This is a genomic window from Polaribacter sp. 2405UD43-2 (genome assembly GCF_058147125.1).
The window spans coordinates 1-230,686 of the sequence record NZ_JBYVJX010000001.1 but is presented as its reverse complement, the minus strand read 5'-3'; the positions used below and the strand labels follow the sequence as shown (position 1 = coordinate 230,686).

Sequence of the window (230,686 nt, the reverse complement as noted above, 5' to 3'; positions counted from 1 at the left end):
AAAGCCAAAATTATAGACAACCAAAATAAATAATGAGTATTCAAAATAGAATTACTGCATTCGCAAAATTAGGAGACTTTTTAAGTCAATTTTCTGTTAATAATATAAAAAAGAAAGATAATATTGAGCATAATGAAATCTTTTTTGATGGTTTTAACCATCAAATAAAATTAGCGCAAGAAAATAATTCTTGGTTTACAAAAGAAAATATTTTATTCAGCTTAAATAGCTGGAGTAACTCATTAAATAGAAATGATTTAACTATATTTACTAAAAGTGTTAATTTAAGTAAATTATCACCTAAAAAAGTAGCTGTTATTATGGCAGGCAATATACCTTTGGTTGGTTTTCACGATTTTTTATCGGTATTAATTTCTGGTCATTCTGTGTTGGTAAAGCAATCTTCTAACGATAAACACTTATTACCATTTTTAGCCAAGTATTTAGAGTATGTAGATGAAAAATTTAAAGGAAAAATCACTTTTACCGAAGACAAACTGACTGATTTTGATGCAGTAATCGCCACAGGAAGTGATAATACAGCACGTTATTTTGAATATTATTTTAAAAATAAACCAAATATTATCAGAAAAAGTAGAAATTCTGTTGCTGTTATCACAGGAAAAGAAACAGAAGAAGATTTTATAAAATTATCTAATGATGTTTTTCAATATTTTGGTTTAGGTTGCAGAAGTGTTTCTAAATTATATGTGCCAAAAGACTATAATTTTGATGCTTTTTTTACAGGAATGTATGCTAAAAAAGAAATTATTAATAATGCAAAGTATGCCAATAATTACGACTATAATAAGGCAGTTTATTTAATGAGTGAGTTTGATTTATTAGAAAATGGTTTTCTAATGATTAAAGAAGACCAAAGCTACTCCTCTCCTATTGCCACTGTATTTTACGAGTATTATGACAATGAAATCGATTTAAAAATAAAATTACATCAAGATAAAGAAAAAATTCAGTGTATTGTTGCCAAAGACTTTATAGAAAATGAAGTTGCATTTGGGCAAACTCAACATCCGCAGTTAACAGATTACGCAGATGGCGTAAATACGTTGGAGTTTTTATCGAAAATATAAATTTTGGTTTCTAGTTAATGGTTGATAGTTTTTAGTACAAGCTTCTAAAAACTTTGAAACGTTGAAACTTTGAAACGTTGAAACTTAAGAATAATGAAAAAACATAATTTTAGTGCAGGTCCTTGTATTCTGCCACAAGAAGTTCTACAAAAAGCATCAGAAGCGATCATCAACTTTAATAATGATGATTTATCGTTGATAGAAATATCACACAGAAGTAAATCTTTTGTAGAAGTAATGGAAAAAGCACGTTCCTTAGCTTTAGAATTGTTAGGTTTAGAAGGCAAAGGCTACAAAGCCCTGTTTTTACAAGGCGGAGCAAGTATGGAGTTTTTAATGGTTGCTTATAATTTATTAAACAAAAAAGCAGCCTATTTAAACACAGGAACTTGGTCTGATAAAGCCTTAAAAGAAGCAAAAGCTTTTGGAGAAATGGTAGAAGTTGCTTCGTCTAAAGATAAAGGTTACAACTATATTCCTAAAGGGTTTTCTATTCCAGAAGATGCAGATTATTTGCACTTAACAAGTAACAATACAGTTGCTGGTACACAAATTAAAGAATTCCCAGAAACCAATATTTCTTTGGTTTGCGATATGAGTTCAGATATTTTCTCTCGTCAATTAGATTTTGAAAAATTCGACTTAATTTACGCAGGTGCACAAAAAAATATGGGACCCGCAGGAACCACTTTAGTTATTATAAAAGAAGAAATTTTAGGAAAAGTAGAAAGACACATTCCTTCTATGCTAAATTATCAAATTCATATTGACAAAGACAGTATGTTTAATACACCTTCTGTTTTTGCTGTGTATGTTTCTATGTTAACCTTACAATGGTTAAAAGATTTAGGAGGAATAAAATTTATTGAAGAAATCAACAACAAAAAAGCGGCGCTTTTATACAATGAAATTGATAGAAATCCCCTATTTAAGGGAATTGTAGCCAAAGAAGACAGAAGTACAATGAATGCTACTTTTAATTTAGTTGATGAAGCTCACAAAGAAACATTTGATAAAATGTGGCAAGATGCAGGAATCAGTGGTTTAAACGGACACAGAAGTGTTGGCGGTTACAGAGCTAGTATGTACAATGCTTTGCCTTTATACAGTGTGCAAGCTTTGGTTGATGTAATGCAAGAATTAGAAAGAAAAAATTAATATAACAATTTGAAAATTTGAAAATGTAGCAATTTTTAAATATTTCAATTTTTGAATGTTTGAATAAATGATGAAAATATTAGCAAATGATGGCATTTCCAAAAGCGGAATTGACGCTTTAGAAAAAGGAGGATTTGAGGTTTTAACAATAAAAGTTGCTCAAAATCAGTTAGAAAATTACATTAATGAACACAATATTAATGCAATTTTAGTTAGAAGTGCAACACAAGTTAGACAAGAATTAATAGAAGCTTGTCCGAGTTTAAAATTGATTGGACGTGGTGGCGTTGGCTTAGACAATATTGATGTGGATTTTGCACAAGACAATGGTTTGCACGTTATAAATACACCAGCAGCTTCATCAAGTTCGGTAGCAGAATTGGTTTTTGCACATCTTTTTGGAATGGTACGTTTTTTACATTCTTCTAACAGGGAAATGCCTTTAGAAGGAGATACTCGTTTTAAAGAATTAAAAAGATCCTATTCTGAAGGAACAGAATTAAGAGGAAAAACTATTGGAATTATTGGCTTTGGAAGAATTGGGCAAGAAGTGGCAAAAATTGCTATTGGTTTAGGAATGAATGTCTTAGCAACTGACCAGCAAATTGCAAGTGCAACTATTACTTTAGCGTTTTTTAACGGACAAAAATCGACATTTACAATACATACTATTGATAAAGAAGAACTTTTAAAAGAAGCAGATTTTATTACACTACATACTCCTAATCAAGAAGATTATATTATTTCTGCAACAGAAATAGAAAAAATGAAAGATGGTGTTGGCATTGTAAATACAGCAAGAGGTGGTGTTTTAAATGAAGTTGATTTAATTAATGCCATAGAAAGTGGTAAAGTTCAGTTTGCTGGTTTAGATGTTTTTGAAAATGAACCAACTCCTGAAATTCAATTATTAATGAATCCAGAATTGTCTTTAACGCCACATATTGGGGCTGCAACCAAAGAAGCTCAAGATAGAATTGGTTTAGAATTAGCAAAACAAATCATAGAAGTATTAAGCTAATGAGTTCAATAGCAGATAACTTATCAAAAATAAAAGAATCAATTCCTGAAAATGTAACTTTAGTTGCAGTTTCTAAAACAAAACCTGTATCAGACATTCAAGAAGCATATAATGCTGGTCAGCGTGTATTTGGTGAAAATAAAATTCAGGAAATGGTTAATAAATATGATGTTTTACCCAAAGACATTCAATGGCATATGATTGGTCATTTACAAAGTAATAAGGTAAAATATATGGCTCATTTTGTAGATTTAATTCACGGAGTTGATAAGTTTTCTACTTTAAAAGAAATTAATAAACAAGCAAAAAAACACGATAGAATTATTAATTGTTTATTGCAAGCTAAAATTGCCAAAGAAGACACAAAATTTGGGTTATCATTTAATGAAATTGAAACTATTTTAGCATCAAAAGAAACATCAGAATTAAAAAACATTAACATTATTGGTCTTATGGGAATGGCAACATTTACAGACAATAAAGAACAATTACAAGAAGAGTTTTTATCACTTAAAAACTTATTTGACAAACTCAAAACTCAAAATTTAGAACTTAGAACTTTATCAATGGGAATGAGTGGAGATTATCCTTTAGCCATTAAAAATGGTAGCACAATGGTTAGAGTTGGCAGTTCTATATTTGGCAATAGAAATTATAATTTGTAATTTACACTGAAAAGAAAAAGAATTTGTACGCAATTTTAGATATAGAAACTACTGGAGGGAAATTTAATGAAGAAGGCATCACTGAAATTGCAATCTATAAATTTGATGGTCATTCAGTTGTAGATCAGTTCATTAGCCTTGTTAATCCTGAAAAACCAATTCAAGAATTTGTTGTGAAACTCACAGGAATTAACAACAAAATGTTAAAAAATGCTCCTAAGTTTTACGAAGTTGCAAAACGAATTATAGAAATTACTTCAGACTGTATTTTGGTGGCGCACAATACAGATTTCGACTACAGAATTCTGAGTACAGAATTTAAAAGATTGGGGTATGAATTTAACAGAAATACGTTGTGTACCGTAGAATTGAGTCAGAAATTAATCTTAAACCAACCTTCATATAGTTTAGGGAAACTCACAAAATCTTTAGGAATTCCAATGGCTGACAGGCATAGAGCTTCTGGCGATGCTTTGGCAACTGTGCAATTATTTAAATTACTGTTAGAAAAAGACATCAATAAAACAATTATACAAAGTTCTATAAAATATTTTGATAGAAGATCTCAAAAGCAAAAATTAAAAAAATTAATTGAAGAAGTTCCTACTGTTGATGGCCTTTTTTACATTCACGATTCTAACGGAAAAGTAATCTATCTAGGAAGAGGAAAAAATATAAAATCGGAAGTAAATAAACTGTTTTTAAAAATTACCAAAAGAGCTATAAAAATACAAGATAGAGCACAGTCTATTTCTTTTGATAAAAGCGGTAACGAATTATTTAGGCGTTTAAAATATTATATAGAATTAGACACTTTAACACCAAGATTTAATTTTAACAAAAAAAGAAAAATTACAACTCAAAACTTTAATAACGAAGACTTTATAATTATAGATAACGGAAGAGAAATTGAAGAACACGCAATAATTTTAGTAGAAAACAATGAAGTTTTTGGTTATGGATATACTAATTTAGGATATCAAGAAAACAAATTAGACATTTTAAAAACAATCCTCACTCCTATTGAAAACAAAGAACTTTCTAAATCAATTGTTAAAAACTATCTCAATAAAAATAAAGTAAAAAAAATTATACGATTGTAATTCAGTCATTAATATTTATAAAAAATACGTCAAATGACGTATTTTTTTATGCCTCATTTTTATTCACCTTTGCTAAGTAACACTAAAACTCACAAAATGAAAAAACTAACTTTTCTTTTAATTTGCTTATTTTTTATTAGCATTCTAACCTCACAAGAACAATTTGGTACAGGACTAAAGTTTGATGAATCCTTGTATAATGAAATTCCACAATCTGTTCCTTTAGTTACCAGAAGTTTTACTTCTTTACCAAAATCTTACAGTTTAAAAGGCTATACTCCTACTCCAAAAAGTCAAGGTCAGCAAGGCTCTTGCGTTGGTTGGGCAAGTGCTTACGGAGCCAGAACTATTGCAAATGCTATTAAAAATGGATGGAAATACAACACTGCAAAAATCACTCAAAATGCATTTTCTCCAGCATTTGTTTACAACCAAATACGATATAATGCAAAATGCGAAGGTGCTTATATAGAAAACGCTATGAAAGTGATGAATAATTATGGAGCCGCAAAACTATCTGATTTTCCTTATGATTCTAGATCTTGTTTAAAAACACCTTCTAGCTATGTTTTTTCTAAGGCAAAGAATCATAAAATTTCAACTTTCGAAAGGTTAGCAAAATGGAATAATCCCTATAATTTAGTAGGTAAAGTAAAAAAAGCAATCTCTCAAAAAAATCCTGTTGTAATTGGTCTATTTCGTTTTTCTAGCTTAAAAACAGATTATAATAATGTTTGGATTCCTAGTTCTGGTAAATCTGGCCACGCAATGGTTGTTGTTGGTTATGATGATAACAAATCTGGAGGTGCTTTCGAAATTATGAATTCTTGGGGGACAAGATTTGGTAAAAACGGATTTTTCTGGGTTAAGTATTCAGACTTTCAAAGACAAGTAAAAACGGCTTATGTTTTAGTAGATAAAAGCGAAAGTAATAACAATACAAATAATAATAACAATTATTCTAGTAATAAATTAGGCGGAGAAATAACACTAAAACTAAGTAATGGTAATGATATGCCCGTTAAATTGGCAGATGGTGCAACAAGAAATTTTAATATTGTAAAAGCTACAAAAACTACTTATAAAGTCAACAATACTTATACTTCTGGCACACAATTTAGAATTTATTTAAAAAGCAAACAAAGAGGTTATGTATATTTAATTGGTTATGGCTCTGCAGACAAGTCTGTAAATAAACTATATCCTTTTGGTGGTTTTAGCGATTATTTTAATTACACAAATAGCGAAATTGCAATACCAAATGAAGATTATTTCATAGAATTTGATAGCAAACCTGGTAGAGATATTCTTTGTGTTTTATACAGTAAAGAAAAACTAAATATAAATAATATTGTAAGCAAAGCTAAATATGGTTCTGGAGATTTTGTTTCTAGAATTAAAAAAGCATTAAGCTATAAAATGTTTAAAGGTTCTAACGTTTCTTTTAGTAGCAATAAAATTTCTTTTAACACTACTTCTAAGAGTTCTTCTGCTAAAGTTGTTCCTATTTTTATAGAAATGAACCATCAATAAAAATATTATGAAAACATTTAAAAAAATACTATACCTTTCTTTTTTAATTACTTACACTGCTTTTAGCCAATCTAGTAATGGAAGTTATGTATACCAAGAAAACTTTAATAACAAAGGCACTTGGCCAACAGGTAGTAATAACCATAGAGAGTTAAATATTTACAATGGTAGATATTATTTTGAACACAAAAGAGATAAAAAAAGTTGGAGAATTTCTACAGGAACAATCAACTTAAACACAAATAAAGATTTTGATATAGAAACTTCTATTCAAAAAATAGCGGGTGTAGAAAACTCTGGTATTTCTTTTCTTTACGATTTTAAAGATGATAATAATTACAAAGAATTTGGTTATTCCGCAAGCGGATATTTTAGAGTTGCAGAAGCTGTAAATGGTAGTTATAGTAACATTAAAAAATGGACGCAATCTAGCAAAATTAAGAAAGGTAATTATGGCGTTAATAAACTAAAGATTTCTAAAAAAGGAAATAATCTTCGTTTTTACATCAACAATTCTGAAGTCTATACAATGTCTTTTAAAAGCTTTGTTGGCAACCAAGTAGCAATAATCTTATATAAAAACCAAAAAATTTCTATAGACTATATAAAAGTTTTCCAAAAATCTTCATCAACCAATAACAACAATAACAACAATAATAACTATAAAACTAAAACAATTGTTTACGACAGTTTTTATTCTAATAAAAATAATTGGGCTATTACAGATAACCAAAATGCTAAATTAGAAATAAAAAATAGTAAGTATTATTTTGAATATACAGGCGATAAAGGTTGGACAACTACCAAAATTTTCGATTTTGATAAATCTAGAAATTACAAAGTAGAAATTTCTGTACAAAAAATATCGGGCGTAAAAAATAACGGATTTGGTTTGGTTTTCGGAAGAGAAGATGGTAACAATCAACATCAATTTTTAATAAATGCACTTGGTGGTTTTTCTATTGATAAGTACGAAAATGGTACACTAAAAACACTTGTAAATTGGACACAATCTTCATCCATCAAAAAAGAAAACTACTCAACAAATATTTTAAAAATTGAAAAAAGAGGCAATAAATTTTACTACTACATAAACAACTCTTTAGTTTACACTGGCAGTTATATGAAAGTGTATGGTAAACGTTATGGATTTTCAATTTTTGATCCCCAAAAAATTGCCATAGATTATATTAGCATTTCTTATTTGGGTGATGAACCTAACAATAACAACATTTTTAAAGATGATTCTAAATCTAAAGGAGATTTGTTATTTAGTGATAATTTTGAGAACAGCAACCCAAATAATTGGACAGAAAGAAATGACGAAAACACACGTTTTAGACTTTCTAACGGAAAATATTACATTCAACACAAAAGAAAAGACAAAGGTTGGTCTACAAATATTTCTAAATACTTTGACAGCACAAAAGACTTTGAAATGGTTACAAAAATTGATAAAATTAGTGGTGTAACCAACAATGCTTTTGGGCTTATGTGGGGTATAAATGGTGGTAGTAGTTTTCGTTTTTATATGGCTGCATCTGGTTATTATAAAATTGTAAGAACTGTAAACAGCAAAGAAGAAGTCATTATAAAATGGACAAAATCATCAACCATAAATCAAAATAATGGAGTATCTAACATTTTAAAAGTTAAAAAAGAAGGAGAAAACTATAAGTTCTACATCAATAACAGATATGTTAACAAAATAGATTTTGAGCCTTTTTATGGAGATAGAATAGGATATGTTGTTTATGACAATCAAGAAATTGCTGTAGATTATTTAAAAATATACAGTTCTAAAACAAAAAAGAATACAAATTATGTTTCTAACAAAACACTTACTTTGCCTATTAACGATAATTTTAACGGCAATACAAACAACTGGAATTTAGAAGATTCTGAAGATTATTCTGCGGCAATTGCAAACGGAAAATTCTTATTGCATAAAAAGAAAAAAGGAGGTATTTTTATTAGCAGAAGCGTAAATATAAATTCGTCTAAAGATTTTATTATAGAAACTTCTATGGCAAGAGTTACCAATTCTTCTAACGGTTTGTACGGAATTACTTTTGGCAGAAAAAATTCTTCTAACGAGTACTCTTTTTTACTTTCTGGTAATGGTAGTTATTTGTACAGAAAATTTGATAATGATGTTTACAAGAAAATAATTCCGTTTACAGAAACCAATGCTATTAAAACAGGATTAAATCAATTTAACAAAATTAAAATTGTAAAATCTGGTGGTTTGCTGCGTTTTTACATCAACAATCAATATGTAAATGAAACTCCTTTTGAACCATTTTTTGGCAATAAATTTGGATATACAGTATATTATGATAAGAAAATATCTGTAGATTATTTAAACATAAAATATCAATCTTCAAGCTTTAACAATCCGCCTGTTGTGGTTATTACTTCGCCAAATGTAGAAGTAAAAAGAGGTTTTAAAATTGTAGAAGCCAAAAGAATTGAAGTGCGTGGTAAAGCTACAGACTCAGATGGTATTTTTGAAATTACTGTAAATGGTATGGAGGCAAGCGTTGCAGAAGACGGAACTTTTGTAGCAAACGTTCCGCTTAAATATGGTAAAAACGATTTAGTTGTAAAAGCTACCGATTTAAAACAAGCATCCTCTACCAAAACATTTACAATAAAGCGCAAAACAAATGTGGTTACGCCTATTGTTCATAACGAAACTTTAGACATTGGTTTTGGTAAATACTACGCCTTAATTATTGGTGTTAGCGATTATAAAGACGAAAGTATTGTTGATTTAAACGGAGAGCCCACTAAAGATGCAGATGCGCTAGCAAATGTTTTAATTAGCAAATACAACTTTAGCAGACAAAATGTAACTGTTCTTAAAAACCCAACAGAAAATCAAATTATAAAAGAGTTTTATAAGCTCAGAAAAAATGTGGGTAAAAATGATAATTTAGTCATTTTCTATGCAGGTCATGGTAATTACGATGAAGCAAGCGAAAAAGGATATTGGATGCCTGCAGATGCAGAAATGGAATTTGAAGGAAATGTAATTTTAAACACAAGCATTGTTTCTTATATTAAATCAATAAATTCTAAACACACTTTGTTAATTGCTGATGCTTGTTTTAGTGGCAGTATTTTAACAAAAACAAGAGCTTACAATAAAGCTTCTAATGCAGTAAAAGCAAAATATGCACTCCCAAGTAGAAGAGCAATTACAAGCGGTACATTAACAACTGTACCAAACAAAAGTATTTTTATGAAATATTTATTAAAACGTTTAACAAACAATAAAAATCCTTATTTATCTGCTGGTCAGTTATTTAATATGATAGAAGACCCCGTAATTAATAATACATCCGGAAAAAACAAACCTCAATATGCGCCTATAAGTAGAACTGGTGATGAAGGTGGAGATTTTATTTTTATAAAAAGACAGTAAACTAGTTTCATATCAATTTATTTTGATGGTTTAGCTCTAGGTTCTTAAAAAAATCTAGAGCTTTTTTTATATGATAAGAATACTTCTCATCAATAAAAAACAACAGAATACATAAAATAAATAGTAGAAAAGCCTCATAGGTTCAAAGAAAAATCAGATAAAAAAGAATTAAAAAGTCGTTAAATATTTGTAGTATTGTAATAGTAAAAGTCTTTAAAATTGGGTAACCTAGATAAAAAACTTTCTTGGAAAAGACGTCTTCATGAAATTATTTATGAAGCTGACACAAAACACGGAAAAATCTTTGATGTTATTTTGCTAATTGCCATTATTGCAAGTGTTGTAATGGTAATGTTAGAAAGCGTAAACAGTATAAATATTAAATACGGTTCTTTTTTAAATATTGGTGAATGGGTAATTACGATTCTTTTTTCTATTGAATATATACTAAGAATTATATCTATTAAAAAACCTTTTAAATACATTTTTAGTTTTTATGGAGTCATAGATTTATTATCTACAATTCCAAAATATTTATCATTATTTTTTATTGGCTCTCATCATTTGGCAGCTTTAAGAGCTTTACGTTTGTTAAGAGTTTTTAGAATTTTAAAACTAGCAAGATACATTGGTGAGTCTAACAATTTAATGAAAGCCTTAAAAGCAAGTAAAGCTAAAATTGCTGTTTTTCTATTTTTTGTTCTTATACTATGTATTATTTTGGGTACAGTAATGTATATGATAGAAGGTGCAGAAAACGGCTTTACAAGTATTCCAAGAAGTGTTTATTGGGCCATTGTTACACTCACAACTGTTGGTTATGGAGATATTGCACCACACACGCCTTTTGGGCAATTTATTGCAAGTATTATTATGATTTTAGGTTACGGAATTATTGCCATTCCCACAGGAATTGTTACATCAGAAATGACAAAGAGTAATAATCAAGTACATATAAACACACTATCTTGTACAAGTTGCTCTGCCGAAAGTCATAATGATAATGCAGATTTTTGTTATAACTGCGGAAGCAAATTACATTAAATGAATTCTAAAAATATTCTGATAACCATTGTAGGACCAACAGCAATTGGTAAAACTGCACTAAGCATACAACTTGCTAACCATTTTAAAAGCGATATTATTTCTTGCGATTCTCGTCAGTTTTATAAAGAAATGAAAATAGGAACAGCCGTTCCAGAACCAAATGAGCTAGCTGCTGCCAAACATCATTTTATACAGAACAGAAGTATTTTTGATGATTATAATGTTGGCCAATTTGAAAAAGATACATTAAAAAAATTAGACCAACTTTTTAAAGAAAACTCCATTCAAATTATGGTTGGCGGAAGTGGTTTGTATGTAGATGCCGTTTTAAAAGGATTAGATTTTTTTCCTAAAGTTGATAAAAAAATTAGAGAAGATTTAACAAATCAATTAAAAAAAGATGGAATATCATCCCTTCAAAATAAATTAAAAGAGCTTGATTTAGAAACTTACAACACAATTGCAGTAGAAAATCCACATCGTTTAATAAGAGCACTAGAAATTTGTATTGGTACAAACACACCTTATTCTACTTTTAAAAACAAACCCAAAGCAAAAAGAAATTTTAATACTCTTAAAATCGGATTAAATGCAGAAAGAGAAATTATTTATAACAGAATAAACCAAAGAGTAGATGTAATGATTGAAAAAGGTTTGTTAGAGGAAGCTAAAAAACTACATCCTTATAAAAAATTAAATGCCTTGCAAACGGTTGGTTACAGAGAACTATTTTCTTTTTTTGATGGAGATTTTACCCAAGAATTTGCCATTTCCGAAATTAAGAAAAACACCCGAAGATTTGCCAAAAGACAATTAACTTGGTTTAAAAAAGACAAAGAAACACTTTGGTTTGATTATAAAACAGATATCAATAGTATTATTAAAGAAATTTCTGATAAAATTAACTTAATTAAAAGTTAACAAGCTTTTGTAATTCATTCACTTTTATATCTTTGCGACATTAAAATTATAATATGAAATCAAAAATTATTTTTATCTGTTTTGCTTTATTAAGCATTACAGCATTTTCTCAAACTAAAAGTGGCACAATAGATAGCGACTATATTATATCTATTATGCCAGAAACAAAAATAGTAGTAAAAAGAACACAAGCTTATGGCGCAAAATTAGACTCTTCTTACTCAAAAAAATTATCTGAATATAAAGAAAGTGTAGAAAGTTTTAGAAAAAATGAAAAGACTTTAGGAGAGTTGGCTAAGAAAACATCAATTAAAGAATTACAAACTTTAGAAGCCGATTTAAATAAATACAGAGAAAACGGCACAAAATTAATGCAATTAAAGAGAAGTGAGTTAATGCGTCCTTTATATCAAAAATTAAATAAAGCTATAGAAATTGTAGCAAAAGCAAATTCTTATACACAAATTTTAACTGTAACAGGCAATCAATTTGCGTATGCAGATCCAAAATTTGATATTACAGATTTAGTTATAAAAAACTTAGGAATTAAAGTTCCTGAACCTACAAAAAAATAAAATAAAAAAATCCGTTTTTTATTAGCCTTACCTTAATTGGTAAGGTTTTTTTATGATGAAAATTTACGAAACCGATTTCTTAACTTTTTGTAAAATATGATAAATGTTATAAACTATAATTTTGTTTTTCTAATACATTTGTGCGCAATTAAAATTCACAAAAAAAAAATGAAAAATTTCTATTTATTAGCATCCATTATTATACTTGTAGCAATTAATTCTTGCCAACAAAAAGCTGACAAAAAAGACCCTCATAAAAGCGAGAATCATCATCATTGGACTTATCAAGGAGAAACTTCTCCAGAACATTGGGCAGAAATTGAAAAAAATTCTGATTGCGATGGCAAAAACCAATCTCCTATTAATATTATAGATATATATACAAAACCAACAAAAAAAGAACAAAATCCTTTAAATATTTTGTATTCCCCTAAAACAAAAATAAATAAAGTGGTAAATAATGGACATTCAATTCAGTTTAATTTTGAAACTGGAGATTCTATTCAATATCAAAATAATACCTATCATTTATCGCAAATACATTTTCATGAACCATCAGAACATACCATAAACGGAGTTCGTTATCCACTAGAAATTCACTTGGTTCATACAGGAAAAAATAAAAAATATACAGTGATGAGTGTATTGGCAGAAGAAGGAAAAGAAAGTCAGTTATTTGAGTTTTTAGAAAGTTTTTTGCCAATAAAAGAAAACGATTCTAAAGAAATCCATCAATCTTTAGATTTGTCTACATTATTTCCAAAAAATAAAGATTTCTATTCTTACGGAGGTTCATTAACAACACCTCCTTGTACAGAAAGTGTAAATTGGGTAATTTTTAAAGAACCAATTATTGTTTCTTTAGAAGAAGTTTTAAAACTAAAAAACAATATGCCAAAAAACAATTATAGAAACGAACAACCCATTAATAATAGAGTTGTACAAATGAATGTCTTTAACTAAAATAAGGTATTTGCTGTTAATTGATTTAAAAAATTAACGTGATTTCTATGATAATTCCAACTGATTTTGATAAAAAGTTTGTTTTTTGATTAATGCGCAAATAATGTGTATTATTTTGTTTCTGACTGCATTTAATATTCCAGAACGATTTTTAAAAGGAGCTATTCCTGAAAAACAAGCCGTTTACTACACCAAATAAATCTCCGAAAGTGCCTCTATCTGCCCAATTATCTTAGCCAAATAATTACACAACAATTATGAATGTGGTTAACAATCCTATTTTTGATTTTAGTTTTTCCATAAGTTTGCATTTTTATAATTACAAGATAAAAGTAAAAAAGAAACCTCATAGTATATACTGAATTTATTTTCAGTAATAACTATGAGGTTTTTATAACTTTTTGATTACTTTTTTTTACTGAATACTTGGTACTTCTACAAGTTCATTTACATCAGCATCATAATCTATTCCGTCTACTTTAAAGCCGAATAATTTATAAAACTCACTACTATATCCTTCTAAATCTCCAATTTCTGATAAATTTTCAGTCGTTGCTTTTTTCCAAAGTTTAGAAATTTCTGCTTGTACATCTTCACGCATTTCCCAATCGTCAATTCGAATTCTTCCTTTGGCATCCAAATCTAAATCGCCACCAAACAAGCGCTCACTATACAAACGTTGAATTTGCTCAATACATCCTTCGTGAATTCCTTTTGCTTTCATCACTTTAAACAATAAAGAAATGTATAACGGAATTACAGGAATTGCAGAACTAGCTTGAGTTACCAATGCTTTATTTACAGAAACATATGCGCTACCACCTAAAGATTTTAAATCATCAGAAATGGTAAATGCAGTGGCTTCTAAATGATCTTTAGCTGCACCAATAGTTCCGTTTCTATATACTGGTTTTGTTACTTCTGGTCCAATATAAGAATAAGCAACCGTTTTAATTCCATCAGCTAAAACATTGGCTTCTTGTAAAGCATCCATCCACATTTTCCAATCTTCTCCACCCATAACAGTTACGGTATTTGCAACATCATCGCCTTCGGCTGGATTGATAGAAATCTCGGTTACATTTCCTGTATGAAAATCTACCGTTTTATTAGAAAACACTTCGCCAATTGGTTTTAAAACCGATTTAAATCGTTTGCCAGATGCTGGATGCGTTCTTACGGGTGATGCTAAACTATAAATAACTAAATCAACTTTACCTAAATCTTCTTTAATTAAGTTGATTACTTGCTCTTTTATTTCGTTTGAAAAGGCATCTCCATTAATACTTTTTGCGTATAAACTAGCTTTATGAGCTTCTTGTTCAAAAGCTGCTGTGTTGTAAAAACCTGGTGATGCTGGTCTTCCTGCGGTTGCTGGTTTATCAAAGAAAACACCAATAGTTGCTGCATCTGAACCAAAGGCAGACGATATTCTTGACGCCAATCCAAATCCTGTTGATGAACCGATTACTAATACTTTTTTAGCGCCATTAATTTTACCTTTAGATTGCACATATGCAATTTGATCTTTAACATTTTGTGCACAACCTGTTGGATGCGATGTTAAACATATAAAGCCTCTTGTTCTTGGTTCTATTATCATTTATTCTTGATTTTTTTTACAAAACCTCACAGGTTTTTAAAAACCTGTGAGGTTTGATTGGTTTATTATTAATCTAAGTTCAAAAAAGAATTTACATTTTTCTCAATTCTATTTAAAACATTTTCTGTAGAAGCTTTTACAAAAGGTTCTCCTGTAATTTGCTCATACAATTCTATATATCTATTAGAAATTTCGGTGATTTTTTCATCTGACATTTCTGGAATTTGCTGCCCTTCTTTTCCTTGAAAACCATTTTCTATTAACCATTGGCGCACAAATTCTTTTGATAATTGTTTTTGAACTTCTCCTTTTTCTTGACGTTCTGCATATCCATCTGCATAAAAATAACGAGAAGAATCTGGCGTATGAATTTCATCAATCAATACAATTTTACCATCTTTAGTTTTACCGAATTCATATTTAGTATCCACTAAAATTAATCCGCGAGAAGCCGCTATTTCTGTTCCTCTTTTAAATAATGCTTTTGTATATTTTTCTAAAACAATATAATCTTCTTCAGAAACTATTTTTTTTGATAAAATTTCTTCACGAGAAATATCTTCATCATGTTCACCATTAGCTGCTTTGGTTGATGGTGTAATTATGGGTTCAGGAAATTTATCGTTTTCTTTTAAACCTTCTGCCATTTTAACGCCACAGAGAACTCTTTTACCAGCTTTATATTCACGGGCTGCATGACCAGACAAATAACCACGAATAACCATTTCTACTTTAAAAGTTTCACACAAATGACCTATGGCAACGTTTTCATCTGGATTAGAAATTAACCAATTAGGAACAATATCTGCTGTATCTTTCATCATTTTGGTAGCAATCTGATTTAAAATTTGCCCTTTAAACGGAATTTGACGTGGTAAAATAACATCGAAAGCAGATAATCTATCTGTGGCAACCATTACCAAAAGTTCATCATTTATGTTATAAACTTCTCTTACTTTACCTTTGTAAACAGATTTTTGATTTGGAAACTGAAAATTCGTTTCGTTAATTGTATTCATTTTTTGTTGTGTTGTTGTGAGCGCAAAAATAAGCTTTCAATTTCTTTTTTATTGAGATTTAAAATAGTTTTTTAACTGCTGCCTTTCTAGAGAATATACAGAAGATTTATTTTCTATTTCTAATAATAGTATTAGAGAAACTCTTTTTAACTTATCAAATTCTAAGTTTGGTTTTTCTTTTTTTGCAATTTCATAAATTACTTTTAATAAGCCTTCTAAAATAACAACATCTACTCCGCTAATTTTCTTTTTTAAATCGACATCATTTAATTCTAAAATTTCATAAAAACCAAAATCTAGTTTTCTTTTTAACGCTTCATTAAATGATACCAAAATGAGATCTATATCTCCTTTTTTTGATATTTTAACTAGAATGTTTTTAAGAAAAAGAATTATTTTTTGGACTTCTCTTTCAATAAAATCACTTTTATACTCCATTAAAAACTATATCATTTTCATTTTTTTACTACTCAGTTTCTATACTTTTATAAGCTGTAATAATTTTCTTTACTAGCCTGTGTCTTACCACATCTTTATCATCTAAATGTACCTGAGCAATTCCTACAATATCTTTTAGTGCCAATAAAGATTCTTTTAAACCAGAAACCTGTTTTCTTGGCAAGTCTATTTGACCTGGATCTCCTGTAATAATAAACTTGGCATTTTTACCCATTCTTGTTAAAAACATTTTCATTTGATTGTGGGTTGTGTTTTGTGCTTCGTCTAGAATTACAAAGGCATTGTCTAAAGTTCGTCCGCGCATAAATGCTAAAGGTGCAATCTGTATAACTCCTTTTTCTAAATGAGATTCTAATTTTTCATGCGGAATCATATCTCGCAAAGCATCATACAAAGGCTGCATATAAGGGTCTAATTTTTCTTTTAAATCGCCAGGAAGAAACCCTAAATTTTCGCCAGATTCTACTGCGGGTCTTGTTAAAATTATTCTTCTAACTTCTTTTTCTTTCAACGCTTTTACAGCCAAAGCAACAGCTGTATATGTTTTTCCTGTTCCTGCTGGTCCAACTGCAAATAACATATCATTCTTACTCATTAAAGAAACCATTTTACGTTGGTTTTCTGTTTGTGCTTTTACCAACTTTCCGTTAACACCATGCACTAAAACATCCTTGGCATTTTTAGCTGCAATTGTTTTTTCTTCATTTCCTTTTGATGTTAAAATACGTTCAATGCTATTTTCATCCAACTTGTTATAACGATTAAAATACTTAATTAAACGTTCTAAACGAATTTCGAACTCATCTAAAATATCCGATTCTCCATAAATTTTAAGGTTAGACCCACGAGCTACAATTTTAATTTTTGGAAAGTATCTTTTTAATTGCTCTATTGTACTATTATGCGCGCCAAAAAAATCTTTAGGACTGATTTCTGTAAGCTCTATAATGCGTTCGTTCAAATGTTTATTTTTTATTAGTGAATTACAATTATATTTCAACTAAAAATAGCAATTAAAATTACTAAAATGATTAGATTTGCGTAAAATAGTTAACAACTTTTACACAATTCATTAACAGCTAATATTTAATGTCTTTTATTACATTAACCACCGATTTTGGAACCAAAGACCACTTTGTTGGCGCTGTTAAAGGAGCTATTTACTCAGAACTTTCTGATGCCAAAATTGTAGATATTACACATAAAATATCGCCTTTTAACATTACTGAAACTGCTTATATTTTAAAAAACTCTTACAAAAGTTTTCCTAATGGAACCATACATATTGTTGGTGTAGATTCTGAATTAAGTGCCGACAATAAACACATTGCTTTAGAATTAGATCATCATTTTTTTGTATGCCCAGATAACGGATTAATTTCTATGATTGCCTCAGAAATTAAACCTACAAAAATTGTAGAAATTAATATTCATAATAGAATTGAAAGTAGTTTTCCTGTATTAGATGTTTTTGTAAAAGTGGCTTGTTTTATTGCTAGAGGTGGAAATCTAACGGTAATTGGAAAAGAAATTTTTGAGTTTAAAAAGTTAATTGAAATTCAACCTAAAGTTAATCAGGACAAAAATCAAATTAAAGGAGGTGTTGTTTATATTGATAATTATGGAAATGTAATTACCAATATCAGTAAAAAAATGTTTCAAGAAATTGGAAAAGGCAGACGATTTATAGCCACTGCTAGACGTTATTCTTTTGAGAAAATTTTTACAAAATATAATGAAATTGCAGGTACTAGTGCTCATGATAGCATACAATATGATGGTAGTAAACTAGCCATTTTTAACGCTGCTGGTTTTTTAGAAATTGCCATTTACAGAAGTAATTTAGGTACAGTTGGTGGTGCTTCTACTCTTTTAGGATTGAATTATAGAGATCCAATTATTATTGATTTTATCAATGATTCACAACCCAATTTTACACCGTTAACTTAAAAAACTATGTTTGTACGAATTGTAAAAATGAGTTTTCATAAAAAATACATTGATGATTTTTTAGTAATGTTTAAAGAAAATAAAACGCTTATTAGAACCTTTGAAGGATGTCTATTGTTAGAATTATATCAAGATAAAATAAATCCTGAAATCTTTTTCACCTATTCTTACTGGGAAAAAGAACAAGATTTAGAAAACTATAGAAATTCTGAGTTATTTAAAGAAGTTTGGGCAAAAACAAAAGTATTCTTTAACGACAAACCTTTAGCTTGGAGTGTAGATAAAAAGGTAAGTTTACAATAAAGTTAGAAGTTAGAAGTTAGAAGTTAGAAGAAAATAAAATGTTCCCAATCCTAAAAAAAGAATTCAACCCGTTTTTTGCAAGTCCGATTGCCTATTTGGTTATTGGTGTTTTCTTGCTGATTAACGGTTTGTTTCTTTGGGTTTTTAAAGACGATTTTAATATTTTAAATGCTGGTTTTGCAGATTTAAATTCGTTTTTCTTTTTAGCACCTTGGGTTTTTCTGTTTTTAATTCCAGCAATTACAATGAAATCTTTTGCCGATGAATTTAGCAGCGGAACCATAGAACTTTTAAAAACAAAACCTATTTCTGATTGGCAAATTGTTTTGGGTAAATTTTGGGCTTCACTCCTATTAGTTATTGTGGCTTTAATTCCAACTCTAACATACGTTTACACGGTTTTTAGTTTGGGAAATCCAACAGGAAATATAGATTTTGGGAGTACAATTGGCTCTTATATTGGCTTGTTATTTTTAGCATCAACCTATACATCCATTGGATTATTTACATCAACTTTGTCAAAAAATCAGATTGTTGCATTTATATTAGGCATTTTTATCACTTTTATTTTATTCTACGGATTTGATGCCATTTCTAACTCTTTAGGAAATGATTTAACCGTTAAAAAAATAGGAATTAACGAACATTTTAAAAGTATCTCTAGAGGTGTTATTGATACTAGAGATATCATCTATTTTTTGAGTGTAACTTTTTTCTTTTTATTCATCACTAAAACGCGTTTAGACTATGAATAAAAAAGTAAAAAATATTGTTTTTCTATGGATTGTTTTAGTGGTTCTAAATTTCATCAATCAATCATTTTACAAACGTTATGATTTAACTGCCGATAAACGTTACACACTTTCTAAAACTACTAAAAATATTATTTCTAAAGTTGATAAAAACTTATTTATAAGCGTTTATTTAGAAGGCGATTTTCCTTCAGAATTTAAAAGATTACAAGCAGAAACGCGTCAATATTTAGAAGAGTTAGCTGCTAAAAATTCGAACATCGTTATCAATTTTGAAAATCCTGATCATCAACGTGAAGAATTAATTAAAAGAGGAATGATGCCAAGCCAATTAACTGTTGAAGAAGATGGCAAATTGTCTGAAGCAATTATTTTTCCTTGGGCAGAAGTTTTGTATCAAAAAAAATCTACCATTGTTTCTTTGTTGCCAAATGCAATTGTTGCTAATCAAGAAGAACAATTACAAAAAGCTATTGAAAATTTAGAATATAGTTTTTCGAATGCAATAAATTCCATCACTCAAAAAAAGGAAAAAAAAGTTGCTGTACTTACAGGAAATGGGGAGTTACAAGACATTTATCAATATAGTTTTTTAAGTGAAGTGGCTAAAAAATACAGATTAGCAAAGTTTACTTTAGATTCTGTAGCTACAAATGCACAGCAAACATTACAAGATTTAAGTGCTTTAGATTTAGCAATTATAGCCAAACCCACTCAAAAGTTTTCTGAAAAAGAAAAATTTACGCTAGATCAGTTTATTGCCAATGGCGGAAAAACTTTGTGGATGTTAGACAATGTGCAAGCAGACCAAGATAGTTTATTTAATGGCGGAAAAATGTTGGCTTATCCTAGAGATTTAAATCTAACAGACTTGCTCTTTTCTTACGGAATTCGCATCAACACTACTTTAATTAAAGATTTATACGCAGCTCAAATTCCGTTAGCAACTGGTAAAATTGGCAATCAAACTCAGTTTAAAAACTTAGAATGGTTTTTTCATCCTTTGGTGGGTGGAAACCCAAATCATGCTATTACAAAAAACATTTCGCCAGTAAGATTACAGTTTGCAAATCAAATAGATACACTTAAAAATAACATAAAAAAAACACCTTTATTAGTCAGCTCTTTGTTAACGCAAAAAGTAGGAACTCCTAATTTCATAGAACTTAAATCTATAGCAGCTGAAGTTGTTGAAAACGATTACAAAAACGGAAATCAATTGTTTGCGGTTTTGTTAGAAGGTGATTTTAATTCTGCTTACAAGAATCGTGTAAAACCTTTTGAAACTTCACTTTTTAAAGAAAATTCTGTCAATAATAAAATGGTAATTATTGCTGATGGTGATATTGGAAAGAATCAAATTTTAAAAGGAAAACCTTACGATTTAGCCAGAGACAAATGGACAAACCAGACTTTTGGCAACAAAGATTTTTTACTAAATACGATAGATTATCTTTTAGATGATTCTGGCTTAATCAACCTAAGAAATAAAACACTACAAATTAGAATGTTAGACAAGCAAAAAGCCTTTAAAGAAAGAAGGTTTTGGCAATTTTTAAATGTTATTTTGCCTTTAATTTTATTGGCAATTTTTGGGTTTGTTTTTAATTATTTAAGAAAAAGGAAGTATTGTTAGTTTTTAGTTTTTAGCAAAAATGAAAACTTTTTTACTCTACAACTTTATTACTTTAAAACTTTACAGCTTTATCAACTTTGTTACTTTGTTACTTTGTTACTTTAAAACTCAAATCTCTAATAAATTATCATAAATAAAAGTGTAATTTAAAACTTTCTGTACTTTTTCTGAGGCTATAATTTTCCATTGTAATTCTTCATTTTCAGCAAATTCTGGAACCTCAAAACCTTTGCTTAATTTTGCTTTTGTGTAAAATTCTTTTCTTGTTGGATGATGATTAGAACAAGCATTAAAAGTTTCATTAAAACAATTTTGATTAATAATTTTTACTATAATATTGATACAATCTTCTTGATGAATCATATTTACAAAACCTTTTGGCTGTGGAATTTTACGTCCGTTTTTAAACCAATTTGCAGGATGTCTTTCTCCGCCAAACAAACCAGCAAAACGAACAATTGTGGTTTCAAAAAAAGTATTTTGTTTAAATAAGTTTTCGATTTTTGATAACGGAGTTTCTAAAACTTCATCCTTTTCTGTCATTATTCTATTTAATCTTTCATACACAGAAGTTGAAGAAATAAAAATAACTTTTTGTATGGATGATTTTTCTATTTGAGAAATCAAATTTTTAAAACCAACTACATCTTTAGAAGTAATGGCTATGATTAAAATATCTGCATTTAAAAAATCATCAAAATTTTTATCCGAAGAAATATCAACTAAAAAAGGAGTAATATTTACCGATTTTAATGCATCAACTTTACTTACAGATGTAGTTGAACCTTTTACAAAATATCCTTTATCTAATAAAGAAATTGCCAATGGTTTTCCTAACCAACCACAACCTAAAATACTAACAGTTTTCATCTGCGCAACAATTATCGTCTTTTACTAATTTACAAGAAACAACAGCCAACAAAGCTCCTAAAATTGGCGCAATCATATACAACCATAAATTAGCAATATTACCAGAAACTATATTTGGTGCCAAAGATCTTGCAGGATTCATAGAAGCATTTGTAATTGGGCCCGCAAACATAGCTTCTAACAAAACAACTGCACCAATGGCGATTCCTGCAACAACACCAATTTCTTTACTTCCTGTAGATACGTTAATGATAACAACCATTAAAAAAAAAGTTAATAATAACTCTAAAACAAATGCTCGCCAAACATCTACAGTGGGTATTGTAGCTCCTAAAAACTCACTCGTAGGAAACAAAAACCAAAGAATTAAACTTGCTGCAAATGCACCCAAAACTTGAGAAATAATATATTTAGGAACTTCTTTCCAAGAAAACTTTTTTGCATACGCAAAAGCAATAGAAACTGCAGGGTTAAAATGTGCCCCAGAAGTTTCTCCAAAAGCGTAAATCATTGCCATAACAATTAATCCCCAAGTAATTGCAATACCTACGTGCGTAACACCTCCATTTGTAACTTCATTAACAGTCATTGCTCCTGTTCCGCAAAAAATCATAGAAAATGTTCCAATAAATTCTGATATGTATTTTTTCATCAATAATAAAATATCAGCAAATATACAATCCCTTATTTTAAGGTTTTGTTAACAATTCTCTTTTTTTGAAATCGTAATTTTGAAAAGATAACTAAAAAAACAACCCGTATTATGAAAAAAATATTAGTAAGCTTATTTGTAGTAGCAATTTCTTTTTCTACAAACGCTCAAATTAAAACCCCTGCACCTAGTCCTTTTCAAAAAATTGAACAAAAAGTAGGTTTAACAGATGTAACTTTAGAGTATTCTAGACCAAGTATGAAAAAAAGAAAAATATTTGGTGGTTTAGTAGATTACGGAAAAGTATGGAGAACTGGTGCAAATGCAAATACCAAGTTGACTTTTTCTACTGATTTTACTGTTGATGGAAAAAAAATGAAAAAAGGAACGTATGCTTTGTATACAATTCCTGGAGAAAAATCTTGGGACATTATTTTATATTCTGATGCAAAAAATTGGGGGACTCCAAGAAAATGGGACGAAACTAAAGTTGCTGCAAAAGTAAAAGTAACACCTTTTAAAATGCCAATGCCAATAGAAACCTTTACGATTTCTTTTGATGATTTAACAAACAATTCTGCAGTTGTAGGTATTATGTGGGAAAATGTTTATGTGGGTTTAAAGTTTGAAACTCCAACAGATGCTATGGTTTCTAAAAGTATTAATAAAATAATGAATGGACCAACTGCCAACGATATGTATGCTGCTGCTGTTTATTATTTACAAGCAGGCAAAGACATTAAAAAAGCACAAAAATGGATTGACAAAGCGGTTGCTATGACTTCAGATAAACCTCGGTTTTGGTTTTTACGTCAACAATCTTTAATTCACGCAAAAGCAGGAAATAAAAAAGAAGCAATAAAAGCTGCAAAAGCTTCATTAAAATATGCAGAAATTGCTAAAAATGCAGGATATATAAAAATGAATAAAGCTTCATTAAAAGAATGGGGAGCAATGTAAATTGAATTTCTTTCTAAAACATTAAGAATCTCAAGTGAAAGCTTGAGATTTTTTTATATCAAAATAAAAATTGCTATAAAAATAAATACTACTATTTGAGCCCATTTTAAATATAAGCCAATATTTTTATGTTGCTTTAACTGTTCAGAAATAGCTCCTGCAAGTATTGCTATCAAAGAAAAAACAATTAAAGATACTAACATAAATAAGCATCCTAAAACGTAGAATTGCAAAACATTGCTTAAGGTTTTGCTAAATAAAAATCCTGGAAAAAATGCCAAAAAGAAAATAGAAACTTTTGGGTTTAAAACATTCATTACAAATCCTTGTTTAAACAATTGTGTGGTAGTTTTCTTTTCTATATTTTCTGATGTCAACGCAATTTTTGCGTCGCTTTTAAAAACTTTAAAAGCCAAATACAATAAGTAAATAGCACCAAAAAGTTTGATCATAAAAAATAAATTTTCAGATTCTTTTATAATTGCCGAAACTCCAAAAGCTAAAAGTGTTGTATGAACTAAGCATCCAGAAACTAAACCAAAAACTGTTGCTAAACCATATTTACGTCCGTTTACAATACTTTGTGTTAACACAAAAATATTATCAGGTCCAGGAGATAATGCTAAAATTAATGTTGCAATTGCAAAAGAAAAAAGAGTTTCAAACATAGTGGCAAAATACTATTTTTAATATCAACTTAAAAATTAAGAATTAGCCAAAATTGCTTTGTTTATTCTTTTAATTAAACTTGGTCCTTCATAAATAAAACCCGTGTAAACCTGTACTAAATCTGCGCCAGCATTTAACTTTTCTAAAGCATCTTTGGCAGAATGTACACCTCCTACTCCTATTATTGGAAATGATTTGTTAGAATTATCTGCTAAATATTTGATTACTTTTGTACTCTGATTTTTTATTGGCAAACCACTTACACCTCCATTACCAATTTCTTGCAAACGCTCTTTAGATACTTTTAAATGATCTCTAGAAGTAGATGTATTTGAAGCAATAACTCCATCTATTTTTGTTTCTGCAACCAATGCTATAATTTCATCTAGTTGAACATTATTTAAATCTGGAGCAATTTTTAGTAAAATAGGTTTTTGTTTTTCTTGCTGATTATTTAATTTTTGACATTCAGTGATCAATTCTACCAAATAATCTTTATCATTTAATTTTGCGTGACTCCCCACATTTGGGCAACTTACATTCAATACAAAATAGTCTACATAAGGATGTAATTCAGAAAAAACTTCTAAATAATCTTTGGTATAATCTTCTGGTTTTGTAGCTGTATTTTTACCAATATTCCCTCCAATGATAACGTTACCTTTATTCTTTTTTAGGTTGATAATTGCTGCTTCTACACCATCATTATTAAAGCCCATTCTATTGATTATTCCTTTATCGTCTTTTAAACGGAATAATCTTTTCTTAGGGTTCCCAATTTGTCCTTTAGGCGTTACTGTGCCTATTTCTATAAAACCAAAACCAAAGTTAGCAAGTTCATTATACAACACTGCATTTTTATCAAAACCAGCAGCTAAACCCACAGGATTCTTAAAAGTTAAACCAAATAAATTACGCTCTAACTTTTTATTTTTTGCTTGATAAATTTCTCTAAAAATTGATGCTACAAAAGGTATTTTGCATAAAATTCTAATCAAAGAAAACGTAAAATAATGTACCTTTTCTGGGTCGAATAAAAATAATATTGGGCGAATTAGTAGCTTATACACTTTATCTGTTTAATTGTTAAATTGTGTAATTGGTTAAATTATTACATTAAATATTATTATCTTAAAACAGCATCTAAATTCTTTTCAAATGACTGTTGTAATTTTTGCATTATTTTATCTATTTGTTTGTCTGCTAAAGTTTTAGATTCGTCTTGTAATAAAAAACTTACGGCATAAGACTTTTTACCTTCTGGCAATTTATCTCCTTCATAAACATCAAATAAATCTACTTCTTTTAATAATTTTCTTTCTGACTGAAAAGCTAAATTATATACTTCCTTAAATTCAGTTTTAACATCTAACAACAAAGCTAAATCTCTTTTAACAGCAGGAAACTTAGGTAAATCAGAAACTTTTATTTTCTTATTACCAACCAACTTTAAAATGGTATCCCAATTAAAATCAGCAAATAAAACTTCTTGTTTAATACCAAACTCTTTTAAAACAGAATGTTTTATAACACCAAATTCAACCAGTTTTATTTTACCTAAACCCAGTGATATTCCTTCAGAAAACACATCTTGTTTTGTTGGTGATGATTTAAATTTATCAATTCCTAATCTATTTAATACAGAAGTTATAATCCCTTTTAAATAAAAGAAATCAGAAGATTTATTAGTAAGATTCCAGCTTTCTTTATTTCTATTGCCTGTAACAAAAAGTGTTAAATGTTTATTTTCTTCATACTTTTCATTGTATTTATGATACGTTTTCCCAAACTCATAAAACTGCAAAGCATTGTTTTTTCTGTTAATGTTATAGGCAACAGATTCTAAACCACTAAATAATAGTGATTGACGCATTACTTTTAAATCGTTACTTAACGGATTTAACATTTCTACATTAGCAGTTTCATTAATGTTTTCTGATAAATTTGCATATTCAGGTTTTGTTAATGAATTAGCCATAGTTTCGTTAAAACCTAAAGCACTCAATTGATTGGCTGTAATATTTTCGACCTTGGTTTCTTTGTTAGAATCAAAAGAAATTGATGTATTTAATTTGTGAGAAAACTCGATATTATTATAACCGTAAACTCTTAAAATTTCTTCTATAATATCTGCTTCACGCTGAACATCAGTTCTATAAGAAGGAATTGTTAAGCCTAAACCACCAGCAGTTTCACTATTAATTTTAATCTCTAAAGAAGCTAAAATGTTTTTAATGGTTTCTTTCGGAATTTCCTGACCAATTAATCTATAAGCATTTTCGTAAGATAAAAATACTTGAAAGTCTTCTAATTTTTCTGGATAAAAATCAGAAACATCAGAACCCATTTTTCCACCAGCATATTCTTCTATTAATAAAGCAGCTCTTTTTAAAGCATATTCTGTCATATTAATATCAATACCACGTTCAAAACGAAAGGAAGCATCTGTATTTAAAGCGTGTCTTTTTGCTGTTTTTCTAATAGAAACAGGATTAAAATAAGCGCTTTCTAAAAAGATTGATGTTGTATTTTCTGTAACTCCAGATTTTTGCCCGCCAAAAACACCACCAATACAAAGAGGATTAGAATCTGCATCGCAAATCATAATATCTTCTGATGATAATTCTCTTTCAACTTCATCTAAAGTGGTAAATTTAGTTCCTTCTTCTAAAGTTTTTACTAAAATTTTATTTCCTTTAATTTTCTGAGCATCAAATGAGTGTAATGGTTGTCCCAATTCATGCAATACATAATTTGTAATGTCTACAATATTATTTTTTGGTGTTAAACCAATCGCTTTTAATCGGTTTTGAATCCATTCTGGAGATTCTTTAACTTCAATATCTGTAATGGTAATTCCGCAATAACGAGGAATTAAATCTTTATTTTCTACTTCTACATCAAAACGTAAAGTTCTTTCATCTACATGAAAATCTGAAACAGAAGGAGAAATTAATTCTAATTTAATGTCTTTTTGAATTAAACCTGCTCTTAAATCTCTAGCAACACCAAAATGACTCATTGCATCAGATCTGTTGGGAGTTAATCCAATTTCAAAAACATAATCGGTTTCAATATTAAAAACTTCTGCAGCTGGTGTACCCGCTTTTATTTTATCATCTAAAACTAGAATTCCATTATGACTTTTTCCAAGACCTAATTCGTCTTCAGCGCAAATCATTCCAAAACTTTCTTCTCCTCTAATCTTGCCTTTCTTTATTTTAAGGCCATTACCTTTATCATCATATAAAGTAGTACCTATAGTTGCTACAGATACTGTTTGACCAGCAGCAACATTAGGTGCACCACAAACAATTTGTACTGGTTCTTTAGCACCCAAATTAACTGTTGTGATTTTTAATCTATCTGCATTAGGATGCTGTTTACAGGTTAAAACTTTGCCAATTACTACACCTTCTAAACTTCCTTTTATAGATTCTTTGGTTTCAATACCTTCTACCTCTAATCCTAAATCGGTTAACAATTCTCCTGTTTTAACAGGTTTCCAATCTACCTGTAAAAACTGTTGTAACCAATTGTATGATATTTTCATATTCTTTTTCGGGTTTGTTAGCCGCAAATTTAACCAATTTTTTCTATTATTTTCCTTAAAATTTGATTGTTAATATTTAGTTAATAACTAAGTATTTGTATGGGTTTAAGCTTTTCTAATTTCTATTAATTTTATGGTATAAACAATTTAATCCCTCAATTTATTTATTATGAAAAAATTATTACCTCTAATGTTGCTGTTAATTTCATTATCAGCATTTTCACAAATTCCATCTTATTACAATGATGTAAACTTAAATCAAACTGGTACAGCTTTAAAAGACGCTTTGGCTGTAAAAATTATTAGTACACACACAACAAATTTGTCTTATACACCTGGTGTATGGAATGCTTTAAAACAAACAGATTTAGACCCAACAGACAATACAAAAGTTTTATTAATTTATGGTTGGAATGATGCTGATGCTGATATTACCAACGATAGAACTCGCGGAAAAGACAATAATGGTGGTGGTTCTGGTGTTTGGAACCGAGAGCATGTGTATGCAAAATCTTTGGCAAATCCTAATTTAGGAACTTCTGGAGCTGGTGCAGATGCACACAATTTACGTCCTTGCGATGCGCAAAGAAACTCATCTAGAAGCAACAGAAAATTTGCTGCTGGTTCTGGTAATTCTGGAATTACTTCTGCTGGACATTGGTATCCTGGTGATGAATGGAAAGGCGATGTTGCTCGTATGATGATGTATATGTATTTACGTTACGGCAACCAAACATTGCCAAAAAATGTAGCAGTAGGTACAGCAAATTCATCAGATTCTAATATGATTAATTTACTTTTAGAATGGAATGCTCAGGATCCAGTTTCTGACCTAGAAAAACAACGTAACCCTATTCTTGTAACTTTACAAGGAAATAGAAATCCATTTATAGACAATCCTGCATTTGCAACTCAAATTTGGGGTGGTCCGCAAGCTGAAGATAAATTTGGCAATAGTTCTGCTGACACTCAAGCACCAACTGCTCCTTCTGGTTTGGTTGCAAGTAATACAACGCAAACTTCTGTTAATTTAGCTTGGTCTGCATCCACAGATAATGTTGCTGTTTCTGGATATCAAGTTTTTAACGGAAACACTTTAGTAGCTACAACTACAAACACTAATTATCAAGTTACAGGTTTAACTGCTGCAACTGCTTATACATTTACAATAAAAGCAAAAGATGCTGCCAATAATATTTCTGCAGCTAGCAATGCTGTAAATGTTACAACTACAGCAGGTTCTAGCGGAGGAAATACAACTGAGTTATTAATTTCTGAATATGTAGAAGGATCTTCTTATAACAAGGCAATTGAAATTGCTAACTTTACAGGAAGTACTGTTAATTTATCTAGTTATACATTAAAAAAGCAAACTAACGGTGCTGGTTCTTGGACGGGAACTTTAGCTTTAACTGGACAAGTTTTAAACGGAAAAGTTCACGTTATTGCACACACAAGTGCATCTGCTACAGTTAAAAATAAAGCCCAACAAACTTCTGGAAGTGGAGTAATGTCTTTTAACGGAAATGATGCAGTTGGTTTATTTAAAAATAATGTTTTAATTGATGTTATTGGTGTATTTGGTAGTAGTGCAAATTTTGGTAAAGACGTAACTTTACAAAGAAAATCATCTGTAAAAAGTCCAAAAACCACATATACTGTTGCTCAATGGAATTCACTAGCAAAAGATACATTTAGTGGTTTAGGAAACCATACAATAGATGGTGGTTCTACTCCCGATACACAAGCTCCTTCTACTCCAAGTAGTTTGGTTGCAAGTAATATAACGCAAACTTCTGTTAATTTAGCTTGGTCTGCTTCAACAGATAATGTTGCTGTAACTGGTTATGATGTTTATAGAGGTTCAACTAAAATTTCAACTGTAGCAACAACAAATTATCAAGCTACTGGTTTAACAGCTGCTACTGCTTATACATTTACTGTAAAAGCAAAAGATGGTGCTGGTAATGAATCTGCTGCAAGTAATGCTGTTGCTGTTACAACATTAACACCTCTAGATACACAAGCTCCTACAGCACCAAATAGTTTAGTTGCTAGTAATACAACTCAAACTTCTGTTAATTTAGCTTGGTCTGCATCAACAGATAATGTTGCAGTAACTGGTTATGATGTTTATAGAGGTTCAACTAAAATTTCAACTGTAGCAACAACAAATTATCAAGCTACTGGTTTAACTGCTGCTACAGCTTATTCATTTACTGTAAAAGCAAAAGATGGTGCTGGTAATGAATCTGCTGCAAGTAATGCTGTTGCTGTTACAACATTACCAAACGCTATTTCTTATTGTTCTTCTAAAGGAAGTAATGTAAATTATGAATATATAGATAATGTTGTAATTGGAGGAATTTCTAATGCAACTACTGCAAACAGTGGTTATGGAGATTTTACTTCTCAAACTGGAAATCTTTCAATTGGAAATAACACAATTATTGTAAGTGCTGGTTTTGCTGGTTCTTCTTATACAGAACACTGGAGAGTTTGGATCGATTTTAATAAAAACGGAACTTTTGAAAGCGCAGAACAAGTTGTTAGCGGTTCTTCTTCTAGCGCAGGTAATTTATCTTACACATTTGCTGTGCCTTCTTCTGCTTTAATAGGTACAACAAGAATGCGTGTTTCTATGAAATGGGATTCTGCTCCAACAGCTTGTGAAACATTTAATTATGGTGAGGTTGAAGATTATACAGTTAATATTGGTGCATCAGCAAAAAATACTGGAAAAGTAATTATTGCTGATGGTGAATTGGGTGAAGAAAAAGCAATTTTTGATGCTACAGTTTATCCAAATCCGGCTACTAATTTTATCAATGTTCAATTAAGAGATAATAGAAAAGCTAGCTTTAAAATTGCAAACTTATTAGGGCAAACTGTTAAAAGTGGACAAGTAAATAGAAATGCAATTAGAATTAATGGTTTAAAAACGGGCATATATATTTTAATGGTTAATGACGGTCAACGTTCTTTTACTAAAAAGTTCTCAAAAAGATAAAAAATTTATCATAGCTAAATCTAAAGCCTTATCATTTTTGATAAGGCTTTTTTTATATGCATTTTTTTAACAAACGTAAAAAAGAATTCAAAATTTTTATACCTCAATTAATAATGAAAAATAAATATCTTTGCATCTATAAATATTTATAATGCTAAAGAGAATTCCTAATTATATTAAATACATTTTTATAAATGTTTTTTTACTTTTTATATATTGTTTTACTTTTAGAATTCTTTTTTACCTTCTCTTTGCTCAATTAGAAAATGCTTCAGCAACAGAAATTCAAAGAGCTTTTTGGTTGGGTATTCGTTTTGATATTAAACTTGCAGTAATTACTTTTTTTCCATTAGCAATTTTAATTTTAATTGTTAACTATCGGTTTTTTCAAAAGAAATTTTACAAGAAAATTGCAAATACTTATTTAGTAGTCGCCTATTTAATTCTTGTATTATTTTATCTTTTCGATTTTGGTTACTATGATTATTTGAGTATTCGTTTAGATGCTTCTTCTCTTCGATTTTTGAGTAATTTAAAAATATCTGGTCAAGTTTTAGTTGAAAGTTATCCTATTTACAAGGGAATATTTGGAATTATAGTTCTTTGTTATTTTATTTTTAGACTTTCTAAATTTGTATATAATAAGTTTTCTAATGAGCATAAAACCATATCAAAAAAACTAAAAGTTGTCTATTTTATTGGTGCAATTTTACTTTTATCTTACGGAATTTATAATAGTATAACACATTATCCTTTGCGCTGGAGCGAAGCTTTTTTTTCTAAAAAGAACGCAGTAAATCAGTTTGCTTTGAATCCTGTTTTATATTTTTTCGACAGTTTTGCATATCGAAGTGAAGGTGTTAATATGAGTGAATTCAAAAAATATTATCCAATAATTGCAAAACATTTAAACTTGTCAAAAGACAAAGTTTCTTTTGAGAGAAAAGTTGTTTTTGATGCTACTTTTACAAAAAAACCAAATGTGGTAATTGTAATGATGGAATCTGTTGGAGTAAAACCAATGAGTTTATACGGAAATCCTATAAACACTACTCCTAAAATGGATGCTATTATTAAAAACAGCTTGAGTTTTTCTAATTTTTATGTTCATAAATCGGGTACAGCAGCAAGTGTTTTTGCAAGCGTTACTGGTTTGCCAGATGTCGAAAACGTGAGAACAGCATCTAGAAATCCTTTGATACAAGATCAGCGAATTATTTTTGATCAGTTTAATGGTTACGAAAAGTTGTATTTTTTAGGAGGAAGTGCAAATTGGGCAAATATTAGAAGTGTTTTTCAATCGAATATTAACGGACTAAAAATATTTGAAGAAGGTAGTTATCAAACAGAAAAAAGAGCCGATGTTTGGGGGATTGATGATTATGAACTGTTTAAAGAATCTAACAAAGTATTAGAAAAATTATCTAAAGAAGATAAACCGTTTATAGCTTACATTCAAACGGCTTCAAATCATATTCCGTTTACAGTTCCAGACAAAAAGGAAAGTTTTACTCCTTTAAAAGAGGATGAAATTGATGATTCTTTGTTAGAAAAATCGGGCTTTAAATCTATTGCGCAGTTAAATGCATTAAGATATTTAGATTTTAATATTGATAAATTCTTACATAGAGCAAAAAAGTCTGGATATTATGACAATACTATTTTTGTGTTTTTTGGCGATCATAATACTGCTATGAAAAGAACTGAAAACTACACCAAAGAATACGATTTAAATATTGAATTACAACACGTTCCATTTTTTATTCACGGACCTAAATTTGTGAAGCCAGCAACAATTACCAAAAATGGAAAATTAATAGACTTGTTTCCTACAGTAGCTAGTTTAGCCAAAATTAATCATACAAATTATACACTTGGTAATAATTTATTAGATACGATTCCTAATAAAACTACATCATTTATTTATCATATGTTTAATGGAGAGCTGGCTGTTGGTTTAATAAAAGACAGCTTATTTTACTCAAAAACAAACATTAGTAATACTGCTGGATTGTATAATTTAAAAACAAAAAGCATAACAGATATTAAAGAAAATTATCCTTTAACAACAAAGAAAATGGATAGTTTATTGAGTGCTTTTTATCATTCAACAAAATATTTATATTTTAACAATAAAAAAACTAAGTAAAGAGTTTTTTATCAATCTTTTTAAAGAGGATAAAGTAAAGATTTGCTAAAATGGTTCCTATTAAAATTCCTACTAAAATATCTATAGGAAAATGTACGCCTAAATACAATCTGCTGTAAGCAAAAATTAATGGAAACAATAAAATAAAGGTGATATACTTGTATTTATCTTTTAACAATAACATTACATAAACTGCAAAAAATGTTGATGTTGTTGCGTGACCAGACATAAAACTATAACTCTGAGGATTGATAAAAGTTCTTAATAAATGTTTAATTTCTGGATCGTTATTAGGTCTTAAACGTTGAAAAGAGTTTTTTATAAAGTTTGTAAACTGATCAGAAAAAGCAACTAATATAATCATTGATAGAATCATAAACCCTCCACGTTTCCATCCAAAAGATTTAATGATAAGGTAAAAAACAAAAATAAACAATGGACTCCAATATAATTGGTTAGTAATTACCAACCAAATTGGATCCCATTGTTCATTTCCTAAATTATTTAAGAAAACAAGAAGGTTTTTATCAATTTGTATCAAATCTTCTAACAAATTATTTATCTACTTTTAGTACTTCAATTTCAAAAACTAAATCTGCTTTTTTAGGAAAAGGTCCATACGCATCTTCTCCATAAGCTATATAATATGGAATAAATAATCTTGCTTTTTCTCCTTTTCTAAGAGATAACAAGCCTTCTTTAAACCCAGCAATCATTGGTCTTTGAGGGTCATTTATTTTAAAAGTAAAGGGTTTGCCATTAATATCTTTTGTAGATTGAATTTTTTTACCATCAGAAACATACAATGTATAATTTATTGTAGTGGGTTTGTTTTCATCCACTTTTTTTCCTGAAGGATTATTTTTAAGCTTTAAAATTCTTAAACCAGATGCCGTTTTTTTAGCTTTTGCAACATTCATTTTGCCTAAAAACTTCTCCTTATCTACCAAATACTGAGTGTATCTAGCTTTGTCTGCTTCTAATTCTGCTGCTTTTCTATCTTTTTCTGATACTGCAAATTTTTCTAACTCTTTATCAAAAACTTCACTTGCATTAAAAGCATTTGCTTTATCGCCCACTTTTAAAATATTGATAGATATAATTGTATCGTTCTGAACAATTTTGTTAACAACAGCCATTCTTACAGAATCTTTAGCTTTTTGTAGTTGCAAAGAATCTTTAATTTTTAATTTTAAAGCTTCTAATTCTGTAGGATTTACAATTGTTTTTCCAAAAACAGAATGCTTACCATCTAAATGAGGAATGGGTCTGTGAGTAACAAAAAACTGACTATTATTTGTTGTAGGCCCACCATTTGCCATAGAAAGAATTCCTTTATCATTGTGTCTATACAACAAATCTCCATTTTCTTTTTTTGGAAATTCATCACCAAAAACATAACCAGGATTTTTTCTACCATCAGCAGTAAAACCTCCTCCTTGAATTACAAAATTAGGTACAACTCTATGAAAAATAAGTCCTTCATAAAAGTTTTTTCCTTTTAAAGAATCTGCCAATTTAGAATTTGTACCTTCAGACAAAGAAACAAAGTTTGCAACCGTCATTGGTACTTTATCAGCATACAGTTCTAATAAAATATCACCTTTGTTCGTTTGAATTTCTGCATACAATCCATCTTTTAAACCTTCATATTTTTCTGGTTTACAAGATGTTAATATGCTAACAGAAAGTACAAAATACAAAAATTTCTTCATTCAATTATTTTTTGATTTCTAATATTTCAACTTCAAAAACTAAAGTAGAAAAAGGTAAAATAAGTTGTCCTCTTTGTTGTGCTCCATATCCTATTTCTTGCGGAATAAAGAATTTATATTTAGAACCTTTTTTCATTAAAGTTAAACCTTCATTAAACCCTGCAATAAATTGATTAGCAGTAGCTTCGTAAGGTTTGTTTTTATCTACAGTACTGTCAAAAACTTTACCATCTATTGTAGTTCCATGGTAATGAATTTTAATTTTATCAGTCGGTTTTACTAAAGGTCCTTTACCTTCTTTTAGAACAATATATTGCAAACCACTTGCAGTAGTTTTTACACCTTTAGCTGTTTTATTTTTTGCCAAAAATTCTTCTCCTGCTTTTTTAATATGACCAAACTTAACTTCAGCTTCTTTAGCGGCTTTTTCTTGTTGCTCTTTCATTTTAGCCATTTGTTTCTTTTGGAAATAAGGATTTAAAATTTGCTGAATATCTTTAATATTTAATAACAAATTTGTAGAATCTACACCGTTTTTGATTGCCTGAATTAAAACATCTTTATTTACTTCAGAAAAACCAGCTCTTAATTGACCCGCCATAGATAAGCCTACAGCATAACTTACTGAATCTATTTCGGTTTCTAAAGATTTTACTTCTTTTACTTGGTTTCCGCAAGAAAACATAGATGCTACAATTGTTACTGCTAAAATGTTTTTTATAATTTTCATTTTTTTGATTGTTTATTTAATTTTTATTAATGTTACTGTACTTTTTATTGATTGATTGATTCCTATTTTATGACCATCACCTGTAATACCAAAGGCTTTGTATGATGGAATGACAAATGTAATGGTTTCTCCTTCTTTCATCAACTTTATTCCTGATTGTAATGCAGAAATAAAATCTTCTTGGTCAATTTTATATGTTTTTTCTCCTAATTCTTGTTTGCTATAAATAACAACATCGTTTAAATTTGATATATTGTATGTTAGTGTAACAACATCACCAGATTTTGGAGTTGGTTTCTCTTCATTAATTTTGTTGATGTAAGTGTACCAAAATCCGTTTGGAGAAACTAGATAATTTCTTGTAGTATCTTTTTTTATTAGATTGATAATTTTATCATCTTCAACCTTATTAATTTTTTTAGATTCTTTAATTGTTTCTTTAAAGATAGTGGTTGATGGTTTAGGAGCAATAGGTCTTCTTGGTTCTACTTTAGTGCAACCAATTATTAAAAAACCACAAAAAATTAAAATGCTAATTTTCATAAGATGCTTGTAATTCTTCTTGATATTCAGGTAAAAGTGATGTAAACTTGGTTACTGTTTTTTCTATTGATAATTCTGATTTTCCGCCAGCAGCATTATCATGTCCTCCTCCATTAAAATGATTTCTTGCAAATTGATTTACAGAAAACTTACCTTTAGAGCGAAAAGATATTTTTACAATTCCTTGTTCTTTATCTTCAATAAAAATGGCTGCAAACACAATTCCTTTTAAAGAAAGTGCATAATTTACAACACCTTCTGTATCTCCTTTCTGAAAATCGAAACGTTTTTTTTCTGCTGTTGTTAAAGTAATGTAAGCGGTTTTGTAAGAAGGTAAAATTTGTAAATTACTTAATGCCTGACCTAGCAAAAGCAGTCTATTGTATGAATTACAATCGTATACGCTGTTATGAATTTTATCATTCTCTGCGCCTTTATCAATTAAATCTGCAATAATTCTGTGCGTTTTACTAGTTGTTGAGCGAAATCTGAAAGAACCTGTATCTGTCATAATTCCTGTGTACAAACAAGTAGCAATATCTGCATCTATCAAATTTAAATCATTATTCATTTCAATAAATTGATACACCATTTGGCAAGTAGAGCAAATCTCAACATCAGAATACATATATTTTACATCATCTGGTTGCTGATGATGGTCTATCATTGCAAAATCGTTCGGATATTGTTCTAACGTATTTTGCATATCAGAACCAACTCTGTGTAAAGCATTAAAATCTAGCAAAAAGATAATCTCAGCGTTTTTTATAACTCTTTGAGATTGAGTGTTTTGCCAATCAAAACGATAGGTAGTTTTAGAACCTGGCAACCAATGCAAAAACTCAGGATATTCATTTGGTACAACTACTGTAGCCTTATGTCCTTTTTTATCTAAATACAATTTTAAAGCCAAAGTAGACCCCATTGCATCTCCATCAGGATTTCTATGACCTACAATTACAATATTTCTTGGTTTTGCAAGAAAGCTTTTTAACTCGTTAAATCCTTTTAAAATCATAAGTGGCGAATATACAATTTAATTAAAAAAATTATGTAATTTCGCGCCAAATTTGTGAACAGTTTCACATTCATTAATAAGAAATTTAAAAGTCAATAAAATGGCAACAAATAGAACATTTACTATGCTTAAACCAGATGCTGTAGAAAACGGACATACTGGTGCAATTTTAGAAAAAATTAACGCTGCAGGTTTTAGAATTGTAGCAATGAAAAAAACTCAAATGACAAAAAATGATGCTGAAACTTTTTATGCTGTGCACAATGAGCGTCCGTTTTTTGAAGAACTAGTTGCCTTTATGACAAGAGGACCAATTGTTGCTGCTATCTTAGAAAAAGATAACGCTGTAGAAGATTTTAGAACTTTAATTGGTGCTACAAATCCTGCGGATGCTGCAGAAGGAACTATTAGAAAATTATACGCAACTTCTATGGGAGAAAATGCTGTACACGGTTCTGATTCTGATGAAAACGCAGCAATTGAAGGAAACTTTCACTTTTCTGGAAGAGAGCAATTTTAACACAAAATTAAGCTCAGTATAAAAAAGAATTTTAGAAATTCTTAGTCTAAAATATATTTGATAAAACTCGCAACGAAAGTTGTGAGTTTTTTTGTTTAATTCTCAAAAACTAAACCAACATCAATTTAGAAATAACCTCACTACCCAATTCTTCGTTTAGCAATTTAATTATTTTCTCTTTTCCATAACTTAATTCTTCGCGTAAAACTGAAGATGACAGTTGAATAATTAAAGTTTTGTTTTGCAACCTTACTGAAGTTGTATGTGTAGCAACTCCTGGTCCCATCATTTTTGTCCAAGTTTCTTCAACTTTAATTTTTTGCATCCCTTTACTCAAATTATTTTCTTTGATAAAGGATTTCATTAAATCTTGAATCGAAAAAGAATCGTTTTCTCTTTTTGCCATTTTAATTTAGATTATTAGATGTTTAGATTATTGGATACTTTTAACTTTAAACTTTTAAACTAAATAAAATACTATAATTTAAAAATTTGATAAGAAGATTTACTTTCTTTAATTATATTTTCTGTTCTTTCAGAATGTGTATCTGTGATAAAAATTTGGCCAAATTCATCATTATTAACTAGATTGATAATTTGAGAAACCCTGTTTTCATCTAATTTATCAAAAATATCATCCAATAATAATATAGGAGTTATTTTTGATTGCTCTTTAATAAACTCAAACTGAGCCAATTTTAAAGCAATTAAATACGATTTTTGCTGCCCTTGAGAACCAAACTTTTTTATAGGATATGCGCCTATTTCAAAACTCAAATCATCTTTATGAATTCCGGATGTAGTATACTGAATAATTTTATCCTTCTCTAAATATTTCTGCAATAAATCCGTAATTAAAAAATCGTGTAACTGACTCTTATACTTTAAATTAACACGCTCTTTATCGCCAGAAATTATTTGATATTTTTTATTAAAAATAGGAATAAACTTCTCTAAAAACTCTTTTCTAACCTCATAAATTCTTGATCCATATACAGATAGTTGTTCATCATAAATCTCCAAGTTTGAAGTGTCAAAGACGCGATTTGCTGCAAAATATTTTAACAAGGCATTTCTTTGAGAAAGCACCTTATTATAAGCAATTAAATCTTGTAAATACGCTTTATTTTGTTGCGATATTACGCCATCTATAAACTTTCTTCTTGTATCACTACCTTCTGTAACCAAATCTCTATCCGCAGGCGAAATAATTACCAACGGAATTTGCCCTATGTGTTCAGAAAACTTTTCATAGCTTTTTCCATTTCGTTTTAAAACTTTCTTCTGTCCTTTTTTTAAACTGCAGAGTATTTTTTCATTTCTATCATTTAAAATGTAATCGCCTTCAATCATAAAAAACCCTTCTCCGTGTCTAATATTCTGAACAGCAACCGAATTAAAATAACTTTTTGCAAAAGACAAGTAATAAATGGCATCTAAAACATTGGTTTTACCAACACCATTATTACCCACAAAACAATTTATTTTCTCCTGAAAATCAAAAGATTGCGATTCAATATTTTTAAAATTAACTAAAGAAATTTTCTGTAAATGCATCAATAATAAAAGGTCTTAGAAATGAATTGCAAATTATTGAAAATTTTGCGAATTATCCGCTTTTAAAATCCAATTAAAAAAACTATTTTTGTCGGCACTAATTTTTAAGGAAAGATGGCAACATACAAGAAGAGAGGATACAAACCAAAAAATAATAAAGAACAACAACAAGCAGAGCAAATAGATAGCACAACTGCAGAAGTTTTTAACACTTTAGATGAAACTGCTTCTAAATCAGAGCAATGGATTGAGAAAAACAGCAAACCATTATTTTATGCACTTATAGCAATTGTTGTAATCTTTTTAGCTTATTTAGGTTACAATAAATACATAGTAGAACCAAATGAGTTAGAAGCTTCTAACGAATTAGCTTTTCCAAGAAAATATTTTGACGAAGCTGCAACAGCTGGTTCTGGTATAGATTCTTTGTTAACTTTAGGTTTAGAAGGTGCAGATGGTAAATATGGTTTTATAGATATTGCAGATTCTTATAGCGGAACAGATGCAGGAAATTTAGCAAACTATTATGCAGGTGTTTCTTATTTACAAATGAAGAAATATGACAAAGCAATAGAATATTTAAGCAAGTTTAATTCTGATGATGAAATGTTAGGACCTGTTTCTTTAGGTGCTATTGGTGATGCTTTTGCAGACATTAACCAACTAGAAGACGCTTTAGATTACTATGAAAAAGCAGCTAACAAAAAAGATAATACTTTTACAACTCCATTATATTTATTTAAAGCAGGGCAAATTGCCTTAGAGTTAAAGAAGTTTAGCAAAGCAGAAGCATTATTTACTAAGATTAAAGAAAATTATTCTAAATCTGACCAAGGTAGAAATATAGAAAAATTTATTGCTGCTGCTAAATATGCAAAAAAATAGTTTTAAGTTATAAATGTTGAGTTTATTTTTCAACTTTGAAACTTTGAAACTTTGAAACTAAAAGAATGGCAACAACCAATTTATCTTATTACGATAAAACAACCATCCCAAATGCGAAATCTTTTCGATTTGGGATTGTTGTTTCAGAATGGAATCCTGAAATCACAAAAAACTTACACAAAGGTGCAATAGATACTTTAATTGATTGTGGAGCAAACAAAGAAAACATAATTTCTTGGGATGTTCCTGGTAGTTTTGAGTTGGTCTATGGTTGTAAAAAAATGATTCAATCGCAACAAGTTGATGCAATTATTGCTGTTGGAAACGTAATACAAGGAGAAACAAAACATTTCGATTTTGTTTGCCAAGGCGTTACTCAAGGTATTGTAGATTTAAACACTAAATACAATGTTCCAGTAATTTTCTGTGTTTTAACAGACAATACAAAACAACAATCTTTAGATAGATCTGGAGGGAAATTAGGAAACAAAGGAATTGAATGCGCTGTTGCAGCAGTTAAAATGGCTGCGCTTAAAAATATAGGTAAGCCTTCTGAAAGTATTGGTTTTTAAAAACCATTTCTTTAAAAATTAAGAATACTTTTAACATCAATATTTGAGAAATCCTTTTTATTTCTTTAAATTTGAAATGGGTATACAATTGGTATAATCATTGATTTCTTCTTAATCAATACAAACCAATTAAATTTTAATTATGGGATTTTTAAAAAGAACACACAAACAATTTGACTATAAACCTCGCTACTATAAAGGAGAGGGAAATCCTTTTAAAATAGAACACAAATTAGATAAATTTAGAACTACTGCAGGTAAAAACAAAGGATTTAAAGCTAAAATTAATAATGCAATAGAAGATTTAAAAAACTCAGACAAAAGTGTAAACAAAACACTTTTAATTATCATCGCAATTTTAGTACTTATCTTTTTGTACATTATAGATTTCGATTTATCTATTTTCAAAAGAAATTAATGTCAGATATTATTCAACTGTTACCAGATCATGTAGCAAACCAAATTGCAGCAGGAGAAGTTGTACAAAGACCTGCTTCTGTAGTTAAAGAATTGCTAGAAAATGCTATTGATGCTGGTGCAACAAACATAAAATTATTATTAAAAGATGCTGGTAAAACGTTAATTCAGGTAATTGATGACGGAATAGGAATGAGTGCTACAGATGCAAGAATGTCTTTTGAACGCCATGCCACATCTAAAATACAAAAAGCAGAAGACCTTTTTAATTTATGTACCAAAGGTTTTCGAGGAGAAGCCTTAGCCTCTATTGCTGCCATTGCACACGTAGAATTAAAAACAAAGCAAGAAAACGAAGATTTAGGAACGCGTATAAAAATTGAAGGAAGTAAAATTATTTCGCAAGATTTTATTTCTACAGGAAAAGGAACAAGTTTAGCAGTAAAGAATTTATTTTATAACATTCCTGCCAGAAGAAACTTTTTAAAATCAGATACTGTAGAAACACGCCATATTATAGATGAATTTCAGAGAGTTGCTTTAGCGCATCCAAATATTTGTTTCTTATTACATCATAATAATAATGAGGTTTATCATTTAAAAAACAGCAATTTAAGAAAAAGAATCGTTAGTATTTTTGGTGCTAAAATGAACGAAAAATTGGTTCCTATTAACGAACAAACAGATATTTTAACCATAGAAGGTTTTGTGGCAAAACCAGCATTTGCAAAAAGAAAGCGCGGAGAACAATTCTTTTTTGTAAATAATCGTTTTATTAAAAGTTCGTATTTAAATCATGCCGTTGTAAATGCATTTGATGGTTTGTTAGAACAAGGAGCGCATCCCTCCTATTTTTTATATTTAAAAGTACCCACAAACACCATAGACATTAATATTCATCCAACAAAAACAGAGATAAAATTTGACAACGAAAAAGCTTTGTATGCAATGTTAAGAGCTACTGTAAAACACAGTTTAGGGCAGTATAATGTGGCACCTGTATTAGATTTTAATAGAGATGCAAACTTAGATACTCCTTATTATTTTAATAAAAAAACAGTTACTGCTAAAGTTCCAAAAATTTCTGTTGACCCCAATTTTAATCCTTTTAAAGAGGATGATAAAATTGTTTCACAATCAACTTACAAACCTCAAAAACAAACTGAAAGTTGGGAGTCTTTATATACTTCTGTTACAGTAGAAACTGAGCCAAAACAAGAAGAATTATTTGACAATCAACAAGAAATAAAAACACAAAAAACGTTTCAAATTCAGCGTAAATATTTGTTGAGTTCTATAAAATCTGGAGCTGTTTTAATCAATCAATCTTTGGCACATCAACGTATTTTATACGAAGATTTTTTAGAAAGTATTACCGTAAAAGAAGCCAACAGTCAGCAATTATTATTTCCTGTAAAAATATCGTTTTCATCCGCAGAAATAGAAATGATATATACTATAAAATCTGAATTAGAAAATGCTGGTTTTTCTTTTGATGAATTTACCAAAGATAGTGTTACAATAAAAGGAATTCCGGTTTCTGTTACAGAAAGTAAAATAACTATTATTTTAGAAGAACTGTTAAATGATATGAATTTAGAAGTGCCAGATGCAAGTTTTAGTCATTTTGATGTGATGGCAAAATCGTTTGCAAAAACATTATCTATAAAAACGGGCACACAACTTTCTGAAAAAGAGCAAGAAGCTTTAGTAAACAATTTGTTTTCTTGTAAAGCCCCAACTGTTTCTCCTTTTGGAAAACCAACTTTTAAAACATTAACTTTAAACGAAATTGATAATCTATTTAACAGTTAAAAATGCAAAGAATAACAGAATCAGTCAAGCACTTAATAATAATAAATGTTATATTTTATATAGCTACTTATTACTTATTTGATAGTAGGTTATTAATAAAATTATTTTCTCTTTTTTCAACTGAAAGCCCTCACTTTAGGTATTGGCAATTGGTCACATCTATGTTTATGCATGGAAGTTTTATACATATTGCTTTTAATATGTTTTCACTATGGATGTTTGGAAGTGCACTTGAGAGTGTTTGGGGAAGAAAAAAGTTTTTGTCTTTTTATTTTTTAACTGGAATTGGTTCAGCTGGACTTTATATTTTTATTAAATACTTACAAATTCAATATACTATAGATAATTATTCAGCAGGTGAAATAGATTTAATTTTAAAGGAAGGATCTGAAATAATACTAAACAATAAAAACTATGCTAACGAAAACCTAGGAAGTTTAAATTCATTAATAAATACTCCTACTCTTGGAGCATCAGGAGCAATAGCAGGATTATTAATGGCTTTTGGTATATTATTTCCAAATGTTGAGTTAATGATGATTTTTTTACCTATCCCAATAAAAGCAAAGTATTTTATCCCGTTATTAATTATTTATGAGTTATCAATGGAAATTGCAGGTTTTTCATGGGACAATATTGCTCACTTAGGACATTTAAGTGGTATGATTATAGGGTATATTTTAATAAAATCTTGGAAAAAAAATCAATTTAAAAGGTACAATTAATGAGTTTTTTTGATGATATAAAATCTCGCTATAAAAGCGGTAATATTGTAGAAAAACTCATCTACATTAACATTGCTATTTTTGTTTTATCGCTCTTAATTTCTGTATTTTCTGGATTGTACAAAAATGAAACTAATTTTATTTTTGAATGGTTTTCTTTAGATGATAATTTTACATCATTATTTTCTAAACCTTGGACCATTATTACTTACGGTTTTTTACATGCTGGCTTTTTACACATCCTTTTAAATTTAATTGCATTGTATTTTATTGGCAACTTATTTATAGAATACTTTACTCAAAAACAGTTATTGAGTTTTTATCTTATCGGAACTTTTTTTGGCGGACTTTTATTTCTTTTAAGTCATAATTATTTTCCGCTATTTGCTGGTCAAACATCAATATTAGTTGGGGCATCTGCTGGTATTTCTGCCATTTTTATTGGTGTTGCAACTTACATACCTAACTATCAATTAAAATTACGTTTTATTGGTTTTGTAAAATTGTGGCATTTAGCTGCCATTTGGGTATTATTTGATGTTTTAGGTTTAATTGGTAATAATGCAGGCGGACATTTTGCACATTTAGGTGGCGCATTATTTGGTTTTTTATATGTAAACAAAGCTTCTAACAAAGAAATAAAAATTTGGGATAAATTAGCTTCCTTTTTTTCATCAAAAAAGAAACCGTTAAAAACGGTTTATAAATCGTCAAAAAAAACGAGTAAAACCAATAATAATTCGTCTTTAAACCAACAAGAAATAGATAAAATTTTAGATAAAATAAGTAAATCTGGTTACGATACTTTAACTAAAACAGAAAAAGAATTTTTGTTTAAACAAGGCAAAAAATAGTATGAAAAAATTATCTTTTTTTGATAAAATTTTATATCTAATAAATTCTTTGTTAGCTACATTGCTATTATTATCTTATTTGTTGCCTTATGTTTCTCCAAAAACAATTCCGCTTTTTGCTATTTTAAGTTTATTTGTTCCTATTTTATTAATCTTAAATTTAGCTTTCTTAATTTATTGGCTCATTAAACTAAAAAAACAGTTCTTTTTATCATTTATTGTACTTTTAATTGGTTGGTTTTTTACAACATCATTCTATAAATTTTATAAAAAAAATACGGCTTTAAATGATGATTTAAAAGTGTTAAGTTACAATGTTAGAATGTTTAATCATTGGAAATGGAGAGCAGAAAAAGACATTGATAAGAAAATTTTATCTTTTTTTGATGAGCAAACTGCCGATGTTATTTGCCTTCAAGAAAATATGTTATTACCAAAATATACTTTAAAATATCCTTATAAATACATAAAAAAAAGATATGCAAAAGGAAGATTTGGAATGGCAATTTATTCTAAATTTCCTATTATTAATAGAGGTTTTATAAAATTACCAGAATCATCTAACGAAATAATTTTTGCAGATATTGTTAGAAAAAATGATACCATAAGAGTTTACAATTTGCATTTACAATCTTTAAGCATATCACCTGAAAAAGAAAATTTTGGACAAGAAAATTCAGAAAAATTAATCAATACTTTAAAAATAAACTTTAAAAAACAAGTAACACAAACAGAATTGTTTTTAGCACATGAAAAACAATGGAAAGGAAAAAAAATAATTTGCGGAGACTTTAATAACACTGCTTATTCTTGGGTGTATAATCAAATATCAGAAAACAAAAAAGATGCTTTTTTAGAAGCTGGTAAAGGTTTTGGTAAAACATTTCATTATTGGTTTCCTATGAGAATAGATTTTATTTTTACAGATAATAATGCAACTATTAATCTATTTACATCATTTTCTGAAGATTATTCTGACCATTATCCTATTTCTGCAAGAATAAATTGGGTAGATTAATTATGCGTGATGCTTTTGATCATTTAATTGTAAAAAAAGCAAAAGATTTCGGAGTAACATTATTAGAAAATAATACTCTAAAAAATATGAGTTTTATTGATAATAAAGCTATTTTAACTACTTCTCAAGAAAATATTGCTGCAGATTTTGTTATTGCTGTAGATGGCGTTTTAAGTCCGACTGCAAAAATGGCGGGTTGGAAAAAAGATACCAGAAACTTAATTCCGGCTCTAGAATATGAAGTAGAAGTTTCTGAAGAAGATTTTGAACGCTTATCGAAACAAGTTCGTTTTGATATTGATGCAGTTCCTTATGGATATGGCTGGTCTTTTCCCAAGAAAAACCATTTATCTTTAGGAGTTTTAACCACAAAAAAGAGAAAAATAAATTTAAAAGAGTATTATAAAAAGTATTTAAAAACGCTTGGTATTAAAGAAATTATAAATGAACAAGCTCACGGATTTCAAATACCTGTTGCACCAAGAACAGATGGTTTTGTAAAACAAAACGTTTTTTTAATTGGTGATGCTTCCGGATTTGCAGACCCCATAACAGCAGAAGGAATTTCTAATGCAATTTTAAGTGGTAAATATGTGGCAGAAGCAATTATAGAAAGTAATTTAGATAGAGATATTGCCAAGAAAAAATATATAGAAAAACTCAATATAAAATTATTATATGAATTAAAATCTGGAGTAACTTTGTCTAAGTATTTTTACAACAATAATTCTCTTAGAAATTTTATTCTAAAAAAACACGGTCAAAAATTTAGCGATTTAATGGTAGATATTCTGCACGGAGACAAGCCTTTTCCAACAAACATATCAGAAAAATTAAAAGCAAAAATTAAAGAGAAATTATTTTAATTATTTCTGAAAACCATATTCGCGTTCTACTTTACAAATACGCAACTGGTATTTTTTATACCATTTTTCTCTTCCTAAATTTCTGGCTGCTGTATGCTCAACATTGTTTTTCCAAAGCACAATATCGCCTAAAGTTTGCCAATAAGAAACAGTTATTCCTAAATCATTTCTAGCAGATTCTATACCTAAAAAACCCTTTTGTTGTTTAGCTAATTGTTCCATTTTTTCTGCCATTTGTAAATAACCTTCTAAGTTTTCTGATACAATTGTTGTAAAAATAACAGCATAATAAGGTGGTTTTAAATTATCTACAATCATAAATATAATTGGTATTTAATTTCTTGTTGATTTTCATCATTCATAAATTTATCAATAATTTTAAAATTATTTTTCTCTAAAACCCTAGCAGAAGCAAGATTTTTATCAACCACATAACTAACTAATTTTTTAAGTCCAATTTGTTTACAATAAGAAATAGTGCCTTTACATAGTTCAGATGCATAACCATTATTCCAAAATTCTTCTAAAAAACGATAGCCAATTTCATCATCATTTTTATCTTTTACCAAAGCAACAGTTCCAATAAATTGAGCATCTTCTTTTTTGTCTATTGCGTAAATCCAAAAATCATTTTTTGGTTGATGGTATTTAGAAATTAAATCTTTTAATTCTAACAAATGATTTTCTTTTGTATTAACCTCTCCATCAACATATTGCATCACTTTAAAATTACTTTGCATTTTATGGTAAGCCTCTAAATCATTAATAGTTAACCTTCTAATTATTAACCTTTCTGTTTCAAAAATCATCAAAATAATATTGTAAATTTGCAATCTTTAAAATTACATAAATGATTGCAGAAAAAAAAGTGGCTTTTTACACATTAGGCTGTAAATTAAACTTCTCAGAAACCTCTACTATAGCTCGTAATTTCACAAACGAAGGCTTTAGCAGAGTTAATTTTGAAGACAAAGCAGATGTCTATATAATTAACACTTGTTCGGTTACAGATAATGCTGACAAACGTTTTAAAACCATTGTTAAAAATGCTTTGAAAAAAAATGAAGATGCTTTTTTAATTGCTGTTGGATGTTATGCGCAACTAAAACCAGAAGAATTAGCTGCTGTAGATGGTGTAGATTTAGTGCTTGGGGCTACTGAAAAATTTAATGTTACAAGCTACATAAACGATTTAACCAAAAATGATATTGGCGAGATTCATTCTTGTGAAATTGCGGATGCAGATTCTTATGTAGGTGCCTATTCTATTGGAGATAGAACTCGTGCTTTTTTAAAAGTACAAGATGGTTGCGATTATAAATGTACTTATTGCACCATACCTTTAGCTCGTGGAATTTCTAGATCTGACACCTTAGAAAATGTGATAAATAATGCCAAAGAAATTTCAGAAAAAGAAATTAAAGAAATTGTTTTAACAGGTGTAAATATTGGCGATTATGGTAAAGGTGAATTTGGTAATAAAAAACACGAACACACTTTCTTAGAGTTGGTAAAAGAATTAGATAAAGTTGATGGAATTCACAGACTTAGAATATCGTCTATAGAGCCTAATTTATTAAAGGATGAAACGATTAATTTTGTATCTAAATCAAATTCTTTTGTACCGCATTTTCATATACCATTGCAATCTGGTAGCGATGAATTATTAAAGAAAATGAAACGCAGATATCTGTGTAAAACCTATACAGACAGAGTTTCTAAAATTAAAAAAGTAATGCCAGATGCGTGTATTGGTGTTGATGTAATTGTTGGTTTTCCTGGAGAAACTGACGAACTTTTTTTAGAAACCTACAACTACTTAAATGAGTTAGATATTTCTTATCTACACGTTTTTACCTATTCTGAAAGACCCAATACAGAAGCTGTAGAAATGGATGGAATTGTACCTAAAAAAATAAGAGCAAAACGCAGTAAAATGTTACGAGGTTTGTCTGCAAAAAAAAGACGTTCATTTTATGAAAGTCAGTTAGGAAATACGCTTACAGTTTTGTTTGAAAACGAAAATAAAGAAGGATATATACAAGGTTTTACAGAAAATTATGTAAAAGTAAAAACTACTTGGGATCCCGAATTAATAAATACATTACACACAATAAAATTAATTAAAATTGATGAAGATGGTATCGTTAGATTCGATTTTATCTGATAAAAAACAATGGTTATGAAATATTTCCTTTTAGCTTTCTTTTTAATTGCATTAAGTTGTAATCAGCCAAAAAAAGAAACAAAAAAAACAGTAATTAAAGAAACTAAAAAAGTGGTTACAAAAGAAAAAATTACTATTGATAAAGTAATAGAAAAACCAATTGTAAAAAAAACGCACCAAGACTTTTTGCTAGTTTTAAAGAACCCAAAAAATATTTCTGATGTTAAAAGTTTGATAAAAAACAGCGGTTTAATTTGGAACAACTTAGCTATAGATAAAAACACACTAAAAGTGGCAGCCATAAAAATACCATTAGAAAAAAAAGATTTTTGGGTGGGTAAACTAAAAGAGTCAGATGTTTTTTCATCCATAGAAAAAAACACCAAAACTGTACTAGATTCTATAACTAAAATTGAAGAAAATACTTATGCAAAAATAAGAAAATCAGCTTGTTCTGGAGATTGCTCAGTTTATGAAGTTACTTTATTTAAAAATGGAAAAGTACTTTTTAATGGAATTGAAAATGTTTTGCAAAAAGGAAAACAAGAGTTTTTACTACCTGAAGTTCAATTAAAAAAGATAAAAAATAAATTCGAAAAAGCTGCTTTTGGCACTTATCTCGATAGTTATGTAGATAAATCTTTAATGGATTATCCTAGTACATTTATAACTCATAATGATAAACAGATTGAAATAAAACTCTGGAAAAATGTACCTGATGAATTAGCGTTTGCTTATGAAGCTTTAGAGAATATTTTATTTGAAAAAAAATTAGTAGAATAACTAATGGCAAAAATTCCTATTTACTTTGTGCCTGGCTTGGCGGCTGGTCCTGAAATTTTTGAAAACTTAGAACTTTCTGATGATAAATACGAGTTGCATTATCTAAAATGGAAAAAACCTTTAGCTTTAGAAGAATCTATTTCTAATTACGCTAAGAGATTAAGTGAAGAAATAAAAGTAAAAAAACCTGTACTAATTGGGGTTTCTTTTGGCGGAATAATGGTACAAGAAATGGCAAAATTTGTTAAACCAAGTAACGTTATAATTGTTTCTAGTGTAAAAAATCAAGAAGAATTACCTAAAAAATTTAAAATGGCAAAATTCACAAAAATTTATAAACTTTTTCCAACAAAAGTTGTTGTAAATTTTGAAGAATATACTCAATACTTTTTAGGTAAATCCTTAAAAAAAAGAGCAAAACTTTATAAGAAATACCTTTCTGTTAGAAATGAAAACTATATAAAATGGTCTATTTATAATGTTTTAAAATGGAAACAAGAAATCGCACTAAATAATCTTACTCACATTCACGGAACCAAAGATCATATTTTTCCAATAAAAAACATTAAAAATTGTATAAAAATTGAAGGAGGAAATCATACTATGATTTTAACAAAGGCAAAAAAAATTTCAAATACTATTGATAAAATTTTAACTTGTTAAAACCATAATGTTTTTATACATTTATAGATAAAATTGTTAACATTATGAACAAATCTTTACGAATACTTTCTTTATTAAGTGTTTTAATAGTTACGCTTTTCTTTTTAAATGCTATTAATAAATCTGATGCAGATCCAAAATTAGGTACTTATAAAACTTATAAAATAAAAGCTTTAAAGCTTCCTAATAATTTAAATTTAGCTGGCGAGAGAGTACCATTAGAAAAACCAGATATTAAAGAAAGAATGGACAGAGAGCTTTTGGTAAATACTTATTGGCAATCTAATGGTTTATTATTGATAAAAAGAGCCAACAAATACTTTCCTGTTTTAGAGCCTTTGCTAAAAAAATACGGTTTGCCAGACGATTTTAAGTTTTTAGCCTTAGCAGAAAGTGCTTTTATTGATGAAACTTCTTCTGCTGGTGCAGCAGGAATGTGGCATTTTATGAAAACTACAGGCAAAGAATTTGGTCTTGAAATTAATAAAAATGTAGACGAACGTTATAATATTGAAAAATCTACAGAAGTTGCTGCTGCATATTTAAAAAAAGCTAAAAAACGTTTTGGTAGTTGGACACTAGCTGCAGCTGCATATAACGCAGGAAATTACGGAATTGCAAAAAGATTAAAAATACAGCAAGTAAATAATTATTATGATGCTTTATTACCCGATGAAACAGAAAGATATGTTTTTAGAATAATTGCTTTAAAAGAAGTCATTTCTAATCCTAAAAAATATGGTTTTATGTTTGATAAAGAAGACTTGTATACTTTACCAAAAACAAGAACCATAAAAGTAGATTCAGCAATCACTAATATTGCTTCTTTTGCAAAACAATTTGGTATTACTTATAAAGAATTAAAATTGCACAATTCTTGGTTAAGAGAAAATAAATTGAATAATAAAAGTAGTAAATTGTACGAAATTAAAATACCAATAAAATAGTATTATTCAATAATATTTTTAACTCTTCCTACCAATCCAGATTCTAACCGAACCTTTATTCCGTAAGGGTGATTTGGTGATTTAGTTAAAACTTTAGCAACAATGCCAGAAGTTAATTCGCCAGATCTTTGGTGTGGTTTCTGTACTATTTCTACAAATAAACCAATTCTAATATTACTTCTTTTTCTTCCGTCAATCATAAATAATTATTGTTAAAAAGCTAAAATAAAAAAAGCCTATCGAATTTCGATAGGCTTTTAGATAAAAAATTAACTTGTAATATATATTGTTAGATAACTCTTACGTTTACAGCGTTTAATCCTTTTCTTCCATCTTGTAAGTCAAACTCAACTTCATCGTTTTCACGAATTTCGTCAACTAATCCTGACACATGTACAAAATGTTCTTTGTTTGTTCCTTCTTCAGTTATAAATCCAAATCCTTTAGACTCATTGAAAAATTTTACGGTACCTTTATTCATTATAAAAAATTATTGTGTTGTTAAATTCATTCCTAACAACGTCTTATTAAGTTGCAAAGATAGTGCCAATAAAAATAGAAAAGCATAAAATATTGATTTACTTTTATTTAAAGTCTCTTAAAGCCTATTAACAAGGGTTTTAACTGCATAAAATTCCTCAATTATTTCATTTAAAACCTCTTTTGCTGGTTTTATTTGATGAATTAATCCTGCAATTTGACCAATTTCTAGCTCTCCATTCTCTAAATCGCCTTCAAACATTCCTTTTTTAGCTCTTGCTCTTCCTAATAATTTTTTTAATTGTTCTTTGGTTGGATTCTGTTGATACAACTCCTGAACTTCATTGTAAAATTGATTTCTTATCAAACGAACAGGAGCTAATTCTTTTAAAGTTAAATGTGTATCACCATCTTTTACGTCAATAATTATATTTTTAAAGTTAATGTGTGCAGAAGATTCTTCTGTAGCAGCAAACCTACTTCCTATTTGTACACCATCTGCACCTAAAACCATTGCAGCCAACATTCCTCTTCCTGTACCAATTCCACCAGCAGCAATCACAGGAATATTCACTTGTTCTTTTGCCATCGGAATTAATGTAAAAGTTGTAGTTTCTTCACGTCCGTTATGACCTCCAGCTTCAAAACCTTCGCAAACCACTGCATCTACACCAGCAGCTTCCGCTTTTAAAGCAAACTTTACAGAACTCACCACATGCACAACTGTAATGCCATTTTCCTTTAAAAAAGAAGTCCACGTTTTTGGGTTTCCTGCAGAAGTAAAAACAATTTTCACCTCTTCATCAACAATAATATTTATAATTTCCTCTATCTGAGGATACAACATTGGCACATTTACCCCAAAAGGTTTATCAGTTGCTTTTTTACATTTTTTTATGTGTTCTCTTAAAACTTCAGGATACATAGAACCAGCACCAATTAAACCTAAACCACCAGCATTAGAAACTGCTGAAGCTAGTTTCCAGCCAGAAACCCAAATCATTCCTCCTTGAACAATTGGATGTTTTATATTGAAGAGTTTTGTGATTTTATTTGTCATTATTGTTTTATCAACTTTAAGGTTTTATGTTGATTGTTTTTAGAAATTTTGAGTAAATAAATTCCGGTTTCTAAATATGAAATATCTAAACTATTGGTAAACAATTGTTTTTGTTTAAAGACTTCTTTCCCAGAAATATCAAAAATTTGTATTTGATATTCATTCAAATTTCCAAATACATTATCAATTTTAAAACTTGTACTAACAGGATTTGGGCTAATTATAATATTACTCAGCAAATTATCTTCTGTAGAAGTTGATGCCATATAAGTGTTTAATGCCACCTCAAAATTTGGAATTCCATAACCATATTGTTCTGAAGGGTTATTAAATTTATCTGCAGATTCGAATACCGATTTTTTTAAATAGTAGTTTAAATTTTTTACTGTTTTTTTTGATGAAGCTTTTAATAAAAAACTCTCATTTTGATTTAAACACGCAATTAAGCCTGCCATAATTGGCGATGAAAAAGAGGTTCCGCTAGAAGTAGTTTTTACATTACCAGTTAAGTAATCTACTAAAGAAGGATTTTGTCCTTGTGCCAAAATTTCAGGTTTTATTCTTCCATCAGCAGTTGGACCAAAAGAACTAAAACTTGCAATATTTCTAGAAGCATTTACAGCACCTACAGCAATTACAGAAGGAGCATCAGCAGGAGCACCAATATATTTCCAAGGATCACTACCACTATTTCCAGCTGCATTTACTAAAAGTATACCTCTTGAAGCAGCAATTTCTGCACCTCTAGAAATAATTGTAGTTTTACCATCTAAATCTGCATAAGCGTGGCTATGCTTAGGATTATCGTAAGTTGTATATCCTAAAGAAGTATTGATAACATCTACACCTAAACTATCTGCTTTTTCTGCAGCTTCAATCCACAGGGTTTCTTCTAAAACGGTTTCTGTTTCTGCTATTTCCGATATAAATAAATAAAACTTTGCATCGGGTGCTGTGCCTACAAATTTATTTTCTATATAACCTGCAATTAATGATAAAACGTGCGTTCCGTGACTACTTCTTGTGTAAAAATTATCATTTCTATCTGCAAAGTTATAACCTCCTAAAATTTGATGATTATCTCTTATTCTTTTAAAAGCAGAAAGTGTATTTACATTTGGAAAACCAGCATCAATAATTGCAATTATTTGGTTTTTACCGGTTAAACCTTGCTTGTGTAAAACATCTCCTTTTAGCATTTTAATTTGATTTGCTGCATCTCCATAATTAAAATCTGATAAAATATTTTTAAATTTATTTTGATGATTTGCTTTAACAATATTTGATTTTCTTCTTGTTTTATTAGCACTATTTAAAGATTTATTTGCAAATTCTATACGTTTTATAAAACTATATTTAGACGACAAATTGTTTATATCGCTAACTTTTCCTTGAATATGAACCGTATTTAACCATTTAGACTTTGCTAAAACAGTTATTGTTGGTTCGTTTTTTAATTGATTATAATAATTGTTATCAATAGGAACATCTAAAGAATCTAAAGAAATATTTAATTTAGTTCTTCTATTTATTGCTCTTTTAGAAAGCATTGTTAAAGGATTTGCTAAAAAAGTAGCCTTGTTAGGTTTGTCTTTAATAAATACCCAAGCATCTTCTTGAGCATTTATTTTTAAAGAAGCTAAAACCAATAAAAAAAGTAGTAATTTCTTCATTTTTCGAAATTACTACTTTTTTACGATTTTTAATATTTTAATTAAGAAATTACACCTGAGCCTAACAGTTCTTCGTCTTTGTACCAAGCTACAAACTGACCTTCTTGTATGGCAGATTGTTTGTTTTCGAATGCTACATATAACCCTGTTGCCACTTTGTGTAAAGTTGCTTTTTCTAAAGCTTGTCTGTAACGTATTCTAGCTTCTACTTTAAGAGTTTCTCCTGAATCTAAAGCTAAATCTTCACGAATCCAGTGGATTTCTTCATTTGAAACAAACAAAACGTTTCTGTATAATCCTTGATGATTTTTACCTTCGCCCGTATAAATTATATTTTCATCAACATCAGTTTCAATTACATATAAGGCTTCTTTTGTTCCGCCAACATTCAATCCTTTACGCTGACCTTTGGTAAAATAATGTGCTCCTTGATGTTTGCCAACCACTGTACCATCTTCTTTTTTGTAAGAAAATTTTGTTGCAAAATAGTTTAATTCTGCTTCTTTATTTTTAAATCTTGGTATCGATTTTGTGTACTGCTCAAAATCTGAAGGAATTGATATTATTTCTCCTTCTTTAGGCTGTAATTTTTGTTGCAAAAATTCTGGCAAACGAACTTTACCAATAAAACATAAACCTTGAGAATCTTTCTTTTCAGCAGTAATTAAATCTGCTTTTTTTGCTATTTCTCTAACTTTGGGTTTGGTTAATTCGCCAATAGGAAACAAGGCTTTTGCTAACTGTTCTTGCGATAATTGACACAAAAAATAAGACTGATCTTTGTTATTATCTTTTCCTGCTAATAGTTTATAGACTGGTTTTCCATCAATAATTGCTGAATCTTTTCTACAATAATGACCTGTTGCTACATAATCTGCTCCTAATTTTAAAGCGATATCCATAAAAACATCAAACTTAATTTCTCGGTTACAAAGTACATCTGGATTGGGCGTTCTACCTTTTGAGTATTCATCAAACATATAATCTACAATACGTTCTTTGTATTGCTCGCTTAAATCTACCACTTGAAAAGGAATTCCTAATTTTTCGGCAACAATTATGGCATCATTGCTATCTTCTAACCAAGGACATTCATTAGAAATTGTTACAGAATCATCGTGCCAATTTTTCATAAAAAGGCCAATAACTTCATAACCTTGTTCTTTTAATAAATAGGCTGCAACACTAGAATCTACACCGCCAGAAAGACCAACAACTACTTGTTTCATTTTTATTTTTTGAGATTGCAAAGTTACAACTTTGTTAGTTTTTAGTTTTTAGTTTTTAGTTTTTAGTTTTTAGCAAAAATGAAAACTTTTCGACTTTAAAACTTTAAAACACTAATTCTTTTTTTTCTTGTTAAACCTATTTTTCTTCTTTTTATCTTTTTCTGTGGCTATTTCTCCGTCTAAATAATACTCCCACTTACCAATTCTTTTGCCATTTTTATAATGACCAGTTTCTTTTAATTTTCCATTCAATTCAAAATATTTTGCCAAACCATTTTGAATTCCTTTTTTATAAGTTACTTCTTCAATTAAAATCCCATTACTTGCATATTTACTAACAACTCCATCTAATAAGCCATTTTTATACGTTGCAAATTCTGTAATTCTTCCATCAGGATAATAAACCAATTGCTCTCCTTCTAACTTACCATTCTTATAATTTTCTTCAGACATTAGTTTGCCATTTAGATAAAAGTATTTCCAATTTCCAACTCTTTTTCTTTTATTTAATACACCTTCTGTTTCAATTTTTCCGCTCAAAGTGTAAAACTGAACAAACAAAGAATCAGAATTTTCAAAAAAAGTTTTTATAATTGTTGGATGCTTAGATGTAGTGATGTCATAAAACTTAAAAACGTCAACTTCTTTTCCGTTTTTAAACTGACCTGTATAACGAATTCTTTTATTTGGATAATACTTTTTCCAAACTCCTGTTCTTTTTCCATTCTTATCAAATCTATTGATTTTCTGAGCATTAACTTGTTGGCTCATAAAAAAACAAGTAAAAAAGGCAAAAACAAAAAACAGTCTTTTTATATTTATCATTTAAATAGAATTTTAAAACAAATATACATTAATAGTGCCAAAATCAAATTTACAATTCTTAACAGAACAACTCAATAACTTAGGTACCGCCAAAAGAGAAAACAGGCAAAGAGTTGCAAATATTGTATTAGAAAATCAAAATTTAATTAAAGATTTGGTTTCAATTACTTTTGATGTTGAAAATAAATCCTCCATTAAAGCTGCTTGGATTTTAGAATGGATTTGTACCCACCATCAATTAAGTTGGATTTTACCTTATTTAGATGAATTTTCAGCAGGAATTAAAAATTTAAAATTTGATAGTTCTATAAGACCTTGTGCAAAAATTTGTGAACATTTAGCAACTGCATATTACTCAAAAACTGATAATGAAATTAAACAGAAACTAACTAAAAATCATATTAATGCCATTGTAGAAACTGGCTTTGATTGGTTAATTACGCCTCAAAAAATTGCAGTTAGAGCCTACATAATGCATACACTATATTTATTTGGATTAGAAAAAGATTGGATTCATCCAGAATTAAAACACTTAATACAAACAAAAATTATTCACGAAAGTAAAGGCTGCAAAGCACGTGGCAGACACATTTTAGAATTGATAGAAAAACATCAGAAATCGGCTTTATAAATCTGTTTAAATGTCTATTTTTGCAATTCACAACAGCACTAAAAAAATGAACTTAACACAATTAAATGCCATCTCTCCTATTGATGGTCGTTACAGAGGTAAAATAACAAAATTAGCCAACTACTTTTCTGAAGAAGCTTTAATAAAATACAGAGTTCGTGTAGAAATAGAATATTTTATTGCTTTGTGCGAAATTCCTTTACCTCAATTAGCCGATTTTAACACTAATTTATTTGAAGATTTGCGTAAAATTTATATAGATTTTACTGCGGATGATGCTCAAAAAATTAAAGATATTGAGACAATTACAAATCATGATGTAAAAGCTGTTGAGTATTTTATCAAAGAAAAATTTGACAAACTAAGTTTGGCTAAGTACAAGGAATTTATCCATTTTGGATTGACTTCTCAAGACATTAATAACACTGCTGTTCCTTTATCTATTAAAGAAGCAATGAACGCTATTTATGTACCAAATTATTTTGAGGTTTTAGAAAAATTACAAGAATTAGTAATTGAATGGAAAGACGTTTCTATGTTGGCAAGAACCCATGGACAACCTGCTTCTCCTACAAGATTGGGTAAAGAAATTGATGTTTTTGTAGTTCGTTTAAAAGAGCAATTTAATTTATTAAATGATATTCCTTCTGCAGCTAAATTTGGTGGCGCAACTGGTAATTTTAACGCTCATAAAGTTGCATATCCAACTATTGATTGGAAAGAATTTGGAAGTACTTTTGTGCAAGAAAAATTAGGTTTACAACATTCTTTTCCAACAACTCAGATAGAACATTATGATCATATGGCAGCTTTGTTCGATACCTTAAAACGTATCAACACCATCATTATAGATTTAGACAGAGATTTCTGGACCTATGTTTCTATGGATTATTTTAAACAGAAAATTAAAAAAGGAGAAGTGGGTTCTTCAGCAATGCCACACAAAGTAAATCCTATTGATTTTGAAAATTCTGAAGGAAATTTAGGAATTGCAAATGCTATTTTTGAACATCTTTCTGCAAAATTACCAATATCAAGATTACAGCGCGATTTAACAGATAGTACTGTTTTAAGAAATGTTGGTGTACCTTTTGGACATACAATTATCGCTTTTACATCAACCTTAAAAGGATTAAATAAATTATTGTTAAACAAAGAAAAGTTTGAGCAAGATTTAGAAAATAATTGGGCGGTTGTTGCAGAGGCAATTCAAACAATTTTAAGACGAGAAGCCTACCCAAATCCTTATGAAGCTTTAAAAGGATTGACGAGAACTAACGAAAAAATCAATCAAAATTCGATTGCTAATTTTATAGATACTCTAGAAGTTTCATCAACAATAAAAGAAGAATTAAAGGCAATTACACCTGCAAATTATACTGGAATATAGAGTTAAGTTAGAAGTGGGAAGGTAGAAGTAGGAAGTGGGAAGTTGGGAGTAAATAAAAAAACAAGAATGACAATTAATAAAAAAGGTTTTATAAATAGGAAGTTAGAAGTGGGAAATTGGAGAAACTTTCTCAATCTTCATACTTCAATCTTCATACTTCTTGCTTCAATCTTCATTCTTTCTTCATGTAAATCAGAAACTAAAGACAATTCTGATCGTTTTAAAAAAGGAGTTTTTGAAATTCCTGCAGGAAACAGTTATGGCAAAACAACCATTACAAGAATAGATAGTCTTCAAATTGAAGCATATGAGAAAACAATAAGTTTTTCTAATGATAGTATTTCTAGTGTAAAAAAAGTAAAACATATTGATACTTTATACATTAAATGGAAAAATAATTTCTTTTATACTTTAAAAATGAAGTCGCCAAAAAAGGAATTAGATAAAGATCCTATTTTTGTTCAAATTACTAAAGTTACAGATAGTTCTTACAGCTTTACAGCCAAAATAGGATTTAGTAAATTTTCTACTGATGGTACTTTATATAAAGTAAAATAATATGGAAATATTTGCACACGCAGATACTTGGGTTGCCTTATTAACACTAACTTTTCTTGAAATTATTTTAGGAATAGATAATATTATTTTTATCTCTATTTCTGCAAATAAACTCCCAGAAAACCAGATTAGAAAAGCCACGCTTTTAGGTTTGGCTTTGGCAATGATAACCAGAATTTTATTGCTATTTAGTGTTTCTTATTTAATCGCTTTAAAAGAGCCATTTTATAACATTGATTTGGGTTGGTTTAAATCAGGTTTAACAGGGCAAAGCATTATTTTATTTCTAGGAGGATTATTTTTACTCTATAAAAGCACCAAAGAAATTCGTCAGAAAGTAGAAAACACAAATGAGGATGAAGTTTTAAAATCTCCTAAAGTTATTTCTTTTACAAGCGTAATTATTCAAATAATTTTAATCGATATTGTTTTTTCTTTTGATAGTATTCTTACTGCAGTTGGTATGACAAATGGAATTAATGGCGCATTAATTATTATGATAGTCGCAGTAATTGTTTCTATTTTAATTATGATGCTTTTTGCAAACCCTATTAGTGGTTTTGTAAACAGAAACCCAACCATACAAATGTTGGCGTTGTCTTTTTTAATATTAATTGGTTTTATGTTAATTACAGAAGGCGCACATTTATCACATACTGAAATTTTTAACAAAACTGTTGGAGTGATTCCTAAAGGATATTTGTATTTTGCGATCGCATTTTCTTTAGGTGTAGAAATGCTTAATTTAAGAGTTAGAAAAAAATAACAAATTGTATAAAAAACTACTTAGCGTTTTTTTTCTTTTTCTGTTGATGATACCAACATCAATAGAAATTTTGCACGTTTTAGAAAATCATAAGCATACAATTTGTACTGCTGTTGGTGAACATCACATACACAAACAACAAATAAATTGCGATAAATTTCACAAACAATTACCCCTGTTTTCTATGGATTTTACATCTAATTACGATGTAATTCCAACCCATTTTTACGCAACTACTTTTATTGATAAACCTCAAGTTTTTATTGAGATTTATCAATCTATAAAAACCACAAGAGGTCCACCAAATTTTACTGCTTAACAACCAACTGTCATTTTTTAATGACAAGTAACATTTTGTATATCAGTAAAATAAAAATTAATGAAAACATTTATAAAACTGCTATTTATAATAGCAGGTTTCTCTGTAAATGCACAAAATAGCATTTCAGGAAAAATCACAGATTTAGAAAAAAAACCATTATCTGAAGTAGAAATTTATGCTCCAGAAATTCATAAAGGAACAACATCAAAAGAAGATGGAACATTCATCTTAAAAAATATACCTAAAAGAAAAATAAAAATCACTTTTTCTTATTTAGGATATAAAACTGTATCAAAAGTTATTGAAGTGAATACAGATTTAACTTTAAATATTCAGTTAGAAGAATCTCCATTTGAAATGGATGAAATTATTATTTCTACACCATTTAATAAATTACAATCAGAAAATGTAATGAAAGTAGAAAGGTTGAGTATAAAATCCATTCAAAAAATGGGTGCTACCACACTTTCTGAAGGAATTACAAATATTGCTGGAGTTTCGCAAATATCTACAGGAGCTTCTATTGGAAAACCTGTTATTAGAGGTTTAAGCGGCAATAGAGTTTTGGTATATACGCAAGGAATTCGTTTAGAAAATCAACAATTTGGCGGCGAACACGGTTTAGGAATTAACGATGTAGGAATTAGCAGTGTAGAAGTCATAAAAGGCCCTGCTTCTCTACTTTATGGTTCAGATGCTTTGGGTGGCGTTTTATATATAAATCCAGAAAAATTTATATCCGCAAATAAAAGTAACATCAATATTAATCAACGTTTTTTTAGCAATACTTTAGGTACAAACTCGTCTTTAGGCTATAAATCTTCTAATGATAATTGGAAATTTTTAGTAAGAGGAACATTTGCATCACATTCAGATTATAAAATTCCTACCGATAAAAGAGTTACGAATACTCGTTTTAATGAAAAAGATTTTAAAACCGGAATTGGCTACTCTAAAAACAATTTTTCATCAGAAATTAGATATAATTATAACAAATCGAATTTAGGTTTAACAGAAGGCGTAAAAAAACAATCTAAAAGCAAAACCCTGTTAGAGCCTTATCAAGAAGTTGATAATCATATTTTAAGTTCACATAATCATTTCTTTTTTGGTAATTCTAAATTAGATATAGATTTAGGTTATACTTTTAATGACAGACAAGAGTTTGAAGAACATGAAGATGAAGCTGACCATAAAGATGATGAAGAAGCTGCATTAAGAATGAAATTAAAAACATTTACTTACAATGCAAAATATCATTTTCCAAAAATTGGCAATTTTGAAATTTTATCTGGTGTGCAAGGTTTGCATCAAACCAATGCAAATTTTGGAGAAGAATTATTAATTCCGAATGCAAAAATGAATGATATAGGCGTTTTTACAACCGCAAATTATTCTTGGAATAGAAACACTTTGCAAGCAGGAATTCGTTTTGACAATAGAAATATTACAACAGAAAGACACGAAATAAAACACGATGGTGATGTTCATATTTTTAATGCTATTGATAAATCTTATAATAGTTTTACAACATCTTTAGGATTTAAAACAGCAATTACCAATAATTTTACAACAAGAATTAATCTTTCTACAGGTTTTAGAGCTCCAAATTTAGCTGAATTAACTTCTAACGGAGTTCATCATGGAACCAACAGATTTGAAAAAGGAAACAATAATTTAGTGAATGAAAAAAACACGCAAATTGATGTTTCTTTAGAGTACAAAACAGATCATTTCGAGTTTTTTGCTAACGGGTTTTATAACCATTTAAATGATTATATCTATATTTCTCCTACAGGAAAAATTGAAGATAAATTACCTGTCTTTTCTTACAAACAAGAAAACGCAAAATTGTATGGTAGCGAATTTGGTTTTCACTTGCATCCTCATCCTTTAGACTGGCTGCATTTAGAAAGTACTTTTGAAACTGTTGTTGGCAAACAAAATAATGGAAACTATTTACCATTGATACCTGCAAACACTTGGAAAAATACGTTTAGAACCGAATTTAAAATTGCAAATTGGTTGCAAAAAGGATATAGTTCTTTAAGTTTACATAGTACATTTTCTCAAAATAATGTGAGTCAGTTTGAAACAAAAACACCAGCTTATAGTCTTTTAAATTTAGGTTTTGGTGGCGATATTAGCTTCGGAAACACAAAACTTTCTACTTCTTTGTCTATCAATAATTTATTGGATAAAAAATACATAAACCATTTATCAAGATTAAAAGCAGATGGCATTTTAAACCAAGGAAGAAATATTGTTTTAGGAGTTAATTTTAACATTTAAACACAATAAAAAGGGCTGTTAACTTTTTTAAAGTTACAGCTCTTTTTTGTTTTAATGTACATACTTTGTTTTCTTTATAAAACTTATGGTTATAAAAGCAGCTAAAAAGAAAATGGCTAAAGCCAACACACTAGATTGAATTGATATTATAGAATTTAAAATACCAAAGGTAATCATACCAACTACCAAGGCAATTTTTTCGGTAACATCAAAAAAGCTAAAATAAGAGGCTGTATCTTCTGTTTCTGGTAATAATTTTGAATAAGTAGATCTTGCTAAAGATTGTATTGCCCCCATTACCAAACCAATTAAACCTCCTAAAACATAAAAATACATTTCTATATTTGGTGTCTCTTTTGTTAAATTAAAACCTATAAAACATACCAAACACCAAATTGCGATGGTAATTTTTAAGGTTTTAATATTTCCAATTTTATTTGAAAGTCTAGAAAAAAGAAAGGCTCCTAAAATACCTACAATCTGAACTAATAATATTGTAGCAATTAAGTTTAAAGTTTTTAGACCTAAAATGGTACCAAAAATACCTGCCATTAAAATGATAGTTTGTACACCAATACTGAGTAAAAAGAAAGAAATTAAAAAAATCTTTAACTCCCTGTAAGCAAATAATTCTTTCGCTACTTTTTGAATTTCTTTTAATCCTTTTACAAAATAATTATCTTTTGGTAAATCTGTTTTTTCTTCATTTGGCAATTTAGCATAAGTAACTTGGGCAAAACCAAGCCACCACAAACCAACTAAAACAAACGATATTTGAGAACCAAACTGCTTATCATAGAAACCAAAAACTTTTGTTTCTATTAGCACTAAACAAAATAATAATAAAATAATTGATCCTAAATAACCTAACATAAAGCCTTTTGCACTTACATTATCTTGTTGTTCTGGGTGCGCAACTTCTGGTAAATAGGCATTGTAAAAAACAATGCTCCCCCAAAAACCTATGCTTGCTAAAATGGTAAAAACGATACCAACCCAAAGTGTTTCTTTTCCTGTAAAAAAGAATAAACTCATTACAGAAACCGATCCTAACAAACAAAATCCTTTTAAAAATTTCTTTTTGTTACCTGCATAATCTGCAATACCAGATAACATCGGAGAAATAAATGCCACTACTAAAAAAGAAAAAGCTAAAGCATAATTGTACAGCGTTGTTGGCGTCCATAATGTGCCTAAAAAGGCAATTTTACCATCGGCATTTGCAAAACCTTCAGAAGCCGTTAATCCTGCATAATATATAGGAAAAACTGCAGTACTAATAACTAAAGAATATACTGAGTTTGCCCAATCGTAAAATGCCCAAGCATTAATTAATTTTTTATCTCCAATTTTTAACATACATCTCTTTTATAAAAAAAACCGTTCAAAAAAATATTTTTTTTTGAACGGTCACAATATATGAATTCTATTTCTTTTCCTATTTTTTTATTTGAACTTTTGCTTGTTCATTAAATTTAGCTGCATATTTTCTAGCTGTTGGCAAATACGTTCTTAAATCTTGAATTCTTGATTCATTAGAAGGATGCGTGCTTAAAATTACTGGTGGCTTTTTACCTCCTGCTCTTTTACTCATTCTTACCCAAACCTCTGCAGCTTCTCTACCATCATAACCAGCCATTATCATAAAAACCAAACCTAATCTGTCTGCTTCTTGTTCATGAGTTCTACTAAATTTTAACATTCCTAATGTAGAACCAACACCAAAAGCGGTATTCCAAATTTGTCTTGTTTTTGGGTCTTTATTTGCTGTTCCTAAGGCAACAGCTAAACCTCCTATTTGTTGTAATTGTCCTTGAGACATTCTTTCTTGTCCGTGTTTTGCAAATGCGTGGGCAACTTCATGTCCCATAACAGCAGCTACTCCATTTTCATTTTCGCAAATTGGCATTATGCCTGTGTAAAATACAACTTTACCTCCTGGCATACACCAAGCATTTACTGTTTTATCATCAATTAAATTAAATTCCCATTTATAAGAATTGGCTTCTGCTGCCATATTATTTGCCCTCATAAAACGATCTACAGCCGCAGAAATATTTTTACCTACATTTTTAATTTGATGGGTCATTTTTCTGTTTGTAGATATTTTGTTTTCTTTTAAGAAACTACTGTATTGTGCAAAACTTGCAGGTAAAACTTGAGCATCACTCACAAAATTAACACGCTTTCTACCTGTAATTGGCACTGTACTACATTCTACAAAAAGAAAAACGGTTAAAACTAAAACAACTATTTTTTTCATTTAATTCTATTTTTAAGTCAACTATTAATATTAGACACAATTTTAAACAAATTGTCACTTTCTAAATTTACGCTTTTACGTTTTTTAAAATTACATATTCTATTATTATCTAAAAAGTTTATTTTAAAAAATATTTTGCTGTAATGATTTTATCAAAAAAACGTCAAAAAAAGTATAAAAATTTTATTTTGATGAAAAAACTATTCCCAATTATTGTTGTCTTTTTTTTGATGAATTGTACCACCAAAGCACAAAACACATCCAAAGAAAAGAAGAAATATAAAATTGAAAAAACGAATGCTGAATGGAAAAAGATTTTATCTCCAATTGAATACAAAATATTAAGAGAAGCTGGTACAGAAAGAGCTTTTACAAGTCCGTTAAATAAAATTTACAAACCTGGTATTTACGTTTGTGCAGCTTGCAATACACCACTTTACAAATCTGAACACAAATATGATTCTGGTAGTGGTTGGCCATCTTTTGATAGGGCTATAAAAGGAAAAGTAGAATTAGATATAGATTATAAAATTGGTTATGCAAGAACTGAGTTAAAATGCAATACTTGTGGTAGTCATTTAGGGCATTCTTTTGATGATGGTCCACCAAAAACTACAGGCAAACGTCATTGTATAAATGGAGTTGCTTTAAAATTTATTGCTAAAAAAGAATAATTTCATTTCTCAAACTTTAGCAATATAGTATCTTTAAGGTTTTAATTTTTTAAGTTTAAAGATGAAGAAAGTAAAATTTCCAACAGCACAATCAATTTTATTAATCATAGCAGCTTTTGTAGCGTTATTAACTTGGTTAATTCCTTCTGGTCAATATGATAGATTAGCTTACAATAAAGGTGACAATACTTTTATAAGAACAAGCCAAGAGAAATCTGTTGTGCTTGTGGCAAATCAAAAAACTTTAGACGATTTAAAAATAAAAATTCCTTTAGAAAAATTTACTTCGGGTGCAATTTATAAAGCAATTAGCATTCCTGAAACTTATAAAGAATTAGAGGCTAAACCACAAGGTTTTAAAGAGTTTGTATTGGCTCCTTTAAAGGGAATAATAGCTGTTGCAGATATTATAATTCTTGTTCTTTTTATTGGTGGTTTGGTTGCCATAGTTAATTATACTGGTGCTTTTGAGGCGGGTATTTCTAGATTGTCTGTGCTACTAAAAGGTAAAGAATATTCGCTAATAATAATTGTAACTGCGTTAATTGCTTTAGGTGGAACCACTTTTGGTTTGGCTGAAGAAACCATTGCTTTTTATCCTATTTTAATTCCTGTTTTTTTAGCTGCAAAATACGATGCAATTGTTGCCTTAGCATCAATTTATATTGGTAGTTCTATTGGTACAATGGCATCAACCATAAATCCTTTTAGCGCAATTATAGCTTCTAATTCTGCCGGAATTAATTGGACAACAGGAATTGAAGGTAGAATAACAATGCTTTTAATTGGTTTAATTATTTGTATTTTATACATTATTAGATATGCACAAAGAGTAAAAAAAGATCCATCAAAATCTATCATTTTTAGTCAAAAAGAAATGATAGAACAAATGTTTTTATATAATAATTCATCAAAAAAAATAAATTTTACATTTCGTTTAAAATCAGTTTTATTCATATTTATTGTTTGCTTTATAATTATGGTTTATGGCGTTAGTAATTTAGATTGGTGGTTTTTAGAAATGACAGCTGTTTTCTTTGTTGGTGCAGTTTTAATAGGATTTATTTGCAAAATAAATGAAGCCGTTTTTGTAGATACTTTTATAAAAGGAGCTAACGATTTATTAAGTGTTGCGTTTATAATTGGTATTGCAAGAGGAGTAACTATTCTTATGGAAGATGGTTTAATTAGCGATACTTTGCTTTTCTATTCTAGTTCTGTTACAGAAGGAATGCATAAAGGATTATTTATAAATTCTATGATGTTTGTGTATAGTGGATTGTCCTTTTTTATTCCTTCTTCATCAGGAATGGCCGTTTTAACAATGCCTATTTTATCTCCCTTGGCAGATGGCGTAAACATTGGTAGAGAAAATATTGTAAATACTTATTTATACGGAATGGGATTATTTAGTTTTATAAATCCAACTGGGTTAATTTTGGCATCTTTAGCTATTGTTAAAGTTGGTTTTAACAAATGGTTAAAATTTATAATGCCATTGATAATTATTTTAACAGTAGTATCTATGCTATTTTTAACAATTTCTGTTTATTTATAAATGATGTTTCATCAACCCAAAATTTATTGTTAAATTTATATCTATAAAAATTGTATCTTTCTGATATAAACTTTTTTAAAATGGAAAAAGAAGCAATTGCAAATTTACTAGAAGAAAAACATCAAATTTTGTTTAATTGGTTAAAAAAACAACCTGTTGATAATTGGGAACAAGCACCCAAAAACAAATGGACTGTTGCCCAACAAATACTTCATTTAGTAAATAGTTTACAGCAACTAAATAATGCGTTAAGCTACCCAAGATTCTTTTTAAAATATAAGTTCGGAACTTGTAATAGAGCACCTAGAGATTATGAAACTATTGCACAGAAGTATCAACAAAAATTATCAGAAAATAAAGATAGAGCAAGCGTTTATAATCAAAAATTAAAAAAACCGCTACAAAAAGATAGAGATAAATTACTAACAAGATTACAAATTCAAAATAAAAAATTGCAGTATAAATTAAGAAAAATTAGCGATGTGAATTTAGATACTTTGGTAATTCCTCATCCATTAATGGGAAAAATGACCATCAGAGAAATTATTATGTGGACAGCACATCATACAGAACATCATACCCAAATTTTAATAGATAATTATAATCGAGAAAATATTAGCTAAACCTCCTCTTCTTTTCAATCTAAATAAGATTTTTTACAAGTCTCTTTTTAAAGATAAATAATAAAAAACTAAAAACTAATCGCTAACAACTAATCACTAATTCTTATATTTGTGCTTCCTAAAAAAGAAGACAAATTATGTTTAATAATTTAAGCGATAAATTAGATAAAGCCTTACACACCCTAAAAGGGCATGGAAAAATAACAGAAGTTAACGTTGCAGAAACTTTAAAAGAAGTTAGAAGAGCGTTATTAGATGCCGATGTTAACTTTAAAATTGCCAAAGAATTTACTAAAAAAGTTCAAGCAAAAGCTTTAGGTCAAGATGTATTAACTACGTTAAACCCTGGGCAGTTAATGGTTAAGTTGGTAAAAGACGAACTTACTGAATTAATGGGAGGAGAAACTGTTGGCGTTAATTTAGGAGGCTCACCAACCGTTATTTTAATGTCTGGTTTACAAGGTTCTGGTAAAACAACTTTTTCTGGTAAGTTGGCTAACTACCTAAAAACTAAAAAATCGAAACAAGTTTTATTAGTAGGTTGTGATGTATATAGACCTGCAGCCATCAATCAATTACAAGTTGTAGGAGAACAAATTGGTGTAGAAGTTTATGCTGAAGTAGGCAACCAAAATCCTGTTGAGATTTCTAAAAATGCAATTAAACACGCCAAAGCAAATGGCAAAAATGTTGTAATTATTGATACAGCAGGACGTTTAGCTGTAGATGAAGAAATGATGACAGAGATTTCTAACATTCACAAAACGGTGAATCCACAAGAAACCTTATTTGTGGTAGATTCTATGACGGGTCAAGATGCTGTAAATACAGCAAAAGCCTTTAACGATATTTTAAATTTTGAAGGAGTTGTTCTTACAAAATTAGATGGTGATACACGTGGTGGAGCTGCATTATCTATTAAATCTGTAGTAGATAAACCCATTAAATTTATTGGTACAGGAGAGAAAATGGATGCCATAGATGTATTTCATCCAGATAGAATGGCAGATCGTATTTTAGGAATGGGAGATGTGGTTTCTTTAGTAGAAAGAGCACAAGACCAATATGATGAGGAAGAAGCTAGAAAACTACAGAAAAAGATTGCTAAAAATCAATTTGGTTTCGATGATTTTTTAAGTCAGATACAACAAATCAAAAAGATGGGATCTATGAAAGATTTAGTAGGTATGATTCCTGGAGCTGGTAAAGCAATGAAAGATGTAGATATAGATGATGATGCTTTTAAAGGAATTGAAGCCATTATTCACTCAATGACACCAGGTGAAAGAAGTACTCCATCAAGTATAAATGCAAGTAGAAAAAAGCGTATAGCAAAAGGTTCTGGAACTTCGATTCAAGAAGTAAATCAATTAATGAAGCAATTTAATCAAATGAGTAAAATGATGAAAATGATGCAAGGTGGTGGTGGCAGAAAAATGATGCAGATGATGAAAGGAATGAGATAATTCAGTTAACAGTTAGCAGTTAGCAGTTAGCAGTTAGCAGTTAGCAAAAATGAAAATTTCTAACAAATGTCATTTCAAGAGCAGTAGATAAATCTCAACTCTGAAACTTTTAAACTTTTAAACTTAAAAAACACACTATGATTTTATTAGATGGTAAAAAAACATCCGCAGAAATTAAAGAAGAAATTGCTTTAGAAGTAAGAGCGTTAAAAGACAGAGGTTATAAAACACCACATTTAGCAGCAATTATTGTGGGTAATGACGGTGCCAGTATTACTTATGTAAATGCTAAAGTAAAAGCTTGTGAGCGTGTTGGTTTCGAGTCAACTTTAATTCGTTTGCCAAACAATACTACTGAAGAAGAATTACTCAACGAAATAGCAATTTTAAATGTTGATAAAGATATAGATGGCTTTATAATTCAATTACCATTACCCAAACATATTAATGAGCAAAAAGTTTTAATGGCTGTAGATCCTGATAAAGATGTTGATGGATTTCATCCAACAAATGTTGGAAAAATGGCGTTAAACTTGCCTACTTTTATTTCTGCAACTCCTTTCGGAATTTTAGAATTATTAGATAGATACAATGTAGAAACAACTGGTAAACACGTTGTTGTTTTAGGAAGAAGTCATATTGTAGGCAGCCCAATGAGTATTTTATTATCGCAAAAAAGAAAAGTGGGTAATGCTACTGTTACAATGTGCCACAGTAGAACAAAAAACTTAAAAGAAATTACTTTACAAGCTGATATTATTATTGCTGCAATTGGTATTCCTGAATTTTTAAAAGCAGATATGGTAAAAGATAATGTAACTGTTGTAGATGTTGGTATCACACGTTTAGCAGATTCTTCTAAAAAAAGCGGCTATAGATTAGCGGGTGATGTAGCTTTTAATGAAGTATCTAAAAAAGCAGATTTTATTACGCCAGTTCCTGGTGGTGTTGGGCCTATGACCATTGCAATGTTATTAAAAAACACATTATTAGCCTGTAAAAGAAGTCATTAAAAATCTTAAATGAACACCAAAAAAACAATCAACTATTTTTATGAATATTTTCAAATATTTATAGGAATTGTGTTAACCAGTTTAGGTTTAAAATCTTTTTTATTGCCCAATGGTTTTTTAGATGGTGGTGTTACAGGAATTGCACTTTTAATTAGAACTCAGGTAGATATTAATATGTCTTACTTGCTAATTTTATTTAGTATTCCTTTTTTAGTTCTTGGTTATTTTACGGTTTCAAAAAGAATTGTTGTTAAATCTATGATTAGTATTTTAGGATTGGCATTATTTATTCATTTTGAAAACTTTCAAACCATAACCAATGACAAATTGCTAATTTCTATTTTTGGTGGTTTGCTAGTGGGTTCTGGAATTGGAATTGCTATTAGAAATGGTTCCGTTTTAGATGGTTCAGAAATTTTAGGTGTTTATTTAAATGATAAATTTGGACTTAGTATTGGTAAAATAATCCTTATTTTTAATATCATTTTATTTGGTATTACAGCTTTTGTAGTTTCTGTAGAAGTTGCCCTCTACTCTATTCTTACTTATATTATTGCTGCCAAAGTTACAGATACAGTTATTGAAGGGTTTGAAGATTTTATTGGAATAACCATTGTATCTCAAAAAAATGAACTCATAAAAAAAGCAATTTTAGAAAAACTAGGTGTTGGGCTAACAATTTACAAAGGTGCTTCTGGTTATGGTAATAGTGGTAAAGTTGAAAATTTTGATATTATTCACTCTATTATTAACAGAATAGATATAAAAAAAATGTACAGAATTGTACAAGAAATTGATAGTGATGCTTTTATTGTAGAGTTTGACGTAAACAGTATAAAAGGCGGAGTTTTAAGGCATTATATTGATAAAAAAAAGAACTCAAATTAACGTACATATACGTTAACTATTCTTCTCTATTCACTAAATTCATAGAAAAAGCGGGCAAGCAAATGGCTAGATACACACATTCCTCATCAAAAGGATTTGAATACTGAACTCTTGTATTTTTTTCAATTTTAATAGATTCACCAGATTCTAAAACTACTTTTTCTCCTTCTATTATACATTGTTTTTTACCTTTAATGATATAAGTATATTCATCAAATTCTGGAGTTTGATAAGGTTCTGACCAACCAGAAGGCGCAACCATATATGCAATACTGAGTTGAGAATTTCTGTCAGTAGCATTTCCAAAATGTTCTTCTATAAGTTTTCCATCTGAAGTTGGAACAATAAATGGCGATTTTTGAATGATATATTTTTTACTCATAACAATTGGTTTTTGCGTAAGCGATTGAAGCGGCATCCTTTTTTGTGCTTAAAAATTGAATGCAATAACTTATTAAAACTAGAATTTTTTGGTGCTACTTTTTGCAACCCTAAAAACAAGTTCTGCACAAAAAAGATATAGCGTAAAGCGCGGTTTTGTGTTTAAAATAAAACGCACAAAATACGCCCTAATGAAACCAAACTATAAACGATTTCATTTTTGCCAAATCAGGAATTTGCTCTAAAGTTACTTTTTGAGGGCTGAATTCTTTTAAACCCAATTCTTCTTTATCTATAACTATTGTGGTGTTTAAATCGTCTATAAATAAAGTTGCCGAAGAAAAAGTTGACTCAATTCTATTGATATTGTTGTTTGCGTTTATTTCTGAAAAACTCGAATTTAAAGTGATACCAGAATCTGTTTTAAAACGCGAATCGTGAATTTGAATACTTTTTATTGTTGATGTAGAATCTAATTGTTCTTTTGGCATAATGGTTAACAAAAGCTTCCCTCCTTTTTCGTACACAAAATACTCATCATCTTCTTGAAAATAGTTGTCACCTTGTGCGCCTTCGCTCAAATTTTTAACTAGAGAATCTTTTTTAAAAATTTTATTTAATTCTTGTACTGTAGTTTTGGTGGTTAGTTGCCCAACTTTTCCTTTTTCTATCTTAAATTTATTATTGTTACTGCAGCTAATTATAAATGCTGATAATACGATTACTAAAATTGGTAAGAAGCTTTTTTTAATCATTTTGGTGAGTTTGTTCGTTATGTAAACGTTCTTTTTTGCGTTTTGTTATTTCAATACTTTTTTTAATATGCCAAATGCCGCTCTAATAAAAGTAGCACTTGTTAATACTTTTACTATTGGATTTTGTCTTGTACTTCTTCTTCTGGTAGTGCTTCTGTAAGCTCTTTCTTCTCTTTGTTTTTGCTTTGCTTTTTCTTTGGCTAATTTTTCTCTTTCTTTTTTATCTGCTTCTGCTTTAATTGCTTTTTCTTCTGCCTTATTAATCTTTTCTATTTTAGAGTTTAACAATTCGTAGGCACTTTTTCTATCTAAAGTTTCATTGTATTTATAAAAAAGTCTTGAATTATTAATTACATTTTTTAACTCTTTATCCGTTAAAATATCCATTCTACTCATTGGTGCACGCAACATTGTTCTTGCCAACGGAGTTGGAATTCCTTTTTCGTTTAAAACAGAAATAAAAGCTTCTCCAATTCCTAATTGCGTTAATACTTCTTTGGTGTCATAATATTCTGAATCTGGATAATTCTCTGCTGCCAACTTAATTGCTTTTCTATCTTTTGCCGTAAAAGCTCTTAATGCGTGTTGCACTTTTAAACCTAATTGTGCCAAAATATCTTCTGGCACATCTTTTGGGTTTTGCGTTACAAAATACAAACCAATTCCTTTAGAACGAATTAACTTTACAATACTTTCTATTTGACTTAACAAAGCTTTTGATGCTTGATCGAACACTAAATGTGCTTCATCTATAAAGATGATTAACTCTGGTCTGCCAGAATCTCCTTGTTCCGGAAAAGTTTCATAAACTTCAGCTAATAATTGCAACATAAATGTTGAAAACAACTTGGGTTTGTCTTGAATATCTGTTAAACGTAAAACCGAAATAATTCCTTTTCCGTTTTCATCAACTCTAGTTAAATCTTCTACATCAAAAGATTTTTCTCCAAAAAACAAATCGCCTCCTTGTTGTTCTATTTCTACAATTTTACGCAAAATTGCGCCAGTTGAAGAAGTTGAAATTCGTCCGTATTCATTTTGAATTTCTTCTTTCCCTTCATTGGTTACAAATTGTAACACTTTTTTAAAGTCTTTAATATCTAATAATGGCAGCTTATTGTCATCACAATATTTAAAAATGATGGCAACAATTCCGCTTTGAGTTTCTGTTAAGTCTAAAATTCTTGATAATAAAACAGGTCCAAATTCTGAGATAGTGGCACGTAATCTTGTACCATCTTGTTCAGAAATGGTTAACACTTCTATCGGAAATTTCTTTGCTGTAAAAGGAAAACCAATTTTTGCGTGACGTTCATCAATTTTTGGATGCCCAGGACTTGGTTGTGCCAAACCAGACAAGTCTCCTTTAATGTCCATTAATAAAACCGGAATTCCTTTTTCTGATAAATTTTCTGCTAAAACTTGTAATGTTTTTGTTTTACCAGTACCTGTTGCACCCGCAATTAAACCGTGTCTGTTTAAGGTTTTTAAAGGAACTTTTACAATGGCATTTGTAATGGTTTCTTCACCCAACATTGCTGCTCCTAGCTCTAAAAAATCTCCTTTGGTTTTGTATCCGTTATTGATATATTCGAAAAACTCCTCTTGTTGATTCATCAAAAAATAAATTTTGATAAAAATAATTAAAGTTTTAGAGTTAAGAAATTATTTGAAGATTTTGTTTGGAAATGTTTTTGAAAAATTCGCTAACGTGTGGGTATATGAAAAGTAGCAAAATAAAAGTGCTGTTACTTTTAGTTTAGCAATAAAACAATAGAAAATCACAAGCTTTGTAGTTTGCACTTTACTGCTATTTTTAATATACGTGGTAGCGGTTTGTATTTATAAATTATTTAATAAAAGAGGAGTTCTAGGTTTGTTTTTATTTTTAATAATATTATAAGAAAAAGAAATAATTCCTTTTGAACCAAAAATAAAAGTTGTTATAACGTTATTGTTATTGTCAATGAGATGATAAATTCTTGAGTAATTATTGTAAGTAAAATTCAATTTTAACTTATTCTTTAATACTTGTTTATGAGTTAAAATTTTATACGATTCACATTCACTTATTTGTTTTTTTAGAATTTTAATGTTTTCGTTTATTAAAAGTGAAATAATTTTTTCTTTTTCGGAATCCAGATAATTATATTTAATAAATTTTTTAGATTCGAAAAAATCAAATTCTTTGTTTAGTTTTATCTCATTTAGAAATTTTTTTATAATATTTATTTCTTTATTCTTACTTGAGCAACCAGTAATAATAATAATTGATATTTTTTTCATAGCAATATAGTTTTAAAGATTTACACCCTTTGTTAGTAGAAAGTGCTTTTTCTCAAGTAGTATTATTTATTTTTTTTCATTCCATAATGTTTAAATTTAAAGGTTAATTTTCAATTCAACAAGTTGCAATTTTTAACGAAATGTTTCTCGAATATAAACCTCAACGTTGTGATTTGTAATAATCAATAAATAGGCAATAACAGTTCGAGCTACTTCATATTCAATAAACTTATTCTTGTTTAGTTTATGGAGAAAATATAAATTTCTGAAAAGTATATTTGGATTATTTTCTAAGAAACAAATATTTCAACTACCAATAAACGACACATTTCCTTTTATATTTTTATAATAATGTTCTTCTATTTTATTTACATTTTTAATCGTCTTTTTTACCCAATTAAAATACAAATTATTTTTTTCTTCATCAGATAATTGCCAATTTACATCAGAATTCCTGAGTTTTGAAGTTACATCTTGCAAAATAATTGCTGCTGCCACAGAAATATTTAAACTCTCTGTAAAACCCACCATTGGTATTTTTAAAAAACCATCTGCTTGTTCTTTAACATAATCTGAAACTCCTTCTGCTTCTACTCCAAATACAAAAGCCGATTTTTTGGTGATATCGAAATCTTGTAACAAACAAGAATCATTATGAGGTGTTGTTGCAATAATTTGATACCCCTTTTCACGTAAATTATCTAAACAAATTTTGGTATTATCGCCATCAGATTTATAACGTTTAGAAGTAATCCATTTTTGAGAACCTTTTGCAACGTGTCTAGAAACTTTGTTGGTATATTTATTTTCGATTGCGTGTACATCTTGAACACCAAAAATATCGCAAGTTCTTATAACCGCACTTGCATTATGAGGCTGAAAAATATCCTCTAAAACCAAAGCAAAATGTCTAGTTCTGTTTTCTAAAACTTGTTGAAATGTTTTCTTTCTTTTGTCTGTTAAATATCCTTCAAAATAAGCTAAAAGCTTTTTATCAATCATTAAAAATAGTTTTGAATAAATTTATAAATTTCAATCGTGAATTCGATACAAAAATTAGTATATTTAGTTTGATGAAAAAATTAGTGGTTTTAACAGGTGCAGGTATTTCTGCTGAAAGCGGGATAAAAACGTTTAGAGATGCAAATGGTTTATGGGAAGGACATAATGTTATGGAAGTGGCTTCACCCGAAGGATTTGCTGCAAATCCAGCAATGGTTTTAGATTTTTACAATCAACGTAGAAGACAATTATTAGAAGTTTTTACTAACAAAGCGCATTTAAATTTAGCAGCGTTAGAAAAAGATTTTGATGTTGAAATTATTACACAAAATGTGGATGATTTACACGAACGTGCAGGAAGTACAAAAATTACTCATTTACACGGAGAACTCTTAAAAGCAAGAAGTACTGTTGATAAGGATTTAGTTTTAGATTGGAAAAAGGATTTAATTTTAGGTGATGTTTGCCCAAAAGGAAATCAATTAAGACCTCATATTGTTTGGTTTGGAGAAATGGTGCCTATGTTAGAAAAAGCGATTGAAATTACCGCTAAAGCTCATATTTTGGTAATTATTGGAACTTCTATGCAAGTATATCCTGCTGCAAGTTTGGTGAATTATATACAACCAAAAACGCCTATTTATTTTATAGATCCAAAACCATCTGTTTCTAAAAATGATTTTAATAATTTAACGATTATTAAAGATATTGCCAGTTCTGGTACGGATAAACTGATTGAGTTATTAACTTAGTTTGTCAATTCCTGTGAAAACAGGAATCTATACTTTCTTTATATGGATTCCTTGCCTACGCAGGAATGACAGAAAGCAAGCAAACAAGTTTAGCCCTGATTGAAACGGCATCCTTTTTTCTAGTTCATAAACTAAGCGTCATTACGAGGAAGAATGACGAAGTAATCTGCTAAAAAATGAGATTGCCACATAAAGCAGAAAAAGCTTTATTCGGAATGACAGAAAGAAAAAAGATATAGTGGAAAGCAGGAAATAGCTACAAAAAAAGATAATTTAATTAACAGATTGCTTAGTTTCTCGCAATGACATTAACCAATTAACTGATTAAAATACTCAAAGATTTCTCCTTTAGAAATTGAGCTTCCTTTTTCTATCAAATCAAAAATCTCAGTATTTCTTTCTGAATTATAAGGTTTTGTGCCTTTAAAAATATCAACAGAATTATCCATAGGGTTTTTCATTAACCACTCAAAACCTTCTTGTTCTAAAATATTTATTTCTTTATTTATTTTAATAGCAATTCTATGAATTTCATTTTTATCGCACTTAAACAGGTTTGCAGAAGTTTTAGAAAAATGCTCTACATAATTTGTTTTTGTTAAAACATCGTCCCAAACTACATCAGAAAAAACATTCATTTCTTCTTCTGCAACAGTTGGTTTTTCTTTTTTAATTTGATTCCATTCTTTTACATCTATACTTTGCGTTGCTAAAAAACGAGCAAATTCTTGGTGTAAACTCTCAAATTGTTCTTTGGTTAATTGTCTGTATTTCATTTTAAGTTGGAAGTTGGAAGTATGAAGTTGGAAGTAAAAAAGCTCGTTATTTCTAACGAGCTTTTTATATTCTAAAAAGTAAATGACTATTCAGCTACTACATCAAAAGTAATATCTGCAACTACTTCTCTGTGCAATCTTACAGAAGCTTCGTATTTACCTAATCTTTTTACATTACCTCCAGTTACTTTGATAAATTTCTTATCTAATTCAGTTCCTGCTTTTGCTAATGCTGCTGCTAAATCTATATTGTTTACAGAACCAAATAATTTGTCTCCTGAACCAACTTTAGATGCAATTTTAATTTCATATCCTTTAATTGCTTCTGCTAATTTATTTGCATCTTCAATTAATTTAGCTTCTTTGTAAGCACGTTGTTTTAAATTCTCTGCTAAAACCTTTTTTGCAGATGAAGTAGCTAAAACTGCTTGTCCTGTAGGGATTAAAAAGTTTCTACCATATCCGTTTTTTACAGATACAATATCGTCTTTAAATCCTAAATTTTCTACGTCTTGTTTTAATATCAATTCCATTGTCTACCTCTTTATTATTTTAACATATCTCCCACGTAAGGCATTAACGCTAAATGACGCGCTCTTTTAATTGCTTGCGCAACTTTACGTTGGTATTTTAATGATGTTCCTGTTAGACGTCTTGGTAAAATTTTACCTTGCTCGTTTACTAAATACATTAAGAAGTCTGCATCTTTATAATCGATATATTTAAAACCTTTCTTTTTAAATCTACAGTATTTTGCTTCTTTTTTAGTGTCTATATCTAATGGCGTTAAATATCTAACGTCAGCAGATTTACCTCCTTTTGCTTGTTGTTCTATTGATGCCATCTCTTATTTTTTTGTAGATTTAACACGTTCTCTTCTTTTTTCAGCCCAAGCTGCAGCATGTTTGTCTAATCTAACAGAAAGGTAACGCATAACGCTATCATCTCTTCTAAATTCTAACTCAAATGCAGCAATTTCTTCTCCTGCAACTTTGTACTCTAATAAGTGATAAAACCCACTTTTTTTCTTTTGAATTGGGTATGCTAATTTTTTTAAGCCCCAATCTTCTTTAGAAATCATTTCGGCACCTTTAGAAACCAAATAGTCCTCAAACTTTTGTACTGTTTCCTTTATCTGAGTATCAGATAAAACGGGATTCAAAATGAAAACAGTTTCGTAATGATTCATAATTAAATATTTATAATTTATTTTTAAGGCTGCAAATATACATACTTTTTATAATTTAACGCATCTTTTTTGTATTTAAATGCTCATATTTGTATTGTATTAATTCTTTATATAAATATCTGATATGCAAGTACCTGAATTTCCTAATTTAATTCATTATGCAATTCCTTTTTTTGTAATAACCATTATCATAGAAGTTATTTTAACTGTAAAAGTTAAATTAGAAAATTATGAGTTTAAAGATGCAATTACATCCATTACAATGGGTTTAGGAAATGTTGCTATTGGTTTATTTACAAAAGGGATAATGCTGGCTGCTTTCTATTTTATCTATAAATTTAGGTTTTTTACTCTTTCTTTTGATTGGTGGGTTTGGGTTGTACTCTTGTTTGCTGAAGATGTAACTTATTATTGGAATCATAGAATTGCTCACGAAAGTAGATTGTTTTGGGCTAGTCATGTGGTACATCATTCATCGCAAAAATATAATTTAAGTACCGCTTTACGGCAAACTTGGTCTGGTAGTTTTTATACATTTATCTTTTGGATTCCGTTAGTTTTAATAGGTTTTCATCCGGTTATGATTTTGGTACAAATGTCTATCAGTTTAATTTATCAATATTGGATTCATACAGAATTAATTGATAAAATGCCCAAATGGTTTGAAACTATTTTTAACACACCAAGTCATCATAGAGTGCATCATGCAACAAACCCTCAATATTTAGACAGAAATCATGCTGGTATTTTTATTATCTGGGATAAAATATTTGGCACTTTTGAGCCAGAAGTTGAAAAACCTGTTTATGGTTTGGTTAAAAATATTGAAACCTACAATCCTATTAAAATTGCATTTATTGAGTGGTACAATATGTTTATAGATTTTTTTACATCAAAAACATCCATCATAAATAAATTAAAATATTTGATAAAACCACCAGGCTGGAAACACGATGGAACCAGTATTTTATCTTCGGATTTAAGAAAAGAATGGGAAGAAAAGAATAAAAAATAATTGCCACAAATTTACAAATCGAACTAAGTAATTCGTGAATTTGTGGCAATAATACTAATCTAAATCTAGGCGAATTCCCATAGAAATATTTCTAGTTTCTGTGTTCTTGAATAGCGGATTTAAATCGTACTTTACATAAAAACTTGCGTCTTTATATCCTAGATAGCTACTAATTCCATAATTGAAAGTGTTCATATTAAAATTATCGAATTGAATTTCTTCTACTGCTACATTATTGCTATCACTGTATTCTAAATATTGTCTTGTTCCTAGTTTAAAACCTACAAAACCTCCTACTCCAAAACGTACAGATCTATTTGTTCTGTCTCTAACAAAACCATCGTTATAAACTCTATTTCTAGAAAAATCCCATTCTATGTGTACAGGAAAATTCATTTGTACATGACGTAATCTACTTTCTGATAAATCGTCTTTAAAAACTTTAGTTTCTGTTACATCTCCATTTTTAATGTGGATTTTATTACCCTCTAAGCGTAAATTGTTCCATAAAAAAGAGGCTCCATATTTTAAATATAATTTAGACGGTTTTTTGCTAAAACGGGTTTTCCAGGTCCAACCCAATTCATAAAAATGAGATTGCCATAATTTGTATTCAGAATTATTTAAAGAGCTAAAATCATCATCTTTTAAAACATTATTTACACCTATTGCAAAAACAAACTGCGTTGTTGTACTTCTTTGTCTTTTATTTTTCTTTTTCCATCTATTTTTTCTTCTAGAATCTCTTTCTCTTTTATGATCATTATCAAAACTTAAGCGAAAAGTTTTGCTACCAATGGTAAAAGTATTTTCATCTACATCATCAGTGTTTTCTTTTACATCACTAGCACTTGCAATTTTTCCATTGGTTTTATCTTGTACTAATTTTTGCAATAAGATTTCTTGCTCACCAACTAATTTCTCAATTCTTCTTGCGTGATAAGAAGCTACTTCTTTTTTAAGAGCATCTGCTGTTGTTTTGGTAATTTCTCCTTTTTCTAAACGTTTATCAATAGCAATAACTTTCATTTTTAGAGAATCTTTTTGAATCTTTGTAATATGCTCTATTTTTTTCGATATTTTACTTACTTCTTTTTCGAATGTTTTTTGTTGAGATAAAGCAATAGTTGTACTAAACAACACTAGTATTAATAGTATTCTTTTCATTTTTTTATATTTTAAAATTGTGTTTTTATTAATCGTTTCTACTTGCAATGGCGGTTGCAATGTTAGCTATTTTGGTTTTTAATGATTTCATAAAGTTATTCTGAAAATCATCATCATCTATGGTGCGTTCTACTTCTGCTAAAATAGTATCAGGATTTATTTTAATATTCGATTTTTTGAGCTCACTTTTAATCGTTTTTAAAACAGCATCTCTATTTACATTGTATTTTGCATAATATTCTTTTACTTCTTTTGATGAGTGTGTTACCGCGAATAACAAATCATCACTATTAATTTTAATTCTACTATTTGGGTTTTGTTTAAAAATCTTTGTTTTTATCAGCTTCACTTTTGATGAATTGATCGTTTTATTTTTTGATTGAACATCATTTTTATCAACTTTGGCAATAATTATTTTGTTCTTAATTCTCTCTTTTTTTATAGGAGATTGCTTCACTTTGTTCGCAATGACATTCTTATTAACTTCTTGTTTCTTTCCTTTATTTTCTATATTCTTTTTTTCTACAATGGCTTCTTCAACAGGAACTTCATTAAACATTTTATCAATCTTATTTTTGATTAAAACGGAATCTATTGGTGTATCAACAATAATTTCTTTGGGTTTTAAAGTAGCTTCTTTATCAGAAAAAATCTGAACCCCTACAGTAACCAATAACAAAATACTTGCTGCAATTCCTATATAAAAAAACCAGCCTTTTTTCTTTTCTTGTGGTTGGTTGTCTAATTGATTAGACAAGCGTTCCCAGGCAGAATTTGATGGCTTAAAAGTTCTATTTTCAAACTTTTCTTTAATGTTTTTATCTATACTATTTGTTTCCATTTACGATTTTATTCATTTTGTAATAATTTTGTTGTAATAATTTGCGGGCTTTAAACAATTGCGATTTTGATGTACTTTCAGTAATGCCTAATTTTTGAGCAATTTCTGAGTGTTTATACCCTTCTATGGCGAATAAATTAAACACCATTTTATAACCTTCTGGCAAACTATCTATCAGTTTTTGAATGTCTTCTACAGATGTGTTTTCTAAACTTTCTGTGGCAGCATCATTAAAAACATACTCTTCATCAGTTAGATTTATCACATTTTTTTTACGGAGGTAAGAAATACACGTATTTACCATAATTCTACGAATCCAACCTTCAAAACTACCTTCGTGTTTAAACTTTTGTAAGTTGGTAAAAACCTTTAAAAATCCTTGTAGCATTAAATCTTCTGCGTGATGCAAATCTTTTACATATTGCCTGCAAACTCCCAACATTTTAGGCGAATGCAACTCAAACAATTGTTGCTGCGCTTCTCTATTGTTAGTTATCGCTTTTTTAATGAGCGATTTTTCTGGGTGTTGCAAGTTGATAATTTTCAAGCCTCTTAAATCTGTTTTTTCTGCCTTACAAATATATAGACTACCAAAGTTTTAAAAAGGTTGCTTGGATTTAATTTTTTTTCAAAAATTTTGAGTTATTAGTTTTTAGTTGGTGGTATTTATTGAAAAGAAAACGAATATGTTTTGCAGAAAACTATATTATAATCGAGAACCAAAAACCAACAACTCAAAACCAAAAACTAACAACTATTTTAATAAGCATCCACATCAATAATAAATCTTATGGGTCTAAAATCTTTTACAGCTTCAAACGTATTTCTAATTTTAGTAACCTGATTTTTTGTGTTTGCTAAACTTTGTTTTGGCGGAATTTTAATCACCAAATTCTTAATATACTGATTTCGAATTCTAGCAACTGCTGGCGCAGTTGGTCCTAAAACATTCTCACCAAAAGAAGTGTATAATGCTTTAAACAGCCAGTTAATTCCACTATCCACTTTATTAAAATCTCTGTGTTTTAAGGTGATTTTTATCAATCTATAATAAGGTGGATATTTATATTGCCAACGTTCTTGCAACTGTTCTTTGTACATTGCTGTATAATTTGTGGTAGAAACTTGTTGTAATATTTGATGATACGGATTGTAGGTTTGTATGGCAACATTCCCTTGTTTTTTGCTTCTTCCTGCTCTACCAGAAACTTGCACCATCATATTGTAAGCACGTTCGTGCGCTCTAAAATCTGGGAAATTTAACATTGTATCTGCATTTAAAATTCCTACTAAAGACACATTATCAAAATCTAAACCTTTAGAGAGCATTTGCGTTCCTACCAAAATATCTATTTCTCTGGCTTCAAAAGCGCCAATAATTTTTTGATAACCAAATTTACCACGAGTGGTATCTAAATCCATTCTTCCGATTTTAAAATCAGGAAATAACTCTTTTAATTCTAACTCAATTTGCTCTGTACCAAAACCTTTGGTGTCTAAAGTATTGCTACCACAAGCCGCACAACTATTTGGCATTGCACGCCCATAATTACAATAATGACAACGCAATTCGTTTCTATACTTATGATACGTTAATGTAATATCACAATTTGGACATTCAGGCGAAATTCCACACGTTTTACACTCTACCACAGGCGAATATCCACGTCTGTTTTGAAACAAAATAACTTGTTCTTTTTCGTCTAAAGCTACCTGAATTAGTTTGAGCATTCTATCAGAAAAATGACCTTTCATTTCTTTTTTTCTGTGTTTTTCTTTTATGTCAATCAATTCAATTTTAGGCAATTGTACATTTCCAAAACGCCTGTTGATTTCCACAAAACCGTATTTATTCTGTTGGGCATTAAAATAACTTTCTAGTGATGGAGTTGCAGAGCCCAATAAAATTTTTGCCTGATGCATTTTTGCCAAAACAATAGCTGCATCTCTGGCATTGTAACGTGGGTTTGGTTCAAATTGTTTGTATGAAGTTTCGTGTTCTTCATCAACCACAATTAAACCTAAATCAGAAAAAGGAAGAAAAATGGATGAACGTGCGCCTAAAATAATTTGTGCTTTGGTTTTATTTTCTAACACATTATTCCACACTTCTACTCTTTCGTTCATAGAATATTTGGAGTGAAAAACAGAAATCTGATTGCCAAAATAAAACTGTAAACGGGTTATTATTTGTGTTGTTAAAGCAATTTCTGGTAATAAAAACAATACTTGTTTGCCAGTATCTAAAACCTCTTGAATTAACTTTGTATAGACTTCTGTTTTACCAGAACTTGTAATTCCGTGTAAAAGTGCAACCTCTTTTTTTGTAAAAGTTTCTTTAATTTCTTTTAAGGCAACTTGCTGAAATTCATTTAGTTGTTTTAAATCATTGGTATTGCCTTTAAAATTAATTCTATCTGTTTGAATATGATAAAACTCAAAGATATTCTTATCAACTAAACTTTTTAAAACTGCTGATGAAACATTAGCTTGTTTTTCTAGGTCTTTTGCTTTTATCGGTTTTTTGGTAGTTGATAATTGAAAAAATCCTAAAACTGCTTCTCGCTGTTTTTTTGCTCTAGATAATTCGTTTAACAAACTTTCTAAAGAATCATCTGAAGAATAGTGCGAATTTAAGCGAACATATTTTACCAACTTTGGTTTGTACTGTTCATAAATATGTTCTTTTATATAAATAGCCGTTTTTTTTATCAACGCATTTACAGTGGGCATTACTTTTTTCTTTCCTAAAATATCTGCAACCTGATGAATGGTTAATTGTGATTGATGTTGTAAGGCTTCAAAAATGAGAAACTCATCATCTGCTAAAAGAGATTCATCAGAAAAAGCTTCATTTTTATAAACTATGGTTTCACTTTCTAATAAAAATGCGGATGGCAAAGAAGCTCTATACACATCACCTAAAGAACACATATAATAGTTTGTAATCCATTGCCAATGCTGCAATTGCAATTCATTTACAATGGGTTTATCATCTAAAATCTGATTGATTTCTTTGGCTTCATACAATGTTGGCGCAGTTGTATGAATATTAAAAACCAACCCTGTGTACATCTTGGTTTTACCAAAAGAAACTGCAACACGCATTCCTTTTTGCAAAAAATTTGCTTCTTCTTCTGTTACAGCGTAGGTAAACGTTTTTTGAAGTGGAATTGGTAATATGATGTCTATAAAGTGGATAAAATCAATTTTTGAATAAAATCAAAACTACATAAAAATCACTACATTGTCATCAGAAATTTATAAACAAATATGACATCAGAAAATTGGAAAAAAAAAGGCAGGTTTATAACTGTTTTTAATAGAAAACTTTTTGTTATTGATGAAGGTAATTCTAATGAAACACTTGTTATTCTTCACGGCTATCCAACTTCTTCTTATGATTATTACAAAGCTTTACCCAAACTTTCTAAAAAATTTAGAGTCGTAATTCACGATCATTTAGGTTTTGGTTTTTCTGATAAACCTTTAGATTATTCTTATTCTTTAATAGAGCAAGCAGATTTCGCTCTCCAACTTTGGAAACAATTTAAATTAACAAAAGTTACTTTATTAGCACACGATTATGGCACAAGTGTTTGTACAGAAATTTTAGCAAAATACAACAAACAACAAACTGATTTACAAATAAATAAACTTATTTTATGCAATGGCTCTATGCATATTGAATTGGCAAAATTGCGAACTATTCAGAAATTATTAAAGAACAAGATGACAGGAAAATATGTTGCAAAACTGACTAATTTTTTCATTTTTAAAAAAAATATGAGAAATACTTATTTTGATAAAACCAAAGTTTCTGATGATGAATTAAAAGAAATGTGGACAATGCTAGAACATAATGGAGGACGTAAAATAATTCACTTATTATCTAATTATATAAACGAGCGTTATTACTTTTGGTATAGATGGATTGGTGCTTTAAAAGAAACACAAATTCCTACAAAAATTATTTGGGCAAAAAACGACCCAATTGCTATATCAAAAATTGCAACATTACTTTCTGAAGAAATACCCAATAACCAACTAATTTGGATGGAAAACTGTGGGCATTTTTTAATGTTAGAAAAACCTGAAGAATGGGTTAAATTGGTTTTAGAAAACTAATCTTTAGAATTAGAATCTTCTTTACGAGGTTTTATTTTTCTAGAACCTTCATACAATTCATACTTTACAAACTTACAATCTAAATCAGCATTTTTAAGTGCAATTCTTTTAGAAGTTCTTAAACCAACAGATTTTAAAGCATCTGTATCTGAAGTAATTAACCACGCAGTAGAGCCTGGATAGTTATGTTTTAAAGTGTCTCCAATTTTTTTATAAAATTCGTTAGTATCAATATTTAATCGCTCGCCATAAGGTGGATTAAATAGAATGGTGGTGTTACCAAAGACTTCTTTTTTAGAGTTAAAAAAGTTTACGTGATGCACACCTACAAATTCATCTAAATTGGCATTTTCTATATTGGCTTTGGCTTTTTGTACAGCAGATGGCGCTTTGTCAAAACCCATAATTTTAAAATGAGAAGAACGGATTTTCTTTAACAACGCATCTTGAATGGTAAAATACAAATCTTCATCATAATCTTTCCAGTTTTCAAATGCAAATAATTTTCTGTTAATGTTGGCAGGAATATTATTGGCAATCATTGCAGCTTCAATTAAAATAGTACCAGAACCACACATTGGGTCTATAAAATTTTCATCGCCAGTATAACCAGATAATAAAACCATACCTGCAGCTAAAACTTCGTTTATGGGCGCAATGTTGGTGGCTGTTCTATAGCCTCTTTTATGCAAAGAATCTCCAGAAGAATCTAAAGAAATTGTTAACCAATCTTTCTGAATATGTATATGAATTTTTACATCTGGATATTTTAAATCTACATTAGGTCTTTTATGGTATTTATGACGAAAATAATCGGCAATAGCATCTTTAGATTTTAACGAAATATAATGTGAATTAGAAGTAAAATTCTTTGAATTTACTACTGCACTTATTGCAAAAGTACCTTCAGCATCTAAATATTTTTCCCATTTAATTTTCTGGATTGCTTCGTATAAATCTTCCTCATCATAAACTTTACACATTTTAATGGGTTTTAAAATTCTTACCGCCGTTCTTAACGCAATATTGGCTTTGTACATAAAACCCTTATCACCTCTAAAAGAAACACTTCTAACCCCTTCTTTTACATCTTGCGCTCCTAATTTCTTTAATTCTTCTGCTAAAACACTTTCTAAACCAAAAAGTGTGGTTGCCGTCATTTTAAAATCTCTGTTCATATTGCAAAGGTAGTTTTTAGTTGTTAGTTTTTAGTTGTTCGTTAAGAGTTTTTAATCAATAGTCTACAGTAGCAGCATTACGTGAGTAGTAATTCATTAGCTGCATGAAACTGAGACTGAATACTAAGACATTAAGCACAAAGATTAGTATTTGCAACATTTGGTTTTATCACACGTAAGTTTTAATTACTTTTACAGACTGAAATATTAATTTTTTATAAAATTAAATTTTAGATTCCCGTTTTTATGGGAATGACATTTTAACGGTTTCCTTTAGGCAAAACCTAAAGGAATTCTTTTTTAATAATGAATGAAAACAAAAGATTGGTTTACAGATTGGTTTAACACATCTTACTATCATATTTTATATAAAGATAGAAATGATACTGATGCACAGTTATTTATGAAAAATATAACTGATTTTTTAACATTACCAAAAACAACTCACATATTAGATTTACCTTGTGGTAAAGGACGTCATTCTGTATTTTTAAATTCTTTAGGCTATAAAGTTACTGGTGGAGATTTAGCTAAAAACAGTATTCTGGCTGCAAAAAAATTTGAAAATGATACTTTAAAATTTAAAGTGCATGATATGCGCAAACCCTTTAATAATAAGTATGATGCAGTTTTTAATTTATTTACCAGTTTTGGCTATTTTGAAGATGACAAAGAGGATATACAGGTTTTACAGAATATAAAAAATGGTTTAAATACAGATGGTGTTTTTGTTTTTGATTTTTTAAATGCTGAAAAAGTAAAACTGAATTTGGTAAAAAAAGAAATAAAAACTGTAGAAAATATTACCTTTAACATTAAAAGAGAAATTAAAAATGGTTTTATTTTAAAACATATTTCCTTTTTTGCTGATACAAAGCATCATTCTTATACAGAACAAGTAAAATATTTAGATTTAGAAAAAATGACCTCTTTTTTCAATAAAGTTGATTTTAAAATTATAAATGTTTTTGGAGATTACCATTTAAATAAATACAATTCAGAAACTTCTGACAGATTAATTTTAGTTGCAAAATGAGTTATTTACTATTAATAGCATCCGTTTTTATTGGTTCTTTATTGGTTTTTATCATCAAACCAAAGAAAAAAATTGTACGCTTGTTATTGGCTTTTTCAGGAGCTTACCTTCTATCTGTAACCATTTTACATTTATTGCCAGAAGTGTATCAAGAAACTACAGATTATAAAAAAATAGGAATCTTTATTTTAATCGGAATAATTGTTCAATCTGTTTTAGAATCTTTTTCTAAAGGTGCAGAACACGGACATATACATATTCATTCTGATGGAAAAGAATTCCCTACATTATTGTTTATCAGTTTGTGTTTGCATGCTTTTTCTGAAGGATTGCCCATTCATAATGCTGATGACAACTTATTATGGGCAATAGTAGTGCATAAAATACCTATTGCTATTGTGCTGACAACATTTTTAATTCACACTAAATATTCTAAAAAAATTGTATTCACTTTTTTAGTTGCTTTTGCCTTAATGAGTCCTTTAGGAGTTTTATTGGGTGATAAAATTTCGTTTTTTACTAAATATACAACAGAAATTACCGCATTTATAATTGGAGTTTTCTTACATATTTCTACCATAATTCTTTTTGAAAGTACTGAAAATCACAAATTTAACTTAAAAAAGTTTATAGCTATTCTCTTAGGAATACTACTTACAATTTTTACTCTTTAACTTTTTACTTATATTTAGTGATGTTAAAATACCTATTTATAGGTATATGAGTGTTTTAAATATTTTGAATATTTGGAGTATTATAAATTTATAACTAATAGTATTATGAAAAATGTAACCGAATTTAATCAAAAAAACTATTTTTTACTAAAAAGTGATTCAAGAACAACTGATAATAGAATTGAAAATGCTGATGAGATTTTTTTTGAAGGAAACCCAGATAATAATTTACTAAATAGTCACGGTATTCTATTTGCTCCAAGTATAAAATTATTTAAATTCATTCTCATTAAAAATAAATTTTACCTAGTAATTAACTTTAACTCATTCAAAGGGGTTAAAGTAAAAAAAATATCAAGTGGTGTAGGAGAAGGTATTTTTGGGGTTTCAGTAGAATTAGATTATACTAATATTGATTTTAGTACATTTTGCTTAACTGAATTAGTTATTGATATAAATCAATTAAAAGAATTACAAATATCTTTAGAAAATAAAATAAGATGTAATTATGTTGTTATAATTGAAAATCCTCTTTCAAAAGAAGGTCTTGAACAAAAAAATATTACTAAATTCGGAGGTTCAGAAGTTGTTTCTGGTTCTACAGATCCTATAAATGAATTTCCTCCTTTTGTACCAATTAAAAAATAAGATTTATGTTCATAAAACTACGCTTAGTTTTATTCTCCTTATTTTTTTATCAATTTTTATATTCTCAAGAGGAATTAAAATTCTCAACACTTAATGATTCAATAAAACAACTTATTAGAAAAAGAGATACAAATGGTGTTTTAAAAATTTTAAGTAAGATTTCTAAAAATGAATATACAATTAATGAAAAATATTTATTAATTGATAAAAATTATTTTTACTGCAATTATATAATGAAAAATTATGATAGTTGCAGTTTCTATTTAGGTAAAGTCAATTTATATTTTAACAAACTTAATTTAAAAAACAAAAATGATTATTATTTAAATAAGGCATATCTATATAGAGATACTAACTCTTTAGATTCCTCTGCATTTTATTACACTAAAGCTCTTGAGTTTTATGAATTAGATACTACAAAAAATTTCATAAAAAGGTTTTCAATTTATTCAGGCTTATCTTCTGTTTATAGGTTAACATCTAATAAAAAAAAACAATTATTTTATTTAGACAAAAATTTAATTGAAGCACTAAGAATAAACGATTCTTTTAGAATTGGTGCAGCACTAAATAATTTAGGCGTTTATTACGATACTCAAAAAAAACCTAAAAAAGCATTAAAGTTTTTTAAAAAAGCTTTAAAATATAAATTACGAAATAAAACAAAAAATATAATTTTACAGAATATTGGTTCTATTTATCTTAATCATTATAACAATATTGATTCTGCTTATTATTATAATAAAAAAGCAATAAACCAGTACACCAGTAAAAGAACCTTAGCATATATTCATAAAGATTTATCTATAATAGAAAGAAGGAAAAAGAATTATTTAAAGGAAAATAAAGAATTAGAAATAGCTTTAAAAAATATTAAACTTGATAAATTTCCAGAACTAGAATTAAAAATTTATAAAGATTTATCTGTAAACAATAAAAACCTTAACAATTTTAAAAAATCTCTTTTTTACCTAGAGAAATATGATTCTTTGAATAAAGTCATAAAAAACCAATCCCTTATTGAAAAAGTAGAAGATATTGAAACGAAATATCAAACTGAAAAAAAAGAAAAAGAAAACCTTCAATTAAAACAAGACAATCTAGAAATAGAACAAAAAAGAATACAAAATAGAAGTTTTTTAATTGGTACTCTTATATTTATTCTATTTGGTGGAACAATTGGAGTGTTATCACTCAAAAACTCAAAAAGAAAAAGAAAACTAGCAGAACAACAAAAAGAACTCGAAAAACAAAAAAACCTAACACTCATAAAAGAACAAGAAATTACTACTATTAATGCAATGGTAGAAGGACAAGAAAAAGAACGCAAACGCATTGCAGAAGATTTACACGACAATTTAGGTTCGGTTTTGGCAACTTTAAAATTGCATTTTGAAAATTTAAAAATCAACAGAGAAAAGAAAAAAATTGACCAAGAAACACTCTTCAACAAAACAGAAACCTTAATTGATGAGGCTTATTTAAAAGTTCGTAAAATAGCACACGCAAAAAATGCTGGTGTAATTGCAAATCAAGGCTTGTTAGTTGCTGTACAAATGATGGCTGAAAAAATATCATCCGCAGATAAAATAAAAATAGAAGTCATCGATTTTGGTTTAGACAAACGTTTAGAAAACAGCTTAGAAATTACGGTTTTTAGAATTATTCAAGAACTTACAACTAATATTATAAAACACGCAAATGCAAATAATGCGACAATCAATATTTCTTTGTACGATAAAAACCTGAATATTATTATAGAAGATAATGGTAAAGGTTTTAGTATTGATAAAATCAATTTAAAAAACGGAATGGGTATAAGTTCTATAAAAACTAGAGTTGAACATTTAAATGGTGTTTTTACTATAGATTCTACCATAAATAAAGGAAGTTCTGTTATTATAGATATCCCAATTTCTTAATCCTTATGTATAGGTATTTTTATACTTCATAAAAATTGTATTTTTATAAAAAAACAAACAATGATTACAATTGTAATGGCAGAAGATCATCAAATGTTAATAGATGGCGTTAAGTCTTTTTTTGAATATGATGAAAATATAAACATTATTGGTACTGCAAATAATGGCGAAGAATTGGTAAAATTAGCTTCTTTAAAGCAACCAAAATTAATTATTACCGATATTAGAATGCCAAAAATGGATGGTATTCAAGCCACAAAAATCATCAAGAAAAAACTGCCTCATATTTATGTTTTGGCTATGACAATGTTTGATCAACCAGATGCAATTAAACAAATGTTAGATGCTGGTGCCACTGGTTATATTTTAAAAAATTCGGGAATTAAAATGCTTTCTAAAGCTATTGTTACTGTTGCAAGTGGTAATACTTTTTTTGATCCAAATGTGGCTTTTAATTTTATGAATAATTATATTGATGACAATGTAACCATAGGTAAATCTGACAAAATAGTTTTATCTAATAGAGAAAAGGAAATTTTAAATTTAATATCTGAAGGAAAGACTTCAAAAGAAATTGCTGAAACTTTATTTATTGCTAAAACAACTGTAGATACGCATAGAAAAAATATGATTCGTAAATTAGATTTATCTACAGGAAATGAACTGGTAAAATATGCTATTGATAAAAAATATCAGTTTTAATTTGCCACTTCATTAATAAACTTAATACGCATTAAACGTAATTCATCTTCGTCATAATCACCATCAAATTCATCTAAAGCATCTTGAATGTTATCAGATTCTGCTTCCATAAAATAATCGTGAATTTCTTCTTGTTGATCTTCATCTAACAAATCTTCAATTGCATAATCTATATTCAATTTTGTTCCAGAAAAAATAATGGCTTCCATCTCTTTAATCAACTCACTCATTTGCAGACCTTTAGACTTAGCAATATCTTCTATTGGCAGCTTTTTATCGGTGTTCTGAATAACAAACAATTTTAATCCAGAGTTTGTTCCTGTGCTTTTAACTATTAAATCATCGGGTCTTAAAATATCATTTTCATCAACATATTCAGCAATCATTTTAATAAAATCTTTACCAAACTTTCTTGCTTTTCCTTCTCCAACGCCATGAACTGTTGCAAGTTCTTGTAGCGTTATTGGATATTTTAAAGCCATATCATCTAAAGAAGGATCTTGAAAAACTGCAAATGGTGGAACTCCTTGTCTAGTTGCTACTTTTTTACGCAAATCTTTTAATAATTTAACTAGTTTTTCATCAGCGGCAGCGCCAGAAGATTTAGTATTTGTGATGATAGAATTGTCATTTTCTTCATTATATTCATGATCTTCTGTCATCATAAATGAAGTAGGATTCTTTATATACTCCTCTCCTTCTTTGGTTAATTTTATAACTCCATATTGCTCTATTTCTTTTTTAATTAAATTAACAACTAAAATTTGCCTTATAAGCGCCATCCAATAAGAAGCCGATTTCTCTTTTCCTACTCCAAAAAAGGATTGTAAATGTGTTTTATGTGATGTTAAAAGTGCATTTTCTTTACCTACAATTGTATTAACAATTTCTTTAGCTTTGTACTTCTGTAATGTATCTTTTATCACTTTTAAAATAATAATAACATCCTCTTTTGCTTCGTGTTTTTTCTTGGGGTTTCTAGAATTATCATCCATATCTGCACCTTCTCCATTCACTTCATCAAACGCTTCTCCAAAATAATGCAGTAAGTATTTACGTCTGTTCATTGAAGTTTCTGCATAACCAACAACTTCTTGTAGTAAAGCGTGCCCAATTTCTTGTTCAGCCACAGGCTTACTAGCCATAAATTTTTCTAATTTCTCAATATCTTTGTACGCATAAAAAGCCAAGCAATAACCTTCTCCATCATCTCTACCAGCTCTACCGGTTTCTTGGTAATAACTTTCTAAACTTTTAGGAATATCATGATGAATTACATAACGTACATCTGGCTTGTCAATTCCCATACCAAAAGCAATGGTAGCCACAACAACATCGCAATCTTCCATTAAAAACATATCTTGATGTTTTACACGCGTTTTAGCGTCTAAACCTGCGTGATAGGGAACCGCTTTAATTCCGTTTACTTGTAAAATTTGAGCAATTTCTTCAACTTTTTTTCTACTTAAACAGTAGATAATTCCAGATTTGCCTGTTCTTTGCTTTACAAAACGGATAATATCTTTTTCTACTTCTTTTGTTTTTGGTCTTACTTCATAAAATAAATTGGGTCTATTAAAAGACGCTTTAAATCTATTTGCATCAGTAATACCAAGAGTTTTAAGAATATCTTCTTGTACTTTTTCTGTTGCTGTTGCTGTTAAACAAATTACTGGCACATTATCAATTGCTTTAATAATGTGTTTTAAATTTCTATACTCTGGTCTAAAATCATGACCCCACTCAGAAATACAATGTGCTTCATCTATGGCAACAAATGAAATTTTTTGAGTTCTTAAAAAAGTAACATATTCTTCTTTTATTAAAGATTCTGGTGCCACATAAAGCAATTTTGTGATACCATTTGCAATATCTTCTTTAACTTGGTTTACCTCAGTTTTATTTAAAGATGAATTTAATACATGCGCAACTCCATTATTTTCTGAAATACCTCTTATGGCATCCACTTGATTTTTCATTAAAGCAATAAGTGGAGAAACTACAATGGCAGTTCCTTCTTTCATTAAAGCTGGTAATTGGTAACAGAGAGATTTTCCTCCCCCAGTTGGCATTATTACAAAAGTGTTCTTATTTTCAGCAATACTTTTAATTACTTGCTCTTGTAATCCTTTAAACTTTGTAAATCCAAAGAATTTTTTAAGAGGACTGTATAAATCCATTTATATATAAATATTTGTTTAACTTTAAAAACAACTCACAAACCTTCTATTATATTTGCTCTAACTATTTTTTGTAGTAAATTTGCTTGTTTTCTTAATCTAAAGATATAACTTTTTTTTATTCTGATAAAATACCAAACTATTGAAAAATTCAAGCACAATTTTAAATACTGCCAAAGAAACTATTTTAACAGAAAGTAATGCTATTGCTAATTTAGCAAATTTAATTGATGTTAACTTTGAAGAAGCTGTAAAATATATTTTAAATTCTAAAGGAAGAGTAATTGTTACTGGTATAGGTAAAAGCGCAAACATTGGCACAAAAATAGTTGCTACTTTTAATTCTACAGGTACTCCTGCAATTTTTATGCATGCTGCAGATGCCATTCATGGAGATTTAGGAAATGTACAAACAGATGATGTTGTTATTTGTATTTCTAAAAGCGGGAATACTCCAGAAATTAAAGTTTTAGTTCCGTTAATTAAAAATTACGGAAACAAAATTGTAGCAATCACAGGAAATATAAACTCCTATTTAGGCGAAAATGCAGATTTTACGTTAAATACTTTTGTAGCACAAGAAGCTTGCCCTAATAATTTAGCACCAACTACAAGTACAACAGCGCAATTAGTTATGGGTGATGCTTTAGCGGTTTGTTTATTAGAATTAAAAGGTTTTACAAGTAAAGATTTTGCAAAATATCATCCAGGTGGAGCTTTAGGTAAAAGATTATATTTAAGAGTTTCAGACTTAATTAAAAACAATCAGTTACCAAAAGTAAATGAAAATGATAGTATTGCTAAAGTAATTGTAGAAATTTCTGAAAAAAGATTGGGAGTAACTGCGGTTATGAATACTAATAAATTAATTGGTATTATTACTGATGGAGATATAAGAAGAATGTTAGCAAAAACCACAGAAATATCTAAATTTACAGCAAAAGATATTATGGGCTCTAACCCAAAAACTATTTCTAATGATGCTATGGCTATTGATGCTTTAAATACAATAGAAAACAATAATATAACACAAATTTTAGTGGTAGATAATAATAACAATTATGTGGGTGTTGTTCATTTACACGACTTAATTAAAGAAGGAATTTTCTAATGGCAGAAAAACAAAAAGAAATGTCTTTTTTAGGACATTTAGAAGAATTAAGATGGCATTTAGTAAGAAGTGCAGCAGCAATTTTTATTTTGGCAATAGGCTTTTTTGTGTTTGCAGAACAAGTGTATGATAACTTTTTATTAGCTCATATTAAACCAGATTTTATAACCTATCAATTATTTTGCGATTTTTTTAATCTTTTTGGTTTAGATAGCGATTTTTGCAACGTAACTTTTGCCGATAAAAAACTACAAAGTATTAAAGTTACATCGCAATTAATGAACTCAATTTGGTCTTCATTAATATTAGGAATTATTTGTTCTTTTCCTTATTTGCTTTGGGAAATTTGGCGATTTGTTGCTCCAGGATTAACAGACAAAGAAGTAAAAAAATCTAGAGGATTTATCTTTACTGCTTCGCTTTTGTTTTTTATAGGTTTATTTTTTAGTTTTTATGTAATTGCACCAATCTCTGTTCATTTCTTATACAATTATCAAATTTCTAAAAGTATTGTAAATAGCTTTACGCTACAATCTCATATAGGCTTAATTACCAATATGTTATTAGGTGTTTCTATATTATTTGAATTACCTGTATTAATTTATTTTTTAACTAAAATTGGTTTAATTACGCCAGAATTTTTAAAAAAATACAGAAAACACGCTTTAGTGGTGGTTTTAATTTTAGCTGCTATTATAACGCCTCCAGACATTGCTAGTCAAGTAATTGTAGCAATTCCTATTCTTATTTTATATGAAATAGGAATTAAAGTTTCGAAAAGAGTGATTAAAAAACAACAAAAAAATGCACAAAAAAGTCCAAGAGTTTAATGACTATCGTCAGAAAATGAACGATAAAATTCTAGCTTCTGATAATAAAGTAATCAAAAGAATTTTTAATTTAGATACAAACGCTTTTAAAGAAGGTCATTTGCCTGTTAAAACCAAAGAACTATTAGGTTTAGTAGCATCAGCAGTTTTACGCTGTGATGATTGTGTACAATATCATTTAGAATCTGCTAAAAAAAGTGGTGTAACTACAGAAGAAATGATGGAAACAATGTCTATTGCTACTTTAATTGGCGGCACTATTGTAATTCCGCATTTAAGAAAAGCTGTAGAATATTGGGAAGCTTTAGAAGAAAACGTTTAATTGTTTAAGAAGGCTTTAAGAATCGTAAAAAAGTTATTTATTACATTTACTCATTTAAACAATCCCACAGTTACACATCAACAAAAAATATGATTTTAAGAGCAGAAAATATTGAAAAAATCTACGGAAGTAGAAAAGTAGTTACTGGAATTTCTTTAGAGGTTCAACAAGGAGAAATTATTGGACTTTTAGGGCCAAATGGAGCTGGAAAAACTACTTCTTTCTATATGATTGTTGGAATGATAAAACCAAATGGAGGTAAAATTTTCTTAAATGATGAAGAAATTACTGAAGATGCAATGTACAAACGTGCTCAAAAAGGAATTGGTTATTTAGCACAAGAAGCATCTGTTTTTAGAAAATTATCTGTAGAAGATAATATAATGTCGGTTTTACAATTTACAAATCTATCAAAAAAAGAACAAAAACATAAGTTAGAGTCTTTAATTGAAGAATTTAATATTGGGCACGTTCGTAAAAATAGAGGCGATTTATTGTCTGGTGGTGAAAGGCGTAGAACAGAAATTGCACGTTGTTTGGCTTCTGATCCAAAATTTATTTTGTTAGATGAACCTTTTGCAGGTGTAGACCCTATTGCTGTTGAAGATATACAAAGTATTGTGGCGCATTTAAAACACAGAAATATTGGTATTTTAATTACAGACCATGATGTACAAGCAACTTTAGCAATTACCGATAAAACGTATTTAATGTATCAAGGAAGTATTCTAAAAAGTGGAACTCCAGAAGAATTAGCAGCTGATGAAATGGTGCGTAAAGTATATCTTGGTAAAGATTTTGAATTGAAGAAAAAGAAAATTTTTCAATAAAAATAGACTTCTATAATTCTAAACCTTGCTCTTTTTCTTTAAATTGCTAATCATTGATAAAACTACATAAAAGATTATCATTAATGGAATAGAAATGTATTGCAAAAAAATAATCATCAACAATGAAATGATTAAAAACAAATACTTTATTACATTATTTTTCACAGAATAATCTTTAAATTTCAGAGAAAATAAAGGAATTTCGGCATTCATTAAAAAAGTTAAAAGCAATGTAACTGCAATTAAAAAATAATTATTTGTAATGAATTGATGTGCAAATTCTATTGTAGAATACTCTTGAATTAATGGTAAGGATATTACAAACAAACTCATTGCTGGTGTTGGCAAACCTATAAAAGAATTTGATTGTCTTGTATCAATATTAAATTTTGCTAACCTATAACAAGCACCTAAAGTTAGTATTAAACCTAAAAACTGAATAGGATTTGATTTAAAACCATCCCAATTTATAATTTCAGATTCAATCCTAAAAGACCCCAAGTTATTATTTGTAGACAACAAATTAAACATAATAATTCCAGGTACAACTCCGCTTGTAACCATATCTGCTAAAGAGTCTAACTGCTTTCCTAGTTCTCCTGTAACATTTAGTAAACGTGCAGCAAATCCATCAAAAAAATCAAATAAAATTCCAATAACAACAAACAAACCTGCTAAAACAAAATTATTTTGCACAGCAAAAATAGTGGCAATTGTTCCACAAAATAAATTACCAAGTGTTAAAAAATTAGGAATGTATTTTTTAATATTCATTTTTAGTTAGATTTAGAAGCTAAAATAAGAAATCAAAATTTGTTGGTTTTCAATATTCTTAAATTTTTATCATATTTGTAAGAAAAGAAATTATATGCCTGTATTTACTTCAGACTACTCTCCTACTTTACCTTTTAAAAATGGTCATTTTAACACTATGTACAGACCGCTTTTTATGAAAGATATTTGCAGTTATTTACGCAAAAGAATTACTACTTGGGATCATGATTTTATAGATTTAGATTTTTCTATAGTTGGCTCTAAAACCTTGGTATTGCTCATTCATGGCTTAGAAGGAAGTTCTGATTCTCGTTATATGGCATCTACCACAAAACACCTAAACAAAAAAGGTTTAGATACAGTTTGTTTTAATTTAAGAGGTTGTTCTGGCGAAGACAATTTGTTGTTAAAAACATATCATAGCGGAAAAACCGATGATGTAGATTTTGTGATAAACTATTTACTAAAAAACTATAATTATAAAAATATTGTTATTGTTGGTTTTAGTTTAGGGGGTAATTTAACTTTAAAATATATGGGCGAAAAAGGGAAAAAAATATCACATAAAATAAAAGGCGGAATTGCAGTTTCTGTACCAATTGATATCGCTAGTGCAGAAGTAGAAATGGATAAATTAAAAAACAAATTATATATAGAGGTGTTTTTTAAAACAATGAAAACCAAGATTTTAGAAAAAGCTCATAAATTTCCTGAATATAATTTAGATAAAGACAAATTATTTAAAGCAACCAAATTTAAACATTTAGAATACTTATATACGGTTCCTATTTTTGGTTTCAAAAGTCCAGAAGATTATTGGCAAAAAGCAAGTTCTAAACCTTATTTATCTAATATTAAAAAACCAACTTTATTAATAAATGCTAAAGACGATACGTTTTTATCTAAAGAATGTTATCCTTTTGATGAAGCTCATAATTCTGATTATTTCTTTTTTGAAGGACCAAATTATGGTGGCCATGTAGGATTTATGTCATCATTTAAACCTTCAGAAAACACTTGGTTAGAGCAAAGAATTGAGCGTTTTATAAGAGAAAACATACAGATTCATATGTTATAAACAATATCTTTAAAAAACTACTGTTATTTTAGTATGTTTTTAGATATTTGTTATTGATAATTTTTCAACCTTTTGAAACAAAAAATAATATTTTTCCTGATACTTTTTCCGTTTTTTTTATCTGCTCAGGCATTTAGAAATTACTCAAACGAATTTCTAACAATAGGTGTAGATGCAGCTGCTTTAGGAATGAGTAAAAGTGTAGTTGCAACCTCTAATAATGTAAATTCTATATATTGGAATCCTGCTGGTTTAGTGGGTATAGAAGATTATCAAGGTTCTTTAATGCACGCTTCTTATTTTGCAGGAATTGCCAACTATAATTATGTAGGTTTTGCAATGCCAATAGACAAACAAAGTGCTGTTGGTGTATCTATAATTCGTTTTGGGGTTGATGATATTTTAAACACCACTGAATTAATAGATAGTGAAGGAAATATAGATTTTAATAGAATTAGCCTTTTTTCGGCATCAGATTATGCTTTTAATGTGGCTTATGCTAGAAACCTTCTTTTTAAAGATGTAAAATTAGGTGTAAACGCAAAAATTGTAAGAAGAATTATTGGTGATTTTGCTTCTTCTTGGGGATTTGGATTTGATGTAGGAATTCAATTTGAAAGAAATAACTGGCATTTTGGTTTAATGGCTAGAGATATAACTACAACTTTTAATAGTTGGGCAATTAATGAAAATGGTTTTCAAAAATTAAAAGATGCCAATTGGTTTGTTGATGATAAAGGGCAACAATTATTTGTTAGAGAAGTTAATGGACAAGAAATTTTAACTTACCAAGACAATCGTCCTTTTTTAGATGAAAATGGAAACACAATAAGTCCTAATCAAAAATTGCCACAAAGTACAGAATTAACAAAACCAAAATTGCAGTTAGGAGTTGCAAAAAAATGGAGAGTTGGCAGATTCTTAAACTTACTTACAGAAATAAATGCCAATGTTAGATTTGCTAAAACAAACGATATTTTTTCTTCAGATTTTGCAAGTATAGATCCAGCTCTGGGTTTTCAACTAGATTATGATAATCTTGTTTATTTAAGAGCTGGTGTTGGTAATTTTCAATATATAACAGAATTTAACAATACAAAATCGCTTTCTTTGCAACCTAATTTTGGAGTGGGTTTTTATTATAACGGAATTCAAATTGATTATGCATTAACCAATATTGCTAGTGTTGGCAATGCATTATATTCAAATATTTTTTCTGTAACAATCGATTATAGTTTTTTTAGACGCTAATTTTTATGATAAAAAAGTACTATTTTTTTCTCTTTATTTTTTTGATGCATTCCTCTTTAAAAGCTCAAGCTCAGCTTTCAGTTTATTCAGAAGTTAGTATTGTTACTGCGGGTCCTGGAGAAGAATTATATGAAGCTTTTGGGCATTCTGCAATTAGAATAAAAGACCCAGTTTTAAATTTAGATTTGATTTACAATTATGGAATGTTTGATTTTAATCAACCTAATTTTTATTCAAATTTTGCAAAAGGAAATATGATTTATAGCTTAGCACGTTATGATTTTAAATATTTTTTAGCGAGTTATAAAAGGGATAAACGTTGGGTAAAACAGCAAGTATTAAATTTAAATGAACAAGAAAAACAAGCTTATTTTTTATTTTTAGAAAAAAATGCTACTCCAAAAAATAGAAATTATCTTTATGATCCTTATTTTGATAATTGTGCCACTAAATTAAGAGATATTACAAATTCTATTTTAGGTGATAAAGTGGTTTTTAATGATGATAATTTAGAAAAAAAACTAACTTTTAGAGAACTAACCAACAATGAAATTCATTGGAATACTTGGGGGAGTTTAGGACTGAACTTAATTGCAGGTATTAAATTAGATGAACAGGCAACCTCAGAACAATATATGTACTTACCTGATTATGTGTATAGTTCATTTAAAAATGCAACTGTTTTTAAAAAAAATCAACCTAAAAAATTAGTGAAAAGAGAAAATATTCTTTTAAGTTTTAAAGAAAAAAAACAAAGTGTCGCTATTTTTAATCCTCTATTAATATTTAGCCTTCTTGCACTTTTAGGATTATTTATAACGTTTAAAGATTTTAAAAATGGTAAAAGAACAAAGTTATTAGATTTTATACTTTTTTCTTTTACTGGAATTATAGGTTGTATTTTGTTTTATTTATGGTTTTTCTCAAGTCATTCTACTGCACCCAATAATTTTAATATACTTTGGGCTTTCCCTATTAATTTATTAATCACTTTTGTTTTATTAAAAAATAAAACACCCAAATTGGTAGTTGTATACATAAAAATATTTTTAGGATTTTTAATTTTGATACCTATAATTTGGATTGCTAAAATTCAAGTTTTTCCAATTGCAATAATTCCTTTACTGATACTGCTTTTTATAAGAAGTTTCTATTTATCTAGAAACTTATTGACCTCTAAAATATAATATTGTAGTTATGGTTTTTATTAATATTTTAAAATCTAAAAAAGCATTTCTTTCTTTAATATAATACAAATCGTAACGTAGTTTTGTCTCTTGCTCTTCTAGCGTATTTGCATAAGGATAGTTTACTTGAGCCCAACCTGTTAATCCAGGTCTTACAATATGGCGAATGGCATAAAAAGGTATTTTTTCTTCTAAATCATTTACAAATTCTGGTCTTTCGGGTCTTGGACCAATAATACTCATATCTCCTTTTAAAATATTTATGAACTGAGGAAATTCATCTAACCTTGTTCTTCTTAAAAACTTACCAAATGAAGTTATTCTGGCATCATTAACTTTTGCCCAAACTGCGCCATTAGATTCAGCATTTTTTACCATAGAACGTAATTTATATATTTTAAAAAACTTTCCGTTTTCTCCTACTCTAATTTGAGTGTAAAAAAAAGGACCTCTATTAGCAAAAAGATTTGCAACTAAAAGAAACGGAGATAAAAATAAAAAAGTAAATAAACCAATTATAGATACAAAAATGTCAACTATTCTTAATCCAAAAAGGTAAAATCTATTGGTATTATTTTTCCCGAAATTAATATGTTTATAAAAATTATGATTTAAATATTCTTTAGGCACCCTTGCTGTTACTTCTTCATAAAAACTCTCGTAACTTACTATATTTACTCCTTTTTCGAACAATAAGATTAATTCTGAATTTAAAGATTTTATAACATCGTTAGACAAACCTTTGTTAGAAACAACTACTTCTGTAATAAAATTTTCATCAATTAATTTTGATATTTTATTATGATTTATGTCTTTAAAACCTTTAATTCCTTCTATTTCTTTATCAGATATATAGGTAGAAATATTGTGAAAAGAATCATTTTTAATCTTAAAAAGAAGGTTTTGTATTCTATCTGATTTACCAATAAAAACTATAGATTTAAAGTATTTTGGAGAAAATATTAATGACATATAAATAAATCTCCATATAATTATTGGTACAGACAAAATCAAGAAAAAATATACAATCTGTATTCTATTTTTTGGCAATTCTGGTGATAAAAAAGGTGTAAAAATATAAAATATTGTTGTTGCAAATGCAGTGAGTACAACTGCTCTTACCACCAAATATCTATTGTTTGATACATTTAAATTATAGAGTTGAAAAATTTGCCCTAAAATTATAAAGTAAAAACTTAATAGAAATAACCAGATAAAAATAGAACTACTATAAAAACTAATATAATTAAAATTAATATAAGTTGATACAAGCCATAAACTAAAAAAAAGAATTAATAGATCTATAATTCTTAAAAAAAGTTTTCTCTCAGATATGTTAATATAAGTTTTATTTTTGGTCAACAGTTTAAAATTTTATCAATTAATTAGGGGAATAAAAATGTTGATTCTATTGAGGGACAAGCAAATTTATAAAAAAAGATAATGAAAAACTTATAATAAGAAATTATTATCATAAATTTTATTAATTTGATTTTCTAATTTATAATCTTTAGAATGTAATTTTAAAGAATTTAAGCTTAATTCTTTATACTCTTCATCAGTCATTTTGGTATATTTAAATATACATTTTTTTAATTCATCAAAATTATTTGTATTAGAACTTAAACCTATTTTATGAGCATCAATAATTCTCTTACCTTCTCCTTCACCTAAAAAAAGAATGGGAACTCCTAATTGCAATAACTCAAAAATTTTAGAAGGTACAGCACCATAAATCCTGTTTTTTAAAGGAACAAAACCAACGTCATATTTTAAAATTTCCGATTTTATTTCTTCTGCTGATTTTATTCCGTGAAAAAAAATATTTTTTTGATTTTTTTTAGAAATTTCTTTTATTTTTTCTTCATCCATACCAGCACCATAAATATGAAACTCTGCATTAAGCGCTTTAAAATCGATTTCTTTACATATTTGTAATATTCCTTGTGCGTAACCCAATAAACCAGCATAAACAATCTTTAAATTTCCATCACTTCTTTTCTTAACAGAATATTCTTTAAATTTAGGAACGTTTCTATAAACAAGAAAATCTTTAGGAACAATTTTACGAATATGATTGATAATTTCTTCTGATTGCCCAATAACTTTGTCTGCCAACTTATAATTCAATTTTTCAATTTTTTCTAAAAAATTATAAAAAGTTCCTTTTTTAATTACACCTAATTCTAGAGCAGATAAAGGCCAAATATCAGAAACATTTAAAATATTTTTACAAAACATAGCTTTGCTTAAAATTAGCCCAGAAAGAGCTACAAGCAAAGGTGGAGATTGAATTATAAATACATCTGGCCTTTTTCTTATTAAAGAAAAAACAGAAAACCACATTGAAAAAGCAAAAGATAACATACTTAACAATCGTATAAATGGGTTTTTAGATTTTGATGGGAAAATCCAACATCTTTTTATTTTAATACCATCTATAATTTCATTACTATAAATCTTATTTTTATACTCTTTAAAAATGCTTCCTTTTGGGTAATTGGGTAAAGGAGATATAATTGTTATCTCATTTCCTTTTTCTTTTAAACCTTCTGCTAAATTCTTAATTCTATTAGCTGCAGCACCCATTTCTGGAGGAAAATAATTTGAAATAATAACAATTCTTTTGCTCAAAATTTAAATATCTAAAGTATTTTATTCTTTTAAAAGAGAAGTAAATTGTTTTAACTTACCACTTTTTGATCGCTTTAAACTATGTAATTTGATAAAAATAATATTTAAATTTGGTTCTAAATATTTAATTAAAGCTTCTTTTATTTTATTTTCTTCGTCTAAATTTAGTTTGTTTTCAGAAACATATTCTATTTGAAAAGTATCTAAAGTGTTCTGAATTACTTTAATCTCTTTTATTTTTCCAGAATCTTCCATAACAGACTTTGTAATATAATAAAATGTAAGTCCTGGTGCTATTTTTCCGCTAGGTAGTTTTACAATATCTTCACTTCTACCTTCTAATTTTTCTAAAATCCACTTTTTAGGATTTATCTTTTTTATAGCTCCTCTATCTCCTATTCTATATCTAATAAAAGGATGTGCTTTATTATATAAAGATGTTATAACAATATCTCCTACTTCACCCTCTTTAACAAGTTGATTATTGTTATCTATAACTTCTATATACAATGTTTCTGTATTTAAAACCCAGTTTCCTTCTGTATCTTCAAAAGCTATTAAATCTAATTCTGATGCGCCATACTCATTAACAATAGGAACTCCAAAACCTTTTTCGAGAGTTTTTCTATCTGCATCAAACAACATTTCTGAGGTTACAACGCAAGCTTTTAAAGATGGACAAACATTTTTTAACACTATTTTTTGAGATACCAAATATTTAGAAAAAACAACCAAAACACTTGTATAACCATTTAAATACACAAAATTGGTTTTTTCAAATTTTTGCAACCACTTTTTTAGAGCATTTTCTGAAACATCAAAAACATTAAAACGATACCTGTTAGAAAAAAAATCTTTTAAACGTTCTTTTTTTCTATGAAAACCTTTTTTGGGAATTCCGTAAAAACGGGCTTGTTTTTTTCCATATAAACAATGGTTGTTAAATCTATTTTCTATAACTGCCCAAGTTAACGCATGAGAGAATTTGTCTTTTGCAAAATAAAAAGGATTGCCTGTAGAACCAGAAGTTTTATTTTTAAATATTTTGTTTAATGGAAAGTCTTTACTTAGTCTATTTTTAAGTGGAATTTGTAAATCTTTTTTTTCTAAAATGGGTAAAGTTTCCCAATTAAATTTATCAATATTTATTAAAGTTTTATAAAAACTATTGTTTTTTATATGAAACGTTACAATTTCTCTTTTTTTTGCATCAATAAAATCTTTATAGTTTTCTTTGTCAATATTTTGTATTTTTTTTAATTTTTCTTTTGCTTTGCGGATAGGAAAACCATTCAATTTTAAAGATAAATCTATTAGGTTTAGGTTCATACCGTTATTTTAAAATTTCTAACCATTTATTTCTTACTACACTCCAATCAAACTGTTCTACTTTTTTTCTGGCATTATCAGATAAATCTGGATATTGATTATTTAAAATAGAAATAATTGCATTTTTCATCTGCTTTGCGTTCTCTCTTTCTACTAACAATCCATCCTTTTTATCATCAATTAAAAAAGGGATTCCACCAACATTTGTACTCACAACATGTAAACCTAAAGCCATAGCTTCTGTAACACTTACTGGTGTATTATCAATATTTGTTGTATTTATAAATATATCAAAATTTTGTGACTTTTGATGCCACGCTTCTTTAGACAAAACATTTGTGAATTCTACTGATTCTTCTAAGTTATTTTTTTTTACAAACTCTAAAGACTTTTTATAGGTTTCGTCTAAAAAAGGCCCTACCATACACAAGTTTGCATCAGAAAATTCTTTTTTAAGTAAAAGTAAAACTTCTAGTGCTAATAGAGGATTATAGATGCTCTTAAAAGATCTTACCCAAAATAATTTAGGTTTTAACAATTGTCTTTTTTTATATGGATAGCTTTTAATATCAATAGAATTTGGAATGTTTAACGTTTTAAATCCATAATCTTTAAAAACTGATTTTAAATAACCAGAAGGCGCTATATTGATGTATGAATTTTTAAAAATTAGTTTCGACAAATACTTATTGTTTTTTAATCTTACTGGTAAATTACCTCCGTGTAAAATTGGTATATACCGTAAATTAAACAATCTAGATAATTGTGAAATTATTAATGCGTAATAAAAATTAGTGGTACTGTATGTATCTATGAAAACATAATCTATTTTTATTCTTCGTTTTATTACTGATTGAACCATATCTAATAATCTTAAGAGTTTGTTAGATTTATTAGAGCTTACAAAAACTTCAAAATTTTCTTCTTCTAATTTTGAAACAAGGATTACTAATGCTGTTGGATATTTCGTTTTTTTATTAAGATTATTACCTATATAAAGAATTCTCTTATTCATCTATATCTTCTATTCGTATTAAACTTAATCCATATATAAACCCTGGTAAAGCAATTCTCATAGCAGAATGGTTTATTGTTAAAAACCAAATTGTATAAAAAGAAATAATAAATGCTTTTTGCAAATAATTTCCTCTAAAAAAATTAAATAAAGGAATAGTAACTAGCATTAATAAAATTAATAAACCTATAAATCCATGTTCTTCTAAAAGCCTACCTACTTCATTATGAGATGCTCCTGTTACATGTTCTAAACTTTTTAACCTTTCATATTTACCATTCCCAACTCCTATTCCTAATGGGGTTCTTAAAAAATTATCAATTTGAGTTTCTAGAATGTCTAATCTACCAGTAGTAATGTCTTTTTTAACTCCAATTGCATTTTTACCTGTATACCTATTATTTAGCATACCTCCTGTAATATTTGATGTATAAAGCCAAATAGCAATAATAAAAAACCCTGCTATAAATAAATATTTAAAAAGGATATTAAAAGAAATTCTTTTGTGAAAAATATAAAAAACCGAAAATAAAATAAGTGTAATAAATGATGCTAAAATACCTCCTCTAGAAAATGTTAGCAAACCTCGATAAGAAAAATATATTAAAAAAATTGAGTCTAAAAATAAATACCCCGTTAATTTATATTTAGAGAGTAACATTACTGTTAAAATAAACATTCCTAAACCAATAGCAGTTGCAACCTGATTAGGGCCAAAACCACCAGATGTAGCAAAGTTAGCTTCACCTCCAAAAACAATTTCTTTTAAATCGGGAGTTCTAAAATAAAGATATACAATCATAGAAAGCAATGGCAAGAGCATAAAAAATAAGGCATCCATTAATAATTTAAGCTTTACAGGTCTCTGAAAAAAATAAAAAGCAGAAATTCCTAAAACAATTGGTCCACTTAAATTAAACAACACATTCTTTCTTAAAGACTCTCCTTCTGGAACTTGCGTAAAAATAATCCCTATTAAAAGTAAAAATAAATAGGTTAAATATTGAATTGAAAAAGTTTGTTTAAACCTTGAATATAACATTCCCAATATTAAAAAAATAATAACAGCATACTTGCCTGTTTCATATAAAATAAAACCACCTGTCATTCTAATAAAAACTTCTGCACCTACTAAGTAAGCTGCAGACAGAAATGCCACTTCGTTCTCATTTCCTTCTGAATAAATAAGGAATATAGGAAGCGTTATACATATTAAGCCAAGCATACTAGGAAACAAAGGCAATGTGCCTAAAAAACCAAACACTAAGTGTATAATAATAATAGTACGTTTGTTATTTAATATTTTCTCTTGCAAAACTATTTACTGTATATATCTATTATTTTTTTTATAAAAGTTTCTTTAGAATAATTATTTAAAACATTAATATAATGTTTCTCCGAAAATTCTAATTTCACTTTCTCTGAGTTAGCTAATAAACTCATTTTCTCAGACAACGCTAAGGCACTCATTGCAGGAATCACAAAACCAGAAACATTATTCATAACTACTCTAGAGCATTCCCCTACATTAGTTACCACAACTGGTAATTTTGCCAAACCATACTCTAACAAAGATATAGGTAAACCTTCAGACTTTGATGATAAAACACCTATTGAACTTTGGTTTAAAATATTTAAAATATCTAAACAAGCTCCATATACAAAAATATGGTTTTGTAACCCTTTTTGTTTAATTAACTTAAGTATTTTTTTTGAGTAAATATCATCATTAATTCCTCCAACTAAATGTAATGTCCATTCTTTATTTTTTTCAACAAAAAGTTCAAAAGCATTAATTAATGTAAAATGATCTTTCTGCTCTCTAAATGCAGCTAAATGAACAATTCTTTTGCCTTCCTCTCCTTTAAGTATTGTAACGGGTTCTGTTTTATTAAAACTCGGAAAGTTATTTAAAAAATAGACATTGCTACATAATAATTTAGACGTAGCCCATTTTTTAAGATTAGAATTAACACTAATAATTGCTTTAAAGAAAAAAGAAGCATACTTTAAAGGAAATAATTTTCTTTTATTTAACTCTTGTGAAACTCCAAAATGATCATGCCATATTATTTTTACTTTTGGATAAAAACATTTTACACTAAAAGCAATAAAATATGAAGAACTATGTGCATGAATAATAGTAATATTATTTTTAATTAAATAAGTTCTTAATTTAAATATCGATTTTAAATCTATAGTATTCTTTCTGTTTAAGAATAAGTAACCAACATCTTTACTTAGATTGCTAATTAATTTCCCCTCAATTCTTGTGGAGCATAAATGTGAATTTAAATTATTATGGCCTAAAGAATTCGCAATATTAACAGCTAAAACCTCTGCACCACCCGTGTTAAGATTATCTATAATTTGAATGACTCCAATTTTATTCATCAGATTAAAAGTTTTTTTATTTCTGATTCAAATTTTTCTAAAGTAAATTTATGAGACCATTTCTGAGCATTAATTACTTGTTGTTGATATAAATCTTCGTTTTTTATGCTATTTATTATCAGATTAGACAATTCGTCTTCTTCAATTTTATCTTTAACTAAAATACCTCTATTACCATTATCTAACATATATGCTACACAAGAAACTTTAGATGATATTGGCAAACATCTCCAAAACATTGCTTCTGCAACAACTTTTGGCCAGCCTTCAGATTTTGAAATAAAAATCAAAAAATGTGCTTCTTGATATGCTTTTTTTACAACTTCTTTTGGTTGATTACCGTGTAAATTGATGTTTTTTTCTAAAGAATTTTCTTCGATATAATTTTTTATCAACTCAAATTCTTTACCATTACCATACATATCTAACTGTACGTCATAATTTTTAGACAATAATTTTTGAATAGTTTTTACGCTAAGTATTGGTTGTTTTCCTTTAGAAAAAGCGCCAACATAAATAAATTTTATTTTTTTTGATAACTCTTTTTTCGTTATTTCTTTAATTTCATTTTTATGATAAGAAGCCGTAAAAAAAGGAATTATATTTTTAGATTGATTTTTCCATTTTCCATACACCAAAACTTTACAGTTTTTGGTTAAAAAAGTATTAGAAAGAATCCACTTTTGAATTCTGTAACTTAAAGGTTGTTTACTATTAGGATCCCAATTACCAGCATATTTTACTGTTTTGTTCTTAAAGGGAAATAAAATTTGAACAAAACAACCTAATAAACCAATGTTTCCTGGACATCTTAGATGAATATGGTCTGCCCATATCATAGATTTAAAAAGTTTAAAAATTATTATTGGAATTAAAAAAAAAGAAAATAGTTTATTCCTTAAAGTAAGAATATTAAAGGCAGGAATTTTAGAAACGGATATTGTTGAATGCAAATAATTTGTTTCTATTCTATTTATTTTTTCTTTAGAAATTGGAGCAACAATACTAATTTCATCTACATATTTTGACCATAAATTCATTTCTCTTACAAATGGTTCATAAGCGTATATTAAATTAGATTCTTTTTTATGAACTGCGTGAGAAACTATTAAAAACTTCAATTTTATTATATTATAGATTTATAAAAATCAATATTTTTTTCAACTATTTTATTAGTATCAAATTTATACAAAATATAATCTCTACTTTTTTTTATTAAAGATTCTTTTAAAGAATCATTACTTAATAATTTGCTAATTGTTTTTTTAATACTCAAAATATCAAAAGGATTAAAAAATAAAGCAGATTCACTATCATTAACGATTTCTTTAAAAGGAGGAATATTGCTAACTGCCACTGCTTTGCCCATTGCCATTGCCTCTATTATAGTTAATCCAAAAGATTCTGATAAAGATGGATATACACAAACCTCTGCACTTTCAATTATTTCTGGTATTTTTTCATAAGGTACAGCTCCTTTAAAAGTTACTCCATTATTAATTATAGTAGCATACTTTTGTTTTAGATAATTTGTATAAGATATTTTTCCTTCTTCTTTCCAATCTCTCCCTATAACTTCTAAATGTATATATGGATATTCCTTTTTTAATTTTTTAAAAGATAAAATTAATTTCTCAATTCCTTTTTTTTCACAAACTGTTCCAATAAAAACAATTTTTCCTTTTTTTTCTTTTAAAGGATTGCTTTTATAAAACTTTTTTAATTGAATTCCATTATATATTACTTTATAGTTAAAGTTATGCTTATGTAATTTTTTTGATTTATTACCAACATATTTACTTACCGCTACAAAAAAATCAGCCTTTTTAAAAGATATTCTTTCTTGGTATCCTTTCCATAAAGCAACACTTTTTCCCATTTCTGAAGAAAAAAAATAATGACCTCCATGCAATCTTATTACTTTTTTATAATACGTGTTTTTAGGAAAAAAAGCAAAATTAAGTTCACTTCCTTCAATTATATTTATTACATTTTTTTTATTTATATGATCTATTACCTTAAGAATTCTTTTACTATGATCATAAAACTTTGCAATTTTCCATTTAGATTTTCTTAGTCTATAAATATTTATTTTTCCTTCTGATGAAAATTCATCAATAAAACTATTATTAATTCCAATTACACTTACATCAATATTTCTTTTTGATAAATTTTCAGCTAGAAATTTAACAAAACTTCCTATACCTCCTTGCGAGGTTTCTTTTTTAGGATATTCACTAGTTAAGAAACAGATGTGCATTCTTCTATTATTTTTTTAGCGAGTTTTTTTGAATTATTTTCTATTGGATGATTAATAATCTTTTGCAACCATAGTGATCTTTCTTTTCCAATTGTATTTGGTTCTTTTAAAGCTCTTTTAACAAGTGGAAAAAAATCTGACTTGCTATTAACCCAACCAACAGCATCTATTCCATTCATACTTTGAAAATGTTCAAACTTATAAATTTTTTCTACAGACCAAGTTTTATCTTTTTTTGGATTGTAATTCAAATACAAGCAAGGTTTATTATAAACAGCAAAATCATGAGCCATTGTGCTACCCAAATTAATTACCAAATCTGAATGTAAACAGGTATTAACCAGTAATTTAAGATCATTAATTGACGGGTAGATTAATGAAAATGAATTCTTTTCTGATTCTTTTTCAACTCGCCAATCTGGATTTATTACCGTAATTATATCTTTATGATTTTTTAGAACAACATCAAATCTTGAGCTGAAATCTACGGGACATCTTCTAAAAATAATTTGTGGCCTATCATTCTTTTCAAAGTTTAAAAGTGAGCAGCATAAATCATCTAAAAAATCTTGATCATAAGGAGATGACATAATATCATCTCCAGAAAAACAAATAGTTTTTCTTTTTATATCTAAATTATAATGTTTAAAAAATTTTTCTTTTGTTAATTTAAATTCATCTTTTTTATAGAATTCAAATTGAGGAGAACCAACTACAAAAACATTTTTAGGATGAATTTCTTTATATAACAAACACAATTGTTTTTTCATTAATTTAGACCAAACAAAATATGATTGAGGTCTGCAAATTAATCTCCCTTTTGGTACATTATCCCATGAAAAAATTACTGTACTATTCTTAATATTTAAATCTTTAGCGGCTAATAAAACAGGTGTTGTTATTGGTGCTCTTTGGTGTAAGTTAATAATATAATCTGGCTTTAATTCATCTAAATCTTTAATTGCATTTTTATATGCCTGAGTTGATTTGGTTAAATCTTCATATTTTTTTTCAGAAGCTCTAATTAAATTATAATTTAAAGACAATACTCTACCTACAATCTTACAAAGAGCGTAAAATACTTTTAACTTAAATGATTTAGGGTTTTTACCCCAAAAATATTTTATTGATTTGTTTTCTAAAGATTTAGAAAAAAATATCAACCTTGCAAAAGCAGAAGATTCTCTTAATAATCTTAATTGAAAATTTTCTTTTAAATTAGGTAATTCTTTCTTTTTTATTATAATATTTGGGCAGGCAAATTCTATCTCTTTAATTGCTGAATGAGAAATTTTATGATATAATTGTATTTCAAAACCATTTAAAACTAGTTCTTTTGTTAAACTAGAATATAAATAATTCCTTATACCAACTCCGTCAGGAACTAAAAATAAAATCCTCAAAATTAATATTTCTTTATGTGTACAATTTTCCAAGGAAGCATTAAATGTCCTTTAAATTGTGTACCGTTAATAATTCTTGTTGCAATATTTTTTCCAGCAATTTTACTTTGCTCTTGATAATGTTTTTCTATTTTTTCTTCATCAAAAGAGTCTTCATAAATTATAACACTTCCTGAATCTCCAACCACTTTTTTTATGAAATCTTCTGTATAAATATTAACATACATAAATGAAGTAAGTTCACAATTATCATCTAAAGTTTTTGTTAATGCTTTTTTTGTTATTAAAATTTCATTACCAATTAGCATTCTTATAAAAACATCATTTTTAGAAACTCTAACTAATTCTCTAATTGCTTTACATACATTTGGTATATGCGGAATTGTATTTGAGCAAATTGCAATATCAAACATATTGTCTTCTACTGGTAACTCTCTTACATCTCCATAAATAAAATTATAATTAGGGTTATTTTTAAAAATTTTATTTCCATCAGAAACGTGTTCTTGAGTAATATCTACACCTAAATATTTAAAATCATTTTTTATTTTTTTTTGTAAACTTAATATAAAATGTCCTGGGCCAGAGCCAGCATCTAAGATACTGTTTTGTTCTTTAGATTTGTTTCTAATTATATCAGAAATATGTTTAGCAGCTTCCATTTCATCTTTTAAACCTTTAGCTCTTTCGCTTAATTCTTTCTGATAATAATTTCTTTCAGACCAATAATTCCATTCAGCCATTTTATATATTTTTAAAAATTTGTAGTATTTTTTTTGCTATAAAAATTTCAGTTTTTTCAATAGACTCTCTTGTATAACCAGCAATATGTGGTGTAATTATAACATTTTCATTTTCTTTAGCGTAAGTAATTAATTTATTATTCTTTACTTCTGGTTCTTTATATAAAACATCGGTTGCATATCCTTTTACTTTACCTGATTTTAGATGTTTAAGAATATCATCTTCATTTACAACTCCTCCTCTAGAGGTATTTACAATATACAAACTAGTTTTAATTTTTTCTAAAACTGAATTATTTATTAAAAATTGAGTGGAATAATCATATGTTAAATGAATAGATAAAATATCTACTTTTGACACTAGTTCTTCTATAGTTTCACATCTTACAAAATGGGTGTCTTTATTATCAATTTTATCATAATAAAACACGTTCATACCAAAGGCTTTAGCATAATCAGCAGTAATTTTACCTAACCTACCTAAACCTAAAATTCCAATCTTTTTTTTATATAATTCTTCTCCTTGAAATAAATTTCTGTTCCATTGATAAGATTCTGAATGCAAAAAGGCAGATTTAGACTTTCTTATTAATGCTAACATTAACCCAAAAGAGTGTTCTGCAGTAGCTCTAACCTCTTTTAAAAACTCAGTTTCTCCTTTTAAACTAATAACTGATATGTTTTTTTTCTTACAAAATTCTAAATCTATATGATCTAAACCTGTTACTGCACAAAGTATATATTTACACTTAGCAGTTTCTAAAATATTTTTTGTTAATTTATGATTAAGCCTAAACCAAAAAACATCACAATTTTGTAAACATTCTTTAAGTTTTTTTTCTGAAGTAATATTAACATAATTAATAGAAGCTACTTTAGATAATATATTATGAGCCTCTTGTGTTAATTTTGTTATACCAGAAATATTTGTAATCATTTACTAAATTTAAAGATTTAAAGATTTTAATAATGCATCTGCTACTATTAAATCTCTTTCAGTATCAATATTAATCCATTTTTCTTCTGGCATAATAAATGGTTTTTTGCTATCTAAAATTAACTTTTTATTTTTTAAGAAGTCTTTTGTTTTAACAGCATATATACAGCCATTTCTTAGGTATACAGGAGGCAAATCTTGCCTTCTTTTTTTTTCATTTTCTTTTTGCAATGAAGAAAGGTAATTATCTTTTATTATATACATTCTTGCTGGATGTACATCTGAAAGCTCTACAACAGAAACCACACAATTTGTTTCATCATCTTCATAAAACATTTTTATGACATCATCTATGTCTTTTGCACAAGTTGCAGGAGCTGTTGGTTGCAATAATACTATAATATCATAATCTTCTTTTAAATATTCTAACACTTCTAATATTACTGGTTCAATTTTCGCCTTGTCTGTAGCATTTATTTTGGATCTTTTATGAAATTTACATTCTAATTTTTTAACAACATCAATAATCTGATTACTATCTGAAGACACAATAAAATCAGTTAAATATGTACTTTTTTTTGCTGCAGAAATTACATAGCTTATTAAAGGTTTTCCGTTTAATATTCTAATATTTTTATTTTTGACACCTTTAGAACCTCCTCTTGCTGGTATTATTCCTAAAACTTTCATTAATACATAATTGTTTTATGAAATGTAAAATCTGTGTTTGCAATAATTTCTGCTATTTTTTCACCAGAATTGCCATCTCCATAAATATTTTCTGAAACGATATCTGTTGTTTCTAATCTATTTTTTATTGCATTAATAATATCTGTTTTGTCATATAAAGCATCAATAATATTTGAACCTCTTTGTCTTCTATTTTGACGACTACCAATATTAACTACTGGCACACCTAAATAAGAACATTCTCTAACACCTACACTAGAGTTACCTATTAAGCATTTACTATTTACCAATAATTTTAAAAAATCGTTAGGTTGCATATTTTTAAAAAAATGAATGTTTTTAGGTTTTATATTTTCTCTAAAAGATCGAATTCCATTAGAAGTTCCGTCTGACCCTGCATCAACATTTGGCCAAAACCAAAAAGTTGGTATATCTAGGTCATAAATTGCTTCTAAGGTTTTTAAAACATCTTTTCTGGCAGAACTATATTCTGTTGTAACAGGATGCTGCATTACAACTAAATAACCAGGCTTCCAATTAATCTGTTCTCCAACTCCTCCATATTTTTGAAGTGGATCAAAATCTAATTTTGGGGTTTCTTTTATTTCTTTTGCTAAATCTATGGATGGACAACCTGTGTTAAAAACCATAGCAGGGTTTTCTCCCATTTTGACAACTCTATTTTTAGCATCTTCTGAAGCTACTAGATGTAAATCTGCTAATTTTGTATTAGCGTGACGCACTTTTTCATCTATATTACCAGTAACTTCTCCGCCTTGAATATGGATTAATGGTATATTTTGATAAGATGCAGCAATTGAAGTCGCAATTGTTTCAAACCTATCTGCTATAGTAATTACAGCATCTGGTTGTAATTTATAGAAAACATTTGCTAATTCCATAACTCCTAAACCCGTAGTTTTTGCCATAGATGTTGGATTTTCACCTTCTAAAACCATAAAGACTTTTTCAGATATTATAAAACCATCATTTTCAATAAAATCTACAGCATTACCATATCTACCTAATAAAGCAGAACCAGCTATGACTAATTGTAATTCTAATTTTGGATGATTTTTAATGGCAGTTAAAGCCGTTTTTATACGACTATATGAAGGTCTTGCAGTTACAACTACACATATTTTTTTAATAGGCATATTATTAATCTGTTAAATCTTGGAAGTTAAGAAAATCCCACTGACATAAATCTCTATTTATTTTTTTTCCTAGGATTCTCTCATACTCATTAGCTAAAATACCATATCCTTTTGGTTTTTTTGCTTCTAAATCTGAAAAAGTTAAAATATGTCCTTTTTTAAGGTTTTTGTTTATAGACAGAGATTTTTCAAATATGTTTTTTAATTCAGAGAATTGTAAGTTATCATTTTTATTTATTGGTTTTTTAAGCGAAATACTTATTTTTTTTACTGCTTTTGTTAACTGTGTTAATTCTTCTAAGGTTAAGGACGATTTTGCATCTGGACCAAACATATCTTTATTAAACACAACGTGAACTTCAAGAATTTCTGCGCCTAAAGCGGTTGCAGCTATACAAGCTTCTATAGATGAAGAATGATCTGAAAAACCTACTGGAACCATATATCTTTCTTTTAGCTCTTTTATAACATTTAAACCATATTGTTTTGGTTTTGTAGGATAAGCAGTTGTGCATTGCAAAATTGAATATTCTACATTCTTACTTTTTAAAAATGCTACTGTTTTATCTAATTCATCAAAAGAACTCATACCTGAGGAAATAATAACTGGCTTTTTTGTTTGTGCAATTCTATTTAACAATAAAAAGTTATTTACTTCACCAGAACCTACTTTATATCTTTTTACTCCTACTTTTTCTAACAAGTCAACTGCAGCATTACTAAAAGGAGAGCTCATAAATTCTAGATTAACTTCATCACAATGTTTTTTTATTTCTTTCCATTGCTCTAAGGTAAACTCCATTCTTTTCCAATAATCATAACGAGTTTTATCTTGCTTAGAAAATTTAACTCTAAAAGGTTCATAAATACTGCTTTCTGCTTCTGCAATATGAGTTTGAAATTTTATAGCATCTACTCCTGTTTTTGAAACTGCATCTATATAAGAATGCAAAATACCTAAACTGCCATCATGTGCTTGTGCTATTTCTGCTATAATTTTCATTTTATTATAAATTTATTAGATTTTAAAAAGTTGATAAAACTATTATTAAAAATTCTTACTCCTAATTTATTTAAATGATTTGAATCATAAAAATGTATGGTATCTATTAATGAAGATTCTTTGTTAAAATCTTTATACAATCCGTTTGAATTCATAATACTATCAAAATTAGATTTATAAATAAAAGATGAGTATAAATTTTTTGTTATAGGTGTTTGTACTAAAACATAATTTATACTGTTCTTTTTTAAAAAAGAGATGTTTCTATTAAAAGCTTTTTCTTGTTCATTATTTATCTTTAAAACAATACTATTTTCTTTTTCTGGTTTATAAAATTTTAATTCTTTCTCTACATAACCTCCCTTAATATATGTATCTTGATATAATTTTGTTGATGTTGTTGTTTTTAGTTTACCTGTTTTTTTTAAGTAGTAATTGTAAATAAATGTATTATATAATTTTAAACTCTTTGACTGGTAAACCATTTTAAAAGAATCTTCATTTACAATACCATTAGATAATAAATCTAACCCAGATTCTACTCCATCTACTAAAAAAATACCCATATAAACTTCATAAACTACAAGTTTAGGTTTTAATTTTTTAGCATATTTTTTTAGTAGAATTTCTGTTTGAATATGACTCTGTGCTTTAGATCCTAAATTAAAAGTTTTAATATTTTGATTTTTAAAAATTCGAGGATCAAAACTCCTATATGAATGAGAGGAACCAATAAATAAGATATCTATCTGGTCTAATTCTTTTACCTCATTTATTTTTAATCCTAAAAAACCTTTATCAACATTATTACCTCTAACATTCTTTAGCATAAAATTTGGCATAACTTCACCCCAAATTATAATTATCATAACATATAAAATTAAGGTTATAAATACAAAACTAAAAAAAGAGTATATAAATTTTTTCATTAAAATTGAAAATATATAAAAGGTGTTTCATTTGTTACTTTATACATTCCTATTAGGAACACTATAAATGAGTAAAATAACCACCTTATTGGTTTGTTCATTTTTTCATCAATTTTTTCGATAGCAAAAAAATCTTTTCTACCATACCATTCTATAACAATTAAAAATAAAATTAAAAAATAAATAGCTTTTTGCCTAATTTGTGGTAATTCAAAGAAAGACACTGAAAATATTTTATTAAAAATACTAAATGCTTGTTCAATATTTTCAGATCTAAAGAAAACCCATAATAAAGTAATAATTATAAATGTATTAATTATTCTAAGAAAATCTATAAAAAATGATTTTACTAGTAGTTTCTTTGGCATAAAAACGGTAGGTAAAAATAAAACAGCGTTAAAGAAACCCCATAAAACAAATGTCCAATTTGCTCCATGCCAAAAACCGCTTACAATAAAAATAACAAAAATATTTCTTATTCTCTTTAGTTTATTTCCTTTGCTTCCTCCTAAAGGAATATACAAATAATCTCTAAACCAAGTAGAAAGAGAAATATGCCATCTACGCCAAAAATCTACTATCCCTTTAGAAAAATATGGGTATCTAAAATTCTGTTTTAAATTAAAACCCAATAACTTTGAAAGACCAATAGCAATGTCTGAATATCCTGAAAAATCACAATAAATTTGAAATGAAAAGAAGAATGCACCTATAAATAATGTACTTCCGTTATAATCTGAATAATGGTTAAATATTATATTTACATATTCTGCACAATTATCAGCAATTACTACTTTTTTAAAAAGTCCCCATAAGATTTGTCTTAAACCAACTACTCCATTAAAGTATGTGAATTGTTTTTTTATTTTAAACTGTGGTAACAAATTAGATGCTCTTTCTATTGGACCAGCAACTAATTGAGGAAAAAAGCTTACAAATGATGCAAATGATATAAAGTTTTCTTCTGGCTTAATTTTTTTGTTATAAATATCAATGGTATAACTTAATGTTTGAAAAGTGTAAAAACTAATACCAACAGGGAGTATTATATCTATTCTATCTATATTTATCTTTTCGCCAAAAAAAGAAAAAGCATCTACAAAGCTTTCTAAAAAGAAATTTGAGTATTTAAAAATAGTAAGTAATCCTAAATTTGAAATTAAACTTAGTAGTAAAAGTCTTTTTCTTTTTAACTTACTTTTTTCATTATATAATTTTTTACCTATTAAAAAATCTACTATTGTACTAAAAAGAATTAAAAAAAGAAACCTCCAATCCCACCAAGAATAAAAAAAATAGCTAGATAATAAAATTAAAACATTTTGTTTCTTAAAATCTTTATTAAGAAAAAACCAATATATACAAAATACAATTGGAAAAAAAATTAAAAATTCTACTGAATTAAATAACATAATCTATTATAAAAATTAATCATTTAATTTCTTCTTAGCTTCCAAAATAATTGTACTCATTTTATTACACCAATTCTCAATTGAATAAAATTTTTGTTTTTTGTTATTTTTTCTATACTGGTCTTTATTTTTTAAAAAATCTAATATAGCTTCTTGCCAATTAGTAATTATATATGGTTCTTTTATTAGCTTACCTAATTCTCCGTTTTTTAAAACATTTGAAACTCCTCCTATCTCAGAAGCTATACAATAATTACCACAATTTAAAGCTTCTATTAACGATAAGCCAAAACCTTCTAAACAAAGAGTTGGAAATAAATAACAATCTGATAATTGTAGGTAATCAGGTAACTCTTTATTTGGCAATATTCCTAAATTTTTAACTCCTTTTTGATTAATTTCTCTTTTGCTTCCAATAACCCATAATTCCATTTTCATTTCTTTTTTATAAATACTTTTCCAAGCATTTAGAATAAGGTCTAATCCTTTTTTAGGATTATCTTTTGAGCACCAAACAAAAATTGTTTTATCATTTATTTCTCTATTAAATCGTTTTATTTTTCTTTCGTTTTCACTCAAACGAAAAAAAACATTTGTATCAATCCCATTATTTAGAACAGAAAACTTTTTTACAATTTTTGCATATTGTTTATTGTTTTTATGTTCATTTAAACTATCGTCAGTTAATAAAATAAATTCATCTATTAAATTAACACTTTTTTTTAGATGAACTGGTGCATATCCATGATAAAAAAACTGAAGGTAATAATTTTTTCTTTTTTTGTTTTTATTTAAATAATCATCAATTTCAATTAATAAATTAAAATCATCAATAATCTGTATAACAGCCTTATCATTGCTTTTAAGCACTTTCTTTAAAGAATATAAATATTCGTACTTATGGGTGTTTTTAATAAAATTAATTATTTTAAAAGCATTATTTTTTGGTACTAAACTGTAATAAATATTTTTATATTTTTTATATGGCTTTTTACAAATAATAGTATTTATTTGATGAGTTTGATTTAGAAAAAAATCATACATATTAGTCCAACTACCTATTTTATGATAAGGCAATGGAAATTGAGATACAATAATAGTGTTAACTTTTTTCAACTAAATATAATCTTTTAATTCTTTTTTTGTTAATCCTTTTTTTATTAAAAAAAAATCTTTTAGGAATTTTCTTAATAAGATTTTTTTAAATAATTTATTTTTAAGAAAATTCATAAATTTTGACTGGTTTATTTCTTTGTGCAAATTTAATTTAATGTCTAATTGATTATTATTTTTTAGCTTTTTAAAAGTTTTTTCCATCCATATTTCAAACACATTCCCCATATGATATGTATAATTATCATAAGTTGAGAGTTTCCAATAACCTTTTCTAACTACAGGGATATCTAAAAATTCTTGAACAGTGTTACCTCCTAACAAAAAATCTAATGAATTAATGCTGTTCTTTTGTAAAATATCAGCTCTAAATGTAGATACATAATGACCTCCTCCAATTACGGCTATAATATTATTTCTTTTAATAGTTAAAATTTTATTTAATTGAGTTTTTGTGTAAAATTTTGGGTTGCCAACACTTTTAGCAAAACATTGCAATGCTTTTTTATTAACAACCGATCTAAATTTTAGCTTTTTTGAAAAAAGTGCATCAAAATAAATATTAAAAGTATCTGAAAAAAGTGAACGAGAAGAAGGTGTTGTACATACAGCTCCAACTTTTTTATACGCAGAAAAAATATTGTAAGATTCAGTTTGCCAGTTATTTAAAAACAACACATCTGCATCTGTAACAGTTATTAACGAAAAACGATGACCTTTTATACCTTTTATTATTGCATTAACTTTTCCTATGTTTTTGGTATGAATAACTTCGTCTATTAATTTATTTTCGAATAAATGATTAATATAATCTACTACTTCCTTGCAACTACCATTATTAACAATTGTTATAAATGTATTTTTATGAATTGTTTTTAAAATTGATTGAATAGAAAATTTGAAAATTAGAAAACTATCTTTATAATAATCACTATTATTGGGTATATAAACAGGCATTATTATTTGATGAAACTTATCTTCTTGATAAGTTTTTTTATTTCTTTGTGGGTTATTACCTACTCTCATTATTAAAACAATTATCGTAAATTTTTATAATTTTTTTATTATTTACCAAATAACTCAGCTTTTTAAAGCTTATAGAAATATTTAACATAGATACTTTATTAAACATTTTCTGATCGAAATTTTTTAATGTTTTTTCTAGTAAAGTTTTAATATATGTAATATTTTCTGGATGTAATATAACAACTCCATTTTCTTCATTATTTATTAATTCTGATGTTGCTCCACCAGCATCACTTTGAACTGGAAAGGTATTTAAAATAATAGCCTCCAAAAGCGTGTTAGGTATACCATCTGAAATACTATTGCCAATATAAATAGCTGTTTTTCCCATTAGTTCTAAAACTTGCTTATGAGACAACTCGTTTCTGCTATATGTTTGAAAAGGTAAATTATTATCTTTAATATAATCTAATGTTTTTTTATGGGAGGCAAAAACACAAATACTTAAACCTTTTAAATCTTTAATTTTTTGTAAAGCTTTTAAAACATTAATAGCTTTTCCAAATTTATGCTCATATCCTTTTACCAATATTATATTTCTTTCTTTAAAAGGCTTAGAGTATTTCTGTATTTCTTTAATTTTATAACCTCCACCACCAGGAATTACTTCTGTTGTTTCACCAATAAACCCAAGTTTTCTTGCAATTATAAAATCTCTATTACAATCTGCATGCATTATATTTATTCTATTGAGTGCAGTTTGAATGTTTTTTTTCTTTTTCTTTATATTTTTATAGTAAAACAAATCACTTCCCCAACAAGAATATATCCATTTAATATTTAAATTTTTGTTCATAACATCCAATATTGGTATTGTACAATTATGCATCTCAAAACTATGTACAATATCTGGTTTTACTTCTTTAATAGTTTTTAAAAAAGCCTCTTGAATTGTTACTTCTAGAAATGGTTGAACTTTTTGGTATAGATTAGGAATCTTTTTCATTAAAGAATATTCACCTTTTATATATGGCAATTTTCTTTTTTTCCAATTAATTATTTTGTGAACATTTAATGATGTATTTAACTCTTTTCTATCTAAAATGTCAAACCAAAAGAACTCGTAATTAGTTTCTTTTAAGTTTTCAATCCATCTTATAAAATGAATAGAAGGCATTGCTACAAATAAGATTTTCATTGTAAATACTTTATTTTTTTGGAATAAAATGATAATCCTCTTCTAAAAAAAACATGTAAAAGAGCAATAAAAAAAAGTTTTATTTTTAAAACAAAAGAAATCTTTTTACTTTTAAAAAGCACTTTAAAAAAAGAATTAAAATAACTGTTTTCTAAATATTTTTTTATGGTATTAAGATAATAAAATACAAGTCTTTTTTGAACTTTTACTTCATTCTGAAATGGGTTATTAATTAAAATGTTATATCTAACAGAAACTTCGCTATTTATGTCCTCTAAATTTCCTTTACCAAAATTTCCTGTAATTGAGTTACTATGTAGCCTTATATGAATTAATTCTTTACTAATAATTTCGAAACAAAAATTATTAGAAGACATAATTCTAAAAATTGAATCTAAATCTTGTGCTCTTGTTAGGTTTTCATTAAAATGTAGGTTTTTAAAAATAGCTTTTCGCCATAAAAAAACTACACCATTTAATACTTTTTCTTTTAATAAAAACCTTTTAAAAAGGTTTTCTTTATCTTCAAAATTCCACTTTTTATTTGTAATCCATTTTTCTCCTTCAAAAAATTTGAATCCACATAAAATTGCATCAGAATTAGGGTAATCAAAAAATTTATTTATTTTTAATTTAAGAAAATTTAGGTCTAATAAATCATCACTATCAAATAATTGAATAAAATCTCCTTTAGATTTGGTAAAAGCATAATTTCTACAAGAATTTGCTCCTTTTAATAAACTATTTGGTCTTTTATAAAGCTGAAATCTACAATCTTTTTTTATAAATCTAGATATAACTTTAATTGTAGTATCTGTAGAATGATCATCTATAATAATACATTCCCAATTTTTATAAGTTTGGTTTTGAATACTTTTTAAAGTATCTAAAACTATCTCAGAACGATTATAAACAGGCATTAAGATTGAAACCAAATTACTCATTCTTTAATATTTGATATTTTTTTAAAATTTAAATTTCCGTCAAAAAAAGTTTTATTTTTTTTCATTTTTTCATTACTCCAATCCCACCATTTAATTTTTTTTAATTCAGATATAAGTTCTTTATTAAAACGATACTTAATTATTTTAGCTGGGTTACCGCCTACAATTGCATAATCTGGCACATCTTTTGTAATTACAGAATTAGCAGCAAGTACTGCTCCATTACCTACTGTAACTCCAGAAAGTACTGTTACTCCTGCACCAATCCAAACATCATTTTTAATAATAATACTCCCATTTGACGAAATATCATTTTTTACGTCTTTATTAAAAAAATTTCTGTTAATATAATAAGTTGATGGGTTTTGGTAACTATGATTATATTCTTGTATTAGTACGTTTCTTGCTATTGAACAATATTTACCAATTTCTATATTATTAATTTTTGACACAATGGCTGTATTTGGTCCATTTATTGAAGAAAATCTATTTATACTAACATTACCATAAATTTCTACAATCCCTCCAATTATTTTACAATTTTCACATATTGTTACTTTACCACTTGCTTTTAGATTATTTATATAAGTATTGTTACCAACTGTAACATTTCCAAACAGAACACTATTTTCAATTTTAGCATCTGATGTAATTTCACAATCTTTACTTATTATAGAATTTTTATTGTTTTTACCAATTCTATAAATTAGATTAGCTATTTTTATTAACTTACTTTTTATCATTTATTATTAAAATATTCTAAATAATTTACTTCTAAAGCACTTTTTTTATTTTTATTTTTTTTAGATAAAGATATAATATGTTCTATGGATTCTTTAGATAATTCTTTAGGTGGTATATATATAGCTTTTCCTTGGTTTATAAAATTGGTAAAACATGATACACCTAAAGTATCTAATAAAATTGACTTTTTATTTACTAAAACTGCTTCGTTAACAGTACCAGAATAATGAGTTATATTTAAAATACAATTTTGCATTAATAAAGGTAAAGGTAAATTTGTTGCTTGCTCTATGTTTACTTTTTTAAGAACACCATTATCTTTTAGAAATGAAAGAATTTTTTGTTTATTATTTAATTGCCTTGGATGAAGTCTAATCATCCATAAATAATCACATTCTTTTATCAAATTTATAATACTCTTTGGAAAAAGTAAGTCTATAGATAATGATTGAAGTGTATACAAAATATAGTTACTGAACTTAAGTATGTTTCTTTTTTTACTCCAATATTCTACCCAAATATTACCTCCTACAAATGCGTTAAATGATGTTGTTTTTTTAGACCAATTATTTATATTACTTTTACTTTCAACATCCCAGTTCCAATAATTTCTTGGAAGTAACTTAAAATTGTTGTCATTAACTTTTTTCCAATTTGAATATGCAGACTGTATTTTAGTTTGAGGGCCATGCTGCATTTCTGTAAGTTTTAAATTTAATCTATTAGAAGCTAAAACAATAGCATAAGTTAATAACGAATTATAATAGCATAAAATAAAAATTTCTTTAGGTGATATTTTTTTAAAAATTTTTGTTAAAAATAATGATAACTCATCAATTTTTGACACAGAATAACATACATTCTCTTTTGAAATATTATTATAAAATTGTGGCGAAAAATTATACTTTTTAAATTCTAAAAGAAAATCATTATACCCTTTAAAATCGATTTGAAAATCTCTTTTTTTTCGACTAAACAATTTTGAAAATCTTTTATAGTTTTCAATTATACATAAAAGGTTAAATCTTATTTTTTTATTATATAAATCTAAATCTTTTTTTTCTAAATAGTAATCAAAGACATAAGAGTTATTAATAATACTACATTGATCAATAATTGTATCAAAAAATTTATTATACGATTTATTCTTATAGTTTACTCTATGAGTATTTGCTTCAAAAAATAAATATTTTTTTTTCTTTAAATTTGAAAAAAAAATTAATAACTTAAAATAACCCTTAATAGAATTATAAAGTTTTACTATTTTGTTATTGTTAACTATTTTATGACTCTTTATTACTAATTTTTCTCTTTTATGAGTTTCTATTTCATTTGAAATTAAAAAATAAAGCTTGTTTCTAAGATAAGGCCAAACACATATCTCTTTTACTTTCCACGATTCTACTTTGTAAGTTTTCTCTAAATAAAGCAAAAAACTCATTAATTCTTCCCTATCTTTCATTACAAAATATTAAGTTGTAAAACTTCCATTTAACAAAGCAACATTTGTTGCTCTTGTAATTTTACCAGAACACCAAAAATCGTTAGGAAAAACTTTAAAAGTGATGGCATTATGAATTAAATCTAATTTTTGAGGAACTCCATCGTTTTGTTGAACCACCAAAGTTATTGAGTACTCACCACCTCTTAAAAGTAAACTATCTATATTCAACTCTACTTTTTCATTTTTAGAGTCTAAAATAAAATTCATTTCATCAGAATAAAAATCTGCTACTTTAACTTCCTTCAAATTGCAGATTACTAAACCAAAAACAACTTTCTTTATATCTATACTATTTGTAAAATATTTTAAATAAAGTTTTATTTTTATTTTTTCGCCAGATATGAATTCTGTAGTTTTCTTTAAGTTACTATTATAAATTTCAATATTTGTAAACTTAATTAATCCATTTCCTCCCCTATCTTTTCTTAATAAAACTGGCATTTTTGAATTTGTTTTTGCCTCATTAAGATAAAAAGCAACGGCATCTTTTGAGCTTCCTTGAAAAGAAATTTCACCTTTATCTAACACCACTCCTCTAGTACATAGGTTCTTAATTGCAGACATATTATGACTCACAAATAAAACTGTTCTACCATCATTTCCAGAAATATCTTGCATTTTACCTATAGCTTTTTTTTGAAACTCTGCATCTCCAACAGCTAAAACTTCATCAACAATTAAAATATCGGGTTCTAAATGTGCTGCAACCGCAAAAGCCAAACGTACTGTCATTCCACTAGAATAACGTTTTACAGGTGTATCTATATAGCGTTCACATCCCGAAAAAGAAACAATTTCATCAAGTTTATCAGAAATTTCTTTCTTGGTCATTCCTAAAATAGCGCCATTTAAAAAAACATTTTCTCTCCCTGTCATTTCAGGATGAAAACCTGTACCAACTTCTAATAATGAAGCAATTCTACCATTAGATTTTATTGAACCAGTTGTAGGACCTGTAACTTTAGACAAAATTTTTAGAAGCGTAGATTTACCTGCACCATTTTTACCAATAATCCCTAAAACTTCTCCTCTTTTTACTTCAAAATTAATATCTTTTAAAGCCCAAACATATTCAGATTTTCCTTTTGAAGATCTATCATTAGATTCCCCAATTTTTAAATACGGATCTTCTTTACCTCTAATTTTTGCTAAAAACCGATTTAAATCGTGACTAATTGTACCTGTGCCAACAGTTCCTAAACGATATTGTTTAGATAAATTTTCGACTTTTAAAATGATTTCTTTACTCATATTAAATTGTATCAATAAAGGTTTTTTCTGTTTTATTAAAAATTGCTAAACCAAGAATAAAGACTAATAATGAAATTGACACCATATAAACAACATCATAAAACTGCACATCTGAACCAATAGAAGGAAAAACAATATTTCTAAAATTTTCTATAACAGTTGTCATTGGGTTGTACTCTATAAATTTTATTGCTAAAGGATACTCTTTTAAACCTCTTTTTGCTGCTTCAATAGGATAAACTACAGCAGATAAATACATTAATAATTGAACACCAAAAGCAACTAAATACGTTAAATCTCTATATTTTGTTACCATAGATGATATCATCATTCCAAGCCCTAAACCTAACATCCCCATAGATAAAAACAAAAATGGTAGATACAAAAGGTTTAAACTAAAACTAAATTCGATATTATCATTAATAAAATAAAAAATATAAAAAGCCACAAAAATTAATAATTGAATACCAAATTTTAATAAATTAGAAAATATAGTAGAAAGTGGCATAATCACTCTTGGAAAATAAACTTTACCAAAAATTGCTTCATTTTTTTTAAAAGTATCAGAAGTTTCTGTCAGACAATCTTTAAAGTAATTCCAAGCTGTAATACCACCCAAATTAAATAAAAAAGAAGGTATGGTATTCGTAGAAATATTTGCTATATTATTAAATATTAGTGTAAATATAACAGAGGTAAAAAGTGGTTGAATTAAATACCAAAGAGGCCCTAATATAGTTTGCTTATATTTAGTAACTACATCTCTTTTTACAAACAAAAACAACAAGTCTTTATACTGCCATATTTCTTTTAAATTTAAACTAAATAAGCTTTTCTTAGGAGTTATTTCGAAAAGCCATTTTTCATTTTGCATAAATAATTATTATAGGGATAAAACAAATATAATTAAATCAAATATTTTAACATCTAAAATTAAATTTAATTAATTCTTTTTATAAATTTGATAAAATTACAAATCAAATTATGAAAAAACAACTAATTGAATGTGTTCCTAATATAAGTGAGGGAAGAGATATTAACAAAATTAATACCATTGCAAATGTAGTAAAAACAGTTGAAGGTGTAAAACTTTTAGATGTAGATCCTGGTAAGGCAACTAACAGAACCGTTATCACTTTTGTGGGTGAACCAAAAAACGTTATTGAAGCCGCTTTTCGCTTAATTAAAAAAGCAGCAGAATTAATTGATATGAGCAAACAAACAGGCGAACACCCAAGATTTGGAGCAACAGATGTATGCCCGCTAGTACCAATTGCAAATATTTCTATGGATGAAACTGCAAAATACGCACATCAATTAGGAAAAAGAGTGGGTGAAGAATTAGGAATTTCTGGTTACTTCTATGAAAATGCTGCTACTTCTGATGAAAGAAAAAACCTTGCAACTGTGCGTTCAGGAGAATATGAAGGTTTAAAAGAAAAGCTATCGAAACCAGAATGGAAACCAGATTTTGGTCCATCTGCATTTAACCAAAAAACAATTTCTGCTGGAGTAACCGCAATTTCTGCACGCGATTTTTTAATCGCATACAATGTAAACTTAAACTCAACATCTACAAGAAGAGCAAACGCCATTGCTTTTGATATTCGTGAAAACGGACGTGTAAAATTAGTTGATGGTAAAAAAGTATTAGATAAAAATGGAGTTCCAGAAAGAATTCTAGGAAAATTAAAAGCTGTAAAAGGAATTGGCTGGTTTATTGATGAATACGGAATTGCACAAATTTCTTACAACTTAACCAACATTACTATTACTTCTATGCACGAAGCATTTTATGAAACCGATTTAGCTGCAACAAAACGTGGTTTACGAGTTACAGGTTCTGAGTTGGTGGGTTTGGTTTCGCTACAAGCAATGTTAGATGCGGCAGATTTTTACTTAATAAAACAACAACGTTCCTTAGGAATTAGCGAAAGCGAGAAAATAAAAATTGCCATAAAATCTTTAGGTTTAGACGATTTAAAACCATTCAATCCACAAGAAAGAATCATTGAATATGTAATGAATTCTGACGCGGATAAAAAATTAATAGACTTTACCGTTAGCGATTTTGCCGAAGAAACAGCATCAGAATCTATGGCGCCTGGTGGCGGAAGCATCTCTGCTTACGTGGGTGCTTTAGGCGTTTCTCTCGGAACAATGGTGGCGAATCTTTCTGCTCATAAAGCAGGATGGGACCATAAATGGGAATACTTTTCTGAGTGGGCTCAAAAAGGACAAAAATACAAAAACGAACTCTTGTTTCTAGTGGATGAAGACACCAACGCTTTTAACAAAATTATAGACGGATTTAGAATGCCAAAAACAAATCCTGAAGAAATTGAAATCAGAAAACAAGCCATAGAAAATGCCACAAAATATGCAACAGAAATTCCTTTTAAAGTAATGGAAACCGCCTACAATTCTATTGAAGTGATGCTAGAAATGATGAAAAACGGATTGCAAAATTCGCTTTCTGATAGTGGTGTTGGTGTGTTGTGTGCCAAAACTGCTGTTACTGGCGCCTATTTTAATGTTCGCATTAATGCAAAAGATATTAAAGACAGAGATTTTGCAAAAAATATTTTAGCAAAAGCAGAAGACATTTATCAAAAAACAATTGTTTTAGAAAATGAAATGATGCAAATTATCAACACTAAAATTTAATTTTATTGGGGCATTTCTTTACTCCACTAAAAAAAGTGGAGTAAAGTCGGGCTTTATGTTTCAATCTTTTTGTTCATTCTTCACAAAAAGGATTTCCTAGTCAAATGCGTAGCATTCACGATTTCAAAAGAAATATTAAAGTATAAGTAATCCCTAATGCAACCTATTTACTATGGGTATAGAAAACTTTGAAATTATCGCTTATCAACCAGAGCTTGCATCGCATTTTTACGATTTAAATGTAGCCTGGTTAGAAAAGTATTTCTATGTAGAACCTTATGATAAAAAAGTTTTAAGCAATCCAAAAAAATATGTAATAGATTCTGGTGGATTTATCTTTTTCGCAAAATATAACAATGAAATAGTTGGTGTGGTATCGCTCATCAACCAAAAAACTTTTTTTGAATTGAGTAAAATGGCAGTTTCACCTAAATATCAAGGTCTAAAAATTGGTTTAAAATTAATGAATTTCTGTATAGAGTTTGCTAAAAAACAACACTGGAAAAGCATCACTTTATATTCGCACAGAAAACTAGTTCCTGCAATAAATCTATATAAAAAAATAGGCTTTAAAGAAATTCCTTTAGAAGAAAATTCGCATTACAAGCGTTCAGATATTAAAATGCTTTTAAAACTGTAAAAAAGTAAATGGTTTTTAATAAAAGATTCAGAAAACAAGTTCAGAACTAAAGAAAACTTTGAATAGCCAATTCATATCCTTTTAATCCAAAACCAAACAAAACACCTTTTGCATTGGGTGCAATAAAACTTTGATGTCTAAATTCTTCGCGAGCGTGTACGTTAGAAATGTGCAATTCTACAACAGGAGTTTCAATTCCTTTTACTGCATCTGCAATTCCCACAGAAGTATGTGTGTAAGCAGCTGCATTTAAAATAATACCATCATAATTAAACCCAACTTCATGCAATTTATCTATAATTTCTCCTTCAATATTCGATTGAAAATAAGATAATGCTACATTTTTAAACTTTTTTTGAAGTTCTTTAAAAAAATCTTCGAAAGTTTTAGAACCGTAAATTTCTGGTTCTCTTTTACCTAACAAATTTAGGTTGGGTCCGTTAATAATTATTAGTTTCATTATTATAATTTAAAAGGTAAATATTATCTTTTTTTTTCATATTTTTATACTATAATTTAAAAATTTAAACAATTATGAAAAAAATTTTAGTATTAGGAATGTTATTTTTTGCATTCAATGTTACAAACGCACAGTCAAATGTTATTAAAGCAAACCCGCTAGGTCTGGCGTTTGGAATAGCTAATGCTGGCTATGAATTTACAACAAGTGATTCTCAAACTGCAACTGTTTCAGGTATTTATTTTAATGTTGCTGATATCACCGGAATAGGTGTTGGAGCTGAATATAGATTTTACTTTGATGGTGAAGCCATTAGAGGATGGCATGCAGGACCAAGTTTAGGTTATTTTTCTTTAGAAGACAATGCTAAAATTTCTGCTTCTGTTTTTAGCATTGGAGGAGAAGTTGGTCATCAATGGATTTTTGGAGAGCATTTTGCTCTAGATGTATTTGCTGGCTTAGGATTTAATACTGGTGGTGATAAATTAGCAGGCTTAAACTCTACAACAGCTTCTTTAGGCGTATCTATTGGTTATGCTTGGTAAAAATAAATAAAACTATATTGAAAGCCATCCTTTTTAGGATGGCTTTTTTATTTATTAACTTTACACAATGAAATGGCAAAATGCAATTAAAGATTTTCAACTTTATCTAAAAATAGAAAGAGGTTTATCTAAAAACACAATTGATAATTACTCTAGAGATTTAAAAAAACTAACTTTATTTCTTGAAAAAAATAAAATTAATCTTACGCCTATTTTAATTGATGATAGCACTATTCAACAATTTATTTATGATCTTGCTAAAAAAGTAAATACTAGAAGTCAGGCTAGAATTATATCGGGTTTACGCAGTTTTTTTGATTATTTAGTTTTTGAAGATTACAGGCAAACCAATCCTACAGATTTAATTGAAACCCCAAAAATTGGAAGAAAATTGCCAGATACTTTATCTGAAGATGAAATAAATGAATTAATTTCTGCTATTGATTTAAGTCATCCGCAAGGAGAAAGAAATAGAACTATTATTGAAACTTTGTATAGTTGCGGTTTGCGTGTCAGCGAACTCATCAATTTAAAAATTTCTGATTTATTTTTTGACGAAGGTTTTATAAGAGTATTTGGCAAGGGAAATAAGCAACGTTTTGTGCCCATTCATTACACTGCACAAAAATATATTTTGTTTTACATAAAAGATATTAGAAGCCATTTAGAACCTAAAAAAGGCTTTGAAGATATCATTTTTTTAAACAGACGAGGTAAAAGTTTATCAAGGCAAATGATTTTTATGATTTTAAAAGATTTAGCCATCAAAATTAATTTGAAAAAGAAAATAAGTCCACATACTTTACGACATTCCTTTGCAACTCATTTACTTGAAAACAAAGCAGACTTAAGAGCAATTCAGCAAATTCTTGGTCACGAAAGCATTACTACCACAGAAGTTTATGTTCATCTTGATAAAAGTTATTTAAAAGAAGTTGTAGAAACTTACCATCCCAGACGCCCCCTTTAATTCCCCCAAAGGGGGAAAACTCATACACTGTAAACAATAAAAATCTTACTTTGTGAAGAATAAGATTAGCCTTTATTTAGCCACATTTACTGCTCTAGTTTCTCTAATTACAGTTACTTTAACTTGCCCAGGATAGGTCATATCATTTTGTATTTTTTGAGAAATACCAAATGATAATTCTGCAGCTTTAGCATCATTAACTTTTGTACTTTCTACCATAACACGCAATTCACGTCCTGCTTGTATAGCATACGCTTTTTGAACTCCTGTAAAACCAAACGCAATATTTTCTAAATCTTTTAAACGCTGAATATATGAATCTAAAACTTGACGTCTTGCTCCTGGTCTTGCGCCAGAAATAGCATCGCAAACTTGAACAATTGGAGAAATTAAACTCTTCATTTCTATTTCATCATGATGTGCTCCAATAGCATTACAGACCTCTGGTTTTTCGCCATACTTTTCTGCCCATTGCATTCCCAACAATGCGTGCGGAAGTTCGCTTTCTGTATCTGGTACTTTACCTATATCATGTAGTAACCCAGCTCTTTTGGCCATCTTTGCGTTAATTCCCATTTCGGCAGCCATAATACCACAAAGATTAGAAACTTCGCGAGAGTGTTGTAATAAATTCTGACCATAAGAAGAACGGTATTTCATTCTACCTACAGTTTTAATTAACTCTGGATGTAATCCATGAATACCTAAATCTATAACAGTTCTTTTACCAACTTCTATAATTTCTTGAGTAATTTGTTTTTCTGTCTTTTTAACAACTTCCTCAATTCTGGCTGGGTGAATTCTACCATCAGTTACCAATTTATGCATAGATAAACGTGCAATTTCTCTACGAACAGGATCAAAACAAGAAAGAATAATTGCTTCTGGAGTATCATCAACAATAATTTCTACACCAGTAGCTGCTTCTAAAGCTCTAATATTACGTCCTTCTCTACCAATAATTCGCCCTTTAACATCATCAGATTCTAAGTTAAAAACAGATACACAATTTTCTACAGCTTGTTCTACTCCTACTCTTTGAATGGTTCCTAAAATAACTTTTCTAGCTTCTTGCTCAGCTGTTAATTTAGCTTCTTCTATTGAAGTTTGCACAAAAGCCATTGCTTCGGTTTTAGCTTCATCTTTTAAAGATGCAACTAGCTCTTTTTTAGCTTCATCTGCAGATAAACCAGAAATTTGCTCTAACATATCTACATGACGTTTATGCATTTTTTCTAGCTCAGTTTCTTTTTTATCTAAAAAATCTAACTTGTTATTAAAATCGTTTTCTTTTTGTTCTAAAGATTTGTTTAAACGCTTGTTTTTATCAACCTCAGAAGCAACTTGAGATTCTCTGTCTCTAATACGTTTTTCTACATCAGACATCTTTTTTTCTCTACCAAGAATTACTTTTTCATGCTCTGCTTTTAGCTCAATAAACTTTTCTTTAGCTTGTAGTATTTTATCTTTTTTTATAGACTCTGCATCAATTTTTGCTTCTTTTAAAATTGTAGCAGCTTCTTTTCTTGTACCATTTAATATTTTTTTTCCTTTTGATTTTTCCATCGCTTTTACGATAAGAAATCCAATGGCTATCCCTATTAAAACTCCCACAACAATGGGAAGTATCATTTCATCCATAATTTAATTTTATTGTATAAAAAAAGCCTACATTAGTGTGGTTTTTAAACTCCATTATGGTATTTATAGGACTAACTAACTGTTCAAGGATTCACTTGTAACTGAATAAATTCAGCAACTATGGCTTGCTTTAGAAGTTAAGACTCATCCTTCATAATTGAATCGTGTTGAGTTTAATAAACAAATTACTAACGTAGGCAGTGTGTTGTTAATGTATATTTTAAAGAACTTATTCTAAATGAGAATTAACCAAATGAGTTAATTCTTTTATTTTTTGTACTACTTCTCTACTTGTAGAATCTTTTTCGATTGACGCTATTTCTACTTTAGAAGCAAATTGTAATGCACACATTGCTAAAACATCTTGTTTATCGCTAACTGCGTAATTTTGCTCGTACATAGAAATTAATTTGTTAATAGCATTTGCAGCTTTTCTCATACCTTCTTCTTCTTTAGTGTTATTTACACTTAAAGGATATGTTCTGCCTGCTATTACAACGTTAATCTTTAGTTTATCCACAATTTAAAGAACTTTATTCTTGTAACTGAACGATACATTTATCGATTTCTCGAATTAAAGCATTTATTTTGAGTTTCGTATCTTTTGTATTTGTACTACTGCCATCTATAGTTTTTGCAATTTTTAACAAATCGTATTGTTTTTTTTGTGCTGCAAATAATTGCTCTCTTTCTAGTAATTGATTTCGTAATTCGGTTGTACTCTGAAGCAATATTTCATTTTCATTCTTTAAAAACTCATAATTTGCAAGTAAGCTTTGTAGCTTATCTTCCAGTAAATGAATTGCTTCTATTGTATTACTCATCTAACTTTTAAGAATAAAACTATATCTACAAAGTTAACATTCTGTTTTAATTATTACAACATTTTATCACTTTTTTACTAATTTATTGAAATATAAGAGTTTACACAAAAAATGATTTTTACTATTTTTACATAAAATAATTGCATTTTGAAACAAGCTTTTTTAATTATTATAATTTTATCAACTTTTGGTGGCATTTCTCAAGAAAACTACCCAAAAAACTATTTTAGAAATCCTTTAGACATTCCTGTTATTTTAGCGGGTACTTTTGGTGAACTAAGATCTAATCATTTTCATTCTGGAATAGATATAAAAACGCAAGGTAAAGAAGGACTTAAAATTTATGCAGCTGCAGATGGCTATGTTTCTAGAATAAAAGTAGCTCAGTTTGGTTTTGGAAAAGCAATTTATATAACTCACCCTAATGGATATACCACTGTGTATGCGCACTTGCAAAGATATACAGATAAAATTGAAAAATATGTAAAATCGATTCAGTATAAAAAAGAGAATTATCAAACAGGAAATTTGTTTTTTAAAGAAGATAAATTCCCTGTAAAAAAAGGAGATGTTATTGCTTTTTCTGGTGATACAGGCAGTTCTGGTGGACCTCATTTACATTATGAAATTAGAAATACCAAAACCGAAAATATTTTTAATCCTTTACTATTTGGACTAAAACCTGCAGATAGTAAACCACCTGTTTTTCAGTCTTTAAAAATTTATCCGTTAGAAAATTCATCAAGAATAAATAATCAGAATAAAAGTTTTATTTTACCTCTTAAAAGTATTGAAAAAGGAAAATATAAAGTTGATAGAATAGCTGCTTCTGGTACAATTGGTTTTGGTGTAAGTGTTTTTGATCGTTTAAATCTTGCACCTAACAAAAACGGAATTTACAGTTTAGAAATGTTGGTAAATGGCAAACGATTTTATTATCATACAGTAGAAAGTTTTTCTTTTGCAGAGAGTAAATTTATTAATTTACATATTGATTACCAGCAATATAAAAAATACAAAAGACGATATCAAAAAACATATAAAGAAACTGCAAATAAGCTTTCTATTTATAAAAATTTAATTAATAATGGTAAAGTAAACATAAAAAAAGGCTTAAGTTACGCTGTAAAAATTATTGCAAAAGATTACAAAGGAAATGTGAGTTCTATTAAAATTCCTATTGTTGGTAAAGAAAGTAACGCTATTTTTTCTAATCCAAAAGACACAACCGATTTTAAAATTATTGCCAAAAAGTTTAATAAATTTCAACAGAAAAATGTAACCATCGCTTTTCCGAAAAATACTTTTTACAATGATGTTTTTTTAGATTTTAAAGTTGATAAAGAGGTTGCTAAAATACATACCCCTACAATTCCGTTAGACAAAAGGTTTACGCTAACTTTTAACGTTTCTAAATATTCTGAAACCGAAAAACAACAATTATATATTGCTAATTTAGAATATCCTAAATATCCAAGATATCAATTTACAAGAAAAAAAAATAGCACTTTTTACACAACCACTAAAACTTTAGGCAACTACAAATTACTATCTGACAAACAAAAACCTAAAATAAAACTATTATATTTTAAAGACAAACAATGGGTTTCTAAATTAAAAACTCTAAAAGTTAAAATTTCTGATGTGGGCTCTGGCATTAAAAACTGGCGAGCAACTATTGATGGAAAATGGATTTTAATGGAGTATAATCATAAAAAAAAGATATTAACTTATAATTTTAGTGATAAAAAATTGGTTGATAGCAAACATATCTTTAAAATTGTAGTCTCGGACAATGTAGGAAATACGAATACACTTTCTGCAACGTTCTTTAAAAAACAAGTAAACTAATTTTACGTGAAAAAAATCTTCCTATTTTTATTTTTCTTACCTCTTTTTGCTTTTGCTCAAAAAATGACAATCTTAAAAGGGACTGTTAAAAATAAGGATAAACAGCCTATAGAAAAGGTTTCTATAAAATATAATAATACTGGAACTACAACCGATAAAAACGGAAATTATATTTTAAGAGCACCTTTTAAACAAGAAATTGTTTTAATTTTTAGCCATATTTCTTATAGAACTTTTACAAAAAAATTAACTGCAAAAAGCAGAAATACGGTTCGCTTTTCTCCTATTCTTACTTTAAAAACAGAAGAATTAGATGAAATTGTTATAAAAGATAGTAGAAAAGAAGCGCAAGGTTTAAAAAACATCAACATAAAAACGGTAAAAAATATTATTGGTCCTAATGCGGGTGTAGAAAATACCTTAATGACTTTGCCTGGCGTTAATAACAATAATGAACTTAGCACACAATACAATGTGAGAGGTGGTAATTTTGATGAAAATTTAGTATATGTAAACGGCATTGAAATTTACAGACCCTTTTTAATTAGATCTGGACAACAAGAAGGTTTGAGTTTTATCAACTCAAATATGGTTAGAAATATTAATTTTTCTGCAGGTGGTTTTCAGGCAAAATATGGAGATAAACTTTCTTCAGTTTTAGATATTACTTATAGAAAACCAAAAGAAGTTGCTACAACTATAGAAGCAAGTCTTTTAGGTGGTGGCATTACTTTTGAAGCACCTATTGATAAAAAACTAACCTCCATCAGTAGCTTTAGATATAGAGACAACAGCTTATTTGTGAATAGCAAGCAAATAGAAACCAATTTTAGACCTCGCTTTATAGATTTTCAAACTTTTTTAGAATATGATGTTTCAGATTATTTGCGTTTTAAGTTTTTAGGAAATTTCTCTCTAAATAATTACAACTACAAACCTCTTTCTAGAAGAACACGTTTTGGTACTGTTGCAAATCCTTTAGAGTTAATTGTTTTTTATAACGGACAAGAACAAGACAATTATTTAACTTCATTTGGAGCTTTGTCTGCAGAATATGAAGTTAATGATTTTTTTACCCTTACAGGTACCGTTTCTAGATATAACACACAAGAAGAAGAATATTTTGATATTGCTGCTTCTTACAATTTAGGTGAAGTAGATTCTAATATCGGTTCTGAAAATTTTGGTGAAGTAAAATTTTCACAAGGAATTGGCTCACAACTAAATCACGCCAGAAATGATTTAGATGCGCTCATTACAAATGCTCAAATTAAAGGAACTCATATAGTTGATAGACAACAATGGGATTTTGGTGTAAAATTACAAAAAGAAGATATTAGAGATCGAATTAGAGAATGGGAACTCATAGATTCTTTAGGTTTTTCTATTAGACCACCAAGTCATGAAATTAAAAATAACCAACCTTACGAGCCTTTTACAGGTCCTATAAAACCTTTTCAAAATATTAGAGAAGACAATAATGTACAAATTAATAGAATCTCTGGATATGCTCAGTTTGGAGAAAAATTATACTGGAATAGCAATGAAGCTTGGTATAATTTTGGGATAAGAGCACAATATTGGAGTGTTACTGGAAATGGTATATCAAGTAAAAGTCAGACTATTATCAGTCCTAGAATGCAGTTTGCCATCAAACCAAATTGGCGCAATGATATGTTATTTAGAGCCTCTGCAGGTTGGTATTCTCAACCTCCTTCTTATAGAGAGTTAAGAGATTTTAAGGGTAAATTAAATATTGATGTAAAAGCGCAGAAATCTATCCATTTAGTGGTTGGTATGGATTATAGTTTTGATATGTGGAACAGACCATTTAAACTAACTGCAGAAGCTTATTATAAAGATTTAATCAATGTAAATGCTTATACAGTAGATAATGTAAGAATAAGATATAGAGCAGATAATAATGCAACTGCTTATGCACAAGGTATAGATGTGCGTTTAAATGGAGAATTTGTTCCTGGAAGTGATAGTTGGGTAAGTTTAGGTTATTTAAAAACAGAAGAAAATATTGATTATAGAGGCGATATTTCTAGACCTTCTGACCAACGTATAAAATTTGGAATTCTTTTTCAAGATTATGTACCTAATTTACCAGATTTAAAAGCTTATTTGAATTTAGTATATAATTCTGGTGTACCAGGAGGTTCTCCTGCATATGCAGATGTGTATCAATTTCAAGGACGATTAAGAGATTATAAACGTGCAGATATTGGTGTTTCTTATGTTTTTACGGATGCTAATAAACAATATAAAACGGGTTGGTTATCTAAATTTAAAGAATTAAGTGCGGGCTTAGAACTCTTTAATATGTTTGATATTCGAAACTCAATTACAAACACCTGGGTAAGAGATGTTTATTCTAAAACACAATTTGGTATCCCAAATTTTATGACGGGTAGAGTTTTAAACTTTAAATTAGCGATGAAATTTTAAAAAAACGAGCTGATTTTCATCAACTCGCTTTTTAAAATTCAAAAATTACTTTTTCTTTTTAGTTTTTAATCAGTTTTGTATTTATAGCACCTTTATTTGTTGTAACTTTTATAAAGTAGATTCCTGTAGATAAATCATCAATATTTATAAAATTATTTTTTGATATTAATAATTGCTTGCCTACCAAATTATAGATTTTTACATTTTTAAATTCCAATTTATTGGATAATGAAACTTGAATATTAGAAGTTGCTGGGTTTGGGTAAATTGAAATATTTTCTTTTAAAAATTCTTTATCAACAGATAAAAAACTTGCACAAGATGTGTTATAACTAGCTATAGCATCTTTTGACCATCCTGCGCTGCTATTTGCAGCAGTTACATCATCAACCTGAATACAAGTTAAATTAGCATTGCCAGTTGCATTAAATAATGTAATGGCAGAATTGTTTCCGTTATTAATATTTAAAGAAGTAAGTTTATTGTTGCTTACATTTAATTCTGTGAGTGTTGTAACATTTGTAATATCTATTTTTTCTATTAGATTGTTAGAAACATCTAATTTTTTTAAAGAAGTTGAAGCTCTTGCCAAAGTTCTTTTTTTACCAGAAATTCTAGAAGATACTATAACTGTATTTGCTTTTAATAAGCTACTTATATCTGTAATTATATTACCAGAAACATTAATACTGCTTGCATTTACAAAAGCTTCTAAACCAGTTACGGATGTTATATTTTTACCACTCAAATCTAAATTTCCTGTAAAACTTTGTGCTTCTTCGTAAGTAACAACTCCATCTCCGTCTTTATCTATTGTTGAATTAGCTACAATTGCAGATTCTAAATTGCTGTCTTGAGTATATACTTCCCATTCTGAAGAACAGTCTGTATTATAGCTTGCTGTTGCATCTTTTTTTGTCCAATTTGTATTTGCATAAGCAACATCATCAACAGCAATACATTTTAAAGAACTGTTATTAGAAATATCAAATTCTGTTATAGATGTATTACTCCCGTTTTTTAGATAAGCTCTAATTAAACCATTATCTGCTAAAGTTAATTTTGTAAGATTAGGATTGTTGCTAATATCAATATTTTCCATATTATTATGGCTTGCCAAAAATTCTTCTAACAGCACATTTTTAGATAAATCTATTCCTGTTAATACATTTTCTTGCACCCATAACCTCTTTAATTTAGTGTTGTTACTGATATCAATTTGTTTTATATCACAATCAAAAATATCTAACCTTTCTAATAATGGATTTTTAGAGACATCTAAAGTAGTAATTGCGTTCTCTCCTACTCTTAAATCTGTTAGCTTTGTATTTTTTGTAATATCTAAAGACGTTAATTTACTGTTTGACAAATACAACCTTTCAAGATTTGGCAATAAGCTAACATCTATTGATGTTAAATTTGTTTTCCAAAAATGTACTCTCCAGAGTTTGGTATTGTTTGATAAATCTACAGTTGTTAAATTAAAATTCCAATCAAAATTAATTTGTTCTAATAATGTGTTTTTTGATAAATCTATTGAAGTTAATTGGTTTTGATTAGCCCAAAGACGTGTTAATTTGGTATTAGAACTAACATCTAAACTCGTTATTTTATTACCAAATAAATAGAATTGTTCTAAGTTTATTAACGGACTTACATCGATATTTGTAATTTGGTTATTACCAACGCTTAACAAAGTTAATTCGGTATTTTTAGATACATCTAAACTTGTTAAACTATTTCCTTCAATATTTAACCATTTTAGTTTGGTATTTTTAGATAAATCTACACTTGTTAAATTGTTGTTTTTAATATTTAGACCTGTAATGTTTATAAAAGCTTCAATTCCTGTTAAATCTGTTATTCCTAAACTTTCTCCTTTATCAATATCTTGATTTACAGCTTCTGCTTCTGATACTTGAATTTCACTATCTCCATTAGAGTTTATTATTGAATCTGCTAATAATGCTGCTTTCATTTTTGCATCTGGAATATTAACAATTGGAGTAGAATTACAAGTAGTATTAAATGTTGATGTAGCGTCTTTATTAGTCCAATTTGTTAATGAATAAGCTGCGTCGTCAACTTGAATACAAGAAACTTTAGGATTATTTTGTAGTTCAATTACAGTAATGAATGTATTTTTTCCGTTCTTTAAATTTACAGTTGCTAAATTGGCATTATCGCGTGCATATAATTTTGTTATTGCCGGATTTAAAGAAATATCTAAAGACGAAATTGCTGTATTAAAAATACTTAAGTTAGAAATTGCTGGATTTTGAGTAATATTTAAACTCGTTAAATTGGTATTATCTGCCAACCATAATTGTTCTAAAGCAATATTCTTTGTTACATCTATACTTGTAATTAAGTTATCAGGAATTTGCAGCTTAACCAATTTTGTATTTTTACTAATGTCTAAATTTGTTAATTTATTTGTACGCATATACAATTGCTCTAAATCTAAATTATTAGTAATATTTATAGAAGTTATTTGATTATTAATTGCCCATAATTTTTTTAGTTTTGTGTTTAATGATACATCTAAAGCTGTAAAATTACTATCGCTAACACCTAATTCTTCTAAATTAGGCAGGCTACTTACATCTATACTACCAAGATTATTTTCCCATAAATACAAACCTTTTAAAGCATTTGCACCTGTAATATTTAATGATGATAGCTTACCTTCTTGTTTGTTTAAATCTAGTTTTTCGAGTAAACTATTTTTACTAGCATCAAAAGAAGTCAATTTATTTTCTGAAGCAAAAATCAATTTTAATTTTATATTTTTAGTTACATCTAAAGTTGATAATTTATTTTTACCAATATATAAAGTTTGTAAAAGCATATTTTGACTTAGATTTACTGAAGACAACTCATTATCATAAATATCTAAATAGGTTAAATTAATCATAGCTTCAATTCCTTTTAAATTCTGAATCTTAGCATTTACATTTGGTAAAGCAGAATTGTTTATTGGATTTTCTAATTTTAATTGCGTAATTGCTTCAGCTTCCGATTGTAGAATATTACCATTCAAACCATTTTTATCAAAGCCTAAATCTATTAAAGCTTGCTCAAAATTTGAGTCTGAAATTGTAATTGTAGTTGCGCTACAATCTGTGTTGTAATTAGCAATAGTATCTTTTTTCCATTTTCCATTTGTAACATTATTATTTGCAGCTGTAGAATCATCAACTTTAATACAAAACAAGTTAGGGTTATTTGTAGCCTGAAACTCTGTTAGTAAAGAATTTGCTCCGTTTTTTATATTTACATTGGTTAGATTACATCCGTTTATGTGAACCGTTTTTAAATTAACGTTGCTAGAAAAGTCAATACTTTTCATACTTCCTGTTAAATTAGAACCATAATAAGTTTTTAAGTTAACATTGTTAGATACATCTAAACTATTTAGTGGATTTCCTTCTGTAGTTAAAGTTTCTAAACCAGATAAGTGGCTAACATCTAAACTAGAAATATTATTATTTCTTAAAAACAATAATTGCAATGCAGGGTTGTTAGAAATATCTAAAGTACTCACATTTGCATCACTTAAATACAAATGTGTTAAAGCAATATTTTTTGTAATATCTATAGATGAAATACTTGTACCATCTACACCTAATTGAACTAAAGCTGTATTTGCAGACACATCAACCGAATTAATTTTTTTACTTTTTCCTACATATAAATGTGTTAATAGTGGGTTCTTAGAAACATCTATTGATGATAAATCGTTACCTTCTATTGATAAATAAGTAAGTTTAGGAAGTGCAGAAACATTAATGCTAGTAATTTTAAAACCATCTTCTTGATTCCAAAAGCCAACTTTTTCTAAATTTACATTGTTAGACAGGTTGATAGAAGTTATTTTATTCTCTCCTGCATAAACTCTTGTTAATGCTGTGTTTGTAGATAAATCTAAAGACGTTAATTTATTTTTATGCGCATATAATCTATCTAAAACTAGTTTATTGTTTACATTTAATGATGTTAATTGATTATCATAAGCATACAACCAATTTAAATTAGAGTTTTGCGACACATCTAAACTTGTTAATTTATTAACATGCACAAATAAATCTTTTAAATTAGTTAACATACTTACATCAATAGTTGTAATTTGATTACGCATTACTCCTAACCTTTCTAATAATGTATTTTTTGAAACATCTATACTTACTAGTTGATTATCATTTACAAAAAGTTCTTTTAAAGCAGTATTTTTAGAAACATCAATAGTAGTTAAAGCATTTTTACCAGCTTCTAATTTGGTTAAATTAACCATAGCTTCTAAACCTGTTAAGTTTGATATAGCTGTTGTTACATTAGGAAATTTTGTAGCATCATTGGCAACATTTGCAATAGACAATTCTGTCATGGCTTCAGCTTCCGATTGTAAAATGTTACCGTTTAATCCATTAGTATCAAAGCCTAAATCTATTAAAGCTTGTTCAAAGTTTGAGTCGGAAATTGTTACAGTTTGTGAGTGCAAACAAAATCCAATAAAGAATAATAATAAAAGTAGTTTTGTTTTCATTTTATGTTTTTCTTTTAAATTAATATAAGGTTAAAAGTAAAAGTTATAATGCTTCTATTTGTACCTATAAATAGGTAATTTTAATGCGGTTTTATAAATTTATACCATTTGTTGTTTGAATTTATTGAAAAAAAAATGATGATTTTTTTCTTTATACAAAGAAGAAAATTAAAGCATAGCCTAAGTTACGGTTTCATTTTATTCTGAAATAGAAAGGAAAAAAGGGTGTTTTATTTCGGTAAATTCAAATTGTAAATGGTATTACTACCTTTAAAAATAGTTGTATCCACCAAAAAATTATTGAGAAAAATTTTAGAAAACCTAATTGATTTTTGCAAAAAGCTCATAAAACCTTAACAATTATAGAAAAAAGAAGCAATAGAAAAAGAGCTTTCTAAAACATTAAATATTTCTGAAAGCTCATTAAAAACTCATAAAAGAGAGTTATTTGAAATTACAAACACTCAAAATACACCAGATTTAATAAAGTTTGGCATCAAAAAAGGATTAATTATTCCGTAGTTATAATTTGCTCTGTATGTGCTTTTGTTTTTACTTTGGTAATTACATCTTCAATAACGCCATTTTCATCAATTACAAAAGTAGTTCTATGAATTCCGTCATAAACACGTCCCATAAATTTCTTTGGTCCCCAAACGCCAAAAGCATTAATTACAGCTTTATCTTCATCTGCTAAAAGCGGAAAAGGCAATTCGTGTTTGTTAATCCAGTTTTGTTGACGTTTTGCAGAATCTGCACTTGCACCCAAAATTGCATAACCCTTTGCTAAAAAAGTTTGATAATTATCTCTTAAATTACAAGCTTCTGCTGTGCAACCTGGCGTACTTGCCTTTGGGTAAAAAAACAAAACTAGCTTTTTACCTGAATAATCTGAAAGTTTAACTGTGTTTCCTTTTTCGTCTTTCGCTTCAAACTGTGGCGCCTTATCTCCTATTTTTAATGATGTCATAATATTATTTTAGTTTCAAAGTTACAAAGTAGGCAAGTTACAAAGTCTAAAAATAAATCCCTAAAAGTTATCGCAAAAAATTACATTTCAACTTTGTACCTTTGAAACTCTGAATCTTTGCAACTCAAAAGAATGACCAAACAAGAAAAAGTACAATTTGTAATTGACACACTTCAAGAAAAATATCCAGAAATACCTGTTCCTTTAGACCATAAAGATCCTTATACATTATTAATTGCTGTTTTATTATCTGCACAATGTACAGATGTTCGTGTAAATAAAATAACACCTTTATTGTTCGCTAAAGCAGATAATCCTTTTGATATGATAAAAATGTCTGTTGATGAAATTAAGGAAATTATAAGACCTTGCGGATTATCGCCAATGAAAAGTAAGGGAATTTACGGCTTGTCAAAAATTTTGATTGATACATACAATGGAAAAGTTCCTCAATCTTTTGAAGCTCTAGAAGATTTACCAGCTGTGGGTCATAAAACAGCAAGTGTTGTTATGAGTCAGGCTTTTGGAGTTCCTGCTTTTCCTGTAGATACACATATTCACAGATTAATGTACAGATGGAATTTATCAAACGGAAAAAACGTTGCGCAAACAGAAAAAGATGCAAAACGTTTGTTTCCAAAAGAATTATGGAACGATTTACACTTGCAAATTATTTGGTACGGACGAGAATATTCTCCTGCTCGTGGTTGGGATTTAGAAAAAGATATTATTACCAAAACAATCGGTAGAAAGTCTGTTTTGGATGAATACTATAAGAGTAAAAAGTAGATACAAATTTCACAGAGTTCTATGTGCTTGTGTGTTTTAATTTGATATGATTGATCAATATTTTCTCAAAGATTTTTCCCCTTTGGGGAAATTAAAAGGGGTCATAAAAAAAGCCTCAACAATGTTGAAGCTTTTTCCACTCTTAATTCAAATTCAATTCAATGAAGTCTTCTGATTTAGTTTTTACAATAGTTAGCGACTTGGAAAAATTAATCAAAAATTGAACTGTTTCTTTTTTAGGTTGCATCTGAATTTCAGATGGCTTTCTTGAGTAAATTTGCATCATATATACTATTTAATTTCTTGGTTATAAAGTAGTAACGATGCTTTTTTTACTTTATTGCTAATTCACTAAAATAATTTTATGTTTCTCTATTAATTTGCGCATATTTATTAAAGCATAACGCATTCTACCCAATGCCGTATTAATACTAACACCTGTATTCTCACTTATTTCTTTAAAACTCATATCTTTATACATACGCATTACCAAAACTTCTTTTTGTTCTTCTGGTAATTCTTTTACCAATTCTCTTACATCATTATAAATTTGCGCTTGTATAATTTGTTTTTCAGCATTTAGATTTCCATCTCCTAAAACAGAAAAAATATCAAACTCTTCTGTATTCTTAAAAGTTGGCATTCTGTTAGACTTTCTAAAATAATCTATAACCAAGTTGTGTGAAATACGCATAACCCAAGGCAAAAACTTACCTTCTTCATTATAATTTCCTCTTTTTAAAGTTCTAATTACCTTAATAAAAGTATCCTGAAAAATATCTTCTGTAATATCTCTATCTTGAACTTTACTGTAAATAAAGCTAAACAATCTTTGTTGATGTCTTTTTATTAAAACCTCTAAAGATGCTTCGTTTCCTTGAATATAATTACTTACTAAATTGCTGTCTGGAATTAAATCTCTACGCATCATAAACTACTTTTTAGAAAAGCTAGTTGCTTTTCAGTTTTTATTATCTATATAACAATTAAAAGTAATTCTTCCCTATATGCGTCTAATTTTGTGATGTTTAAGAACCCCAAATATCAATATTATTTTTTAAAACAGCAAACTATTTAACAAAATCATTTTATATTCTTTTTAAAATGGATGAAAAAACAGTATTTTTAACCCTTATTTTTTACTTGAATGAAAAACGATATTTCTACGATAAATCCTAAAGAAAACATCATAATTAAAGGAGCTAAACTCCATAATTTAAAAAATATTGATGTTGTAATTCCTAGAAATAAATTAGTAGTTATTACTGGTTTATCGGGTTCTGGTAAATCTTCTTTAGCTTTTGACACGTTATATGCAGAAGGTCAAAGACGTTATGTAGAAAGTTTGTCTTCTTATGCACGTCAATTTTTAGGGAAACTACACAAACCCAAAGTAGATTATATAAAAGGGATTGCACCAGCCATTGCTATTGAGCAAAAGGTAAACTCCACAAATCCGCGTTCTACCGTTGGTACATCCACAGAAATTTACGATTATATTAAACTTTTATATGCCAGAATTGGTAAGACCTTCTCTCCTATTTCTGGTAAAGAAGTAAAAAAAGATACGGTTTCTGATGTTGTTAATTTTGTAAAAGAGTTTAATGAAAGAACAAAACTACTATTACTTGCCCCAATTACTATTGATGAAAATCGTGATTTAAAAACAGTTTTACAAGTTCTAGAACAACAAGGTTATGCCCGTTTAAAATGGAACGAAAAAGTTTTTAGAATCGCTGATTTTCCACAAGATAAATTTAAAAACGAACCTTTGTTTTTAGTGGTTGATAGAATTATCACCAAAAATGACGAAGACTTTTACAACAGATTAGCAGACGCCATACAAACCGCTTTTTTTGAAGGAAAAGGTATTTGTTTTATCCAAAATTTAGAAAATAACAAAGTAGCTGAATTTAGTAATAAGTTTGATTTAGACGGAATGTCTTTTTTAGAGCCTAATACACATTTATTCAGTTTTAACAACCCTTATGGAGCTTGCCCAACTTGCGAAGGTTATGGAAATGTAATTGGTATTGATGAAGATTTGGTAATCCCAAATACTGGTTTATCTATTTTTGAAGATTGTATTTTCCCTTTTAAAACTCCTTCTTACATTCATTATAAAGAAGAATTAATTGAAGTTGCTTATCAATTTGACATACCCATTCATAAACCTTGGTTTGAGTTGACAGAAAAACAACAAGAATTGGTTTGGAATGGCAACAAATCTTTTAACGGAATTCATCATTTCTTCCAAGTTTTAGAAGAAAAAAGTTATAAAATTCAGAATAGAGTAATGCTTTCTCGCTATCGCGGAAAAACAAAATGCACCACTTGTAATGGCAAACGTTTACGAGAAGAAACCAACTATGTAAAAATAAATAATAAGACAATTTCTGATTTAGTTACACTTCCAATGGATGAACTATCAACTTTTTTCAAAAACATAAAATTAGACAAATACGAAAAAAAAATAGGAAAACGTTTGTTGACAGAAATCAACAATAGATTACAATTTTTAACAGATGTTGGTTTGTCTTATTTAACCATCAACAGAACTTCTAACACACTTTCTGGTGGAGAGAGTCAACGTATAAATTTGGCAACTTCTTTAGGAAGTTCACTTGTAGGTTCTATGTATATTTTAGACGAACCCAGTATTGGTTTACATCCAAAAGATACAGAACGTTTAATTGGTGTTTTAAAAGATTTGCGTGATTTAGGCAACACAGTTGTAGTTGTAGAACACGATGAAGATATTATGAAACAAGCTGATTACATTATAGATATTGGCCCAGAAGCTGGTACTTTTGGAGGTAATGTTGTGGCTGAAGGAACTTATAAAGAAATTCTAAAATCCGATTCTTTAACGGCACAATATTTAAATGATAATTTAAGAATTGAAGTACCCACAAAACGTAGAACATCAAAAAATAATATTCAGATTGTTGGGGCAAGAGAACACAATTTAAAAAATATTGATGTTACTTTTCCTCTAAATTGTTTGTCGGTAATTACAGGAGTTTCTGGTTCAGGAAAAAGTACTTTAGTGAAGAAAATTCTCTATCCATCAATGCAAAAAAAGTTGATGGGTTATGGAGATAAAATTGGTCAGCATACAAAAATTAAAGGAAGTTTTGAGCATTTAAAACACGTAGAATTCATCGATCAAAATCCTATTGGACGTTCATCGCGCTCAAATCCTGTAACCTATATTAAAGCTTATGATGATATTCGCACGTTATTTTCAAATCAAAAATTATCAAAAATAAGGAATTATAAACCCAAGCATTTTTCCTTTAATGTAGAAGGTGGACGTTGTGAGGTTTGTAAAGGTGAAGGTGAAGTTACCATAGAAATGCAATTTATGGCAGATGTGCATTTAGAATGTGATGTTTGTAATGGAAAGCGTTTTAAAAAAGAAGTTTTAGAAGTTAAATTTGATGAAAAATCGATAGATGATATTCTAAATCTTACGATTGATGATGCTGTTACTTTTTTCTCTGAAAATTTAGTTACCAAAATTGCGCAAAAGCTAAAACCGCTGCAAGATGTTGGTTTGGGTTATGTTACTTTAGGACAATCTTCTTCTACACTTTCTGGCGGAGAAGCACAAAGAATAAAATTAGCATCCTTTTTAGTAAAAGGAAACACCAAAGACAAAGCATTATTTATTTTTGATGAACCCACAACTGGTTTACATTTTCACGACATTAAAAAATTATTAGCGTCTTTTAATGCACTGATTGAAAAAGGACATTCAATTATTGTAATTGAACACAATATAGAACTCATTAAATGCGCAGACTATATAATTGATTTAGGTTTAGAAGGAGGTAAAAACGGTGGAAATTTGATTTTTGAAGGAACTCCTGAAGCATTAGCAAGAAATAAAAAATCGTATACAGCTAAATATTTGGCGGAGAAATTGGTATTTTAATGGAAATAATCAGACCTCACAGGTTTTTAAAACCTGTGAGGTCTAAAAAAATAATGGAAAAAGTGAATTTAAATTTTTTGAGTTAGTCATTTAATTTCTTTAGCTTAATCTCTTTAATCTAAAGAAATTAATTCAATCTATTTTTATGTTACTGATGGAAAAATTATTAATGAAACTTACAAAGGAAAGTTTTCAACAAGAAAAATTTTCACATCAGAACGACCAAAATTTGAAATGTCATTTACAAACCACTATATTTTAACAACCAATCCAACAGTTTACAGAGAAATTTGGGATTTTATTCTTGTTTTTAATTCTCCTAAATTTAATAATATGTATTTTCGAAAAGGAAAATGGAAAGAAATTAAATAATATGCTCACAAATCTAACAGACAAACAAAAAGTAAATTATGTAAGAATTTTAGCAATTCTTGCTGTTTTAGTATTAATGGTTTACGCACCAAAATTATGGTTTACAACTAAAGTGTTTCCTGTAATTCCGTTGTTTGATTGGTTGCCAATTCCAACATCACCTTTCGATTATATTTTAGCTGGTTTCTTTTTTTTGATTCAGATTGCATATATTTTTCAAAATAAAAGATGGCAAGGTTGGGTAATTATTTTGTTGTATTTGTATTTGGCATTGGTAGATCAAAATAGATTGCAACCTTACTTTTATCAAAGTTTTTTAACCATTTTAGCCATTGAAATTTTTCCGAGAAAAACGAATCCAAGAAAAATTTTATATGCAATAATTCTCATCTTTTTTGCCACCTATTTTTGGAGTGGAATTCAGAAAGTAAATGAGGCTTTTTACATACAATGGCTTAGTGCTTTAAATAAACATTTTAGTTTTTTACCTCAATGGTTTTTAGTTAGTTTTACTTATGCTGTTCCTTGGTTAGAAGCTTTAATGGGTGTTTTATTATTGTTTAATAAAACCAGAAAGTTTGGGGTTTTATTTATTTTATCAATGCATTCTATCATTGTTTTTCTTTTAATTTATTTAGGTTATGGATACAATGTTATTCCTTGGAATATTCAGAATATGATTAGTGTTTTTATTCTTTTTTGGACTTTAAAAACTTACAATTCTTTAGAATTCTTTCTTAAATTTTTCAACAAACAAAAATTAGCCGTTTTAGTTTTTACTATTGTTTTACCTCTTGCAAATAATCTTACTGGTTTTTATGATAACTTATTGTCTTTTCATTTTTTTACGGCAGATTTAAGCTATTACAATGTTTTTATTAATGAAAAATTAGAAGACGCTTTGCCAGAACATATTCAAGCTTTTTATCGTTTTGAAAACGGAAAAGCGTATTTGAATATGAATGAGTGGGCACAATATGATAACAAAGTTTTGTTTTATCCAGAAGAAAGAATCATTAAATTTATGGATACTTATTTACGTTCTTTTGCCAAAAACCCTAATGAAGTTGGTTTAACAGAATTGGTAGATTATAATCTGAAAAAATAAAACTTTAGATTCTTTTTTTCTTAATTTTTATTATTGCTAAGATACTCCCTAAAACAAGTAAAATTAAGATTCCCTCATTAATATCAAGTCCTGGAGGTGGAGGAATTGGTGGGGGGGTACTAATTGTACATAATAGAATATCATAAGTATTTGTTTTATTAAAAACTCAAAAGAAATGGATTTAATTTATTTGGGGATAAATTACAATTACTATTAGAAGAAAAATGTTTTTAAAAAACCTCTAAATTAACCAAGTCTTATGAGTTTAATGATAATAGTTTGTTATTCCCCTTAGAAACTTTAACTATTATCAATATTTTAATTAATAAATACTTTCTTACTTATATACCCTTTGTCTGTTCTAATTTTAAAAATACAAAATGTTAATGGAATTTGTCTTACTTTTAAACGATTCTCTAATATTGGTTTTAGTTGACTCCATTCATTTATTTTTTGTCCAAGAATGCTAAATAATTCTATTTTTTCTATATATAAATTATCTTTATTTTGAAGTACTATTTCTTTTGTTAAATCGTCAAAAAACACTTTAATTGAACTTTTTAGCAAGCTATTTTCAACAACACTTAAAGTAGATTTTCTAAATGCTAAATAAAATCTATTGGAATAACTCCCTTTTTCTAATTCTAAAGTTACAGCAGTTGACAAGTCATAATAACTACCCGTAACCTTATCTAAAATAAAAATATTTTTATTTATATTTTCAATTTCATCAATCTTAACATTAATAGTTTGATTTTTACCTAAAACAAAAGAAATTGGTATTACTAATTCATTAGAAATTGCTCCTACTCCTGCTATTATTAGCTTTTTGTTTGGCATCTCATTAAACTGCCAAAACATATCTGTACTACCAACATCATACATTTCACTATCATATCCGTTTTCATAATCAAAAGTATTACCTTGTTTAAATGAAATGCCTATTTGCCTATGATAATCAATATTATTAAGCTTAAAATTCATTCCAAGTTTTAATATTGGTATTGAATCTCTTTCTTCTTTTTTCTCTTTTTTTCCATTTTTAAAAAAGAAAGTTCCTCCATTAGCAAAGTCATTATTTTTAAATTCTCTTTGAGAATTTTTAAATATAACTTGCCCACTACTTCCTCCGGTTTTAGTTGAAACAAAAAAACCTTGCCCAACAGCCATATATCTATTTGGGGCGTGATAGGTTCCATTTCCAAGTGATACTTCTCCTCCTTTTGCAAAGACGACATTATCTAAAACAAGTTTATTTGGTTTTTGACTTGTAATTGTAAACGAAGTTACATCTGTCCAATTTAAGTTAAAAATTTGCCCTGTATTTCCTGTTAAAGTTTGATTTACTGTTGTATTTCTATTAGTATCATTTGCAGTAATTGTAATAATATTCTGAGTAGTTGTTGATGCAATATCATTGTACAAATAAATAGTACTTATATCTACAAGATTATCAAATATTACTTTAAAAGATTTTGCACTTAAACCTCCAGATTTAACAATTGTGTTTCCAGAAGTTCCCCCAAATCCTAATTTATCAACAATATCAACTCAAGCTGGTTCATCTATAGAAACAGTGGCAGTAAAACTATAATTCGTATTCCCTATAGTTATTGTTTTTGATTGGATAACATTAGCTCCATTATCTGATGCATTTTCCCAATCAAAAGTTTCGTTGTTAGAATTTGGCACACTTCGAGCAGAAATACCCATTGTTAGATTTCTTTGAGAATATCCACCTTCATAATTATTTTGGTAATGACCTTCGTTACCAGAGGTTGAAGAATAATCTTCACCTGTATGTTCCCAAAAGTATAAAGTGCCATCTATAACTGCAATATTATCATTAATAAAATCTGTGATGTCTAAAGCGCTTGGATACGGATTTCCTAACAAATGAGTTGCTGGTGCAGCATTAATAGTAAAAGTAATATCACCATCATTTGGTGTCTCAGTAAAAGTAAAATTCTGTGGAACATCTCCAGTACTTTTCATAGAAAACCCTTATCCGATATTTATATCTCCGGTTTCTCTTTGCTGAACCCAAGCAGAACCATCTCCTAGATCATTTAAGTTTATATAAATCCAATGATTAGATAATGTTATTGGCGTATATGAAGATGGGTATACACCACTTCCTGGAGCACCATCTAAACCTGGAAGGAAACTAATAACTGGAGGTAATGCAGCAGAAGTTGTACTAGTTGGGTCAATACCATCTCGTAAAATTTCTTCTACTCTAAAAGTTGTTAAATTGTTTTCTACCACAGGAGAAGACCAATAATGATACCTATAAACTGTAGGTACTTTTGCTTGTTGGTCTTTAAACAGTTTACTTGCCCCAGAAACTTGACTTACTCCTGAATGTGTTTGCACCAATTGTGCATCTCCTATTAACCTTAAACTACCGATTGTTAATGCTAGATTATTCATTACTCTAAGTTCTATTCCATCTGCAACAGAAACTACTGCAAGAGGTGAAGTTACATTCACAAATTTGAGCATTTCCATATTTTTAAAAATAACAGCATTATTACTACTTCCCTTTATCTCTTGAGCCCTAGTACCTGACACAAAACGTGTTGTACCATTTATAGGGTCATTTGCAGTCATTGTTCCATTATTGGTAATGTCTTTATAAAGATATAAATCTCCAATATTTTTGTGAGTTCCATTATTGGTATAGTTTTCATAAACATATGTTTTCCCTTTATTTTCGAAAACGGCATTTAAATTATTGGTAAAATTATTTAAAAAAGATACTATAATATTAGCTCCTTCTACCCTAAAAACACCATTATTTACGATATCTTGAGAGTTAAGAGTACCTAGCGAGGAAATAAGAATATATAAAATAAAAATTTTCTTCATTATTTTTTATTTTTCTCTAGTTCTTCAATTCTTTTTGTTAAGCTTTCTACTTTTTTTAATAAATCTTCAATTACTAAAGATTGTTCTTGCGTTGCTTTTACTAATGGCACTACAAATTCTGCATATGAAAGACTGTATAAATCTTTTTTATTTTTTGGTTTTACAACGCCACTAAAATTATAATTAACTTCTTTTGCAGCTTTTTCTACTTCTTGTGCTATAAATCCTGTTCTTAAAATTTTTTCTGAATCATATTTTTTAACATCATTGTTAGAAATATCTGTTATGTCTAAAAAAGTATTTTGCTTATCTACATCAAGATTGTATGTTACAGGTCTTAGTTTTTTAATAAAATCTAAACCTCTAACATTTTCTTTAATGTTAGTTTTTATTCTTTTATCAGAATAAGTACTAAAAGCAACTTGCCCACGTATAGCAGTAATCGAAGTATTGCCAAGATGTATTTGATTATTCCCTGTAACACTTGCTTGATAACCTATTGCTGTAGAATTCGTACCATTTGCTGAAGCTGAAGCACCAATAACGGTAGAATTAATTGCACTTGTACACGTAAGACAAGCAAAATCTCCAATAGCAACATTGAAATTTCCTGTTGTATTATCTCGAAAAGCATTAAACCCAATAGCAGTATTATTTGAACCTATTGTATTTTTAAATAAAGCCCTATAACCAATAGCAACATTGGATGCACTTGAAAAACCAAAAGAACCAGATCCCATTAGTGCTTGTGATCCAATAGCTGTATTGTTATTTCCAGAACCAAAATTAAGCATACTGTTTGTACCAATAGCAACGTTATTTGCAGAAGATATCGCGTTCAACATTGCATTAGAACCAAGTGCAACATCTCCATTTCCTGTTGTTTTATTTCTAAGAGACTTTGATCCTACTGCTAAATTATTATCACCATCTATGTTAGAAAATAAGGTTGTTGTTCCTAAGGCAACATTAAAATCTCAATCAGTATTATTTAATAAAGAATTAGACCCAAGAGCTGTATTTTCTCCACCACTTACATTATTTTTCATAGATTCAAACCCAATGGAAATATTGTATGGTCTAGCGTTAGTATTCATTTGAGAACCAGTACCAATTGCAATATTTTGATTTCCTGAAACATTATTTCTTAGAGCATTAGTTCCAATACCAATGTTAGAATCTCCAGTTGTTACAGATTTTAGAGTATCGTTACCTAAAGCTATATTAAATACACCTCCTGAAAAACCTCCAACAACTATTGATTCTAAAGCATTGTTACCAATTCCTATAACATTAGTTGCTGCACCAGTAAATGATTTACCTGCGTTAACCCCTAAAAAAATTGACTTTGCATCATTAGATTTACCATCTCTTAAATCATCTATTTGTTTTACAAAAGGAAGCCAAGTAGTTGTTGCATTATCCCAATAATAAAAATTATTCTGCCCTGTATGAAACACTAACATACCATTTTGGTCCGCTGTTGGAACTGGAGTAGGAAAATTACTTACTCTTGGAATTAAAATTCCATCTAGACTAGTAGGCGTTGATGAACTTGATGCAACGATATCTAATTGTGCTTTAGGAGTTGTAGTACCTATACCAACTTGACCAAAAGTTATAAATGTTAACGATATTAAAAGAAATGTTATTGTTTTTTTCATAATATAATTTTTGTTTCGATTTTTTTCATAGCAATTTTTTAAATCAAAAAACTACTCACTAATTTTTATTATTCTGTTGCTACCAAATCCTTTTTCTGTATAGATGATACTTATAAGATATATTCCGTCTTTTAATTCTTTTAAAGAGAACGTTTTCTTTTTTGGTTTTAAAAATTGTTTTACTTTCTGACCCAAAAGATTATAAATTTCAATTTTGTCTATAACTAAATCAGATTTAACTTCAAAGATGGAAGAAGTTGGGTTTGGGTAAATTTCGAAACCTAGTTTTTCAAAATCATTTACACCTGCAGTACTAGTAACTATCATTGGTTGGCTTGCACTTGCAGGATTAAAGTTATTATTCCCAGATTGACTTGCTGTAAACGTTGTGGTGCCCGCTGAATGTATGCTAACTACATTACCATTTACAGAAGCCACACTTGGATTAGAACTTGAATAAGAAATAGCTAAATTAGAATCTGAAGATGCATTTAAACTAAAATCCGCAGCATTTACATCTACATTTGGTAACGAATTAAAAACAATGGTTTGATTTGCTTTACCTATAGTTAATGATTGTGTTACATCAGTAGCTGCATTATAATTATTATTCCCAGATTGACTAGCTTTAATTGTTACATATCCGGCACCAGAAATAGTAACAGTATTACCATTTATAGTAGCGACACCAGTATTTGAACTTAAATAAGTAACTGCTAAGTTAGAGCTAGCAGTAGCATTTAATTGAAAAAAACCTTGGCCATAAATTACATTGTTTGGCAGAGAATTAAATGTAATCGTTTGATTTGCTTTATCTATAGTTAATGTTTGTGTAACATTTGTGGCAGCATTATAATTTGCAGAACCAGCTTGAACAGCTGTAATTGTTGTACTGCCTGCACCAACTATAGTAACAGTATTACCACCAATAGTAGCTACATTTGTGTTTGAACTTACGTAGCTAACAGCTAAATTAGAACTTGCGGTTGCTATTAAATTAAAGGCTGTATCTCCATAAGTTTTATTTGGTAACGTGTTAAAAGTAATCGTTTGATTTGCTCTACCAACAGTAAAAGTTCGCGTAACATCTGTAGCAGCATTATAATTTGCATTTCCTGCTTGACTAGCTATAATATTTGTAGTTCCTGCACCAACAATAGTAACTGTATTTCCACTAACAGTAGCCACATTTGTATTAGAACTTGTATAGCTAACTGCTAAATTAGAACTTGCAGTTGCTGTTAAATTAAAAGCAGCATCTCCATAAGTTTTATTTGGCAATGTATTAAAAGTAATCGTTTGATTTTGTACATTAACTGCAGTTTCGAAATTCCAAGTGGTTTTATCAGAAATTCCTGAAAAAAGTGTATTGTTAGCATCTTTAATAGCACCATTATCTATTTGAACATAAAATTGTTTAGCAAAAGCTAAATCTGCTGCTGGGTCTATTAAAATTTGATTCCCCGTAATTGAAACATTTGCACTTAAAACATCAATAGTTTCGACAACACTATCATCATTAGCATCATAAATGATGATGTTTCCACTGTTTTTAGAAATATTTTTGTTAAAAGTCATTTTTAATTTATTATCAACAGATATATTGGTTCCGTTGTCAGTTGGATCTAAAGAAGCTATGATGATATTGTTTGAGAATTTCCACAATTCATCACCATTTACGCCATCATCAGCAGAAAAATATAAAAGATTGTTTGATACTATATAATCTCTTGGATTTCCATCTCCAGAAGGATTGATGTCTTGCTTTAAAATAGTTCCTGCAACAGTACCATCAGATTCCCATAATTCTTTTCCGTTTATACCATTATCTGCCGTAAAGTACATTTTACTATCATAAATTATAAAACCTGTTGGCTTACTATTACCGTTTGCAGTAGTATTAATATCCTTAAACATAGCAGTTGTAGATGCTGCAATTTTAGAGGAAGAAGTTTTAGAAGAACTACTACCTCCTGTTTGTGTAAACCATAATTCTACATCATTTGTACCATTATCTGCTGAGTAAAATAGTTTATTATCGAAAACGAAAAAATCTTTTGGATTACTATGATTATTTGCCCCTGGATTGATGTCTGCTACATTAACAATATTACCACTTTTATTTACCTTATAAAGTTCATTACCAGTTGAAGGTGTAAATGCTGTAAAATATAACTCATCTTTGTATTCTACAAATGTTGTTGGTTCGTTTGGGTCTAAGCTATGACCTGAACCAGGATTCAAATCTGCAACCATAGTTGTATTAGCTGCAGTACCGTCTGTAACCCAAAGCTCACGCCCATTTACACCATCGTCAGCAGAAAAATAGACTTTATTATTAAAAGAAGTAAAATTTCTAGGATCACTATCTCCACTCGAGTTTATATTTAAAACACGGTAAGTTCCTCCTGAACCTTGACCATTACTTATGCATAGTTCTTTATCATTGGAAAATCTTGCGCCAGAAAAATAAAGCTTATCTCCTATTACTTTTAAATTTTCTGGAAAACTACTTTGAAAACTTGCTGAGTTTAAATTTATATGACTTGTATTTAATGCGGCATCAGTAAAAAATAATTCTGTTCCTTGGCTGCTTGTTCCAAAGCCTTGATAATATACTTTGTCTTTAAACTCTACAATATTTTTTACTTTTGTTGCGGCAGTTGTTAGTCTGTTTGTTCCTGATAAAGTACCATCTGAAACCCATAATTGTGAAATACCATTTGAATTACTTTCTCCTGAAAAAAATACTTTATTATTGGCAGGTAAATAAGTAAAATATTGAGGTTTTATAACTGTACTTACTACATCTCTAAGTAATTTGGTTCCTGAAGTTGTACCATCAGTTACCCAAACACTATATTTTGAGCCATTTAAAACAGAAAAAACTAATTTCCCATTCGCATCAACTCTATTAAATTTATAACTTGGCATACTTGATGTAGAACCAATTTGAATATCTTTTACCAAAACTGATTGAGCATTACTAAATGCTATTACAAAAATTGATAAGATTAAAGTAATTTTTTTCATAAGATTTAATTTTTTAAGTTTTAGAAATATTTTTTTAACTTGGATCTGTAAGATTTATTCTTAATTTTCCTTCATCACTAGATTGTCCGTCAGAAACTTTAATAATTGCTTCTACAAAATTGTCTTTATTAGGGTTGTAGGTAAAAGACTTCACGTTTTCTACCAAAACTTGTCCGCTTGCACTATTTATGGTAATACTGCCTGCCGGATTTTGAGAAACAATAGAATAAGTAAGTGAATCTTTATTTGCATCTGTAGCAGCAATTGTGGTAATTACATCAGCTTTGCTAATACCAAAACCTCTCACATCTATTGTTACATCGTTTAAAACTGGTGCTACATTTGTTTCTTCGTCTTTACTACAAGAGAGAAAAGAAATTATAAATAACACAAATACTATGGATTTTAAGTTTTTCATATTTTATATTTTTTAGTCATATTTTAATCAAAGAAATAATTATATTTCTATTAACACATCACAGAAAGGGCAAGTGATTTGCATTAGTTTTTAAGTGATTGATTTTTAATGATAACTGATTTCTTAGTGTAGAAATAATAATTTGATAGTTTATTCATAAAGTTTAAAATTGTACAATATTTTTAATATTAACTAAATACAAAACCTTTTTTAAATTGGTCATTTAAGTTTATTGATAAAGTAGATTTTAAAAAATAGACAAACGATTTGCTTTGTTTATTTATTGATTCCATTATACAGATAAGTGTTTATTTTTTATAAATAACTGATAACTACAAAAAATTAAAATTGATAAATATTACTACTTTTACTAAAACATATTTTTTTTGAAAACCTTTTGTAATTTCTTTTTTTTCTTCATTGTTTTTGTTTTAAAAGCCCAAGAACCTTATACAATTAATTATACAATTAATGATGGTTTGCCAACAAATAAAATCTACTCTGCTTATCATAATTCTAATAGCGAAATTTGGCTTGCAACAGATGTTGGTTTGGTAAAATTTAATGGAAAAAAATTTACCCTTTTAAATACTGAAGATGGTTTAACAGATAATGAGGTATTTCATATAAAAGAAGATTCTAAAGGAAGAAAGTGGCTGCTAACCTTTAATGGCAAACCTACATTTATACAAAAAGGCAAAGTGTATAATGATAAAAATTCTTCTATTATTAAACAAATAAAAAGTAAAAGTTTAATAACCGATTTTTATGAAGATAATAAGACAGTTTATTTTTCGTCTAGAAAAGGAAATATTTCTATTATTAACCATAAAGATAGTGTCACAAATAGTAAATTATTCAATATATATACCTCTGGTTTATGGAAAAATAAGAATAATTTATATGTTTTAACTTCAGAAAACATATATGATTTTGATAATAAAAAAGCAACTACAAAAATAAAAAGCTCAAAATATCCATTTCGAGTTTTTCATAAAGACAAAAAAACTTTTTTTGCAGATTTTAATATTTTAAAACAAATAAATTCAGATAATTCTATTAAAAGAATTATAAAATTACCTGTTGATGCAGAAATTATTAATGTTTTTTTAGAGCACGAAAATAAGATTTGGTTGTGTACTAGAAAAGGAATTTTCTTATATAAAAATTCTTCTTTAAAAGACAACTTTTTAAAAGAAAAAGTAGTTACCAGTATTTCTAAAGATAAAAATAATAATTATTGGATTACTTCTTTAAATAGCGGAATATTTTTACTACCGTCTCTAAATATCTTTCAAAAAAAATTAAATATTAATACCATCACTAAAAAAAATGAAAAAGAGATTTGGTTTGGAGGTTTCAAAAACGATTATTATATAAAAAAAGGAAATAAATTTAAAAATTATGCTTTAAATAAAAACTGGAGAAAAGATGCCATTAGTAAAATCCGTTTTTCTGCTAAAGAAACCTATGTTATAGGTAAAATTGGCACAAGGATAGTAAACGGAAATGCAAAAAAAGAACTATTAAGTAATATGAACGACATCTTAATTACAAATGATTCTCTTTATATAGCAACTACTTTTACTTCTTTAATCCATAAAAATGATTTTAATTTATTAAATACAAAAAAAGGTTATCAAAAAGTTCTCATAGAAAGAAGAACAAATGTTTTAGAAAAAGAAAACAAAAATATTTTTTTAGGAACAAATATTGGTTTATACAAGTATTTAAAAAATAATAAGTTAGTATTTCTAGGAGATAAAAATGAAGATTTAAAATCTTCTGTTAATGATTTGTTATATGATAAAGAAAATAAATATCTTCTTGTAGCTACAGGTTCTAAAGGTGTTTTAATTTTAAAGGACGATTCTCTTGTCTATAAAATTTCTTCTAAAGTTGGCTTAAATAACAACACTGTAAACGGAATTTCTAAGGTTAAAAAAAATGAGTACTTAATAGCTACCAATAAAGGAATTGATAAAATAACATTTGAAAAAGATAAATTTTTAGTTGAAAATTACAATTCTTTTCTTGGACTTAATAACGCCAAAATTAATGCTGTAAACTTTATAAATGACACTATATATTTGGCAGCGAATAAAAAGTTAATTTATTTTAAAAATGAAGAAATAAAAAAAATTGCCCCAAAACCCAATATTTTAATAAATGAAATTTATTCTAATAATAAAATCATTAACAAAAACCAATTAAAGAATATTGACTACAAAAAAAACAATATAAAAATAAGTTATTCTTCTGTTTCTTTTTTAGATAAAGGTGCTGTTGATTTTTATTATAGATTAAGTAATAGCAAATGGAATAAAACCATCAATAGTGAATTAAATTTCAGGTCTTTAAATCCAAACTCATATTTATTTGAAGTTTTTTGTGTAAATAAATTTAATATAAAGAGCGATATTAAAAAGATAAATTTTGTCATTTTAAAACCTTTCTGGAAAAAATGGTGGTTTGTACTGATAACTACATTAATTGTAATTTCATCAATTATTCTTATAATTAGATTAAGAATTAAATTTTTAAATAAGCAGTTTCTTAAAGAAAGAAAATCCTTACTATTAGAAAAGGAAAATATTGAACTAGAAAACCAAATGCTTGCACTCGAGCAAAAAGCCTTACGTTTACAAATGAATCCTCATTTTATTTTTAACGCTTTAAATACAATAAAAGGGTACTATTCTGAAGGCAAAGTTCAAAAAGCAAGTAATTATATTTCTAATTTTTCTAAATTATTGAGATTTATTTTAGAAAATGTAGATCAATATATACCGCTATCTTTAGAAATAGAAATGTTAGACTTATACTTACAATTAACTCAGGTTAGGTATCAAAATAAATTTAATTACAAGATTGTTACAGAAAAAAATATTAATAAAATTGAAGTAAGCGTACCTACTCTTCTTATGCAGCCAATAATTGAAAATGCTATTATTCACGGAATTGCTCCAAAAAATAAAAAAGGAAATATTATAATATCATTTCAAAAAAAAGAAAATCAATTAATTTGTAAAGTAATAGATGATGGCATAGGTCGTGAAAAATCTTTAAAAAACAAAAAAATTAAGCATACCTCTAAAGCAATAGAAATTATAAATGAACGCTTAAAATTAATTGAACAGCAAGAAAAAATAAAATGTAGTATACAATTTATAGATTTAAAAAAAGACAATAAACCTATTGGGACAGAGGTAGTAATTGCTATTCCAATATTAAAATATTAGTTAAATGAATGTACTAATTATAGAAGACGAGCCGCAAGCTATTTCTGCCTTAAAACAAGAAATAGCTTTAAATTGTCCTGAATTAATAATAACAGGAATTGCACAAACAGTTAAAGATGGAATTTTAAAAATTAAAAATTTAAAACCTGATTTAATTTTTTTAGACATTCAGCTTTCAGATGGTTTGGGTTTTGAAATATTGCAAGAATTAGATACTATAAATTTTAGAATCATATTTACAACCGCTTACAGCCAATATGCACTTCAGGCAATAAAATTTAGTGCATTAGATTATTTACTAAAACCAATAAATAGTAATGAATTAAAAGTAGCAGTCTTAAAAGCAAAAAAAGAAAAACAACTAGATATTGTTAGTAAACTAGATACTTTTATTAAAAATCAAAATAACCAATTCATAAATAAAAAAATTGCCTTACAAACTTCTGAAGGTTTATTTATTTATAAAATATCTAACATATTAAAATGCAGTTCAGACGGTAACTACACCAAAATTCATTTTACAAATGGAAAAAAAATATTAATTTCTAAGACCCTAAAAGAATTAGAAGAAATGTTACATCTTTTAAATTTTGAAAGAATTCATCATTCGCATTTAATAAATATGAATCATTTAGTAAGTTTTATAAATAAAGATGGTGGTTATGTAGAAATGAGTGATAAATCTACATTACCCGTTTCTCAAAGAAAAAAAAGTGCTTTCTTAAAAAAATTAGAAAACTTTAATTTTCGATTTTAACATCGTCCAATTTTATAATATTCATCAATACTTTACGAATTCTAATTCATCTTTCACGAATTCTAATACTGATAAAATTTAGCTTTAGTTCATTACTACTTTTACAATGTATTAACATTTAAAACAGTAGAAATTATGAACACACTCTTAAAAAAATCAGTATTTGTAGCAGGTTTGGTAATCTTAAGTTCTCCTTTTATAAGTTGTGATAATCACAACAGTAAAAAAGAAATAGCTACCCAAGAAATCGCAGAAAACAAAACACCAATTGTTTTAAAAACAAAAGAAGTAGTTGCAAGAAAACCTATTGTTTTTATTGCAGGTTTTGATAAAGGAAATGAAACTTTTTATTCGAATGCAAGAAATTATTTTCAAGAAAAAGGATTAAAAGTTATTGATGGTCAATATTCTTTAGAAGAAATTATTACTTGGTTAAATAACAATGCAACTCAAAATCCTTATGGAGAAGTTCATATTGTAAATAAAAGCAATCCTTATAAAGGAATGAACTTAGAAACCGTGATTAGAGGCGAAAAAATTACTACAGAAACACTAAGAAAAAGTATTACACAAGGCTTTTTACCATCACTTAAAAATGTCGTAAACAATAATACTAAAATTGTATTTCACGCATCTGGATTGGTAGAAAACACAGCACTTTTAAAAACACTAAAAGATGCTTTTTCAGCAAAAAAGTTGCCTAAAGTTGTAGCATCTCCTTATCACACAATCTTTGGCGGAAAATTCTCTAATCACTATTTAGCACAACCTTATTATATATTTTATCCAACAGCAAATTCGCCAGGAAAAACAGATTTATCAAAAGAAATTGCTAAAAAATATCCAGAAGAAAAAGATATTGATTGGTTTGAAGCGTTAAACAATGAAGAAGAAAGGTATGTTGGCGAAGCGTTTACAACTCAGTTTTCCATCCCCATAAAATGGGAATTTGGATTCCATAATACAGATGATGAAATGCCAATATTTACAATGCAAGAAGAAGTAATGGATTGGATTGAACAACAGCCAGAATTAATGGTAGAAATGAATAAATATAATATTCCTATTGATAAGTTTAGATGGAATTGGAGCGTAAAAAACAGCACATTAATTATAAGAGGAAGAACCACAGGTTTGGTGGTGCTAAAACCCTTAATTAAACCTTATGGAGATTTAAAACATATAGAACCAGACACCAGCAACAAACGCTTGTATGCAATGAAGTAAAATGGAATGGAAATTGTAGATTGATAAACGTCATTACAGATTTTAAAATGCTGTAATGACGTTTAAATTAGTAAGTTTGTACAAATGACAAAATTATTGAAACTCTTTTTTGTTTTCTTGTTTTTTATTATAGTTCATATAAATGCGCAGCAAAATAAAATACAAAATTTTTTGATTGCTGATGGATTATCAACTGCAAGTATAAATGATATTATTCAAGATAAAATTGGGTATTTATGGTTGGCAACAGATAAAGGTTTGGTTCGTTTTGATGGTGATAAATTTCAGAATTATAAAACACATACAACATCTAAAGCTACCTCTCTTTTTAGCAAAAATGATTCTTTATTTGTTGGGCATCAAAAAGGATTTTTTCTATATACCAACCATTCTTTTTCTTATTTAGGTAAAGAAAAAGTGAACAAAATAATTTCGATTAATTCTAAAATACTCTTAGCAACAGCACAAGGAATTTATGAACTTAAAAAAGACTTTTTACAACCTTTACAATTAGAAACAAAAATAGACTTCTCTCCTATTAAAGATTTAATTGCCACAAAAAAAGGAATCTATGTAGCAACAAACAAAGCTTTATGGTTTTTAAATAAGTTATATAAACCTCAAAAAAAAGAGATTATTTTTATTGATGAAATTGTAGGTTTATTAAAGTTTGATGATAAAATTATAGCAGCTACTAGAAATAATGGAATGAAAATAATTGATAAAAATAAAATTATTAAAACCATTAAAACAGAAAGAAATATTAGTTCTATAAATTTAATTAATGATGAAATTTGGATTACTACAAATGGCAACGGAATTGAAGTTTTTGATGCTTATAGATTTACTTTTAAAAGAAAAATAAACAAGTACAATTCAACTATTTCTAACAATATTCTTACTGTTTTTAAAGACCGTCAAAACTCAATTTGGATAGGTAGTTCTAACAGAGGCTTGTATAAATACGCCACAAATAACAACCTACAATTAAACCCAAAACCGCAAATTCATTTTCAAAATATTCTTGTTAATTACAAACAAGTTCAATTATCAAATAACAATTTAGAATTATCATCCAACCAAAATAACATATCCATTTCTTATAAAACTGTAGATTTAAATAACGCTAAAAACATACTTTACAGCTATCATTTAAACGGAAAGGATTCTCCTTGGAACTCTAAAAACAGTGTTGACTTTGCAAATTTAAAACCTGGTAAATATCAATTTTCTGTTCAGTCTAAAAAGGAGAGTTTTATCAGTAATAAAATTCATTTTCAATTTCAGATAGACAAGCCATTTTATACAAAAATTTGGTTTTTAATTTTAATGATATCACTTCTATTTTTAATAACTGCACTCTTTATAGACTTGCGTTTAAAGCAAATTAAAAAGAAAAATAGAATAGAAGTTAACAAACTAAAATCCGAAAATTACTTATTAAGTTTAGAGCAAAAAGCTTTACAGCTACAGATGAATCCACATTTTATTTTTAATGTTTTAAATGGCATAAAAGCCTTGGGTAATTCTAGAAAAACAACAGAATTAAACAAAACAATATCGCAATTTTCTGTATTGTTAAGAAGTGTTTTAAATAACTCACGTTTAGAAGAAATCTCTTTAAAAAGTGAAATTGAAACCCTAAAAAATTATTTAGAATTAGAACAACAAATGAGTTCAATCAACTTTAATTTTAACATTCTAACTTCTTTAGATAATATTGATACTGAAGAAATATTGATTCCGCCAATGTTAATTCAACCTTTTATTGAAAATGCTATAAAACACGGATTTCAAACAAATACACAAAACCCAACTATTAAAATTTCTTTTAAAGTAAAGCATCCATTTTTACATTTTACGATAGAAGATAATGGTGTTGGAATTCATCAATCTAAAAAGAAAAACACTAACAATCATCAATCAGTTGCATTAAAAGTTACAAAAGAAAGAATTGAAAATTTAACACCTTATCATCGCTTTAATATAGAAGAAATTAAAGAAAACAGCCTCATAAAAGGAACAAAAGTTCATTTTAGAATTCCTCTAAAAACCGATTATTAAAAAATGAAAAAGATCACATCATTTGTAGTAGAAGACAATTTATTAGCTTTAGAAATGTTAGTAAGCGATATTTCTACACATTTTAAAGAAATAGAAATCACTGGTACCGCAAAAAGCGTGGTAGAAGCAGCAAAGATTTTACAAAAAAATCAACCAGATATATTATTTTTAGACATTATGCTAGGTGATGGAACAGGTTTCGATTTATTAGAAATACTCCCTAATCTAACTTCTAAAATTATTTTTGTTACTGCAAGTGATGAATATGCCATAAGAGCTTTTAAATTTGCTGCTATAGATTACATATTAAAACCCTATTCTATTAATGATTTAGAAAACTCAATTCTAAAAGCTAAAGAACGTCTTAAACCTCAAAAAGAACAGTTAAACATTCTAAAACAAGCTGTTACAAACCCTAACAGCAATCTTAAAAAACTTTCTCTATACACGCAAGATAAAATTACCGTTGTTAATATTGATGATATTATTCGCTGTAAATCTGATAACAACTACACTACTTTTTATTTTAAAGACGGCTCTAAAAACTTAGTCTCTAAAACTCTAAAATATTATGCAGATATGTTAAAAGATTATGGTTTTATAAGAGTTCATCAAAGTCATTTAATAAACAAATTAGAAATAAAAGAATTCATAAAATCTGATGGAGGATATATTATTTTAAATGACAACTCTAACATCCCTGTTTCTGTAAGAAAAAGAAATGAAGTAATCAGCTTTTTAAAAAACCTCTAAAAAAAATTTATAAAAAAACTTTATTTGTAGTAAATTTTTACTACATTTGAAGTAGCTAATTAAAATGAAGAGTGAGGATAGACAAAGATCAGATAGAATAATTAAGGTTTTTAAAGATAGTAGATTGAATCAAAGACAATTTTCAGAATTAATCGGAGTTTCTCAACAACTAATAAGTGCAGTTGTCAACTATTCAAAAAAACCTAATGAAACTATATTGTTTGCTATCATCGATAATATACCAGCAATCGACCCAATGTGGTTACTAACTGGTAGAGGAAAATATAATAATAACTATGTACCCCTAAGCGAAGTTCGATCCCCTATAGAATTTCAGATAAAAAGCATAGTTAGGAAGCAATTTGAAGAATTATCTGACGGTATTCTTCAAAGAATATCAAATATTGAAGAGTCTGTTAATCAATCTAATTAATATTCCCCATAGAATATAAAATAACAACTCTTAAACGAAGTCGTCCCCTAATACAGACATCGTTTCGTTGTAAGACCTTCAATATTTGATGAAGCTTCAAAAAAAACCAAATAAAAAACCTTCTCAAATGAGAAGGTTTTTTTATTGAAAATTAAGAATTTAATTAAATTACTTTAAACTTTTATCTCCTTTAGTAGGGTTATACACATAATTAAAAGTGTAATGTCTTCCTGTATCTCTACCTGGTTTTTTGTCTTTATAGTAACTAATTATTTCCATTTTTGCATAGTGACCACTATGTGTTTTTACAACAATAACCCTCCCAGTAATAGGCGTAATTAAATGTGTTGGTTTTCCTGCATAATGATACCAGCCTTTATCATTTCCTGTAGGCAAACCCGTTGTTTTTGCCATATCCTGTTTAAATTCTGAATCCTTTGGAGCTACTATTACACTACCAAATGTGCTTTTTATAAGGGCTATTGACCCAACTCCTTTTCTTGTAGGCTGTTCAACCTTTAAACGAGGATCATCTGTAACTTTTGTGCCTCCGTTTACAATAATGTAAGTAGAATAAAAAGCAATATCCCAATTATCTCCAGTTACCACTTTCCCTTCTTTAAAAGAAAATTTTGCAAAAGCTTTAGAAGCATTAATATTTTCTGCTTTTTTAGACTCTACTGGGGCTTTAATATCTTCATCATTTTTACTACAAGATACAGTTACTAAAGCAAAAAGAGCAATTGCTAAAATTGATTTTAAATTTTTCATTTTTTTATTGATTTATATTTATTGATTTATATTAAAAATTAAAAGTTACACGTGCGTAATAGGTTCTTCCTAAACGCAAAACACTATCGTTATCTCTAAAGGCTGTTTTGTTTTCTAAACCTCTTTCATTTAAAAGATTATCTACACCAAATTGCACATTCATTAAATTGTAAAATGTTTTTTCTGCCGAAAAATTTACTTGTAAATTATCTGAAACAAATTGATCGTAATTGTCTATAATTCCTTCGTTATTATTAGTATCATACAATGCATATTTGCTTCTATAAATGGCTCTTATATTGGTAGAAAAATCGTGTTCAAAGTTTTCGTAAAATAGTTTAAGATTGGCGGTGTGTTTAGATCTATTTGGTAATCCAAAATAATTAGGTAATGTTAATTTTTCTGATGGTGATGAAGACGTTCTTCTTAAGAAAATTTTTCCTTTTTTAATGCGTTTTTCTTGATTTTTATCTCCCGTATCTAAATATTGATATCCTGCTAATACATTAAAATTATTGTTAATTTTATAGTTAGCTTCTAACTCAATTCCTTGTGTGTACACCTTATCAATATTTCTATAAGAAAAAATTCTTGTTCCGTTTGGTAAACCTAAATCAGAAGGTTTTAACTTTGTATCGAAAGTGTCTATTAAATCTTGAATATTATTTCTAAAAAAGTTAACGTTTACTTTTAAACTTGATATTGGTTTTAGTTGAAATCCGAAGTTATAACCAATAGAATTTTCGGGTTTCAATTCTTTTTCAATATTCTGAATACCAGCAACATTTGGATTCAATTTATGCAATGTTTGGGTTCCTAAAACAACATAACCTCCCGCAGAATTTCTAAAGTTAAAATACAACTGACGGAAATCTGGCGCTTTAAATCCGTAACCAACCGATGCTTTTGCGGTTGCCCAATTATTAATTTTATAGCTCGATGAAATTTTTGGTGAAAAAGCCGATTTGTATTGATTATGATTATCAAACCTTGCACCAACAACAACATTTAAATCTTTTATCGGATTAAAATCGTATTGACCAAAAACATATTGCGCTTCGTATTTTTTTATTCCTTCAAAAGATGTACGCTCTAAAGCGTCAAAATTTGCTCCAATTCCTAATACTATATTGCTGTTTTTAAAATCTATTTTGGATCTAACTTCTGGTCTTAACAAACTTCTATTAAACAAAGATGCTTCTCCATTAAAAACGCTTTCGGTTTTAAATCTTGTTGTATAAAAAGTATAATCTAAACTCCAAAAAGCAGAAATTTTATGTGCAATTTTCCCATTAATATTCCAATCGGTTTGAGTATTTTCTGCTAATGGAGTATTTTGATTTTGTGTATAAATTCTATTTGAAATATCTACAGAAATTTTATCAGAAAAATCATAACTCAACTTTAAATTACCTGTAAAATTTTGATGTGGATATGCAGTTTTAGCATTTGATTCAGGCGATAAATCAAATCCATTACTAGAGTTTAAATTAACACCTGCAACAATGCCAAGTTTTTCCTTTTTAGAAATAATATTTGTATTTATATCTAACTCGTTTTTAGCACCTACTCTTGTTAAAAGTTGCAGCGATCCTTTAAACTGATTTTCTTTAGGTTGTTCTGTTATAATATTAATAACACCACCAATAGCTTCAGATCCGTATAAAGAAGAAGAAGGTCCTTTTACAATCTCTATTTGCTTAATATTGTTTACAGTTAATCTTCTTAAATCTATATTACCAGCAGATCTACCCACAATAGGTACACCATCAATCATTATTAACGTATAATCTGCTGCAACACCTTGTAATTGCACCCCTTCAGATTTATTGACATCAGAAACCATTATAATTCCTGTTTGTTCTAATAAAATATCATACAACCGAATAGAACCAGATTTTTGTATTTGCTTTTTAGAGATTAATGTTACAGGCATTGGTACAGAAGATAACTGTCTTTTGGTTCTTGTTGCTGTAACAATAACTTCTTCTAACTTATTAATTTTAGTTGTGTCTATTTTTTGTACTTGTTTTTCTTGCGAATAAACCATCGAAGTAATTAACAAAAAAACAAAAAACACTCTTCTATTTAGAAACATTCTTAATAATTTTCTGCAAATATATATTCTTATTTTTAATCAATCTAAATAAAAGTAAAGTTTTTTAATCAAAATTATTTCTAAAAAAACACTTTAAAAAGTTTTTTATTTAGAATAGTTCTTAATAGTTTTGCTTATTATTTTTAATTATTCTAAATAAATATAACTTGAAAATACTATTATTAACATACCTTTTTATAATACTTTTATTAAGTGTTGTACGCTTATCATTATTAAAAGGAAAAAAATTACAATGGGCAGCATTAAGTATACCATCACTGTTGTGTTTAGCTTTTTACAATACATCATTACAACAAAACAATAAAACATTAGATTGGTTATTAACACAAGACAATTTAGTATCGGGTATCGCAATTTTATTAACATTCGAATCTATACTCGTAGTTATACTAACCACGCTGCAAATAAAAAGTTACTATAATTTAAAACCCTCTAACTTGTGGAAATGGATTTCTTTAATTCCATCTTTTCAATTGATAATTGCCTTTGTTTTTTTACAAACATTAGCATTTCTTAAGATAAACGGACAATCATTTATAGTAATAGCAATAGCGTTTTTTTTAATCGGAATTTTAAGTTTAACAATTCTAACCAAAACATTACAAAATCTTATAAAAAAATGGGAAACTAGAGCAGAATTACAAGCTTTAATGGCTTTGTTTCAGCTTTTATTAGCTATGTTTTTGCCTTTAATTGCTAGAGGACAAAAAGTACGATTTACACAAATAACTATAGATTATTATTCCATTGCTTTTATAGTTGTTCTTACGTTAAGCATTTCTAGCATTGGATATTTCATTTACAAGCAAAAAAACAACAAACAATATGAATAGTATTACAAATATTTTATACTGGATTTCAACAGGATTATTAGTGCCTGTAATTGCCTTATTACTCTTTGGCTTCGTAAGAGCTTTAATGCTTTTAGGTGGCTTTTTTGGCATGTATATCAACAGAATAAAACATGAAAAAAAACAGCAAAAATTAATTACAAATTATGAAATAAATACTATTGATGATAGTATAGTAATCAAAGGAAATAAATTATTCAACAACCATCTCCAACGAATTATAAAATCTGAAGGAAATAACATTATAATAGAAAAAGTTTTAGCCGATTTTGAAATTGCTTCAGAAAAAGAATTAAGCAGCTCAAAATCGTTAGCAAAATTAGGTCCAATGATAGGATTGATGGGAACTTTAATACCAATGGGACCTGCTTTGGTTGGTTTAGCACAAGGAGATATTGCTTCTATGGCTCAAAATATGCAAGTTGCTTTTTCTACCACAGTAGTTGGATTATTTGCTGGTGCTATTGGTTATGTTACCCAATTGGTAAAACAACGTTGGTTTGTAGCAGATATAAATAACCTTGAATACATCGCAAATCTTTTAAAAGCGAAAAACAATGCGTAGAGGACGATTTTTAAAAAACAACGGAGAAGACGACGATCCAATGTCAGGAATGGCAAACCTATTTGATTTGGCTATGGTTTTTGCAGTGGCGCTTATGGTGGCTTTGGTTACACGATTTAACGTTACCGAAATGATTTCTAGCGAAGATTTTACCATGGTAAAAAACCCTGGAAAACCGAATATGGAAATTATTAAGAAAAAAGGTAAAACCATTGAAAAGTACAAAGGTACCAAAGGAAAATCATCGAACGGAAAAGGTAAAAAAGTAGGTACCGCTTACGAACTTGAAAACGGCGAAATTATATACATCCCAGAAGAATAAAGCCCATAATGGGCATTTGACAAAAAAAATCAGAATACCAGTTCAGAAAATACACAAATGAAAAAAAATAGACTTCTAATAGGTGCAATTGTTGCACTATCATTATTACTTTTTGTAGGATATCAATCGCAATTCACAAAAATAGGCTTAATTAATTTTCGTGATGCTCAAATGGCAGAAATTGTAAAAGCCAATGACAATCATTTTATTACACCAGTTCAAATAAATCCAAAAACCAATGATTTTTCAGAATTGGTAAATTACCCAGTTATTTACCTTTCTCATATTAGTATTTTAACGGCTATACAAAAGGAAAATCTTAAAAAAGCTATGGATAATGGTGCAAAGGTACACGTATTAATGGCAACCAGTAAAGAAAACGATTTTAGTAATGTTACGGGTGATGATTTAAAATATATTAAAACCTGTTTTGAAAATGATGGGGTAGAAAACACCAAACGCTGGTTAAATTATTCTCGAAAAATCTTTGACAAAAAAAGTTTATTTACTTCAGAAGTTACACCAGCTAAAGTCTTTCCAAAAGATGTGTTTTACAGAATTGGAACCGATGATTATTTTGAAAACCTAGCCGATTATTGGTCTTATTACAAAAAAAAAGGATTGCATAAAGAAGCTAAGCCTGTAATTGTTATTATGAGTGCCAATAATGGGCCGCAATCTCAATTCCGTAGTTATATGGATGCTATGATTTTAGATCTAGAAAAACGCAACTTCAATGTTGTTTGCTTATCAGGATTTAAGAAAAAACTAAAAAACCTAAAAGCGTTAAAACCTCAAATGGTAATTAGTTTTCCTCACGGTAGAATAGCTAAAGGCGATGCTGCTGTAGATTGGCTAAAACAAGAAAATATTTTATACCTAACACCGCAATTAGTCTATCAAACAGAACAAGAATGGCTAAACGACCAACAAGGTTTATCGGGTGGAATTATGGGACAAAATATTGTGGTTCCAGAATTAGATGGTGCTATTCACCCCTATGCCATTGCTGCGCAATATGTAACCAAAGATGGCTATCATACTTTTAAACCAATCCCAGGAAGAATAAAACGTTTTGGCGAAAATGTAGCACGTTGGTTATCTTTAAAAGAAAAGCCAAATGCAGAAAAAAAACTAGTAATTTATTATTACAAAGGTCCTGGTAAAAATGCGATGGGTGCTGGCGGATTAGAAGTAGGACAATCTATATTCAACCTATTAAAAAAATTAAAAAAAGAAGGGTATAATGTTGGTAATTTAAACAATTATGATGCTTTTATAAAAAGAATTTATACAGAAGGTCCTTTATTGGGTGATTATGCAAAAGGTACATTCGAAAAATTTTTGGAAGAAGGAAAACCTGCAATGATTTCTACTCAAGAATACGAATCTTGGTGTAAAAGTGAGTTAGATCCAGAAAGCTATAAAAATGTTATAAAAACCTATGGTGCTGCTCCAGGAACCTATTTATCTACTGTTAAAAAAGACACTAGTTATTTAGCAATTCCGAGAGTATTATTTGGTAATATCGCCTTAATGCCAGTACTTCCTGCAGCATTAGGTGTAAATGAATACAAACTAGCACACGGTGTAAAACAAGCACCAACACATGCTTATATTGCTTCGTATTTATGGGCAAGAAAAGGTTTTAAAACCGATGTTATTGCTCATTTTGGTGCACACGGATCGGTAGAATTTACACCTTGGAAACAATTAGCCTTATCGCTTAAAGATTGGCCAGAAGCCTTAATTGCACCTGTACCGCATTTATATATCTACTCTATAGATAATATTGGTGAAGCGATGATGGCAAAAAGAAGAACTTATGCCACTATGGTTTCGCATTTAACACCACCCTATTCAAATTCAGAAATTTATGGCGATTTAAAAAATATCGCAAACGTATTACACAAGTATGAAGGACTTCAAGAAGGTACATTAAAGAAAAGCTATAAAAAGAAAATTCATACTATTATTGATTCTTTGCATATTGATAAAGATTTAGAATTAACCAAAGAAGAAGTTGAAGCTTTAAGTGTTGAAACGGTTAAAACCATTCATCATTACATTCACGAAGTAGAAGAAGAAAAAATTACGATGGGCTTACACACTTTTGGTTTCAGTCAAACAAAAGAAGAACAAGATGAAACTGTAAGAATGATGGCGATTGATCCTATTGCTTCAAGTTTAGAACAATTATTTTCTTATCGAAAAGTAAAACCTAAAAAACACCATCATCACCATGGAAAAATACAGAATATAGACGATATAGATCCAAAAGATTTTGATGCGCAAGCAAGTTTTATGATTGAACAAGTGATTCAGGGTAAAACAACGCCTTTAAAAATGTTTGGTTATGAAAATGAGCATTTATTAAAAGAGTTAAAACAAGAATATGGTAAACTTAAAAAAACGCCTATTTCAAGTTATTATGGCGGAAGCTACGCAAGAAGAAAAGAAAACCCTAAAAAACAAAATTCTAAAGAGGAACTTGTTTATGATGTAAAAACGCATAAAATGGTTCCCAAATCTAGCCTAAAACCAGAAAAAGAAGTAACATTAGAAAAAGCAAAACAATTATTAATTCATTTGGCTGCGACCAGAAAAACATCAAAAGTGATAGATTATTTGCAAACTACTGAAGGGTATAAAGAGCTTTCTGGTTTGTTAGATAAAAAGAGTTTTATACAGTTTAAAACAGCATCAAAATTCAATCCAGAAATTAGCTGGAAAGTACAAACTTTAGAAGATAAAATGTTTGTGAAATTCTTGAAATTCGTTCAAGATTCAGTTAAAAAACAAAATACTTTTAAAATATTAAAAGAGCAATCTATACTTGATAAAATTGCATTATATCGTTCTAAATTAGATGCAATGACCGTAAAAAAAGCATCAGAAAAAGAAGCTTTGAATAAGATACTTTCTTTATACAAACAGAAAGAGGCAACTATTAAAAAAAGCCATAAAGAAGCCACTAAAAAAGCTTTAGAAAAAACTAAAAAGATCTTAGATTTTTATTTAGAAAACAAAGATGCACTTATTGCTGCATCTGATGTTAGCACAAATTTATCTATTGTAAGCAAGATATTAAAAAGCAAAAAAGGATTTGATAATCTTGTTAAAAAACAACAACTGTTTCAACAATTGCTGAATAATCAAATCCGAAAAGAGAAAAATATTCTTGCTGCTTTAATACAGTTAAAAAACAGTTTATTAGATATTGAAAACTATCAAAACGGTATTTCTATTTCTCCTGATTTAGAATTAGACGCCTTTACAAATGGAATGAATGGTGGTTATATTGCTCCGTCTTCGGGTGGAGACCCTGTGTCAAATCCTTTAGCAATTCCAACGGGTAAAAATTTATATTCTATTAATGAGCAAGTAACACCTACCCAAGAAGCTTTTGAAACTGGGCAATTGTTGGCAGAACAAATCTTGCAAAAACATATTGCTAAATATGGTGAATATCCTAAAAAAATAGCGTATTCACTTTGGGGAGGAGAGTTTATCAGAAACCAAGGAATGAACATCGGGCAAATATTTTATATGTTGGGCGTAAAACCTGTTAGAAATAGTTATGGTCGAGTTTATGATGTAAAATTAATTCCGATTGAAGAATTAAAACGTCCAAGAATTGATGTGTTGGTACAAACTTCTGGACAATTTAGAGACATTGCCGCATCAAGAATAAACCTCATCAATAAAGCAGTACAGATTGCTGCTGAAGCTGATGATAACACTGCTTATAAAAACTATGTAAAAGAAGGCACTTTATTAGCAGAGAAAGAATTAAAAGATAAAGGATTCTCTCCTGAAGAAGCTCAGAAGTTCTCAACGTCTCGTGTATTTGGAGGATTAAACGGAAACTACGGAACTGCCATAATGGGCTTAGTAGAACAAGGTGATCAATGGGAAACCGAACAAGAAATTGCGGACACATATATAAACAATATGGGTGCAATTTATACCGATGACAATTGGGCTTTTTACAAAAAAGGAATGTTTGAAACGATGATGAATAATACCGAAGTTGTTGTACATCCGCGTTCCTCAAACGAAACCGGACCAATTTCTTTAGACCATGTGTATGAGTTTATGGGCGGATTAACAGCAAGTATCAGAGTTACTACAGGTAAAGATCCTGACGGATATTTTAATGATTACAGAAACCGATACAATCCTAAAGTACAAGGATTAAAAGAAGCTATTTGGACAGAAACCAGAGCCAATTTATTCAATCCTAAATACATTAAAGCACAAATGAAAGAAGGAGAAAGTGCTGCAGAAGGTTTTGCCGAAAACTTTAGAGATACTTATGGTTGGAATGTGATGAAACCAGCTGCTATTGATAAAGAAATTTGGGAAGGCTATTACGATATTTATGTAAAAGATAAAGGTAAATTAGGAACCTTAGATTTCTTTAAAAACACGAATCCGTATGCTTTGCAAGAAATGACAGCGGTTATGTTAGAAACCGTGAGAAAAGGCTATTGGAAACCAAGTGAAGCTGTTAAAAAAGATATTGCCAAATTACATGCAGAATTAATTAAAGATCATAAAGCAGGTTGTAGTGGTTTTGTTTGCGATAACTCTAAATTAAAAGAAATGATTTCATCTTTACTAGATGATAGTCTAAATAAAAGTTATCAATCTTCAATTGATGAAGTACGAACTGGAACTAGAGAAAAAGCAGCAAATCAAGAAGGTATGGTTTTAGAAAAAGAAGTCTTACAAAAAGAACAAATTGTTGCTATGATTAAAGAAAACATTGGAGCTATTTTATTGCTTGTTTTACTTATTGGCGGTGCCATTACTTGGGGTGTTATTAAAAGAAAACGAGACGACAATTAATCTAATTTTAAAAAAAATATGTTTTCGAATGGTTTTCTATCAATAAATATCAGCAGAAAACCATTTTAAAACAATTTAAAAAACACAGAAAATATGCCAGAAATCGTAAAATTTGCCATTATTTATTTCACTTTAGCCCTACTCTTTTATTCTATTGGTGTTTGGGCAGAACGTTTTAAAAGAATACTAAAACCTTGGCATCTTATTTTTTTCTGGTTGGGTTTAATTGCCGATAGTTCAGGAACTCATTATGTAAGTGAGCAAGTTGGCGGCGTTTGGTTGTTTAACTTTCATACCATAACTGGTGTTTTAGGTTTACTGTTAATGGGTGTACATACTATATGGGCAACCTATATCATCATTAAAAATAATCCGAAACAGCTTACTACATTTCACAAGTTTAGTGTAATTGTATGGCTGATTTGGTTGATACCTTATTTTACAGGTTTCTTTTCTGGAATGACACGATAAAAAGTTCTTATTAATTTAAATTGGGTAAAACCCAATTTTGAAATCATACATATCGAGATGTAAAATGGAAAAATTCATTAACAGAACAGAATATTATAGTAATTTTTGAGGTAGAAATCCTAAAGAGGGATTTTTTTTTAACAAAAAAAATCGACATTTTAATTTACTAAATATCTAGATATAGAAAAAAACAAAAAAAGCCTATTCTAAAAGAATAGGCTTTGTATTTTTGGGTGAAAGACCGGTTTCGAACCGGCGACCTCCGGAACCACAATCCGGCGCTCTAACCAGCTGAGCTACAATCACCATTTACTGTTAGCGGATGCAAATATAACTGTTTTTTAGTTTTTATAAAAAGAAAAAATCAAATTAATTTGCTTAAATTCTTTACAGCAACATAACGTTCTGAGGTAAAACCTTCTGCAAAATCTACATTTATCAATCTACCAAGATCTCTTGCTCTATAATGTATACTATCAATAAAATTTTTACTTGTTATTGGAGTTTCTGGCTCATTACTTTTCGAATCAAAAAATTGTGAAGAATAGGCTTTTACAGCTTGGTCTTTTTTATTGATAAAACCTGTAACATCAACAACAAAGTTGGGCTCAATGTTTTTCCATTGTATATAATGATATACTTGCTTTGGTCTCCATTTTTCTTGCGGTTTCCCCTCCACATCAGTTTCAATTTTTAGCAATCCGCTTAAAAAACAAGCATCAGAAACTAAACTACTTCCTTTTGGATGGTCTATATGTCTATCATCAATAGCGTTACATAACACAATTTCTGGTTGATATTTGCGAATCATTTTTATAATTTCTAATTGATGCTTTTTATCGTTCACAAAAAATGCATCTGCAAAACGTAGGTTCTCTCTTATAGAAACTCCTAAAATTTTAGCTGCCTCTGTAGCTTCTTTATCTCTTAAATCAGCAGAACCACGTGTACCAAGTTCTCCTCTCGTTAAATCTATAATACCTACTTTTTTGCCTAAAGAAACTTCTTTTGCAATAGTTGCTCCACAACCAAGTTCTACATCATCAGGATGCGCACCAAATGCCAAAATATCTAATTTCATCAATTTATATTTTTATCAAAATGTATATTATTAAAGTCAGTTATTTTACTTTAAACGAACAAATCTGACTGTTTTTCATCAAAAATTGTCATAAAAAAAATAAAAGCTCTTTATTTTAGAAATCAAAAATAACCAATTTAGAAAGATTATTTAATTAGCTTGTATTTCTATTTCGTTTTCGTATCTTTTTTTGAAGAATTTACAGCCTTTTTTTTATGATAATCACAAAAATTAAGATTAAGTTAGCTGAATGACATTTGTCATAAAACGTGGATAACTATGGTTATAATTTTACTCTTATAAATAAAAAACAAAACTATACTAAATAGAAAACTATGATTTTAATGCTCGTTATTTTAACTATTACAATTGCCTTATTTGTTTGGGGTAAATACTCACCAGATGTTGTTGCACTTGTTTCTATGTTGAGTTTATTTTTATGCGGAATTTTAAATTTAAGTGAAACACTGAGTGGTTTTAGCAATCCAACAGTTATAATGATTGCATCACTTTTTATTATTGGAGAAGGATTATCTCAAACTGGTTGGACAGCTTTAGCTGGAAAAAAACTAATAGAATTAGCTGGTAAAAGTGTTCCTAAATTATTGGTAATTATCACCTTAGGTTCTGGTGCATTATCAGGTTTTGTAAGTAACACAGGCACAGTAGCAACCCTACTACCAGCAACTATATCTTCTGCTTGGAGTATTGGTACTATGCCATCAAAAATATTAATTCCTGTTGCTTTTGGTTCTAATACAGGTGGTTTATTAACATTAACAGGTACACCCCCAAACATCATTGCCAATAATGCTTTAATTGATGCTGGCTTTGATGGATTTTCATTCTTTGAATTTGGATTAATTGGTTTACCTCTTTTAATTATTGCCTTAATCTATTTTAGGTATTTTGGTTTTAAATTATTACCAAAAAATAAGACAAACAACAAACCTGTTAATATTGATACTACTTTACACGAATGGATTGAAGCGTATCAAATTGACAATCATTACTACAGATTAAGAATACGTTCTGTATCTCCTTTAATAGGTACAAAATTAAGCGATTTAGATTTAGAGAATCAATATCATATTAATGTAATCCGTTTAAAAAGAAGACATCCTAATAGATTAAAAGGAACGCAACCTTATATAGAATTTCCAGAAAATGATACTGATTTAAGATACCATGATATTATTACTGTAAAAGGAAATACAGAAGATATTAATAGACTAATGATTAAATTTAGATTGGGTTTATTGCCAAAAGAATCTGCAAAAAATGAGTTAAGACAGAATTTAATTAGCCAAGAGGTTGGTATGTCTGAAGTTTTAGTTGCACCAAAATCTTTATTAGTTGGTAGAAGAATAAAATTAAAAGAATACTTTAAAAGATATGGAATTCAATTATTAGCAGCATCAAGAAATAGAGAGCCTTATTTAGAAGAAGAAATGAGGGTAAATGTTGGTGATAGTTTTATAATTAGAGGTATTTGGGAAGATATCGAAAAACTAAAAAATCAACACAAAAACATTGTAGTTGTAGGTAGACCAGAAGAAATGATAAAAGATGTTGATGAATTAACACCTAAATCATACATAGCATTAGGCGCTTTAATTTTAATGATTATTCTCTTAGTAGTAAAAGCTGTACCTGGTGCAATTGCTGCCTTAATTTCTGCAGGAATTGTATTGTTCTCTGGCTGTGTGCCTTTTACTAAAGCTTATAAAAGTATTAGTTGGACAAGTGTTGTTATGATTGCAGCAATGATTCCTATGGGAGTTGCCATTCAGAAAACAGGTGCTGCAGAAATGATTTCTAATTCATTAATTGGTTTCTTGGGTAAAGAAAATCCAACATTATTATTAGCTGGTATTTTCTTATTAACCACAACTTTTAGTCAGTTTATTAATAATTCTGCAACAGCAGTTTTAATGGCTCCCATTGTACTTTTAGCAGCCAATACTGTAGGAATTTCACCTGAACCTTTATTAATTACTGTTGCCATTAGTGCATCTACAGCATTTTTAACACCAATTGGTACAACTACAAATGCAATGGTTATGAGTTCTGGTGGCTATAAATTTTTAGATTATTTAAAAGTAGGGTTTCCACTTTTAATAATTTTTATAATTATCACATTATTATTAGTTCCAATTATTTGGCCATTCTAAAACAGCATAAGAAAATTTAGTTTTTCTTTCTAAGAAAAAAGCAAAGAGTTAAATTAATTCTTTGCTTTTTTTATGGCTTGTTCTATATCAGTAATTAAATCTTTAGTTTCTTCAATACCCACAGAAAACCTGATTAAACCCTCTTTAATGCCTCTTTCTAAACGTTCATTTTCACTCAATAATGCGTGTGTAGTTTGAGCCGGACTTACAGTTGTACTCTCTAACCCTGCTAAACTCATTGATGGTTTTATCAATTGTAAACTGTTTTGAAATTGCATCGCATCAATATCTTTTTTAAGTTCAAAAGATAACATTGCACCAAAACCTTTCATTTGTTTTTTTGCCAATTTATATTGGGGATGACTTTTTAAACCCGGATAAAAAACTGCATCAATATTTGGATTAGTTTCTAAATATTCAGCCATTTTTTGCGCATTTTTAGTTTGTTTTTTTACGCGTAAATTCAATGTTTTTAAACTTCTTTCTAACAGCCAAACTGTTAAATCACTTAAATTTCCACCAAAATTAATCGCAGTTTTCCAAATGTGTTCTATGTGTTTTGTTGATGCTGCTATGGCTCCTGCAGAAATATCAGAATGACCTCCCATATATTTTGTGGCAGAATGCAACACAATATCAATTCCAAAATCAACTGGATTTTGATTAATTGGCGATGCAAAAGTATTATCAATCATTGTTAAAATTCCGTTTTCTTTTGCTAAGCTAGCAATTGCTTTCATATCTGTAATTCCTAATAATGGATTGGAGGGTGTTTCTATATATAAAATTTTAGTGTTTTTTCTAATCAAACTTTTAAAATCTTCAATTTTATCAGATGCTGTAAAAGAATATTCTATTCCATATTTATCAAACTCAGAAACAATAAAATTATAGGTTCCTCCGTAAATAACTTGCTGAATAACAATATGATCTCCTTTTTGTAAGAAAGCCATTAAAGCTGTAGAAATTGCAGCCATACCAGAACCAAAAATTAAAGCATCTTCCGTTTTTTCTAAAGCAGCAATTTTTTTATGCAGCATTTCTTGATTTGGCGTATTAAAATAACGTGGATAACGTTTTACATCAACACCATCAAAAGCATAAGAAGTAGATGTATAAATTGGTGAAACAGCACCTTTAAACTGTTCGTCTTTAACTTCTCCAACGTGAACACAGGTTGTATTTATTCCAAAATTTTTAGATTTTTTCATTTCTATAATTTAATACTTGCTAATTTAGGAATTCTATAAACAATCCAATAAAAAAATATATCTTCGTTTTATGATATCAGTTTTACTTGTTGGAGGTGGAAACGTTGCCACACATTTACACAATGCTTTTTTACAAGCTGATAATGTTATAGTTACACAAATCTGCTCAAGAAAATTAGAAAATATTCCGCAAGCAGATGTTACCATTATTGCAGTTTCTGATGATGCCATTGCTGAAGTTTCATCAAAAATTAAAAATGAATTTGTTGTACATACTTCTGGTGCTTCTACTATTGATGAATTAAAAAACAAGCATAGAAAAGGTGTTTTTTATATGCTACAAACTTTTTCTAAAGATAAAAAAATTGATTTTTCTGAAATCCCTTTTTGTTTAGAAGCAGAAAATAAAAATGACTTTCTTTTGCTTGAGCAAATCGCAAAATTAATAGGAAATAAAATTTATTCAGTAAACTCAGAACAACGAAAAGCATTGCACATTGCTGCCGTTTTTGTAAATAACTTTACCAATCACTTGTATAAAATTGGGAATGATATTTGCAAAGAACACAATGTGCCATTTGAGGTTTTACAACCATTAATTAAAGAAACAGCGTGTAAAATTGAAACATTATCACCTAAAGATGCGCAAACAGGACCCGCAATTAGAAACGATAAAAAAACAATAAAAAATCATTTAGATTTGTTGCATAAAAAGCAACAGAAAATTTATAAAATCTTAACAAAATCTATCCAAAATGGAAATTAGTTACAAACAATTATTACCCAATATAAATACTTTAATTTTTGATGTAGATGGTGTGCTCACTAACGGATTAGTTACTATTATGCCAGATGGTGAGTTAGTTAGAAATATGAATATTAAAGACGGATATGCCCTAAAAACTGCTGTTGATAAAGGATATAATATCTGTATTATTTCTGGCGGAAAAAACGAAAGCGTAAGAACACGTTTGGCAAATTTAGGAATTAAAGACATCTATTTAGGCGCTCATAATAAGATGCTGCAATACAATGAATTGGTAGAAAAATATAATTTACAACCAGAAAATGTGTTATATATGGGTGATGATATTCCGGATTTTCCTGTAATGAAGTTGGTTGGTTTATCTTGCTGCCCAAATGATGCAGCTCCAGAAATTCAAAGAATTTCTAAATACATTTCAGACAAAAAAGGTGGTGAAGGTTGTGTAAGAGATGTTATAGAGCAAGTATTAAAAGTTCAAGGAAAATGGGATAATAATTTTGATGCAAAATATGATTAATATGAAAAAAACGTTTTTAACCTTATTATTTTTTACAATTACTTTTACAATAAACGCACAAACTATTTTTGGCAAATGGCATTCTACAAACGAAGAAACTGGTGAAGTAGATTCTGTAATTGAAGTTTATAATAAAAAAGGAAAAGCGTATGCCAAAATTATAGAAATTAAAAATCCAGATAGAAAAAATGCAGTTTGCGACAAATGTGAAGGCGATAACAAGAACAAGCCAATTTTAGGTTTAAACATTTTAACTGGTTTAAAAAAAGATGGTAAAGAATGGTCTGGAGGTTCTATTTTAGATCCAAGAAATGGTAAGGTTTATAAATGCTATATTAAATTAGCCCATAAAAACAAACTAAAAATACGTGGCTATATAGGAGTTTCTTTATTTGGAAAAACGGCTTATTGGAATAGAGCTGAATAGTTTTTAGTTTTTAGTTTTTAGTTTTTAGTTTTTAGTTTTTAGCAAAAATGAAAAAAAATTTACCCAACAACTTTGCAACTTTGTTACTTTAAAACTAATTTCTCTCTTCCAGCATTGGTACAAAAGCAAAATTTCCTAATTCGTGTTTTTCAAAATCTTTAGCAGATTTTCTAATAAACAATGTCATAATTTGAGTTTTATCACCTACAGGAATTAACAACTTCCCTCCTACTTTTAATTGAGCCAATAAAGGTTTAGGCACAAAAGGTGCACCAGCAGTTACAATAATTTTATCAAAAGGAGCTTTTTCTGGCAAACCTTTATAACCATCACCAAAAATAAATTTCTTGGGTTTGTAGCCTAATTTGGGTAAAAAAAGTGAGGTTTTTTTAAACAGTTCCTGTTGTCTTTCAATTGTGTAAACTTCTGCTTTTAACGCTAACAAAACAGCCGTTTGATAACCAGAACCTGTACCAATTTCTAGTACTTTTTCATCGGGTTTTACTTCTAAAGTTTGCGATTGAAATGCCACTGTATAAGGCTGAGAAATTGTTTGCTCTGCTGCAATAGGAAATGCTTTATCTTGATATGCGTGCGACTCAAAACTACTATCAATAAACAAATGACGCGGAATTTTACGAATCGCGTCTAACACTTTTTCGTCTATAATTCCTTTAGCTTGCAATATACTAGCTAATTGATTTCTAAGTCCTTGGTGTTTAGATGTGTCTCTCAATATTTACAAATTTACAGGTTCTAAAAATAGGAATTAATCTCTATAAACTCTTATAAAATTGTATATTTGTTGATGCCTGATTTTAAAAAATTAGAAAATACACAAAAACAATTATTTATGCTTAAAGTTGGAGTTTTAGGTGCTGGTCACTTAGGAAAAATTCATTTACGTTTATTACAACAATCTAAAAAATATGAGTTAGTAGGATTTTTTGATCCTTCTAAAGAAAATGCAAAAAATGTATCTAAAGAATTTGGTTATCATTCTTTTGCATCTATAGAATCTCTAATTGATGCTGTAGATGTTGTAGATATTGTAACCCCCACATTATCACATTTTTATTGTGCAAAAAAAGCCATTGAAAAAGGACGCCATATTTTTATAGAAAAGCCAATTACCAAAACTGTTGTAGAGGCAGAAACCATAAAAAAGTTAGCCAAACAATATAACGTTAAAGGGCAAGTTGGTCATGTAGAACGTTTTAATCCTGCATTTACAGCTGTAAAAGATAAAATTGACAGCCCAATGTTTATTGAAACTCACAGATTAGCAGAATTTAATCCTAGAGGAACAGATGTACCTGTAGTACTAGATTTAATGATTCATGATATCGATATTATTCTTTCTGTTGTGAATGCCGATGTAAAAAATGTACACGCAAGTGGCGTTTCTGTCATTTCTGAAACACCAGATATTGCCAATGCAAGAATTGAATTTAAAAACGGTTGTGTTGCCAATTTAACTGCCAGTAGAATTTCTATGAAAAATATGCGTAAATCTCGTTTTTTTCAGAAGGATGCATATATTTCTGTTGATTTTTTAGAGAAAAAAGCTGAAGTGGTAAGAATGAAAGAGGTTCCTAAAAATCCTGATGAATTTGCAATGATACTCCAAAATGCAGAAGGCATTAAAAAACAAATATATTTTGAAAATCCTGATGTAGAAAACAACAATGCAATTTTAGATGAATTAGAAACTTTTGCAGATGCTATTCATAATAACACAATTCCTGTGGTTTCTTTAAGCCAAGGAACTGAAGCATTAAGAGTCGCTCAAATGATTATTGATTGTTTTTAGATAGTTAGTTTTAAAAGTAACAAAGTTTAAAAGTTAAAAACAACATTTTAAAATTTAGCAAAAAATAAATAAACAAGTGCGTTAAGGATTGAAACGGCATCCTTTTTTGAAGAATAAAAAAAAGATAAAGTGTAAAGCCTGTTAAAACGCCCAAATAATTATTAAACAATTGAAGCATTAAAAAATTCAACAAGAGAATATTTTAACTTTAAATAATTAAATCTTTAAATAATTTTTATGAAAAACATCGCTATTATTGGAGCTGGAACAATGGGAAATGGTATTGCTCATACATTTGCTCAATTTAATTATAAAATCAGTTTAATTGATATTTCTGAAGCTTCTTTAGAAAAAGGAATGGCTACAATTACCAGAAACTTAAATAGAATGATGGCTAAAGAAAAAATTTATGAAGCTGAGAAAACACAAACTTTACAAAATATTAGCACATTTACATCTATAAAAGAGGGTGTAAAAAACGCTGATTTAGTGGTGGAAGCCGCCACTGAAAATGCTAATTTAAAAGCGAAAATTTTCACAGAATTAAGTGAAATCTGCCCAGAAAAAACCATTTTAGCAACCAATACTTCATCAATTTCTATTACACAAATTGCTGCAGCAACCAACAGACCCGAAAAAGTTATTGGAATGCATTTTATGAATCCTGTACCCATTATGAAATTGGTAGAAATTATTAGAGGGTACAATACTTCTGATGATGTGATGCAAACCATTGTTGATTTGTCTAAAAAAATAAATAAAGTTCCTGTAGAAGTTAATGATTATCCTGGGTTTGTTGCCAACAGAATTTTAATGCCAATGATAAACGAATCTATAGAAACACTTTATAATAATGTTGCTGGTGTAGAAGAAATTGATACGGTTATGAAATTAGGAATGGCACACCCAATGGGGCCTCTACAATTAGCAGATTTTATTGGCTTAGACGTTTGTTTGTCTATTTTAAATGTTTTGTATGATGGATTTAAAAACCCCAAATACGCTCCTTGTCCGTTGTTAGTAAATATGGTGATGGCAGGAAAATTGGGCGTAAAATCTGGCGAAGGTTTTTATGATTATTCAGAAAGTAGAAAAGCTGAAAAGGTTGCAAAAATGTTTTCATAATTTCTGTTGATGAATAAAAAACAACTCCTAATAATTTTATTTTCCTTTTTCTTTTTTTTTGTAAATGCTCAAGAAAAAAAGAAAGGAATATTTAATATTAAAAAAGTAGGTTTTGTCTATAATTACAATGATGAAAACAATATTTTGTTTGATGATCTAGACTATTCTTATGCTTCTAATATTTATAAATTACAAGCTTTTTACAATTTAGGAAAATGGAAAAGATTTGATGTTGGTTTAATTGTTCAGCCGCAAATACAAACTATAAAACATCAATTATTAAACGAACATTTTGTATTGCCTTCAGAAGATAATTATCTAAAAAAAAGAACAGAATTTACATCGCCAAAAACAATGCATTTATATGGTTTTGAATTGGGTTTTGTAATGAGTAAAGAAATTTTAAGAAAATTAGAGATTCAAATTACTGCTGGCTTAGGTGTTGCTGTTATTGATAAAAGAACAGAAAGATTGGCTAAAGGTTTTACATTTTTAGAAAACGGATCTGTAGGATTTTCATATAAATTTGTAAAAAATTCTTCTCTTTATTTAGGCAGTAATATTGGGCACGTTTCTAATCTCGATTTTAAAAAACCTAATAATGGATACACCTTTTTAGGTTTCGAAATTGGTTATACTTATCTAATAGAATAGAAGAGGCTGTTTGAAAAGTGTTTTTTTGTCATTTCGAGTGCAGTCGAGAAATCTCAATTATCTATAAATCAGAATTTTAATATTGTTGAGATTCTTCATTTTTATTCAGAATAACACTTTTCAAACAGCCTCTTGTAGTACTATAAATTCTTACTTTTTTAACCTAACCAAGAATTCAACATCCAAATTGTTTTTTCTTGTTCTGCAATAAAATCGCTCATCATAGAATTTGTACCTTCATCATCTGCTTTATCAGACAATTCTAAAATTACTCTTTCTATTTTTAACAATTCTGATAATGAGTTTACAACCAACTCTACACCTTTTACATCATTAGAAATGTCTTTACCAACTGGCACAGTAGCTTTTTCTATATAATCAGAAAAAGTATGCAAAGGTTTGCCTTGTAAGGTTAAAATACGTTCCGCAATATCATCAATTTTTATTTGAGAATCTGTATAAAACTCTTCGAATTTAACGTGCAATTCAAAGAAATTTTTCCCTTTAATATTCCAATGTAATCCTCTTAAATTTTGATAATAAATCTGAAAATTAGCTAATAATCCGTTTAATTCATTTACTAAATTAGCTGTTTCTGTTCTGTCTAATCCTAATATTGTTTTGTTCATTTTTGTATGTTTTATTTTGATACACCAAAATTATGAGAAATTTAAGAAGATAAACTATAATAATTATTGATAGTTTTAATATCTTTATCAGAAAATTTTATACAAATGACAATCACTCAATTAAAATATGTTTTGTCTGTTGCAGAATATCAAAATTTTACGGTTGCAGCAGATCATAGTTATGTAACTCAGCCTACTTTGAGTATGCAAATACAAAAATTAGAAGACGAATTAAACGTAAAAATATTTAATCGCTCAAAAAAACCTATTGAACTTACTGAAGTTGGAAAAAAAATAGTAGAACAAGCCAAAGTTATTGTTGATGAAAGTAATAGAATTGTTGATATTGTGCATCAACAAAAAGGATATATAGGAGGTGAATTTAAATTAGGAATCATACCAACAATTATGCCTACGCTTTTACCAATGTTTCTACAAAACTTTACAAAAAAATACCCAAAAGTGAAGTTAATTATAGAAGAATTAACTACCGAAGAAATTGTTAGAAAACTAACAGATGGTCATATAGATGCTGCTATTGCTGCTACTCCTTTAGAAAATGAAGTTATTAAAGAAAGACCATTGTATTACGAGCCTTTTGTAGGTTTAATTCCGCAAAACCACAGACTTTTTAAAAACAAACAAATTACTTCTGATGAGTTAGAAATGGAAGATATTTTACTATTAGAAGATGGCCATTGCTTTAAAGACAGTGTTATTAATTTATGCAGAAGCCATAAAATTGATAATAAAAAAGGATTTCAGTTAGAAAGCGGAAGTTTTGATACGCTAATAAAACTTTCTAAAGAAGGTTTAGGAATGACATTGTTGCCTTACTTACACACGTTAGATTTAAATGAGGTTGATAAAAGTAATTTAAGAGAATTTACAAATCCGCCACCTGCAAGAGAGGTGAGTTTAATTTACCATAAATCGCAATTAAAAATGCAACTTATAGAAGCTTTAAAAAATACTATAGATGGTATTGTAAGAGGTGCTATTTCTTTTTCTGATGTAAAAATTATTAGTCCTTTGCAAAAAAAATAATTATGCTGACACGAATTTTACAAGTTTCCGCAAAAAAGTATTGAGAATTTGTGAAATCCGTGTCAAAACATTTTAAGAATACATTTTTTCACGTAATTCTTTAATTTTTGGATCAGATAAATATTCATCAAAAGTAGCGTATCTATCAATAACTCCTTTAGGTGTTAATTCTATAACTCTGTTTGCAACAGTTTGTGCAAACTCGTGATCATGTGTTGTAAACAAAATGGTTCCTTTAAAATTAATTAGTGAATTGTTTAAGGCTTGTATAGATTCTAAGTCTAAGTGATTGGTGGGTTCGTCTAAAACTAAAATATTAGCTCTTTTCATCATCATTCTAGAAAGCATACAACGTACTTTTTCTCCTCCAGATAAAACATTACTTTTCTTTAAAGCTTCTTCTCCAGAAAAAATCATTTTTCCTAAAAATCCTCTTAAAAAAACTTCTTCACGTTCTTCTTCTGTTTGCGCATACTGTCTTAACCAATCTACCAAATTCAATTCTCCGTTTTGAAAAAAAGACGAATTATCTAATGGCAAATAAGATTGTGTTGTGGTAACTCCCCAAGAAAATTTACCAGCGTCTGCTTTTTCATTATCATTTATAATTTGATAAAATGCAGTTACAGCTCTAGAATTTTTAGAAATAATAGCAACTTTATCTCCTTTATTTAAGTTGATGTGAATGTCATTAAATAATTTTTCTCCTTCAAATTCTTTTGATAAACCTTCTACATTTAAAATTTGATCTCCTGCTTCTCTATCACTTTTGTAAATAATTGCAGGATAACGTCTACTTGATGGTTTAATATCTTCAACATTTAATTTTTCAATCATTTTTTTACGCGATGTTGCTTGTTTAGATTTTGCAACGTTGGCAGAAAAACGACGAATGAATTCTTCTAATTCTTTCTTTTTATCTTCTGCTTTTTTGTTTTGTTGTGCTCTTTGTTTAGCTGCTAACTGACTAGATTCGTACCAAAAAGTATAATTACCAGAATAATGATTTATTTTACCAAAATCGATATCAGAAATATGAGTACAAACGGCATCTAAAAAGTGTCTGTCATGCGAAACTACAATGACACAATTATCATAATTTGCTAAAAAATTCTCTAACCAACCAATCGTTTCGAAATCTAAATCGTTGGTAGGTTCATCCATAATTAAGACATCAGGGTTACCAAATAAAGCTTGCGCTAATAAAACACGTACTTTTTGCTTACCATCTAAATCTTTCATTAAAGTATAATGCAAATCTTCTCTAATACCTAAATTAGATAGCATTGCTGCTGCATCAGAATCTGCATTCCATCCATTCATTTCTTCGAAAGTAACTTGTAACTCTCCTATTTTTTCAGCATTTTCATCTGTATAATCTGCATATAAAGCGTCAATTTCTTTTTTTATTTTAAACAACTCTTTGTTTCCCATAACAACAGTTTCTAAAACCGGAAACTCATCAAACTCATTATGGTTTTGCGATAAAACAGACATTCTTTTACCTGGTTCTAAATGAACCTGCCCAGAAGTTGGCTCTTGCTTGCCAGAAAGAATTTTTAAAAATGTAGATTTTCCTGCACCGTTTGCGCCAATAATTCCATAACAGTTTCCTGATTGAAATTTAGTATTTACTTCATCAAACAAAACACGTTTACCAAATTGTACAGATAAGTTAGAAACTGATAACATATTATTTTTTTAAAATTTGCTGCAAAAGTACAAATTAGATTTGTCTTTTCAAGCTAGATTTTAAACGGTTTTTTTATCATCTATTTAGAGCCTTTTTAAGTTTTTTAACAGCGAATTAACAACATCAGCTAAGATGAATTCCTAAATTTGTGATGCTAAAAGCAAAACAATTAAATGATTAAATACTTTACAAGCTTTTTATTATTTCTAATCGTTATTATTGGTTGTGATTCTTCTAAAAATACGCATACTTATTTTGGTGGAAAAATCATTAACCCTAAGTCTAATTATGTTGTATTGTTTTCTTTAGGGAATGTAATAGATACGCTTCCGCTAGATAAGGATGGTAAATTTTTAGCAAAATATGATGATGTAAATGAAGGGCTGTATTATTTTGAACATGGAGTTGAAAATCAATATTTTTATTTAGAACCGAAAGACAGTTTAATGTTACGCTTAAATACTTGGGATTTTGATGAGTCTTTGGTTTTTGCAGGTAAAGGAGCAGAAAGAAATAACATTTTAATAGATTGTTTTTTAGAAAATGAAAAAGAAAATAAACTATTTTATAAATTAAATAAATTAGAACCTAAAGAATTCAAGAAAAAAATTGATTCTTTACTTTTTCTTAAAGAAATAACCTACAAAGATTATGTCTTAGATCATCCAGAAGAAACGAACGGGTTTACCCAAGTTTTAAATATTGCTCTAAAATATCCTATTTATGCAAGAGTAGAAAGATATCCAGTAATACATAGAAAATATAGTAAAGAAAAAGATTTTCATCAAATAGATAAATCTTTTTACAATCATAGAAAGTCTGTTAATTTTAACAAAGATTCTTTAATGTACTACCCACAATATTCACAATATATAAGAAATTATTTATATAACACTACTTATTCTTTAGGTCATAAACCGATGAAGAATGAATATTCTTGCGAGTTTACTATAGATTTATTAAAAACAATTGATAAAAAATTAAACCCTAGCGATTCTAGAAATGCTTTTTTAAAACAAACTGTAATTGGTCATTTTTATAAAAAATCTAGCTGCGATATTAACAAAGAAGCTTTTGATACTTATTTTGATTTAAGTACAAATAAAGAAGATAAAGATCTGGTTAGAGAATTAATTTCTGATATTGAAGTAATAAAAAAAGGGGATAAAATTACCGAATTTAACTTATATGACTTAACCAATGGAAAACATAAAATTTCTGATATAATTAAAAGAAAAAACTCGTTTTTATTCTTTTGGAATCCTGAATATATTTCGCCTGTTTATATCGCTTCTAGAATGAATTTTTTATCAAAGAAATTTTCTAACATTCATTTTATTCAAATTAAAATTGATGGAACTTCTGATGATAGAATTCATAAATTAGATGTAAAAAATCAATTTTTTATTGATGCAAAAAGCAATGCAAACTCTTTCTTAACAAGTAAAATGCCACGCTCTATCATTATCAATAAAAAGGGTATTGTTACTAATGGGTATGCATCTATCTTTTCTAACAAAGTATTTTCTCAATTAATAGAATTAAATAAAAAATAATAGCTTTAACGGGTTAATAACCATTTGTTTTATTTAACGTACCTTTGCACGATTTTTATAATGAGCTTATCTCATTTATAAATTCAGTCCGAATTATAAAATGGGTTTGCAGGTGGGCGTTCTGTGAATCCACAAAAACACAGATATGTCAACATTTTTAGAATTAGGTTTAAAAGAACCTATCAATAAAGCATTGACGGATTTAGGTTACGAAAAACCTACCGTTATTCAAGAAAAAGCAATTCCGCAAATTATTTCATCTACAGACGATTTAAAAGCTTTTGCACAAACAGGTACAGGAAAAACAGCTGCTTTTAGCTTGCCAATATTAGAACTTTTAGACCCTAGTAATAGTAGTGTACAAGCAATAATTTTATCGCCAACAAGAGAACTTGCCGTTCAAATTGGTAATAATATTAAAGACTTTAGCAAATACTTAAAAGGTGTTAAAGTAACAACTGTTTATGGCGGGGCAAGTATAGAAGATCAAATTAGATCTCTAAAAAAAGGGTCGCAAATTGTTGTAGGAACTCCTGGTAGAACAGTAGATTTAATAAACAGAAGAGCATTAAAATTAGGAAACGTTCAATGGCTTGTTTTAGATGAAGCTGATGAAATGTTAAATATGGGCTTTAAAGAAGAATTAGATAAAGTTTTAGAGGTAACACCAGAAACCAAACAAACTTTGTTGTTTTCTGCAACATTTCCGAGAGAAGTAGAAGCAATTGCTAAAAACTATATGACTAGACCTATAGAAATTACTTCTGGTCAAAAAAACCAAGGTTCAGATAATGTTAGTCATGAATATTATTTGGTTACAGAAAGAACACGTTACCCAGCTTTAAAAAGAATTGCAGATTTAAACCCAAATATTTACGGAATTATTTTCTGTAGAACCAGAAGAGAAACACAAGAAATAGCAGATAATCTTATAAAAGACGGATATAATGCTGATGCTTTACATGGAGATTTATCGCAAGCTCAACGTGATTCTGTAATGGGTAAATTCAGAAAAAAAACAGTACAATTATTAGTGGCAACAGATGTTGCTGCTCGTGGTTTGGATGTAAATGAGTTAACACATATTATCAATCATAAATTACCCGATCAAATAGAAAACTATACTCACAGAAGTGGTAGAACTGGTAGAGCAGGTAACAAAGGTATTTCTATAGTTTTAGTTAGTAATAAAGACAAAGGAAAGCTAAGACCAATTGAGAGAATCATTAAAAAGAAATTTGTTGAAACTAAGGTGCCTTCGGGTAAAGAAATTTGCGAAAATCAATTAATGCATTTAATAGACAAAGTGCATAACATTAAAGTAAATGAATCTCAAATAGAGGAGTTTTTACCTAATATTTATGATAAATTGGCAGCATTAACTAGAGAAGAATTAATTCAAAAATTTGTTTCTTTAGAGTTCAATCAATTTTTATCTTATTATGAAAATGCGAAAGATTTAAACGATTTATCTTCTAGAGATAACTCTAGAGCAAGAGCAACAAGCGAAAATATGACACGCTTTTTTATCAACATTGGTAGAAAAGACAAATTAAACCCAGCCAAATTAATAGGATTAATCAATGATCAAAATATTGGTGATAAAATTGAAATTGGTGCAATAGATATTTTAGACACTTTCTCTTTCTTTGAAGTTGATAAAAATTACGAAGACAAAACTTTAGCGGCTTTTTCAGATAATCAACCTGATTTTGATGGACGTTCTGTAAACGTAGAAATTACTAATAAAGAACGTTCTGGAGGTGGAAATAGAAGAAGAGGCAAAAAACCTTTTGGTAAAAAAGATGGAGGTTTTGGAAGACGTAGAAGTTCTGAAAGTTCTTCTGATAGAAGTGATGACGGAAGCAGAAGACGCTCTAAAAGAAGTTCTGATAGACCTAAAAATTCTGGAGATAGAAAATCTGGAGGTTTTGGTAGAAGACGTAGAGAAAGGTAAATCTTATCTTTAATTATCCATAAAATAAAAAAGGTAGAAATATAATATTTCTACCTTTTTTATTTGTATTTTAAATACTTACCTCCTACTATAATTTGGAGCTTCTTTAGTAATTGCCACATCATGAGGATGACTTTCGTTAATTCCGCTTGCGGTTATTCTAACAAATTTTCCTGTTTCTTTTAGTGTTGCTACATCTTTTGCGCCACAATATCCCATTCCTGCACGTAAACCACCTATAAACTGATGAATGCTTTCTGCTAATTCTCCTTTATATGGAACTCTACCTACAATTCCTTCTGGAACTAATTTTTTAATATCATCTTCCACATCCTGAAAATAACGATCTTTAGAACCTTGTTTCATTGCTTCTACAGAACCCATTCCTCTGTACGATTTAAATTTTCTTCCTTCGTAAATAATAGTTTCTCCTGGAGATTCTTTAGTACCAGCTAATAAAGAACCCAACATTACAGAATCTGCACCTGCAGCAATAGCTTTTGGTATATCTCCTGTATAACGAATTCCTCCATCTGCAATTACAGGAACACCCGTTCCTTTTATTGCAGCTGCAACTTCTAAAACTGCAGAAAATTGAGGAAAACCAACTCCTGCAACAACTCTTGTGGTGCAAATAGAACCTGGACCAATACCAACTTTTACTGCATCTGCACCAGCATCTACTAAATATTTTGCAGCTTCTCCTGTTGCAATATTACCAACAACAACTTCTAACTCTGGAAACTTTGCTTTAACTTCTTTTAAAACAGCAACTACTCCTTTTGTATGTCCATGAGCAGTATCAATAATAACAGCATCTACACCAGATTTTACCAAAGCTTCTGCTCTATCTACGGCATCAGCAGTAACACCTAAAGCAGCTGCAACTCTTAATCTACCATAATTATCTTTATTGGCTATTGGTTTTTGGGTTACTTTAGTAATATCTCTAAATGTGATAAGTCCTTTTAGTTTATAATTATCATCAACAATTAATAGTTTTTCAATTTTATGTTTTTGAAGAATTTTTTCTGCTCCTTTTAATGAAGTTCCAACAGGAGCAGTAACTAAATTCTCAGCTGTCATTACCTCAACAATTGGTCTTTGGTTGTTATGCTCAAAACGTAAGTCTCTGTTGGTAACAATTCCTTTTAAAGTTCCGTTTTCATCAACAATAGGAATTCCACCAATACTATGCTCTTTCATAAAAGATTTAGCATCTAAAACTACTGCAGTTAAAGGAAGTGTAACTGGATCTAAAATCATACCAGATTCTGCACGTTTTACTTTTCTAACTTCTTTTGCTTGTTGCTCAATGGTCATATTTTTATGCAAAACGCCAATACCACCTTCTCTTGCAATAGCAATTGCTAATGCAGATTCTGTAACTGTATCCATTGCTGCAGATGCAATAGGCACATTAATTGTAATATTTTTAGTAAATTTTGTTTTGATACTAACTTCTCTTGGAAGTACTTCTGAAAAGGCAGGAACTAATAGAACATCGTCATAAGTTAAACCTTCTCCTAAAATTTTGTTGTTGTGTGCTGTCATGTTGCAATTAAGAGTTAATTGCGTGCAAATATACTATAATAAAACAATACCTCCTATATAACTTCATTTTAAACTCTTTGTTGATAAATACTATTTAAAATAAATCTAAATAAACTTTGTTATGATAAAAAAAGTTACTTCATTTGTATTTTATTTTTAATCAGTCTAAATAAGTATAATGAAATTACAATTAACAATCCTTTTTCTGTTTGCTTTTCAAATTCTAGTATCACAAGAAACTAACAAAGAAAGATTAAAAGAAGAAATCAAAAAAGAACTAAAAAGAGAATTTAAAAAGAAAAATCATCTTAATAAGTTTAGTTTAAAAGGTTATGGTGTTATAAACTATTATAATTATAAATGGGACACAGATAATGAAAAAAGAAATACTGTAGATGCAGAGCGTTTAAATTTATATTTAAACTATAAATTCAATTCTAAAATTGCTTTAAAAACAGAATTTGAATTTGAACATGGAGGTACAGGAGTTACAAAAGAACTTGATAAACTCGAAGAATTTGGAGAATTTGAAACAGAAGTTGAGAAAGGTGGAGAAGTAAAATTAGAACAAGTTTATATTGATTTTAACATCAATAAATACTTAAATGTAAAAGCGGGTAAATTTAAAATGTATTTTGGTTTAGCACAAAATTTAGATACACCAGATGAATATTTTACTACGCATAGACCCGAAATGGAAAATGAATTACTTCCTTTAGGTTGGTACGAAACTGGCTTAGAACTTTACGGAAGATTACTTAATAATAAATTATTATATCGTTTAGCGTTTGTAAACGGATTAGATGCCTCTGGCTTTAGTTCTAGAGGTTGGATTAGAAACGGACATCAAACTCGTTTTGAAATGGCAAATGCCGAAAATTGGGCAACCGCTATTCGTTTAGATTATAAATTAGGAACTCATAAAAATTCATTTGCAGGCGTTTCTGGATATTTTGGAAATACTGCCGATAACAGACCAAAACCAGATATAAAAACGGATGCTTATTTATATCTAGTAGAAGGACACATTACATATAATGAAAAAGCATTGCGTTTTAATTCTATGATTTTTTATGGAAACCTTCAAAACTCAGACATTATCACATCAAGAAATAAAAACCTATCAAATGCCTTAGGTGTAAAAAGAACTCCTGTTGCAAAAAATGCTTTAGGTTTTTCTGCTGAAATTGGATACGATATACTATCACTTAAAAATATAAAAAGTAATCAAAAACTATATCCTTTTGTACGTTATGATTTTTATGATTCAATGTATAAAACACATCCTTTAGTTACTGATAATCCTAGATGGGAAAGAAGTGTTATTACTAGCGGATTTAATTGGTTTATACACAAAGGAGTAATCGCTAAAATTCAATATTCTAATAGAACTTTAGGCTCAAAAAAATTAAACAACTTAGGAAAACTAACTAATAATAACCAAAAAGAAAACACCTTTTCTGCAGGAATTGGCTTCGTATTTTAAATAATTAATATCAAATATAAAAACAATAAAAATGAAAAAAGTACTATTAAATGTAAAAGCACTAATTATAGCAATAACTGCTATAACGTTTGCAAATTGTAGCGATGATAATAATAGCGTTCCTACAAATCCTATTAAAGATTATTCTGCAATTATAACAAACTTAGCAGATAATGTATTTACAGCTACTTATAAAAGTTTAAACAACCAAGCAACTGTATTAAAAACAAAATTAGATGCATTAAAGGCAAACCAAAATGCAACCACATTAAAAGAAGCAAGAGATGCTTGGAGAGCTACAAGACAACCTTGGGAAAACTCTGAAGCTTTCTTATTTGGACCAGCAGGAGAAACAGGAACAGGTGCATTAAGTTTAGACGGAAAATTAGACAGCTGGCCTGTTGCAATAAACGATTTACAAGCATTTTTGACGGGTAGCTCTACTATTTCAGAAAAAATTGTAAGCGGACAAGAAGATACTTGGAAAGGTTTTCACGGAATAGAGTATCTATTATGGGGAGCAAAAGGTGTAAAAACCCACTCAGATTTTACTGCCAGAGAATTAACCTATTTAACTTTTCTTGCAAAAGATTTAAAAAACAATACTGAAGCTTTATATAAAGGATGGACTTCTGGTGGTTTTGCTACCATTTTTAAAGCGGCAGGTACTAAAGCAGGAAAAGAATGGACAAGCCAAAAAGCTGCTCTACAAGCTATAACAAACGTTGGAATTACTGGTGATTTATCTGGAATGCAAAACATTGCAAATGAAGTTGCAACTGGTAAAATTGCTGCAGCTTTTGGTAATGCTACTCAAGAAGAATCTCGTTTTTCTCATAATTCTAAAGTAGATTTTATGAATAATATGAGAAGCATACAAAATGTGTATTTAGGTACTTACGGAGCTGCTAGTAACAATAAAGGAATTGGAACTATAATTGCTGAAAAAAATTCAGATTTACACACTCGTTTTGTTACAGAAATTACGGCTGCTATTAATGCCATAGATGCTATAAATGGTACGTTTACTGATGCCATTACAAAAGATAAAGCAGGCATACAAAATGCAATAAATAAGGTTACTATTGTTACCAAAACTATAAATGATAACATTGCTCCTATCATATCAAAATTAGTTACAAAATAATGAATTAAAAAATGAGGGAAGCTCTTTGTTTAGTAAGCTTCCCTTATTTATATAGAATATAAAAAGTGAAAAAAATAATTATTTTATTACTTACAATTGCAACCTATTATTCTTGCACTAAAAAAGAAAGTGATTTGTACAAACCTGTAAATCCTGATGAATATTATTCTGGCGGAAAAGCAACTATTTTTGCTTTGGGATTTTCAGTAGCAGCTCCTAACCTTTCTGCAAAAAACATTAAAAAACACGATGCTGGTGATGTTGATTTTGAGCAACCTTTTGTAACTGCTCCTGCTCCAGATTTTGGTGGTTTAGGCCCCGTTTTTAATCATATTTCATGTGTAGGTTGTCATGCTGCAGATGGTAGATCTGCTTTCCCAACAGATATAAATTCATCAAATGGATTATTATTTAGAGCTAGTATTCCTGGAACTGATAGTAATGGTGGCCCTTTAGCTGCCCCTGGTTTTGGTGGTCAATTACAACAAAGAGCCAATCAAGGTCAAAACCCAGAAGTACAATTTAATGTTACTTATCAAAATAAAATTGTAACTTTTGCTGATGGGTCCAAGGTAACTTTAAGAAAACCTATTTTTAATATTAAGAGTTCCTACATTCCTATTCCTAGCGGAATGATGATTTCTCCTAGAATGGCTCCTCCTGTCTTTGCTATGGGACTTTTAGAAGCAATTCCTGAACGTGATTTATTAGCTTTAGAAGATATAAATGATAGCAATAAAGATGGTATTTCTGGTAAACTAAACTATGTTTGGGATGTAACAGATAAAAAATTAAAACCAGGTCGTTTTGGTTGGAAAGGTGACGCACCTACTTCTTTACAACAAGTTGCTGGTGCTTATCATCAAGATATGGGAATTACAAATCCTGTTTTTAAGACAGAAAGTTCTTTTGGACAACCACAATATGATGGTTTAAATGATGAAACAGAAATAAATAAAACTACGTTAGAAAATGTAACTGTATACGTTCAAACTTTAGGCCCTCCAGCACCAAGAAATTTAGATAAATTAGAAGTTAGAAAAGGACGTCAAATATTTTACGATGCTAAGTGTAATGCCTGTCATACTCCAAAACATAAAACGGGTAATTTTGATGAAATTCCAGAGTTTTCTAATCAAACCATTTATCCTTATACAGATTTATTACTGCATGATATGGGAGATGATTTAGCAGACAACAGACCTGTTTTTAAAGCTAATGATAAAGAATGGCAAACAAGACCTTTATGGGGTATTGGCTTAACCAAGTTTAATAATGGTCATACCAACTTTTTACATGATGGTAGAGCCAGAAATATTGAAGAAGCTATTTTATGGCATGGAGGTGAAGCAAAAAACAGTAAAGACTATTACACAAAACTATCAAAAAATGATAGAGAAGCTTTACTTGAATTTATGGATGCTTTATAAAAACTCTGTATTTAGATTCCCGTTTTCACGGGAATGACAATTTCAACAGAAACCCCGAGGCAGAACCTTGAGGAATTCTTTTCGATTAAAGACTGTCTTTTTAGGCAGTCTTTTTTGTTAATTGAAATAAAATTATAAAAGTTGATACTCCAAAACTAAGGGTCATTAAAAAACCAGAAAACATAATTACATATTTCATCCAAAGAACTTCTTTCCAAAGAAAATAGATACCTCCAAAAGTTAAAACTAAGGAAAGAAAAGGTTCTATCATTAAAAATAATTTTAATTTTTGATGAATATTTGTGGTTGATAAAATGAAAGAAAGTAAGAAGAAAATTACTGAAAGCGATAAAATATGACTGTGAACAGTTGTCATTATTTCTCCTTCAGATTTTTTAAACATCATTTTTGTAGCATTTTCATCATCTTCGTTACCTAAATAACGTTGTTCAATTCCGTTAGGATTTGCTTGTGTTGTGGTTCTCACAAAAGAAATTCCGCCATAAAAACCAATACTTAATGTACAAACAAAAGCAATAATTAATACTTTTATTTCTTTTGGAAATAGATGAATTGTGCCACTAAACTGCATTATAAAACTTCGTTTTTGTGTAAAATATCTAAATTATGTAAAAATTGATTGATAGCTACTGTCATAGAATTTGCAGAAATTGTGGCTCCAGAAATTGCAATAATATCTTTTTGATATTTTAATGTGTCTGAAGATTTTTTTCCAATAAATTGTTTTAACCAACGTTTGCTACCAATTTCTCCACCATAATCTTCTCTATAAATTAACACTTTCGTTTTAGCAATAATTAAGTTTTTGTCTAACAAAATGAGATAATCAAACACATCTGTTTTACTTGGCGCTTTATCTACAAAAGCAAAACCAATTAATTCCTCATTTTTTACAATTCTAAAAAGATGATTTTCTTTTATTTTATACGTTAATTTTTTGTTGATAGAATCGTTAATAGAGATATTTTTTAATTGAAAATTTTCTACATCAAAAGTTTTTTTAATTTCTTTATTTATTTTCTTTTTTAATCTATTAGGCAAACTAAAAGAAACTAAAACAAAGGTTAAAACAAAAATTAGAAAAGGAAAATATCGTTTTAAAATCATTCTGCAAAAGTAATTAGAATTAATCTAAATAAAAAAAGTCGAACCAAAATAATTTGATTCGACTTATATTAAATATTTTTAAAAAAATTTAGAACCAAATTCCGAAACCTAAATTAAATTGTTTGGTTGCTTTATTACCAATTTCTGCATTGTCTTTTATTTGGTAATCTGCTTTAAATGCAGCTCCTGGAGCTACTTTATAAGTTAAACCAACTGTCCACTCATTTCTATCAAAACTTAAATTTTTAGTTGTACCAGCTTCTGTAGATGCGTGTGTATTAAAATCTTCATATCTCACAAAACTATACAATTGTTGCTCTTTATTTAAAGGCAATAAATTATATGCAGCTTCTAAATACCAACCTTGCAATTGGCTACCTAACTCTTCGCCTTTTTTTACACTATAGTATTGATTATACTCTTTAGAATCTGTAATACTTGCGTTTATAAACTGACCTCTTGCAGTAAAACGTTTGTTTGCATAACGTGCATCTAAACCTAACATTGCAACACCAACGTCTGCACCATGTTTATCTTCTATAGCTTTATCAGATTGTGTTCTACCAAAATATCCTGACAGACCTAAACGCAAACCTGGCAATCCATAATAATCTAATTTACCAGCAAAATTTACATTATTCATAGTTGATTCTGCTCCTTTTTGACGACCATTTCTTAAACCATTTTTACCTCCCAAAAATTTAGAACCATTTTTAGAAGTAAAGCCATTAAACATATAGGCTTGGTAACGTAAAGATGCATCATCAAACTTACCAGAAACACCTAAACCAATTTCTCTCCATGTTGTTGGCACAATGGCTTTGTCCATACTTGGGCGTTCTACACCATTAAAAGTTGTAGGTTCATGATATTCATTTACAATTCCCATAGGAACCAACATTAAACCAGCTCTTAAGTTTATATTATCGGCTAAAGTGTACTGTAAAAAAGCTTGCTCTACATAAACTTCTTTTACGTGTTCAAATTCTAATTCTGTTATAAATTGAGTGCGTTCGTTAAACTTATACCCAAAAAGCATTACTACTCTATGAACATCTAAATTAGCGTTTTTACCAGATTCACTATTGTAATGTGCTTCTGCATAACCACCAACTGTTAAACCTTTTTGATTTAAATTTGAAGATAATAAACGTTGTGCTGCATTTACTTGTTTTTGCGGATCTACATTAATACTGTCTTTTTGTGTGTTTTGTGCAGAAATACCTAAAGTTGTTGCTACTGCAATTGCTAGGATTAATAATCTTTTCATTTTATTTAGATTAATTATAAATTGTTATTTATTTTGCGTGCAAATATATAACCTAATAAGAGTTTTACAAACTTTATCTAGATTTAATTTAAATAAAAATAAGATTGTTTTATAAGTGATTCATAACTAATAAAATAATTATAAAGATTTTAAATAAGAAACAACCGATTTACGAATATCATAAGCTAATTCTGTTTCTTTTGGCTTATAAATAGAGATTACTTCTTTATTATCGGAAGATAGAAATGGAATATCAAATCCTTTTAATAAATAGTCTGAAAAAGCGACAGAATATATTGCATTATCGTTAATAAGTTTTCCTTTAACAAACCAATTATCACCATTTAATACAACATTATATCTGTGTAAATAAGCTCCTGTTCCTGCAGCTAATTTTCCATATTTTAATACTCGTTTTAGTAATCTTCCTTTAATTTTAACATTTAAAACATCGCCACCATAAGGTAAAACTCTAAAAATATCTACTGGAGTTACGTGCCCACTTAATTGATCATCAATTCTAATAGAACCTCCATTAACAAGTGCACAATCTACTTTATTAGCATAAGCAAAAGACATTGCTTTGGTTATAATTTGCCCTAAATTAGTTTGTTTGCTTCTAATTGGAGTATCTCTACCCTCTAAAGAAATTTTTGCATTGTAAATAACTTCTTCAGGATTAGCAATAATATCTGTTATTTTTGATGTTAAAATTGTCTGCCATTTATTAACAACTTTGGCAACTTTTACATCTTCTTTTATTGATGAGTTTATTTCTTTTAACTCAGATTTTACAATTGTTTTCTTCGTTTTTTTATCAAAAGAAATTCTATGTATATACACTGTTTTTGCATTTGCATCTGCTTTAGAAATGATTACATTTTCAACTTTATCATAAGAGTTTGTATGTTCATGACCTCCCATAATTAAAGGCAAATCAGGAATAAGTTTTGCAATTCTTTTGTCGTTTGCAAGTTTAACATGGGTTAAACCAAAAACAACATCAACAGCATCTTTTATTGCAGCATAAGAGCTTCTAGCTTTTACAAACATATTACCATATTCTACATAATCTTTTGGGTTTGATGGAATACAGACACTGATAAATCCTATTTTAATTTTTGTACCGTCTGCATCTGTAATTTCTTTTATAAAGGTCTCTCCTACTGATTCTTTTTTACCTTCTCTTTCTTTATAAAAAGGAATTGCAGCTTCTTTGGTTTTGAGCTTTACATTGGCAGAAATCCAAGGAAACTTACTTTCATTTAATCGTTTTTGTAAATCTTTTTTAGAAACATCAAACTCGTGATTACCAAAAGCCACCAAATCGAAATTCATAGCATTCATTACTTCTACCATTTGTTTTCCTTTTACTTTTTCTCCATTCACTTTTAAAGTTCCTAATAAAGACGGATTTAAAAAATCGCCTGCCAAAAACAACATTGTGTTTGGGTTTTCTTTTAGCAATTCTTGATGCACAGTTTCTACTCTTGCCATTCCTCCAAATTCACCTCCTTGAATGGGTGCAATTTCATAAACATCGTTAAGTTGTAAAAAGGTAAACTCTATTTTATGATCATCTCTATTACAAGAGGTTACTAAGAAACTAAAAAAGATGAGGTATAAATACCTGTTTTTAAAATTTTTAATTAAAAAAGTTGCTAATTCCATTTTTTTTTTTTTTACATTTGGGTATCATCCACTAAAATTGTTTGGGGGATGAAAGGAAAAAATTGCTTTCTTTTCATTACAATTTAGGATTATTATTTGTGCCAAAATCTGGTATGCGATTTAGTACGAGTTATTTTTTAAATAATAGATATTTAAAAAATAAAACCTCTATTTATAAATTTTAAAAACAATATCTCTAAATAAAGTTTAACTAAAACTACCGCTAATGAAATAAATAACGATAAAATAAATAGAGGAAATTGTTACAAATGTAATACACCTCGTAGCTTAGAACAAAATTAATTTAATTAAAATTTTTAAAATTTAATATTATGAAAAAAGTAATTATAACACTTGCTTTTGTGGTATCAATTGCTACATTAAACGCAAAAACTAATAACATAGAAATTATTAAAGATGATTGTCATGCAGTTGCATGTGCATATTTAGAGTTTGTAGAGGATATGTTCGGTGATTTATCAGAAGCTGAAGCAGAAGCACATTATCAAGTCGGATTTAATGCATGCTAAAAATAAATAGTTTTATTCAATATGGGAGGCATAATGATGCCTCCTATTTAAAAAAAACCTTATGAAAAATAATTTACTCATTTTATTTCTTACTTTTTTTATAAATCTAAGTTTATCTTTTTCTCAAACTGGTATTGTTACTTATAAAATTACTACAAAAATTAAAATAAATAAAACTAAAAGACCAGAAATGGCAAGAAAAATAACAGAAGAAATAAATAGAATATCACAAGTTTTATATTATAATACTAAAATATCATTCTATAAAAAAGAAAAAAACATACCAATTTATCCATTTGAAGCTAAATCTGCTGATATAGCTACTAAATCTCATCATAAATGGTATCAATTTAATAATACAAATAAAATAGCTGCTCATAATGTTAAAATCTTAAATAAAAATTATGTTGTAAACCACAGTTACAAAATGAAAAACTGGGAATTAAATAGTGAGGTAAAAATAATAGATGGTTATACTTGTTTTAAAGCTACTAGAAAACAGTTTATATCAAGATCTAATAAGAATAGAATAATAATAGCATGGTATACTCCAGACATTCCTGTACCATATGGACCTGTTGGTAATGGTGGGCTACCAGGGTTAATTTTAAAATTAGATATTAATGATGATCTTACATATTTAGTGGATAAAATTATTTTAAACCCTAAAAAAATGAAAAAAATACCCAATATAAAAGAGGGAAAAAAAATAAGTGTTAGTGAAATGGTAAAACTCTCAAGAAAAGCTAGAAAAGTTACAATAGATTAAACGCAATAAATGTTTAGAAAAAATTTATTTTTACAATATTCTTTTATTTCTTAAACAATTTTGCACAAGCAACAGTTAAAGGAAAAATATTTCATTATATATAACACTCCTTAAAAAAATGCTAATATAACTATAGGCAACGATGAGTATTTTGCATATAATTGTGAAGGACTAGAAGGTTTTCAAGATTAGGGGGGGGAAATAGATGAAGAAACAGCTGAATTTATAGTTGACACTCTATATAATCAATATATAAATTAATCATTAAAAAAAAGAGAAATGAATCATTCCTCTTTTAAAAATATACCAATTTATCCTATTGAAGCAAAATTGGCTGCTACTCTTATGCGTGTAAATAAAGGTTGTTATCAAAATAGTAATAACAAAGAGAAATCGTTTATAAACATAGAAATTAAAAATAAAACTTATGTTGTAGATCATAGTGATAGAATGAAAGGTTGGAAATTAAAAAAGAAAGAAAATATACAAAAGATTAAATCTTATGAAAGTGAATTCCCTTTTACTAATTGTTTTTATATTTTCATCAAAATTAATTATCTCGCAAACAATTGTTAAAGGTAAAATTTTAAAGAGCAATAAACAACCCTTAATGGGTGCAAATATTTTAGCTTTTCCAACAAATAAAGAAAAATTAGCTTTTACAGTTAGTAATAATTTAGGGTATTATTCTTTATCTCTTTCTAAAAACACAACTTATAATATATCAATAAGTTTTATGGGGTATATTACTAAAAAAGAAGTTTTAATTACTCCAAAAAAAGATAGTATAATTCATTTTATATTACAAGAAGATCCAAATAAATTAGAAGAAATTACCATAAAATATAAAGTTCCTATTAAAATTAGAAAAGATACAACAACTTATAATGTAGATGCTTTTACTAATGGAAAAGAAAGAAAACTAAAAAATGTTTTAAAAAAATTACCTGGTGTTGAAGTAGATAGAAAAGGCAATGTTACTGTTAAAGGCAAAAGAGTTACAACCTTATTAGTAGATAATAAGAAGTTTTTTACTGGCGATACTAAATTAGCTGTAAATAATATTCCTGCAGATGTTATTGCAAAAATTGATGTAATAGAAGATTATCATGAAAATTCTTTTATGAAAGGTTTAGATAAATCTGAAGAAGTTGCTATGAACATTAATTTAAAAGAAGGCAAAAAGAAATTTGTTTTTGGTGATATTGAGTCAGGTATAGGAGTAAAAGACAGATATGTTTTACATCCTACAATTTTTAAATATAAACCTAATATAAATTATAGTTTTATTGGAGATTTTAACAACACTAATAAAAAATCTTTTACACTAAGAGATTATTTAAATTTTGAAGGTGGTTTCGATTTTAATAATATTAGAGATATTGTTCAATCTCCAGTTTTGAGAGCCTTAAGAAATCAAAATATTACCAGTAGCAAGCATAAATTTGGTGGTTTTAATATGCAGTGGCAAAAAAGTAAAAAGTTAAGTTTGAGTTCTTTTTTAATTGCGTTTTCAGATAATACTGATAGCCGGATGGAAAATTTTAAGAATTATTTAGTAGATGATATTACAGAAAAATTAAAAGAAGATGAAAACAATGATAAAAATTTGTTTCTTGGAAAAATACAAATGCTTTACAAGCCAGACGAAGATACTAGAATTAAATATTTTACAAAATTAGAAACCACAAATATCAATCAATCTATTCAGAATAACAGAAATTTAGAAAATACCATTATTAATTTTAAGGAAAATAATTTTATAGCTTCTAAAAAAGTAAAATCTTATTTAAAAGCAGAGAAAAAGTTTTCTGCAAACCTCACCACTCAAGCCATAATAGATTTTAATTTCAACCAAATTAATGACGATAATAATTGGCATCCAAATACCAATATTTTCCCTAAAAGTATTCCTATTGATAAAAATAAGGAAATTAATATTTTTCAAAATTCTTCATCGGAAAAGTTCGAATACAATACTGCTCTAAAACATTTTTGGATTTTAGATAATGTAAATCATCTTTATTTTAATTTGTGGAATAATTACGAGCAAAATACCTTAACAAATAATTTATTACAAGACAATACTGAGTTTAATGACTTTAAGAACAATTTAAACCATAATCAATTTACAATTTTTACTAGTATTTTATATAAAAAATTAATTGGAGATGCTATTTTAACTGCGGAAATAAAATATCAAAACTATTACAGAACAACTTCTAATAATGGGATAAACGGTTCTTATAAATCTAACCTAATTCTCCCAAAAATTGAAATAGACTGGGATCTTTCTACAAGAAAAAAAATCACCTTTAAATACAATCTCACGAATACGTTTCCCAATACTAGACAGTTAATTACAAAAAATGTTCTAAATAGTTACAATAATATTTTTACAGGAAATATCGATTTAAGAGAAACTTTTTACCATTTTATAAGTCTTAGATATAGAAAATATAAAAATTATGGTTGGAGTTATTACCCAAGTATTTCTTATCGATTAAAATACAATCAAATACAGAACGTTTACAATTCTACCAATATCTTTAATTCTGTTAATCCAATAAATATAGATACACCAAACAAATCTTTAAACACAAACTTTAAAGTTGTTTACAATTACAAATATTGGAGAGCAACTTTATTGGGTGAATATAGAAATGCCAATTATACTACAATAATTAATAATAATGAAATTAAATCTATAGACAATTCTTTTTTAACAAGAGCTACTTTTAGAACTGTTTACGAAGATAAACCAAATATAGATTTTTCGTATTCACAAACGTATAATGACAATACAAATCCTTTTTTTAGCAGTATTTCCAACCTTTCTAAATTAGATCTTGCAGCAGATTACGAAAAAGGGGATTGGATTTTTAAAACTGAATATCTCTATAATTACTATAAAAATAATACAACAAATAACACCAATTTTTTTAACCAATTAAATGCTTCCATTTTTTATCAAAAAGAAGATAGCCCTTGGGGATTTGAAATTACAGGATCCAATATTGGGAATAATACTTCTAAAGTAAGTTCTAATTTATCTTCTTTTTTATTTTCGGAAACAAGAAGATTTATATTTCCGAGAACTATTGTTTTCAAAATAATTTATAAGCTCTAATAATTTAAATAAACACCTCTAAAGCCTTATTATAAGCACTTTCAAAACTCATAGGTTTAATTCCTGTTTCTGCTTTATGTATCGTAAAATAACTGAGTAATTTTTCAGTGGGCATATTACCTGTTAATTCGTCTTTTGCCATTGGGCATCCACCATAACCTTTTATAGCGCCATCAAAACGATTGCATCCCGCTTTAAAAGCGGCATCTACTTTTTCGTGCCATTTTTCTGGAGTTGTATGTAAATGCGCGCCAAACTCTATGTCTGGGTATTTAGGAATTAAATTAGAAAACAAATAATCTATTACTTTAGGGGTAGAGCTACCAATAGTATCTGAAAGCGATAAAATTTTAACGCCCATATTAGAGAGTTTTTCTGTCCACTCGCCTACTATTTCTACATTCCAAGGATCTCCATACGGATTTCCAAATCCCATAGATAAATAAGCAACCACTTCTTTATTTGTTTTATCTGCAATGTTTAAAATTGTATCTAAAGTTTCTATAGATTCTGCAATAGTTTTATGTGTATTACGCATCTGAAAGTTTTCTGAAATAGAAAAAGGATATCCTAAATAATTGATTTCTTCAAATTGCGAAGCATCATTAGCACCTCTAACATTGGCTATTATTGCTAATAATTTACTTTGTGTTTTAGATAAATCTAACTTAGATAAAACAGCTGCTGTATCTCGCATTTGCGGAATAGCCTTTGGCGATACAAAACTGCCAAAATCTATGGTATTAAAACCAACTTTTAGTAAAGAATTGATATACAATGCTTTTTTATCAGTAGCAATAAAATGCGATTTTATGCCTTGCATTGCATCTCTTGGACATTCGATAATCTTTACTTTTTTCATCTTAATCAAAGATAACTAAACTATTGAATTTGTAAAAAAGAAAATCATCTTAATGCAATATTTTAAACAATAATTCTTTTAAAATATCTTTATTAGATAAGCTTGCACCAACTCCTTTACTCTTAACATCTGCTTCTCTTAAAGCTGCAACAACTTGCGCCACTTTACGCATAGGATAATTTCTTGCTGCCAAAAAATATTCATCAACAAAATAAGGGCTTACTCCAATTGATTTAGCTACCGAATTCTTAGATTTATCTTGCAAACCGTGAAATAAAAGTAATTGTGTAAAAAAACTATTTAATAAAGAAATGGTCATTACCAAAGGATTGTTCCTTGGGTTTTCTGCAAAATAATTAATAATTCTATTGGCTTTTACAACATTCTTCTCTCCTACTGCTTTTCGTAATTCAAAATTATTAAAGTCTTTAGAAATTCCAATATTTTCTTCAATATGTTTGTCATTAATAATGCTTTCTTTAGGCAGAATTAACATTAATTTATCTAATTCATTAGCTATTTTACTTAAATCAGTTCCTAAAAACTCTACCAACATTTGAGCAGCTTTTGGCTCAATTTGATATTTTTTTCCGCTTAAAACTCTACGAATCCAATCTGTAACTTGGTTTTCATATAATTTTTTGCTTTCAAAAATCAAACCAGATTTTGCAATTGCTTTGTAGAGTTTTTTACGTTTATCAAGTTTTTTATATTTATAATTGATGACTAAAACTGTAGTTGGTTGCGGCTTTTCTGCATAAGAAACCAGCTTCTCAATAGTTCTGCTTAAATCTTGTGCTTCTTTAACAATTAAAACTTGTCTTTCAGCCATCATAGGATAACGTTTTGCAGACGATACAATATCTTCTATACTTGCATCTCTACCATAAATTACCTGCTGATTAAAACCTTTTTCGGCTTCGTCTAAAATATTTTCTTCAATAAAATCAGAAATCTTATCAATATAATAAGACTCCTCGCCCATTAAAAAATAGATAGGTTTTATATTGCCTTTCTTAATATCTGAAACTATGGTTCTTATTTCGTTCATAATTGTGATGAATTTGACACGAATTCACAAATTAAATTTTTATTTACTTCAAAATCCTTTGGATTTTAATTCATTAAATTAATTTCATATATACTATAATTACAAAATTCGTGAATTAGTGGCAATATATTACAATACTATTCTTTTAAAATCTAAAGATTCATTTTGAAAATTAACTAAAATACACAATTTGTTACCAGAAACCTTAAGGTAATTTATACATTGTGCTATATGCTTTGGATGAAATTCTTTAACTGATTTTACCTCTAAAATTATTTTATCAAAAATAACAAAATCGGCAAAAAATTGATGCTTTAAAGTAATTTCTTTATATCTAACTGCATACTCTTTTTCTCTTTCAAATTCTATATGCTTTCTTTTAAATTCATATTCTATAGCATCTTTATAGACAATTTCTAAAAATCCACTTCCCAAGTTATTATGAACTTCAAATGGTGCTCCAATAATATCATAACTTTCCTTTTTATAAATCATTTTAATTTGTGATATTCGTGGCAATGAAGATGCAAAAACTCAATCTACCAACTTGTAATTTCAAACTCAAAAGTAGCGAAAATAAGACGCTTATTTTTGATAAATTGAGAAAAAAATATTTGGTTTTAACACCTGAAGAATGGGTGCGTCAACATTTTGTTCATTTTTTGGTTGATGAAAAAAAATATCCAACTTCTTTAATGGCCATAGAAAAGCAGCTCACCATTAACAATCGAAAAAAAAGAACGGATATTTTAATTTTTGATAAAAATGGAAATCCTGATATTATTGTTGAATGCAAAGCTCCTAAAATAAAAATTATGCAAGCTACTTTTGATCAAATTGCACGCTATAATTTAAAACTAAAAGCCAACTATTTAATTGTTACCAATGGTTTACAGCACTTTTACTGCAAAATGGATTTTAAAAATGAAACTTATATTTTTTTGAAGGATATACCTGATTATAAATAAAAATAATTTAAAATTTTGCCACAAATTCACGAACAAAAAATAGTGACGAATAATTTTTAAACTGTAAATTCGCAATCTTGAAAATAGCAATTGTCATATTAAATTGGAATGGTAAAAAACTGTTAGAACAGTTCTTGCCTTCTGTTGTAAATTTTAGTTCTAAAGAAGCTGAAGTTTATCTGGCCGACAATGCTTCTACAGATGCTTCTATAAGTTATGTAAAAGAGCATTTTCCAACCGTAAAAATTGTAAAAAACACTGTAAATGGTGGTTATGCAAAAGGTTATAATGATGCCTTACAATCTATAAATGCAGATATTTATTGCTTGTTAAATTCTGATATTGAAGTAACCAAAAACTGGTTAAAACCCATAATTGATGTTTTTAAAAAAGATAAAAATACAGCCATTATTCAACCAAAATTATTAGATTTTAAAAACAAGACTAAGTTTGAATATGCAGGTGCTGGTGGTGGTTTTGTAGATTTATATGGATATCCATATTGCAGAGGACGTGTTTTTAATCATTTAGAAACTGATGAAAGTCAATTTAACGATGAAACTGATATTTTTTGGGCTTCTGGTGCTTGTTTGTTTATTCGTTCAGAAGTTTATCATAAAGTAGGTGGTTTAGATGAAGATTATTTTGCGCATCAAGAAGAAATTGATTTGTGCTGGAGAACGCAAAATATTGGGTATAAAATAAAATATGTTGGCGCATCTACTGTTTATCATGTTGGAGGTGCTACTTTACAAGAATCAAATCCGCATAAAACATTTTTAAACTTTAGAAATAGCTTGTTAAATGTGGTAAAAAATGTACCAAAAAAATGGTTTTTGTTTGTAATTTTTTCTCGTTTAATTTTAGACGGAATTACAGGAATTAAGTTTATTATTGAGTTAAAACCTAAACATACTTGGGCAATACTAAAAGCCCATTTTAGTTTTTATAAAAACTTCTTTAAATTTTTAGCAAAGCGTAAAAAATTATCTAAAAAACAAAATTATAATTTACACACAAGTATTGTTTGGCAATATTTTGTTTTGGGTAGAAAGAAGTTTAAAGATTTAAAGTAATTATTTTTCTAATTAACGTGAGTTCGACATATTATTTATTGATAATCAATTAGTTATTTGTTTTTTGGTGCGCAGATGTCATTCAGACGAAGAATGAGGAAGAATCTCATTAAGATTTCTCATCACTCGTACCTCGTTCTTTCGAAATGACAAAACACTGATAATAAGAAATATAGCACCTCAATATAATTCTATATTATATCGAACTCACCTTAATTAATGAGATTCTAAAGCAAGTTCAGTGAGACATAGTTTCATCAACTTAATTGCTTACTTTTTATCTGTGAAATTTTTCAACTTTGAAAGCCTGAATCTTTGAATCTTAAAGAATATCTAAACTCCCTTTTCCTTCTCTAATAACTTCAGGATAATCGTTTGTAAAATCTATAATTGTTGATGCATTATTATCTCCATAACCACCATTAATAACAACATCAACTAAACTTCTCCATTTTTCATAAATTAATTCTGGGTCTGTTGTGTATTCTAAAATTTCATCATCATCTCTAATAGAAATAGATGCAATAGGATTTCCTAAATTTTCAACTAAAGTTCTAACAATATTGTTATCTGGAATACGAATACCTACAGTTTTTTTCTTTTTAAAAACTTTTGGCAGGTTATTGCTACAAGGCAATATAAAGGTATAAGGTCCTGGCAAGGCTTTTTTTAATACTTTAAAAGTGGCTGTATCTATTTGCTTTACATAGTCTGAAAGGTGACTTAAATTATTGCAAATAAAAGAAAATTTAGCTTTGTCTAGTTTTACGCCCTTAATTTTTGCTATTTTTTCTAAAGCTTTATTATTAGTGATATCGCAACCTAAACCATACACAGTGTCTGTTGGATAAATTACCAAACCTCCATTTTTTAAAATGTTTACAATTTTGTCTATTGTTTTCTGATTTGGATTTTCATTGTATATTTTAAGAAATTCTGCCATTCTATAAATATACAAAAACTCAGCTTATTTTTTATTAAGCTGAGTTATTTTTTAGGAAGTTGAATTGTTTTAAGATTTATCTACTAACCTAAATCCTTCTCCATGAATATTTAAGATTTCTACATTTTCGTCTTGTTTTAAGTATTTACGCAATTTTGCAATATAAACGTCCATACTTCTAGATGTAAAGTAGTTATCATCTCTCCAAATCTTTGTTAAAGCTAATTCTCTTGGCATTAAATCGTTTTTATGAATAGCTAACATTCTTAGTAATTTACTTTCTTTAGGAGATAATTTTGTTGGCTCACTGTCTTTACCTATTGATAAATGACGTAGTTTAGAATTAAAAAAGAAACTTCCAATAGTGAATTCAAATTGTTCTGACTCTGCAGATTTATCTGTTTCTTTACGTTGTAAAATTGCTTTTATTTTGTGCAATAAAACTTCAGAATCGAAAGGTTTGTTTAAATAATCATCTGCACCCACAGAGTATCCTTTTAAAACATCTTCTTTTAATGTTTTGGCTGTTAAGAAAATAATTGGTACTTCTTTGTTTGTACCTCTAATATCTTGTGCTAAAGAAAAACCATCTTTACGAGGCATCATCACATCTAAAATACAAAGGTCATAATCGCTGTTTTTAAACATAATTAAACCTTCTATTCCGTCTTTAGCGTGTGTAACATTATAATCGTTTAATGCTAAATAATCTTTTAATACGGTTCCGAAATTTGGATCGTCTTCTACTAATAAAATCTTTTTACTTCCCATTTTATATACTTTTTAAATTATTGGTAACTTAACTGTAAATATGCTTCCTTTTCCTTTTTCACTTTCAACAAACACTGTACCATGATGCTTTTCTATAATTTCTTTTACATAGGCTAAACCTAGTCCATGTCCTTTAACATTATGAATATTTCCTTTTTGTTCTCTGTAAAATTTATCGAACACATGTTTTTGTACTGCTTTACTCATTCCTATTCCTTCGTCTTTTATTTTAAAGATAAAAAACTTGTTGGTACTTTCTGTGTAAACATCAATTTTTGGTGCTCCTTCAGAATATTTTATTGCATTTTCTAACATATTAACAACTACATTCGTTAGATGAAACTGATTTCCAGAAATTTCTGAAGATATAGCTTCTAAATGCGTGTTAATTTTTCCTTTTCTATTGTCAATTAGTAAACTTATATGTGTAATTGCATCTTCTATAATGTCGTGCATATCTACTGTTTCCTTACTAATTTCAATTTGGTTCTTTTCTAATCTAGAAATTCTTAAAACATTTTCTACTTGAGAGTGCATTCTTTTATTTTCGTCTCTAATCATTTGTACATAACGCAAAACTTTAGATTTATCATCTATAATCTTAGGATTTTTAATTGAATCTAACGCCAAATTAATAGTTGCTATTGGTGTTTTAAATTCATGTGTCATGTTGTTAATAAAATCTGTTTTAATTTCAGAAATTTTCTTTTGTCTTAATAATTGATATAAAGAACTTGAAAAGGCTATTATTATTATAAAAATAAAAAATAATGATAGCGTTAAAATACTTGAAATACCCGATAGAATATGTTTATCTTTTGATGGAAATGTTAGATATAAATCATATTCTACATCTTCATTCGAATTTAAAAATAAAGGATAGGAATAACCATCTTTTTTATCTATTGTATAATAACCAGATTTTAATTTGGTAGCTAAACCATCTTTACTATATACACCATATTTAAAATCTAAATTTATATTTCTTCTACTTAATTCCTCTTTAATTGTAGCATTTAATTCTCTATTACTTATTCTTTGATGAATGGGTTTACTACTGTTATAATTCTTTAAAATTAAATCGAATTGAGATTTTTCTATACTTTTTAATCTTTTTGTAAAAGAGAATCTTTTTTCATCTATGGTAGCAAATACGTTATCAGCTCCTTTTATTGTTCTTGTCTGAAAGAAGTCGTTTTTACCAGTAATACGTTTAAAAATAATTGTATCGTTATCAATAAAATCTACTGGCATTTTAAAATTTTCTTCTAAAATAGTTCCTCCATAAGTAAACCTTTGTTTGGTTGTTGTATCTATTTCTTGAAATAACCAGTTTTTAATCTGAGCTTCGTCTGCTAAAACTCTATTTTCTAAAATACCTCCAAATTTATTTTCTAGTAAAACCCTTTCTTTTTCATTGATTCTTTCTGCAACACGTCCTAAAGATTTTTGAACATCATTTTTAAATTGTTCTTTCTTACTTTCAACGGCATTGTTTATCCAAAATAATTGTACTGCAATAATACCTATTAAGGAGATACTCATTAAAGCAACAATAAGTACAAACATTTTTTTGCCCATAAGACAAAGTTACTTCTTTTATAAAAAGTGATTTACTGTTTTGTAAACAATTTAACTATTTTAATGGAAGTTTAAGACTTATTTAACAATAAAAATAAAATTACCTAAATTCAACCACCCTTTTTTGTTAAAATATTATGAATTCTTCTAACTTGAAGTTTTGTTTCTTCGATAGAATTATTGATTATTAAGTAGTTAGATTGTAAAACTTTTTTATCTTCTATCCATTGATTTTTTATCCTATTCTCTGCTTCTATTTTAGAACAGTTATCGCGAAGCATAATTCTTTCTATTCTAGCTTCTTTTGATGCAAAAACAGAAATAACACAATCGCATAACAAGTTACTTTTACTCTCAAATAAAATGGCATTTTCGTAAAGAATATATTCTTTATTGCTATTGTTTTTTACAAATTCTTGAAAATGTTTTTTTACTTCTGGATGTACAATTGCATTTAAAACCTCTAGTTTTTCTTTATCATTAAAAACGATGTCTGCAATATATTTTCTGTTTAATTTATTTTGGATGTAACTCTGTTCTCCAAATTCTCTTACAAGTTTTTGTTTGATTACCGAAGAAGAATTCATTCGTTTTTTTGCCTCAACATCTGCAAAATAAACAACAATATTTTTAAATTCTAAAAATAATTTGGCAACAGTTGTTTTGCCACTTCCTATGCCACCTGTTAAGCCAACTATCATTTTATTTCTGAATTAAAAAATCAATTTTATTAGGTATCACTTTTACACTTTTTAATGAGTTAGGTTTTAAAACAACTTTTGGAATTAAGTAATTTAAATTATTTTTTTCTGAAACCTTATAATCACATTCTATTGTAAAAGAATCTTCATCAATTTTATTAAATTGAGATAGCGCAACAACATAAATAACTTCTACTGTTTTAGTTAACGTTGTTAACGATACTTTTTCGGGTAAATTAACAACTGTAAATGGCAAGTTTAAACTTCCTTCTGTAAATTTTTCTACATTTCCTTTTACAATCACTTCACTTTTATCAACCTGTAAATTAGATAGTTGACTGTTATTAATTTTAACTTTTTCAGAAAAACTAGACTTTACATCTTTTAATTGTAGCGTATTAAGTTGCAAGGAATTAATTTCTTTAATTATAGCTTCTGGACCAGAAATTACAACGCTGTCTGGTTCTAATTCTATTTTTTTTGATAAGTCATATCCAATATGATAATCAATCTCTAAATTAGGAATTACAGGTACTTTTTTAGACAATAAGCTACCCAAGCTTAAGTAAATTGTATCTAAAGAAAACTCTTGCAATTCCATACCAGAACGCAATTGCTTCTGTATATTTATCTTTTGATTTCTTGTTAAAAAATAATATAAATTTAAAGATTTCTTGTTTAAATTATTAGCATTTAGTGCTATTTCATTTTTACCAAGTCTAGCTCTTAAAATATTAAACCCAGATGATTTTACTGTAATATCTAAGGCTTTAAGAGGTTCTTTTTGTAATAATTTGTTTTGCGGAATGTTTTTATAATGCACTAAAAAAGTTAGCGTACTTGTATATTCTTTAGACAAAGTAATTATAAACCAAATTACTATTGAAGCTATTAAAAAACCAATAAAACTTTTCGATATTTTTTTTGTCTTTCTCAAAATGACTTTAGATTTTTATGCAATCTACACAAAAGCTTGTAAACAAAAAAGTGAGCAGTATCTAAAAAGATAAAGCTCACTTAATTTTTAAAAATTTACTTTTTATTTTTTAGCAGGAGCTAAATATTTTTTACTTAATTCCATAGAAATTGCAGAGCGTTCAAACTTAATTTTACCTGCACCTGTTTCTACAGTTATTGTATTATCTGTATTGTTAATTTCAGCAATTTTACCGTGAATTCCGCTAGAAGTCACAACTTTTGCTCCTTTTTTAATTTCTGCCTGAAAAGCTTTTTCTTTCTTTTGACGACTCATTTGTGGTCTTATCATAAAGAAATAAAACACAACAATAATTGCTAAAAAAGGTAACATACTCATTAGGCTACCAGAAGCTTCTTGTAAAGCTATAATTGTAAAATTCATTATTTTTTTGTTTTTGGTGTAACAGAACCTTTTAATGTTAATACTTCTCTACCTGATTCTGTATTAGTAGATAATGTAATTGTTTTTTGTTGTCTATTAGGTTTACCAGCAGTATCAAATCTTACTTTAATTTCTCCTGTACCACCTGGTTTTATAGGTGCTTTTGGCCAAACAGGAACTGTACAACCACAAGATGGTTGTGCATTTGTAATTACTAAATCTGTTTTACCTGTATTTGTTAACTTAAAAGAGGTTTCAACAATATCTCCTTCTTTTACGGTGCCAAAATCATACACTTTACTATCAAAAGATATTAATGCTGTTCCTTTTTTTATTTCTGCATCTCTATTAGCTGCATTTTCTAAATTTTCTTTATTAATTTTTTTTGTTGCATTTCCTCCATCTTTACACGCTGTAAAAAAAGAACTTGCTATCACTAAAGCTAATAAAAATGTTATTTTTTTCATCTCGATTATAATTTTTGTAAAAATAATAAATTAATTATGGTACACAATAAAGTTAGAGTAAACCTCTACCAATTTTAACTATTTTTTTGTTCTTTAAAAATTCTTTAGAAATTTTATCTAAAACTCCGTTTATAAAGTAGCTACTTCTTTCGGTAGAATAATCTTTAGAAACCTCTATATATTCGTTAATGGTTACTCTTGTTGGTATAGATGGGAAATTTACAAACTCAGTAATTGCCATTTTAATCAAAATCATATCTATATCAGCAATTCTATCTGTTTCCCAATTGGGTGTTTTTTCTTCTATATCTTTTTCGTATTCTTTGTGTTTTAAAACTGTTTTCTTAAACAAGTTTGATACAAAATCTTCATCATCTGTATCTTTATACAAACTGCCCAACATAAAAGTTTTATTGGGTTTGCATTTGCTTAAAGACTTTACCACCCAAGTATTTACAAACGGAATATCATCTACCCAAGAAATCATCTTGTCTTCATAATACTCAGCTAATTTTTCGTTGGGAGCTATAATTTCTTTAAAAAAATCAATTGTAAAAGCCTTATCAACTTTAAAAGAACCTTCTATTGTATCTAAATATCTTTTGTATAAATCGCTTTTTTGTAATTCATCAAAAATAATTTTTACATACTCATCATCTAATTCCCAATTTTTTAAATTGTTAACTTCAATATAACTCTCAACACTTATGCTTTCTGCAATTGCGTTAATTATTTTATTGTCTATAAATTTGGTGTTTGGGTCTAAATCTTCTTTAGTGGCAAGGATTTTCTTTTTAGAAAGTGCCATTTTTTTGGATGCCAATTTTTGTACTTCAACTAATAATTGAAGATTTAAAACGTACAAATCGAACATTTTTAAAATACTATGTTTTAAAAATTTTTCTTCTCTAATAATGTCATCATTATGAGATTGTAACATAGCGTACACAGATTGCATTACTTTAACTCGAATATGTCTTCTGTTTATCATTTTCTAAAGAACTTGAATAAATTTCGATGCAAAAGTAAGGTTATTTTATTTTTATTCTTTAACCTTTTTAATTCTTTTTTAAGAAAAATTTTTGTGGTTAATCTTGTATCTTCGTGCTTTATTTTTTAGTTGATAAATATTCTCTTTTGAAAGAACTTAAATACATAAACAAATACTTTTCTAAATATAAATGGCGCATACTTGCTGGGCTTGTTATTACCATTTTATCTAAGCTTTTAGCTTTAAAAGTTCCGCAAATTATAGGAGATTCTTTAAATATTATTGAAGATTATCAAAAAGGAATTGTTACTGATTTAGAAGTTGTTAAACATCAATTATTAATAAATGTACTCGTTATTATTGGGGTTGCATTATTGGCTGGTTTTTTTACTTTTTTGATGAGACAAACTATAATTGTAACTTCTAGATTGATAGAATTTGATTTAAAAAACGAGATTTATCAACAATACCAAAGATTATCACTTAATTTTTACAAAAAAAATAGAACAGGAGATTTAATGAATAGAATTTCTGAAGATGTTTCTAAAGTAAGAATGTATGTGGGTCCAGCAGTTATGTACAGTATGAATATGATGGTGCTTTTTGCAGTTGGTTTTACGCAAATGATTAGTATTGATGTAAAATTAACAATGTACACGCTAATTCCTTTTCCATTGCTATCTATTTCTATCTTTTTACTGAGTAAAGTTATTCATAAAAGAAGTGCTATTGTTCAGCAATATTTATCAAAATTAACTACGTTTAATCAAGAATTTTTTTCAGGTATAAATGTGGTAAAATCTTACGGAATAGAAGCATCTATCATTAAAGATTTTGATGAAATAGCAGACCAAAGCAAAGAAAAAAACATTCATTTACACAAAGCAAATGCATTATTTTTTCCGTTGATGATTTTACTCATTGGAATCAGTAATTTATTGGTAATTTATATTGGCGGAAAACAATACATTAATGATGAAATTCAAATAGGAACCATTATCGAATTTATGTTGTATGTAAATATTCTTACTTGGCCAGTTGCTGTAGTGGGTTGGGTAACTTCTATGGTACAACAAGCAGAAGCTTCTCAACTAAGAATTAATGAATTTTTAAAACAGGTTCCAGAAATTCAGAATAGCAATAATTCATCAACAAAACTAAAAGGAAATGTAACTTTTAAAGATGTAACTTTTACTTATGATGATACAAACATTACTGCATTAAAAAGCATTAATTTCTTTGTAAAATCTGGAGAAACACTAGCTATTTTAGGCAAAACAGGTTCAGGTAAATCTACTATTATCGAACTAATTTCTAGGTTGTATGACACCCAACAAGGAAGCATTTTACTAGACAACAACCCCATAAAAGAAGCCAATTTAAACGATGTTCGTAAGCAAATTGGTTTTGTACCTCAAGATCCTTTTTTATTCTCAGAAAGTATAGAAGACAACATTAAATTTGGTAAAGAAGATGCCACAAAAGATGAAATAATTACTGCTGCTAAAAACGCAGATGTTCATAAAAATATTATCGATTTTCCTAAAGGATATCAAACCATTCTAGGTGAACGTGGTGTAACACTTTCTGGCGGACAAAAACAACGGGTTTCTATTGCTAGAGCAATTATTAAAAAACCTAAAATTTTAATTTTTGATGATTGTTTGTCTGCGGTAGATACAGAAACTGAAGAAAAAATCTTATCGAATTTAGAGCGAATTTCTAAAAATATTACCACTTTTATAATCAGTCATAGAGTTTCATCAGCAAAAAATGCAGATAAAATTATTGTTTTAGATAATGGAAAAATCACCCAACAAGGAACTCATAATCAACTAATAACAGAAGATGGGTACTACAAAGATTTGTATGAACAACAACTTTTAGAAAAAGAAATGTAATCTTTAACATTGCTACATTAAATAATTTATTAGATTTGTTAAGTATAACAAACAATTTATAACAACTATTTTAAAAGAATTATGGCAGAGAGAGTTGAACAAGAAGAAATTTTTTCGCAAGTATTAAGAGCAGGAAGAAGAACGTATTTTTTCGATGTTAGAGCAACAAAAGCTGATGACTACTACTTAACAGTTACAGAGAGTAAAAAATTTACACATGATGATGGTTCTTTCCATTACCAAAAACACAAAATCTACTTATATAAAGAAGATTTTACAGATTTTAAAGAAATGTTAGGCAAAGCAACTGACTATATTTTAAATGAAAAAGGTAGTGAAGTAATTAGCGAACGCCATCAAAAAGATTTTAAGAAAGAAGAAACAACTGAAGATAAAAAGTCTGCACAAAGTTTTACAGACGTTTCTTTTGACGATATTTAAAGGTTACAGACCTTTTTTGTATGAGCTAGTTTATGTAAAAACATTTTATAAATTCTCTCACAAAAACAATTTCAATTCAAATCAATTTTACACTTAAAAGCCGTAAGTTTACTACTTGCGGTTTTTTTATAAAACTTTTTTCATAGTCTTACTTTTGGCAATCGTTTCCTCCCATTCTTTTGTAGCATTACTATCTTTTGTAATTCCTCCTCCAACATAAATTGATGCGATATTTCCATCTATATTCATACATCTTAAATTTACAAAAAGTGAAGAATTTTTATTTTCAAAATTTAATTCTCCTAAAAAACCAGTGTAAAAAGTTCTTGAGTAATTTTCATTTTTATTGATAAATCTTTTAGCAATTTCTCTTGGCAAACCGCAAACTGCTGGCGTTGGATGCAAAGCGCTAAGTAAAGTTTTAAGTGTTGATTTTTGAGTGTTAAATTTTCCAAAAACTTTCGTTTTTAAATGCAATAAATTTCCTGCTTTTACAGTTTCAATTTTGTTAATTTCTAAATTAGTAGCAATATCTATTAATTGAGATTCTATAAAATTGGTAACCAATTGCTGTTCTTCCAATTCTTTACTTTGCCAAACAACCGCTTCATTTTCAACATATAATTGAGTTCCTGCCAAAGACATTGTTTTAAAATTGTTGTTAGAAATATACAAAAGCGTTTCTGGAGTTGCACCAAACCAAAGTCCTACTTTTGGATGAAACCAAACATAAACAAAGGCATTAGAATACGTTTGTAATAATTTTTTAAAAGTAGTTAAAACACTAAAACCATTGAGTTCTACCTCTTCTTTTCTAGAAATTACTACTTTTTTTAATTCGGTTTTTTTTATTTTTTCAATTGCTTTTTCAACTAACTTAATATGGTTTTCTTTATCAGAAATGTTAGTGTTGCTAAAATTGTCATTTATAATAAACTCTTTATCTAAAACAAGTTTCTCGGTTATAAACTCAGCATTATTTTTAGAAAACAAAATAGCTTTTTCATCACTATTAAAAGGAGCAAAAACAAATCCGCTTTCATTAAAATTTGATGTATAATCTATTGTATCATCCTTTAAAAAAAAGGCAGAAACAATTTCTGAATTTGGTTTTCTATAAACTACAAAAGGCAAGTTATTCTTAAAATAACTTTCAATTTTATTAAAAATGATACGCATTAAAATTGATGAATTACTTTTTATTTAAAACAATATTGGTCATTTTGGCAACTGAAATTAAATCGCCGTTTTCATCAACAATTCTAACCTCCCATAAATGTGTAGTTTTACCTTTATGAATATTTTTAGCAGTCGCAAAAACCATCCCTTCTCGTTTACTTTTAATATGATTTATAGATAATTGAATTCCGTTAATAAATTGATTTTCAACATCAATAAAAAAATTAGAAGCAGCACTACCAACACTTTCTGCCAAAGCTGCAGTTGCACCTCCATGCAATTGTCCGTAAGGCTGATAAACCTTAGAGTTTACAGGCATTTTTGCTGTTAAAAAATCATTACCAACAGCAACATATTCAATAGCAAGCGTTTCCATTAACGTATTTTTGGTACGATCGTTAAACGCTTTTAAAATAGTAGTTGTATCCATATCATTACAATTGTAGTGTAAAAGTACATATAAAAAATTGTATTTTTGCCACAGAAAAGTGAAAGCATTTTATGTACAAAATACGCGTAATTTTAGATACCAAAGAAGATATAATTAGAACTCTTTTGGTTGACAACCACCTAAATTTAGAAGATTTGCACTTCATTATTGCAAAATCTTTTGGTTTTGAAGCTCAAGAAATGGCTTCTTTTTATAGAACGGATGAACAATGGAATCAAGGAGAAGAAATTCCATTATTTAATATGGAAGAAGCTGGCGAAGGTATTTCTATGCAAAAGTGTATTTTAAAGGATACTTTACCAAAAGAAAACAATAAACTAATTTATGTTTATGATTTTTTAAATATGTGGACTTTCTATGTTGATGTTGTAGAAATTTCTGATGATAAAAGAGAAGATTTACCACAAACGATACTTTCTGTTGGAGAAATTCCTGCTGAAGCACCAGAAAAAGAATTTAAAGCAGATAAATTAGAAAGTGATTTTGATGAAGATAATGATGATTTTGATCCTTTTGATGATTTCGATTTTAATGAATATTAATAAACGTGTAATCGAGTAATTGTTTAAGTGTGTAAGCGTAATTTTAACAATTAAACAATTACACGCATCACAATTACACATTTTCTAGTAACAAAATTGTAAATTAGTCGTCTTATTTAAATAATCGACTAAAACAATTTCTTTGGAAACGATCTTATCTCTTAAAAATCTCGATAAAAAATACGGACAAGTTCATGCAGTAAATAATCTTTCTTTTGATATTCAAAAAGGAAATGTTTACGGAATTTTAGGTCCAAACGGAAGTGGAAAATCTACCACTTTAGGTATCATTTTAAATGTTGTTAATAAAACTTCTGGTAATTTTTCTTGGTTTAATGGAAAGCTAACCACACATGAAGCATTAAAAAAAGTAGGCGCAATTATAGAGCGTCCTAACTTTTACCCTTATATGACTGCTGCTCAAAATTTAGCTTTGATTTGCAAAATAAAAGGAATTACAACAAATAATATTGACGAAAAACTAACTACTGTAAATCTTTTTGAAAGAAGAAATAGTAAATTCAAAACTTTTTCTTTAGGAATGAAACAGCGATTGGCAATAGCCTCTGCATTATTAAATGATCCAGAAATTTTAATTTTAGACGAGCCAACAAATGGTTTAGACCCTCAAGGAATTCATGAAATTCGTCAGATTATAAAAAAAATTGCTTCAAACGGAACTACTATTTTATTGGCTTCACATCTTTTAGATGAAGTAGAAAAAGTATGCTCTCATGTTGTTGTTATTAGAAAAGGAGTAAAATTATACAGTGGTAGAGTTGATGAAATGACAGCTTCTAACGGTTTATTCGAATTAAAAGTTGAATCTGATGAAGATAAACTAATATCAATTTTAGAAAAACATACTGCCATTGGTAAAATAGCTAAAGAACACGAAACTATTATTGCAACTTTAAACAGCAGTATTTCATCCACAGAAATTAATGAATATCTGTTTAAAAACGGAATTACGTTATCACATCTAGTAAAACGTAAACCAAGTTTAGAACAACAATTCTTAGATTTAACAAACAACAACTAATCAACTTATAAAACACAAAGTTATGTTAAGACTATTAACTATAGAATTTCATAAATTAAGATATAATAAAGCAAGTAAAGTGCTCTCTCTTATTTATTTTGGTTTGCTTACCTCTATTGCGCTAATTGCTGCAATTAAGTTTGATATTGGCCCTGTTAAATTTCATTTGGCTGATGCTGGTATTTTTAATTTTCCTTACGTCTGGCATTTTAATACTTATATGGCAGCCATTTTAAAGTTCTTTTTATTACTTGTTATAGTCTCAATGATGGCAAACGAATACAGCTATAAGACCTTAAAACAAAATTTAATTGATGGTTTAAGCAAAAAAGAATTTATCTTATCTAAATTTTATACAGTAATTGTATTTGCACTTATATCTACACTTTTTGTTTTTGTAGTTTCATTAATTTTAGGTTTAGTTTATTCTGATTATAATGAAATTGCAATTATTACTTCTGATTTAGAATACTTATTAGCTTTCTTTATAAAACTTGTTGGTTTCTTTTCTATGGGATTATTCTTCGGGATTTTAGTAAAACGTTCTGCTTTTGCGGTTGGAGCTATGGTTGTATGGCTAATTATAGAAAGTATGTTTAAAGGCTATTTATTTTGGACTTTTAAAGATTCTGAAAATACTTCTGAAAAAGTAGATGCCATTATGCAATTTTTACCTTTAGAAGCAATGGCTAACCTTATAAAAGAACCTTTTTCTAGATTAGGAGCTGTTAGATCTGTGGCAAATCAGGTAGGAGAAACATTTACAAAAACATATGATGTTGAGTTTACAAACATTATAATTGTATCTGTTTGGACGTTTGTTTTCATTTATTTATCTTATACATTGTTAAAAAAGAGAGATTTATAATACTTTTTAAATATATTTGACCATATAAGTATTGAAATATCGTCAAATGAAGAAATCTTATCTATTTTTACTACTCTTTTTTACACTAAATATATTTGCTCAAAAAGAAGCCAACTTTTGGTATTTTGGAGAAAATGCTGGTTTAGATTTCAGTTCTGGCACACCAGTTTCTATAACAGGTACCCTTTCTACTGATGAGGGTTCAACCTCAATTTCAAATTCATTGGGGGAATTACAATTTTATACTGATGGCTCAACTGTTTATAAAGCAGATGGTAGAGAAATGATTAATGGTTCTGATTTAAAAGGACATCCTTCTAGTGCTCAATCTGCCATTATTATTCCAAAACCTTTAAGTACTAATATTTATTATATTTTTACCGTAGGAAATCAAGGTGGTGATGATGGCGTTTTATATTCAGAAGTTGATATGTCGCTTAATGCAGGAGAAGGAGAAGTAACAAAAAAGAATTTAATTTTAACAGGAGCAGAAAACTCAAGAGAAAAAATTACAGCAGTAAGAGGAACAACTTGTAATACATTTTGGGTGGTAACTTCAGACCACGATAAATTTTATTCATATTTAATAGACTATACTGGAGTTAATACAATACCAAAAAAAAAAGATGCACATACATCTATTGATAGTACAAGAGGGTATTTAAAGTTTTCGCCTGATGGTACTAAATTAGTTAGTGCAAGCCCAAGTGGTACATTTATTTATGATTTTGATGCTCTAACAGGAACAATTAGCAATGAAATGCAATTAAGTATTTCTAGAGGTTATGGAGCTGAATTCTCTAGAACCGGAGAAAAACTCTATATTTCTTCTGGTAGACATAGCCAGTTTACTAGAATAGGAGGACCAAGAAACCCACCAAATACTGCAACAATTGTACAATTTGATTTAACTTCTGGAAACATAAACACAATAAACTCTAGTCTTAAAGAAATTTATAGGACTAACTCTGGTTATAGAGGAGCGCTACAATTAGCTACCAATGGAAAAATATATTACGCTAGAAGTAGAACAAATAGTTTAGGAGTAATTAATTTTCCTGAAAAAGACAGTAGTAATGTTGATTTTGTTGAAAATGGCATAAACTTAGGGTCTAACTTAAGTACAGAAGGACTCCCGCCTTTTATACAATCTTATTTTTTACCCATAGAAATAAAAGATGAAAACTTGCTACTAACAAACGACATTACAATAGAAAGATGTAAAGGAGAGGCTTTTAAAATTACCCCAGCAAGCATTACATCTACAGGAACTGTAACTTATGAGTGGACTTTTAATGATTCTCCAACATTACTAAATAGCGCCAACAATCCTATTCTGGAAAAAAATAATTTAGATATATCAAATTCTGGCTTGTATAAACTTAAAGTTAAACTTATTGATAAATGTAGCAATACTGTTGAATATAATGCTAATTTTAATTTAAAAGTGAATCCCAAACCAACTATCAATACAATACCTGTATATGAACAATGCGATTATGATTCTAACTCTATAGATGGAAAAACTTTTTTTAATTTAAAATCTAAAGAAAAAGCGTTATCTAATAATGCCACAGATGTAACTGTAGATTTTTTTGAACCCACTGATACAGGTTATACTTCTCCTATCACTAATAAAGTAGGCTATATAAACAAAACGGCTTTTAATCATCAATTATTAGTTAGAATAAAAAATACGGTTACAGGCTGTTCTACTAATGGTACATTAGCACTAAAAGTAAACCCAACTTCTGGTAGTTTTAGTTTTTATGATAACATTTATGAATCAGAATTAAATATATCTACATCTCCAAAAATATATAGTGAAGGTTCTAATGATGCTATTTTTGATTTTGAAAAAAAAATAGATGCCATAATTTTAGCAACCAAAAATGTTTTTAATAGAATAGATAATCAATTTTCTTTTTATCGATCTTCAGAAGATGCAGCAAAAGAAATTAATAAAATTGAACCTCCTTATAATACATATCGCTTTACAAATGATACAGATATCTACATAAGAATTTCTAAAAATAATACTTGCGAAGCAATTGGTAAATTTAAACTAAAGGTTAACAAAAGACCTGTACCAAAAGGAAACCCAAACCCTGTATATTTATGTGTAAACAACCCCAAAGATAATCCGCAATTGCTAACAACAGACTTAGATGCTAACACAGGCAATATCAATCATACTTATCAATGGTTTCTAAATGATATTCCTATTACTGGCGAAACAGCAGCTATTCATAAAGCAAAAAAAGAAGGAACTTATAAAGTTGAAGCTTACCAAAGTTATAGCAATAGTCCATCTAGCACAGATGATTCTACAACCTTAGGTTACAACACTTTTACCGTTATTGAATCTAACAAAGCGCTGATAGAATCTATAGATTTTAAAGATGACCAAGACAACCCAAATGAAAACAAAATAACAATAAAAATATCTGGAATAGGAAATTACGAATATGCAATTAATAGCAAAACATCTTCTAGTTTTGTTAAAGGAACAGAAAATTTATCTTACACATTTACCAATGTAAAACCTGGATTAAATACAATCTACATTAACGATGTTAATGGTTGTGGAATTTCAACCTCTAAAGAAATTTCATTTGTGTTTTTTCAACGATTTTTTACTCCAAATGGTGATAATAAATTTGATACCTGGAAAATTGAAGGCGTTGATAATTCTTTCTACACAGTAGCCAAAATAGATATTTTTGATAGATATGGAAAATTATTAAAATCAATCGATTTAAAAACTGAACAAGGCTGGAATGGCATAAATAATGGTAAACAAATGCCAGAAGACAACTATTGGTATAGTGCCACACTTATAGATATTAATAATAATATTAGAAGTAAAAAAGGACATTTTTCTCTTTTAAAAAAATAAAAACTTTGAGATAAAAACTTGACATAAATACGGATACATTTTTTACAAAGTATCCGTATTTTTACAATATGGAATTTAAACTTGTATCAGAATTTTCTCCAACAGGAGATCAACCAGAAGCCATAAAAGAACTCTCTAAAGGAATTTTAGCTGGCGAAAAATTTCAAACTTTATTAGGCGTAACTGGTTCTGGTAAAACTTTTTCTGTGGCAAATGTTATCAAAGAAGTAAAAAAACCTACACTAGTTTTAGCACATAATAAAACGTTGGCGGCACAATTATATTCAGAATTCAAACAGTTTTTTCCAGAAAATGCTGTTGAGTATTTTGTTTCTTATTACGATTATTATCAACCAGAAGCCTATATTCCTGTAACAGGAACTTACATCGAAAAAGATTTATCAATAAATGATGATATAGAACGTCTGCGTTTAAGCACCACTTCTTCCCTACTTTCTGGCAGACGAGATGTACTAGTAGTTGCCTCAGTTTCTTGTTTATACGGAATTGGAAACCCTACAGAATTTAAGAAAAATGTAATTCCGATTCAAGTTGGGCAACTTATTTCTAGAACCAAATTTTTGCATCAATTGGTAACAAGTTTATACTCGAGAACCGAGCACGAAATTAAAAGCGGAACTTTTAAAGTAAAAGGTGATGTGGTTACAATTTATCCTTCTTATGGAGATAATGGTTACAGAATTCATTTTTTTGGCGATGAAATCGAAGAAATAGAATCGTTTGATTTAGAAAGTCAAACTGTTTTAGAAAAGTTTAATGAACTCACAATTTATCCAGCAAACTTGTTTGTAACATCTCCTGATGTCTTGCAAAATGCCATTCATTCTATTCAAGAAGATATGATGAAACAGGTAGATTACTTTAAAGAAATTGGCAAACATTTAGAAGCAAAACGTTTAAAAGAGCGTACAGAGTTCGATTTAGAAATGATTCGTGAATTGGGTTATTGTTCAGGAATAGAAAATTATTCTCGTTATTTAGATGGCAGAAATCCTGGAACAAGACCATTCTGTTTGTTAGATTATTTTCCAGATGATTATTTAATGATTATTGATGAAAGCCACGTTACTGTTCCGCAAACCCACGCAATGTATGGAGGAGACAGAAGCAGAAAAGAAAACTTAGTAGAATATGGTTTTCGTTTACCAGCAGCAATGGACAATCGTCCTTTAAAATTTGAAGAATTTGAAGCCATTCAGAATCAAACTATTTTTGTTTCTGCAACTCCAGCAGATTACGAATTACAAAAAACAGAAGGTGTTTTTGTAGAACAAATTATCAGGCCAACAGGTTTATTAGATCCGCCAATAGAAATCAGACCCAGTTTAAATCAAATTGATGATTTAATTGAAGAAATACAAATTCGGGTAGAAAAAGACGAACGTACTTTAGTCACCACTTTAACCAAAAGAATGGCAGAAGAACTCACTAAATATCTAGCAAGAGTAGATATACGTTGTAGATATATTCATTCTGATGTAGATACTTTAGAACGTGTAGAAATTATGCAAGATTTGCGCAAAGGTTTGTTTGATGTTTTAATTGGAGTAAACCTTTTAAGAGAAGGTTTAGATTTACCAGAAGTTTCTTTAGTTGCCATTTTAGATGCAGATAAAGAAGGTTTTTTACGTTCTCACAGATCTTTAACGCAAACTGTTGGTAGAGCAGCAAGAAACGTAAATGGTTTGGCAATTATGTATGCAGATAAAATTACCAACAGTATGCAAAAAACGATGGATGAAACAGAACGCAGACGTGAAAAACAAATAGCTTACAACACAGCAAACAACATCACTCCAACTCAAATCAACAAAAAAATTGATGATACTTTGTCTAAATCAGCAATTTCTAGTTATCATTATGATAACGCACAACAAGTGGCAGCAGAACAAGATTTACAATATTTACCCAAAAAAGAAATAGAAAAACGCATTAGAGAAAAACGCAAACAAATGGAAACTGCAGCTAAAGCATTAGACTTTATTGTAGCAGCTAAACTACGTGATGAGATTGCTATTTTGAGAGAAAAAATTTAATATATTCTAATTCTGGAATTTTGTATATTTATCTAAAATTGTTTGATGGAAGAAAATAAAATTTTAGAAAATATAACAAAAAGCATAAGCAATAAATTAAAAGCTCCAATAATTATTACTTATGTATGTGTTCTTATTATTTTTAACTGGGATATATTGTTTTTCCTTTTTTTTGAAAATATTCCTGCGAGTCAAAAAATTAAACAAATTAAAATAAACTATCAAGATTCATATTACACAAGAATTTTAATTTGTTTATGTATTTCCATAATACTAATATTATTATTTACAATTCTTAACACAACTATTAATTTTTGTCTTAAGTGGTTTTACAGAAAAGATAAAGAAATATCATCTGAAATAAATAATTATGAAAATATAAACTCTCTAACAGAACAGCTTTCTCAATCAATAGAAAATAACAAATCGTTAGAATCTCAAATTAAAAATTTAAGAAATATAAATAAAAAACTAACAACAAAAAATTTAGATGTTAAAGTATCAGATATTTCTAAAAAAGACTACGATACATTATTACATAATATAGACACAAAATACAATAAAGAAAAACTTCTATTTTCCTTAAAAGAGTTAATCAACATTCTTAAAAAGGATTCTAAAATTGAATTAATTAAAGTTGTTAATTCTGCTACATATCAAAAGGATATGAAAGAACTAATAGGCATATTAAAAAACCTCAATCTATTTCAAGAAGAAAGAATATGGAGAAACAGTAATCACGCTTACATATTTAATTTAAGTCCTTCTTTCAATGACTTTTTAAAAATGGAATTATAATAAAAAACCTCACTTTTCAGTGAGGCTTTCAAATATATTTTAAATGTCTCGTCCTGAAATAGCGTTACACTAAATTTTAAGTGTAATGAAAACAAACTATGTAAAACGTACTCAAAAAGACTATACTATGTCTTTTAAGTTAGAAGTGGTTCGGGAAATTGAGCAAGGAGAACTGACACGTTCCCAGGCATTAGACAATTATGGTATTCAAGCAAAATCTACTATTAGAGATTGGCTCAAGAAATATGGTAACTTTGATTGTGAAAATCAAAGTTATAAACCAATGTCAAAAAGTCCACAACAGCGTATTATAGAACTTGAAGAGAAAATCAAGTTATTAGAGAAGCAAAAAGCCAGAGCAGAACATTTAGCAGAACGAGCTGATAAGAAGGCTATTTTGTTTGATATGATGATTGACTTAGCAGAGAAAGAGTTTAATATTCCTATCAGAAAAAACTCAAAACCCAAGTAATCGATATGTTTACAATACATTATAATGAGAGTATCTCATCTACCTGTGAGTTACTTGGGGTAAGCAGAC

212 protein-coding genes and 1 tRNA gene are annotated in these 230,686 nt (G+C 28.3%); 107 read left to right on the top strand and 106 right to left on the bottom strand.

Annotated features, from left to right (window positions below; all coding sequences use genetic code 11):
• Window positions 1-32: 32 nt before the first annotated feature.
• The 11 genes from ACY2RX_RS01065 (at window position 33) to ACY2RX_RS01015 (ending at window position 13,507) form a co-directional block, all read left to right on the top strand.
• Window positions 33-1,091 (top strand): acyl-CoA reductase, encoded by a 1,059-nt coding sequence (locus tag ACY2RX_RS01065; RefSeq protein WP_490102102.1) that lies wholly within the window; start codon window positions 33-35, stop codon window positions 1,089-1,091.
• 93 nt (window positions 1,092-1,184) lie between these two features.
• Window positions 1,185-2,249, top strand: coding sequence for a 3-phosphoserine/phosphohydroxythreonine transaminase (gene serC / locus ACY2RX_RS01060; RefSeq protein WP_490102101.1), 1,065 nt, complete (start codon window positions 1,185-1,187; stop codon window positions 2,247-2,249).
• A gap of 70 nt (window positions 2,250-2,319) precedes the next feature.
• Complete coding sequence (locus ACY2RX_RS01055) at window positions 2,320-3,270, top strand: D-2-hydroxyacid dehydrogenase (RefSeq protein WP_490102517.1); 951 nt, start codon at window positions 2,320-2,322, stop codon at window positions 3,268-3,270.
• Entirely contained in the window at window positions 3,270-3,935 is a 666-nt protein-coding gene (locus ACY2RX_RS01050; RefSeq protein WP_490102100.1) for a YggS family pyridoxal phosphate-dependent enzyme, read from the top strand. The genes ACY2RX_RS01055 and ACY2RX_RS01050 overlap by 1 nt, the downstream gene beginning before the upstream one ends.
• A 23-nt stretch (window positions 3,936-3,958) precedes the next feature.
• Window positions 3,959-5,038 (top strand): exonuclease domain-containing protein, encoded by a 1,080-nt coding sequence (locus ACY2RX_RS01045; RefSeq protein WP_490102099.1) that lies wholly within the window; start codon window positions 3,959-3,961, stop codon window positions 5,036-5,038.
• A gap of 96 nt (window positions 5,039-5,134) precedes the next feature.
• Window positions 5,135-6,571 carry a C1 family peptidase gene (locus ACY2RX_RS01040; RefSeq protein ID WP_490102098.1) on the top strand — a complete coding sequence of 479 codons (1,437 nt, stop codon included), beginning with the start codon at window positions 5,135-5,137 and terminating at the stop codon, window positions 6,569-6,571.
• Window positions 6,572-6,578: 7 nt separating this feature from the next.
• The gene (locus ACY2RX_RS01035; RefSeq protein ID WP_490102097.1) at window positions 6,579-10,001 is read left to right on the top strand and encodes a hypothetical protein; all 3,423 of its coding nucleotides are present in this window, start codon (window positions 6,579-6,581) and stop codon (window positions 9,999-10,001) included.
• A gap of 219 nt (window positions 10,002-10,220) precedes the next feature.
• Complete coding sequence (locus ACY2RX_RS01030) at window positions 10,221-11,045, top strand: ion transporter (protein ID WP_490102096.1); 825 nt, start codon at window positions 10,221-10,223, stop codon at window positions 11,043-11,045.
• Window positions 11,046-11,969, top strand: a complete 924-nt coding sequence (miaA, locus tag ACY2RX_RS01025) for a tRNA (adenosine(37)-N6)-dimethylallyltransferase MiaA (RefSeq protein WP_490102095.1) — start codon at window positions 11,046-11,048, stop codon at window positions 11,967-11,969.
• Between the two features lie 53 nt (window positions 11,970-12,022).
• Complete coding sequence (locus ACY2RX_RS01020; protein ID WP_490102094.1) at window positions 12,023-12,544, top strand: OmpH/Skp family outer membrane protein; 522 nt, start codon at window positions 12,023-12,025, stop codon at window positions 12,542-12,544.
• Between the two features lie 168 nt (window positions 12,545-12,712).
• Entirely contained in the window at window positions 12,713-13,507 is a 795-nt protein-coding gene (locus tag ACY2RX_RS01015; protein ID WP_490102093.1) for a carbonic anhydrase, read from the top strand.
• 415 nt (window positions 13,508-13,922) lie between these two features.
• Here the strand turns inward: ACY2RX_RS01015 and fabV are convergent, their stop codons facing one another.
• The 4 genes from fabV to ACY2RX_RS00995 form a co-directional block, all read right to left on the bottom strand.
• A complete protein-coding gene (gene fabV / locus ACY2RX_RS01010; protein WP_490102092.1) occupies window positions 13,923-15,110 on the bottom strand; it encodes an enoyl-ACP reductase FabV in 1,188 nt (395 codons plus the stop codon).
• Between the two features lie 68 nt (window positions 15,111-15,178).
• Window positions 15,179-16,129: a phosphoribosylaminoimidazolesuccinocarboxamide synthase gene (locus tag ACY2RX_RS01005; RefSeq protein WP_490102091.1), complete on the bottom strand. Its 951-nt coding sequence runs from the start codon at window positions 16,127-16,129 to the stop codon at window positions 15,179-15,181.
• A 48-nt stretch (window positions 16,130-16,177) separates the two neighbouring features.
• Complete coding sequence (locus ACY2RX_RS01000) at window positions 16,178-16,567, bottom strand: hypothetical protein (RefSeq protein ID WP_490102090.1); 390 nt, start codon at window positions 16,565-16,567, stop codon at window positions 16,178-16,180.
• 28 nt (window positions 16,568-16,595) lie between these two features.
• Entirely contained in the window at window positions 16,596-17,549 is a 954-nt protein-coding gene (locus ACY2RX_RS00995; protein ID WP_490102089.1) for a PhoH family protein, read from the bottom strand.
• Between the two features lie 128 nt (window positions 17,550-17,677).
• Here ACY2RX_RS00995 and ACY2RX_RS00990 point away from each other — a divergent pair, with 128 nt between their 5' ends.
• Genes ACY2RX_RS00990 through gldG form a run of 4 tightly spaced genes read left to right on the top strand, consistent with a single transcriptional unit; the run spans window position 17,678 to window position 21,229 of the window.
• Window positions 17,678-18,538 (top strand): SAM hydrolase/SAM-dependent halogenase family protein, encoded by an 861-nt coding sequence (locus ACY2RX_RS00990; RefSeq protein WP_490102088.1) that lies wholly within the window; start codon window positions 17,678-17,680, stop codon window positions 18,536-18,538.
• Between the two features lie 6 nt (window positions 18,539-18,544).
• Window positions 18,545-18,841 (top strand): putative quinol monooxygenase, encoded by a 297-nt coding sequence (locus ACY2RX_RS00985; protein ID WP_490102087.1) that lies wholly within the window; start codon window positions 18,545-18,547, stop codon window positions 18,839-18,841.
• A gap of 38 nt (window positions 18,842-18,879) precedes the next feature.
• Window positions 18,880-19,596, top strand: a complete 717-nt coding sequence (gene gldF / locus ACY2RX_RS00980) for a gliding motility-associated ABC transporter permease subunit GldF (RefSeq protein WP_490102086.1) — start codon at window positions 18,880-18,882, stop codon at window positions 19,594-19,596.
• Window positions 19,589-21,229, top strand: a complete 1,641-nt coding sequence (gene gldG, locus ACY2RX_RS00975) for a gliding motility-associated ABC transporter substrate-binding protein GldG (protein WP_490102085.1) — start codon at window positions 19,589-19,591, stop codon at window positions 21,227-21,229. The genes gldF and gldG overlap by 8 nt, the downstream gene beginning before the upstream one ends.
• A gap of 108 nt (window positions 21,230-21,337) precedes the next feature.
• Here the strand turns inward: gldG and ACY2RX_RS00970 are convergent, their stop codons facing one another.
• Together ACY2RX_RS00970 and ACY2RX_RS00965 are read right to left on the bottom strand one after the other, a co-directional pair.
• A complete protein-coding gene (locus tag ACY2RX_RS00970; RefSeq protein ID WP_490102084.1) occupies window positions 21,338-22,099 on the bottom strand; it encodes a Rossmann-fold NAD(P)-binding domain-containing protein in 762 nt (253 codons plus the stop codon).
• Window positions 22,086-22,751 (bottom strand): MIP/aquaporin family protein, encoded by a 666-nt coding sequence (locus ACY2RX_RS00965; RefSeq protein ID WP_490102083.1) that lies wholly within the window; start codon window positions 22,749-22,751, stop codon window positions 22,086-22,088. Before ACY2RX_RS00965 ends, ACY2RX_RS00970 begins: the two co-directional genes overlap by 14 nt.
• Window positions 22,752-22,862: 111 nt before the next feature.
• Here ACY2RX_RS00965 and ACY2RX_RS00960 point away from each other — a divergent pair, with 111 nt between their 5' ends.
• A complete protein-coding gene (locus ACY2RX_RS00960; RefSeq protein WP_490102082.1) occupies window positions 22,863-23,711 on the top strand; it encodes a DUF2911 domain-containing protein in 849 nt (282 codons plus the stop codon).
• A gap of 53 nt (window positions 23,712-23,764) precedes the next feature.
• Here the strand turns inward: ACY2RX_RS00960 and ACY2RX_RS00955 are convergent, their stop codons facing one another.
• The 3 genes from ACY2RX_RS00955 to pheT are packed head-to-tail and all read right to left on the bottom strand — an operon-like array spanning window position 23,765 to window position 27,933.
• Window positions 23,765-24,379, bottom strand: a complete 615-nt coding sequence (locus tag ACY2RX_RS00955; protein ID WP_490102081.1) for a LysE family translocator — start codon at window positions 24,377-24,379, stop codon at window positions 23,765-23,767.
• 36 nt (window positions 24,380-24,415) lie between these two features.
• Entirely contained in the window at window positions 24,416-25,450 is a 1,035-nt protein-coding gene (locus ACY2RX_RS00950) for a quinone-dependent dihydroorotate dehydrogenase (protein ID WP_490102080.1), read from the bottom strand.
• A gap of 56 nt (window positions 25,451-25,506) precedes the next feature.
• Window positions 25,507-27,933 carry a phenylalanine--tRNA ligase subunit beta gene (pheT, locus tag ACY2RX_RS00945; protein ID WP_490102079.1) on the bottom strand — a complete coding sequence of 809 codons (2,427 nt, stop codon included), beginning with the start codon at window positions 27,931-27,933 and terminating at the stop codon, window positions 25,507-25,509.
• A 169-nt stretch (window positions 27,934-28,102) separates the two neighbouring features.
• Between pheT and ACY2RX_RS00940 the strand changes: the two genes are divergently transcribed.
• Window positions 28,103-30,943: an endonuclease gene (locus tag ACY2RX_RS00940; protein ID WP_490102078.1), complete on the top strand. Its 2,841-nt coding sequence runs from the start codon at window positions 28,103-28,105 to the stop codon at window positions 30,941-30,943.
• A gap of 151 nt (window positions 30,944-31,094) precedes the next feature.
• Window positions 31,095-33,092, top strand: a complete 1,998-nt coding sequence (locus ACY2RX_RS00935) for an LTA synthase family protein (RefSeq protein WP_490102077.1) — start codon at window positions 31,095-31,097, stop codon at window positions 33,090-33,092.
• On the opposite strand, the gene ACY2RX_RS00930 is transcribed toward ACY2RX_RS00935, so the two are convergent.
• Genes ACY2RX_RS00930 through ACY2RX_RS00910 form a run of 5 tightly spaced genes read right to left on the bottom strand, consistent with a single transcriptional unit; the run spans window position 33,085 to window position 37,098 of the window.
• Window positions 33,085-33,645: a phosphatase PAP2 family protein gene (locus ACY2RX_RS00930; RefSeq protein ID WP_490102076.1), complete on the bottom strand. Its 561-nt coding sequence runs from the start codon at window positions 33,643-33,645 to the stop codon at window positions 33,085-33,087. The two genes, ACY2RX_RS00935 and ACY2RX_RS00930, sit on opposite strands and share 8 nt — an antisense overlap.
• A 1-nt stretch (window position 33,646) precedes the next feature.
• Entirely contained in the window at window positions 33,647-34,807 is a 1,161-nt protein-coding gene (locus tag ACY2RX_RS00925; protein ID WP_490102075.1) for a peptidylprolyl isomerase, read from the bottom strand.
• A 4-nt stretch (window positions 34,808-34,811) separates the two neighbouring features.
• On the bottom strand, window positions 34,812-35,537 hold the full coding sequence (locus tag ACY2RX_RS00920) for an FKBP-type peptidyl-prolyl cis-trans isomerase (RefSeq protein ID WP_490102074.1): 726 nt from the start codon (window positions 35,535-35,537) through the stop codon (window positions 34,812-34,814).
• Between the two features lie 12 nt (window positions 35,538-35,549).
• Window positions 35,550-36,080 (bottom strand): gliding motility-associated peptidyl-prolyl isomerase GldI, encoded by a 531-nt coding sequence (gene gldI, locus ACY2RX_RS00915; protein ID WP_490102073.1) that lies wholly within the window; start codon window positions 36,078-36,080, stop codon window positions 35,550-35,552.
• Entirely contained in the window at window positions 36,070-37,098 is a 1,029-nt protein-coding gene (locus ACY2RX_RS00910) for a DHH family phosphoesterase (protein ID WP_490102072.1), read from the bottom strand. The genes gldI and ACY2RX_RS00910 overlap by 11 nt, the downstream gene beginning before the upstream one ends.
• 100 nt (window positions 37,099-37,198) lie before the next feature.
• Between ACY2RX_RS00910 and ACY2RX_RS00905 the strand changes: the two genes are divergently transcribed.
• On the top strand, window positions 37,199-37,618 hold the full coding sequence (locus ACY2RX_RS00905) for a nucleoside-diphosphate kinase (protein WP_490102071.1): 420 nt from the start codon (window positions 37,199-37,201) through the stop codon (window positions 37,616-37,618).
• Between the two features lie 109 nt (window positions 37,619-37,727).
• Here ACY2RX_RS00905 and ACY2RX_RS00900 read toward each other — a convergent pair whose 3' ends face one another.
• Both ACY2RX_RS00900 and recF read right to left on the bottom strand, forming a co-directional pair.
• Complete coding sequence (locus tag ACY2RX_RS00900) at window positions 37,728-38,024, bottom strand: DciA family protein (protein ID WP_490102070.1); 297 nt, start codon at window positions 38,022-38,024, stop codon at window positions 37,728-37,730.
• Window positions 38,025-38,095: 71 nt separating this feature from the next.
• Window positions 38,096-39,175 (bottom strand): DNA replication/repair protein RecF, encoded by a 1,080-nt coding sequence (recF, locus tag ACY2RX_RS00895; protein WP_490102069.1) that lies wholly within the window; start codon window positions 39,173-39,175, stop codon window positions 38,096-38,098.
• A 114-nt stretch (window positions 39,176-39,289) separates the two neighbouring features.
• Here recF and ACY2RX_RS00890 point away from each other — a divergent pair, with 114 nt between their 5' ends.
• The 8 genes from ACY2RX_RS00890 to ACY2RX_RS00855 all read left to right on the top strand — a co-directional run bounded on the left by ACY2RX_RS00890 (window position 39,290) and on the right by ACY2RX_RS00855 (window position 46,327).
• Complete coding sequence (locus ACY2RX_RS00890; protein WP_490102068.1) at window positions 39,290-40,060, top strand: tetratricopeptide repeat protein; 771 nt, start codon at window positions 39,290-39,292, stop codon at window positions 40,058-40,060.
• Window positions 40,061-40,125: 65 nt separating this feature from the next.
• Window positions 40,126-40,632: a 6,7-dimethyl-8-ribityllumazine synthase gene (ribH, locus tag ACY2RX_RS00885; RefSeq protein WP_490102067.1), complete on the top strand. Its 507-nt coding sequence runs from the start codon at window positions 40,126-40,128 to the stop codon at window positions 40,630-40,632.
• Between the two features lie 142 nt (window positions 40,633-40,774).
• A complete protein-coding gene (locus ACY2RX_RS00880) occupies window positions 40,775-41,050 on the top strand; it encodes a riboflavin synthase subunit beta (protein WP_490102066.1) in 276 nt (91 codons plus the stop codon).
• Window positions 41,050-42,864: a DNA mismatch repair endonuclease MutL gene (mutL, locus tag ACY2RX_RS00875; RefSeq protein ID WP_490102065.1), complete on the top strand. Its 1,815-nt coding sequence runs from the start codon at window positions 41,050-41,052 to the stop codon at window positions 42,862-42,864. Before ACY2RX_RS00880 ends, mutL begins: the two co-directional genes overlap by 1 nt.
• Window positions 42,865-42,866: 2 nt before the next feature.
• Complete coding sequence (locus ACY2RX_RS00870) at window positions 42,867-43,589, top strand: rhomboid family intramembrane serine protease (RefSeq protein ID WP_490102064.1); 723 nt, start codon at window positions 42,867-42,869, stop codon at window positions 43,587-43,589.
• Window positions 43,589-44,443 (top strand): rhomboid family intramembrane serine protease, encoded by an 855-nt coding sequence (locus ACY2RX_RS00865; protein ID WP_490102063.1) that lies wholly within the window; start codon window positions 43,589-43,591, stop codon window positions 44,441-44,443. The genes ACY2RX_RS00870 and ACY2RX_RS00865 overlap by 1 nt, the downstream gene beginning before the upstream one ends.
• Window position 44,444: 1 nt before the next feature.
• Window positions 44,445-45,461 (top strand): endonuclease/exonuclease/phosphatase family protein, encoded by a 1,017-nt coding sequence (locus ACY2RX_RS00860; RefSeq protein WP_490102062.1) that lies wholly within the window; start codon window positions 44,445-44,447, stop codon window positions 45,459-45,461.
• A complete protein-coding gene (locus ACY2RX_RS00855) occupies window positions 45,449-46,327 on the top strand; it encodes an FAD-dependent monooxygenase (protein ID WP_490102061.1) in 879 nt (292 codons plus the stop codon). Before ACY2RX_RS00860 ends, ACY2RX_RS00855 begins: the two co-directional genes overlap by 13 nt.
• Here ACY2RX_RS00855 and ACY2RX_RS00850 read toward each other — a convergent pair whose 3' ends face one another.
• A complete protein-coding gene (locus ACY2RX_RS00850; protein WP_490102060.1) occupies window positions 46,328-46,645 on the bottom strand; it encodes an antibiotic biosynthesis monooxygenase family protein in 318 nt (105 codons plus the stop codon).
• Window positions 46,642-47,136 carry a GNAT family N-acetyltransferase gene (locus tag ACY2RX_RS00845; RefSeq protein WP_490102059.1) on the bottom strand — a complete coding sequence of 165 codons (495 nt, stop codon included), beginning with the start codon at window positions 47,134-47,136 and terminating at the stop codon, window positions 46,642-46,644. Before ACY2RX_RS00845 ends, ACY2RX_RS00850 begins: the two co-directional genes overlap by 4 nt.
• Window positions 47,137-47,177: 41 nt before the next feature.
• Here ACY2RX_RS00845 and mtaB point away from each other — a divergent pair, with 41 nt between their 5' ends.
• The 4 genes from mtaB to ACY2RX_RS00825 are packed head-to-tail and all read left to right on the top strand — an operon-like array spanning window position 47,178 to window position 50,887.
• Window positions 47,178-48,494 carry a tRNA (N(6)-L-threonylcarbamoyladenosine(37)-C(2))-methylthiotransferase MtaB gene (mtaB, locus tag ACY2RX_RS00840; protein WP_490102058.1) on the top strand — a complete coding sequence of 439 codons (1,317 nt, stop codon included), beginning with the start codon at window positions 47,178-47,180 and terminating at the stop codon, window positions 48,492-48,494.
• A gap of 15 nt (window positions 48,495-48,509) precedes the next feature.
• Window positions 48,510-49,277: a DUF6438 domain-containing protein gene (locus ACY2RX_RS00835; protein ID WP_490102057.1), complete on the top strand. Its 768-nt coding sequence runs from the start codon at window positions 48,510-48,512 to the stop codon at window positions 49,275-49,277.
• Between the two features lie 3 nt (window positions 49,278-49,280).
• On the top strand, window positions 49,281-49,940 hold the full coding sequence (locus tag ACY2RX_RS00830) for an alpha/beta hydrolase family protein (RefSeq protein ID WP_490102056.1): 660 nt from the start codon (window positions 49,281-49,283) through the stop codon (window positions 49,938-49,940).
• A 44-nt stretch (window positions 49,941-49,984) separates the two neighbouring features.
• Window positions 49,985-50,887 carry a lytic transglycosylase domain-containing protein gene (locus ACY2RX_RS00825; protein ID WP_490102055.1) on the top strand — a complete coding sequence of 301 codons (903 nt, stop codon included), beginning with the start codon at window positions 49,985-49,987 and terminating at the stop codon, window positions 50,885-50,887.
• A 2-nt stretch (window positions 50,888-50,889) separates the two neighbouring features.
• Here the strand turns inward: ACY2RX_RS00825 and ACY2RX_RS00820 are convergent, their stop codons facing one another.
• From ACY2RX_RS00820 to ACY2RX_RS00795, 6 genes are all read right to left on the bottom strand, one after another.
• Window positions 50,890-51,087 carry a YwbE family protein gene (locus tag ACY2RX_RS00820; protein ID WP_490102054.1) on the bottom strand — a complete coding sequence of 66 codons (198 nt, stop codon included), beginning with the start codon at window positions 51,085-51,087 and terminating at the stop codon, window positions 50,890-50,892.
• A gap of 89 nt (window positions 51,088-51,176) precedes the next feature.
• Window positions 51,177-51,368, bottom strand: a complete 192-nt coding sequence (locus ACY2RX_RS00815) for a cold-shock protein (protein ID WP_077809452.1) — start codon at window positions 51,366-51,368, stop codon at window positions 51,177-51,179.
• 117 nt (window positions 51,369-51,485) lie between these two features.
• Complete coding sequence (locus ACY2RX_RS00810; protein ID WP_490102053.1) at window positions 51,486-52,427, bottom strand: NAD(P)H-dependent flavin oxidoreductase; 942 nt, start codon at window positions 52,425-52,427, stop codon at window positions 51,486-51,488.
• Window positions 52,427-54,100 carry a S8 family serine peptidase gene (locus ACY2RX_RS00805; RefSeq protein ID WP_490102052.1) on the bottom strand — a complete coding sequence of 558 codons (1,674 nt, stop codon included), beginning with the start codon at window positions 54,098-54,100 and terminating at the stop codon, window positions 52,427-52,429. The genes ACY2RX_RS00810 and ACY2RX_RS00805 overlap by 1 nt, the downstream gene beginning before the upstream one ends.
• Window positions 54,101-54,141: 41 nt before the next feature.
• A complete protein-coding gene (gene mnmA, locus ACY2RX_RS00800) occupies window positions 54,142-55,329 on the bottom strand; it encodes a tRNA 2-thiouridine(34) synthase MnmA (RefSeq protein ID WP_490102051.1) in 1,188 nt (395 codons plus the stop codon).
• 111 nt (window positions 55,330-55,440) lie between these two features.
• On the bottom strand, window positions 55,441-56,100 hold the full coding sequence (locus ACY2RX_RS00795) for a toxin-antitoxin system YwqK family antitoxin (RefSeq protein ID WP_490102050.1): 660 nt from the start codon (window positions 56,098-56,100) through the stop codon (window positions 55,441-55,443).
• Window positions 56,101-56,188: 88 nt separating this feature from the next.
• On the opposite strand from ACY2RX_RS00795, the gene ACY2RX_RS00790 reads away from it, so the two are divergent.
• The 6 genes from ACY2RX_RS00790 to ACY2RX_RS00765 all read left to right on the top strand — a co-directional run bounded on the left by ACY2RX_RS00790 (window position 56,189) and on the right by ACY2RX_RS00765 (window position 62,113).
• Complete coding sequence (locus ACY2RX_RS00790; protein ID WP_490102049.1) at window positions 56,189-56,785, top strand: adenylosuccinate lyase; 597 nt, start codon at window positions 56,189-56,191, stop codon at window positions 56,783-56,785.
• 46 nt (window positions 56,786-56,831) lie between these two features.
• On the top strand, window positions 56,832-58,175 hold the full coding sequence (gene purB / locus ACY2RX_RS00785) for an adenylosuccinate lyase (RefSeq protein WP_490102048.1): 1,344 nt from the start codon (window positions 56,832-56,834) through the stop codon (window positions 58,173-58,175).
• Between the two features lie 66 nt (window positions 58,176-58,241).
• On the top strand, window positions 58,242-58,733 hold the full coding sequence (locus ACY2RX_RS00780) for a hypothetical protein (RefSeq protein ID WP_490102047.1): 492 nt from the start codon (window positions 58,242-58,244) through the stop codon (window positions 58,731-58,733).
• 1 nt (window position 58,734) lies between these two features.
• Complete coding sequence (locus ACY2RX_RS00775; RefSeq protein ID WP_490102046.1) at window positions 58,735-59,499, top strand: TerC family protein; 765 nt, start codon at window positions 58,735-58,737, stop codon at window positions 59,497-59,499.
• Between the two features lie 46 nt (window positions 59,500-59,545).
• Window positions 59,546-59,818 (top strand): hypothetical protein, encoded by a 273-nt coding sequence (locus ACY2RX_RS00770; protein WP_490102045.1) that lies wholly within the window; start codon window positions 59,546-59,548, stop codon window positions 59,816-59,818.
• A 60-nt stretch (window positions 59,819-59,878) separates the two neighbouring features.
• Entirely contained in the window at window positions 59,879-62,113 is a 2,235-nt protein-coding gene (locus tag ACY2RX_RS00765; protein WP_490102044.1) for a TonB-dependent receptor, read from the top strand.
• Window positions 62,114-62,164: 51 nt separating this feature from the next.
• Here ACY2RX_RS00765 and ACY2RX_RS00760 read toward each other — a convergent pair whose 3' ends face one another.
• A complete protein-coding gene (locus tag ACY2RX_RS00760; protein ID WP_490102043.1) occupies window positions 62,165-63,472 on the bottom strand; it encodes an MFS transporter in 1,308 nt (435 codons plus the stop codon).
• Between the two features lie 79 nt (window positions 63,473-63,551).
• The gene (locus ACY2RX_RS00755) at window positions 63,552-64,376 is read right to left on the bottom strand and encodes a M48 family metallopeptidase (RefSeq protein ID WP_490102042.1); all 825 of its coding nucleotides are present in this window, start codon (window positions 64,374-64,376) and stop codon (window positions 63,552-63,554) included.
• A 191-nt stretch (window positions 64,377-64,567) separates the two neighbouring features.
• Between ACY2RX_RS00755 and msrB the strand changes: the two genes are divergently transcribed.
• From msrB to ACY2RX_RS00725, 6 genes are all read left to right on the top strand, one after another.
• Window positions 64,568-65,050 (top strand): peptide-methionine (R)-S-oxide reductase MsrB, encoded by a 483-nt coding sequence (msrB, locus tag ACY2RX_RS00750; RefSeq protein WP_490102041.1) that lies wholly within the window; start codon window positions 64,568-64,570, stop codon window positions 65,048-65,050.
• 61 nt (window positions 65,051-65,111) lie between these two features.
• The gene (locus ACY2RX_RS00745; RefSeq protein ID WP_490102040.1) at window positions 65,112-66,608 is read left to right on the top strand and encodes a YfcC family protein; all 1,497 of its coding nucleotides are present in this window, start codon (window positions 65,112-65,114) and stop codon (window positions 66,606-66,608) included.
• Window positions 66,609-66,688: 80 nt separating this feature from the next.
• Window positions 66,689-67,231 (top strand): DinB family protein, encoded by a 543-nt coding sequence (locus ACY2RX_RS00740; protein ID WP_490102039.1) that lies wholly within the window; start codon window positions 66,689-66,691, stop codon window positions 67,229-67,231.
• Between the two features lie 137 nt (window positions 67,232-67,368).
• Entirely contained in the window at window positions 67,369-68,697 is a 1,329-nt protein-coding gene (ffh, locus tag ACY2RX_RS00735) for a signal recognition particle protein (protein WP_490102038.1), read from the top strand.
• Window positions 68,698-68,834: 137 nt separating this feature from the next.
• Window positions 68,835-69,710 (top strand): bifunctional methylenetetrahydrofolate dehydrogenase/methenyltetrahydrofolate cyclohydrolase FolD, encoded by an 876-nt coding sequence (folD, locus tag ACY2RX_RS00730; protein ID WP_490102037.1) that lies wholly within the window; start codon window positions 68,835-68,837, stop codon window positions 69,708-69,710.
• 9 nt (window positions 69,711-69,719) lie between these two features.
• A complete protein-coding gene (locus tag ACY2RX_RS00725; RefSeq protein WP_490102036.1) occupies window positions 69,720-70,598 on the top strand; it encodes a YitT family protein in 879 nt (292 codons plus the stop codon).
• A 16-nt stretch (window positions 70,599-70,614) separates the two neighbouring features.
• On the opposite strand, the gene ACY2RX_RS00720 is transcribed toward ACY2RX_RS00725, so the two are convergent.
• From ACY2RX_RS00720 to ACY2RX_RS00700, 5 genes are all read right to left on the bottom strand, one after another.
• Complete coding sequence (locus ACY2RX_RS00720) at window positions 70,615-70,980, bottom strand: cupin domain-containing protein (RefSeq protein ID WP_490102035.1); 366 nt, start codon at window positions 70,978-70,980, stop codon at window positions 70,615-70,617.
• A gap of 187 nt (window positions 70,981-71,167) precedes the next feature.
• A complete protein-coding gene (locus tag ACY2RX_RS00715) occupies window positions 71,168-71,734 on the bottom strand; it encodes a hypothetical protein (protein WP_490102034.1) in 567 nt (188 codons plus the stop codon).
• 45 nt (window positions 71,735-71,779) lie between these two features.
• Window positions 71,780-73,351, bottom strand: a complete 1,572-nt coding sequence (locus ACY2RX_RS00710) for a helicase HerA-like domain-containing protein (protein WP_490102033.1) — start codon at window positions 73,349-73,351, stop codon at window positions 71,780-71,782.
• 225 nt (window positions 73,352-73,576) lie between these two features.
• Window positions 73,577-74,020 carry a hypothetical protein gene (locus ACY2RX_RS00705; RefSeq protein ID WP_490102032.1) on the bottom strand — a complete coding sequence of 148 codons (444 nt, stop codon included), beginning with the start codon at window positions 74,018-74,020 and terminating at the stop codon, window positions 73,577-73,579.
• 306 nt (window positions 74,021-74,326) lie between these two features.
• The gene (locus tag ACY2RX_RS00700) at window positions 74,327-75,022 is read right to left on the bottom strand and encodes a TrmH family RNA methyltransferase (RefSeq protein WP_490102031.1); all 696 of its coding nucleotides are present in this window, start codon (window positions 75,020-75,022) and stop codon (window positions 74,327-74,329) included.
• Window positions 75,023-75,093: 71 nt separating this feature from the next.
• Between ACY2RX_RS00700 and ACY2RX_RS00695 the strand changes: the two genes are divergently transcribed.
• Window positions 75,094-75,774, top strand: coding sequence for an SIR2 family NAD-dependent protein deacylase (locus ACY2RX_RS00695; protein ID WP_490102030.1), 681 nt, complete (start codon window positions 75,094-75,096; stop codon window positions 75,772-75,774).
• A gap of 308 nt (window positions 75,775-76,082) precedes the next feature.
• Here the strand turns inward: ACY2RX_RS00695 and ACY2RX_RS00690 are convergent, their stop codons facing one another.
• From ACY2RX_RS00690 to rpsF, 4 genes are all read right to left on the bottom strand, one after another.
• Window positions 76,083-76,550 (bottom strand): DUF6495 family protein, encoded by a 468-nt coding sequence (locus ACY2RX_RS00690; protein ID WP_490102029.1) that lies wholly within the window; start codon window positions 76,548-76,550, stop codon window positions 76,083-76,085.
• Between the two features lie 86 nt (window positions 76,551-76,636).
• Window positions 76,637-77,083 carry a 50S ribosomal protein L9 gene (gene rplI / locus ACY2RX_RS00685; RefSeq protein WP_490102028.1) on the bottom strand — a complete coding sequence of 149 codons (447 nt, stop codon included), beginning with the start codon at window positions 77,081-77,083 and terminating at the stop codon, window positions 76,637-76,639.
• 14 nt (window positions 77,084-77,097) lie between these two features.
• The gene (gene rpsR, locus ACY2RX_RS00680) at window positions 77,098-77,394 is read right to left on the bottom strand and encodes a 30S ribosomal protein S18 (protein ID WP_109405686.1); all 297 of its coding nucleotides are present in this window, start codon (window positions 77,392-77,394) and stop codon (window positions 77,098-77,100) included.
• 3 nt (window positions 77,395-77,397) lie between these two features.
• Window positions 77,398-77,739: a 30S ribosomal protein S6 gene (gene rpsF, locus ACY2RX_RS00675; RefSeq protein ID WP_490102027.1), complete on the bottom strand. Its 342-nt coding sequence runs from the start codon at window positions 77,737-77,739 to the stop codon at window positions 77,398-77,400.
• 124 nt (window positions 77,740-77,863) lie between these two features.
• On the opposite strand from rpsF, the gene ACY2RX_RS00670 reads away from it, so the two are divergent.
• Window positions 77,864-78,754 carry a sterol desaturase family protein gene (locus ACY2RX_RS00670; RefSeq protein WP_490102026.1) on the top strand — a complete coding sequence of 297 codons (891 nt, stop codon included), beginning with the start codon at window positions 77,864-77,866 and terminating at the stop codon, window positions 78,752-78,754.
• 54 nt (window positions 78,755-78,808) lie between these two features.
• On the opposite strand, the gene ACY2RX_RS00665 is transcribed toward ACY2RX_RS00670, so the two are convergent.
• The 4 genes from ACY2RX_RS00665 to priA all read right to left on the bottom strand — a co-directional run bounded on the left by ACY2RX_RS00665 (window position 78,809) and on the right by priA (window position 83,963).
• A complete protein-coding gene (locus ACY2RX_RS00665) occupies window positions 78,809-79,921 on the bottom strand; it encodes a hypothetical protein (protein WP_490102025.1) in 1,113 nt (370 codons plus the stop codon).
• A 28-nt stretch (window positions 79,922-79,949) separates the two neighbouring features.
• Entirely contained in the window at window positions 79,950-80,762 is an 813-nt protein-coding gene (locus tag ACY2RX_RS00660; RefSeq protein ID WP_490102024.1) for a hypothetical protein, read from the bottom strand.
• Window positions 80,749-81,309 carry an RNA polymerase sigma factor gene (locus ACY2RX_RS00655; protein WP_490102023.1) on the bottom strand — a complete coding sequence of 187 codons (561 nt, stop codon included), beginning with the start codon at window positions 81,307-81,309 and terminating at the stop codon, window positions 80,749-80,751. Before ACY2RX_RS00655 ends, ACY2RX_RS00660 begins: the two co-directional genes overlap by 14 nt.
• A gap of 212 nt (window positions 81,310-81,521) precedes the next feature.
• The gene (gene priA, locus ACY2RX_RS00650; RefSeq protein WP_490102516.1) at window positions 81,522-83,963 is read right to left on the bottom strand and encodes a replication restart helicase PriA; all 2,442 of its coding nucleotides are present in this window, start codon (window positions 83,961-83,963) and stop codon (window positions 81,522-81,524) included.
• Window positions 83,964-84,035: 72 nt separating this feature from the next.
• On the opposite strand from priA, the gene ACY2RX_RS00645 reads away from it, so the two are divergent.
• Window positions 84,036-84,890 (top strand): alpha/beta fold hydrolase, encoded by an 855-nt coding sequence (locus ACY2RX_RS00645; protein WP_490102022.1) that lies wholly within the window; start codon window positions 84,036-84,038, stop codon window positions 84,888-84,890.
• On the opposite strand, the gene ACY2RX_RS00640 is transcribed toward ACY2RX_RS00645, so the two are convergent.
• Complete coding sequence (locus ACY2RX_RS00640) at window positions 84,887-86,068, bottom strand: THUMP domain-containing class I SAM-dependent RNA methyltransferase (RefSeq protein WP_490102021.1); 1,182 nt, start codon at window positions 86,066-86,068, stop codon at window positions 84,887-84,889. The genes ACY2RX_RS00645 and ACY2RX_RS00640 overlap by 4 nt on opposite strands.
• Window positions 86,069-86,378: 310 nt before the next feature.
• On the opposite strand from ACY2RX_RS00640, the gene ACY2RX_RS00635 reads away from it, so the two are divergent.
• The 5 genes from ACY2RX_RS00635 to ACY2RX_RS00615 all read left to right on the top strand — a co-directional run bounded on the left by ACY2RX_RS00635 (window position 86,379) and on the right by ACY2RX_RS00615 (window position 91,050).
• Window positions 86,379-87,104 (top strand): class I SAM-dependent DNA methyltransferase, encoded by a 726-nt coding sequence (locus ACY2RX_RS00635; RefSeq protein WP_490102020.1) that lies wholly within the window; start codon window positions 86,379-86,381, stop codon window positions 87,102-87,104.
• Window positions 87,101-87,778: a ZIP family metal transporter gene (locus ACY2RX_RS00630; RefSeq protein WP_490102019.1), complete on the top strand. Its 678-nt coding sequence runs from the start codon at window positions 87,101-87,103 to the stop codon at window positions 87,776-87,778. The genes ACY2RX_RS00635 and ACY2RX_RS00630 overlap by 4 nt, the downstream gene beginning before the upstream one ends.
• Window positions 87,779-87,883: 105 nt before the next feature.
• Window positions 87,884-88,426 carry a hypothetical protein gene (locus ACY2RX_RS00625; protein WP_490102018.1) on the top strand — a complete coding sequence of 181 codons (543 nt, stop codon included), beginning with the start codon at window positions 87,884-87,886 and terminating at the stop codon, window positions 88,424-88,426.
• A 5-nt stretch (window positions 88,427-88,431) separates the two neighbouring features.
• Window positions 88,432-90,348, top strand: coding sequence for a sensor histidine kinase (locus ACY2RX_RS00620; protein ID WP_490102017.1), 1,917 nt, complete (start codon window positions 88,432-88,434; stop codon window positions 90,346-90,348).
• A 60-nt stretch (window positions 90,349-90,408) separates the two neighbouring features.
• Window positions 90,409-91,050, top strand: coding sequence for a response regulator (locus tag ACY2RX_RS00615; RefSeq protein ID WP_490102016.1), 642 nt, complete (start codon window positions 90,409-90,411; stop codon window positions 91,048-91,050).
• On the opposite strand, the gene ACY2RX_RS00610 is transcribed toward ACY2RX_RS00615, so the two are convergent.
• Window positions 91,047-93,230 carry a RecQ family ATP-dependent DNA helicase gene (locus ACY2RX_RS00610; RefSeq protein WP_490102015.1) on the bottom strand — a complete coding sequence of 728 codons (2,184 nt, stop codon included), beginning with the start codon at window positions 93,228-93,230 and terminating at the stop codon, window positions 91,047-91,049. The two genes, ACY2RX_RS00615 and ACY2RX_RS00610, sit on opposite strands and share 4 nt — an antisense overlap.
• A gap of 142 nt (window positions 93,231-93,372) precedes the next feature.
• Between ACY2RX_RS00610 and ACY2RX_RS00605 the strand changes: the two genes are divergently transcribed.
• From ACY2RX_RS00605 to lptB, 4 genes are all read left to right on the top strand, one after another.
• Window positions 93,373-94,341 (top strand): KpsF/GutQ family sugar-phosphate isomerase, encoded by a 969-nt coding sequence (locus tag ACY2RX_RS00605; protein ID WP_490102014.1) that lies wholly within the window; start codon window positions 93,373-93,375, stop codon window positions 94,339-94,341.
• Complete coding sequence (tatC, locus tag ACY2RX_RS00600; protein WP_490102013.1) at window positions 94,341-95,171, top strand: twin-arginine translocase subunit TatC; 831 nt, start codon at window positions 94,341-94,343, stop codon at window positions 95,169-95,171. Before ACY2RX_RS00605 ends, tatC begins: the two co-directional genes overlap by 1 nt.
• Entirely contained in the window at window positions 95,146-95,493 is a 348-nt protein-coding gene (locus ACY2RX_RS00595) for a carboxymuconolactone decarboxylase family protein (RefSeq protein ID WP_490102012.1), read from the top strand. The genes tatC and ACY2RX_RS00595 overlap by 26 nt, the downstream gene beginning before the upstream one ends.
• An 89-nt stretch (window positions 95,494-95,582) precedes the next feature.
• On the top strand, window positions 95,583-96,323 hold the full coding sequence (gene lptB / locus ACY2RX_RS00590; RefSeq protein ID WP_490102011.1) for an LPS export ABC transporter ATP-binding protein: 741 nt from the start codon (window positions 95,583-95,585) through the stop codon (window positions 96,321-96,323).
• An 18-nt stretch (window positions 96,324-96,341) separates the two neighbouring features.
• Here lptB and ACY2RX_RS00585 read toward each other — a convergent pair whose 3' ends face one another.
• Window positions 96,342-97,097, bottom strand: a complete 756-nt coding sequence (locus ACY2RX_RS00585) for a CDP-alcohol phosphatidyltransferase family protein (protein WP_490102010.1) — start codon at window positions 97,095-97,097, stop codon at window positions 96,342-96,344.
• Between the two features lie 94 nt (window positions 97,098-97,191).
• Between ACY2RX_RS00585 and ACY2RX_RS00580 the strand changes: the two genes are divergently transcribed.
• The 3 genes from ACY2RX_RS00580 to ACY2RX_RS00570 all read left to right on the top strand — a co-directional run bounded on the left by ACY2RX_RS00580 (window position 97,192) and on the right by ACY2RX_RS00570 (window position 100,613).
• On the top strand, window positions 97,192-98,175 hold the full coding sequence (locus ACY2RX_RS00580) for a YheT family hydrolase (protein WP_490102009.1): 984 nt from the start codon (window positions 97,192-97,194) through the stop codon (window positions 98,173-98,175).
• Window positions 98,176-98,247: 72 nt separating this feature from the next.
• Window positions 98,248-99,426, top strand: a complete 1,179-nt coding sequence (locus ACY2RX_RS00575; protein WP_490102008.1) for a PorV/PorQ family protein — start codon at window positions 98,248-98,250, stop codon at window positions 99,424-99,426.
• Window positions 99,427-99,431: 5 nt separating this feature from the next.
• On the top strand, window positions 99,432-100,613 hold the full coding sequence (locus ACY2RX_RS00570; protein WP_490102007.1) for a lipoprotein N-acyltransferase Lnb domain-containing protein: 1,182 nt from the start codon (window positions 99,432-99,434) through the stop codon (window positions 100,611-100,613).
• Here ACY2RX_RS00570 and ACY2RX_RS00565 read toward each other — a convergent pair.
• The 24 genes from ACY2RX_RS00565 to ACY2RX_RS00450 form a co-directional block, all read right to left on the bottom strand.
• A complete protein-coding gene (locus tag ACY2RX_RS00565) occupies window positions 100,593-101,975 on the bottom strand; it encodes an exopolysaccharide biosynthesis polyprenyl glycosylphosphotransferase (RefSeq protein ID WP_490102006.1) in 1,383 nt (460 codons plus the stop codon). The genes ACY2RX_RS00570 and ACY2RX_RS00565 overlap by 21 nt on opposite strands.
• A 90-nt stretch (window positions 101,976-102,065) precedes the next feature.
• The gene (locus ACY2RX_RS00560; RefSeq protein WP_490102005.1) at window positions 102,066-103,247 is read right to left on the bottom strand and encodes a glycosyltransferase family 4 protein; all 1,182 of its coding nucleotides are present in this window, start codon (window positions 103,245-103,247) and stop codon (window positions 102,066-102,068) included.
• Window positions 103,248-103,268: 21 nt separating this feature from the next.
• Window positions 103,269-104,576, bottom strand: coding sequence for a phenylacetate--CoA ligase family protein (locus ACY2RX_RS00555; RefSeq protein WP_490102004.1), 1,308 nt, complete (start codon window positions 104,574-104,576; stop codon window positions 103,269-103,271).
• 4 nt (window positions 104,577-104,580) lie between these two features.
• The gene (locus ACY2RX_RS00550; protein WP_490102003.1) at window positions 104,581-105,591 is read right to left on the bottom strand and encodes a glycosyltransferase family 4 protein; all 1,011 of its coding nucleotides are present in this window, start codon (window positions 105,589-105,591) and stop codon (window positions 104,581-104,583) included.
• Entirely contained in the window at window positions 105,584-106,906 is a 1,323-nt protein-coding gene (locus ACY2RX_RS00545) for an O-antigen ligase family protein (protein ID WP_490102002.1), read from the bottom strand. Before ACY2RX_RS00545 ends, ACY2RX_RS00550 begins: the two co-directional genes overlap by 8 nt.
• Window positions 106,907-106,908: 2 nt before the next feature.
• Complete coding sequence (locus tag ACY2RX_RS00540) at window positions 106,909-107,985, bottom strand: glycosyltransferase (protein WP_490102001.1); 1,077 nt, start codon at window positions 107,983-107,985, stop codon at window positions 106,909-106,911.
• A complete protein-coding gene (locus ACY2RX_RS00535) occupies window positions 107,985-109,106 on the bottom strand; it encodes a glycosyltransferase (RefSeq protein ID WP_490102000.1) in 1,122 nt (373 codons plus the stop codon). The genes ACY2RX_RS00540 and ACY2RX_RS00535 overlap by 1 nt, the downstream gene beginning before the upstream one ends.
• Window positions 109,107-109,111: 5 nt before the next feature.
• Complete coding sequence (locus ACY2RX_RS00530) at window positions 109,112-110,245, bottom strand: glycosyltransferase family 4 protein (RefSeq protein ID WP_490101999.1); 1,134 nt, start codon at window positions 110,243-110,245, stop codon at window positions 109,112-109,114.
• Window positions 110,227-111,648, bottom strand: a complete 1,422-nt coding sequence (locus ACY2RX_RS00525; RefSeq protein ID WP_490101998.1) for a glycosyltransferase family protein — start codon at window positions 111,646-111,648, stop codon at window positions 110,227-110,229. The genes ACY2RX_RS00530 and ACY2RX_RS00525 overlap by 19 nt, the downstream gene beginning before the upstream one ends.
• Before the next feature lie 2 nt (window positions 111,649-111,650).
• The gene (locus ACY2RX_RS00520; RefSeq protein ID WP_490101997.1) at window positions 111,651-112,391 is read right to left on the bottom strand and encodes a class I SAM-dependent methyltransferase; all 741 of its coding nucleotides are present in this window, start codon (window positions 112,389-112,391) and stop codon (window positions 111,651-111,653) included.
• Between the two features lies 1 nt (window position 112,392).
• A complete protein-coding gene (locus tag ACY2RX_RS00515) occupies window positions 112,393-113,328 on the bottom strand; it encodes an NAD(P)-dependent oxidoreductase (protein ID WP_490101996.1) in 936 nt (311 codons plus the stop codon).
• 9 nt (window positions 113,329-113,337) lie between these two features.
• Complete coding sequence (locus ACY2RX_RS00510; RefSeq protein WP_490101995.1) at window positions 113,338-114,018, bottom strand: acylneuraminate cytidylyltransferase family protein; 681 nt, start codon at window positions 114,016-114,018, stop codon at window positions 113,338-113,340.
• Complete coding sequence (gene neuC / locus ACY2RX_RS00505; protein WP_490101994.1) at window positions 114,018-115,175, bottom strand: UDP-N-acetylglucosamine 2-epimerase; 1,158 nt, start codon at window positions 115,173-115,175, stop codon at window positions 114,018-114,020. The genes ACY2RX_RS00510 and neuC overlap by 1 nt, the downstream gene beginning before the upstream one ends.
• Before the next feature lie 4 nt (window positions 115,176-115,179).
• Window positions 115,180-116,178 carry an N-acetylneuraminate synthase family protein gene (locus ACY2RX_RS00500; protein ID WP_490101993.1) on the bottom strand — a complete coding sequence of 333 codons (999 nt, stop codon included), beginning with the start codon at window positions 116,176-116,178 and terminating at the stop codon, window positions 115,180-115,182.
• A complete protein-coding gene (locus tag ACY2RX_RS00495; RefSeq protein WP_490101992.1) occupies window positions 116,175-117,047 on the bottom strand; it encodes a hypothetical protein in 873 nt (290 codons plus the stop codon). Before ACY2RX_RS00495 ends, ACY2RX_RS00500 begins: the two co-directional genes overlap by 4 nt.
• A 59-nt stretch (window positions 117,048-117,106) precedes the next feature.
• Entirely contained in the window at window positions 117,107-118,519 is a 1,413-nt protein-coding gene (locus ACY2RX_RS00490) for an MBOAT family O-acyltransferase (protein ID WP_490101991.1), read from the bottom strand.
• 15 nt (window positions 118,520-118,534) lie between these two features.
• On the bottom strand, window positions 118,535-119,635 hold the full coding sequence (locus ACY2RX_RS00485; RefSeq protein ID WP_490101990.1) for a glycosyltransferase family 4 protein: 1,101 nt from the start codon (window positions 119,633-119,635) through the stop codon (window positions 118,535-118,537).
• Window positions 119,636-120,658: a glycosyltransferase family A protein gene (locus tag ACY2RX_RS00480; protein ID WP_490101989.1), complete on the bottom strand. Its 1,023-nt coding sequence runs from the start codon at window positions 120,656-120,658 to the stop codon at window positions 119,636-119,638.
• Window positions 120,645-121,796 (bottom strand): glycosyltransferase, encoded by a 1,152-nt coding sequence (locus tag ACY2RX_RS00475; RefSeq protein WP_490101988.1) that lies wholly within the window; start codon window positions 121,794-121,796, stop codon window positions 120,645-120,647. Before ACY2RX_RS00475 ends, ACY2RX_RS00480 begins: the two co-directional genes overlap by 14 nt.
• Entirely contained in the window at window positions 121,793-122,740 is a 948-nt protein-coding gene (locus tag ACY2RX_RS00470; protein ID WP_490101987.1) for a glycosyltransferase family 2 protein, read from the bottom strand. Before ACY2RX_RS00470 ends, ACY2RX_RS00475 begins: the two co-directional genes overlap by 4 nt.
• Window positions 122,737-123,483, bottom strand: a complete 747-nt coding sequence (locus ACY2RX_RS00465; RefSeq protein WP_490101986.1) for a CatB-related O-acetyltransferase — start codon at window positions 123,481-123,483, stop codon at window positions 122,737-122,739. Before ACY2RX_RS00465 ends, ACY2RX_RS00470 begins: the two co-directional genes overlap by 4 nt.
• On the bottom strand, window positions 123,480-124,463 hold the full coding sequence (locus tag ACY2RX_RS00460) for a hypothetical protein (RefSeq protein WP_490101985.1): 984 nt from the start codon (window positions 124,461-124,463) through the stop codon (window positions 123,480-123,482). The genes ACY2RX_RS00465 and ACY2RX_RS00460 overlap by 4 nt, the downstream gene beginning before the upstream one ends.
• A gap of 492 nt (window positions 124,464-124,955) precedes the next feature.
• Complete coding sequence (locus ACY2RX_RS00455; RefSeq protein ID WP_490101984.1) at window positions 124,956-126,239, bottom strand: ABC transporter ATP-binding protein; 1,284 nt, start codon at window positions 126,237-126,239, stop codon at window positions 124,956-124,958.
• A 1-nt stretch (window position 126,240) separates the two neighbouring features.
• The gene (locus ACY2RX_RS00450; protein WP_490101983.1) at window positions 126,241-127,113 is read right to left on the bottom strand and encodes an ABC transporter permease; all 873 of its coding nucleotides are present in this window, start codon (window positions 127,111-127,113) and stop codon (window positions 126,241-126,243) included.
• 110 nt (window positions 127,114-127,223) lie between these two features.
• Here ACY2RX_RS00450 and ftcD point away from each other — a divergent pair, with 110 nt between their 5' ends.
• Window positions 127,224-128,906, top strand: a complete 1,683-nt coding sequence (ftcD, locus tag ACY2RX_RS00445) for a glutamate formimidoyltransferase (RefSeq protein WP_490101982.1) — start codon at window positions 127,224-127,226, stop codon at window positions 128,904-128,906.
• Window positions 128,907-129,078: 172 nt separating this feature from the next.
• Window positions 129,079-129,546: a GNAT family N-acetyltransferase gene (locus ACY2RX_RS00440; RefSeq protein ID WP_490101981.1), complete on the top strand. Its 468-nt coding sequence runs from the start codon at window positions 129,079-129,081 to the stop codon at window positions 129,544-129,546.
• Between the two features lie 46 nt (window positions 129,547-129,592).
• On the opposite strand, the gene aroQ is transcribed toward ACY2RX_RS00440, so the two are convergent.
• Complete coding sequence (gene aroQ / locus ACY2RX_RS00435) at window positions 129,593-130,006, bottom strand: type II 3-dehydroquinate dehydratase (RefSeq protein WP_490101980.1); 414 nt, start codon at window positions 130,004-130,006, stop codon at window positions 129,593-129,595.
• 74 nt (window positions 130,007-130,080) lie between these two features.
• Between aroQ and ACY2RX_RS00430 the strand changes: the two genes are divergently transcribed.
• A complete protein-coding gene (locus ACY2RX_RS00430; RefSeq protein ID WP_490101979.1) occupies window positions 130,081-130,551 on the top strand; it encodes a DUF3575 domain-containing protein in 471 nt (156 codons plus the stop codon).
• Window positions 130,552-130,618: 67 nt separating this feature from the next.
• Window positions 130,619-131,521, top strand: a complete 903-nt coding sequence (gene xerD, locus ACY2RX_RS00425; RefSeq protein ID WP_490101978.1) for a site-specific tyrosine recombinase XerD — start codon at window positions 130,619-130,621, stop codon at window positions 131,519-131,521.
• A 72-nt stretch (window positions 131,522-131,593) separates the two neighbouring features.
• On the opposite strand, the gene rny is transcribed toward xerD, so the two are convergent.
• The 3 genes from rny to ACY2RX_RS00410 form a co-directional block, all read right to left on the bottom strand.
• Complete coding sequence (gene rny, locus ACY2RX_RS00420; protein WP_490101977.1) at window positions 131,594-133,162, bottom strand: ribonuclease Y; 1,569 nt, start codon at window positions 133,160-133,162, stop codon at window positions 131,594-131,596.
• A gap of 229 nt (window positions 133,163-133,391) precedes the next feature.
• Entirely contained in the window at window positions 133,392-133,682 is a 291-nt protein-coding gene (locus ACY2RX_RS00415; RefSeq protein ID WP_490101976.1) for a cell division protein ZapA, read from the bottom strand.
• A 13-nt stretch (window positions 133,683-133,695) separates the two neighbouring features.
• Entirely contained in the window at window positions 133,696-133,986 is a 291-nt protein-coding gene (locus ACY2RX_RS00410; protein WP_490101975.1) for a hypothetical protein, read from the bottom strand.
• Between the two features lie 147 nt (window positions 133,987-134,133).
• Here ACY2RX_RS00410 and ACY2RX_RS00405 point away from each other — a divergent pair, with 147 nt between their 5' ends.
• Together ACY2RX_RS00405 and ACY2RX_RS00400 are read left to right on the top strand one after the other, a co-directional pair.
• Window positions 134,134-135,837 carry a M23 family metallopeptidase gene (locus ACY2RX_RS00405; protein ID WP_490101974.1) on the top strand — a complete coding sequence of 568 codons (1,704 nt, stop codon included), beginning with the start codon at window positions 134,134-134,136 and terminating at the stop codon, window positions 135,835-135,837.
• Window positions 135,838-135,900: 63 nt separating this feature from the next.
• Window positions 135,901-138,291: a TonB-dependent receptor gene (locus tag ACY2RX_RS00400; RefSeq protein WP_490101973.1), complete on the top strand. Its 2,391-nt coding sequence runs from the start codon at window positions 135,901-135,903 to the stop codon at window positions 138,289-138,291.
• 58 nt (window positions 138,292-138,349) lie between these two features.
• On the opposite strand, the gene ACY2RX_RS00395 is transcribed toward ACY2RX_RS00400, so the two are convergent.
• Both ACY2RX_RS00395 and bcp read right to left on the bottom strand, forming a co-directional pair.
• Complete coding sequence (locus ACY2RX_RS00395; RefSeq protein ID WP_490101972.1) at window positions 138,350-142,837, bottom strand: T9SS type A sorting domain-containing protein; 4,488 nt, start codon at window positions 142,835-142,837, stop codon at window positions 138,350-138,352.
• Window positions 142,838-143,348: 511 nt separating this feature from the next.
• Entirely contained in the window at window positions 143,349-143,807 is a 459-nt protein-coding gene (gene bcp, locus ACY2RX_RS00390) for a thioredoxin-dependent thiol peroxidase (RefSeq protein ID WP_490101971.1), read from the bottom strand.
• A 132-nt stretch (window positions 143,808-143,939) separates the two neighbouring features.
• Between bcp and ACY2RX_RS00385 the strand changes: the two genes are divergently transcribed.
• The gene (locus ACY2RX_RS00385) at window positions 143,940-144,596 is read left to right on the top strand and encodes an endonuclease III domain-containing protein (protein WP_490101970.1); all 657 of its coding nucleotides are present in this window, start codon (window positions 143,940-143,942) and stop codon (window positions 144,594-144,596) included.
• Window positions 144,597-144,939: 343 nt separating this feature from the next.
• Here the strand turns inward: ACY2RX_RS00385 and ACY2RX_RS00380 are convergent, their stop codons facing one another.
• On the bottom strand, window positions 144,940-145,524 hold the full coding sequence (locus tag ACY2RX_RS00380) for an RNA polymerase sigma factor (RefSeq protein WP_490102515.1): 585 nt from the start codon (window positions 145,522-145,524) through the stop codon (window positions 144,940-144,942).
• 219 nt (window positions 145,525-145,743) lie between these two features.
• Between ACY2RX_RS00380 and uvrA the strand changes: the two genes are divergently transcribed.
• From uvrA to ACY2RX_RS00365, 3 genes are all read left to right on the top strand, one after another.
• On the top strand, window positions 145,744-148,536 hold the full coding sequence (gene uvrA, locus ACY2RX_RS00375) for an excinuclease ABC subunit UvrA (RefSeq protein WP_490101969.1): 2,793 nt from the start codon (window positions 145,744-145,746) through the stop codon (window positions 148,534-148,536).
• Window positions 148,537-148,770: 234 nt separating this feature from the next.
• Entirely contained in the window at window positions 148,771-148,908 is a 138-nt protein-coding gene (locus ACY2RX_RS00370) for a hypothetical protein (RefSeq protein WP_490101968.1), read from the top strand.
• Between the two features lies 1 nt (window position 148,909).
• Window positions 148,910-150,016, top strand: coding sequence for a MauE/DoxX family redox-associated membrane protein (locus tag ACY2RX_RS00365; protein ID WP_490101967.1), 1,107 nt, complete (start codon window positions 148,910-148,912; stop codon window positions 150,014-150,016).
• A gap of 318 nt (window positions 150,017-150,334) precedes the next feature.
• On the opposite strand, the gene ACY2RX_RS00360 is transcribed toward ACY2RX_RS00365, so the two are convergent.
• From ACY2RX_RS00360 to ACY2RX_RS00330, 7 genes are all read right to left on the bottom strand, one after another.
• A complete protein-coding gene (locus tag ACY2RX_RS00360) occupies window positions 150,335-151,441 on the bottom strand; it encodes a DUF8693 domain-containing protein (protein ID WP_490101966.1) in 1,107 nt (368 codons plus the stop codon).
• Window positions 151,442-151,567: 126 nt separating this feature from the next.
• Entirely contained in the window at window positions 151,568-152,011 is a 444-nt protein-coding gene (locus ACY2RX_RS00355; RefSeq protein WP_490101965.1) for a DUF8693 domain-containing protein, read from the bottom strand.
• 9 nt (window positions 152,012-152,020) lie between these two features.
• Window positions 152,021-152,887, bottom strand: coding sequence for a hypothetical protein (locus ACY2RX_RS00350; RefSeq protein ID WP_490101964.1), 867 nt, complete (start codon window positions 152,885-152,887; stop codon window positions 152,021-152,023).
• Entirely contained in the window at window positions 152,887-153,732 is an 846-nt protein-coding gene (locus ACY2RX_RS00345) for a tail fiber domain-containing protein (RefSeq protein WP_490101963.1), read from the bottom strand. Before ACY2RX_RS00345 ends, ACY2RX_RS00350 begins: the two co-directional genes overlap by 1 nt.
• A gap of 132 nt (window positions 153,733-153,864) precedes the next feature.
• Complete coding sequence (locus tag ACY2RX_RS00340; protein ID WP_490101962.1) at window positions 153,865-154,551, bottom strand: phage tail-like protein; 687 nt, start codon at window positions 154,549-154,551, stop codon at window positions 153,865-153,867.
• A 51-nt stretch (window positions 154,552-154,602) separates the two neighbouring features.
• Complete coding sequence (locus ACY2RX_RS00335) at window positions 154,603-157,584, bottom strand: ELWxxDGT repeat protein (protein ID WP_490101961.1); 2,982 nt, start codon at window positions 157,582-157,584, stop codon at window positions 154,603-154,605.
• Between the two features lie 34 nt (window positions 157,585-157,618).
• Window positions 157,619-158,002, bottom strand: a complete 384-nt coding sequence (locus ACY2RX_RS00330) for a cadherin repeat domain-containing protein (RefSeq protein WP_490101960.1) — start codon at window positions 158,000-158,002, stop codon at window positions 157,619-157,621.
• Window positions 158,003-158,388: 386 nt separating this feature from the next.
• Here ACY2RX_RS00330 and ACY2RX_RS00325 point away from each other — a divergent pair, with 386 nt between their 5' ends.
• From ACY2RX_RS00325 to ACY2RX_RS00300, 6 genes are all read left to right on the top strand, one after another.
• Window positions 158,389-161,244, top strand: a complete 2,856-nt coding sequence (locus ACY2RX_RS00325) for a sensor histidine kinase (RefSeq protein ID WP_490101959.1) — start codon at window positions 158,389-158,391, stop codon at window positions 161,242-161,244.
• A gap of 4 nt (window positions 161,245-161,248) precedes the next feature.
• A complete protein-coding gene (locus ACY2RX_RS00320) occupies window positions 161,249-162,001 on the top strand; it encodes a LytR/AlgR family response regulator transcription factor (protein ID WP_490101958.1) in 753 nt (250 codons plus the stop codon).
• Between the two features lie 135 nt (window positions 162,002-162,136).
• Complete coding sequence (locus ACY2RX_RS00315) at window positions 162,137-163,228, top strand: hypothetical protein (RefSeq protein ID WP_490101957.1); 1,092 nt, start codon at window positions 162,137-162,139, stop codon at window positions 163,226-163,228.
• A gap of 84 nt (window positions 163,229-163,312) precedes the next feature.
• The gene (locus ACY2RX_RS00310; RefSeq protein WP_490101956.1) at window positions 163,313-165,292 is read left to right on the top strand and encodes a sensor histidine kinase; all 1,980 of its coding nucleotides are present in this window, start codon (window positions 163,313-163,315) and stop codon (window positions 165,290-165,292) included.
• A gap of 3 nt (window positions 165,293-165,295) precedes the next feature.
• Entirely contained in the window at window positions 165,296-166,045 is a 750-nt protein-coding gene (locus ACY2RX_RS00305; RefSeq protein ID WP_490101955.1) for a LytR/AlgR family response regulator transcription factor, read from the top strand.
• 64 nt (window positions 166,046-166,109) lie between these two features.
• A complete protein-coding gene (locus ACY2RX_RS00300; protein WP_490101954.1) occupies window positions 166,110-166,478 on the top strand; it encodes a helix-turn-helix domain-containing protein in 369 nt (122 codons plus the stop codon).
• Window positions 166,479-166,646: 168 nt separating this feature from the next.
• Here the strand turns inward: ACY2RX_RS00300 and ACY2RX_RS00295 are convergent, their stop codons facing one another.
• Together ACY2RX_RS00295 and ACY2RX_RS00290 are read right to left on the bottom strand one after the other, a co-directional pair.
• Window positions 166,647-167,249 (bottom strand): HmuY family protein, encoded by a 603-nt coding sequence (locus ACY2RX_RS00295; protein WP_490101953.1) that lies wholly within the window; start codon window positions 167,247-167,249, stop codon window positions 166,647-166,649.
• 31 nt (window positions 167,250-167,280) lie between these two features.
• A complete protein-coding gene (locus ACY2RX_RS00290) occupies window positions 167,281-169,299 on the bottom strand; it encodes a TonB-dependent receptor plug domain-containing protein (RefSeq protein WP_490101952.1) in 2,019 nt (672 codons plus the stop codon).
• 215 nt (window positions 169,300-169,514) lie between these two features.
• Between ACY2RX_RS00290 and ACY2RX_RS00285 the strand changes: the two genes are divergently transcribed.
• The 5 genes from ACY2RX_RS00285 to ACY2RX_RS00265 all read left to right on the top strand — a co-directional run bounded on the left by ACY2RX_RS00285 (window position 169,515) and on the right by ACY2RX_RS00265 (window position 176,431).
• A complete protein-coding gene (locus ACY2RX_RS00285) occupies window positions 169,515-170,201 on the top strand; it encodes a hypothetical protein (RefSeq protein WP_490101951.1) in 687 nt (228 codons plus the stop codon).
• Complete coding sequence (locus ACY2RX_RS00280) at window positions 170,194-170,784, top strand: MotA/TolQ/ExbB proton channel family protein (protein ID WP_490101950.1); 591 nt, start codon at window positions 170,194-170,196, stop codon at window positions 170,782-170,784. The genes ACY2RX_RS00285 and ACY2RX_RS00280 overlap by 8 nt, the downstream gene beginning before the upstream one ends.
• A complete protein-coding gene (locus tag ACY2RX_RS00275) occupies window positions 170,777-171,106 on the top strand; it encodes a DUF2149 domain-containing protein (protein WP_490101949.1) in 330 nt (109 codons plus the stop codon). The genes ACY2RX_RS00280 and ACY2RX_RS00275 overlap by 8 nt, the downstream gene beginning before the upstream one ends.
• Window positions 171,107-171,163: 57 nt before the next feature.
• Entirely contained in the window at window positions 171,164-175,960 is a 4,797-nt protein-coding gene (locus ACY2RX_RS00270) for a cobaltochelatase subunit CobN (RefSeq protein ID WP_490101948.1), read from the top strand.
• A gap of 93 nt (window positions 175,961-176,053) precedes the next feature.
• Complete coding sequence (locus ACY2RX_RS00265) at window positions 176,054-176,431, top strand: HsmA family protein (protein ID WP_490101947.1); 378 nt, start codon at window positions 176,054-176,056, stop codon at window positions 176,429-176,431.
• A gap of 231 nt (window positions 176,432-176,662) precedes the next feature.
• On the opposite strand, the gene ACY2RX_RS00260 is transcribed toward ACY2RX_RS00265, so the two are convergent.
• Window positions 176,663-176,738 (bottom strand) — tRNA-His (locus ACY2RX_RS00260).
• 57 nt (window positions 176,739-176,795) lie between these two features.
• Complete coding sequence (bshB1, locus tag ACY2RX_RS00255; RefSeq protein ID WP_490101946.1) at window positions 176,796-177,512, bottom strand: bacillithiol biosynthesis deacetylase BshB1; 717 nt, start codon at window positions 177,510-177,512, stop codon at window positions 176,796-176,798.
• Between the two features lie 344 nt (window positions 177,513-177,856).
• Between bshB1 and ACY2RX_RS00250 the strand changes: the two genes are divergently transcribed.
• Window positions 177,857-179,686: an SLC13 family permease gene (locus tag ACY2RX_RS00250; RefSeq protein WP_490101945.1), complete on the top strand. Its 1,830-nt coding sequence runs from the start codon at window positions 177,857-177,859 to the stop codon at window positions 179,684-179,686.
• Between the two features lie 53 nt (window positions 179,687-179,739).
• Here the strand turns inward: ACY2RX_RS00250 and ACY2RX_RS00245 are convergent, their stop codons facing one another.
• Window positions 179,740-180,897 (bottom strand): trans-sulfuration enzyme family protein, encoded by a 1,158-nt coding sequence (locus tag ACY2RX_RS00245; protein ID WP_490101944.1) that lies wholly within the window; start codon window positions 180,895-180,897, stop codon window positions 179,740-179,742.
• A gap of 70 nt (window positions 180,898-180,967) precedes the next feature.
• Between ACY2RX_RS00245 and ACY2RX_RS00240 the strand changes: the two genes are divergently transcribed.
• Genes ACY2RX_RS00240 through ACY2RX_RS00230 form a run of 3 tightly spaced genes read left to right on the top strand, consistent with a single transcriptional unit; the run spans window position 180,968 to window position 182,607 of the window.
• The gene (locus ACY2RX_RS00240; protein ID WP_490101943.1) at window positions 180,968-181,663 is read left to right on the top strand and encodes a Rossmann-like and DUF2520 domain-containing protein; all 696 of its coding nucleotides are present in this window, start codon (window positions 180,968-180,970) and stop codon (window positions 181,661-181,663) included.
• Window positions 181,653-182,180 carry a KdsC family phosphatase gene (locus tag ACY2RX_RS00235; protein WP_490101942.1) on the top strand — a complete coding sequence of 176 codons (528 nt, stop codon included), beginning with the start codon at window positions 181,653-181,655 and terminating at the stop codon, window positions 182,178-182,180. The genes ACY2RX_RS00240 and ACY2RX_RS00235 overlap by 11 nt, the downstream gene beginning before the upstream one ends.
• A gap of 1 nt (window position 182,181) precedes the next feature.
• Complete coding sequence (locus ACY2RX_RS00230; RefSeq protein ID WP_490101941.1) at window positions 182,182-182,607, top strand: DUF2147 domain-containing protein; 426 nt, start codon at window positions 182,182-182,184, stop codon at window positions 182,605-182,607.
• A gap of 94 nt (window positions 182,608-182,701) precedes the next feature.
• Here ACY2RX_RS00230 and ACY2RX_RS00225 read toward each other — a convergent pair whose 3' ends face one another.
• A complete protein-coding gene (locus ACY2RX_RS00225) occupies window positions 182,702-183,343 on the bottom strand; it encodes a protein-L-isoaspartate(D-aspartate) O-methyltransferase (RefSeq protein ID WP_490101940.1) in 642 nt (213 codons plus the stop codon).
• Between the two features lie 117 nt (window positions 183,344-183,460).
• On the opposite strand from ACY2RX_RS00225, the gene ACY2RX_RS00220 reads away from it, so the two are divergent.
• The 3 genes from ACY2RX_RS00220 (at window position 183,461) to ACY2RX_RS00210 (ending at window position 186,199) form a co-directional block, all read left to right on the top strand.
• A complete protein-coding gene (locus ACY2RX_RS00220; protein ID WP_490102514.1) occupies window positions 183,461-184,420 on the top strand; it encodes a Gfo/Idh/MocA family oxidoreductase in 960 nt (319 codons plus the stop codon).
• A 237-nt stretch (window positions 184,421-184,657) separates the two neighbouring features.
• Entirely contained in the window at window positions 184,658-185,545 is an 888-nt protein-coding gene (locus ACY2RX_RS00215) for a 3-hydroxyacyl-CoA dehydrogenase family protein (protein ID WP_490101939.1), read from the top strand.
• A gap of 9 nt (window positions 185,546-185,554) precedes the next feature.
• Window positions 185,555-186,199 carry an acyloxyacyl hydrolase gene (locus ACY2RX_RS00210; RefSeq protein ID WP_490101938.1) on the top strand — a complete coding sequence of 215 codons (645 nt, stop codon included), beginning with the start codon at window positions 185,555-185,557 and terminating at the stop codon, window positions 186,197-186,199.
• A 158-nt stretch (window positions 186,200-186,357) separates the two neighbouring features.
• Here ACY2RX_RS00210 and ACY2RX_RS00205 read toward each other — a convergent pair whose 3' ends face one another.
• Window positions 186,358-186,828 carry a Dps family protein gene (locus ACY2RX_RS00205; RefSeq protein WP_490101937.1) on the bottom strand — a complete coding sequence of 157 codons (471 nt, stop codon included), beginning with the start codon at window positions 186,826-186,828 and terminating at the stop codon, window positions 186,358-186,360.
• A gap of 105 nt (window positions 186,829-186,933) precedes the next feature.
• On the opposite strand from ACY2RX_RS00205, the gene ACY2RX_RS00200 reads away from it, so the two are divergent.
• Window positions 186,934-187,875 (top strand): hydrogen peroxide-inducible genes activator, encoded by a 942-nt coding sequence (locus ACY2RX_RS00200; RefSeq protein ID WP_490101936.1) that lies wholly within the window; start codon window positions 186,934-186,936, stop codon window positions 187,873-187,875.
• A 72-nt stretch (window positions 187,876-187,947) separates the two neighbouring features.
• On the opposite strand, the gene ACY2RX_RS00195 is transcribed toward ACY2RX_RS00200, so the two are convergent.
• The gene (locus ACY2RX_RS00195) at window positions 187,948-189,567 is read right to left on the bottom strand and encodes an ABC-F family ATP-binding cassette domain-containing protein (protein WP_490101935.1); all 1,620 of its coding nucleotides are present in this window, start codon (window positions 189,565-189,567) and stop codon (window positions 187,948-187,950) included.
• 174 nt (window positions 189,568-189,741) lie between these two features.
• Between ACY2RX_RS00195 and ACY2RX_RS00190 the strand changes: the two genes are divergently transcribed.
• Window positions 189,742-191,124, top strand: a complete 1,383-nt coding sequence (locus tag ACY2RX_RS00190; RefSeq protein ID WP_490101934.1) for a hypothetical protein — start codon at window positions 189,742-189,744, stop codon at window positions 191,122-191,124.
• A 145-nt stretch (window positions 191,125-191,269) separates the two neighbouring features.
• Window positions 191,270-193,081 carry a DEAD/DEAH box helicase gene (locus ACY2RX_RS00185; protein ID WP_490101933.1) on the top strand — a complete coding sequence of 604 codons (1,812 nt, stop codon included), beginning with the start codon at window positions 191,270-191,272 and terminating at the stop codon, window positions 193,079-193,081.
• A gap of 78 nt (window positions 193,082-193,159) precedes the next feature.
• Here ACY2RX_RS00185 and guaB read toward each other — a convergent pair whose 3' ends face one another.
• Window positions 193,160-194,635, bottom strand: a complete 1,476-nt coding sequence (gene guaB / locus ACY2RX_RS00180) for an IMP dehydrogenase (protein WP_490101932.1) — start codon at window positions 194,633-194,635, stop codon at window positions 193,160-193,162.
• A 178-nt stretch (window positions 194,636-194,813) separates the two neighbouring features.
• Here guaB and ACY2RX_RS00175 point away from each other — a divergent pair, with 178 nt between their 5' ends.
• The 3 genes from ACY2RX_RS00175 to ACY2RX_RS00165 all read left to right on the top strand — a co-directional run bounded on the left by ACY2RX_RS00175 (window position 194,814) and on the right by ACY2RX_RS00165 (window position 198,698).
• Window positions 194,814-196,121 carry a porin gene (locus ACY2RX_RS00175; RefSeq protein WP_490101931.1) on the top strand — a complete coding sequence of 436 codons (1,308 nt, stop codon included), beginning with the start codon at window positions 194,814-194,816 and terminating at the stop codon, window positions 196,119-196,121.
• A gap of 31 nt (window positions 196,122-196,152) precedes the next feature.
• Window positions 196,153-197,268 (top strand): imelysin family protein, encoded by a 1,116-nt coding sequence (locus tag ACY2RX_RS00170; protein WP_490101930.1) that lies wholly within the window; start codon window positions 196,153-196,155, stop codon window positions 197,266-197,268.
• 65 nt (window positions 197,269-197,333) lie between these two features.
• Window positions 197,334-198,698 (top strand): di-heme oxidoreductase family protein, encoded by a 1,365-nt coding sequence (locus ACY2RX_RS00165; protein ID WP_490101929.1) that lies wholly within the window; start codon window positions 197,334-197,336, stop codon window positions 198,696-198,698.
• A gap of 100 nt (window positions 198,699-198,798) precedes the next feature.
• Here ACY2RX_RS00165 and ACY2RX_RS00160 read toward each other — a convergent pair whose 3' ends face one another.
• The 4 genes from ACY2RX_RS00160 to ACY2RX_RS00145 form a co-directional block, all read right to left on the bottom strand.
• A complete protein-coding gene (locus tag ACY2RX_RS00160) occupies window positions 198,799-199,290 on the bottom strand; it encodes a hypothetical protein (RefSeq protein ID WP_490101928.1) in 492 nt (163 codons plus the stop codon).
• Entirely contained in the window at window positions 199,290-199,826 is a 537-nt protein-coding gene (locus ACY2RX_RS00155; protein WP_490101927.1) for an FMN-binding protein, read from the bottom strand. Before ACY2RX_RS00155 ends, ACY2RX_RS00160 begins: the two co-directional genes overlap by 1 nt.
• Before the next feature lie 88 nt (window positions 199,827-199,914).
• Window positions 199,915-201,096 carry a hypothetical protein gene (locus ACY2RX_RS00150; protein WP_490101926.1) on the bottom strand — a complete coding sequence of 394 codons (1,182 nt, stop codon included), beginning with the start codon at window positions 201,094-201,096 and terminating at the stop codon, window positions 199,915-199,917.
• A gap of 138 nt (window positions 201,097-201,234) precedes the next feature.
• The gene (locus ACY2RX_RS00145; protein WP_490101925.1) at window positions 201,235-202,767 is read right to left on the bottom strand and encodes a bifunctional metallophosphatase/5'-nucleotidase; all 1,533 of its coding nucleotides are present in this window, start codon (window positions 202,765-202,767) and stop codon (window positions 201,235-201,237) included.
• A gap of 332 nt (window positions 202,768-203,099) precedes the next feature.
• On the opposite strand from ACY2RX_RS00145, the gene ACY2RX_RS00140 reads away from it, so the two are divergent.
• From ACY2RX_RS00140 to ACY2RX_RS00125, 4 genes are all read left to right on the top strand, one after another.
• A complete protein-coding gene (locus ACY2RX_RS00140) occupies window positions 203,100-203,297 on the top strand; it encodes a hypothetical protein (RefSeq protein ID WP_490101924.1) in 198 nt (65 codons plus the stop codon).
• A 61-nt stretch (window positions 203,298-203,358) separates the two neighbouring features.
• Window positions 203,359-204,066, top strand: coding sequence for a GLPGLI family protein (locus tag ACY2RX_RS00135; RefSeq protein WP_490101923.1), 708 nt, complete (start codon window positions 203,359-203,361; stop codon window positions 204,064-204,066).
• 279 nt (window positions 204,067-204,345) lie between these two features.
• Window positions 204,346-204,642, top strand: a complete 297-nt coding sequence (locus ACY2RX_RS00130) for a hypothetical protein (protein ID WP_490101922.1) — start codon at window positions 204,346-204,348, stop codon at window positions 204,640-204,642.
• Between the two features lie 34 nt (window positions 204,643-204,676).
• Window positions 204,677-207,196, top strand: coding sequence for a carboxypeptidase-like regulatory domain-containing protein (locus tag ACY2RX_RS00125; protein WP_490101921.1), 2,520 nt, complete (start codon window positions 204,677-204,679; stop codon window positions 207,194-207,196).
• Window positions 207,197-207,200: 4 nt separating this feature from the next.
• Here ACY2RX_RS00125 and ACY2RX_RS00120 read toward each other — a convergent pair whose 3' ends face one another.
• The 3 genes from ACY2RX_RS00120 to ACY2RX_RS00110 form a co-directional block, all read right to left on the bottom strand.
• Complete coding sequence (locus ACY2RX_RS00120) at window positions 207,201-208,058, bottom strand: beta/alpha barrel domain-containing protein (RefSeq protein WP_490101920.1); 858 nt, start codon at window positions 208,056-208,058, stop codon at window positions 207,201-207,203.
• Window positions 208,059-208,107: 49 nt separating this feature from the next.
• The gene (gene holA / locus ACY2RX_RS00115; RefSeq protein ID WP_490101919.1) at window positions 208,108-209,109 is read right to left on the bottom strand and encodes a DNA polymerase III subunit delta; all 1,002 of its coding nucleotides are present in this window, start codon (window positions 209,107-209,109) and stop codon (window positions 208,108-208,110) included.
• Window positions 209,110-209,238: 129 nt separating this feature from the next.
• Complete coding sequence (locus ACY2RX_RS00110; protein ID WP_490101918.1) at window positions 209,239-209,604, bottom strand: GxxExxY protein; 366 nt, start codon at window positions 209,602-209,604, stop codon at window positions 209,239-209,241.
• Window positions 209,605-209,633: 29 nt separating this feature from the next.
• Here ACY2RX_RS00110 and ACY2RX_RS00105 point away from each other — a divergent pair, with 29 nt between their 5' ends.
• Both ACY2RX_RS00105 and ACY2RX_RS00100 read left to right on the top strand, forming a co-directional pair.
• Window positions 209,634-210,077: a type I restriction enzyme HsdR N-terminal domain-containing protein gene (locus tag ACY2RX_RS00105; RefSeq protein ID WP_490101917.1), complete on the top strand. Its 444-nt coding sequence runs from the start codon at window positions 209,634-209,636 to the stop codon at window positions 210,075-210,077.
• A gap of 77 nt (window positions 210,078-210,154) precedes the next feature.
• Entirely contained in the window at window positions 210,155-211,153 is a 999-nt protein-coding gene (locus ACY2RX_RS00100; RefSeq protein WP_490101916.1) for a glycosyltransferase family 2 protein, read from the top strand.
• A gap of 322 nt (window positions 211,154-211,475) precedes the next feature.
• On the opposite strand, the gene ACY2RX_RS00095 is transcribed toward ACY2RX_RS00100, so the two are convergent.
• The 8 genes from ACY2RX_RS00095 to nusB form a co-directional block, all read right to left on the bottom strand.
• The gene (locus ACY2RX_RS00095; protein WP_490101915.1) at window positions 211,476-212,096 is read right to left on the bottom strand and encodes an L-threonylcarbamoyladenylate synthase; all 621 of its coding nucleotides are present in this window, start codon (window positions 212,094-212,096) and stop codon (window positions 211,476-211,478) included.
• A 69-nt stretch (window positions 212,097-212,165) separates the two neighbouring features.
• A complete protein-coding gene (locus tag ACY2RX_RS00090) occupies window positions 212,166-212,867 on the bottom strand; it encodes a response regulator transcription factor (RefSeq protein ID WP_490101914.1) in 702 nt (233 codons plus the stop codon).
• 12 nt (window positions 212,868-212,879) lie between these two features.
• Window positions 212,880-214,448 carry a sensor histidine kinase gene (locus tag ACY2RX_RS00085; RefSeq protein WP_490101913.1) on the bottom strand — a complete coding sequence of 523 codons (1,569 nt, stop codon included), beginning with the start codon at window positions 214,446-214,448 and terminating at the stop codon, window positions 212,880-212,882.
• 110 nt (window positions 214,449-214,558) lie between these two features.
• Window positions 214,559-215,149 carry a dephospho-CoA kinase gene (coaE, locus tag ACY2RX_RS00080; RefSeq protein WP_490101912.1) on the bottom strand — a complete coding sequence of 197 codons (591 nt, stop codon included), beginning with the start codon at window positions 215,147-215,149 and terminating at the stop codon, window positions 214,559-214,561.
• Between the two features lies 1 nt (window position 215,150).
• The gene (locus ACY2RX_RS00075; protein ID WP_490101911.1) at window positions 215,151-216,086 is read right to left on the bottom strand and encodes a CdaR family protein; all 936 of its coding nucleotides are present in this window, start codon (window positions 216,084-216,086) and stop codon (window positions 215,151-215,153) included.
• Window positions 216,087-216,188: 102 nt separating this feature from the next.
• Entirely contained in the window at window positions 216,189-216,509 is a 321-nt protein-coding gene (gene yajC / locus ACY2RX_RS00070) for a preprotein translocase subunit YajC (protein WP_490101910.1), read from the bottom strand.
• Window positions 216,509-216,976, bottom strand: coding sequence for a DUF1573 domain-containing protein (locus ACY2RX_RS00065; RefSeq protein ID WP_490101909.1), 468 nt, complete (start codon window positions 216,974-216,976; stop codon window positions 216,509-216,511). The genes yajC and ACY2RX_RS00065 overlap by 1 nt, the downstream gene beginning before the upstream one ends.
• Window positions 216,977-217,028: 52 nt before the next feature.
• Entirely contained in the window at window positions 217,029-217,967 is a 939-nt protein-coding gene (gene nusB / locus ACY2RX_RS00060) for a transcription antitermination factor NusB (protein WP_490101908.1), read from the bottom strand.
• Between the two features lie 146 nt (window positions 217,968-218,113).
• Between nusB and ACY2RX_RS00055 the strand changes: the two genes are divergently transcribed.
• Both ACY2RX_RS00055 and ACY2RX_RS00050 read left to right on the top strand, forming a co-directional pair.
• Window positions 218,114-219,868 carry an ABC transporter ATP-binding protein gene (locus ACY2RX_RS00055; protein ID WP_490101907.1) on the top strand — a complete coding sequence of 585 codons (1,755 nt, stop codon included), beginning with the start codon at window positions 218,114-218,116 and terminating at the stop codon, window positions 219,866-219,868.
• 81 nt (window positions 219,869-219,949) lie between these two features.
• Complete coding sequence (locus ACY2RX_RS00050; protein ID WP_490101906.1) at window positions 219,950-220,309, top strand: PUR family DNA/RNA-binding protein; 360 nt, start codon at window positions 219,950-219,952, stop codon at window positions 220,307-220,309.
• A gap of 126 nt (window positions 220,310-220,435) precedes the next feature.
• Here the strand turns inward: ACY2RX_RS00050 and ACY2RX_RS00045 are convergent, their stop codons facing one another.
• Together ACY2RX_RS00045 and ACY2RX_RS00040 are read right to left on the bottom strand one after the other, a co-directional pair.
• Window positions 220,436-221,488 (bottom strand): chorismate-binding protein, encoded by a 1,053-nt coding sequence (locus ACY2RX_RS00045; protein ID WP_490101905.1) that lies wholly within the window; start codon window positions 221,486-221,488, stop codon window positions 220,436-220,438.
• A gap of 13 nt (window positions 221,489-221,501) precedes the next feature.
• Complete coding sequence (locus ACY2RX_RS00040; RefSeq protein ID WP_490101904.1) at window positions 221,502-221,918, bottom strand: PaaI family thioesterase; 417 nt, start codon at window positions 221,916-221,918, stop codon at window positions 221,502-221,504.
• Window positions 221,919-221,989: 71 nt separating this feature from the next.
• On the opposite strand from ACY2RX_RS00040, the gene ACY2RX_RS00035 reads away from it, so the two are divergent.
• The 7 genes from ACY2RX_RS00035 (at window position 221,990) to ACY2RX_RS00005 (ending at window position 230,617) form a co-directional block, all read left to right on the top strand.
• Entirely contained in the window at window positions 221,990-222,481 is a 492-nt protein-coding gene (locus ACY2RX_RS00035) for an IS1096 element passenger TnpR family protein (protein WP_490101903.1), read from the top strand.
• A gap of 142 nt (window positions 222,482-222,623) precedes the next feature.
• Window positions 222,624-223,523 carry an ABC transporter ATP-binding protein gene (locus ACY2RX_RS00030; protein ID WP_490101902.1) on the top strand — a complete coding sequence of 300 codons (900 nt, stop codon included), beginning with the start codon at window positions 222,624-222,626 and terminating at the stop codon, window positions 223,521-223,523.
• Between the two features lie 22 nt (window positions 223,524-223,545).
• Window positions 223,546-224,391 (top strand): ABC transporter permease, encoded by an 846-nt coding sequence (locus tag ACY2RX_RS00025; protein ID WP_490101901.1) that lies wholly within the window; start codon window positions 223,546-223,548, stop codon window positions 224,389-224,391.
• Window positions 224,392-224,437: 46 nt separating this feature from the next.
• Window positions 224,438-227,290 (top strand): T9SS type B sorting domain-containing protein, encoded by a 2,853-nt coding sequence (locus tag ACY2RX_RS00020; protein WP_490101900.1) that lies wholly within the window; start codon window positions 224,438-224,440, stop codon window positions 227,288-227,290.
• Window positions 227,291-227,358: 68 nt separating this feature from the next.
• Entirely contained in the window at window positions 227,359-229,347 is a 1,989-nt protein-coding gene (gene uvrB, locus ACY2RX_RS00015; protein ID WP_490101899.1) for an excinuclease ABC subunit UvrB, read from the top strand.
• Between the two features lie 45 nt (window positions 229,348-229,392).
• Window positions 229,393-230,145 carry a hypothetical protein gene (locus ACY2RX_RS00010; protein WP_490101898.1) on the top strand — a complete coding sequence of 251 codons (753 nt, stop codon included), beginning with the start codon at window positions 229,393-229,395 and terminating at the stop codon, window positions 230,143-230,145.
• 85 nt (window positions 230,146-230,230) lie between these two features.
• Window positions 230,231-230,617, top strand: a complete 387-nt coding sequence (locus ACY2RX_RS00005; RefSeq protein WP_490101897.1) for a transposase — start codon at window positions 230,231-230,233, stop codon at window positions 230,615-230,617.
• Window positions 230,618-230,686 lie beyond the last annotated feature (69 nt).

Excerpts from the sequence above, each read along its gene's own strand:
- ACY2RX_RS01065 (WP_490102102.1), top strand. The coding sequence starts at position 33 with ATGAGTATTCAAAATAGAATTACTGCATTCGCAAAATTAGGAGACTTT.
- serC (WP_490102101.1), top strand. The coding sequence starts at position 1,185 with ATGAAAAAACATAATTTTAGTGCAGGTCCTTGTATTCTGCCACAAGAA.
- ACY2RX_RS01055 (WP_490102517.1), top strand. The coding sequence starts at position 2,320 with ATGAAAATATTAGCAAATGATGGCATTTCCAAAAGCGGAATTGACGCT.
- ACY2RX_RS01050 (WP_490102100.1), top strand. The coding sequence starts at position 3,270 with ATGAGTTCAATAGCAGATAACTTATCAAAAATAAAAGAATCAATTCCT.
- ACY2RX_RS01040 (WP_490102098.1), top strand. The coding sequence starts at position 5,135 with ATGAAAAAACTAACTTTTCTTTTAATTTGCTTATTTTTTATTAGCATT.
- ACY2RX_RS01035 (WP_490102097.1), top strand. The coding sequence starts at position 6,579 with ATGAAAACATTTAAAAAAATACTATACCTTTCTTTTTTAATTACTTAC.
- miaA (WP_490102095.1), top strand. The coding sequence starts at position 11,046 with ATGAATTCTAAAAATATTCTGATAACCATTGTAGGACCAACAGCAATT.
- ACY2RX_RS01020 (WP_490102094.1), top strand. The coding sequence starts at position 12,023 with ATGAAATCAAAAATTATTTTTATCTGTTTTGCTTTATTAAGCATTACA.
- ACY2RX_RS01015 (WP_490102093.1), top strand. The coding sequence starts at position 12,713 with ATGAAAAATTTCTATTTATTAGCATCCATTATTATACTTGTAGCAATT.
- fabV (WP_490102092.1), bottom strand. The coding sequence starts at position 15,110 with ATGATAATAGAACCAAGAACAAGAGGCTTTATATGTTTAACATCGCAT.
- ACY2RX_RS01005 (WP_490102091.1), bottom strand. The coding sequence starts at position 16,129 with ATGAATACAATTAACGAAACGAATTTTCAGTTTCCAAATCAAAAATCT.
- ACY2RX_RS01000 (WP_490102090.1), bottom strand. The coding sequence starts at position 16,567 with ATGGAGTATAAAAGTGATTTTATTGAAAGAGAAGTCCAAAAAATAATT.
- ACY2RX_RS00990 (WP_490102088.1), top strand. The coding sequence starts at position 17,678 with ATGTCTTTTATTACATTAACCACCGATTTTGGAACCAAAGACCACTTT.
- ACY2RX_RS00985 (WP_490102087.1), top strand. The coding sequence starts at position 18,545 with ATGTTTGTACGAATTGTAAAAATGAGTTTTCATAAAAAATACATTGAT.
- gldF (WP_490102086.1), top strand. The coding sequence starts at position 18,880 with ATGTTCCCAATCCTAAAAAAAGAATTCAACCCGTTTTTTGCAAGTCCG.
- gldG (WP_490102085.1), top strand. The coding sequence starts at position 19,589 with ATGAATAAAAAAGTAAAAAATATTGTTTTTCTATGGATTGTTTTAGTG.
- ACY2RX_RS00970 (WP_490102084.1), bottom strand. The coding sequence starts at position 22,099 with ATGAAAACTGTTAGTATTTTAGGTTGTGGTTGGTTAGGAAAACCATTG.
- ACY2RX_RS00965 (WP_490102083.1), bottom strand. The coding sequence starts at position 22,751 with ATGAAAAAATACATATCAGAATTTATTGGAACATTTTCTATGATTTTT.
- ACY2RX_RS00960 (WP_490102082.1), top strand. The coding sequence starts at position 22,863 with ATGAAAAAAATATTAGTAAGCTTATTTGTAGTAGCAATTTCTTTTTCT.
- ACY2RX_RS00955 (WP_490102081.1), bottom strand. The coding sequence starts at position 24,379 with ATGTTTGAAACTCTTTTTTCTTTTGCAATTGCAACATTAATTTTAGCA.
- pheT (WP_490102079.1), bottom strand. The coding sequence starts at position 27,933 with ATGAAAATATCATACAATTGGTTACAACAGTTTTTACAGGTAGATTGG.
- ACY2RX_RS00940 (WP_490102078.1), top strand. The coding sequence starts at position 28,103 with ATGAAAAAATTATTACCTCTAATGTTGCTGTTAATTTCATTATCAGCA.
- ACY2RX_RS00935 (WP_490102077.1), top strand. The coding sequence starts at position 31,095 with ATGCTAAAGAGAATTCCTAATTATATTAAATACATTTTTATAAATGTT.
- ACY2RX_RS00925 (WP_490102075.1), bottom strand. The coding sequence starts at position 34,807 with ATGAAGAAATTTTTGTATTTTGTACTTTCTGTTAGCATATTAACATCT.
- ACY2RX_RS00920 (WP_490102074.1), bottom strand. The coding sequence starts at position 35,537 with ATGAAAATTATAAAAAACATTTTAGCAGTAACAATTGTAGCATCTATG.
- gldI (WP_490102073.1), bottom strand. The coding sequence starts at position 36,080 with ATGAAAATTAGCATTTTAATTTTTTGTGGTTTTTTAATAATTGGTTGC.
- ACY2RX_RS00910 (WP_490102072.1), bottom strand. The coding sequence starts at position 37,098 with ATGATTTTAAAAGGATTTAACGAGTTAAAAAGCTTTCTTGCAAAACCA.
- ACY2RX_RS00905 (WP_490102071.1), top strand. The coding sequence starts at position 37,199 with ATGGCAACAAATAGAACATTTACTATGCTTAAACCAGATGCTGTAGAA.
- ACY2RX_RS00900 (WP_490102070.1), bottom strand. The coding sequence starts at position 38,024 with ATGGCAAAAAGAGAAAACGATTCTTTTTCGATTCAAGATTTAATGAAA.
- recF (WP_490102069.1), bottom strand. The coding sequence starts at position 39,175 with ATGCATTTACAGAAAATTTCTTTAGTTAATTTTAAAAATATTGAATCG.
- ACY2RX_RS00890 (WP_490102068.1), top strand. The coding sequence starts at position 39,290 with ATGGCAACATACAAGAAGAGAGGATACAAACCAAAAAATAATAAAGAA.
- ribH (WP_490102067.1), top strand. The coding sequence starts at position 40,126 with ATGGCAACAACCAATTTATCTTATTACGATAAAACAACCATCCCAAAT.
- ACY2RX_RS00880 (WP_490102066.1), top strand. The coding sequence starts at position 40,775 with ATGGGATTTTTAAAAAGAACACACAAACAATTTGACTATAAACCTCGC.
- mutL (WP_490102065.1), top strand. The coding sequence starts at position 41,050 with ATGTCAGATATTATTCAACTGTTACCAGATCATGTAGCAAACCAAATT.
- ACY2RX_RS00870 (WP_490102064.1), top strand. The coding sequence starts at position 42,867 with ATGCAAAGAATAACAGAATCAGTCAAGCACTTAATAATAATAAATGTT.
- ACY2RX_RS00865 (WP_490102063.1), top strand. The coding sequence starts at position 43,589 with ATGAGTTTTTTTGATGATATAAAATCTCGCTATAAAAGCGGTAATATT.
- ACY2RX_RS00860 (WP_490102062.1), top strand. The coding sequence starts at position 44,445 with ATGAAAAAATTATCTTTTTTTGATAAAATTTTATATCTAATAAATTCT.
- ACY2RX_RS00850 (WP_490102060.1), bottom strand. The coding sequence starts at position 46,645 with ATGATTGTAGATAATTTAAAACCACCTTATTATGCTGTTATTTTTACA.
- ACY2RX_RS00845 (WP_490102059.1), bottom strand. The coding sequence starts at position 47,136 with ATGATTTTTGAAACAGAAAGGTTAATAATTAGAAGGTTAACTATTAAT.
- mtaB (WP_490102058.1), top strand. The coding sequence starts at position 47,178 with ATGATTGCAGAAAAAAAAGTGGCTTTTTACACATTAGGCTGTAAATTA.
- ACY2RX_RS00835 (WP_490102057.1), top strand. The coding sequence starts at position 48,510 with ATGAAATATTTCCTTTTAGCTTTCTTTTTAATTGCATTAAGTTGTAAT.
- ACY2RX_RS00830 (WP_490102056.1), top strand. The coding sequence starts at position 49,281 with ATGGCAAAAATTCCTATTTACTTTGTGCCTGGCTTGGCGGCTGGTCCT.
- ACY2RX_RS00825 (WP_490102055.1), top strand. The coding sequence starts at position 49,985 with ATGAACAAATCTTTACGAATACTTTCTTTATTAAGTGTTTTAATAGTT.
- ACY2RX_RS00820 (WP_490102054.1), bottom strand. The coding sequence starts at position 51,087 with ATGATTGACGGAAGAAAAAGAAGTAATATTAGAATTGGTTTATTTGTA.
- ACY2RX_RS00815 (WP_077809452.1), bottom strand. The coding sequence starts at position 51,368 with ATGAATAAAGGTACCGTAAAATTTTTCAATGAGTCTAAAGGATTTGGA.
- ACY2RX_RS00810 (WP_490102053.1), bottom strand. The coding sequence starts at position 52,427 with ATGACAAATAAAATCACAAAACTCTTCAATATAAAACATCCAATTGTT.
- ACY2RX_RS00805 (WP_490102052.1), bottom strand. The coding sequence starts at position 54,100 with ATGAAGAAATTACTACTTTTTTTATTGGTTTTAGCTTCTTTAAAAATA.
- mnmA (WP_490102051.1), bottom strand. The coding sequence starts at position 55,329 with ATGAAACAAGTAGTTGTTGGTCTTTCTGGCGGTGTAGATTCTAGTGTT.
- ACY2RX_RS00795 (WP_490102050.1), bottom strand. The coding sequence starts at position 56,100 with ATGAGCCAACAAGTTAATGCTCAGAAAATCAATAGATTTGATAAGAAT.
- purB (WP_490102048.1), top strand. The coding sequence starts at position 56,832 with ATGAACTTAACACAATTAAATGCCATCTCTCCTATTGATGGTCGTTAC.
- ACY2RX_RS00780 (WP_490102047.1), top strand. The coding sequence starts at position 58,242 with ATGACAATTAATAAAAAAGGTTTTATAAATAGGAAGTTAGAAGTGGGA.
- ACY2RX_RS00775 (WP_490102046.1), top strand. The coding sequence starts at position 58,735 with ATGGAAATATTTGCACACGCAGATACTTGGGTTGCCTTATTAACACTA.
- ACY2RX_RS00770 (WP_490102045.1), top strand. The coding sequence starts at position 59,546 with ATGATACCAACATCAATAGAAATTTTGCACGTTTTAGAAAATCATAAG.
- ACY2RX_RS00765 (WP_490102044.1), top strand. The coding sequence starts at position 59,879 with ATGAAAACATTTATAAAACTGCTATTTATAATAGCAGGTTTCTCTGTA.
- ACY2RX_RS00760 (WP_490102043.1), bottom strand. The coding sequence starts at position 63,472 with ATGTTAAAAATTGGAGATAAAAAATTAATTAATGCTTGGGCATTTTAC.
- ACY2RX_RS00755 (WP_490102042.1), bottom strand. The coding sequence starts at position 64,376 with ATGAAAAAAATAGTTGTTTTAGTTTTAACCGTTTTTCTTTTTGTAGAA.
- msrB (WP_490102041.1), top strand. The coding sequence starts at position 64,568 with ATGAAAAAACTATTCCCAATTATTGTTGTCTTTTTTTTGATGAATTGT.
- ACY2RX_RS00745 (WP_490102040.1), top strand. The coding sequence starts at position 65,112 with ATGAAGAAAGTAAAATTTCCAACAGCACAATCAATTTTATTAATCATA.
- ACY2RX_RS00740 (WP_490102039.1), top strand. The coding sequence starts at position 66,689 with ATGGAAAAAGAAGCAATTGCAAATTTACTAGAAGAAAAACATCAAATT.
- ffh (WP_490102038.1), top strand. The coding sequence starts at position 67,369 with ATGTTTAATAATTTAAGCGATAAATTAGATAAAGCCTTACACACCCTA.
- folD (WP_490102037.1), top strand. The coding sequence starts at position 68,835 with ATGATTTTATTAGATGGTAAAAAAACATCCGCAGAAATTAAAGAAGAA.
- ACY2RX_RS00725 (WP_490102036.1), top strand. The coding sequence starts at position 69,720 with ATGAACACCAAAAAAACAATCAACTATTTTTATGAATATTTTCAAATA.
- ACY2RX_RS00720 (WP_490102035.1), bottom strand. The coding sequence starts at position 70,980 with ATGAGTAAAAAATATATCATTCAAAAATCGCCATTTATTGTTCCAACT.
- ACY2RX_RS00715 (WP_490102034.1), bottom strand. The coding sequence starts at position 71,734 with ATGATTAAAAAAAGCTTCTTACCAATTTTAGTAATCGTATTATCAGCA.
- ACY2RX_RS00710 (WP_490102033.1), bottom strand. The coding sequence starts at position 73,351 with ATGAATCAACAAGAGGAGTTTTTCGAATATATCAATAACGGATACAAA.
- ACY2RX_RS00705 (WP_490102032.1), bottom strand. The coding sequence starts at position 74,020 with ATGAAAAAAATATCAATTATTATTATTACTGGTTGCTCAAGTAAGAAT.
- ACY2RX_RS00700 (WP_490102031.1), bottom strand. The coding sequence starts at position 75,022 with ATGATTGATAAAAAGCTTTTAGCTTATTTTGAAGGATATTTAACAGAC.
- ACY2RX_RS00695 (WP_490102030.1), top strand. The coding sequence starts at position 75,094 with ATGAAAAAATTAGTGGTTTTAACAGGTGCAGGTATTTCTGCTGAAAGC.
- ACY2RX_RS00690 (WP_490102029.1), bottom strand. The coding sequence starts at position 76,550 with ATGAAATACAGACAATTAACCAAAGAACAATTTGAGAGTTTACACCAA.
- rplI (WP_490102028.1), bottom strand. The coding sequence starts at position 77,083 with ATGGAATTGATATTAAAACAAGACGTAGAAAATTTAGGATTTAAAGAC.
- rpsR (WP_109405686.1), bottom strand. The coding sequence starts at position 77,394 with ATGGCATCAATAGAACAACAAGCAAAAGGAGGTAAATCTGCTGACGTT.
- rpsF (WP_490102027.1), bottom strand. The coding sequence starts at position 77,739 with ATGAATCATTACGAAACTGTTTTCATTTTGAATCCCGTTTTATCTGAT.
- ACY2RX_RS00670 (WP_490102026.1), top strand. The coding sequence starts at position 77,864 with ATGCAAGTACCTGAATTTCCTAATTTAATTCATTATGCAATTCCTTTT.
- ACY2RX_RS00665 (WP_490102025.1), bottom strand. The coding sequence starts at position 79,921 with ATGAAAAGAATACTATTAATACTAGTGTTGTTTAGTACAACTATTGCT.
- ACY2RX_RS00660 (WP_490102024.1), bottom strand. The coding sequence starts at position 80,762 with ATGGAAACAAATAGTATAGATAAAAACATTAAAGAAAAGTTTGAAAAT.
- ACY2RX_RS00645 (WP_490102022.1), top strand. The coding sequence starts at position 84,036 with ATGACATCAGAAAATTGGAAAAAAAAAGGCAGGTTTATAACTGTTTTT.
- ACY2RX_RS00640 (WP_490102021.1), bottom strand. The coding sequence starts at position 86,068 with ATGAACAGAGATTTTAAAATGACGGCAACCACACTTTTTGGTTTAGAA.
- ACY2RX_RS00635 (WP_490102020.1), top strand. The coding sequence starts at position 86,379 with ATGAAAACAAAAGATTGGTTTACAGATTGGTTTAACACATCTTACTAT.
- ACY2RX_RS00630 (WP_490102019.1), top strand. The coding sequence starts at position 87,101 with ATGAGTTATTTACTATTAATAGCATCCGTTTTTATTGGTTCTTTATTG.
- ACY2RX_RS00625 (WP_490102018.1), top strand. The coding sequence starts at position 87,884 with ATGAAAAATGTAACCGAATTTAATCAAAAAAACTATTTTTTACTAAAA.
- ACY2RX_RS00620 (WP_490102017.1), top strand. The coding sequence starts at position 88,432 with ATGTTCATAAAACTACGCTTAGTTTTATTCTCCTTATTTTTTTATCAA.
- ACY2RX_RS00615 (WP_490102016.1), top strand. The coding sequence starts at position 90,409 with ATGATTACAATTGTAATGGCAGAAGATCATCAAATGTTAATAGATGGC.
- ACY2RX_RS00610 (WP_490102015.1), bottom strand. The coding sequence starts at position 93,230 with ATGGATTTATACAGTCCTCTTAAAAAATTCTTTGGATTTACAAAGTTT.
- tatC (WP_490102013.1), top strand. The coding sequence starts at position 94,341 with ATGGCAGAAAAACAAAAAGAAATGTCTTTTTTAGGACATTTAGAAGAA.
- ACY2RX_RS00595 (WP_490102012.1), top strand. The coding sequence starts at position 95,146 with ATGCACAAAAAAGTCCAAGAGTTTAATGACTATCGTCAGAAAATGAAC.
- lptB (WP_490102011.1), top strand. The coding sequence starts at position 95,583 with ATGATTTTAAGAGCAGAAAATATTGAAAAAATCTACGGAAGTAGAAAA.
- ACY2RX_RS00585 (WP_490102010.1), bottom strand. The coding sequence starts at position 97,097 with ATGAATATTAAAAAATACATTCCTAATTTTTTAACACTTGGTAATTTA.
- ACY2RX_RS00580 (WP_490102009.1), top strand. The coding sequence starts at position 97,192 with ATGCCTGTATTTACTTCAGACTACTCTCCTACTTTACCTTTTAAAAAT.
- ACY2RX_RS00570 (WP_490102007.1), top strand. The coding sequence starts at position 99,432 with ATGATAAAAAAGTACTATTTTTTTCTCTTTATTTTTTTGATGCATTCC.
- ACY2RX_RS00555 (WP_490102004.1), bottom strand. The coding sequence starts at position 104,576 with ATGAACCTAAACCTAATAGATTTATCTTTAAAATTGAATGGTTTTCCT.
- ACY2RX_RS00550 (WP_490102003.1), bottom strand. The coding sequence starts at position 105,591 with ATGAATAAGAGAATTCTTTATATAGGTAATAATCTTAATAAAAAAACG.
- ACY2RX_RS00540 (WP_490102001.1), bottom strand. The coding sequence starts at position 107,985 with ATGAATAAAATTGGAGTCATTCAAATTATAGATAATCTTAACACGGGT.
- ACY2RX_RS00530 (WP_490101999.1), bottom strand. The coding sequence starts at position 110,245 with ATGCACATCTGTTTCTTAACTAGTGAATATCCTAAAAAAGAAACCTCG.
- ACY2RX_RS00520 (WP_490101997.1), bottom strand. The coding sequence starts at position 112,391 with ATGGCTGAATGGAATTATTGGTCTGAAAGAAATTATTATCAGAAAGAA.
- ACY2RX_RS00515 (WP_490101996.1), bottom strand. The coding sequence starts at position 113,328 with ATGATTACAAATATTTCTGGTATAACAAAATTAACACAAGAGGCTCAT.
- ACY2RX_RS00510 (WP_490101995.1), bottom strand. The coding sequence starts at position 114,018 with ATGAAAGTTTTAGGAATAATACCAGCAAGAGGAGGTTCTAAAGGTGTC.
- neuC (WP_490101994.1), bottom strand. The coding sequence starts at position 115,175 with ATGCCTATTAAAAAAATATGTGTAGTTGTAACTGCAAGACCTTCATAT.
- ACY2RX_RS00500 (WP_490101993.1), bottom strand. The coding sequence starts at position 116,178 with ATGAAAATTATAGCAGAAATAGCACAAGCACATGATGGCAGTTTAGGT.
- ACY2RX_RS00495 (WP_490101992.1), bottom strand. The coding sequence starts at position 117,047 with ATGATAATTATAATTTGGGGTGAAGTTATGCCAAATTTTATGCTAAAG.
- ACY2RX_RS00490 (WP_490101991.1), bottom strand. The coding sequence starts at position 118,519 with ATGTTATTTAATTCAGTAGAATTTTTAATTTTTTTTCCAATTGTATTT.
- ACY2RX_RS00480 (WP_490101989.1), bottom strand. The coding sequence starts at position 120,658 with ATGAGAGTAGGTAATAACCCACAAAGAAATAAAAAAACTTATCAAGAA.
- ACY2RX_RS00475 (WP_490101988.1), bottom strand. The coding sequence starts at position 121,796 with ATGAAAATCTTATTTGTAGCAATGCCTTCTATTCATTTTATAAGATGG.
- ACY2RX_RS00470 (WP_490101987.1), bottom strand. The coding sequence starts at position 122,740 with ATGAGTAATTTGGTTTCAATCTTAATGCCTGTTTATAATCGTTCTGAG.
- ACY2RX_RS00465 (WP_490101986.1), bottom strand. The coding sequence starts at position 123,483 with ATGATAAAAAGTAAGTTAATAAAAATAGCTAATCTAATTTATAGAATT.
- ACY2RX_RS00455 (WP_490101984.1), bottom strand. The coding sequence starts at position 126,239 with ATGAGTAAAGAAATCATTTTAAAAGTCGAAAATTTATCTAAACAATAT.
- ACY2RX_RS00450 (WP_490101983.1), bottom strand. The coding sequence starts at position 127,113 with ATGCAAAATGAAAAATGGCTTTTCGAAATAACTCCTAAGAAAAGCTTA.
- ftcD (WP_490101982.1), top strand. The coding sequence starts at position 127,224 with ATGAAAAAACAACTAATTGAATGTGTTCCTAATATAAGTGAGGGAAGA.
- ACY2RX_RS00440 (WP_490101981.1), top strand. The coding sequence starts at position 129,079 with ATGGGTATAGAAAACTTTGAAATTATCGCTTATCAACCAGAGCTTGCA.
- aroQ (WP_490101980.1), bottom strand. The coding sequence starts at position 130,006 with ATGAAACTAATAATTATTAACGGACCCAACCTAAATTTGTTAGGTAAA.
- ACY2RX_RS00430 (WP_490101979.1), top strand. The coding sequence starts at position 130,081 with ATGAAAAAAATTTTAGTATTAGGAATGTTATTTTTTGCATTCAATGTT.
- xerD (WP_490101978.1), top strand. The coding sequence starts at position 130,619 with ATGAAATGGCAAAATGCAATTAAAGATTTTCAACTTTATCTAAAAATA.
- rny (WP_490101977.1), bottom strand. The coding sequence starts at position 133,162 with ATGGATGAAATGATACTTCCCATTGTTGTGGGAGTTTTAATAGGGATA.
- ACY2RX_RS00410 (WP_490101975.1), bottom strand. The coding sequence starts at position 133,986 with ATGAGTAATACAATAGAAGCAATTCATTTACTGGAAGATAAGCTACAA.
- ACY2RX_RS00400 (WP_490101973.1), top strand. The coding sequence starts at position 135,901 with ATGACAATCTTAAAAGGGACTGTTAAAAATAAGGATAAACAGCCTATA.
- ACY2RX_RS00395 (WP_490101972.1), bottom strand. The coding sequence starts at position 142,837 with ATGAAAACAAAACTACTTTTATTATTATTCTTTATTGGATTTTGTTTG.
- bcp (WP_490101971.1), bottom strand. The coding sequence starts at position 143,807 with ATGACATCATTAAAAATAGGAGATAAGGCGCCACAGTTTGAAGCGAAA.
- ACY2RX_RS00385 (WP_490101970.1), top strand. The coding sequence starts at position 143,940 with ATGACCAAACAAGAAAAAGTACAATTTGTAATTGACACACTTCAAGAA.
- ACY2RX_RS00380 (WP_490102515.1), bottom strand. The coding sequence starts at position 145,524 with ATGCGTAGAGATTTAATTCCAGACAGCAATTTAGTAAGTAATTATATT.
- uvrA (WP_490101969.1), top strand. The coding sequence starts at position 145,744 with ATGAAAAACGATATTTCTACGATAAATCCTAAAGAAAACATCATAATT.
- ACY2RX_RS00370 (WP_490101968.1), top strand. The coding sequence starts at position 148,771 with ATGTCATTTACAAACCACTATATTTTAACAACCAATCCAACAGTTTAC.
- ACY2RX_RS00365 (WP_490101967.1), top strand. The coding sequence starts at position 148,910 with ATGCTCACAAATCTAACAGACAAACAAAAAGTAAATTATGTAAGAATT.
- ACY2RX_RS00355 (WP_490101965.1), bottom strand. The coding sequence starts at position 152,011 with ATGAAAAGTACTGGAGATGTTCCACAGAATTTTACTTTTACTGAGACA.
- ACY2RX_RS00350 (WP_490101964.1), bottom strand. The coding sequence starts at position 152,887 with ATGAAGAAAATTTTTATTTTATATATTCTTATTTCCTCGCTAGGTACT.
- ACY2RX_RS00345 (WP_490101963.1), bottom strand. The coding sequence starts at position 153,732 with ATGTTGAACGCGATATCTTCTGCAAATAACGTTGCTATTGGTACAAAC.
- ACY2RX_RS00340 (WP_490101962.1), bottom strand. The coding sequence starts at position 154,551 with ATGAAAAAAACAATAACATTTCTTTTAATATCGTTAACATTTATAACT.
- ACY2RX_RS00335 (WP_490101961.1), bottom strand. The coding sequence starts at position 157,584 with ATGAAAAAAATTACTTTAATCTTATCAATTTTTGTAATAGCATTTAGT.
- ACY2RX_RS00330 (WP_490101960.1), bottom strand. The coding sequence starts at position 158,002 with ATGAAAAACTTAAAATCCATAGTATTTGTGTTATTTATAATTTCTTTT.
- ACY2RX_RS00320 (WP_490101958.1), top strand. The coding sequence starts at position 161,249 with ATGAATGTACTAATTATAGAAGACGAGCCGCAAGCTATTTCTGCCTTA.
- ACY2RX_RS00315 (WP_490101957.1), top strand. The coding sequence starts at position 162,137 with ATGAACACACTCTTAAAAAAATCAGTATTTGTAGCAGGTTTGGTAATC.
- ACY2RX_RS00310 (WP_490101956.1), top strand. The coding sequence starts at position 163,313 with ATGACAAAATTATTGAAACTCTTTTTTGTTTTCTTGTTTTTTATTATA.
- ACY2RX_RS00305 (WP_490101955.1), top strand. The coding sequence starts at position 165,296 with ATGAAAAAGATCACATCATTTGTAGTAGAAGACAATTTATTAGCTTTA.
- ACY2RX_RS00300 (WP_490101954.1), top strand. The coding sequence starts at position 166,110 with ATGAAGAGTGAGGATAGACAAAGATCAGATAGAATAATTAAGGTTTTT.
- ACY2RX_RS00295 (WP_490101953.1), bottom strand. The coding sequence starts at position 167,249 with ATGAAAAATTTAAAATCAATTTTAGCAATTGCTCTTTTTGCTTTAGTA.
- ACY2RX_RS00290 (WP_490101952.1), bottom strand. The coding sequence starts at position 169,299 with ATGGTTTATTCGCAAGAAAAACAAGTACAAAAAATAGACACAACTAAA.
- ACY2RX_RS00280 (WP_490101950.1), top strand. The coding sequence starts at position 170,194 with ATGAATAGTATTACAAATATTTTATACTGGATTTCAACAGGATTATTA.
- ACY2RX_RS00275 (WP_490101949.1), top strand. The coding sequence starts at position 170,777 with ATGCGTAGAGGACGATTTTTAAAAAACAACGGAGAAGACGACGATCCA.
- ACY2RX_RS00270 (WP_490101948.1), top strand. The coding sequence starts at position 171,164 with ATGAAAAAAAATAGACTTCTAATAGGTGCAATTGTTGCACTATCATTA.
- ACY2RX_RS00265 (WP_490101947.1), top strand. The coding sequence starts at position 176,054 with ATGCCAGAAATCGTAAAATTTGCCATTATTTATTTCACTTTAGCCCTA.
- bshB1 (WP_490101946.1), bottom strand. The coding sequence starts at position 177,512 with ATGAAATTAGATATTTTGGCATTTGGTGCGCATCCTGATGATGTAGAA.
- ACY2RX_RS00250 (WP_490101945.1), top strand. The coding sequence starts at position 177,857 with ATGCTCGTTATTTTAACTATTACAATTGCCTTATTTGTTTGGGGTAAA.
- ACY2RX_RS00245 (WP_490101944.1), bottom strand. The coding sequence starts at position 180,897 with ATGAAAAAATCTAAAAATTTTGGAATAAATACAACCTGTGTTCACGTT.
- ACY2RX_RS00240 (WP_490101943.1), top strand. The coding sequence starts at position 180,968 with ATGATATCAGTTTTACTTGTTGGAGGTGGAAACGTTGCCACACATTTA.
- ACY2RX_RS00235 (WP_490101942.1), top strand. The coding sequence starts at position 181,653 with ATGGAAATTAGTTACAAACAATTATTACCCAATATAAATACTTTAATT.
- ACY2RX_RS00230 (WP_490101941.1), top strand. The coding sequence starts at position 182,182 with ATGAAAAAAACGTTTTTAACCTTATTATTTTTTACAATTACTTTTACA.
- ACY2RX_RS00220 (WP_490102514.1), top strand. The coding sequence starts at position 183,461 with ATGCTTAAAGTTGGAGTTTTAGGTGCTGGTCACTTAGGAAAAATTCAT.
- ACY2RX_RS00215 (WP_490101939.1), top strand. The coding sequence starts at position 184,658 with ATGAAAAACATCGCTATTATTGGAGCTGGAACAATGGGAAATGGTATT.
- ACY2RX_RS00210 (WP_490101938.1), top strand. The coding sequence starts at position 185,555 with ATGAATAAAAAACAACTCCTAATAATTTTATTTTCCTTTTTCTTTTTT.
- ACY2RX_RS00205 (WP_490101937.1), bottom strand. The coding sequence starts at position 186,828 with ATGAACAAAACAATATTAGGATTAGACAGAACAGAAACAGCTAATTTA.
- ACY2RX_RS00200 (WP_490101936.1), top strand. The coding sequence starts at position 186,934 with ATGACAATCACTCAATTAAAATATGTTTTGTCTGTTGCAGAATATCAA.
- ACY2RX_RS00195 (WP_490101935.1), bottom strand. The coding sequence starts at position 189,567 with ATGTTATCAGTTTCTAACTTATCTGTACAATTTGGTAAACGTGTTTTG.
- ACY2RX_RS00190 (WP_490101934.1), top strand. The coding sequence starts at position 189,742 with ATGATTAAATACTTTACAAGCTTTTTATTATTTCTAATCGTTATTATT.
- ACY2RX_RS00185 (WP_490101933.1), top strand. The coding sequence starts at position 191,270 with ATGTCAACATTTTTAGAATTAGGTTTAAAAGAACCTATCAATAAAGCA.
- guaB (WP_490101932.1), bottom strand. The coding sequence starts at position 194,635 with ATGACAGCACACAACAACAAAATTTTAGGAGAAGGTTTAACTTATGAC.
- ACY2RX_RS00175 (WP_490101931.1), top strand. The coding sequence starts at position 194,814 with ATGAAATTACAATTAACAATCCTTTTTCTGTTTGCTTTTCAAATTCTA.
- ACY2RX_RS00170 (WP_490101930.1), top strand. The coding sequence starts at position 196,153 with ATGAAAAAAGTACTATTAAATGTAAAAGCACTAATTATAGCAATAACT.
- ACY2RX_RS00160 (WP_490101928.1), bottom strand. The coding sequence starts at position 199,290 with ATGCAGTTTAGTGGCACAATTCATCTATTTCCAAAAGAAATAAAAGTA.
- ACY2RX_RS00155 (WP_490101927.1), bottom strand. The coding sequence starts at position 199,826 with ATGATTTTAAAACGATATTTTCCTTTTCTAATTTTTGTTTTAACCTTT.
- ACY2RX_RS00150 (WP_490101926.1), bottom strand. The coding sequence starts at position 201,096 with ATGAAAAGATTATTAATCCTAGCAATTGCAGTAGCAACAACTTTAGGT.
- ACY2RX_RS00145 (WP_490101925.1), bottom strand. The coding sequence starts at position 202,767 with ATGGAATTAGCAACTTTTTTAATTAAAAATTTTAAAAACAGGTATTTA.
- ACY2RX_RS00140 (WP_490101924.1), top strand. The coding sequence starts at position 203,100 with ATGAAAAAAGTAATTATAACACTTGCTTTTGTGGTATCAATTGCTACA.
- ACY2RX_RS00135 (WP_490101923.1), top strand. The coding sequence starts at position 203,359 with ATGAAAAATAATTTACTCATTTTATTTCTTACTTTTTTTATAAATCTA.
- ACY2RX_RS00130 (WP_490101922.1), top strand. The coding sequence starts at position 204,346 with ATGAATCATTCCTCTTTTAAAAATATACCAATTTATCCTATTGAAGCA.
- ACY2RX_RS00125 (WP_490101921.1), top strand. The coding sequence starts at position 204,677 with ATGGGTGCAAATATTTTAGCTTTTCCAACAAATAAAGAAAAATTAGCT.
- ACY2RX_RS00120 (WP_490101920.1), bottom strand. The coding sequence starts at position 208,058 with ATGAAAAAAGTAAAGATTATCGAATGTCCAAGAGATGCAATGCAAGGC.
- holA (WP_490101919.1), bottom strand. The coding sequence starts at position 209,109 with ATGAACGAAATAAGAACCATAGTTTCAGATATTAAGAAAGGCAATATA.
- ACY2RX_RS00110 (WP_490101918.1), bottom strand. The coding sequence starts at position 209,604 with ATGATTTATAAAAAGGAAAGTTATGATATTATTGGAGCACCATTTGAA.
- ACY2RX_RS00105 (WP_490101917.1), top strand. The coding sequence starts at position 209,634 with ATGCAAAAACTCAATCTACCAACTTGTAATTTCAAACTCAAAAGTAGC.
- ACY2RX_RS00095 (WP_490101915.1), bottom strand. The coding sequence starts at position 212,096 with ATGGCAGAATTTCTTAAAATATACAATGAAAATCCAAATCAGAAAACA.
- ACY2RX_RS00090 (WP_490101914.1), bottom strand. The coding sequence starts at position 212,867 with ATGGGAAGTAAAAAGATTTTATTAGTAGAAGACGATCCAAATTTCGGA.
- ACY2RX_RS00085 (WP_490101913.1), bottom strand. The coding sequence starts at position 214,448 with ATGGGCAAAAAAATGTTTGTACTTATTGTTGCTTTAATGAGTATCTCC.
- coaE (WP_490101912.1), bottom strand. The coding sequence starts at position 215,149 with ATGATAGTTGGCTTAACAGGTGGCATAGGAAGTGGCAAAACAACTGTT.
- yajC (WP_490101910.1), bottom strand. The coding sequence starts at position 216,509 with ATGAATTTTACAATTATAGCTTTACAAGAAGCTTCTGGTAGCCTAATG.
- ACY2RX_RS00065 (WP_490101909.1), bottom strand. The coding sequence starts at position 216,976 with ATGAAAAAAATAACATTTTTATTAGCTTTAGTGATAGCAAGTTCTTTT.
- nusB (WP_490101908.1), bottom strand. The coding sequence starts at position 217,967 with ATGATAAACAGAAGACATATTCGAGTTAAAGTAATGCAATCTGTGTAC.
- ACY2RX_RS00050 (WP_490101906.1), top strand. The coding sequence starts at position 219,950 with ATGGCAGAGAGAGTTGAACAAGAAGAAATTTTTTCGCAAGTATTAAGA.
- ACY2RX_RS00045 (WP_490101905.1), bottom strand. The coding sequence starts at position 221,488 with ATGCGTATCATTTTTAATAAAATTGAAAGTTATTTTAAGAATAACTTG.
- ACY2RX_RS00040 (WP_490101904.1), bottom strand. The coding sequence starts at position 221,918 with ATGGATACAACTACTATTTTAAAAGCGTTTAACGATCGTACCAAAAAT.
- ACY2RX_RS00035 (WP_490101903.1), top strand. The coding sequence starts at position 221,990 with ATGTACAAAATACGCGTAATTTTAGATACCAAAGAAGATATAATTAGA.
- ACY2RX_RS00025 (WP_490101901.1), top strand. The coding sequence starts at position 223,546 with ATGTTAAGACTATTAACTATAGAATTTCATAAATTAAGATATAATAAA.
- ACY2RX_RS00020 (WP_490101900.1), top strand. The coding sequence starts at position 224,438 with ATGAAGAAATCTTATCTATTTTTACTACTCTTTTTTACACTAAATATA.
- uvrB (WP_490101899.1), top strand. The coding sequence starts at position 227,359 with ATGGAATTTAAACTTGTATCAGAATTTTCTCCAACAGGAGATCAACCA.
- ACY2RX_RS00010 (WP_490101898.1), top strand. The coding sequence starts at position 229,393 with ATGGAAGAAAATAAAATTTTAGAAAATATAACAAAAAGCATAAGCAAT.
- ACY2RX_RS00005 (WP_490101897.1), top strand. The coding sequence starts at position 230,231 with ATGAAAACAAACTATGTAAAACGTACTCAAAAAGACTATACTATGTCT.